Genomic DNA, 230686 nt, shown 5'->3' with positions numbered 1-230686 from the left:
CTATCCGCGCAAGCGCATTCCGACCGTGAACCTCACGCCGGTCGGCCAGTCCGGCCCGCTGGCCCAGTTCATCACCGAAGACATCTATGTCTCGGGGGTGAAGCCGGAGAACGTCTCCTACGCCGACGGCAGCGAAGCCAGCGCTGCGCCCGCCGCTGCCGCAACGGACTTTTCGAAGCCCTCCGCCGATCAGCCGACCGGCGCGGCTGCGGCGATGGAGGACGAGCCCCAGGGCGGACTGATCAACATGATCACCTCGGTCGGCCGTGTCATGGGCAAGGCCGTCGGCATCTTCTTCAATGCCGGCCGCCGCACCATCGATCAGGTGATCCGCAACGTCTTGCCCTTCATGGCCTTCGTGACCATGCTGATCGGCATCATCCTTTATACCGGTATCGGCGACGTCCTGGCCGCGCCGATGGGACCGCTCGCCAACAACATCGTTGGCCTGCTGGTCATTGCCGCCATTTGCTCGCTACCCTTCCTGTCGCCGATTCTCGGACCGGGAGCGGTGATCGCGCAGGTGATCGGCGTCGCGATCATCGGGCCGCAGATCGCCAATGGCACGATCGCCCCGCAAATGGCGCTGCCGGCGTTGTTTGCCTACAATGCCCAGGTCGGCTGCGACTTCGTTCCGGTCGGGCTGGCGCTCGGCGAGGCCAAGCCGAAGACCATCGAAATCGGCGTCCCGGCGGTGCTTCTCAGCCGCCAGATCATGGGGCCGGTCTCGGTCCTGATCGCCTGGGCGGCAAGTTTCGCCCTCTGACATGTCGCTCCTTCTGCCCGGCGGTTCGCCGCCGCCGGGCAGAAGAACCAAAGATTTCAAACCGCATCGCTTTTCGCATCTGCTCGCAGTCCGCCCGAAGGAGCCTTTCATGACCACCTACCTGAGGACCGTCATCACCGAAGTCGGGCCGGATGTCGCGGATCTTGCGGAAGGCGGCGTCTTGATCCTGTTCGCCGAGGGCGCGCCGCCGGAGCTGGCCGAAGTCTCGGTTCTTCACCGCGTCGAAGACGGCCCGACGGAAACCGCCCCATCCGTCGGTGCGACGATCGCCGTCGGCGAGGTGACGGCCACGCTCACCGCCCTCGGCGATCTCGCCTGGAATAAAGTCCGCGACATCGGCCACGTCGTCATAAATTTCAACGGTGCGACGGCGGCCGAGCGGCCGGGCGAAATCTGCGCCAGCAGCGTCGACAGCGAAGCTTTCGTTGCCGCGTTGATATCCGGTGCGGCGATCGCCATCACCGACTGAGGCGAGAAGGCGCGACAGCTGCCGTGGCCCGCGGGCGAAGGGCCAAGGCCCCCAACCTTCGCCCGTTCGAATTTTGCATCGGCTTGACGCCTTCAACGCCACATGACGCCGACGCCGCTCGACAGGCGGGCGCAGCCTTGCGCTGTGTCTTGGCCGGAGCCCTTTTTCGCCGGTTCGTCAGCAACAAACGGAGCTTGCCACCATGATCGAGCGAAGCGTCCTCGTCAGCGTCCATGAGGGGCTGCACGCCCGGCCCGCAACGCAGTTCGTCAAGCTGGCCAAGAGCTTTGCGTCCGACATCGAAATCGAATGCAACGGCCGCAAAGCCAGCGCCAAGAGCGCCGTCAAGCTGATGCTTTTGGGCGTGAAGGAAAATGACGAAGCGACACTGCGCATCGACGGCGAGGACGCCGCCGAGGCGCTGTCGGCTCTGGTCACCTTCCTGCAGACGCCGGGCGCCGGCGATATCGATCTAAAAGCGATGACAAGCGCGCCGACGTCGCCGAGCAGCCGCGCGGCGATGCCCGCGCCGGCCCGCGGCCCTGGCGAGCGCCCCTCCGGCATCGCCGCCAGCGAGGGCACCGCGCTCGGCCCGGTTTTCGCCTTCTTCCCGCCGGCCCTCGACATCGATCCGGCGCCCGTCGCCGCGGGCGGGATCGAGGCCGAGATAACCCGCTATCGCACGGCCCTCGACGAAACCACCGGCGCGCTGGCCGCCAACAAGAGGCGGGACGGCGTCAAAGCCGACGATGCCGCCATCATCGACGCGCTGATCGACGTCGCCCGCGACGACGACTTTACTGCCGGCGTCGAAGCCAAGATCCGCTCCGGCCAAAATGCCGCGATGGCCGTCGACGCCGTTGGCAAAGAGCTCTCGGCGAGCTTCGAGGCGATGGAGGATCCCTATATCCGCGCCAGAGCCGAGGACCTGCGCTCCGTCGCCCGCCAACTTGTCTTGACGCTGATCGGCCGCAAGGACGTCACGCTCGCCGAAATGCCTATCGGCGCGATCGTCGTCGCCGACGAAATCACCGCCTGGGATCTTGCCAAGGCGAAACTCTCTAACATCGCCGGCATCGTTTGCCGCAAGGGCGCGGCGACGTCCCACATCGCGATCATGGCGCGAGCCCATGCAATCCCCGCCGTCCTGGGCGCACCGTTCAACGAGGCGGCGCTGAAGGGGGCAAAAACCGCCGCGCTCGACGGTGCCCGCGGCGATGTCGTGCTGGATCCCGATGCGGCGACGGCGGAGCGCTTTTCCACCGCGATCGCCCGCGAGGCCGAGGAACGCGCCGCGCTCGCGAGCTATCGCACCATCGAGCCGGCGACCAAAGACGGCCGCCGCATCGAGGTTGCGGCCAATCTCGGCTCGCTCGCCGAGATTGACAAGGCGCTCGAAGCCGGTGCCATGGGCGTCGGGCTGTTTCGCACCGAATTTCTGTTCATGGAGCGCAAGGTGCTGCCGAGCGAAGCGGAGCAGACCGAGGTCTATACCAGGCTGGCAAAAGCCTTCGCGCCCCATCCGGTGGTGATCCGCACACTCGATATCGGCGGCGACAAGCCGATTGCCGGCGTCGAGTTCGAGCATGAGGACAACCCGTTTCTCGGCTGGCGCGGCGTGCGCATGTGCCTGGAGCGCACCGACATCTTCAAGCCACAGCTGCGCGCGCTGTTAAAAGCCTCGATCGTCGGCAATCTGAAGATCCTGTTGCCGATGATCGCCGATGCCAGCGAGGTCGCCAAGGTTCGCGCGCTGCTCGACGAATGCGCCGACGAGCTGGCCGCCGAAACCGTGCCGATGGGCGCCTATGAGCTGGGGGTGATGATCGAGACGCCGGCCGCCGTCTTCCTCGCCGACGAACTTGCCGCGAGCGTCGACTTCTTCTCGATCGGCACCAACGACCTCACCCAATATGTGATGGCCGCCGACCGGCTGAACCCGAAGGTCGCCGACCTCAACCGCACCGAACATCCGGCGGTGAAAGCGGCGATCGCCAAGGCCGCCAAGGCCGCGGTCGATGCCGGTATCTGGATTGGGGTCTGCGGCGAGGCGGCGGCACGACTCGATCTGATCCCGTTTTTCCTGGAGAACGGCGTCAGCGAATTGTCGATGAGTTCCGCCTCGATCCCCCGCGCCAAGAAGCGCGTCACCGAATGCTGAGCCGGGCCGGCCGACCGTTTTGAAGCCGCGGTCGCGCGCGCCTCAGCTCGGATCGAAGCGCAAGGTCGAACGCTGAGCGCCGGTATCGTCGAAATTGTCCGGCGCGAGCCAAGCTTCGAAGCCGGCCTTCAGCCGCGGCCATTCGTGGTCGAGCATCGAGAACCACGCTGTGTCGCGGTTTTCACCTTTGACCACCATGTGCTGGCGAAACACCCCCTCAAAGCGGAAGCCAAAGCGCTCGGCCGCCCGCTTGGAGGGCCCGTTGCGTTCGTTGCACTTCCATTCGAAGCGGCGATAGCCAAGGTCATCGAACACATAAGCCGCCATCAAAAACAGCGCCTCGGTGGCAATCCGGCTCCGGGCCATGCCGGGCCCCCACAACACGCTGCCGATCTCGACCACGCCGTGCTCCGGCGTGATCCGCATCAGCGCCTGACGCCCCACGGCGCGGCCACTCGCCGGCTCGACGACCGCGAAGAACAGCGGATCGGCTGGCGCTGCCGCGGTTTCGGCCCACTGGCGTAGCTGCGCTTCATTGGCCGGTGGCATATCCGGCAGATAGCGATAGAGGTCGTCATGGCCGGCCAGGGCCGCCCATAATTCCGCCGCATGGCGATCCGGATCGAGCGGTTCGAGCCGGGCATAGCGGCCCTCGAGAGGTTTGCGCTCGGGGCGCCCTCCCGGAAGGCGGAAATCAGGCTGGGCCATCACCATCTGAAAACATCCCTCTGCCATCGCCGACCAAGATGCGGCGAAGTCGCTTTCTGGCCGATTGATAGCAGGCAAGGTGCGACACGATCACGCGCAAAAAAGTGCCGGTGACACGATGGTCACCAGCACTTCGGCGGTCCTTGGGAGGGACGGATCTGTGCTCGCGAAGCCCGGATCGCAACGGCGGGCCGTGCCGATCCGCGCTCCCGATCAGCGCGGCGCGTCAGGCCGTGACTTCGGCGACGTCGAAGACCAAAGACTTGGCGCTGGCGATTTCCTTGTGCGAGCGCACCGTCTCCAGCACCGCTTCGGGCACCGGCGAGTCGACGTAAAGCAGCGCGATCGCATCACCGCCCGGCCGGTTGCGACCGAGCTGGAAGTTGGCGATGTTGACGCCAGCCTGACCGAAAGTGGTGCCGAGCAGACCGATGATGCCCGGCGCGTCGTTGTTGGTCGTGTAGACCATGTAGCGGCCGATTTCGGCGTCGAGATTGATGCCCTTGATCTGGATAAACCGCGGCTTGCCGTCGGAGAACACGGTGCCGGCAACGTCGCGGGTCTGTTTCTCGGTGGTGATCGTGAGCTTGATATAGGTCTCGAACACACCCGACTGGTCGCGCCGCGATTCCGTCACCTGGATGCCGCGCTCCTTCGCCATCACCGGCGCCGAAACCATGTTGACATCCGCCACCTGGCTCTTCATCAGCCCGGCGAGCGCCGCCGAGGTCAGCGCCTTGGTGTTCATCGTCGCGACGGTGCCGTCATAGACGATCTCGACCGACTTGATCGGCTCTTCGGTCACCTGGCCGACAAAGGCGCCGAGGCATTCAGCGAGCTTGACGAAGGGCGTCAGGATCGGCGCCTCTTCGGCGGTGATCGACGGCATGTTGATGGCGTTGGAGACCGCGCCGCGCAGGAGGTAGTCCGACATCTGCTCGGCGACCTGCAGCGCGACGTTCTCCTGGGCTTCCGAGGTCGAGGCGCCGAGATGCGGCGTGCAGACGACGTTGGCAAGACCGAACAGCGGCGATTCCTTGGCCGGCTCGGTCTCGAACACGTCGACGCCGGCGCCGGCGACCTTGCCGCTTTTCAACGCTTCGGCGAGATCGGCTTCGACGACGAGGCCGCCACGAGCGCAGTTGATGATGCGCACGCCGTCCTTCATCTTGGCGATCGCCGCCGCGTTGATGATGCCGCGGGTCTTGTCGGTCATCGGCGTGTGCAAGGTGATGAAGTCAGCGCGCTTCAAAAGCTCGTCGAGCTCAACCTTCTCAATACCGAGCTGGGCGGCGCGTTCGGCCGACAGGAACGGATCGAAGGCAACGACGCGCATTTTCAGGCCGACGCCGCGCGAGGCGACGATCGAGCCGATATTGCCGCAGCCGATCACGCCGAGGGTCTTGCCGGTGATCTCGACCCCCATGAAGCGGTTCTTTTCCCACTTGCCGGCCTGGGTCGAGGCGTCGGCGGCAGGCAGCTCACGGGCGACGGCGAACATCAGCGCGATGGCGTGTTCGGCGGTGGTGATCGAATTGCCGAAGGGCGTGTTCATCACGATGATGCCCTTGCGGCTGGCCGCCGGAATGTCGACGTTGTCGACGCCGATACCGGCGCGGCCGATGACCTTGAGATTGGTCGCCGCCTCGATCAGCTTTTCGGTGGCCTTGGTGGCCGAGCGGATGGCGAGGCCATCGTAATTGCCAATGACTTCAAGGAGCTTGTCCTTGTCCTTGCCGAGATCCGGCTGGAAATCGACGTCGATGCCGCGATCCTTGAAGATTTGCACGGCGGTGGCCGACAGCTTGTCGGAAACGAGAACGCGAGGTGCCATCAGAGAGGTCCTTTGGAGCGATTGCGACGCGGCGCGGTCGGCTGCCCGTCGCACAAAAATCTTGTGCCGCCTTCTCCGGTCGTCAGTCCGGCCTGAAGCCGGGACCGATGCCTTGGCCTTCCGGCCGGCAGGTTCACGAAGAGCCGCCTTGGCGCGATCGGAAACGGTGCGACGATTGCTGCGGATCCCGGCCCCAGGCCGGGACGATCAAGCGTTGGAGCGGGCGACGCCCTTGGTCCTTGTCCGCCCGGGCCGCCAATCGCGGCCCCTCAAGATGAGGACGAAGGGCGACGCCGAGCGTCCTTAAGCGGCCTGCTTCAGCGCGGCTTTCTGCTCGTGATAGGCGTAAGCCAGCCAAGGCATCAGCGCTTCGAGATCGGCCGCTTCGACGGTCGCCCCGCACCAGATGCGAAGACCGGCCGGCGCATCGCGATAGGCCCCGATATCGAGGGCGACGCCCTCCTTCTCGAGCAGCGCGGCAACGCCCTTGGCAAACGCATTCTGCGCGTCCTCGGACTCTGCCGTCAGGTCCGGATCGCAGAAGGTCAGGCAGACCGAAGTGTTGGAGCGGATCTCCGGGCGCTTGGCGAGGAAATCGATCCAGTCGTTCTCGGCGACGAACTTCTCGATCACCGCGAGATTGGCATCGGCGCGCGCCTTCAGCGCTTCGAAGCCGCCGATCTTTTTGGCCCAAGCCATCGCGTCGAGATAGTCCTCGACGCACAGCATCGACGGCGTGTTGATCGTCTCGCCCTTAAAGATGCCTTCGATCAGCTTGCCGCCCTTGGTCATGCGGAAGATCTTGGGCAGCGGCCGATCGGGGGTGTAGCTCTCCAGCCGTTCGACAGCGCGTGGGCTGAGGATCAGCATGCCGTGCGACGCCTCGCCGCCCATCACCTTCTGCCAGGAGAAGGTGACGACATCGAGCTTGTCGAAGGGGAGATCCTGGGCGAAGGCCGCCGAGGTCGCGTCGCAAATCGTCAGGCCCTGACGGTCGGCGGGAATGACGTCGCCATTCGGCATCTTCACACCGGAGGTGGTGCCATTCCAGGTGAAGACCACGTCGCGGTCGAAATCGACGTCGGCGAAATCGACGATTTCACCATAGGCCGCCTCGAACTTGCGCACGTCGTCGAGCTTGAGCTGTTTGATTGCATCGGTCACCCAACCGGCGCCGAAGGATTCCCAGGCCACCATGTCGACGCCGCGGGCGCCGAGCATCGACCACATCGCCATCTCGACGGCGCCGGTGTCGGAGGCGGGAACGATGCCGATGCGATAGTCCGCCGGAACGGAGAGGATTTCGCGGGTTTCGTCGATCGCCTGGGCAAGCTTGGACTTGCCGATCTTAGCGCGATGCGAGCGCCCAAGCGCGGCATCGGCGAGCGCTTCCAGCGACCAACCAGGTCGCTTCGCGCAGGGTCCAGACGAGAAACGGGGATTTGCCGGACGCATGTCCGGCTTGGAGATCTGTGCCATCTTGTAGCTACCCTTTCAGATAGGCGCCTCTCGTTGGGGAGAGGTGTCCCGCTCACGGCGCTACTCCTGTCGCCCTTCCCCGTCAAGCGACATTTTCGTGGCAGACGGCCTTCGAGCGCCGGGCGTCCGATCGGACGCAGACAGGTCGCTCTCACCCTTTGAATCGACGCATCGGCCGGCCCATGCCGGATGCGAACCCTCAACGTCTGCCGCAAGGCGACGAAATCGATCATGCCCTCAACGGCTTGATCATTCCCGCCAAATGACGACAGGCCCACATCCGATGCCGAATGCGGGCCTGTCGATTTTTTCAGATCGCGATCGTCCGTCGCAGCCGCGCGCCGGGCCGCGTGACGCTCTCGCCTCAACCGTAGTGGTTGCGCACCAGCGCGTTGGCGATCTCCTCGCGACCGATGATGCCGACGATATCCTCCGGCCGGGGCAGGCCTCGGGCTTCACGCACCACGATGGCGTAGGTGCGGTTGCGCCGGTTCATCCGGGTCACGACCGTGTTGAGGTTGTTGGCGTTGGTGGCGATGATGAACTCGCTGGAGGCGATGTCGGCAAGCGTCTGCCGGGCGAAGCGATCGGCCTGATAGGGGATCGTGCCGAAACGAACGTACCCGGTGATTCGCGTGCCGTCGGTGGTGACCACGCGGGTCTTGTGCACCTCGACCTGCTTCAGCGCCTCGGTCACCGTCATGGAGCCCGGCAGGACGACGAAGTCCTTGTACATGACCTCGCTCGCCTGGCGCACCAGGAACATGTTGGTGGTGCGGTCCGTCGGGATCGGCTTGCCGCGATGGCGCAGCTTGATCGTATAGATGTCGGCGGTGGTCAGCGCGCGCCGGACACCGATCGCGATCGCCACGGAAATGACCAGCGGCAGGATGATCTCGTAGTCGCGGGTCATCTCGAAGATCATGACGATCGCCGTCATCGCCGCCGAGGTGGCACCGCCGACCATCGAGCCCATGCCGATGATCGCGAAGGTCTGGGGCGAGATGCCCGAACCCGGCAGCAACGCCTCGCCGAACAGCCCGACCGCGCCGCCCAGCGTCGCGCCCATGAACAGACTCGGCGAGAAGATGCCGCCCGAAGCGCCGGAGCCGAGGCTGAGGCAGGTGGCGATCAGCTTGCCGGCGAACAGGATGAGCAGCAGCCAAGCGGTGGTCATGCCGCCGTTCAGGACGTCCTGAATAGTCGAGTAGCCGACGCTGTAGACATGGTAATGGCCGGTGAAGAGCATGAAGGCGTAGCCGAGCAGGCCCACGGCGAACATGCCGATGATGTTCTGCAGATACGGATTGATGCCCGATTCCTCGAACACGTCCTCGGCCTTGGCGAGCAGCTTGATGAAGAGCCAGGAGGCCAGGCCCATCAGGACGCCGAGCAACGCCGCGACCAGGAGTTCGGCGCCGTTGACGAGGTGGCCCTGGGCCAGACCGTCGAAGGGCACGAGGAAGGCCGATTCAACGCCCATCACCGCGCGATAGACGTAGGTCGAGGTGGCGGTCGCCACCACCACCGGCAGGAAGGTGCGGGCAGAAACCTCCGGGAGCAGGACTTCCGAAGCAAACAGCACGCCGCCGAGCGGGGTGTTGAAGGTCGCCGCGATGCCGGCGCCGGCGCCGGCCGAAAGCAGCGTGATCTTCTGGTGCTGCACCAGCCGCAGCATGCGGGCGAAGGTCGAACCGAAGGATGAGCCGATCTGAATGATCGGCCCCTCGCGGCCGACCGAAGCGCCGGTGCCGATCGAAATCGCCGAAGCCAGCGACTTCACCGCCGCGACGACGCCGCGAATGTTGCCGTTCTGGTGATAGATCGCGAACATCACTTCCGGCACGCCGTGGCCCTTGGCTTCCGGCGCGAACTGGCGCACCAACCAGACAACGATCAGGCCACCGATTACCGGAATGAGGATGATGCCCGCGCCGAAAGAACTCGGCGGGCCATAGGCATTGGGATCGAGCCGGAAGCTGAAAACGCCGTAAAAGGCGAAATTGTAGATCAAGGCGATCAGGAACTTGAAGAAGATCGCTCCCAGGCCCGCAACGATACCGACGATCAGGGAGAGAACAAGCATCACCTTGAGGGTGACTTCCCGCTCCGGCGGCGCCACCGCCTCCGATGCGACGGTCGCAGCGGCGGAGACGGGCGGATTTGCGACGGACATGGGAACTGACAAACTTTTGCTGGAATGGCTTTCGGGAGGGCCCTTCTATTTCATCATTGGTCGCCGAGCGGAAGGGTGAAATCGCAAAAAATGGCTCTTCGGTGACATTTTTCCGGCGCCCTCAAGGCTGGCGGGTCGACGAGCCTCCTCGAGGCCGTGCGCTCACCGGACCCGTCCGAGATCACAGGGGTGGTCGACGAACGATCGAATGCGGCAAGATGACATCCGTTGATTTTCCGGCACGATCACAGGCCGGGTGACCGCACATGGCGGAAAGTGAGAGAAGGCGGCAGGCTGTCGGAACCGTCTTTTGCGGCGTGAACCGGATCGCCCTTATCGCCAGCGCCCTTCGCTCGCCGAAGACCGCTGGCGGGTCTGATTCGCCGTTCAGCGCGCTTCGATCCGCAAGGACTTGCCGACGATCTTGGCAAATTGCTGCAGCCGCCCGTCCGGCCGCTCGCCGACGAGATCGGCGAGATGGGCCGGCAACACCAACGTGAAGCCGCCGCGCGGATCCTGCGCCCATTTGAACTGGTCGAGAATGCCGGGCATCGACGCGGTCAAAAGATAGGTCACTCGGAACAGCGAAGCGAGGATCTGCGCCCGCTTCAGCAGACGGTCGCCGGCGAGACTTTCGAGCTCCGGAATGTGCTGCTGTTCGAGGCTGCCTTCATGGCGGTAAAAATTGGCAAGCCCCAGAAACGCCCGGCCGCGATGATCCACCGCCGGCATCGCCGCATGGGCGATGATCGACAGCGCCTGCTTGCCGCGGTAGTCGGGATGGGCGCGCCAGCCGATATCGGCGAGCAGGCAGGCGGCGATCCGCAGCCGCTCCTCTTCCGGCGTTTCATCGATGCCGAGCGCTTCGAAGCTACGCCCCACCCAGTCGACCAGTTCCCGGGCGTGGGCGGGCGAGCGCGAACGCAGGATCGCCAGTTCGCGCGCCGCTTCGATCAGCGGATCCTTGGCCTTTTCCTCGTCCGAGAGCTGCTCATAGAGGAATCCCTCCCGCACGCCCAGCGCCGACAGAACGATCTTCTGCGGTTTGACGAAACGCAGAACGCTGCGCATCGACACCGCGCCATAAGCCAACAAGGCGCGGCGCGACTTCGAGACGGCGTCGATTCCGGCCAGCTTGTCGGGATCGGATTTGACCACGACATCGAGGAAGGCGTCAAAGCTAGCCGCCGGAATTTCGTAGGCGTGCATGACATGCAGCGGATAGGTCTGCTGTTCCATGTGCAACTTGGCGAGATTGCGCCAGGTGCCGCCGACGGCGAAGAAGGCCCGCCCCTGGCCTCGACCGGCCAGCGGCGAGGCCGAAACGTGGCTGTCGGCGATCGATTGGGCTTTGACAAGATCACCGCCGGACAGATCGCGCAGGCGAAGCCCGCCGAGCGGTGTCGTCATGCCCTCGCCAAGGCCAGCCGGCGTCACGTCGATCAGCTCGAGGCTGCCGCCGCCGAGATCGCCGACGATGCCATCGGGCTGATGGAAACCGGCCAGAACTCCATGGGCGGCGCCCCGGGCCTCGTCCGCGCCGGACAAGATGATGATCGGTTGGTCGAGGATCGCCTCGGCCGCCGCGACGAAATCCGATCCGTTCTGGGCCTCGCGCGCGGCCGCTGTGGCGATCGGATAGAGCTGCGCCACCCCGGCCTGCTCGACCAGGATCTTGAAGCGGCGAAGGGCCGACAAAGCGCTTTCGACCGCCTGATTGTCGAGGCGGTTGGTCTGCGTCAGGCCCTTGCCGAGACCGCTCAAGACCTTTTCGTTGAACAGCACCGTCAGCGACCGCGCCAGCCCCTCATAGATGACGAGGCGAACGGAGTTCGATCCGATATCGATCACGGCGACCGGCATCAAGCCGGGCAAGCGACCGAAGGCGGTGGGGTCAGTCGAAGCGGCCGTGTTCGGCCTTTTGCCTTGCAATGAGTCTTGGAGCATCCGTCTTCAGCGCTTTGCCGCGACCCGAAAGACTCGGGTTGGTCATGAAGTAGCGTTGGGCGTTGAAGGGCTGTTCGCCCGACGAGGGTACGATATGGCGCGACGCCCCGTCCGCGGCTACCGACCAACTCTGCTGATTGTCAAGGATATTGCCAAGCATGATCTGCGACAACACCTGGCTATGCACCGTCGCATTGGTCAAAGGCACCAGCACTTCCACCCGCCGATCGAGATTGCGCGGCATCATATCGGCCGAGCCGACATAGACGATCGCCTGTTCGGACGGCAGGCCCTGGCCGTTGCCGAAGCAGAAAATGCGGCTGTGCTCGAGAAAGCGACCAACGATCGATTTGACCCGGATATTGTCCGAAAGCCCCGGAACGCGAGGCTTCAGGCAGCAAATGCCGCGCACCACGAGATCGATCTCGACGCCCGCCCGGCTCGCCCGGTAGAGCGCGTCGATCACTTTGCCGTCGACGAGCGAATTCATTTTCATCCAGATCTGGCCGGGACGACCAGCCCGCACATGGGCGATCTCGTCCTCGATATGGCCGATGATCTTTGACCGCATCGTCACCGGTGAGACCGCGAGCTTGTGGACGTCCGACGGCTCGGCATAGCCGGTGATGTAGTTGAAGACCAGGCTGACGTCGTGGGCGATGTCCGGATCGGTGGTGAAATAGGACAGGTCCGTGTAGATCTTGGCGGTGATCGGGTGATAGTTGCCGGTGCCGATGTGGCAGAAGCTGACCAGCCGGCCCTCTTCCCGCCGCACCACCAGCGACAGCTTGGCATGGGTCTTCTTCTCGATAAAGCCGAAGACCACCTGCACCCCTGCCCGTTCCATGTCGCGGGCCCAGCGGATATTGGCCTCCTCGTCGAAGCGGGCCTTCAGCTCGATCAACGCCGTCACCGATTTGCCGGCTTCGGCGGCATCGATCAGCGCGCGCACGATCGGCGAGTCGTTCGACGTGCGATAAAGCGTCTGCTTGATGGCGATGACATTCGGATCGGCGGCGGCCTGACGGACGAACTGCACCACGACGTCGAAGGATTCATACGGGTGATGGACGACGATGTCCTTCTCCCGGATCGCCGCGAAGCAATCGCCGTTGTGCTCGCGGATACGCTCCGGAAAGCGCGGAATGTAAGGCGTGAACTTCAAATCGTCGCGCGCCAGCTTGCAAAGCTGCGACAAGGAATCGAGGGCGAGCATACCGTCCATCACGGAGATCCGTGATTCGGGCACCTCAAGCTCGGCGGCGACGAAATTGCGCAGGCTCTCCGGCATCACCGAATCGAACTCGATGCGGATCACCGAGCCGCGCCGGCGCCGCTTCAATGCGCTTTCGAAGTGCCGCACCAGATCCTCGGCCTCTTCCTCGACCTCGATGTCGGAGTCGCGGATGATGCGGAAAGTGCCCGACCCCTTCACCCGGTAGCCGGGGAAAAGCTTGGCGATGAAGGCGGCGACGACGCTCTCGATCGGCACAAATCGCGCCAGACCGTCGTCGCGCAGCGGCATCTCAATAAAGCGCGGCAGTGCCACCGGCAGACGCAACAGGGCGTTCATTTTGTTCGAATCACGCTCGCGCACCAGCGACAGCGCGATCGAGAAGCCGAGATTGGGGATGAAGGGAAACGGATGGGCCGGATCGATCGAAAGTGGCGTCAGCACCGGGAAGACGCGCTCTTCGAACACCTTCTGCAGCCAGGCCCGATCGGCACCTTTCAACTCGCCGGCGCCGACGATCATGATCTTTTCCGCCCGCAGCGCCTTCATCATTTCGGCGAGCGATGCCTGCTGCTCGCTCTGCAGCCGGCTGACCTCTTCGAGAATCTGCTCGAGCTGCTCCTGCGGCGTCAGTCCGTCGATCGAACGCACCGGCAATTTTTCGCGGACCTGGCCGGCCAGACCTGCGACGCGCACCATGAAAAACTCGTCGAGATTGTCGGCGGAGATGGACAGGAAGCGGACCCTTTCGAGCAACGGATGCTCGAGGTTTTGCGATTCTTCCAGAACCCGGCGATTGAACTGCAGCCACGAAAGTTCGCGATTGATGTAACGATCGGCGGGGAGTTCGGCGTCGACCTCGATGGCCGACCGCGCCGGTGGCTCTCCGGGTGACGGAACGTCGGCGAGGATCATGGCCGCTTCAGACACCAGCGCTGCGGCTTCCTCGCTCATCTCAGGGGCCACCGTCACGGCTGCCGGCTCGGGCTTTGCTCTCGCCGCTTTCACGGCCCGCGTAGGCTTGGCCTTTGCGGCTACGGGTTCAACATGCGCTGCTGCGGCGTCCCCCTTCGTTCCGGCAGATTTGGGCCGCTGCGCCGGTGCTCGCTTCGCACGGCGACGCGGAACGGCAGTTGCGGCGACCTGGCGTGTGCGGCGGGGCGTCCGAGTCATCCCGTCGGCGCCCGCGGCGGTGCCGGCCGCCTCACCTGCATCGCCCGACGGGCCTGCAGGTTTCCTCGCCCGACCCTTCGGCGCTCCAACGCCCGAGGATGCGGTACCGTCGGACCAGATCTCTTGATCGGCGCCGGAACCCTTTCCCTCGTTCGCATCGGTCATCACTTCATCCCTTTCGATCGCCGTCTCGCCTGAAACATCGGCCCGAAAATCATCGTTCGGCAAGGCACGATGCTAAAAAATCAAAAAGTCAGCGCGTCCTTTGCGCGTCGATTCGAACGCCCGTCGCTAACGTCGGCGCATCACGTCTTCATGACATGACGCAATCACCGCAAATGCCAACTATTTTCGTCTGTGCCCTCTTCCAAGACCCGGCGCAACAACGGGCGCGTCACACGCCCCTTGACCGCGAGCGCTTCCCTGTCGACCGCTGCGACGATACGGCGAGCCGCATCGAGCGAACGCTCCATTCGTTCGACCAGATAACGCAGCGCCCCGGGCTCCACTTCGAGCTGCCGATCGGCGAACAGTTTGGCAAGCACCCCGGTCAACAGGGAGTCATCCGGCGCGCCGAGCAAAACCGCGGTGGCGGCCGCCAGGCGGGAGCGCAGATCCGGCATCGCAACGGTCATTGCGGATGGGAGGCTACGGCTGGTCAAGAACACCGAGCCGCCACCGAGGCGCGCAGCATTGACGAGCGAAAACAGCGTCGGCTCGTCAAGCTTGCCGGCATCGACATCGTCCACAACAACACGGAAATCCCGCATTGCGATGATCTCGCCGACAGTGTCCCGATCGGCGGTTACCGCCCCGGCCTCGCCGGCCCAGACGCAAGCGAGATGACTCTTGCCGGAACCCGGTGGCCCCGAGACCAGAAGCACCGGATGCGGCCAGTCCGGCCAGGCGTCGATCGCGTCGACCACCAAGCGATTGGCCGCCGAGACCACCAGATCGTCGCGGGCAAGCGAGGGATGGTGGGGAAGCTCGAGCGGCAACTGCCGGGCCATGGGCAACCTCAGACCGGCGAATCGATGCGGGGCCGCGCTGCCGCCGGCAAGGCCGCCGCCGCATCCGGTGCGATCGCGGTGCGGTCCTGCGCCGGCGGCTCGCGCCCGTAATACATCTCGCTCTGAAGATACTGCGTCAGCGCAAAACGGACCAGCACGCCGACCGCCGCCGCCGAGGGAACCGCGATCAACAGCCCGACAAAGCCGAACATCGCACCAAAGGCGAGCAACGCGAACATCAGCCAGACGGGATGCAGCCCCACCGAGGCGCCGACGAGCTTGGGCTGCAGAATGTTGCCCTCAAAAAACTGGCCAATGAAGAACACCGCCGCCACCGCGACGATCCATGGCCAATCGGGCCAGAACTGCACCAGCGCGACGCCGATCGACAGGAGCAGACCGGTGATCGAACCGACATAGGGGATGAAAGAGATCAACCCGGCGAACAGGCCGATGAGCAGGCCGAAATTCAGGCCGACCACCGTCAGGCCGAGACCGTAAAAGGTGCCGAGGATGAGACAGACACTGCCCTGCCCGCGCAAAAAGCCGGCAACCGAGCGGTCGATGTCGCGCGCCAGCCGGCGCACGGTGTCGATATGCTGGCGCGGGATCCAGTCATCGATCTTGGCGACCATCCGGTCCCAATCAAGCAGCATGTAGAAGGCGACGACCGGGGTCACCACGAACAGGGAAACGAAGTTCATCACCGCCAGGGATGACGACCAGAGCGAGCCGATGAAGGAGGTGATGATGCCCGAGCCCTCGCTCACCAGCTTGGCGAGATCCTGCTTCAGATTGGCCTCGCCCTGCGGCAAGAGCCAGCCGATCGAACTGCTGCGCAAAGCCCCGAGCAGGCCCTGGAAGCGATCGACATAATCGGGAATGCGCTGGGTCAGTCCGCCGACCTGATTGACGATCACCGGCACGAGGATGCCGATCACCGCGATAAAGACGACGGCGAACAGGCCGAGAATGACCACGGTCGCGACCAGGCGGGACAGGCCCCGCCGCTCAAGCCAATCGGCCACCGGGTCGAGGAAATAGGCGATCACCATGCCAAGCACGAACGGCAGCAGGATCGAGGAGAACAGCCACAGGAGCAGCACGGCCACGAGGGCCGCGATGCTCCAGAACATTATCTGCCGGCGGATCAGCACGCTTCGATCGGTCATGGGCGGTCGCTCTCTCCGGGGTCCGGCTCGTCGGGCGAGGCCATGTGCCGTAGCCAGTCGATCAGATAGGCGGCTGCTGATGCGATGGTCAAGACGAGGGTCAGCCCGACCATCAGCTCGCTGATGCCGCCGAGCCGGACGCCGAGCGCCGATTCGCCGAGCACGCTCGCCGCCAAGACGATTTGCGCCGCGGTATTGGCTTTCGAGATGAACAGCGGGCGCACCGTCATCGGCAGGCCCATGATCGAGCTGAGCATGACCGCGGCAACGATCAAGACGTCGCGGCTGACCACGGCGATCACCAGCCAGTCGGGCAAGCGGCCGAGCAGACCGAGGCCAATGAAGACCGTCGACAACAGCGCCTTATCGGCGATCGGATCGAGATACAGCCCGAGGGTCGATTGCTGATTGAAGTGGCGGGCGATCGCCCCGTCGATCGCATCGGAGATGCCGGCGACGACGAAGGTGATGAAGGCAATCCCCCAGCGCCCGTCGATCAGCGCCCAGACCATCACCGGCACGGCGAGAAGACGGCCAATCGAGATCAGATTGGGGATCGTCATCGCCGGCCGCTCCGGCGGACAGCCTTCCGGCCACCGCTCAAAGCGCCCATCGACCACGCGCCCGACCGTCCGGCGGCGGGCGCATCCGCATCGGTCGGCACCCGATCGACCGCGCTTGCGATACGCTTTGCCATCGGCGGCACTTGCCCGCGCTCGCCGATCATGTCAACTCCAGCGAGGAACGGAGCACGGCACCACATGACTGACGATCGAGACCCATTGACCTATCGCGGCGCCGGCGTCGACATCGACGCGGGCAATGAAATGGTGCGCCTGATCAAGCCGCATGTGCGCTCGACCCTGCGCAAGGGCGCCGACGGCGAGATCGGAGGTTTCGGCGGGCTGTTCGACCTGAAAGCCGCCGGGTTTTCCGATCCGATCCTCGTTGCCGCCAATGACGGCGTCGGCACCAAGCTGAAAGTCGCGATCGACGCCGGCCTGCACGACACCGTCGGCATCGATCTCGTGGCCATGTGTGTCAACGATCTCGTCGTGCAAGGCGCCGAGCCGCTGTTCTTTCTCGACTATTATGCCACCGGCCATCTGAAGCCCGACGAGGGCGCGGCGATCGTCAAGGGTATCGCGGCTGGCTGCCGCCTCGCCGGCTGCGCCCTGCTCGGCGGTGAGACCGCCGAAATGCCGGGGCTTTATGCCGAAGGCGACTACGATCTCGCGGGCTTTGCCGTCGGCGCCGCCGAGCGCGGCACGCTGTTGCCGCAAACCGAAGCGCTTGTCGCCGGCGACGTTATCCTCGGCCTTGCCTCCTCGGGTGTCCATTCCAACGGCTATTCGCTGGTGCGGCGCATCGTCGAACGCAGCGGTCTTGGCTACAGCGATCCCGTCCCCTTCGACAACACCCGCAGCCTCGGCACGGTGCTGCTCGAGCCGACCCGGATCTACGTCCAATCGCTGCTCTCAGCGATTCGCGGCGGGGCCGGGATCAAGGCCCTCGCCCATATCACCGGCGGCGGCTTCGTCGACAACATTCCCCGCGTGTTGCCCGATCATCTTTCCGCCGAGATCGATCTTACGGCCTTCAAACCGCAGCCGGTGTTTTCCTGGCTGCGGGCGGTCGGCGGTGTCGCGACGGACGAGATGCTGCGCACCTTCAATTGCGGTGTGGGCATGATCGTCGTCGTCTCGCAGGCCGACGCGGCCACGGCCTCGGCGCTGCTGCAGGAGGCGGGCGAAACCGTCACCGTCATCGGCCAGATCCAGCCCCGTCATGGCGAGGGCGTGACCTTCACCAGCGACTTGGCGTTCTGATGAGCAAGGTCTCGCGCAAGCGCATCGCCATCTTAATCTCCGGCCGCGGCTCGAATATGAGCGCGATCATCGCCGCCTGCATGGATCCGAGCTTTCCCGGCGAGGTCAAAGCGGTGATCTCCAACCGGCCGAATGCGAAAGGCCTGGAGACGGCGAAACGCTATGAGATCGAGGCGATCGCCGTTGACCAAAAGGCCTATGCCGATCGCCAAGCCCATGAACAGGCGGTGCTGGCAGAACTCGACCGGGTCAAGCCGGACATCATCTGCCTCGCCGGCTATATGCGCCTGCTTTCGGCCGATTTCGTGCGCCGCTTCGAGGGGCGGATGATCAACATTCACCCCTCGCTGCTGCCGCTGTTTCCTGGGCTCGACACCCATGCCCGGGCGCTGGCCGCCGGCATGCGCATTCATGGCTGCACCGTCCATTACGTCACCGAGCGGATGGACGAGGGGCCGATCATCGCTCAGGCGGCGATCCCGATCGAGCCGGGCGACACCGCCGACAGCCTCGCCGATCGGCTGTTGAGGGCCGAGCACCGGCTTTATCCGCATGCGCTGCGGCTGGTGCTCACCGCCCAGGTGCGGATGGTCAACGGCACGGCGGCTGTTTTGCGCAATCCCGAATCGGCCGAGAGGGCCGATGCCGACATTGTCCATGCCGGGGCATCGCCGCAGATTCTGGTCAGCCCGGACGCCCGCCACAGCTGACTGCCGCCAAGCCCGCTGCGGGCTTTTGGCCCGCGCGAAGAGACGACACGGGCAGACCCGAGTCAGCCCGACGACAGACACGCCCGCCCATCCCGCGACGACGACAGACGAGGCCAATATGCCGAAACCGCTCGCCACCGCCCTCCTTCTTCTTTCCACCGCCTTTGCCCTCGGTGCCTGCGCCAGCAGCGCGGACAAGCCGGCGCCGCAGCCAGCAACCGGCATGGCTTTACCGTCGACCGACGGCGTTCAGCCCAATGCCCAGCCCGGCATGGCGCCGCTTCCCCCGCAAGGCGCAGTGCCCGCGCACCCCCTGCCCGCGCCCGACGCGCCGGGGAGCGCCCCCATGGCCGGCATACCCGCCGCCCCCGGCAATGCCGGCGCCGGCACCTGCAACGCCAGCGCCGCCACCTTCCTGGTTGGCCAGCTCGGCACCAGCGTCGCCATCGACCGGGCCCAACAGGCGACCGGCGCCAAAACCGTCCGCATCCTCTATCCCAATCAGCCGATCACCCAGGAATTCATCCCCGGCCGGCTCGACCTCGTCACCGACGAGCAGAACCGCATCACCACCGTCCGCTGCGGCTGATCGAAAGCGATTTTGGCGGGAGCCAGGCTATCCCGCCTGATCCCGTCTCCCCTCGCCGACAGCGATGGCGACGAAAAATCGACCCAAACGCGGCGTGGACTTGCGGGACGGCCGTCACCGTTTATCGACGCGGAATTCCTGGTGGCAGCCTTTACAGTTCTTGGTGACCATGGCGAAGCTCTGGCCGAAGGCCTTGAGATCCTGCGGGTTGGCGTCGAGCGCGGCCTGGGTGTCCTTCTGGTACTTCATGAGCTCGGCCTTGAAGGCGTCCGGCTTATTCCAGATCGCGGGCGCCGCTTCGGTCTTGTTGCCGGTCTTGGAGTCTTCCGGGAAATAGTCGCCGAATTTCATCGCGACTTCATGCATCTGAGTGAAGACCTCCTTGGCCTTATCCGGCGAGAACTCGGCCTGGCCCTTCAGCATCGCAGCGCCCGCCTTGGTTGCCTTGCCGTTTTCCTTCATCAGGTGCTGGCGCTCCTTGATCGCATCGAGATTGGCGGCGATCGCCGGCACCGCAAAGATTGCGGCGATGGCGACGACGAGGGGGGCGAAGGTGAAGGGTCGGGCTGCAGACATGAAGACACTCCTCTCGGCCAAGGAATCAGACGACGGCCGGGTCATCGTTTGGAACGGCTCTACTTTGCGATAATGACGCTGCGGCAGATAGAGCACTCACGAACACGTGTGCGACTGACAAAAAAACGGCCCCGGGATATCCCAGGGCCGTCATCGAAAATTCGGTCGGCATGATCGGATCGAGGTGCCCGAACCGAATCAGGACGCGCCAGTCAAGCGGTCGCCTTCTCGTAGCACTCGAGCACGTAGTCCCAGTTCACCAAGCTGTCGACGAAGGCCGAAAGATATTTCGGCCGAGCGTTGCGGTAGTCGATGTAGTAGGAGTGCTCCCACACGTCGACGCCGAGGATCGGCACGCCGCCGTGGACCAGCGGGTTCTCGCCATTCGGAGTCTTGATGATTTCGAGCTTGCCGCTCTTGACCGCGACCCAGGCCCAGCCCGAGCCGAACTGGCCGGCACCCGCAGCCTCGAAATCGGCTTTGAACTTGTCATAGCCGCCGAGATCGGCGTCGAACGCCTTCTGCAGCTTCTCGGGCAGGCTCTTGCCGCCGCCATTCGGCGTCATCCACTTCCAGAAGTGGATATGATTGTAGTGCTGAGCGGCGTTGTTGAAGAGAGCCTGGTCGGTGCCATAGGACTTCTTCACCACCTCTTCGACGGAGAGATCGGCCATACCGGCCTTTTCGGCCAGCTCATTGCCCTTTGTCACATAGGCGTTGTGGTGCTTGTCGTGATGGAACTCGAGCGTTTCTTTCGACATGTAAGGGCCCAGCGCGTCATAGGCGTAGGGAAGCTCGGGAAGGGTGAAAGCCATCGTCGTCTCCTTCGGTTGAGATTCGTTTGTTTCGGTCGCGGCCGGATCGCAGGACCGGCACCGTTCAGCGCCTTCGCCCCCCGCGGGCTCGACCGATCGTCGAGGTCCGAAACTAGCGCGCGGCCGCCGTTTCGCCAGCGCTCTTTCCGGCAACTTGCGGCGAAATCGCGGGGCCTCAAAAACCGCTCACGCACCGCCCTTGGCAAAGGCCATGTAGGCCTCGCGGGCCTCGCGATAGACCGGCCCCGGCTGCAATTCGCGACCCTCGATGCGATTGACCGGCACGACCTTCGAGTGGTTGCCGGTCGAGAAAATCTCGTCGGCATCCAAAAACTCGGCCACGGAAAGACTTTTTTCAACCACCTCGCGGCCGGCCGCGCGGAGCAGTCCAATCACCCGCTGTCGGGTAATGCCGTTCAGAAAGCAGCCATTCGGCACCGGCGTGTAGACCATGCCATTCTTGACAAAAAAGATGTTCGACGTCCCGGTCTCCGCGACATTGCCCAGCATGTCGAGAACGAGCGCATTCTCGAAGCCGCGCGAGCGTGCCTCGAGGATGGCACGGCCATTGTTGGGATAAAGGCAGCCGGACTTGGCGAGCGTCGGCATCGTCTCGGGCGTCGGGCGGCGGAACGGCGAGACCGTCACCGAGAATCCCGCCGGCGCGATCATCGGCGTCTCATAAAGGCAGAGCGCAAATCGCGTCGATTCCGGATCGGCCGGCACGCTCATATAGCCGCCGTTCTCAGCCCAATACATCGGCCGGATATAGACCGCCGTCTCGCCGGAAAAGCGCTGTAGTCCCTCCCCGACGAGCCGCGCGATTTCGTCGGCGGCGACGGTCGGCTTCAGGCCCAGAGCCGTGGCCGAATGATTGACCCGCGCGCAATGGCGATCAAGATCCGGCGCGACGCCCTCAAACCAGCGGGCCCCGTCGAACACCGTCGAGCCCAGCCAGAACGCATGGCTCTGCGGACCGATCAGCGCCGGGCTGCCGTCGTGCCAGACACCGTCGACGAAGGTGACGGTTCGACGATCTGCTGCTGTGGCATGCGACGACATGGCGTTCCTCCTTCGGGCCCGCACGCCGTCGCGCGACCATGCCCAGCTCTGGCTGGCGGCCCCGGTCGAGACCGCGACGCCGCCTTCGTTCGCCCCGCTTAACGCCCGTTTCCTGACATTTCAATCCACTCTCATATGGCCGCATCGCCGACCTGCTCCATCTTCCCGGCCAGAACCGGGCACCGCACCGAAAGAAGGGGATCAGCGACTTGCCGTCCGTTTACGTCTTCGACGCCTATGGAACGCTGTTCGACACGGGGGCCGCCGTCGCCAAACATGCGGCACGGATCGGCGAAGCCGGACTCGACCTTGCCGAGATCTGGCGGCGCAAGCAGCTGGAATATTCCTGGGTGCGCGGGTTGATGGGCGATTGCAGCCGCAATTTCTGGCAATTGACCGAGGACGCCCTCGACTACGCCTTCGAAAAGACCGGCAACGTCGATCCGGCGCTGCGCGAGCCACTGCTCGAAGCCTATCGCGATCTCGACTGTTACGGCGAAGTCCCTGCGACGCTGCGCACCCTGAAGGAGCGGCAGGCGAAGGTGGCGATCCTGTCCAACGGCTCGCGCGACATGCTCGCCCGGGCGGTGCGCTCGGCTGGGCTTGAAACGCTGGTCGACGACTTGTTCTCGGCGGAAGATTGCGGCCAGTACAAGACGGCGCCGGCAGTCTACGAGTTGATCACCACCCATTTCCGCGTCTATCCGCATGCCGTCTCGTTCCAGTCCTCCAATCGCTGGGACATCGCAGGCGCCAAGCACTTCGGTTTCCAGACGGTCTGGATCAATCGCAAAAGCGAGCCGGACGAATATGTCGACCTCCAGCCGGATGTCGTTCTGCCGGATCTGAAGAACCTGCCAAGCGCGGCCTGACCCAGCCGTAGCGCTCGGGCCCCGAAACCAGCGCTCGCCGGGCTGGACACGGGGCGGTGCAGCGCGGCTGCGGGGCCGTGCGCCAGCACGTGCGGCAATTCCCAAAGTGTAATAGTTTCAACCATCTGTGATGGAGGAACCAAATCCATGACGCAGCGTTGATGTAGATGAAATTGCAAGGACTGGCCCGCAGAATGGCCAATTCCAAGATCAAACAAATGACAAGGCTGGGATAATGAACGACTTCAACGAACGTGGTCTCTCGCGGCGTCGATTTCTGACCGTCGCGGGCCTCGGCGCCGTCGCAACTGTCGCGGGCTGTGCGAGCAGCCCCAATGCACGGATTTCCTCGACGCTGACCGCTTATGCCGACGGTACGCCGAGCGTCGATCCGAAATATCTACAGATGTACGGCCAGATGGTCGACAACGGCATCGTCATTCCGGCAGTCGATCTGCGCCGGGTGCCGGAGCGCTTCTTGCGCCGCGAAGTCGACAATCCAACCGGAGAAAAGCCGGGGACCGTTGTCGTCGACACCACCAACAAGTTCGCCTATCTAACGCTGCCGAACGGTCGGGCGATGCGCTACGGCGTCGGCGTCGGGCGCGAAGGATTCGGCTGGAGCGGCCGCGCCAAGGTTCAGGCGAAGAAGACCTGGCCGACCTGGACGCCGCCCTCGGAAATGATCGGCCGCAAGCCGGAGCTCGCCGAATATGCCGATGGTATGCCGGGTGGCATCATCAATCCGCTCGGTGCCCGCGCCATGTATCTCTTCCAGAACAATCGCGACACATTGTACCGCCTACACGGCTCGCCGGAATACTGGACCATCGGCACGGCCGATTCCTCCGGCTGCATCCGCTTCATGAACCAGGACATCATCGATCTTTACAGCCGCGTTCCCGCCGGAACGCCGGTGGTCGTCCGATCCGGGGCTTACGTCGCCTAAGTCGCGACAGACCGGAACATCGTCGGCAGAAACCAAAGCGGGTGGCTTCGGCCCCCGCTTTCTTCGTGCTCCGGTCAACGAGGCAATTCCATCTGCCGCTACAGCATCGGTCCGAAAATCGGTTCCGATTTTCGGTCAGCACGATAGGGCGTGCGCTTCAGAGAGTGAGAGCGTCCTGTCTGCGTCCGATCGCACGCAGGGCGCCCCTAAGGAACTTTGCTGACCTGCCGGCCGTTGCCCGACGACGCGATCTGGACGGGTTCAATGCAATACGACGTTTCTGCCTTCGACGATCTCGGTGAAACCGGCCTGCACGAGGTCGAAGCCGGCGACTATAAGATCCTGCTTGCCCGCGACGGCGGCAGGGTGCTCGCCACAAGCGCCCATTGCAGCCACAAAGGTGCGCCGCTGAAGAACGGCACCCGTCTCGGCAACAGCGTGATTTGCCCTTGGCACCACGCTTGTTTCGACCTTGAAAGCGGCGATCACACCGAACCGCCGGGCCAAGGCTGCCTCAGCCGGTTCGAGACCGCCGTCGTCGACGGCCGCGTCCTGGTCGAAGTCCCGAAGGACGCCGAAGAGTATCGCCCGGACGTCGCGCCCGGCGAACGCCGATCCGGCGGCGAGCGCATCTTCGCCATTGTCGGCAGCGGCGCGGCCGGCCTTGCCTGCGCGCAAGAACTCGTTCGCCGCGGCTTCGACGGCCGGATCGTGATGTTCGGCGACGAGGGCGAGCCGCCTTATGACCGCACGGCGCTGTCGAAGGCCTATCTGCAAGGCAAGAGCGACGACGAGGATCTCGCCCTTCTCGGCGACGGCGGCCTCGCCGCGATCGGCGTCGAGCGGATCACTGCGGCCGTCGCGCGGATCGACGCCGAGACGCGGACGATCCACTTCGCCGGCGATAGCGGCAAAAGTGAAGGATTGGTCTATGACCGCTGTTTTGCCGCGCCGGGCAGCGAGGCGGCAACGCTGCCGCTTGCCAATGCCGATCTGCCAGGTGTGCTCACCCTGCGCAGCCACGGCGATGCGGCAGCGGTGAAGCGGACTGCGGAGACTGCCGAAGAGATCGTCATTGTCGGCTCGGGTTTCATCGGCATGGAGGCAGCGGCCGCGCTCGTCCAGGGCGGCAAGTCGGTCACGGTCATCGCGCATGAAGCCCTGCCCTTTGCCAGCAAATGGGGTGAGGCGGTCGCCGGTCAGATCGTCGCACAGCACCGAGAAAAGGGCGTGACCATCAAGACCCATGCCCGCGTCGCGGCGATCACGGAAAAGCACGGCCGGCTCGCCGGCGTTCGGCTTGCCAGCGGCGAAGACCTGCCGGCCGATCTCGTCCTCGTCGCCATCGGCGCCAAGCCGCGGCTCTCGATTTTCGGCGAGGATCAGGCGGATGCAATTGCCGTCGGCGCCGATCTCTCCGTCGATGCCAACCTTTACGCCGGCGGCGACGTCGCCAAATTTCCTCTGCACGGACGAGGTTACAGCGCCCGCATCGAGCATTGGCGGGTCGCCGAGCAACATGGCCGCCACGCCGCCCGAGCGATGCTGGGCAAGAGCCCACCATTTACCGGCGTGCCGTTTTTCTGGTCGGCGCAATATGGCCCGATCCATTACGTCGGCCACGCCCAGGAATTCGACAACTGTCACATCGAGGGCGACCTGGAGGCCGGCAGCTACACCGCCTTCTACATCCAGGACGACAAGGTCGTCGCCGCTCTTGGCCGCGGCAAGGCGGATGTTACCGCCGATCTCCACGGCCTGATGATCCTCTCCGGATCGACACCGTCGAAGACGCGCCTCGAAGCCGTCAGCTGGCAGCCGGCCAAGCTGCTTTGAGACTGTCGACCGAAGGCTGCCGGCGCGGCAAACCAGGATGAACTCACCACCAAGTGATCACGGCGCGATGTCACGGCAACAAAAATTTCGCATGGTCGAAACATCGTCCCGCCGCGCCAGGAAAGACCCGCCATGCCGCCTGCCTCATCGTCAAAGCTTCGCGCTCTCGACGACTTGCTGCAGCGGGCTGTCGCGGGCGACGAGACGGCTTATCGACGGTTCCTGACCGAGGCGGCGGTGATCGTTCGGCGGTTCGCGGCGCGGCGCATGCCGCGCCAATCGGCCGGGTTCGATCTGGAAGACCTCGTGCAGGAAATTCTGCTGGCCGTCCATACCAAGCGCCACACCTGGCGGAAGGGCGAACCGGTGGCTCCATGGCTGTTCGCGATCGCCCGTTACAAAGCGATCGACGCCTATCGCCGGCGCGGACGCCGGATCGAGATCGACATCGCCGAAATCGGCGACGTCGTCGACGCTCGGAGCGGCCCTCCGACTGCCGTCAACCGTGATGTCGGCCGGGCACTCGCCTCGCTCAAAGGGCGCCAGCAGGCGGTGGTATCCGCGCTGTCGGTGGAGGGCAAATCGATCCGTGAAACAGCGCGCGAGCTCCACATGAGCGAGGGCGCCGTCAGGGTGGCGTTTCACCGGGGATTGTCTTCGATCGCGAAGACGTTCGGAAGAGTTTGATGCAGACCGATGACTTGATCTTGGATCTGGCAGGACGGGCCGACGAAGACGACGGCGGTTTTGTGCTCCCGCTGTGGAGCGCCGCACTGATCGCGCCGGTGCTCGCGGCGGCGGTGTTCATGGTGCTGCTCGGTCCGCGTCCCGATTTCGTCGCTTCACTCTCGACCCTGCGCTTTGACATGAAGTTCATTGAAGCCGGCCTGTTTGCGTTGACCATGCTCGCGGTGATGGCGGCGCTTGCCCGGCCGGCTCGGCCGTGGCGGCAACGCCTGCGGCTGATCCTCCTGCCGGCATGCGTGCTGCTCGCAGCCATCGGCGTCGAATTGCTGGTGGTGCCAGAAGGGCTGTGGGCGAGCCGGGCAATCGGCCAGAACGCCGGCAACTGTCTGATCGCGATTCCGTCGATCGGCGCGCCGGTGCTCGCCCTCTTCCTGTTCGTCCTGTCGCGCCAGGCGCCGACCCATCCTGCGGTCGCCGGCGCCGTGGCCGGTGCGGCTGCCGCCGGCATCGCCGCCCTGTTTTACGCCGCCCATTGCCCGGACGACTCGCCGCTCTTCGTGGCGCTCTGGTATCCGCTGGCGTCGCTGATCCTCGCCGGCGCCGGCGCTTTTGCCGGCGGCCGCCTGCTGCGCTGGTAAACACAGCTTGGCAGCGATGCTGCGAAAGCATCGGCCCGAAAATCGGAATCGATTTTCGGGCCGATGCGTCAATTCAACGAGTTAGGTTCGTTGTCTTCGCCCCCATCGCGATCGGCTTACGCCGTCCCTTCCGGCTCCATCTGGCCGAAGGGCAGATCGTCGCGAATGCGCGAGAGGAGACCGACGAAGGCACGGGCAAAGCCGTAGAAGCGATCGCCGACCGCGTCGCGATCGGCGACCCGCAGGGCATCCCCCTCGGCATTGAGCACGACGAAATGAATCCGGGCGCGGCCGGCATCGGCCTCGCCAAGATGAATCGCGGCAATTTCGCTGGCGTCTTCGAAGGAGCTGTCGGCGGGCATGGCGAACAACAATTCGCCGCCGACCATCTCGGCCGCGCCGCGCACGCATTCCTCAAAACTGGCTTCGCCAAGGTCGCAGGCGCCGAGCGCCAGTTCGATCTCGACCATCTGCACGCCTTCGCCGGCCTCAAAGATGTCGCCGTTCTGCGCCGCTTGAATCGGCATGGTGAAACTCCCGTTTCTGATCCCTTGTTCGCTTTCTGCCGCTGGGACATGTCCAAACTTTGGCCAAGGCCTGCGGCTGGACAAGCTGACAGGTTTCGTCAGACTGTACCGCAACTTCAAGCAGTGCGGCACACGAAGCGCCGCCGTCGATCGGGAGGAGACGACATGCAAGGGTTGATGCAGCACTGGCCGCTTCTGTGTTCGAAGGTAATTGACCACGCAGCCCATGAGTATCCCTTGCGCGAGGTGGTCAGCCGCTCGGTCGAAGGGCCAATGCATCGCACCAACTATCGCGAGGTGCGCGAGCGGGCTCTGAAAATCGCCCAGCTGTTGGAGCGCGAAGGCTTCGGGCTCGGTGACCGGATCGCCACCATGGCCTGGAACACTTGGCGGCATCTGGAATGCTGGTACGGCATCACCGGGATCGGCGCGATCTATCACACCCTCAATCCGCGACTGTTTCCCGAGCAGATCGCCTGGATCATGAACGACGCCGAAGACAAGCTGTTGTTCGTCGACCTCACCTTCGTGCCGCTGGTCGAAGCGCTCGCGCCGCAGATCGCCAGTCTTGAAAAGGTGATCGTTCTCACCGACGCAGCCCATATGCCCGAGACGACGCTGCCAAATGCCGTTGCCTATGAGGAGTGGCTGAAAGGCGCCGACGGCGATTTCAGCTGGCGAGTGGCGGATGAAAACGTCGCCGCCGGCATGTGCTACACGTCCGGCACCACTGGCCATCCCAAGGGCGTCGTCTATTCCCACCGCTCCAACGTCTTGCATTCGATGATCGCCCAGGCGCCGGACGCCATGGGCCTGTCGTCCGCCGACCGGATGCTGCCGATCGTGCCCCTTTTCCACGCCAACGGCTGGGGAATCGCCCTGACCAGTCCGATGTCCGGCGCGGCGATGGTGATGCCCGGCGCCAAGATGGACGGTGCCTCGATCTACGACATCCTGACGACGGAGCGCGTGACCTTAAGCGCCGCCGTGCCGACTGTCTGGCTGATGCTGTTGCAGCATCTGGAAACATCGGGCGGCGAGTTGCCCGACTTGAAGCGCGTCATCATCGGCGGTTCGGCCTGCCCTCGCCGGGTCACCGAAGCGTTTCAAAATCGCTACGGCGTAAAGGTCATCCATGCCTGGGGTATGACCGAGATGAGCCCGCTCGGAACGCTATGCTCGATCAAACCGGAATATGCCGACCTTGAGGGCGAAGCGCTCCTGGCGCTCGAAGAGAAGCAGGGCTTTGCTCCCTTCGGCGTCGAGATGAAGGTCACCGACGACGCCAATGTCTCCCTGCCCCGCGACGGCCAATCCTTCGGTCGGCTCAAGGTCCGCGGGCCGGCGGTCGCCAAGGCCTATTACAAGAACCAGGGCGCCGAGATGTTCGACGACGACGGCTGGTTCGATACCGGCGACGTCGCCCACATCGATCCCCATGGTTACATGCAGATCACCGACCGGGCCAAGGACGTCATCAAGTCGGGTGGCGAGTGGATCTCGACCATCAAGATCGAAAATCTCGCCGTTGGCCATCCGGGCGTCGCCGAGGCGGCGGTGATTGGCCTGCGCCATCCCAAATGGGACGAGAGGCCGCTGCTCGTCTGCGTGCCGAAGGCGGGCGGCTCGCTCACCAAGGACGACCTGCTCGGCTATCTCGACGGCAAGATCGCCAAATGGTGGATGCCGGACGACGTCGTCTTCGTCGACGAAATTCCCCACACAGCGACCGGCAAGATCCAGAAGACCGCCTTGCGCAAAAACTTCGCCGACTACGTGCTGCCGACGGTCTGATCGCACCGATCGGACATTGATGGCCGGGCGATACCTTCGCGCTGGCGACAAGTTCGGATATGATCGCGAAAACAATTGCGTTCGGGCTGTTTGGATGACGGTGGCATTCGGCAATCTGCCGGTCTGCGGACATTATGAGAAAAAGCGGCTGCGGCTGGCCGGGTTTGCCCGCTGGCTCGGTCTGTTCGCGATCGTCCTCGTTGCCGTCGCCTTCGCCACCTTCCGAATGGGGGGCATCGAATTCAGAGCGCTGGCGGGCCTGCTGCTTCTGTCCGCCGCCCTCGCATTCATCGCCCTCAGCATCGCGATCTACGGCGTGACGCGGGTGTGGTTTGCCGGCCTCCAGGGCGGCGCAAAGGCAATCGGCGCCTTTGCCTTTGCGCTTGTCGCGCTCGTCCCCTTCGGCTTCGCCGCCGATCTCGCCCTCGACAATCCGCGCGCCAACCTCGCTTACACCGAGGGCCTGGAGCCGGATATGGTGGCCGAGATGATCAGCGCCGATGCGCGGCAAATGCCGGGATGGCAGCGCGCGATCAGCGCCGAAGATCCACCAAGCGTCGTCACCGGCCGGCGCTACGGCGCCGCCGCGCCCGAGATCTACAAGGCCGTTCGGCAGGTTCTGGCGGACAAGGGTTGGCCGGTCGATGCGGTCACCGTCGGTGATCCGGACGATCAGACGGCCGCCACGGATTCGGAGAATCTCGGCGTCAGCGGCACCGTCCTTGCGCCAATCCCGACTGCGCGCGCCGAAGCCGAAAAGCTCTCCGAGGCTGACCTCGCCGGCACCCAGGACAGTGATCAATACCGGATCGCCGCGACCGCCCGGGACATTGTGCTGGCCATGCCGAGCACAGTCGAGATCCGCATCGTCCAGGACGGCAACGAAACCTATGTCGACGCGCGCTCCACCTCGCAAAAGATGACGATCGATTTCGGCCAGAACCGGCGCTTTCTGGAAAGCTTCTTCGACGCACTCGACACGGCGCTCGCCGGTCAGGTGTCGATCGCATCGTAGAGCGACAGTATCGGCCCGAAAATCAGAATCGATTTTCGACAAGCAATGATGCGGAGGATCAATCGGAGAGCACGTCCTTTGGACGTCCTGACAAACGCAGGGGGCTTCAGCCTGTCAGACGACGACCAGGAGATAGAGCGTGTCGCCCATCCCGTTGCTGTGCGTCCTGACCCGGCCCTGACTTTGCAGATCGATCAGATGGGCGAGCACCGACAGCCCGGCGGCAGGCACCAGCCGCGGATCGAGATCGGGATAGATCGCCGCAACGATCGCCGGGATCGTACGGTCTCCGGCCTCGAGCCGCTCGACGATCGCGCCTTCGCGCATCACGCGGTGGCGGATCAGCGCCCTGACGAAAGGCACCGGCCGCTCGACCACCCCGCCATGGCCGGGCAGATAGCGGCTGTCACTGCGCTGGAGAAGCTTGCGCAGCGACGCCATGTAATCCTGCATGACGCCGTCCGGCGGGGCGACGACGGGCGTCGACCACGCCATGACGTGATCGCCTGAAAAGACGATGCCCGTGCCCTCCAGAGCGAAGGCCAGATGATCGGAGGCATGGCCGGGGGTGGCAATCACCGTCATCTCGGCGCCGGCGAGACTGAGCTGTTCGCCATCCCGTAAATCATGCGCGAAGACCAGGCCATCGGCGGAGGAGGCGTCGAGCGTCGCGCCGCCGAGCCGCTTCTCGCCCAGAGCAGACACCCGCGGCGCGCCGAGAAGCGGCGCCGAAACCGCCGCGCTGAATGCCGGCGCCAGTGCCGCGTGATCGGCATGGCTGTGGGTCAGAAGCACCGCCTCGACCGTCCGCCCCGCCACAGCGCGGAGCAGCGCATCACGGTGCGCGATATCGGCCGGGCCGGGATCAATGACGAGACATCGCCGCTCGTCGCCGACGACATAGCTGTTGGTGCCCAGAAAGGTCAGCGGCGAGGGATTGTTCGCCGTCACCCGCAACACGCCCAGCGCGAGCGTGATAGCTTGTCCGTAAGCTGGATCGAAAGCAAGGCTGAACTGCGGCTCGCCAGCATCGTCGTGGGAAAGGCTTTGAGGCATAGCGATAGTTCCGATCGCTCCGTTTCGCTTGCCGACCCCTTAGCTCGCCTTCGCCGGCGGATCGGCGAGTTCAAAGACGTCGACGGACAGGCGCTGTTCGTCCGGATCAACCCGGTCGTCGTGGGGCGAGTCGTAAGCCACCAGAAGGCGCGCGCCGGCCTTTTCCTGCAAGATCGCGATGCCTTCTGCATGGTCCGACCCCCGGATCGCCGGCAGATCGAGGATGCGGGTCAGCGCGTCGGCATGATGGACCTGCCGATCGAGGTCGAAATCCTCAACGGCAAACACCGATTGCAGCGCTTCGAGATCGGTGGTTGCGCCGGAAAGGATCAACAGCCGGTCGTCCTGCCAATTCATATCACGAATGCTCTGACCGTTGAGATCGATCGCGTGGAGGGCGTAGCGTTTTCCGTTTTTGAGTTTTTTCGGCTTCAGATAGCCCTTGTCGGTCAGCTTCATATCCATCCGAACAATCATCGCGAAGCCGCCGACCACCGGGCCGCGCAGGCCGAGCAGAACGGTCTCGCCCTTGACCGCAAGCCCTTCGATGTCGAAGCCGTTTTCCTTGCAGGGCAGGTCGATGAAGGGGCCGATCAGCGGATCCTTTTTCAGCATCTTGCGGATCGGCGTCTTTTTCGACACCGTCATCTCGACCATCGCCGCCTGCCGGCCCGGCGTGTCGTCGAGAGGTTCGACGGCATCAACAAGATCGAATACGCCGTTACCGCGATCGAGCAGCGGCACGCGGCCGAGAAAGCCGCGATTGGAGTCCCAGTCGATATCCTCGAAATCCGACAGATCGTCGTCGTCGGGCTCGTCGCGCTTCAACGAATGCGAGCCGCAGATCCACAAATAGCCATCGGCAATCGCGAGGCCCTCGATATCCATCTCGCCGGACGGGCCGTCGGGGAGTTTGAAGCTGCGGCCGAGCACGAAATTGACGTGCTCGCCGGCCGCCTTGCCATTGTCGTCGACCAGAATACGCTCGACCGTCGAGGTCTCGTCACAGGTGCAGAAAATCGAGCGACCAATGACAGCGAGCGATGAGACGTCCTCAAAGATTGGATCATCGACATGGTCGAGCGCCTCGCGCTCGGTGAAGAACAGATCGATCCTGCGCAGCGGTCTGCGATCGAGGGCGAGCGCGGCATCCGCTTCAGCATCGTCCCGGTGGGGAAGATTGGTCGGCCGGGTCTTCGCCATGGCAGTCATATCCTCAAAAAATCCGCCTTGCGGGATCGAACCACACGGTCGTTGCGCCAAACATCGCACCTTGTCACGAAACGGCAAGTCGTGGCGGACCATTGCAGATGCCAAGGCAACGGCCCCATCGCATTGGACGGCCGAGACCGGCCCCGCATTGGGCGCCGCCATGGTTTTTCGGCGGCCGCGCCGTCTTTCTCAAATTCTGACCGACAAGCCTTTATTCGGTTCGTCTGATGATCAGTCAGAAAGCCAAATACGCTTTGAGAGCCCTGCTTGCTTTGGCGCGGGCTGGCGAAAGCGGCGTGGTGAGGTCGCAGATCGCCGCTGGCCAGCGCATGCCGCGCAAGTTTCTCGAACAGATCCGGCTTCACATGAAGCGTTCCGGGCCCGTGCGCAGCCGGCGCGGCAGACTCGGCGGCTCCAATCTTCTTAAACCGGCGGAGGGGATCACTTTCGGCGAGGTGCTGCGGCTGATCGACGGCCCAATCGCGCCCCTCCCCTGCCTCAGCCGCATCGCCTATCGCCGCTGCGAGGATTGCACTGAAGAAGCAACATGCGAGATCCGCAAGGTCTTCGTCCCTGTGGCGCAATCGGCCCGCGAGGTTCTGGATCGCAACACGATCGCCGACGCACTCGCCCGGTCTGATCCCCCGCCTGGGTTGGCGGACCGAGCGCTGCGAGGCGGCCGATCCGTCTCTGTTTTTCTTGATAAAACAATAACCTACAGCATCGGCCCGAAAATCGGAATCGATTTTCGGCCAAGCACGATGCGTCAATTCAAAGGGTGAGGGCGACCTTTCTGCGTCCGGTGGGACGCAGGACGCTCGAAGACAAAATCGCGGGCAAGGCACCGCCGTTGCGGTGACGGCGACGCAGTCCCATGGCAGATGTCTTGACAAATCCCAGTGATTTGGTCGAGATCAATTATCTACTATAATTGTCGATTTAAGGGATAATTCGATGTTCCGTCGTTTCGCGCCGCTTGCCGCCGGCCTCGCCTTGTCTCTGCTCGTTTCGAGCACCGCCATCGCCGAGGCGGCCATGCTCAACGTCTCCTACGACCCGACCCGAGAATTTTATCGCGACTTCAACAAGGCGTTCGAAGCCCAGTGGACGAAGGATGGCCATCAGGCGACCGAGATCCGCATGTCGCATGGTGGCTCGGGAGCCCAGGCCCGCGCGGTGATCGACGGCCTCAATGCCGATGTCGTCACCCTGGCGCTGCAGGCCGATATCGACGCCATCGCCAAAAAGACCGGCAAGATCCCGGCGGACTGGCGCGGCCAGTTGCCCGACAACAACTGCCCTTACACCTCGACGATCGTCTTTCTGGTGCGCAAGGGCAATCCCAAGCACATCAAGGACTGGGACGATCTGACCAAGGGCGACGTTCAGGTCATCACACCCAATCCGAAAACCTCCGGCGGCGCCCGCTGGAATTTCCTTGCCGCCTGGGCCTATGCGCAGCGGAAATATCCTGGCGACGACGGCAAGGTGAAGGCTTTCATGACAAAGCTCTACCAGCATGTCCCCGTCCTCGACACCGGCGCGCGCGGATCGACGAACACCTTCGTCCATCGCGGCATCGGCGACGTGCTGATCGCCTGGGAAAACGAGGCCTATCTCGCCCTACAGAAGCTTGGACCCGGCGAGTTCGAAATCGTCACCCCCTCAATTTCGATCAAGGCCGAGCCACCGGTGGCGCTCGTGCCCGGCAACGCCGACAAGGACGGCAATGCCGAGGTCGCCAAGGCCTATTTGAATTATCTCTATTCGCCGGTCGCCCAGAAGCTTGCCGCTAAGCACTTCTTCCGGCCGTTTCATCCGGACGATGCCGACCCTGAAGACATGACGCGCTTCAAGACGCTCGACCTCGTCACCATCGACGACTTCGGGGGCTGGGCCAAGGCGCAACCGCATTTCTTCGGCGAAGGCGGCGTCTTCGACACGATTTACAAGCCCCAACAATAGGATCAAGCATCCATGGTCGGGTTCGCCCTTCCCCGCTTGAAGCAGCCGAGCGTCATTCCGGGCTTTGCCCCGACGCTCGGCTTTACCGTGCTTTATCTGTCGATCATCGTGCTGATTCCGCTCGGCGCGCTGATTCTCAAGGCGGCGGGCCTCGGCTTTGGCGATTTCATCGCCCTGGCAACGGCATCGCGCACCTTGGCCGCGCTGCAGCTATCCTTTTTAACCGCGCTGGTCGCGGCCAGCATCAACGCGGTGTTCGGCCTGCTGATCGCCTGGGTGCTGGTGCGCTACGACTTTCCCGGCCGAAGGGTGATCGACGCGGTGATCGATCTGCCCTTCGCCTTGCCGACGGCGGTCGCGGGCATCGCACTGACCTCGCTCTACACGCCGAACGGCTGGATCGGGCAGTTTTTCGCGCCGCTCGGCCTGAAGGTCGCCTACACGCCGATCGGCATCGTCGTGGCGCTGACCTTCGTCAGCCTGCCCTTCGTCGTGCGCACGGTCGAGCCGGTGCTGCGCGATCTCGACCGCGAGGTCGAGGAGGCCGCGGCAACGCTCGGCGCCGGGCGTTTTGCGACGGTGACGCGGGTGATCCTGCCGGCCCTTTTGCCGGCCCTCCTCACCGGCTACGCCCTCGCGCTCGCTCGGGCGATCGGCGAATATGGGTCCGTCGTCTTTATCGCCGGCAACATTCCCTATGTGTCGGAAATTGCGCCCTTGCTGATCGTGATCCGGTTGGAAGAGTTCAACTACGCCGGGGCGACGGCCGTCGCCGCCTTGATGCTGGCCATCTCATTCGCGATGCTCCTGACGATCAATCTCATTCAAGCCTATAGCCGCAGGAGATACGGCCATGGAGCGTGAGGGGATCGTCCGGGCACTCCCGATCGCCGATCCGGCCTCCGCGGCCGACAGGTCGCTTGCGGCCGATCCGGCGCGAAAGCCCCGCAGCCGCTCGACCTGGCACGCGCCGACGACGGAACGCCCGTTCGCCAAATGGCTGCTGATCGGCGTCGCACTGGCCTTTCTCGCGGTCTTTCTGGTGATGCCGCTCGTCGTGGTCTTCGTCGAGGCGCTGAGAGCCGGGCTCGGCGACTACCTCGACGCGATCACCGACCCCGACGCGCTCGCCGCCATCCGGCTGACGCTTTTGATTTCGGTGATCGCAGTGCCAGCCAATCTGGTTTTCGGTCTCGCCGCCGCCTGGTCGATCGCCAAGTTCGAGTTCAAGGGCAAGAGCTTTTTGATCACCCTGATCGATCTGCCCTTCTCGGTCTCGCCGGTGATCGCGGGCCTGGTCTTCGTGCTGCTGTTCGGCGCGCAAGGCTCGCTCGGCCCCTGGCTTTCGGGCCATGGCATCAAGATCATCTTCGCCGTCCCTGGCATGGTGCTGGCGACGATCTTCGTGACCTTCCCTTTCGTCGCGCGCGAGTTGATCCCGCTGATGCAGGAACAGGGTGCCGGTGACGAGGAAGCTGCGATCTCGCTCGGTGCCAGCGGCTTCAAGACCTTCTGGCTCGTCACCCTGCCGAATGTGCGTTGGGCGCTGCTTTACGGCGTGCTGTTGTGCAATGCCCGGGCGATGGGCGAATTCGGCGCCGTCTCGGTGGTCTCTGGCCACATCCGCGGCGTCACCGATACGATGCCGCTGCATGTGGAGATTCTCTACAACGAGTACTCCTATTCCGCCGCCTTCGCCGTCGCCTCGATCCTCGCTCTGCTGGCATTGCTGACCCTCGGCCTCAAGAGCCTGCTCGAATGGCGAAACGCCGAACATCTGAGGTCGACGCGCGGCCATTGAGCCCTGCGTCAGACCGTTGCTCTCTTTTCAGTCCGGAACACGCCCATGGAAATCAGCGTCCGCAGCCTGCGCAAGGAATTTGATCGCACCCCGGCTCTCAACGGTGTCTCGCTGGACATCCAGTCGGGGGAGCTGATCGCCCTTCTCGGGCCCTCGGGCTCGGGCAAGACGACGCTTCTGAGGTTGATCGCCGGGCTGGAATTTCCGACCGCCGGGTCGATCTTCTTTGGCGATGAGGATGCCTCGCACAAAAGCGTGCAGGATCGCCATGTCGGCTTCGTCTTCCAGCACTACGCGCTGTTCAAGCATATGAGCGTGCTCGACAATATCGGCTTCGGTCTGAAGGTGCGGCCGCGCGGGCAGCGCCCGTCCGACGCCGAGGTCCGGAAACGCGCCGGCGATCTGCTCGATCTGGTGCAACTGCCGGGCCTCGGTAACCGGTTCCCGCATCAGCTCTCCGGCGGCCAGCGCCAGCGGGTCGCACTGGCCCGGGCGCTCGCCATCCAGCCCCAGGTGCTGCTGCTGGACGAGCCCTTCGGCGCCCTGGATGCCAAGGTGCGCAAGGAGCTGCGCCGCTGGTTGCGCGAGTTGCACGACCGCACCGGCCACACCACCGTCTTCGTCACCCATGACCAGGAAGAGGCGATGGAAATGTCCGATCGGGTGGTGGTGATGAGCCAAGGCCGGATCGAACAGGTCGGCACGCCCGACGAGATTTACGACCAACCCGCCTCGCCCTTCGTCTATGCCTTCATCGGCGATTCCAGCGAATTGTCGGTGCGCGTTGACCGCGGGGCGGTCTATCTCGAGGACGCGGCCCTTGCCCTCGTCGCGCCCGACCTGCCCGACGGTCCGGCTCGGCTGTTTCTGCGCCCGCACGATCTCACGATCACCGACGATCCGGCCGGGGCGATTGCGGGCCGCGTCGCCGGCGTCCGGCGCCAGGCCGGCGCGCGGGTGGTCGAGCTGGAGGTCGGCGCCAAGGGCGAGCGGATCGAGGTCGCGCTGCCCGAGACCGAACGCGGAATGGAGAACGGCACCCACATGGTTCGCCCGCGCAAGTGGCAGCTCTATCCGGCGGCGTAACAACCGGACAGGCGGCGTATCCTTTCAGCCGTCACACCGGTCGCGGCACAGGGTGACAAGGCCGATGCTGTGACGTCACTTCACGCGCTCCAGGATCGAGACGTAATTGGCCACCGCCGCACCGCCCATGTTGAAGACGCCGGCGGTCTTGGCGCCGGCGATCTGCATGTCGCCGGCCTCGTCCATCAGCTGCATCGCCGCCATGACGTGCATCGAAACGCCGGTGGCACCGATCGGATGGCCCTTGGATTTCAACCCGCCTGAGGGATTGACCGGCAACTTGCCGTCCTTGCGGGTGATCCCCTCACGCACGACCTTGTGGCCCTCGCCGCGTTTCGCGAGGCCCATCGCCTCATATTCAATCATCTCGGCAATGGTGAAGCAGTCATGGGTCTCGACCAGATCCAGATCGTCGAGGGTCAGTCCCGCCTCGTCCAGCGCCTTCGCCCAGGCCGTTCGGGCGCCGGCAAATTCGGTCGGATCGCGGCGGCTGATGGCAAGGACATCGTTGATATGGCGCCGGGCGCGAAACGCGATCGCCCGTTCCAGACCCTCGGCCACATCCTCATCGGCGAGGACGATCGCGGCGGCCCCATCGGAGACCAGCGAGCAGTCGGTACGCCGCAGCGGCGGTGCGACATAGGGGTTCTTGTCGGACACGGTGTTGCAGAAGGTGAAGCCAAAGTCCTTGCGCATATGAGCATAAGGATTGGCCATGCCGTTGGCATGGTTCTTCGCCGCGATCATCGCCAGCTCTTCGGACCGGTCGCCATAGCGCTGGAAATATTGCTGGGCGATGCGGCCGAAGATGTCGGCAAAGCCGCCTGCGACCTCGGCTTCCTCGTCGCGGTAGCAGGCCCCAAGCAGGATGTCGCCGACGGCCACCGTCGGAATCGCCGTCATTTTTTCGGCGCCGACCACGAGGGCGATGCGGCCGCGACCGGATTCGATGAAGTCCATGGCGCTGTAAAGCGCCGCCGAACCGGTGGCGCAGGCGTTTTCCATGCGCACCGCCGGGACTTGGCCAAGGCCGTCCTCAGCCATTGCCACCAGCGCCCCCTGAAAGTCCTGCTTGGAAAAGCCGTTGTTCATGACGCCGACGAAGATGCCGTCGACGTCGGCGGTTCCGATCCCGGCATGGTCGATCGCCGGGCCGACCACCTCGCGCATCAGCGCCTCGGTGGAGGGCGCCTCGACTTTGCCGAATTGGCCATGCGACCAACCGACGATGCGTGCCTTGCTCATGATTTCATGCCTCCCATGGAATCGGTGGGACGGAGCATCAGGTCCCGCGCGGGATCTGCCGGCGAGCGCGCTGCCGGCTGCGCCAGCACTTGGACGCGTGTGACGAGCGGCGCCTCGGTCGTTGTCACGTCAATCGACAACTCGGGCACGGGTTCCACCTACCGGACCTTCACCCTGCGGCTATCAATCGCCGCGACCGAGAGCGTCCCGGCAAGCGCCAAGACGTTCCACCTGTCGCAGAACGCCAACGACGCAACTCACCAGACTGATCGGACTGGCGATCCTTGCCGCCATCGCGGCGATCTCGCATCTCTTCTGACAGTTGATGCGATCGGCAACACCGCACAGACCTGCGCACAACGTGCCGCAGCACGTCGTGCCAGCGCGAAGCCGGCGCCAATCGAAATGCCGGTTGCCAAGCCTGTGTCAGCTGACGATGCGGATCCGCTTCACGCGCTCGGCGATATTCTGGAAGACACTGGTCAACTCGCTCGCCGATTGAACCGAATAGTAATGGCTATCGTCAGTCGCACAGCTCTTCAGAAGCGTCTCGTCGCCCTCGATCAACCGGATCGTATAGAGTTCGAGGACAGAGCCGTCGGGGTTGGCCATCGATTTCGCATTGGTGCAAGCGAGCTTTGTCCGCGCATCGATCTTGTCTGATTCGCTTTGATTGTACCAGCGATCGGCGGTGTTCTCGCCGTCGGTGAGCAAGATCATGATCCGTTTGGTCCGCGTGTCGGTGTTGCCGCCGGTCATCGGAGCCGTCGGCGTCAGCGTCTCCATGCCCCACTGCAGACCGATGGTGATATTGGTATTGCCGGACGGCGTCAGCTTGTCGACCTGGTTGCTGAGCGATGAAAGATCGCTGGTCAGCGGCACGATTGGCTGCAGGCTCTGGCTTTGCGTGCAACTCACGTCGCGGACATAAAGGGTATCTGGATTGCTCACATCCGGAGCATCGGCTCGCGTGTCATAGGGTTGCGACCGGTCGATGACGCATCCGGAAAAATTGCCGCTGACGCGTGTCGACGCAGCGCTTTGCTGATAGACGATCGCTGTCGAATTCGAGCACCAGGAATAAGGATATGCGCAGCGATAGGTTGTGCGTGCGACCGATATCACGCCATCGGACCCCTGCTGTGTCGTGTAGATATATGCTAAATAGGCTCGGTCTCGATAGCTGTAACCCTCGTAATAAGTTCCACTCGTTCCGACTTTGAACCCAGCCGCATCGGGACTACAAAATTTGGTGTCCGGAGAGGACATCTTGCTGCACTGCACCTGAGATGCACTGAGCATATCCATATTGACGTTGTCGACCCGCACATCGGTGTCGAACGGAACCATTGAGACCTGGACGCTGGCGTCATCCGAGGCCTCGTCAAAGTTCGACAGGAAGAGTTTCACCGCGGCCTTGAGCTGGGTCATTTTGCCCGACTGCGCCATCGAGCCCGTGGAATCGAGCACCAGAGCGATATCGAGCGGAATGTCCGCGTGCTTGGCGGTCGCTTCGACGGCCATGTCGAGGGAATGGATCTGCATCAAGCCGAGAAAAGCGGTCGGCATCGTGAAGTTGGCGTCGTAGATCCAGGTGCCGTTGGAATTGATGAGCTTGGTAGACGTGACGTCGACATCTTTGTCGAGATTGGCCGTGAAGAGCCCATTCGCCTGACTCAACCGCTCGGTCTCGTTGGAGCCGGAATATTTTGCCGCGGCAAGCACCGCGGCGTCGGCCGCCGACTGCACGTTCTCCTTCTGTCGCAGGGCGTTGGAGTAGTCGACGACGCCGCCCACGGCCAGGATCAACGGCACCGCCGCGAGCGCCGTGAACACGCCGAAATTGCCGGACCGATCGCAGACCAGACGCCGCAGCGTGGCGCGACCGCGGCGAAAGGCGGCTCGGCAGGATTCAGTCCACATGGTTCCGCCTTCGATCGGGGCCGAAACGATTTCGAACCGGAATGATCTCAGAAATTTCCTAAGGAACGATCGGGCGAAAAGGTAAATTTTCGCGAATTGGCTTCACCTTTTGCGCGTTGCGGCCGCGGGGGTCAATACGCGTTTCAGGACACAGTCACGCCGCTTCGCAACCGGACATCAGCCCCCTGCCCTGCCTCGTTGCCCCGCCAGGTGACAAGCCCGCCGTCCTCCGGCTCAGCGAGCCGGAACACCTGCCGCCCGCACACGTCGTTGAGGATCACGGCGCTGCGCCAGGCGGCCATGGATAGCTGCGGGTCGATCACCCCGTAGGACCGCCGCCCATGGTTCAAGCCGTAGATCGGATTGCTCGCCGGCCCATCCCACAAAGTGCGATAGCTCTCGCCGAGCGCCAGCGCGCCGTCCGGCTCCTGAGCAAGACGCCGTGCCAAAGGCTCGAGGCAGTTCGGCGTCGCCGCGCGATAGCCGGTGGCCAGCACCACGACATCGACCTCCAGCACCTCGCGGGTTCCCTCCGCGCTGGTGGAGACCACCGCCTGGCCGCGACCGCTCGGCCGCACATGGGACAGCTCTCGCCCTGGATAAAGCGCGACGTCGTCCCGCCCCTCCAAATAACGACGGCGATAAAGCAGCCGGTAGAGTTCGTCGGCGGTCGACGCAGTGAGGCCGTCGCTGGCGAATTTCTGCGAAGCGAGTGCCCGCGCCTGCACCTCCAGCGGCATCTCGCGATAGGCGGCGAGATAGCCGGGGGTGAAGAACTGATCGACAAGCCCGCCTTCCTGCAAGGTCCAGAAGCCGTCGCGGCGGCTGACCCAGGCGATCGAGGCCGGCGCGGCCGCACCCTCTTGCTGGAGAAGATTCAGCACCACCTCGGCGCCGGACTGGCCACCGCCGATCACGGCCACCCGCCGCCCGGCGATCGCCGGGCGGATCTCGAGATAGCGGCTGGCATGGAAGCATTCCGGCCCCTGCGCCACCCCCGCCGGGATCAGCGGCACGCGGCCGGTGCCGATCGCCAGGGCGCGCGCCCAGCAGTCCGGCCGGCCCGCAACGCGCAGGCGGAAAAGACCGTCGACGAAATCGACGTCGTCGACCGCGGCATCAAAATGAGCCGAGGCCAGGCCTTCGGCGGCCCAGGCCATATAGGCGCTGAATTCCAGCCGCGAGACGGTCTCGAACCGGGCCGACATGAAGTCGAAGAAACGGCCCTTCTCGACGAGATAGTTGAGGAAGCTCCACGGATTGGTGGGACAGACCGGCGTCACGAGATCCTTGAGCGGCGAGGTCTGCAGGATCGAATCGGAAAAGCAGAGGCCCGGATGCCAGGCGAAGCTGACATTGCGTTCGAAAAAGGCGGTGGCGAGCCCCGGCACACCATCGGCCAAGGCCGCGAGGCTGAGGTTGAACGGTCCGATGCCGATTCCGGCGAGTTCGACCGGCTTGGTTGGCTGAGTCATGTCGCGGTTTTCCTCGTGGGCGTGAGTGCCAGCAGGGCTGAAGCCATGAGACCGGCCGACAGCGCGACCGATAAGGAGGGGCCGATCGTCAGACCGGCCGATCCGATCAGTGCACCCAGCGCAAGGCCGCCGGTCGAAACGGTCGCGTTCCAGGCGGCTTGGCTGGTACCGCGCTGCTTCGAGCGGGACAGGGCGCCGAACAGATTGCGGGTGAGAAGGATGGCGCTCGTTGCCCCGACGATGCCCGACAGCGCCACGACAAGGGCCGGTGCCGGCAGGAGCGCGATCACCAAGAGCGCTGCCCCGCCGAGTCCCGCCGCGACCCGCATGCCGGCGAGTTCGACCTTCGCCGTCAGGAAGCGGTGGGCGACGAGAAGCCCGAGATTGGCGGCTGCCAGCGCAAAACCGGCATAGGTCGCGGCCGACAGATCGCCGAGATGCGGTTGCGCCGCCAAGAGCGGGGCAAGCGAGACATGGGTCGCGCCCAGACTTGCCTGAACCAAGGCCGGCAAGATCAGGGCGCGGAGGTCCGGCGGCATGAACCCGCCGACGTCGGCGACCGCGTTATCCTCCAGGTTGCGATTGAGCCTGGCAAGGCTCCAGAGCCCACCGAACATCGCCGGCAGCATTGGCAATACGACACTGATCGCCACCAGCGGACCGACGAGAACGGCACTGGCCGCCCGGCCGATTCCGGCAAAAGACTGCGTGGCGGCCAGTCGATGACGCGCCGTCGCTGCGTCATCCAGACTGGCGGTCTGCGCCGCGACCAGCACGGTCGCCGCCGACATTCCCTGGACGAGGCGCAGGACGAGCAATCCGGCAAGCGCGATTGCCGGTGTCAGATCGACGAGCAGCAGCAAAACAAGCCCGATCGAGCAAACAAGCATGGCGACGAGGGCCGCCGGAACCAGCCGCCGACTGCCGACGAGCCCCATCAGCGGAATCGTCATGGTGGCCATCGCCATGCCGGTGGCGACAACCGCGCCGACCGCCGCGTTCGATAGGCCGAGACGGCTCGCGATCAGTGGCAGCATCGCCAGGATCGCGGTCTGCTGAAAGGCGTGTCCCACGAGGGCGGGGGCGAGCGACGTTTTCATGAATTGGGGAAAATCCACATGGCTCGCTTTGCGTCAAGAAAAATGTTGACTGTTTTGATCATATTTATAGTTTGGCGCCCGCCAGCCGTTATAGGAAAGCCGCTTACGCGATGACCGAAACCGCCGATATCCCGTCCCTGAACGCTTTTTTGAACGCTGCTCTGCGTGAGGGCGTGCTTCGCAGCGCGCATTTTACCGGTGCGACGCTGTGCTTCGCTCTGCCGGACGGGCGCCCCGCCAGCGTCGTCGTTGGCGCCCGCAGCCAATTTCGCAGCCGCTTCGGCTCACCGGTGACAATCGACGGCGCGACAGTGAGCATCGACGCTCTGCTTGGCGCGCTGACCGCCAAGGCCGACCCGCTGTTTGCCCGGCGCGTGTCCGACAGCCTCGCGACGATCCGCACCACCGGTGACGCCACTGGGGATCCAGAATTCTGGACGTTTCGCGAAGCGGAAGCGGCGCTGCGCTTCGGCCATGTTCTGCATCCCAATCCGCGCAGCCGCGACGGCATCAGCGCCGAAGAGGCTGCCCTCTACACGCCGGAATCCGGCGGCCGCTTCGCGCTCGAATGGTTTGCGGTCGATCCCGCCCATCATCGGGCGGGCGGCCTGGCCGACGATGGCTTCCGCCGGCTGGCCGAAGCCGATGGCATCGCCGTTCCGGCCGATCGCCGCATCTTTCCGATGCATCCGTTTCAGGTCGCTCGAACGGCTGACAACGCTGCCGTTGCGGCGCTTATTCAAGCGGGCAAGCTCGATCGGCTGGGCTTGGGCCAGCCCGACTGGAGCGCCACCGCCTCGATGCGCGCCGTTCACGCCTTCCACGCCCCGTTCATGGTGAAATTCTCGCTCAGCCTGCGACTCACCAATTCGATGCGGCTGTTGTCGCAACGTGAGGTACTGCGTGGGTTACATGTCACTGATCTCCTGAACAGCGAGATCGGCAGGGAGATTGCGGCCGCCTTCCCAGGCCTGACCATCCTCACCGAGCCCGCCTTTGCCGCGTTGCAAGGAGCGGATGGCGATCTCTTGTCCGAAACCATCGCCGTCCTGCGAGACAATCCCTTCCAGGAACCGAACACGCCGGGGCCGATCATCCTCGCCGCACTCTGCGAGGCGCCGCGGGAAGGCCTGTCGCCCCTTGGGCGGATCGTCACCCGCCTCGCCAAAGGGGGCGACACCGCGTCCGTCGCAAAAGCCTGGTTCGCGGCGTTTCTTACCGAGGCGATTCGTCCGGTGCTCGAATTGCGCGCTCGCTACGGCCTGCTCTTCTGCTCCCACCAGCAGAATATGATGCTGACACTGCGCAACGGCTGGCCAGGCGGTGCAGTGATCCGCGACTGCCAGGGCACCGGCCATCTCGCGCCATTTCATCAGCGACTCGCGTCGGTCTGCCCCGGGATCGGCGAGGGGTCGGAAAACGTTCTCGACATCGAAGAGGGCGATCGGCTGATCACCTATTACATCGTCGTCAACACGGTGATGAACACTTTGGCGACACTGGTTCTCGACGGCCTTGTCACTGAGGCCGCGCTGCGGAGCGTGTGGCACCGTTTTCTCGACCAGGCGCGCCGCGAAACGCCCGGCGATCCGACCTTCTATCGCCGTCTGCTCGAACGCCCCAGCCTTACGGCCAAGGCCAATTTCGCGACGTCGCTGTCCGGCGTCAACGAGGCTGACGGCGGCTCGGCAGGCCAGTTGGCGAGCTTTCTCGAACTCACCAATCCCATCGTCCTGACGGAGGCCGCATGACCGTTCACCAGCCTTTGGCCCAACCTCTCGCGCTGACGGCCGGGTCGCCGTTGGTCGCGCTCTGGCAAGAACTCGACAAGCGCTTTGCCGAAAGCGAGGGCGACCGGCTCCAGCTTCCGGGGCATCGCCTCGCCGAACTCGGCCTTAGTCTTCGCGATCTGGGTTGCGCCTATCTCGACTCCGGCGCGATCGTGATCGAGCGGGGCGGCTTCTATCAATCCGCAGGCTTGTGGAGCCGCGAGCAACCTGGCCGACGTGTGGCGACGGGCCTCGTACCGGGCCCCGACGGCCGGGATCACCCGCGTCGACCGCCCAAGCCGGCCGGCTGCTTTTACCAACGCTATGATCGCCAGAGCGAGACAACCGTCGGCCTCGAGACGCTCGATCTCGATCGCCATCTCGATCTCTTCCACAAATGGCAGAACGAACCGCGCGTCGCCTATTTCTGGGAGGAGAACAAGTCAAAGGCGGAATTGGCCGACTATCTGTCGGTGCGCATCGCCAATCCTTCGATCTTGCCGGTGATTGCCAGCTTCGACGGCGACCCGGCCGGATATCTGGAATTCTACTGGGGCCGTGAGGATCGCCTCGGCGCCTACTACGCCTCCGACCCCTGGGATCGCGGCTGGCATGGGCTGATCGGCGAAACAAAGCATCTCGGCCGCAACAAGACTGCCGCCTGGATCAAATCGCTGACCCACTATCTGTTTCTCGATTGCCCCATGACCGAAAAAGTGGTCGGCGAGCCCCGCGCCGACAACGTCAAACTGCTGCGATATACGGGACCGATCGGCTATCGGAAGATCCGGGAATTTGATTTTCCCCACAAGCGCGCAGCGCTGATGCACTGCGAGCGTGACGAATTCTTTGCCATCGCGAGGTTCTGACGATGGAGGATGCCGTTACCCCCGAGCGCTTTGCCAGGGCAAGCCGGCGCTGGCTTGCGAAGACGATCAGCGAACTCACCTACGAAGAGGTCCTGGCCGCGGATGAGAGCACCTTGCGGCTCGCGTCGGGCATCACCTACGACTTTCGCGCGGTCCGTCGCGCATGGAGCAATCTCGACATCGACCCGGAGAGCATCCGGCGCGATGGCGCCGCGCCTTCGGCGCTGCAATTCGTCATCGACGCGCGGGCCGAACTCGCCATGCAGCCGGCAGCCGAGGCGATGTTCCTCAAGGAGTTGAAGAACACACTGCGCCAAGACTGCGTCATCGATGCCCGCTGGGGAACGCTTGCGTCCGACGACTTGGCGGATCTTCCGACAGATGCGCTGCATGCGGCGCTGGAGGGCCATCCCAAGGCTGTCGCCAACAAGGGCCGCCTTGGCTGGGGTGCCGATGATCTGAAGCGCTATGCGCCGGAGACCCCCGCGCCGATCAATCTGGAATGGCTGGCGCTCGACCCCGCGCATGTCAGGCGCGGGCGCGGTGCCGGGATCGAGGAGACCGCACTCTTGCGGGCGGCGATCGGATGGGCGGCGACTCGCCAGCTCCTTGCCGCCGCCGGCAGCGCCGATAGCGTCCTGATGCCTGTCCATCCCTGGCAATGGGACAACGTTCTCGCTCAATCTCTCGTCGCCGACATCGCCGAGGGCCGGGCCCGGCACCTCGGCCGCTTCGGCCCGGCCTTTGTCGCAAGCCCCAGTCTGCGGACGCTGATGCCGATGGACGGCGGATCCTACGAGGTCAAGCTCGCCCTCGGCATTCTCAACACCTCGGCCTGGCGCGGCATGCCCGGCAAATATATCGAACAGGGCGCGGCGATCTCCGATTTCGTGGCAAAGATTGTCGCCGAAGATCCCGTCACCGCATCCACCGTCACCGTGCAGCGCGAGGTGCTGGGCCTCTGGTGGGAGGATCCGATCCTGGCACAGGCGCCGCGGGCGCCTTATCGCTGGCACGAGACCCTCGGCGCGATTTGGCGCGAACACGGCGAGGCGCTACGCCCCGGCCAGCGGGTTGTGATGGCCGCCGCACTCTTTCACGAGGGTGCGGACGGGCGGCCGCTGATCGCCGCCTTCGCCAAACGCTCGCGGCTCTCCATCGAGGCCTGGCTGCAGCAGTTGTTCAGCGTGAGCGTCGTGCCGCTGTGGCATATTCTGTGTCGTTACGGCCTCGGCTTCATCGCCCATGGCCAAAACATCAATATCGTCCTCGACTCCGACCGGCCGGTCGGCATCACCGTCAAGGACTTTCAAGGCGATCTCGATCTCGTCGACCAGGACTTCCCCGAAACTGCGGGCCTGCCCGCGGCGGCCCGTGCCGTCCTGCCGCGAAAGCCGCCCGCCCATATCGTCCACAACATTCAGACGGCGCATTTCGTCACCGTCCTGCGATTTTTGTCGGCGAGCCTGGCGCGACGCGACCTCCTCGATGAGGGCCGCTTCTATCAAATCCTGCGCGACACGCTACGCGCCCATGCCGATGCACATCCAGACCTCGCCGACCGCTTCGCGCTTTTCGACCTGTTTCAGCCGAAAATGCTCCGCGTCGCGATCAACCGCGTGCGCTTCCAGATCGGCTACGAGGATTATGCCGAACGCCCGCTTCCAACGCGCGGCACGGACCTCGACAATCCGCTTTGGAGCGAGGCCGAGACCGTTTGAGCCTCAAACGGCCTCGGCGTATCACGCGTCTCAGGCCGTCCAATAGGCCGAGAGATAGCCCTCATCGAGCGGAACGTTCAGCGTTTCGCGGAAGTGTTGGCGGGCGCTACGGATGAGCTGGCGTTCGGCGGCGATCCAGACGAAACGGCTGGCACCGGCTGGCGGGAACGGGGCGGCGATGACTGTCTCCAACAGCGACGGCCCCCTGCCGCGCGTCAGCCATTCGACCGTCATGCCGCTTGGCATCGGCAGCGCGACGCGGTCGGCCGGGTCACCGAGCTCGATGAAGACATGACCGCGCCGATCCGGCTTCGACAGTTCGAGAATCCGGCGGATCGCCGGCAGCGCTGTTTCGTCACCGGCAAGCAGCAAAAAGTCACCGGGTGGCGGCATGCCACCCCCCGGTCCGACGACGCCGACCACCGCGTTCGTCTCGACCTCGCGCGCCCATTGCGTCGCCAAGCCGCCCTCATGCAGGAAGAGATCGAAGGACAACCGGCCTTGCGCCGGATCAACGTCAACAACCGTATAGGCCGGCCGATGCAGGACGTCCGGTTCCTTCGGCCAAACAGTGCGCCCCGCCGAATCGAGTCGCGGCCAGACCGGAGGGCGCCCCTTCGGCGGAATGGTCAGACGAAAATGCATGCCCCCGCCGACGAAATCCGAAACATCGTCGGCGGCAAGCGTCAGACGCAGAAAATGCGGCGACACCGGCCGTTTCGCCACGATGGTAGCGACGCGAAAATTCGGCGGAAGGTCCCCCTCAGGCAAGTCGCCACGCCAGGCCATGCGACCGGCCATGCCCGGTGCGGCATGATCGAGGAAATGCAGGAACGCCTCGCGGATCTCATGAACTTGTACCACCTGACCAGCGCCAATCCGCACCTCGAAGGCGCTCCCGCATAGCTCCGCCTCGATCCGGCCGATCGGAAGCGTGAGAGAAAGCCCGGCCACATGGCGCTCGACGCGATAGCCATGCTCGGCGATCTCGGCGGCAAGATCGTCGATCAGGGACGCAGGCAGCGGCGCCGGCGCGGTTCCGGTGGCATTGGCGGACAACATCATCGTTTGCATCAATCTCCAATCGGCCATTTCAAGCGCCGGCGACAGGCGCCGTCCGACGGCAGGTGAGAGCCAGGAAGCCGAGGCTGCCGAGAAGCCCGGCCACGAGACCGCCGGGCACCTGCCACGGCACCATCGCCACCCGACCGATCCAGTCGGAGCCGACCATGACGATCGCCCCGAAAAACAGCGTCGCGACGACTTGTTCCGGCAGGCGCCGCGCCATCACCAGCCGGGCGAGATGCGGCGCAATGAGCCCGACGAAGCTCAACGGTCCAATCACCATCGTCGCGGCGCTGGCCAGCACCGCGGCAAGACCCAACGCTCCCGTCTGGGTCAGGCGGACCTTGAGACCGAGCGCCGCCGGAACCGCGTCGCCAAGCGCCAGAAGGGCCAGCGGCCGCCGGCAGAGGATGATGGCCGTGGTCGCTCCGGCCAACAGCAGGCCAAGCGCCAAAGCTTCCGGCAACGAGACGAGAAGCGTCGAGCCGGACATCCAGGTCAGCAGCGCATTGGCCTCCATCGAGGCATTGGCCAGGGCAATGCGCACCATGGCATCGAGGAAGACGCCGAGGGCGATACCGGCCAGAAGGATCGCCGCGGCCTGATCGCGGTGGCGCCGGGCAAACCACAGGACGATAAGCGCCGCCCCGATGGCGCCGGCGAAGCCGTAGACGAGCAGCGCGGCGCGTGACAGCACCCCGAGCGTCAACGCGGCAAAGACGATCGCCGCCGCCGCGCCATTGGAAATGCCGAGCAGCTCGGGGCTGGCAAGATCGTTGCCGACGATCTTCTGGATCAGCAACCCAGCCAGTGCGATCGCCCCGCCGGCAAACAGCGCACCGATGACCCGGGGCAGCCGGGCCATGAACAGAGCGCCATCGCGGCTCGGGTCGAGCGACGTCCAGGCGATCCCACTCCTCCCCACGGTCAGCGCGATCGTCACTAAGACGACCAGCGCGATGAAGAGCGCGACGAACAGCCTGGTGCCGGGACTGAAGAAGCGGCCTGCCGCCGGCGCCGTCGCGGTATCGGGGCGGCTGGCAAGACGCGCCCGCGACAACAAAGCGAAAAGGATCGGCGCGCCGAACAGCGCCGTCACCGCGCCGGCAGGCACGAGCTTGCCGCTCCATTGCGACAAAAGTTGCGCAAGGGCATCGGCCGCAAACAACGCCAGCGCGCCGAGACCGGCCGAGGCGATCAACGTCGCGGCAACCGAACGCGGCCGGCACAGCCGAACGATCGCCGGGATCGCCAGACCGACGAATCCGACGATGCCGATCTGCGACACGACGATTGCTGTCACGGCCACGGCGACGAGCAGGATGACGAGCCGCGCCGTCTCGGTCTTCACACCGACCCCGCCAGCAACACTGTCGCCGATCGCCAGAAGTGCGATCAGCCGTGCCGCCGCGATCAGGGCGCCGAAGGCGAGGATGCAGCTCGGCAGGATGATCGTCGCAGCGGACCAGTCGGATTGGGCCAGATGCCCCGAGCCCCACAGGAAGAGAAAGGCAAGGCGCTGCTCGTTGAAGAGAACCAAGGTGGCCGAGGCGGACGAGAGCAGCAGCGTGATCGCCATGCCGCCGAGCGCCAGCCGGGCGGGATCGAACCGGTGCCGCCGGCCAATGCCATAGACGAGCCCGGCTGCCGCCAGCGCACCGACAAAGCTCCACATCGCGCGCGGCAAAACGCTGGCCGCCGATCCCGAAAGGGCCGCCAGCGCTAATGCGAACTGCGCCCCTGCCGAGACGCCAAGGGTGGTCGGCGACGCGAGTGGATTGCGCAGAACCTGCTGCATCACTGCGCCGGCAAGACCGAGCGCGGCTCCGCTGGCGAGCGCGACAACGATGCGCGGCAGCGTCGCGTAATGGAACAGGACCGCGGCAAAGACGCTTTGCGGCGGGTCGAACAGGCCGAGCCGCATGCTGTCCAAGGTAATGCGGGGATCCCAGCCGGCGCCCGTCGCGAGCGCCCCGATCGCCGCCAACAGCAGGGCGACGAGGGCGAGCCGGAAAGCAGGCTGCGACGTCCCGGTCACGCTCAGTTGCCGCTCTTTGTCAGAGCGGCGGCGATCGCATCGGCCATGGTGATGGCCGAGGGGAGACCGCCGAAGGTCCAAACCACCGGGAGGCGATACACCGCCCCGGCCCGCACCGCCGGTAGCGCCTTGCCAAGGGGTGTTTCGAAAACCGCGGCCATTTCGGCCTTCGTCACCGGCCCGGCGACGACGATCGTCGCCTTCGGATCATCGGCCAGCGCGCTCGGCTCAACGGTGGCAAAGCCCCATTCGTTGACCTTGCCGCGATAGGCATTTTTGAGGCCGAGCTTGGCAAGAACCGTGTCGGCGATGGAATTCTGCCCGTGAACGCGGATGGCATGGGGGCCAATGATCCGCACGACGTAGACCGACCGACCGCTGAAGCCCGCCGCCTGCAGCCGCTTGGCGTCCATGGCGAGAGCGGCATCGGTCTTCGCGATCAGGGCATCGGCCTCGGCCTGTTTGTCGGTCACCTCGCCGATTGCCCGCGTGCCGGCGACAACGGCCGCGAAAGTATCGCCGCCGGTGCCATTGAAGGTTATCTCCGACACCGGCGCGATCGCCGCCAGCCGCGCCTTCAAAGGCCGCAGATGGGCTTGGGAGAAGATTCGATCCGGCTTGAGCTGCGCCAGCTCTTCCAGATTGGGCTGCTGGCGCGAGCCGATGTCGGCAACGCTCTCCGGCAGGCGCGGACTGGAGACCCATTCGCGATAGCCGCGGGCATCGGCAGCACCGACCGGCGTTATGCCCAGCGCAAGGAGGGTTTCGAGCTGAGCCCACTCCATTGCGACGACGCGCTTCGGCGGCTGGCTGGAGTGGGTCTCCTCGGCTGATGCGGTGGTGGACATGGCCCAAGCAGCCACGGCGGCAAGTCCAGCAGCAATACAGGTGACGACGGCACGCGCCATGGGCAGACCTCCAGCTTTTCCGGTTTAAAGGGGGTAGACGACGGACGGTCCGTCCGCTCGCGGGCGGATCGTGCCGATCGGTAAGTCGAAGATCTTCGACAGCACCCCCGGGCCCAGCAGTGCATCAGGCGAACCGTCGAAGACCGGACGGCCGTCCTTCAGCGCGATCATGTGGTCGGCAAACCGCGCCGCCATGCCGATGTCGTGAATGGCCATGACAATGGTGAGATTGCGCTCCTCGCGCAGCCGACGCAACAGCTGCAAGACCTCGATCTGATGCTTGAGGTCGAGGGCGGCGGTTGGCTCGTCGAGGAGCAGACACGACGGTTCCTGGGCGAGCAGCATGGCGAGCCAGGCCCGCTGCCGCTCGCCGCCCGACAAGCTCGCCATCGCCCGATCCGCCATGCCGGCTAAACCGACCTGCTCGAGGGCGTCAGCGATAGCTTGGTGATCATCAGCCCGATAGCGGGCGAAAGGGCCGCGCCAGGGATAGCGTCCGAAGCGGGCGACCTCCGCGACGGTCATGGTCGCTGCCAGCGGCGGATGCTGCGGCAACCAGCCGACGCGGCAGGCAAAGGCGCGCTGTCCAAGGCTGTTCATCGGCCGGTCATCGAGCAGAATCTCGCCCTCGCTCGGCCGGCACTGGCGGGCGAGCAGCGACAGCAGGGTCGACTTGCCCGAACCGTTATGTCCGATCAACGCGACGAACCGCCCGGCAGGAATGGTAAGATTGAGCGTCGGCAAGATGCGGGTCGTGCCGGCGGCATAGCCAACGCCGAGCAGATGGAACAGTGCAACGCCCGCGGCCTTTCGGCCGGCGGGCGTTGCCTCGTCGATGGAGGTCATGACCATCGTCGATCAGAACGTCTTTGTCATCGAGACGGTGAAGGTGCGGCCGCGCCCCTTGTAGTCGAACACCTTGTCGCCGGCATAGGCGCCGTAGAAGATTTTGGCACGCTGCCCCCAGATCGTCGTGTAGTCCTTGTCGAAGAGGTTGAGGACGCCAAAGTTCACCGTGATGTCGGCGGGCTCGTATTTGTAAGAGCCGACGAGGTCGAACAGCGTGTAGCCCTTGAGCTTCAAATCGTTGTGGTCGGTATAATCGAACACGTGCTGACCGTTGAGCGCCACCCGGAACACATCGTTCGACCAGCCGATATGACCGCCGAGAGTCGAGTTGCTGGCGTCGGTGACGCTGGAGGCCTGCCATTCGCCGCCATTCTTCACCTCGGTACGCACATAGTGACCGGTGAGGCCGGTGTCGAAGCCGCGGGGCAACTTGACGTCGACCTTGCCTTCGACGCCATAGACCCGCCTGTCCAGGTCGGCCAGACTGATGAGCAGCGAGGTGCGATTGTATTCGATCGTCTTGTCGGACAGGGAGTAGTAGCCGGCGACCTGCGCATTGACGACATCATTATCGTAGCGGTAGCCGACCTCGTAGGAATTGGTCTTGATCGCGCCGAGCTGCGAATCGTCGACATTGACCGAGGAGAGCAGCACGTAGCGGCCGCCGATCAAGCTGTAGCGGCCCTGGCCATAATATTTCGCCGGGTCCGGAAGCTCGAAGCCCTGGCTGAAATTCGCATAGACCTGCTGGCCGGTGCCGACATTGACCGTCGCGCCGAGGTTGAAAAGATCCGCCGCATAGTCGGCCGAACCGCCGGGAATCGTATCGGCACCGGTCGCCAAGCCGAGTGCGATTGCCGATTGCTGGGCGGTGGCGACGAAGTCGTCGATGTCGGTCTTGACGTATTGATGGCGATAGCCGCCGGTGATCGTCAACCAGTTTGTCGCCTCGTAATTCGCCTCCACGAAACCGGCGAGCTTGGAGACCTTCACCCCCGGATAGCGACCGATATTGGCGAAGGTTTCGAGATCCATCGCACCCGTGGCGGCCGACAAGGCCGGATTGAAGATCGTTTGACTGGCGTTGAAGTCGTCGACATCGCCATCCGAGCCGAACGTGACTTTCAGATTGTCGAGCGGATTGGTGACGATCGCCGCCTGATAGCCGTAATAGTCGGTATTCTGGCTCGAGGCCGAGAAGAAGCGGCCGCTGGAATCGGGGAACGGGTTGAAGTCAAGCTTTTCGGAGCGCCAAAATCCCTGCAGAAGAAGCTGCTGGCCGTAAAAATTCTCGTTGGAATAACTGGCCGTCAGCATTCGGCGCCGGGTCGCCGGATTGACGTCGGACTGGTAGCCGTCACGCACCTCGATGTCGTCCGGCCTGCCCCGCAAACCTGAATAGTTGGTGCCGAAATAGAGGCCGTAAGGGCTCTTCTGCGCGCTGTTGTAATATTGCGCTGTCACTTCGAGCCGCTGATTGGCATCGATCTGCAGGCCGGCATTGGCGAAAAGATCGAGTTCGCGATTGAATTGGGTCGAGGTCTGGGTGATGTCCGGGATGACCATGTGGCCATCGCCATCGAAAAAGGCGCCGGTACTGCTGCCCGCGATCGAAATGCGCATGTCCCAGGTGTCGTCGTTGTAGGTGACCGCTGCGCCACCGTTGATGTCGCGGTCTTCGTGGCTGTTGAAGCCCGACTGGGCTCCGGCCGTCACTTCGCCATGGAGGCCGGGCTTCGCATCGCGCCCCTTTTTGGTGATGATGTTGATGATGCCGCCGGTGGCGTTCCCGCCATAAAGCGCGGTCGCGCCGGAGAGCACCTCGACACGCGCCACATTGAACGGATCGATCGAGTCCAACTGACGACTGATCGAGCGCGCCGAATTGAGCGAGACGCCGTCAATCAGGATCAGCGCCGTCCGGCCACGCAGATTCTGGCCGTAATTGGTACGAGTGCCACGGCTGGAGACATCGAAGGCGGGAATATCTTCGGCCAGAATGTCCTTGAGCGTCAGCCCGGCCCGCGCCTTTTCCTGGATTTCCTTTTTGTCGACGACATAGATCGTGTGCGCCGTCTCTGAGATCCGCTGCGGCGAGCGCCCGCCGGTGATCACCACCGTATCGAGCGAAATCGTCTGACCCTCTTGTTGCGCTCTGGCAGGAGCCGAGACGGCGGCCGCCATTGAAGCGATGACGAAAAGCGCTGTACTGCGGGAAAGGACATTGCGGAAGGTGAAAGCGGATACACGCATTGAAACGGCCCAATCATAGCGACGGCCGACATCATTCCGGAATGATCCGGATCCACTCGACCCACAGGGAAATGGCCGTTTCTCAAAGATATTCCAATGACTTAGAGGCATATCCTAGCGGCCTTGCCCGGATAGTGCTATTTATCATGATATTTAAAGTCAACAATTACGAACCGCCTTCTTTCAGCCGCAATCACCTTGCGGCTTTTCGGCAACAGAATTTGTAAATGCTCAAAAGTTCCGCCACGCCGTTGGCAGCGGGTCAATAAGCGTTGCCACGGCCGGCCAACCTTCCATGCGTCCCCAGCCGCATGCCGATTTCGTGGCAGACAAGGCGAATACCCCACCGCCCGGATGAACCGAAGGCCTCGCCCAGGTCTGTCTCCTTCTGTCGACCTTCATCGGCGGCGTCTTTGGTTCGGCTGTCGCCGATGCCGCAACGGCCGCCGCCGGCTCGCTGATTGTCGTGACGATCTTCGCACGCGCCGGGTTTTGGGCTCTTCCGGTCGGACCTTTTGATGTAAAAGCCGGTCTTTCCGGTTTCCGGTGGTTGACGACGAAGGAGTGGTGATGCGGCAAACGTGGCGTTGGTTCGGCCCTAGCGATCTGGTGAGCATCGACGCCATGACGCAAGCCGGCGTCGAGGGCGTGGTCTCGGCGCTTCACCACGTGCCGACCGGCTCGGTGTGGGCGCCCGACATGATCGAGACCCGAAAGGCCGAAATCGCCACCCGCAAGGATGGAACACCGTCGGGTATCGCATGGGAAGTCGTCGAAAGCCTGCCGGTCTCGGAAGACATCAAGAAGCAGACCGGTGACGTCCGCGAGCACATCGCGAACTACAAGACCAGCCTGACGCATCTCAAGGCCGCGGGCATCGAGACCGTCTGCTACAATTTCATGCCCGTTCTCGACTGGACGCGCACCGATCTCGCCTTCCGCGTCGCCCATGGCGGCACGGCGATGCGATTCGACCTCATCGACTTCGCGGCCTTCGACATCTTTATTCTGGAGCGCCCAGGCAGCCGCGAGAGCTTTTCCGAAGCGGTCGTTGCCGCGGCCGAGCGCCGCTTCGCCGAAATGGACGAGAATCGTAAAACCACGCTTGCCGAAAATGTCGTCTTCGGCCTTCCAGGAGCGGCCGAGCATTTCAGTCTGGCCGAGGTGCGGGCGCATCTCGCCGAATATGGCGCCATCGACGAGGATCAACTGCGCCGCCATTTCATCGACTTTTTGGCGGAGGTGGCGCCCGTGGCCGAGGACCTCGGCATGCGGCTGTGCTGCCATCCCGACGATCCGCCCTTCCCGCTGCTCGGCCTGCCGCGGATCATGTCGAGCGAAGCCCATTACGCGGCGATCCTGCGGGCCGTCGATCTGCCGGCGAACGGCATCACGCTCTGCTCCGGATCGCTGGGCGTCAGCGCGGAGAACGATCTCCCCGGCATGATGGAGCGGCTCGGCGGGCGCGTACATTTCCTGCACTTGCGCAACACCGTGCGCGAGGATGATGCGATACCCTGCTCGTTCTACGAAGCGGAGCATCTGGCGGGTGACACCGACATGGTGGCGCTCGTCGCGGCAGCGCTCGCAGAGGAAAAGCGCCGCAAGGCCGCCGGACGCGCCGATGTCTCGATCCCCTTCCGGCCGGATCACGGCCAGGACATTCTCGACGACCTTTCGCGCAAGGCCCAACCGGGCTATCCTGCGATCGGTCGGCTGAAGGGCCTGGCTGAGCTGCGCGGCGTGATGAAGGCGCTCGAGCACCGGGCTCGCTGATCCCCCAAGGCTGCGGCCCTGCCGAAACAACGCGCGGCACCGCCGCTGCAAAGCCCGACATGCGACCGCGCCGGCCGTCCGAAAGGATGCGCCAATGCTCTTTTACGGGCGGGTCTTGTCAGATGTCGCAGCGGTCGCTGCGGCGGGTTGTGCGGGCGCCACGGTGAAATGGAGCAGCACCGGCAGATGGTCGGAAGCCGTCGCCGGCTGCCGCGCAACGGCGAGCACCTCCACATCCTTTGAGACCAGGATATTGTCGATCGGCAGACCGATCAGCGGGCGCAGAACGTCGGGCAGCTCACGCGCCAGCCAGGTCGGGCCGATGCCGTGAACCGGCCGGGTGCTGGTTGCCTCCGCAAAGCGCTGCACCGTGCCGCTCCAGGCGACGGCATTGAAATCACCGGACACCAGGTCCGGCTGTTCAAGCGCCGGCAGGACACGCCCCAGCGAGGCCATCTGCAGGCCCTGCCGATGCGGCCAAGGCCATTCCAGATGCTCCGATGCCACCGTCAGGCCGCGCCCGTTCCCGAGATCGAGCCGCTGCGCGACAAAGCCGTCCGTGGCGTGGCAATTTGCTGTTGGCGATGCGAAGGCGAGCTTCGAGAAGATCGCGACACCGCCGTGGTGGCCAGCGCCGCAGACGACGCGATAGGGATAAACCGCGTTGAGGCCGTTCATGGCGTCGAGCCAGCGCTGGTTGATCTCCTGCATCGTCACGATATCAGGCTTCACCTGCTCGATCGTCGCAATCGCCGGCTGCGCTTCTGCGTCGTATTTCAGGTTCATCTGCAGCAGCGTCAGCGCCGTCCGGCCAGCGGGAGCCGAGGCGGTGCCGGCCGGTTGCGGCACAACATAGGCAAACACGGTGACGGCCGCATAGGCCGCGATTGCCGCCGAAACGATCGCGCCGAGCACGCTGCGCGAGAACAGCAGCAAAACCGCCAGCGCGAACAAAATTACCGCGAGATGCGCGCGAAAATGCGCCAGCGAATCGAAGAACGGCACATCGCGACCGAAAAACCCGCCGACGATCGCCAGCGACACCATCAGGGCCAGCCCGAAGGCCAGCGTTCGTCGAATCCGAGACATGGCGTCGCTCAAGCCAAAATGTCCGATGTCATTGAAACGCCGTCTCGAAGAAGGAGCGCAGCTTGCGCGAATGCACCCGCTCCGACGGCAGCTCGCTCATCAGATCGAGCGCCCGCATGCCGATCCTCAGATGCTGAGCGACCTGCCGCTTGTAGAAGTCCGTCGCCATGCCGGGCAGCTTCAATTCGCCGTGCAGCGGCTTGTCCGACACGCACAGCAGCGTGCCGTAGGGCACCCGGAAGCGAAAGCCGTTGGCCGCAATCGTCGCCGACTCCATGTCGAGCGCGATCGCCCGCGACTGGGACAGCCGCTGCACCGGATCACGCTGATCGCGCAGCTCCCAATTGCGATTGTCGATGGTGGCGACGGTGCCGGTGCGCATAATCCGCTTCAAATCGTAGCCTGAGAGGCCTGTCACCTCCTCCACCGCCTTTTCCAAGGCCACTTGAACCTCGGCGAGCGCCGGGATCGGCACCCAGAGCGGCAGATCGGCATCGAGAACGTGATCTTCGCGGACATAGGCATGGGCGAGCACATAGTCGCCGAGCGCCTGGCTGTTACGCAGTCCGGCGCAATGACCGAGCATCAGCCAGGCATGGGGGCGCAGCACCGCGACATGGTCGGTGATCGTCTTGGCGTTGGAGGGGCCGACACCGATATTGATCATCGTCACGCCTTGGCCGTGGCCGCGCTTGAGATGATAGGCCGGCATCTGCGGCAGCCGGGCGGGCGCAACGCCCGATGCGGGCTCGCCAGCGCCGGCGGGCGTGACGACGTCGCCAGGCTCAACGAATTCATCGTATCCTTGGCCACCCTCGCGCATCATCGCCCGGGCCATCGCACAGAATTCGTCGACATAGAACTGATAGTTCGTGAACAACACGAAGTTCTGGAAGTGCCGTGGCCGCGTCGCCGTGTAGTGGGACAGGCGGTGCAGCGAATAATCGACCCGTTGCGCCGTGAAGGGGGCGAGCGGCAAAGCTTCGCCCAGCTTCGGCTCGAAGGTGCCGTTGACGATCCGGTCGTCGGTGGCCGTCAGGTCCGGCACATCGAAGACGTCGCGCAGCGGATGGTCGAGGCGTTCGGCCGCTGCCCCATCGACATAGACGCCATCCGGCAAGGCAAAATGCAGCGGGATCGGCGTTGCGGAATCACCAATGAGGATCGGCTGGCCGTGATTTTTCAGCAGCAGCTCGAACTGCTCGATGAGATAGCGATCGAAGAGATCCGGCCGGGTGATCGTGGCGGCGTAGTCCCCGGGCAGCGGCACATGGCCAAAGGCGAGACGGGAATCGACCCGCGCATGGGTCCGGGTGGTCAAGGCCACCTGCGGGTAGAACGCGCGGTAGCGCCGGCTGGCGGTGGCGCTCTTCAAAACCGTCTCGAAGCGATCCGCCAGAAAGGTGACGGATCGATCGTAGAGGCGCCTCAGCTCGGCAATCGCCGCTTCAGCGTCGTGAAAAGGCTTGGCCGGCGTCGCCTCCGGGCAATCGGCCGGCAAATTATCGCGGGACATGTCGAAGGTTTTCATGGGCCGCATTCTATCCCCGCTCGATGGCGAGGGTAAGACGCCTCATGCCGCTTTTGACCCGAAATGGCCTTCGGAATCAGAACTGGACCTGTCCCTGGGGCTGATTCTGGTTACGCTGGATGCGGCAGAGGGTGCCGGCCGTATAATCGCAACTGCCCCCGGAAATGGACGCCACGAAACTGTTCGGATCGCCCGGCGTCGGACGCTGCGCGAGATAGCTCATGGCAACGCCGAACAATGCGATCAGAATCGTGAGAACGGTAAGGCGTGTGTACATCTGACGATCCGGCTTCGTGTTTCCTAAGGCCTGCGATGATTGCATCCCGGCCATTAGGCTGTTTCGATCCTGAACGCGACCTGCATGAGGGACCGAGTCGCGATTTTTTGTCCTCGGCACACGCAGCGCGGGTGATCCGCGCAACCACGTTTGCCATCGGCGGGATGCGCACTCTTGCCCGATGCGAACACCGAACCGGAAACAACCCTACCGCCACGTGCGACGACAGGCTTGCGTGGACCTGATCGACGGATCATCCCGCCTGCAATGCCAAAGGCTTCCACCTGGCTCAAATAGCCTTGCGCTAGCCTTACCGCGAGCGCCCCACCGCCATTCAAGGCCGATCCGTCACCATTCTTCATTGTGATCGAATTTGCATCGAAAGCCCAGAAAAAAAGCACAATCTCGCTTATGATTCGCATCGTCCGCGCCGCGTGGCAACGAACGAGTGGCCGAAATCACTTAACCGATTGATTTTCCAAAAGGCGGATAGGCAACATCTGCCGCCGCCGCCGCTCGCGCTGCCGTTGACCGCTTCGAAGATGGCCGACGTTTCGTCAGCAACGCTCAGCCTCAAAGCGAGCCGAACGAACCGAGCGGTACAGATGCCACGAATTGCCGCAATCGCGCCCTCGAAATCCCGCCGCTCTGCAAACCAGACGAAAACCGCCCGATGGCTTATGTCGCTATAATAGCGGCGGGGTGGGAGGCTGGCACGGCGACCCGTGCCATAGCTCGTTAGGGCTGCTTCCTTCCGGACCTGACCCGGTTGGCGAGTGGCTCGTCCACCACCAACCTCCCGGCTCTCCATATCGGTGAATTGCGTGCTAAATGCAAGTCGAGAGCCGGAAAGAACCGTTCGGGAGGAGACTGAAGCCGATGCGCCCATTCCAACTCGATCCGCGGCTGCGCGCCGACACCGCGGAGGTCGGAACGCTCGGCCTGTGCAAGCTCGTGATGATGAACGACCGCCGCTGGCCATGGCTGATCCTGGTGCCGCAGCGTCCGGACATCACCGAAATCCACGATCTGACGCCGCTCGACCAGACAATGCTGACCTTCGAAACCTGCCTGGTCGCCAAGGCGCTGAAAACCGTCACCAAGGCGGAAAAAATCAATGTCGGCGCGCTCGGCAACATCGTCCAGATGCTGCATGTCCACGTCATCGCGCGGCACGCGGGCGATCCCGGCTGGCCCGGCCCGGTCTGGGGGCATGGCCAACGCGATCCCTACGATCCGGAGGTGCTCGACGCCAAGCGCCGCGCATTCGCCAACGCCCTCTTGACGGCGTAATTTACCGGGCAGCGCATTTTGCCATGACGCTGCAGCCGTGCTTTTGCATCGGCCGGCGCGCGGGATTGGAGGTGACGCACGCATCTCTGACATCGACTCACCGAAGCATGCGCCCGGCTCAAATCATGCATGAGTCGCTCGCGCCAGGAGATCACGCCATGTCCGATCGCTCGACGACGCCCCCCGCCCGGTCGGAGATCAGCGCCCGCATGGGCTTTGCGCAAAACAGCCTGCGCCGCGACGGCGAATTGCGCACCGGCGAGAGCCTCGCGGCCGCGCTGGCCCACCCGAACGCCAAAATCCATCTCACCGGCCTCGGCAAATGGCTGATCAAGACCGCCGGCGAGCGCCTCGATGCAGGCTTCAGCCTCGATGAGGCCCGGCGGCTCGGCGCCGATCCGCAAGCGGCGATCCTGCTCGGCTTCGACACCGACGATATCCCGGTTCTCGCGGCCATCGTCCCGATCGACGATCCGGATCGGGCCATCGCCGCCGGTCTCGCCTTGATCGATCTGCGCGATCTCGCCATGGAAGAACGTCTCGATGCGGAAACGATCGGGCGGCTCGGTCAGGCCACCCATCTCGTCCAGTGGCATCGCAAGACCCAGTTTTGCGGCGTCTGCGGCCAGCCGACCCGGTCGGAGGCCGCCGGCTATCGGCGCGCATGCACAGCGTGTGACAACGTGATCTTCCCCCGCACCGATCCGGTGACCATCATGCTCGTCCACGACGGCGAAGGACGCTACCTTCTCGGCCGTCAGGCGCGATTTGCCGAAAATTTCTGGTCCTGCCTTGCCGGCTTTGTCGAACCTGGCGAGACCGTCGAGGATGCGGTTCGACGCGAAACTCTGGAGGAAGCCGGCATCGCGGTCGGCGCAGTCACCATCGTCGCCTCGCAGCCTTGGCCGTTTCCCGGCAATCTGATGATCGGTTGTATCGCCGAAGCGACAAGCCGCGACATCCATTTTGACAGGGTCGAGCTTGAGGCCTGCCGCTGGTTCGACCGAAACGAGGTCGAAACGATGTTCGACGGGACTCACCCCCAAGGGCTGGTCGTGCCGCGATCGTTCGCGATCGCGCACCATTTGATCAAGGTCTTCATCACCCGACCAGCAGACGGCGAAAACGGATAAAGGCTTTCGTCCGCCCCAAAACTATCCGCCGGCAATCGCGTGAAGCGCGCCGCCATGGCGTTTCAGCCAGGCCTTGCCATCGGCCATGGTTGGACACAGTGTTTCGCACAGCGCCCAGAAATCCGGCCCGTGATTCATCTGCCGGAAATGCGCCACTTCGTGGGCGGCGAGGTAGTCGAGAACGAAGGGCGGCGCCATGATGATTCGCCAAGAGAAGGCCAGCCGCCGATCCGCCGTGCAGGAGCCCCACCGGCTCGTCGTGTCCTTGATGGTGATGGCGCGGGGCTCCAGGCCGACCCGGTCGGCGTGACGCCTGACCGCCGCGTCAAGGTCCGAGCGCGCCTCGCGGCGGAGGTAATCAAGCACGCGCCGGGAAAAATGCGCCGCGTCGCCGCCGACGAGAAGCTGCTGACGAACGATCGGAGCCTTGCCCTCTCCCGCCCCGAACAGCGCTGCGTCTATCTCGATCGGCGCGGATAACGCAGCGTCATCGTCGCCGGCAGGCTCCAGCCGTGTCACCAGCCGGCCGCCGCGATGGACGAGCCGCGTCGGCTCGCCCCGCAGCGGGATGATCGCATCCGGCGCAATCATCACCGTCGTCGGCGACCGCGCGACCCGCTCCTCGACCCAGCCGCGGTGGCGCTCGAGGAACGCGCGAATGGTGCGGGCAGGCATGCCCTTCGGGGCCGTCACCACGACGCCTGTCCCACCCGGCGCCATCCGCATCACCAGCCGCTTGGCGCGAGAATTGTGACGGACCGTCAGAGACAACGACGCGCCGGCGATCTCGATCGAGACGGGCAGCGCCAAATCCGGTTGGCGGCGCAGAAGCGAAGGCATCGGCAGTCGGACAATCCTGCTTTGACATCGATCCAGACCATGCCGTCGCCCGACCGGGAGCCGCTGGCTCGCCGGCCCGATGCGACGCATGTCGGGGACCATCATCTTAGCGCAGACAGCAAAGCGGCGGCACCCCCAAAGGACGCCGCCGCTTTGATTCATCACCCATTTCGGTCAGGATTCTATTTCGGTGAGCCCCGCTTGCGCCGGACCTCCCTTATGGCCTTCGACCTTACGCCGGATGACCGTCCTTAAGCGGGGTGACCGTCGACGACCGGGCCTTGATGGCGGCCGTCCGACTCACGCGCTTTGCGCTCGCGCATATAGCGGTCAAACTCTTCCTGATCCTTCGCCCGGCGCAATTCGCGCGCATAGGCCTCGAAATCGGCCGCCGCCTCGTTCAGCTTACGCCGCTCTTCGTCGAGCCGGCGCAGTTCAGCATCGCGCCAGTCGTCGAAGGCCACATTGCCGGTCCGCTCGTGCCCGAACGGCGCCTTGAAACCGGAGCGTTTCATACTGTTCATGAACTTGTCCGTCGAATGGTTGACATCGCGCTTGAAACCTTCGAGGCGCTCACCCCAGAGGATGTAGGCGAGCATCGCGAGACCCAGCGGCCACCAGACGGCGAAGCCGCCAACCATTACAGCAATCGTGACCGGCGTCCAGGCGGGGCGAATCAAAGCTTGTGAAGACATCGCAGTCAATTTTCCTTGTAGAAATGGCCGCAATGCCAAGCATCGCGGGAGAGCGACCTCTCTTATGTTTCCGATAACCAAGAGATGGTGAGCGAATTTTCGCCGTTCAATGATTCAGCGCCGAATTTTGACGCGTGCATCGATGATTTGCGAAATCTCCCTGCGTTGCGGGCAGCATCGGCGCACAGGCGAAATCGATCGTCAGACACGGCGACGTGAGGCGGAGCAGCGATCAAGACCTGCGACCTGCGCTCAACGGACGCCACGCATCCCGCCCTCCGACATATCGCCAGCTTTCCCGATCGGCGCAGCGAGCGCGCGCCGGATGTCTTTGACGACAAAATCAGCCGCCTTCTCGAACGCTGCGTCGCTATCGCCGCGGAACGAAATCACCCGATCGAAGACAAGGCGGTTCGCCGCGACGTCGAGGACGCCCACGCGCCCCCATCCGACGAGCGTGCTCATCTTCTTCACCCCACCGAAGACCAGATAGTCGGCGCCCGCCGCACGAGCGGCCGCGAGCAGCGGCTCGGGGTGCAACGTGGCGAGGCTGCAGGCGTCCTTGCGACGACAGCCAAGCGAGACCGGTACGTAGCGAGGGCCGGCCGTCAGCCCCGCCTCGATATCCGCCCGGAACGCCTTGATCCGGGCGGCATGCTGCGTCGACTGGTCACGCACTTCGCCCGAGCTGTCGGTATAATCGAACGCGGCGACGGCAATCGCCGGCGTTGCCACAGGGTCGGTCTGCGCGCCGATTCCCGCAACGGTCGAGACGACAGCACCGCATGACACCGCCACAATCAAGGCGATAAGTTTGATGGCCTTTTGCAATTGATCCTCCCATGCTCGAAGCTCAGGCAACTGCCCTTAAGGCATCACCATACCAAATGCTTTGCAGCCGCGTCATCCCGCCGAGACGGCGTCGGCGGCAGAGTGATGATCGATCGCGCTACAGATGTTTGGTCGGCTCCGCGTTCTTCACCAAAAAGTCGCAGGGCGGACCGTGTAAAGAAGGAGAAGCCAACGCATATTTTTAAGGTGCGCCACACAGCTTTCGCGAGAGCGCCGACACGCCAAGGGAGGCGCCGATGTCGTCCACCGTTATGCCCACGTCCCGCGCCGCGAATGCCCGCGCGGTGATTCAGCGGCTTTGCGCCGCTGTCGGCTTCGAGCGGAGTGACGTCGATCAGGCCGAGGGTTGCGATGTCGTCGATGCGCCGATCGTTCTCGGCGACGGAATCTCCCTGATCGGCGATGGGCGAGACGACGACTTCAGCCGCCGCCGAACCTCATCACCGGACGACCTTCAGGTTGATCCCGGCCCGCACGCGGCCAAAGAGAATGTCGATCGCCTCTACAATGCCGCAATGGCCGCCGGAGGAACGACGGCCATGGATCTTTCGGACCGGGAAGATGAGGCGCTGGGATCGTTTGGTGACGCGACCGAAAGGCGGGTGCGGGCCTTCGGTGCCGAGGATCCCTGGCGGAACCACCGTTGAGCCACACCGCGCGTCAGACACGGAGACCGGCGATCCATGAGAGCGGCGCTTGCAGAAGTTCGCCGGCAAGCGCGAGTGGCGTTTGAACCCAGGCCGAGAGGGAAATGGCAAAAGGTCATGTCATTCGGTCGGCGATGTGAGATGATCGACGCATGTCATGGTCAGCCCCGATCGACGCCTATTGCGAACGGCTCGGCCCGGGCTTTTGGGCCGAGCCGCTGAATGCGATCTCGAACCTCGCCTTTCTGCTCGCAGCGCTGTTCGCGCTCAGTCTGTGGAAGATGCGCGGCGGGTCGGATCGACCGGCGCAGGCGCTCTGCATTCTCGTCGCGGTGATCGGCGCCGGTTCGTTCCTGTTCCACACGATCGCGACGCGCTGGGCGAGTCTTTGCGACGTCATTCCGATTGCGATTTTCATCGCTGCCTATTTCGCCTTGGCTCTGGTGCGGTTTTTCGGGCTGACGCCGCTTGTCGCAGGGCTCGGCACGCTGATCTTTCTGCTGGCGTCAGCTTTTGCCGGACCGCTGTTGGCACCCGCCGTCGGCTCATCGGCGAGCTATGTCCCGGCCCTGCTGGCCATGCTGGTGATCGGCGGATTGCGGATCAGGCAGCGCACCGGGCCGGGCACCCTCGTCATGGCGGCGGGCATCACCTTTGGCGTCTCGCTGACCCTGCGCACCCTCGACACGCCGCTCTGCGCACTGTGGCCCTTCGGCACCCACCTCTTCTGGCATCTCTTGAATGCCGTCACCCTCGGCCTCTTGCTGGTTGCGGCGATCGACACGCCGCCGGCTCGCGCGCCGGTCTCCCGTAGCGTCACCGGTTGACCGGATCCCGCGCCGGCCTGGAGCGGAATGCCGTTAAGCAGACCGCCATTCCGCTCCAGGCCATTGTTTTGCCGCATGGTGGGATCCGAAACGTCATGCACCGTTTCGGCATCATGCTCTAGCTCGGCGCTGGCCCGGCCAAGAGGTCGTCGACCCGGCGATCGCGCAACTGAGCGATGTTTTCGATATCGCCCCTGTCGAGCACCCGCAGCATCCCTTTCAGGATGCGCGCCGGCAGATGCGGGCCGCCATAGACGAGCCCGGTATAGAGCTGCACCAGATCGGCGCCCGCCTCGATCTTCATGATCGCGGTGCGGGCGTCTTCCACCCCGCCGACGCCGATCAGCGGGAAATCGGGCCCGACCGCGCGACGAAAGCGCGCCAAAACCCAGGTCGAGCGGCGCATCAACGGTCGCCCGGAGAGCCCGCCTGTCTCGGCGGCCAGCGGATCGCCCTCGATACCGTCCCGGGCGAGCGTGGTGTTGCAAACGATCAGTCCGTCGACCGCGCGGTGACGGGCGGCATCGGCGATTTCCTCGATCTGGTCTTCCGACAGATCCGGCGCCACTTTGACGAAGACCGGTTTGCGCTGGCTCGCCGTCATCGCCGCATAGCCGTTGCGCGCGGCCACCACGGCTTTCAGCAATCGATCAAGCTCGCTGCCCGACTGAAATGCCCGCAGCCCCGGCGTATTCGGCGAGGAGATGTTGACGGTGAGATAGTCGGCGAAACTCTCGAAGACGTTGACGCCCTCGACATAGTCGGCGACCCGGTCGGGCGAATCCTTGTTGGCGCCGATATTGACGCCAACGATGCCCGGCTTGCGCAGACGTGCCGCCAGCCGCTCGGCGGCGTCCGCATGGCCGTCATTGTTGAAGCCAAGCCGGTTGATCACGGCGCGCGCCTTCGGCAGCCGGAAGATCCGCGGCTGCGGATTGCCCGCCTGCGGCTTCGGCGTCAGCGTGCCGACCTCGACAAAACCGAAGCCGAGCTTCAGCGCCGCGTCGGGCACCTCGGCATTCTTGTCGTAGCCGGCGGCAAGCCCCAGCGGATTGGGAAAGCGAATGCCGGCGACTTCGACATGCAGCCGGCCATCGACCGGAATGTCGAGATCGCGCACCAGGCCGCGTTTCAAAGCTTCGATCGACAGCCCGTGGGCGCGTTCGGCATCGAGCCGGAACAGCGCCGGCCGCGCGAGGCGGTAGAGGAGACTCATCGCAAATGTTCAGATCCGGTCACGCCGCCTCACCCGATGGAGGCGGGAAAGAGATGCCGACCGTCCGGGCCGAGCGGCAGATCCGCGATCCACGCGACCGCAGCCACCGGAAGGCTGGCGTAAAGATGCGGAAACAGCGCGCCGCCCCGCGACGGCTCATATTTCAGCGCCGCCCCGAGCGGCGCCGGGTCGACGGCCAGCAACAGAAGATCGGTTTCGCCGGCAAAGTGCTTGGCCGCCGTCTCGCGCAACTGGCTCGCGGTGGAAAAATGGATGTAGCCATCGGCATGGTCCACCGGCGCGCCGTCAAATGTGCCCTCGGCCTTGGCCTTTTCCCACAAAGGGCGCGGCAGGATTTTGTAGATCGTCTCGCTCATGACAGAGCGGTGCCAAACAACGCGTCAAAAATCAATCGTGACGCATCGAGCGCGATCGTCCGAAGTCAGGATCACCGATCGCCCGGCCCCAGCCGAGCGCTGCAGGCCACGCCGGGGGGCGGCCACATCGCGGCCATCACGCCGTGCGAGCCTTTCAGCCGTGAGCAAAGACGCGGCGGCGAACGCGCCGTGCAACAGCAAGAGAGCGCGGCAGATCATGGACGGCAGGGCGATCAAAGGCTTCATCCTCATCGCAGCTTTTTGCGCTGGACTGGCGCCGGCGGAACCGGCCACGGCGCAATCGGTGTTCGGTGCGGCGGCAAAGCCTGCGGAGGTCGGCCGTTTCAAGATGATCCGGATCGACGGCGTGGTGGCGCGGCTCGACACCGTGACCGGAGAGCTCGTGCCCTGCCGGGTCAGCCGCGAAACGATCGTCTGTGGCAAAGACGCCCGCGCCGCCGCGGCCCTCGCCGACACGACCGCCGAGCGGGATGCCAAGCGGATCGCCGCGCTGGAGCGCCGGGTCGCCGCTCTCGAAGCTCAGCGATCGGGCCAGGCCGCGCCGCCGCCGCCGCCAGCATCACCCGCACCCCGCAACGACACCGACGCTGCGATCGACAAGATGCGGCAGTTGTTCGAGGGCTTTGCCGGCATCGTCAAAAAGCTGGAGCGTGACGACCGCGCCGCGCCCGGCGCCCGCCCCGACGACAGCGACATCCCGTCGCCGGACCACACCTGACGGCCCCGCCCACTTGCGCAACTGGGAAACGGGCAGGTTCCACCCCGATTCGCGGCCCGTTGCCATTTCGACCGACGCCGGCCTGCGTCGCCCCGTCGAGCCAAGGGCCGAAAAGTCCCCGCGCCGCCCATCAGGCGACGCTCGCCTCGAAGACATATGCGCCAGAGACGACAGCCCGCAGGCGCCAGCCGCGCGCCGCGGCCAAGCCAGCCGCAAGGGTGACAGGAAGGGTGACCGGAATGTGACAAGGGCCCGCCCACCGGCATCCTCCGGGAGCCCAATGGAATTCGGGGCTTGAAGCGGCACGCAATCTGTCATATCCCCGCGCCGTTCGACGAGGGGCCGGAAAGCCCCGCGCCATCCTTCGTGCCCCTGAAGCCCCCGCGGCCACGGATCAGGCGCATGGCGATGATCGAACATGGTGAGGTGGCCGAGTGGTTGAAGGCGCACGCCTGGAACGCGTGTATACGGGAAACCGTATCGAGGGTTCGAATCCCTCTCTCACCGCCACTTGTGCCTTTGTCTGCCCCAGAGATATAGAGGTGACCGTCGCGATCCCGCGATATGACCCGGCCATGGCGGTCGAGACGGTGATCGTCGCAAATGCCTGCAGGTGCCTCCACCGCCGACGGCGAATCCCGCGTCGTCGCGCCAAGGACCCTCGGAGCCCTCTCACCCAGCGGCAGGCGTGAAGCTGGCGACAATCGCATGCTTTTCGCCCGGATAGGTGAAGCGCACGAAGGTGACCGGGCCCGCGGTGCTCCATGTCCGGCGCTGGATGAGCAGGCAGGCGACGCGCGCCGCGATCTCAAGCAATCTGGCGATGTCGGCGGTGGCGGTGATCGCGAAGATCTTGTGTTCCGCAGCGCTCCAAGGCACTCGTTGGACCAGCCACGCGCCGGCCGGACCGTCGGCAAAGGGCGCATGGGCCGCTTCGGGCACGGTGCCGAGATTGATCAGGCGTTCCTCCAGGCAGAACGGTTCGCCGTGTGCCATATGCAGCGCCCTGATTTCCAGAATATCGGTCGTCCCGGGCACTTCCAGCAAGGCCGCATCATGCCGGTTGGCTTTGCGGATGACTGAACTCATGAGCTTGTAGGAATAGGGCAGGTTGAGCGCCCGGACCTCGGCCTCGACATCGGTGATCTCAAGGATCGCCGACTGGCCGCGCGGTTTTGCGACAAATGTGCCGGATCTCTTGCGCCGCTCGATCAGGCCGGCCTTGGTCAACTGGGTCATGACCTTGTTCACGGTCATGCGCGAGACCTCATAGGATCGCGCCAGTTCCACTTCGAACGGCAGCTTGTGTCCCGGAGGCCATTCGCCCGAGACGATCTTGCGCTCCAGATCGGCAAGAATCGTCTGGTGAAGCGTCGACCGACTTGTGTTGCTTTTCGTCATGCTGCGCCGTGCCTGTCCGCTCTTTTCATATCCAGCTGTCGATCAAGTCCCGCATCGTCGCGCGGAACCGCGCCTGAATGTGCGCGCGCTCGACATGGCGGCCGCCCGCGACACGCTTTGCGCCGCCGGCCCAGACACAATCGACCGTGACGCCATCGGCAAATATCCAATGGTCCAGCACCTGATCGTCGTTTTTGGCAAAGACCGCATCGACGTTCAGCGAAACGAGATCGGCATCCGCGCCGACGTTCAACCCGCCCTTGGCGCCGAGAGCCGCGGCTCCTCCCGAAAGGGCACGATCGAACAATTTGCGGCCAGTCGATTGCCCCGCATCGGCAATCACATTGCGGGCGCGCCGCACGAGCCGCTGCGAATATTCGAGTTGCCGCAATTCGTGAGCGACCGAAATCGAAATATTGGAATCCGAGCCGATGCCGAAACGTCCCCCCGCCTCAAGAAACGACGACGCCGGAAAAACGCCGTCGCCGAGATTGGCCTCGGTGATGGGGCAAAGGCCGGCAATCGCGCCGCGCGCGGCCAGGCACGCGGTCTCGTCGTCCGTCATATGCGTCGCGTGGATCAGGCACCAGCGGTCGTCGACCGGACTGTTGGCCAACAGCCATTCGACCGGCCGCACGCCCGACCAGGCGATACAGTCGTCCACTTCCTTCAGTTGCTCGGCGACATGGATATGGACCGGCCCTTGGCCAAACGTCGCCAACAAAGCCTGAACCTCGTCGGGGGCGACGGCGCGAAGGCTGTGAAGGGCAAGGCCCAGCCGACCGCCCTGCAACTGATCGACGATCCGGCTGCTTGAATCCATCAACGCGGCAAAACCGTCGAGCGAATTGATGAAACGGCGCTGGCCCTCGATGGGAGCTGCGCCGCCGAAACCCGAATGGGCATAAAAGACCGGCAGCAGTGTCAGATTGATGCCGGCGGAAACGCTTGCCGCAGCGATCCGCGCCGCATGTTCGCCGATATCGCCATAAGGCGCCCCATCCCGATCGTGATGGAGATAGTGGAACTCGCCGACGCGCGTGAAACCCGCTTCCAGCATCTCCATGTAAAGCTGCGCCGCCACCGCCTCCATCTGGTCAGCGGTCATGGCGAGCGCGACTTGATACATGACCTTGCGCCAGATCCAGAAACTGTCGGCGGAAGGCCCGCGCACTTCCGCAAGCCCCGCCATCGCGCGTTGAAACGCGTGGCTGTGCAGATTGGGCATGCCAGCGATCAGGACGGCATGCGTGTCGTCGCCCGGCAGAGCCCGCACGCCTGGCGCAATGGCGGCGATCTTGCCGTTCGAAATCTCGATCCGAACGTTCCGCGCCCATTGCCCTTCCAGAAGCGCTCGTTGCGCGAAAAGATGCATGGCGGTCTCTCCTTGGCATGTTTTCGATCCGTCGCCGGATCTCAAAAGGCACTTGCATCGGCATTAATATGTATATACATGTTTTCTTCAAAGAGAAGGCGAACCGATGCTGGATTCTCGAAAAGCCGCCGATAAGACGCCTTCCGGCCTGACGCTGCTCGACAACGCCCGAATTGCGACCCTCGACGCGGAGCGCGACGGTCTCGGCATCATCGACAATGCGGCGATCGCGATTGCGGGCGGCTGGATCGTTTGGGCCGGTGCGGCCAGCGAATTGCCCGAACGCCTGAGGAATGGCGAGACGGTCGATCTCCAGGGCCGATGGGTGACGCCCGGCTTGATCGACTGCCACACCCATCTCGTTTTCGGCGGCAACCGAGCCAGGGAATTCGAAATGCGCCTCAATGGCGCGGCCTACGAGGACATCGCCCGCGCCGGGGGCGGCATCGTGTCGTCGGTCAATGCGACGCGCGCGATGACGGCGGAGCAATTGGCCGAATCGGCGCTCCCCCGGCTGGATCACCTGATTGCCGAAGGCGTTTCGACCGTGGAGGTGAAATCCGGCTACGGACTGACGATCGAAAGCGAACGCGAGATGCTGCGTGCGGCCCGCGCACTCGAAACGCTCCGTCCTGTCCGCATTGTCACGTCCTATCTCGCCGCGCATGCGACACCGGCCGAATATCAGGGCCGCAACGGCGACTATATCGACGATGTCGTGCTGCCCGGCATGCGTCAGGCCCAGGCCGAAGGGCTGGTCGATGCGGTGGACGGCTTTTGCGAGGGCATCGCCTTCTCGGCGGCCGAAATCACGCGGGTGTTCGATCTCGCGACATCGCTCGGCCTGCCGATCAAGCTGCATGCCGAGCAGTTGTCCAATCTCGGAGGCGCGAAGCTTGCCGCCTCTTACGGCGCGCTTTCCGCCGATCACCTGGAACATCTTGACGACGACGGCGTGCGCGCGATGGCCGAAGCCGGAACGGTCGCGGTTCTGCTTCCCGGAGCGTTCTATGCGCTCAACGAACAGCACAAGCCACCGGTGAAAGCCCTGCGGAAGGCAGGCGTTCCCATCGCCGTCGCGACCGACTGCAATCCCGGCACCTCGCCGCTCACCTCGCTGCTTTTGGCCATGAACATGGCGGCCACCCTGTTCGGGCTGACGGTCGATGAATGTCTCGCGGGGGCGACGCGCGAGGCCGCCCGCGCGCTCGGCCGGCTCGGAAAAATCGGCACGATCGAAGCGGGCAAATCCGCCGATCTGGCGATCTGGGACATCGAAAGTCCTGCGGAGCTTGTCTATCGCATCGGCTTCAACCCGCTTCATGCGCGGATGTTCAAGGGGCAGTGGATCGGCCAATGACGCTTGTGTTGAGCCCGGGCCAGGTCGCACTCAGCGACCTGGAAACCATCTACTGGTCCGGCGAGCCGGTGCGGCTCGATCCCTCCTGCCATCCGGGAATCGACAGGGCGGCCGCGCGGGTCGCTGAAATCGCCGCCGGCAACGAACCCGTCTACGGCGTCAATACCGGCTTCGGCAAACTGGCCTCGATCACGATCGAAGCCGCCGATGTCGCCACGCTCCAGCGCAACCTCATCCTGTCCCATTGCTGCGGCGTCGGCACCCCCCTGCCCGAAAACGCCGTACGGCTGGTCATGGCCCTCAAGCTGATCTCGCTCGGGCGCGGCGCATCCGGCGTGCGCATGGCTGTCATCACATTGCTCGAGGACATGCTGGAGCGCGGCGTGATCCCCGTCATTCCCGAAAAGGGCTCGGTCGGCGCCTCGGGCGATCTGGCGCCTCTGGCACATATGGCGGCCGTCATGATGGGGCATGGCGAGGCATTTGTTCGCGGCAAGCGAATGGATGGCACTTCGGCACTCGAGACGGCCGGGCTTCGCGCCGTCACACTTGCCGCGAAAGAAGGTCTGGCGCTCATCAACGGCACGCAGACCTCCACCGCGCTGGCGTTGGCCGGTCTCTTCCGCGCCCATCGCGCGGCCCAGAGCGCGCTGATCACCGGCGCGCTTTCGACCGATGCCGCCATGGGCTCGTCGGCCCCGTTTCATCCCGACATCCATGCGCTGCGCGGGCACCGGGGGCAGATCGATACAGGCCGGACGTTACGCGCCCTGCTCGGAGGATCGGGCATTCGCGAAAGCCATATCCAGGGCGACGAACGCGTCCAGGATCCCTATTGCATTCGCTGCCAGCCGCAGGTTGACGGCGCCTGCCTCGATCTTTTGCGCATGGCCGCACGCACGCTCGAAATCGAAGCGAATGCCGTCACCGACAACCCGTTGGTGCTCTCTGACGGATCCGTTGTGTCCGGCGGCAATTTCCACGCCGAGCCGGTGGCGTTTGCCGCCGATCAGATCGCCATTGCCGTTTCGGAAATCGGAGCGATCGCCCAGCGCCGGATCGCGCTTCTGGTCGATCCGGCATTGTCCTTCGGCCTGCCCGCCTTTCTGGCCCGGCAGCCGGGGCTGAATTCCGGCCTGATGATCGCCGAGGTCACCTCCGCCGCGTTGATGAGCGAAAACAAGCAGATGACGCATCCGGCCTCGGTCGATTCCACCCCCACCTCCGCCAATCAGGAAGACCATGTGTCCATGGCCTGCCATGGGGCACGACGGTTGCTCGCGATGACGGAGAACCTTTTTTCGATCATCGGCATCGAGGCGCTGACGGCAGCCCAGGGGATCGAGTTCCGCGCGCCGCTCACCACCGGCCCGGAACTTCAAAAGGCCATGGCCGTCGTCCGCGGCGCAGCGGCGGCGTTGGACGAAGACCGCTACATGGCCACCGATCTGGCCGCGGCCGGAAATCTCGTCGCGACCGGCGCGCTGAATGCCGCCGTGACGCCCGGCATTCTGCCGGCTCTGGGAGGCTGACATGACGCTCGTCGACGTCACGCGGGGCATCTCTGCCGTCATTCTCGGCTTTCCCCATACGGGGACCGAGGTTCCGGCAGAGATCTGGCGCCGTCTCAACGCCAACGGCAAACGTCTTGCCGATACGGACTGGCACATTCACAGGCTTTACGAAGGCCTTCTTGCTGACGCGACCTCGGTGCGTGCGACGTTCCATCGCTATGTCATCGATGCCAACCGCGACCCCGAAGGCGTCAGCCTCTACCCCGGACAGAACACGACCGGGCTGGTTCCCTTAACCGATTTCGACGGCCTGCCGATCTGGAACGAGGGCGCGGAACCGGCCGAGGCAGAGACGGCGGAACGGCGTGCCGCGTTCCATGCGCCCTATCATGCCGCCCTCGCCACCGAGATCGAACGCGTGACGGCCATTCACGGCGTCGCCATTCTTTACGACTGCCATTCGATCCGCTCACGCATCCCGTTCCTGTTTGCCGGCACATTGCCGGATTTCAATATCGGCACCGATAGCGGGCGCAGCTGTGATCCGGCGATCGAACGCGCGGCCGCGGAGGTCACGCGCAACGCGCCGGGCTACACAGGCGTGCTCAACGGCCGCTTCAAGGGCGGCTGGACCACCCGGCACTACGGCAACCCCGAACGCGGCGTGCACGCCATTCAGATGGAGCTGGCCCAGTCCACGCATCTGGTGAGCGAAGACGTGCCGTTTGCCTATGACGACGACAAGGCGGAGCGCCTGCGCATTCATTTGAAGGTGCTTCTTCAGCGCATCGCAGCGAGCGCTGCGAGCCTCAAACGCCGAACGACAAGAGAAACGCGATGACCAATCCGCGCCACAACATCCGCGAAATCCGCGCGCCGCGCGGAACCGAGATCACAGCCAAAAGCTGGATGACGGAAGCGCCGCTCAGGATGTTGATGAACAATCTGGACCCGGACGTCGCCGAAAACCCGAATGAGCTGGTCGTCTACGGCGGCATGGGACGCGCCGCGCGCAGCTGGGCCGATTTCGATCGGATCGTTGCGAGCCTCAAGGACCTCAACGAAGACGAGACGCTTCTGGTGCAGTCCGGCAAACCCGTCGGGATTTTCAAAACCCATGCCAACGCGCCGCGCGTGCTAATCGCCAATTCCAACCTCGTGCCGCATTGGGCGACGTGGGATCATTTCAACGAACTCGATAAAAAGGGTCTCGCCATGTACGGCCAGATGACGGCCGGTTCGTGGATCTATATCGGCTCGCAAGGGATCGTTCAGGGCACCTATGAGACCTTCGGCGAGGCGGGCCGTCAGCATTACGGCGGCAATCTCAGGGGCAGATGGATCCTGACCGGCGGCCTAGGCGGCATGGGCGGCGCGCAGCCGCTGGCCGCCGTCATGGCGGGTGCATCGTGCCTCGCCGTTGAATGCAACCCGGACAGCATCGAATTCCGCCTGCGCACCCGCTATCTCGATGAACGGGCGGAGACGCTCGACCAAGCCATGGCGATGATCGATCGCTGGACCAAGGCGGGGGAGGCAAAGTCCGTCGGCCTCGTCGGCAATTGCGCCGAAATCCTGCCGGAAATGGTCAGGCTCGGCATCCGCCCGGATATCGTCACCGACCAGACCTCCGCCCACGACCCGATCAATGGCTACCTGCCGAAGGGCTGGACGATGGCCGAGTGGAAGGCGAAGCGCGAAAGCGATCCGAAGGCGGTCGAAATGGCCGCGCGCGCCTCCATGCGCGACCATGTCGAAGCCATGCTGGCCTTTTGGGATGCGGGCATTCCCACCCTCGATTACGGCAACAACATCCGCCAGGTCGCCAAGGACGAGGGGCTGGAACGGGCCTTCGCATTCCCCGGATTCGTGCCGGCCTATATCCGCCCGCTGTTCTGCAAAGGCATCGGCCCGTTCCGATGGGCAGCCCTTTCCGGCGATCCGGAGGACATCGCCAAGACCGACCGGAAGGTCAAGGAACTGCTGCCGGACAACACGCACCTGCACAACTGGCTCGACATGGCACGCGAACGCATCGCCTTCCAGGGCTTGCCTGCGCGCATCTGCTGGGTCGGTCTCGGCGATCGCCATCGTTTGGGTCTCGCCTTCAACGCCATGGTCAAAAGCGGCGAGCTGAAGGCACCGGTCGTCATCGGCCGCGATCATCTCGATTCCGGTTCGGTGGCCTCGCCAAACCGCGAGACGGAAGCCATGCAAGACGGCTCGGACGCCGTCTCCGATTGGCCGCTGCTCAACGCGCTGCTCAACACCGCATCCGGTGCGACCTGGGTGTCGCTGCATCACGGCGGCGGCGTCGGCATGGGCTTTTCCCAACATTCCGGCATGGTGATCTGCTGCGACGGCTCCGACGATGCCGCCACGCGGATCGGCCGGGTTCTGTGGAACGATCCGGCGACCGGCGTCATGCGCCATGCGGATGCGGGCTATGACAGCGCGCTCCATTGCGCCCGCGAGCAGGGCCTGCGGCTGCCGAGCATTCTCGGGGATTGACCCGCAAGGCGCCGGTTCGAACGGCCGCGGCATACTTTATACCGCCATGCGGCGGACCGGCGATGTCGCTGTCAGCGCGCCCCCAACCGCAACGGCGGACCATCCAGATTGCTCGATCGCACATATCGCTTCGGAGAGCACAATGCTTATACTGCCCTATACAACCACGGTCAGCGTTCGCCGTTTTTGAAGTTTTCCGCCTGCAGCCGATATCGGCTCCCGGGATAGACGAGGCGGGCGACGGAAACGATGTTTTGTCCGGACCATGTCCGCCGCCGGATGGAGAGACACGGCTCGGTCCGCAGCATCAACAGCAATTTGCACTCCCAGGCCCGAGGCATGACGGCTTCGACGATGTGTTCGGAGCCGCTCAAGGGCGCCGCCTGCGTCAGATAGGCGTTCGGCGTTTGGACGGTGAAGTCCTGAACGAGATAGTCGCGCGCCGTGGACGGATTGACGTAGCGATCCTCCAGCTGCACCGGCACGTCGTTTTCATAATGGGCGATGAGCGAGTGGAAAACCGGCGCGCCGATCTCCAGCCCCAAATTGTCCGCGGCCTCCGGCGCCGCCGTTTCCTCGGCAAGAACAACGACAACCGCCCGATGAACATGGCCGCGCTCGGCGATCTCCTCGGCGATATTGCGCACCTCGAAGAGTGCCGAATAGCCCTTCCTGTCGGCCACGAATGACCCAACACCCTGGATGCGAACGATCTCTCCTTCGCTTGCCAGCTCACGAAGGGCCCGATTGGCCGTCATCTTGCTGACGCCCAGCTCGGCGACCAGCTCGTTTTCCGATGGCACGCGCCGTTTCGGCGGCCATTCGCCGCTTTGGATCTTGTCCAGAATGAGCTGCTTGACGCTGACATAGAGCGGCGCGCCATCATTGTCGGCGCGCGATTTATCCCCATCCCTCAATTGCTTGACTGCCCATTCTTTGCGCATATCCGGACCATGCTCAACTTTCCAACTTTCTCATTGCATATCACACGATTTTCTCTATGGTACCATATATAACTTAAGACGATGCCGGTTGAATCATCTTTCAACACCTACGGGACCCGGCAGCAAGCGGATAGCCATCACCCCTTTCAACCATAGCGGAGCACGGCTTATGCATTTTCGGACACGTCTCATTTCCTCCGTCGTCGCCTTGGCTGCCGCGACCATTCCAGCCGCGGCAAAAGAATGGAAGAACGTTACCATCACGACCGAAGGCGCTTATGCGCCGTGGAATATGACCAATTCCCAGGGAAAAATCGTCGGCTTCGAGCCTGATCTGATCAAAGTGCTGTGCGCCCGCGCCAAGCTGGACTGCAAATTGGTCGCATCGGATTGGGACGGCATGATCCCGGCGCTTACGGCCGGCAAGTTCGACGTCATCATGGACGCCCTGTCGATCACCGACGAGCGCAAGAAGGTCATCGATTTCACCATACCCTATGCTGTCACCCCCGCAGCCTTCGCGACGGCGTCCGACAGCGACCTCGCAAAGGCGCCGGGCACCGGCACGACCCTCAAGATGACCCCCGGCGAAAAGGGCGTGAAGGGCATCGAAGCCCTGCGCAAAGTGTTCAAAGGCAAGACGATCGGCATCCAGGCCGCGACCGTCTATGCGAAGTTCATCTACGACAATTTCGGCGACATCGCCACGATCCGGGAGTACAAGACCGGCGCCGATCGCGATCTCGACCTGAAGAACGGCCGGATCGATCTCGGTTTTGACGATGCCGTTTATTTCAACGATGCCTTTTCCGCGGCCAAGGGCGCGCTCGCCTTCACCGGCCCGAAAATCGCCGGGACGATCTGGGGTGAAGGCGAAGGCCTCGGCGTCCGCAAGTCCGACACCGATTTGCGCGACAAGTTCAACGCGGCGATCAAGTCCGCGCTGGCCGATGGGACGGTCAAGACGCTGTCGATGAAGTGGTTCAAAACCGACGTTTCGCCGTAATCGTTCGAAGCGCCGCCGCACGGCTTCGAGACCGGGCGGCGGCGGTCGGCGATTGGACGAGTGCGACCTGGCGCAGGGAACCTGAACCATGGCATCCTTCGAACTTCTCGGTTTCGGTCCAACCGGGTGGGGCGCATTGCTGATCGGGGCGACGCTGATGACGCTGGCGGTGACGGCGGCGGCGTTGGCGATCGGTGCCGTCGTGGGGACGGCGGTCACCGCGGCCAAGCTCTCGAGCCGTGTGCCGCTGAAAATCCTCGGCAACGCCTATACCACGGTCTTCCGCGGCGTGCCGGAGCTGCTGATCATCTATCTCATCTATTTCGGCGGTTCGAGTGTGGTCACCGCCTTCGGCAAAATGCTCGGTTATGACGGATTTTTGGGGCTGCCGTCCTTCCTCGCGGGTTCGCTGGCCGTCGGATTGATCTCAGCCGCCTATCAGGCAGAGGTCTATCGCGGTGCTTATCTTGCCATCGCGACGGGTGAAATCGAGGCCGCCCTCGCCATCGGCATGCCCCGTGCCGGACGGCTTCGCCGCATCATCATGCCGCAAGTTTGCCGTTTCGCCATTCCCGGACTTGGCAATGTCTGGCAGCTGAGCCTGAAGGATTCCGCCCTGATCTCCGTGACCGGGCTTGCCGAATTGATGCGCACCAGCCAGGTCGCGGCGGGTTCGACCCGGCAATATTTCCTGTTTTTCATCGCGGGCGGGTGTCTCTATCTGCTTTTGACGAGCTTTTCCGATCAGGTCTTCAACTGGTTCGAGCGACGCGCCAATCGCAGCATGCCCACCGCAACGATCGGCAAGGCCTGAGGGCGAGGTCATGGATATCGGCTTTCTTTACTCGACTTTCCTCACGCTCATGGCAGCGCTGCCAACGACGCTGGCGCTGTTCGCGCTTTCTGTTTTTATCGGAGGTCTGCTCGCCCTTCTCGTCGTGTGGATGCGGGTCAGCGGCAACCCCGTTCTTTCGGCCTTCGCCAAGGTTTACATCTTTGTCTTTCGCGGATCGCCGCTGCTAATCCAGATGTTCTTGATCTTCTACGGCCTCGCGCAGTTTTCGATCGTCCGCCACAGTTTCCTCTGGCCCTATCTCCGAGAGCCCTTCGATTGCGCTGTCCTGTCGCTGGCGCTTTGTACGGCGGGCTATTCCGCCGAGATTTTTCGGGGCGGCATTCGCGCCGTCTCGGCCAAGGAAATCGAAGCCGCCAAAGCCATTGGCATGTCCGGCTTTTTGCTGGTGCGTCGCATCCTGGCGCCGATCGCCTTCCGCCATGCCCTTCCAGCCTATTCGACCGAAGTCGTTCTGATGATGAAATCCACCGCCCTCGCCAGCCTGGTCACCGTTTGGGAGGTGACCGGCGTGGCGCAGCGGCTGATCTCGCAGACCTATCGCACGATGGAAGTCTTCCTTTGCGCGGCCGTCATCTATCTGGTGCTCAATTTCATTCTGCTGCAGGCCTTTGCCCTGCTTGAATATGCCCTGTCCCGCCATCGCCGCGCACCGTCCTTTGCAACGGTAGACGCGGCCAAGACCGCATAATGAATGGAGTGACGATGTCGGACGCTCTTCCACTTTCCGTCCGCAATATCCGCAAGAGTTTCGGCAGGCATGAGGTTCTGAAGGGGATCTCCCTCGACGCGCGGCAAGGCGACGTCATCTCGCTCCTCGGCGCATCCGGCTCCGGCAAATCGACCTTCCTGCGCTGCATCAACCTGCTGGAGATCGCCAATGGCGGCGAGATCTGGGTGGATGGCGAGCAGGTGCGCTGGCACCACAAGGCAGGACGGACCCGCGTCGACAGCCAAAAGCAGATCGACCGCATCCGCTCCAACCTGGGAATGGTCTTTCAGTCCTTCAATCTTTGGTCCCACATGACCATTTTAGAGAATGTCATCGAGGGCCCGGTTCATGTACTGAAACGGCCGAAGGCCGACTGCCGCGCGGAAGCCGAGACGTTGTTGGAAAAGGTCGGGATCGCCGACAAGCGGAATGCTTATCCGGCCCACCTTTCAGGCGGTCAGCAACAACGCGCGGCCATCGCCCGCGCGCTCGCGATGAAGCCGAAGGTCATGCTTTTCGACGAGCCGACCTCGGCGCTCGATCCAGAGCTTGTGGGCGACGTGCTGCGGGTGATGCGGGCGCTGGCAGAGGACGGCATGACCATGCTGGTCGTCACGCATGAGATGGGATTTGCCCGCACCGTTTCCAACCGGGTCGTCTTCATGAAAGAGGGCCTTATCGACAGTTCCGGCACGCCCGATGAGATGTTCGGCGGCGCTGCGTCGCCGGCATTTCACCAGTTCATCGGTCATTTTGAGCGCTAAGCCGTGACGATCCTCCTCGAAGACAACCTCTCATGGCGCGATGTGGCGGCCGTCGCCGAAGGGGCGAACCTTGCACTGTCTGCAGGTGCCTGGGACCGGATCGACAGAGCGAGTGCCATTGTCACCGCGATCGTGGAACAGGGGGTGCGGGCCTATGGCGTCAACACCGGGGTCGGGGCGTTAAGCGACACGGTGGTGAACCGCGACAGCCAAGGCCGGCTGTCACGCAAAATCGTGCTCAGCCACGCCTGCGGCGTTGGGCCATGGCTTGGACGCGCCGAAGTCCGCGCCATCATGACGGCGCAAATCGCCAATTTTGCCCATGGTTATTCCGGCGTTCGTGACGTGATCGTGAAAAATCTGCTGGCTCTGTTGTCAAAGGATTGCATTCCCTGCGTCCCGTTGCAGGGATCCGCCGGCTATCTGACGCACAATGCGCATGTATCGCTCGTGCTGATCGGCGAGGGCCGCGCCCATCTTGGCGACGCCGAATTATCCGGCCGCGATGCCCTCTCACGCATCGGGCTGTCCCCGCTTGTTCTCCAGGCCAAGGAAGGGCTGAGCCTCGTCAACGGAACGGCCTGCTCGACGGGATTGACGAGCCTCGCGCTCGCGCGCGCCGATCGGATGTTCGACTGGGCGGATGCGATCGCGGCTTTGACGATGGAGGCAGCGGGTTGTCAGTCGGACGCCTTCAGCGAAGCGGTGCTGGCCCTGCGAAAATCCGAACGGCTCGAAACGGCGGGCGCATCGCTGCGCGGGCGCATGGCGGGAAGCGGACTGATCGCCAAGGCTCGGGGCAGACGCACACAGGACGCCTTGAGCCTGCGGGCTGTTCCGCATGTCCACGGCGCGGCGCGGGATATGTTCGATTTTGTGGCGGCCACCGTCGATGACGAACTCGCGTCGGTCACGGACAACCCCGCGGTTGGCGGAACGCCCGATGCGCCACGCGTCTGGTCCGAGGCGCACGCGGTGACACCGGCGCTTGGCCAAGCGCTCGATGCTCTGGCGATCGCGCTCGCCCAGATCGGCATGATGAGCGAAAGACGGATCGACCGGCTCGTCAATCCGCTGGTCAGCGGGCTGCCGGCCTTTCTCGCCAGCGATGCCGGAGAAAATTCCGGTTTCATGATCGCGCAATACACCGCAACGGCACTCTGCAGCGAGAACCGCCGGCTCGCCGCGCCGGCGTCCACCGATGGCGGGGTGACGTCGGCGTTGCAAGAAGATTTTCTGGCGCATCCGACGGCCGCGGCCAATAAATTGAACGCCATCATCGCCAACCTGGAATACATCCTCGCCATTGAATTGATGGCCGCCGCACAGGCCCATGATATCGTGGCGCCACAAGCGCCCCGTGCCGCAGGCACGCAGGCGGTTTATCAAAGCGTTCGGACCTGTGTCGGACCCTATTTCGACGATCGCCCTCTCGGCAACGACATCGAAGCTCTCCGGACCCTGATCAGAAAGAGCGATCCGCCGGTCGCCTGACCGCTGGGCATCGGCCCGAAAATCGGTTCCGATTTTCGGCAAAGCACGATGCGTCGATTCAAAGGGTCAGCGCGACCTTTCTGCGACCGATCGGACGCAGGGCGCTTGTCATTCCAGCGCTCGCTCGCCCCGTCACCCCGCGCTCCGATCTTTCGCCGCCACCAAACTCTCGCGGCCGATCTCCTTCAACGAGCGCGCGCCGGTCAAGGTCATGGCGACCCGCATTTCGCTGGCGATGAGGTCGAGGAGATGGGCGACGCCGGTTTCACCGGCTGCCGCCAAGGCATAGATGTAAGCGCGGCCGAGGAGAACCGCGTCGGCACCCAGCGCCAGCATCCGAACGACGTCAAGGCCGGAGCGGATACCGGAATCGGCGAGCACCGTCAGCTCGCCCTTCACCGCGTCGGCGATGCCGGGCAGCGCCCGAGCGCTCGAGAGCACGCCGTCGAGCTGGCGCCCGCCATGGTTGGAGACGACGATGCCGTCGGCGCCGAAGCGCACCGCGTCGCGGGCGTCGTCCGGATCGAGAATGCCTTTCAGGATCATCGTGCCCTTCCAGGAGTCGCGAATCCATTCGAGATCGCGCCAGCCGATGGATGGATCGAAATTGTTGCCCAGCCAGCCGATATAATCTTCGAGCGCAATCGGCTTGCCGAGATAGGCCGAGACATTGCCGAGATCGTGCGGCCGGCCGCGCAGGCCGACATCATAGGCCCAGCGCGGATGAGTCATGGCCTGCAGCATTCGGCGGCTGGCGGCATAGGGCCCGGACATGCCCGAATGGGCATCGCGATAGCGCGCGCCCGGCACCGGCATGTCGACGGTGAAGACCAGCGTGCGCACGCCGGCCGCAAAGGCGCGATCAAGCGCGTTCTTCATGAAACCGCGGTCTTTGAGCACATAGAGCTGAAACCAGATCGGCCGGTCGATTTTCGGCTGCACCTCCTCGATCGGGCAGACCGACACCGAGGACAGGGTGAAGGGGACGCCCCGCGCCGCCGCCGCCCGTGCCGCCTGCACTTCGCCGCGGCGCGCAAACATGCCGGCGAGCCCCACCGGCGCGAGCGCCACCGGCAGCTGCAAGGCTTCGCCGAACAGGGTCATCGACAGGTCGATCGAGCCGACGGCCTTCAGCACCCGCTGGCGCAGCGCCAGATCCTGCAGATCGCTGCCATTGCGGCGCAGCGTCTCTTCGGCATAGGCGCCGCCGTCGACATAATGGAACAGGAAAGGCGGAAGGCGCCGGCGGGCCGCTTCGCGGTAGTCGGTCGTCGAGGCGATGATCATGATCGGGTGTCTTTCTCGGCTTCAATATGGCGGTGGGCATTGACGGCGCGTTGGTGGCGGGCCGCGTCCTGCTCGATCTGATCGAGCCGAGCGGCGACGAAGCAGAGGTGATCGGTGGCGGCCGCGCGAGCCGCCTGCGGCCGGCATGCGGCGATCGCGTCAAGGATGCGGCGGTGCTGGTCATCGAGCGCGGCCAGCACATCCGGCAACCGGTAAAGCCGCGCCAGAATGCCGGAAATGCTGGTCTCCAAAAGACCTTCGAGGCCGGTCATCACCTGAGTCAGGACGGCGTTGTGCGCGGCGCGGGTGATCGCCATGTGAAACGCCGCGTCGCGCTTGGCAAGCTCCAAGGGCACACCGTCGGTGCGCCGCGCCGGCGGGGCCGCTAAAAGCGCCTCGGCAAGCGCGTCATAGGCCAGGACAATCCGCGCCCGGTCCGCCGGATCGGCACGCTCGGCCGCCAGAGCCGCAATATCGCCCTCCAGCGAGGTCCGAATCTCTAGGACGTCGCGCCAATAGCCGGCCTCGCTCTCCGCGAGCGGTGCGATCGAGAGCAGCGCGGCCCGCACAGGCTCGCCCGCCTCCGGCGTCGTGAGATAGGTCCCTCCGCCCCGCTGGCTGACCAGCAGCCCGCGGCTTGTCAGCTGCTTGATCGCTTCGCGCACCGTCGATCGCGAAGCGCCGAGTTCGGCCGCGAGCTGCCGCTCGGCCGGCAGGCGGTCGCCGGGAGCAAGCCGTCTTGCCGCGATCAACGTTTCGATCCGCTCCGCCAGACGACTCATCGCCGATCCGCCAGTCCAGGACAGCCGCGCTGAATTCGATCCCGCACTATCAATTTGGCCTGACCAATTTATAAATCGGGCGCGTAATACCGTCCATTTCTGCATAATATCTCCCGACTTCTCGGAATTCAAGCCAAAATGGTCTGACCAAACCCCGGTGGCATCTCGGATCGAAAGCCGCTATGGCCGAGCAGGCAGCGGGAGGTGAGCAGCGACGCCCGGAGACAGGATCGGACCCATGGCGAAAATCGACAGTGGCGGTTCGGTCCGCATCCCGCGCCGCAGGCGGCGCTTCGTCGCGTTGCGGCGCGCTGCCCGCCGGCTGGAATTGCGCTCGGTCGGCCTGATCCCGGAACATTTCAACCCGATGGAGGGCTACCGCGCCGCGGTCGCCGTGGCGGTGCCGCTGGCGGTGGCCGCGGCCACCGCCCGGGCGGATTTTGGCTGGGCCGTCTTTGCCGCCTTCTGGACCTGCCTGTGCGACGGCCCCGGGCCCGACCGCCTGCACCGCCGGGTGCTGGCGATCTTCGTCGCCGGCGGCGCGCTGATCGCCCTTGCCGGATCCTGGCTCGCCTCGCTGTCACCGGCCGCCGGCATGGCGGTCGGGCCGCTGCTGGTGTTTCTGGCGATCCTCGGCGGCGCAAAAATCCGCCATTCCGGTCTGCTCGGCACACTGCTCGCGGTGGTCGGTGTCGTCGCGGTTGGCTTTCCCCACCCCTTCGAAATGGCCCTCATCCAGGCCGGCGCCTTTCTCGGTGGCGCCGCCTGGGCCTATCTCCTGATCAACTGGCTCTGGCCGATTGATCCGCTGCTGCCGCTCAGCCGGGCGAGCGATGCGGTGATCGTTCGGCTCTGGGACATGGCCGACAGCCTCGTGACCCTCGGCGCCAAGCCGCATCGCGATCAACGCTGGCACAGCGAATATGCCGAACACCGCCGCGCCGTGCGCCTCTCGATCGAGCGGCTGCGGGTCGGGCTGGAGCGCTACCAATCAGAGAGCGGATCGGTCGCGCCGTTTCAGCGGGCGCTTGCCGCCGCCGAAACGCTGTTCGGCGCGCTGATCGCCCTCGATCAGGCCTTTATCGATCGCGAGGGCCTGGCCCGCGAGCGGCTGGCGCTGGCCCGCAGCTACAGCCGCGCCTTGCTGACCTGGCGCCTTGCCAGACGGGGCCGAACACTGGACATGGCAGCGATCCACTCGTCGCTGGCCCGCGCCAACCGGCTTCGTGGACACGTGACCGGAGCGGTCTTCATCGGCTGCGCCCGGGCGCTCGAAACCGCGCTGAGCACCCTCGCCGCACCGGCCGGGACTGCCAGCGCCAGCAGCGACGCCGGATTTGACGCCGGGCTTGCCCCATCGCCGCAAAGGCCCTCGGCAGCAGCGCTGCGCCAAGCTCTGCGCCAATCCCTCGGCCTCATCGCCGTCTATGGCGCCGCGCTCGCCCTGAAGCTCGGCTATCCCTATTGGGCCGCGATGGCGGTGGTCGTCGTTCTGCAAGGCGGGGCGCGGGTCACCTGGGCGCGCTGCCTGGAGCGCATTCTCGGCAGCCTGCTCGGCGGCGGCATCGCGCTCATCGTGCTGCATGCCGTCGGCGCACCGACGTTTTTATGGGCCCTGGCGGTGATGCTCGGGGCGGCGGCGATCGCGCTGCGCTCGGTCAACTACACGATCTTCGTCGTGTTCTTGACCATGCTGTTCGTCATCGTCACCGAAATGCTGGAACCTGGGGGCGGCATCGCCTCGGCGCGCATGCTGGACAACGTCATCGGCAGCCTCGCCGCCCTCCTCGCGGTCTTTCTGCTGTGGCCGGATTTTGGCGCCTCGCTGAACGAGCGCATCCGGGACGGGATCGCCGCCAATCGCCGCTATTTCGACGCCGTCGAAGCCGCCCGGCCGATCGCCGAGATCGAAGCGGCCAAGCGCCAGGCGGGCCTCGCCAGCGTCGAGGCCGAAGTCGCCCTCCACGACCTCGGCGGCATCCTCCATCGCCTGCGTCCGCCCGAACCTGGCCCCGCCACGCTGAAAGAGCTGCGCCACATCGCCGGACAAGCCGCGATCGCCTGGCATCGCCGGCTCGGGATCGACACCTCGGCCGCTACCTCGGGCCCCTAACATCGCGCCCCTGACATCGGGCCGAGGATCACCAGGATCGAACGCCCCTCCGCCTCCGCCGCCCGTCGGTGACAGTGCCGTTCTCCGTGAAAAAATGATCCTCGAACGATTTGGAGGCTGCCAAGGCGAGCAAGCGGCGCGTGATGCCGAGCATCGCCGCGCGCGTCATCCGGCGAAAAAGCGAAGAAGCGCTTCGAGCGTTTCGCCCGGGGCTTCTTCGACGATGAAATGGCCGGCATCGACGGCGTGGCCGTCCACCTGTGTGCACCAGCGCCGCCAGACGGCCAGCGGGCTTGCTCCGTCGCCGGGAATGCCGGCCGTTCCCCACAACGCCAGCGTCGGCACCGCGATTTTTCGCCCGGCCTCCCGGTCTTCGCGGTCGAGGCGCCAGTCGATCGTTGCGCCGGCGCGATAATCGTTGCAAGCGCCGTGGACATGCTCTGGCTGGGCGAAAGCGGCCGCATATTCGGCCATCGCCGACGGGCTGAAGGCATCAAGCGATTGCGCCTTGGTCCAGCTCGCCATGGTGTGCCGCAGATAAAACACCGGGTCGGCCGCGATCAGCGTCTCGGGCAACGGATGCGGCTGAGCGAGAAAGGGCCAGTGATAGGTCTTGATCGCCGCCTTGGCGCCCATCGCCTCCCACACTTCGGCAACCGGCAGGATGTCGAGGACGGCAAGCCGGGTCAAAAGATCGGGATTGTCGAGCGCCATGCGATAGGCGACCCGCCCGCCGCGATCGTGGCCCGCGACGGCAAATTGCCGGTGGCCGAGCGCCGCCATCACCGCCACCATGTCGCGCGCCATCTGGCGCTTGGAATAGGCGTGGTTCTCAGCATCATTGTCCGGCACCGACGAGCGGCCATAGCCGCGAAGATCCGGTATGACCAGCGAGAATCGCTTGGCCAGACGGTCCGCGATCGGCGCCCACATTGCGCCGGTCTCGGGATAGCCGTGCAGCAGAAGCAGAGGCGAACCCTCACCGCCCAGCCGGCAGAAGATGTCGGCGCCGTCGCCGGACACCACCTGCTCGGCAAATCCCTTCAACATCGCTGCTGCTCCCGATCGTCGTTCACCGTCACGATGAGACAATGAGATACCCGCCGCCGAAGCCGCGACAAGATTGCGGGGCTGATCCCCTCATGCCGCAAAGCCATGGGGATAGCCGCCCAACCGGCTTGCGGACCCTCTCGGCGGCAGCCTAAGCGAAGGGCTGCCCCCTTGAAGCAAGAAACGCTGCGCCCGATGCTCTTCTCCCTCGCCACCTGGAACATCAACTCCGTGCGTCTCAGGATCGGCCTCGTCGAGCGCCTCTTAAAGGCGCATCAGCCTGACGTCCTGTGCCTGCAGGAGACCAAATGTCCAAACGATCAGTTTCCGGAAAAGGCGTTTCGGGAGATGGGCTACGAGCACATCGCGATCCACGGTCAGAAGGGCTATCACGGCGTCGCGACGATCTCCAAACGCCCGCTCGACGACGTGGTGCGGCAAGATTTCTGCGAGGTCGGCGACGCGCGGCATCTGTCGACGCGGATTACCGTCGGTGACACAGCGATCCGCATCCACAATCTCTATGTCCCGGCCGGGGGCGACGAGCCCGACCCCGCGATCAATCCGAAATTTCGCCACAAGCTCGACTTCATCGAGGAGCTGCGCCGCACCGATGCCAATGGCGAACCGGGCGTCTCGGCGCTACTCTGCGGCGATCTCAACATCGCGCCGCTCGAAACCGATGTGTGGTCGCATAAGCAGCTTTTGAAAATCGTCTCGCACACACCGGTCGAATGCGAGGGCTTGCTGGCCGCCCAGAACGACGGCCGCTGGACCGATCTGATGCGCGTACATTTTCCCGCGGACGAGGTTTTGTTCACCTGGTGGAGCTATCGCGCCAAGGACTGGGCAATCTCCAATCGCGGCCGCCGGCTCGATCACATCTGGGGCTCGGCCGATCTCGCGCCGGCGCTCCAGGACGTCGAAATCCTGACCGAGGCGCGCGGCTGGGAAAAGCCGTCCGACCATGTGCCGGTGATCGCGCGCTTCGATCTTTGAGAGCAACCGCCGCCGACAGCATCGGCCCGAAAATCGGAATCGATGTTCGGGCCGATGCTGTCGATTCAAAGGGTGAGAGCGCCCACAGCTTAAGCTGCGGGCTTGTCTACGCAAACCGGCCCTCGATCCGCTGGATCTCGGCAAGCATCGTCTCGAGCTCGGTGAGTATCCGCTGGTGGAGCACCGCTGCAAGGTCGGGATATTCCTCCAACATCCGCCGGAACAGCGGCCGCGAAATCCGGATCAGCGCGCAATCACTCTCCGCCCGGGCACTGGCCGGCCGGGTGGTCTCGGCGATCAGGCAGAGTTCGCCGAGCAGCGCGCCCGCTCCATGGCGCGACAGCTCTCTGGCGTCCTCGCCGCGGCCATGGATCATCGCCACCGCGCCGCTCACGATGACGAAGCCGGCATCGGCGCGGGCATTTTCCCGAAACACGAATTCGCCCGCATGCAGGCGCCGATGCTCCGCTCCGAAGGCGAGGAGCCGCAGCTGATCGGTTTCGAGATCGTCGAAGAGCCGGACCTTCCGCAGGATCGCAATGTCGCTCTCAAGGCTCATCGTGGCGGAGGACCGTTCTTCTCATGCACCGAAAGGTGCAGCTTTCCATGACGCGGCGGATTTTTCCGCCCGCATTAACCATCCATCCGGTTTGCAAGCGGCCAAAGTCCAGCCGTGGCGGCGATCGACCGGCACGGTCATCGTGAACGGGATTGGTAGATGATTGGTGAACGTTCGGGCAAGTCTTTCCGTGGCAAAGGAAGAACAACCCACAGATGATTTATCATTCACGATGCAACGAGGATTGGCTGGTGCTGGGCCACACCTCCCTCATGTCGCGCGCGAGACGCGACGCGATCCGGCGGCAGGCGCAAACCGATCGACTCGATGCAGAGCTGATGCCTTAAGGCATCAGCTTGTAACCGCCGGATTCAGTGACGAGTAGCCGCGCATTGGACGGATCGGGCTCGATCTTCTGACGCAGGCGATAGACATGGGTTTCAAGCGTATGGGTGGTGACGCCCGAATTGTAGCCCCAGACCTCTTCCAAGAGCACGTCGCGGGTGATCACCTTGCGATCGGCCCGGTAGAGATAGCGGATGATCGCCGTCTCCTTTTCCGTCAGCCGGATCTTGCTGCCCCTCTCGTCGATCAGAATCTTCTGACTCGGCTTAAAGACGTAAGGGCCGACCTGGAACGTCGCATCCTCGCTTTGCTCGTGCTGACGCAACTGGGCCCGAATCCGGGCAAGCAGCACCGCGAAGCGGAATGGCTTGGTGACATAGTCGTTCGCCCCGGCTTCGAGGCCGAGGATCGTGTCGGAATCGGTGTCCTGGGCGGTCAAGATAATGATCGGCGCCTTGAACCCGCCCTTGCGCAACACCTTCACGGCCTCGCGGCCATCCATGTCGGGCAGGCCGACATCCATGACGACAAGGTCGATCAGACCGCCGCGGGCGGTGGCGATCCCCCTAGACGCGGCGTTCTCCTGCAGGACGTTGAATTCCTCGTGCAGGGAAAGCTGCTCCGCGAGCGTCTCTCTCAGGTCATCGTCATCATCGACGATCAATAGGCTTCTAGCACTCATCCCTAACCGCTGTTCGGCTGACATCAAGATTGCCGACCGCCCATCTCGGAACGGCAGCATGTTCAATGTAACATAGAGATTTCAACGACAGGACAACACTGTTGCAAGAACGCAATCCGACAAAGCCGGGCGCCGGGACGATCCGCCACCTCATCGTCCGCCGCAAACCGGGCGAGACTTGTCGCGGCATTCTGGCCGCCGGCCCCTTCCGCATCCCCTGCGCGCTCGGGCGTTCCGGCACGACGATCGGCAAGCGCGAGGGCGACGGCGCGACCCCGGTGGCGACCATGGCGCTGGTCGAACTGTGGCATCGCGGCGGCCGCATGGCGCGACCCAAAAGCCGGCTGGCGATTCGTCGCATACGGCCCGGTGTCGACGGCTGGTGCGACGCGCCCGATCATCCAGCCTACAATCGGCCGGTCCGGCTGCCCTTCGCCGCCAGCGCCGAGACGTTGGCCCGCGAGGACCGGCTCTACGACGTCGTCATCGTGCTCGACTACAACTACCGACGCCGAGCCCGTGGCCTTGGCAGCGCGATCTTCTTTCACGTTGCCGAGCCCGGCCATCCGCCAACCGCCGGATGTATCGCGATTGCGCCGGCCGATATGCGGAAACTCGCGCCATTTCTATCCGGGCGCACCACGATCACCGTCAAACGCTAGGGCAGTCTGAACTCTGAAATCGGCGAACGAGCCCGCTCCTTTGCGCCTTAATGACAATAATAACTTATCTTTATCTTGATCAGATCCATAACTTCCGTTGCGATCTATGCAACCTGCACCGGGGCCAAGGAGTTGCGAGTGTTCAGCCCCTTCAATTCGCGCCGGCCCGCTCCGGGCCGAACGCGGCATACGAGACAATACCATGAAGCGCAGCGAAGTGACCGACAAACCCGCCATCGATCCTTATGACGATCCGACCGGCGGCTGGGGCTCGGTCAAGTCGCTGGTGGAAAAGTCTGCGCAAGAGGGCCTGCTCGCCTCCACCGTCTGGACGACGCTTGGTCATCAGAACAAGGCCGACGGTTACCAGTGCGCCTCCTGCTCCTGGGCAAAACCCGCCGCTCCCTCGCCCTTCGAATATTGCGAGAACGGCGCCAAGGCGACGATGTGGGAAATCACGCCGAAGCGCTGCGACCGCGCCTTCTTCGCCAAGCATCGGGTGTCCGAACTGCTTGAATGGACCGACCACGAGCTGGAGAAGCAGGGTCGGCTCACCACGCCGATGACATACGACGCCAGTCTCGATCAATACGTCCCGATCACGTGGGACGACGCGTTCCGAGACATCGGCGCCAAGCTCAATGCCCTCGATCCGAAATCGGTTGTCTTCTACGTCTCCGGCCGCGCGGCGCTCGAGGCCTCGCATATGTGGCAGCTCTTTGCCCGAATCTACGGCTCGAACAATCTGCCGGACTCCTCAAACATGTGCCACGAGTCGACCTCGGTCGGCCTGCCGGAATCGATCGGCTCGCCGGTCGGCACCGTCACGCTCGACGACCTCGACGTCTGCGACATGATGTTCTTCTTCGGCCACAATACCGGCACCAACGCCCCGCGCCTGCTCAATGCGGTGCAGGCGGCGCGTAAGCGCGGCGCGCCGGTGATCACCTTCAACCCGCTGCGCGAGCGCGGGCTGATGCGCTTCAAAAGCCCGCAGAACCCGATCGAAATGCTCTCCCCCAGCGAGGGGACGAAGATGTCGAGCGACTATTACCAGGTGCGCGTCGGCGGCGACATCGCCGCCATGACCGGCATCGCCAAGGCGCTCTTCGCCCTTGATGACGCCGCCCGCGTCAATGGCGGCGCTCGGGTGCTCGACACCGCCTTCATCGCCGAGCATTGCCACGGCTTCGAAAGCTTCGAGGCCTTCGTGCGCGATGCCGAATGGGAAGAGATCGCGCGCTGCTCGGGCGTGCCCCGCGACGAACTTGAACATGTCGCGCGGGTGTATTCCAAGGCCGAGCGGGTGATCGCCAATTACGGCATGGGCCTCACCCAGCATCGCCACGGCATCGAAAACGTGCAGATGCTGTGCAACCTCCTGCTGATGCGCGGCATGATGGGCAAAGCAGGTGCCGGCATCTCGCCGATCCGCGGTCATTCCAACGTGCAAGGTCAGCGCACCGTCGGCATCACCGAGAAGCTGGACCTGATCCCGCACGCAAAATTCGAGGAATTTTACGGCTTCACCGTGCCGAAGGAGAAGGGTCTCGACACGGTCGAGGCCTGCGAAGGGATCCTCGACGGCAGCGTGAAGGGTTTCGTCTGTCTCGGCGGCAATTTTTCGCGCGCCGTGCCGGAGACGGAACGCATCGAGGCGGGCTGGCGCAAGATGCAGCTTAGCGTCCAGATCTCGACCAAGCTCAATCGCAACCACCTCTTGGCCTGCGAGAACACCTACATCCTGCCCTGTCTCGGACGGCTGGAGCGGGACATGCAGAACGGTGTCGCCCAGACGGTCTCGGTCGAAGATTCCACCGCCTGCATCCACGCCTCGATCGGCCGGAGCGAGCCGGCCTCACCCGAACTCCTGTCGGAGGCCAAGATCGTCGCCGAACTTGCCAAAGCGGCGGTCGCCGGCCGCTCGACGGTGCCCTGGGACGAATGGGTGGCTGATTACGGCCAGGTGCGCGCTGCGATCGAGCGCGCCTATCCGGCCGACTTCAAAGATTTCAATCGGCGGCTCGGCACGCCCGGCGGCTTTCATCGCGACATCGGCGCCTGCCGGCGGGAATGGCGCACAAAAAACGGCAAGGCGAACTTCTTGACGCCGGAAAGCTTCGACGTCGACCCGGATATCGACACGACCGCCAGAGACGTCCTGAAGTTGATCACCGTGCGCTCGAACGATCAGTTCAACACCACCGTCTACGGCTATGACGACCGGCTGCGCGGCGTCAAAGGCACCCGCATGGTCATTTTGATGAACGCCAACGACATTCGCCGGCTGGGCCTCACCGATACCGATCATGTCGATCTGGAGACCCATGCGGGCGACGGCGTCACACGGCGGGTCGAGAACTATAGGGTGCATGCGTGGCCGCTGCCCGAGGGCAATTGCGCCGGCTATTTTCCGGAGCTGAACGCTCTGATCCCGCTGTGGCACCACTCGCGCCGCGCCCATGTTCCGGCGGCCAAGTCCGTTCCGGTGCGCATCCTCAAGCGCCGGGCGGCCTAACGCGCGTCTCCGCGCGCATCGACAGACCGGGCCGGAACCCACCCTCGCGGGCGCCAAGACGTGCGCCGTAAAAAGCGCTCGGCGGACCGCGTCTCAGCGCCGGCCCATTTTCAACACCCGCGAGATGATGAACACCGGCACGACGATCGCCGCGCCCAGCAGGAAATAATACACCGCCTTTTCGACCGAGCCGAACAGCGAGTGCCACGCCCACTGGATGGTGCGCACCACCCATTGGATGATGTCGTGCGGGTTCCAGTGCAACCAGGACAGGATGAAGCCGACAAGGATCGAGATCAGGATCAGCCGGACGGCGACGCCGATCGGCGAGCCTCCCAAAAAGCGATGAATACTGTCGGACATGAAGGGTTCGATCCTCTCCGATTGACGTCCCGTTTCGCATCGCAGTTAGGCGGTCGAAGCGAGCCGTGCAAGTTCGAAGGTCGGAACGCCCCTCCCCGCCTCAATCGTCGAGCATGGCCTGCAGGGTCTCGATCCGATCGGCCTCGGACGCCGGTTTGTCCCAGCGCAGCCGCGAGACGCGGGGAAAGCGCATGGCGACGCCCGATTTGTGGCGATTGGACCGGGCGAGCCCCTCGAACGCCACCTCGATCACCAGGCCATGGTCCGGCTCGGCCCGCACCGAGCGCACGGGGCCGAAGCGTTCGATGGTGTTGTCGCGGACATATTTGTCGAGCGTCTTCAGCTCCTCGTCGGTGAAGCCGAAATAGGCCTTGCCGACCGGGACGAGTTCGAGATCGTCGAACGCGCCCGCCCAAACGCCGAAGGTGTAGTCCGAATAGTAGCTCGACCGTTTGCCATGGCCGCGCTGGGCATACATCAGCACCGCATCGATCAGATGCGGGTCCTTCTTCCACTTGAACCACGGGCCCTTTGGCCGGCCGGGGACGTAAGCGGAGTCCCACCGCTTCAGCATCACCCCCTCGATCACCGGATGCGGAGGCGCGCCGCGCCGCGCAGCCAGCGCATCGAAATTGGCAAAGTCGACCAGCGGGGAGAGATCGAAGCGCGTCGGCTCGAGCTTCGCGACGAAGGCCGCAAGCCGCTTGCGACGCTCGCCGAAGGGCAGCGCCCGAATATCGTCTCCAGCGTCGATCAAGAGGTCGTAGCAGCGCAGAAAGACCGGGTAGCGTTTCAGCATTGCCGCTGAGACGGTCTTGCGGTTCAGCCGCTGCTGCAGATCGGAAAAGCTGCCCGCAACGATATCGTCCGGCCGCTCGTTGCGGCCGACAATTTTCGGCGCACCGCCCTTGTCGTCACTGACGGCGACGAGCAGTTCGCCGTCGAGGGTGCCGTCGAACTGCATGAAATCGACAAGATCCGGGAAGGCCCGCGAAATGTCGTCGCCGGTGCGCGAATAGAGCCGGCGCGTGCCGCTCTCGGCGCTCGCCTGCACCCGGATGCCGTCCCATTTCCACTCGGCGGCATAGGCGTCGGGGACGATCAGGCCGTAATCCGGCGCTTCCAACGGCTGCGACAGCATCACCGGGCGAAACGGCGCACGGGCGGCTGAGACCGGCTTGTCGCCTCGGCCCTCCAACCAACAGAACAGGCTCTCATAGGGGGGCTGAAGACCGTGCCACAGCTCTTCGATCTCGGCGACGTCGTGACCGCCGAAATCGGCCAGGGCCTGCTTGGCAAGGCGCGACGACACGCCCATGCGCAAGCCGCCGGTGACGAGCTTCAACAGCGCGAAGCGACCCGACGAATCCAGCCGATCGAGCCAGGTCTCGATCAGGGCGACACCGTCCTGCCGCGACGCCGCGTTCAGCTTGGCGACGATATCCTCCAGGCTGGGGGCGTCGGCCGCGCCGCTCTCACCAGTTTCCGCCGACGGCCAGACCAGCGCGATCGTCTCGGCGAGATCACCCACATAATCGTAGGAATAGCCAAACAGCACCGGATCCATGCGCGTCGTGACGAGCTCGCGCAGCATCGCCGGCTTGACGCTTTGGATGTCGAGATCGCCGGTGATCGCCGCCAGCGCCAGGCCGCGCTCGGGATCGGGCACGGCGGCAAAGTGATCGACGAGCAGGCGCAGCTTGCCATTGCGCGAGGGCTGCAGCACGAGGGCGTCGAGGAGATCGGCAAAGGCTTTCATCGCCTGGGACACATGCATCGCGCGGCCAAGCCTTCAAGCCGGCGCGCCGATGTGCCCCAGACCGATCGGCAAACGTCGTCTCAGCGCAAGACCGAGGCCGGTCCGTCAACCTCCGCCAGCGGCCGAGCGCCGCGAACGCCCCGCAGCTGCAATTGATGCTTGGCGGTAAAAGCCGCATCGGGATGCATGCCGGGCTCGCGGATCAACCAGTCGAGATAGTCGTCCGGCACGTCGGCGATCGGCCGCCCCTTGTGGCGGCCGAAACGCAGCTTGGCGAGCAGCGCCGGCTCGTTCGAGACCCGCTCGGCGCGCGCCAAAAAGTCAGCGAGGTCGTGACAGCGCGGCATCAGCACCGCCGCGATCTGACGCAGCAGCACGGCGGTGCAGACGGCGTCGTAGAGCGCGCGATGCGGATTGAGCCCCGCCAGCATCGGCTCGACGGGCGAAAGGTCGAGCGGCACGTATTTGACGAGGCTCTGCAGCCCATGCGCTCTGACATTCGGAAAAGCCCGGAGCGCAAGCTTGTGGGTGCAGAGCCAGCGACCGGCAAAGCACAGGCGCGAGCGGTCGAACGCGGCGCGCTGGGCGGCGTAGGTCGACGCGGTGCGGAACGGCTTGGCGGCGTCGGTCAAGGACGGCGCCCCCTCAAGCATCGCGTCGGTGATGTGATGCACGCCGCGCGCCCCCGCGGTGATCGCGACACCGGCCGGATCGCAAAAGCTCTGCATCGGATTGCCGATCGCACCGGTCAGCAGGTCGAGATCGACCGAACCGATCTCGATCACCGCGTCCTCTTCAAGCCGCTGGCCGGCGGTTTCGGTGTCGATCACCCGGACGATAGGGGGCGTTTGCTCGGGAAACAGCGAGGGCGTCGAGTCGCTTGGGGCAAAAAGGTCGATCATCACCCTGAAAGATCGCACCTGCCACGGCCAAAACAAGAGGACCCGGCAACCGATGCCACGCCATTGCGGATCTGTCGCGGGGCTGGCCTCCCACGACGGGCGCGGCAGGCGCGGCGGATTTACCCTTGAACACGCGGCCGTTTGCCGGTATCAGGGCCGCGGTCTTGGCCAAATTTGCGCCGGGGTCGTGGCATGCCCCAATAGCTCAGTTGGTAGAGCAACGCATTCGTAATGCGTAGGTCGCTGGTTCGAGTCCGGCTTGGGGCACCATTTTTCCAACGTTTTCGACCGCCCGATCAACGGTCAGCCCGCTGAATGGCTGAACGTTCGCTTGAATGCGTCGCGCGTCACTGCGGCAGGCCGTACCGTCAGCCCTTGATGCAGACGCGGTTGCGGCCGAGGTGCTTGGCTTCGTAAAGGGCCAGATCGGCGAGAGCGAGCGTGCTGTTGGCAGTGCTGCCGAGGCCGTTTTGCGCTATGCCGGCGCTGAAGGTCACGCAGAATTCTTCCTCGTTCCCCATCAGTGCGATCCCGCTAAATCGCTCACGGACGCGGTTCATCACCACCGCCGCGCCGGTCGAGTCGGTATCGAGCAGGATGATCCCGAATTCCTCGCCGCCGTAACGCGAGACCACATCGGTGCGGCGCAGACCGCCGGTCAAGGTCTGGGAGAGCGTCTGGATCACCTTGTCGCCGACCTGGTGACCATGGCGATCGTTGATCCCCTTGAACTTGTCGATATCGAGGATGCAGACGCTCAAGGGCGAACCGGTACGGCTGGACCGCTCGATCTCGAGCGCCAGGCGCTCCTTGAAGCGGGCGTGGTTCAACAGCCCGGTCAGGCTGTCAGACTCCATGATCTGCTTCAGCGCGATGGCGCGCTCTGCCCGCATCTGGACGATGGTCGTCAGCCGATCGAGATTGATCGGCTTGCTGATGAAGTCGTCGCCGCCGATATTGCGCGCCAATTGCTGGCGGCTTTCATTGCGCTCAGCCGATAAAAACAGGATGGGCGTCGAGAGATTGGACCGCGATTGGCGCAGGACGCGGGCCAGCTCCAGCCCGTTGACGTTCGGCATCTCGATGTCGAGCAGGATGAGGTCTGGCCGGATCATCGCGATCGAATCGAACGCTTCCATCGGATCGTTGATGATGGTGACGGACATCCCCGAGGCTTCGAGAACCGCGGCATAAAGTTCCGACAAGACGACGTCGTCGTCGATGATGACGATCGAGGGAATCGGCTTGCGGGTTTCGTCAAAACTGTTCAGCCACGATCCGAGTTCGGTGATGTCGAGTGGATCGGGGATCAGTGCGGTGACGCCGGCGCGGGTTGCATTCAGGCGGTTTCGAAACCGGTCGTCTTCGCTGACGCAGACCACCGGACAGCTCGCGGAGAGCACGCTACAGCGCAGAAACTCCGGGTCGATCCGCTGCGAGACGATCACGGCTAAGGCGGCATCGGCCTCGAATTTCTCGCGGCCATCGAACGGTTGCAGACCGAGATCACGCACGCTGCGCATCAAGCGTGCCATGTCTTCGTCTCCGGCCACGACCGCGACACGCTTGCCATCGGTCTTCTCGGCCCCAGCTGCATCAAGAGCATGCATCTCACTCGAAGACGTCGGGGCCGAAAGTCTTTCGGCGGCTGAAGGATAGATCATCGCATGCATTCCCAGTCCGATCGAACCAACGACGACCGCGTGAGCCTGATCACCGAAATTGAGTCTTGGAGACCAGGCAGGTGTTGGTTCGTGAGGTCAGAGCGTTCGGGGGTGCATCCATTCCCCCCAATAACGCTTTCGTCAGTTTGTGGTGGAGTGTTCCCCCGCTAGTTCCCCGCCGATGGCGTCGGCAAGCCGGCCAATCGTCGGAGCAAGATCGCGGCCGCCGGCGCGGATCAGATCTTCGAGCGCCGCCGCCGCGCTGCTGATCTTCGGAAAACCGAAGGTCCCAGCTCGCCCAGCCAGTGAATGGCCGATGCGGCAGATCTCATCTCGATCAGCGGCTGATGCCTCACCGCTGACGCTAGCATCAAACACCTGCCGGATCCGCTCCATGTCACTCACGGCACTGGCGCGGAATTTGTCAGTCAGAACCAACAACCGCGCTGTCATCAGATCCGCCTTCGACTGATTCGTCGTCATTACTTCAAACAAGCTCCACACCGATTTCATTGCCGATCTGCCACCGCAGTTCGGCATTTCGTCGTTCTCCCGTTCCAATAATCTCGAGAACGAATTTTTCCGGCGGCGCGAAATAGGCGTCGAAACGCAGGCGCGCACCGTTGGGGGACAGGTTGCGCACCACGCAATCGACGAGATAACCGCGCTCCGGCACCATCACCTTGGCGCGCTTGAGAACCCGTTGGCGACGCTCGCCCCGGCGCTCGGCGGCCAGATCGGCATCGGCTGCCTGCGGTTCGCTCGCCGCCGCTCCCGCGGCCATAGCCGGCGCGGCGGGCGGTGCAACCGATACGTTCAGCTGAACCCCATCTTCCGACGCGGCCGGCGGCGCAACACTGACCGGTTTGATCGAATCCGCGGCGGCTTCGACCGGACGCTCGCTCTTTCGCGCCAATGCGCAAACCGCCCCCTCGCGCTGAGCCTCCTCGATCGCCTCGCGACAGGCAAAGACGATTTCGTCCGGCGTTTCGGCAACTTGCGGATAAAGCGCCGCGCCAACGATCGTGCGCGGATGAATGGTGCTGCGCCCGATCTTGACCGGGCTTGCGAGAATTTCGGCGAGCTGCCGACCATCGGCCTCGACCTCGCTCTGGCTGCGCGCGTCCTTTAGAAGCAGGATCATCGTATTGGTGTCGTAACGTCCAGCGACATCGGTGCCGCGCAGCGACTGTTTGATCCGACCCGCCAGCGTATGCATGACGGTGTTGGCCATCGCGTGGCCGACCAGCCGGACGATCTCAGGCAGATTGGACAATTCGACCAGCGCCACCGCGAACTCGGCGCCCCCCCGCGCCGACGTCAACTCGTCGAGGCTGCGGGAAATATACCGGGTGCTGTGCAGACCGGTTTCTTCATCGATCTCCAGCATCCGCTTCAGCTCCAGGACCTGCTCGCTCTGAGCCCGTTCCTCCCGGCGGCGGGCGATTGCCTCGCGAATCGAAGTGACCAATTCCTGGATGTTGAGATTGCGCTTGGAGCAGTAGTCGGCAAAGCCGCTGCGAAAGGCTTTTACGGCGGTCCGCTCGCTGCCCCCGCCGGTGATCAGAATAATGGGTGGGGGATTGGCATGGAACGATCGCAGCCGCTCCGAGACCGCAATGCCGTTGTTCAAACCGAGATCATAGTCGAGCAGAACGCAGTCCACGTCTCCATTCGCCACCGCATCGGTCAACTCAGTATCCGTCGAGCATTCGACGACGTCGAACTGAGCCACCTGCCAAAGACGCGCCGCCAGAAATTTCAGGAAAAGCGCATCATCGTCCAACACCGCGACTTTGCAAACCGGCCGATCTGCCACCAAGACCCCCTTGAGATTCAACGGTTTCATATGACATTGAAACCGTTAAGTCATCGTAACCGACGGAAATTTCGATGATATTGCGGAGTTATATATTCCAAATCATCTTGTCAATTAGGATGATTTTTACGTATTAGCATGAATAAACCCCTTGATGAGGGGCTTTGCAGGCACGCGGATGCGGGAGAAACGGCGATCGCCTCGACGGCGGGTTCGCTTTCGCCAAGCGATCTTGGCAACGTCGTCGCGAGAATACATTGACGGTGGCGCCTTCGTCGACATGTCGACGTCGGGTGCCCGGATTCGCCGGATGTCAGCGGGCGAGCTACCACGCATCGTCGCCATCGTCGACGTCTCGGCGCAGTGCTACCGACTGGCCAAGATCGTCTGGCAAGCCGGTGGCGAGGTCGGGGTCAATTTCAGCAGCACGGATTTCGAGATTTCACCGGCCGAGATGAGCGCCTTGCTTGCCGCCGACCGGCGCCCGAAGACGGGCAAGGCCGCGCCAAAAAGTCCGGCCGAACGCCGCCGCTGGGCACGCAAACGCGTGCGCCTGCGCCCCGTGGTGCTCGCCACGATCGATCGGCGCTTCCTGACAGACGGTCAGATGATCGACGCCTCGGACGGTGGAGCGCGGCTGCGCTGCATCAACCCAGAGCGCATCCCGAAGACGATCATCCTGTTCGACATCGCCGAACAGGTCGCCCGGCGCGCCGAAGTCGTCTGGACAGGGCGGGCCGAAATCGGCGTCAACTATGTCGGCGCCGCCTATAGCGAAGATCCCGCCGGTTTGAAGAGCAAAGGCCGCACGATCGGCTGACGAGAAGCCGATGCGGCGGGAGCGAAGGCGTGGCGCCGTCTGCCACCCGCCCCGTCGGCATCCTGACCGATCGGAGCGGCTTGTGGTCAGATCACGACGGAATTGTCTTCATCAGATCGATCACCTGATCGGAAAGCGACAGCGGCTCGAACGGCTTGCCGATCACCCCGATCGCGCCGATCGACGTGAAATATTCGATTTCCTGGCGCTGTGTGCGGGCGGTGATGAAGATGACCGGCGTCTTCGCCGTCTCCGCCTGCTCGCGCAACCGCACCAAGGTTTCCGGCCCGTCCATGCCCGGCATCATCACATCGAGCAAAATCACATCGGGGCGCCATTGGGGAGCGAAGGCCAAAGCGTCCACACCGGACGAGCAGATCTCGACTGTAAACTCAGCGCTTAGTTCCAGCGCCAACTTCGCGATCTCACGAATGTCCGCCTCATCATCGACATAAAGAACTTTTGTCATCATGCATCCCTGATCCACATTGCCTATGCCGGCTCTCCCGGCTGATATTATTGAAATGAGAAGATATAGAAATATAGAGGCGATTTTTCGCCAATTAAGACTAAAGATATTGATATTCAGTCACATTCGACTTGATTTACCGAAGATATTTCGGAAAAGAATTTTATCAAACCAAAACGAGTCTAAGTCGGACCAGCCAGCCGATTTGGAAGGCGGTGGCGAACGAAACAACCGGCCCTCGTCGTCTCGCGATACACGCGACCGTCACCTATGCTTGGGCCGTCTGAAGCTGACCATCACAGCGCGCAGCGATCCAAACAGGTCATCCCGCCAGGATCCCGTGGTGGTAGCACCAGCGATCGGCCGCAACAAGGATCATTGCATCAGTGCAGACATGAACGAGGTGCCGGAAGCGGGCATGCCTTTCGTTTCAGCAAAAACACGCGTGCAACCGTCGCCTCACCCCGTCTTCTTGCGCAAGATCACCTCGTCGAGCAATCCCTCGGCGCCGGACTGTCCTTATTCACATCGAGCTGCCTTTAGCGCCCTGCGTCCTATCGGACGCAGAAAGGTCGCTCTCACCTTTTGAATCGACGCATCGCGCTTTGCCGAAAATCGATTCCGATTGTCTCGCCGATGCTGGAGGGGATCGAATTGGCCGTTTGAACCCAGCTAAGGCCGTCCGACAAATCCAATGTCAAATTCGAAAATCCAATAGGATCATAGATTTGACTAGTGGTCTTTTCGATTCCGACATTTGCTGAACGGTCTCCACAACACGGGACCAATTGTCGGGATCGGAGCGCTAGCGTTTAGCCAGACCATCGCACAGCGGGACCGCGGCAGAAAAACCCGTCTGATGTCATCGCCGCGACAGCATTCTGCTTCGCCAGCTCGGCGGCTTCAAGATGGTGCTTTGCGGCCCCTGGACGTCCAACGCTTTTTCCACCAGCGCAGGAATGTCCGACAGCGGGATCTGCGACTTCCGCCCGATCGTGATCGGCCGTTTGAAGTTTGCCGGGTCGAGCGGGCAGTCAGACAGGATCAGGAGCGGCGTGCGAACCGGAACATGCTCGATGATTTCGAGTCCCGATCCATCGGGGAGCCAGACATCGAGGATCACGAGGTCGAACACCGATTTGGACAGAACACTACGGGCCTCGTCGAGTGCCCCGACAGAGGTCAGATCGTAATTGGCTGACAACACTTCCGCGACGCCGTCTCGGGCGTTCTCGTCATCTTCGATATGCAGCAGCCGCAAGCGCGGGGTCGCCTTGGCCTCGTCTCCGACAGTGATCGCCGCTCCACCCAACCCCGACGCTGGGACCAGGTCAACGAAGAAGGTCGTCCCCGGACGGTCGTCGTGGCACTCAAACCCGATCTGACCACCCATGTTCTCGGTGATCGACTTGGCGATGTTGAGGCCGAGGCCCGTTCCGCCGATTGACCGGTTATCGGCCATGTTGGAGCGTTCGAACTTCTGGAAGATCCGTTTGCGGAACTCCTCGGAAATGCCGGGCCCCTCGTCGCTGACCGCGATGCGCAGAAACCGGCGCTGCGCGGTAATGCGGATGGTAATCGTCGAATTCTCCGGCGAAAACTTCATCGCGTTCGACAAAAGGTTCAAACAGACCTGCTGCAGACGCTGGGCGTCGACCATCGCGTTCGCCCCCGGAACTTCGTCCTCGATGATCGTCTGGATAGCCTTTTCGTGCATATAGGAGGCGTTGCCCTCGACAACCTGTTCGATCAGCGGCCGAAGTTCGGTGGGCGCGATGGTGAACTCCATCTTGCCCGATTCGACTTTCTCCATGTCAAGGATGTCATTGACGAGGAAGATCAAACGCTCGCTGTTGTTGTGGGCGATTTTGATCAAGCTCTGGGTCTTTTCCGGCAGATCATGGACCATGCCGCCGACCAGCAGTCCGAGCGCACCGCGGATCGAGGTCAAGGGCGTGCGCAGTTCATGGCTCACCAGCGAGATGAACTCGCTCTTCGACTTCGCCATGCGAATTTCGTCGGTGACGTCGCGATTGTGGGTGATGATGCCTAAAAGTTCGCCCCAACGCCCATAGACCGGAGCCTTTAGCGTCGACAGCCAGCGCTGGCCGCCGTCCGGATTGATGAATTCCTGCAAAAACCGCGCTGGCTTCTGGTCGCGGATCACCGCGAGTTCTTCCTCGCGATAGCGCATCGCCGCGGCAAGCGGATAAAAGTCGGTGTCGGATCGGGTGATGAGGTCGTGCTCGGAACTCGCGCCCATCAGCTGTGCCGTTGCAGGATTGGCCGCAACGAAGCGGCCTTCAGCATCCTTGAAGTTGAGGCAGTCCGGGAGATGCTTGACCATCGATCGGAAGATCACATTCTCATGCATCACCTTCCGCCGCCTTTCCGAGCGCTTGAGCAATAAGCCCATTAACAGCGTGGCGATGAACTTGGTCAATGCGAGTGGCGGCCCCAATTCGCGCATGAGGTGCATCGCCAAATCGGATGGCAGCACCAGAAAACTGAGATTCGACGCCGCCGTCGCAAAAATCGCAAAAAAGACGAGTTCACGAAAGTTCAGATCCCGGTTGGCGCACCACCAGCGCATCACGAGACCGGCCGCCGCGGCGGAGACAATCCCCGTTAAGCCACCAACGACGCCTACACCGCCGAGATAAATTCGATAACCACCGCTCATCAGGCTGCTGATGAGCGCTGTCGGCACACCGCCGAACAGAGCACTGATTGCAACCAAAGGCGTCCTGAGGTCGGCTTTGATGCCAGTCTGAAACGACGGCATCATTCCCATAGAGATGAGGGCCGCAGCCCCCATCATCAGACCAAAGACAATCGATCGCGACAGTTCGGTGTGTCGGTCAATGTAGTCTTCGAGCAAATCCCAAACGACGATGGCGACCGACACCAACGCAAGATTTGCAATCAACGGCTGCAAGACCGCGAGCATAACCAACCTCTTAATCACCCTTTCGGCCTGAATAGATCTCACGTGTTAATACAAGCTATACTAATGGAGCAATCTGAAAAAAAATCGTCCTTAATTTTTCTATGGACGACCGCCACCGAAATCCTTCTCCAGCAATTTCAATAAACGTTAGGTCGAATTTTTCAAACAAGGCTCGCGACATGATTGAGAGTGAATTGAAAAATACATAATAAAGTAATGTTTATGCGCCTAATACGATCGTGTCCGCGACTAAGATCCGGCATCCTGGCACCTTTCGTGGACATTTGACCTGTCTATGCGCTCGCAATTGCCCTCAATCAAAGCCGTCGTGATCCTCGCGGGGCTTTATATCGTCTTTGGTTATTTGGGGCTGCTGCTTGCCGTCCCACCAGATTTTGCGGTCGTGGTCTGGCCCGCCTCGGGTATCGCCATCGCGGCCTTGCTTTATAGCGGGCGCGGCTTGTGGCCCGGCGTGTTCTTGGGCTCGTTCATCGTCAACCTCATCGCCACCGGCGCTACGACGGCAAGCGACATCAACTTCAGTGGGATCGCCATTGCCGCCTCGATCGCTCTCGGTTCGGCACTTCAGGCCGATGCCGCCTTCGTCTTGGTGCGTGGCTTCTACGGAATCCCGATCCGCATCTCGCGGGCATCAGATATCGTCGGACTGGCCATAGTCGCCGCATTCATCCCATGCCTGATCTCGGCGACCATCAGCGTTGCCACCCTGTCCGTTGCCGGCATCCTCGCTCCCAGCACGATTTTCGACAATTGGTCCAACTGGTATATCGGCGATGTCGTCGGCATCTTCGCCGTCGTTCCCGTCGCTCTTCTCAGTCCTTGGCGGCCTTGGGACGCGATCTGGAAAAAGAGCCCTATCACGCGCTTTCGTAGTGCCTCGCTCCTGGTTCTCGCCCTGCCGCTCACCGCGACTTTCTGCGCGTGGAAGATCACCAGCGAAATCGCCTACGAGCGCAACACGACATCGTTCCAGGCGCTGGCCGAAGACAATCTGCAGGCCCTGCAGCATCGACTGGCCTCATACAAGCAAGGTCTCGACGCCGGCGCGGGGCTATTTCGCGCGTTGGACGACGTTTCCCGCGACGAATGGCGCCGTTTCATCGGCACACTGGAACTCGACAAAACGCTCAAAGGAATCAACGGCATCGGCGTCATCCGCGACGTCAAGCGCATGGACATTCCACAATTCCTAGCCGATGCAAAAACCGATGGCGTTCCGAATCTCAAGATTCATCCCCAAACGTCCAACGATGATCTCTTCGTCATCGAATATATCGAACCCATGCCGTCCAACGGCGACGTGATCGGACTGGACATCGCCTTCGAAGCCAATCGCTATGCGGCCGCGATCGCGGCCCGCGACACCGGCAAGACGACCATCACCGGCAAAATCACCTTCGTTAATAATCACAAGAATGTTGGATTCCTGCTTCTGCGGCCATTTTACAATCACACGATGCCGCTTGATAAGCCGCAGGAGCGCCGCGCGGCGTTCAGGGGATGGATCTATGCTCCTTTCGTCAATGAGCGATTCTTCGACGGACTGACCGCCACCCAGGGCCAGCAACTGCGCCTGAGGGTCTATGATGGCGAAGGGAAACATCCCTCGTCCCTAATCTTCGACAGCAACCCAAATGTGGGCGACTCACCATCTGCGACCTACAGCATGAGCGCCACCACCCGCGTCATGCAGCGCCACTGGACACTTGAATGGGACAGTCTGCCGACCTTTGATGCCGCGGTCGCGAACGGCGAGCCCAAACTGGTGCTTGCCGGCGGCCTCATCGGCACGCTGCTTCTCGGCATTCTGCTGTACTCGCTCGCACGGCGTGAGGAGGCGATCCACGAGATCGTCGTCAAGAAGACGCGGGAGTTGAGAGCCCGCGGCAGTGAAAATCGCGCGATCATCGACAATGCGGGGATCGGCTTCGTCGTGCTCGATGACAGCTATCATATCCTGTCGATCAATGAAGCAACCTGCACCATCCTCGGCTGCGCACGGCGCGAATTGATCGGTCGGCCGGTCGAAACCCTCGCCGAACTGACGGATGGCGAGGGCTTCGCGATCGACGGCGACGTGCGCGAGCGATGGATCGCCTTCCTCGATGCACCGCGCCTTGTCTCGGCGACCGGCACGGCCGCAAGCAAATCCGGCTCGGCCATCTTGCTCGACTTGCAGCGCAATCAGTGGCTGGCCGAATCCGGCGAACGGCGCTGGACACTGATCCTGCGCGACGTCACCGAGGAACGACGGACGTCAAATGCCCTGAAAACCAGCGAAAAGCGTTGGAATCATGCCCTCCAGGGCGCCAATATCGGTGTCTTCGACCTCGATCTGGCAACCAACCGGTCCTTTGTCTCCGAGACCTGGAAAACGATGTTGGGCTTTACGGCCGATGCCGACATCAATCCACAGGCCGAACGGCTTTCGCGGATCCATCCGGACGATTTGGCGGCGGTCGAGGCGGCCGATGCCGAATGCCTCGATGGACGCAGCGCTCGCTCCGTCGTCGAGTACCGGATCCGGCGCGCCGACGATCAATGGATGTGGATGCGATCCGATGCGACGGCCATCGAGCGCGATGCCGACGGCAAGGCGCTGCGACTGATCGGCGTGCAGATGGACGTCACTCAGCTCCGGACGGCGGAAGCGGCTTTGCGTGCCAGCCGGCAACGCTTCATCTCCGCCGTCGAGAACGCGCCTGTCGGCATGGCGTTGCTCGACCTTAACGGCAACTGGCTGCAGATCAACGGGTCGCTGTGCGAACTCATCGGCAGAAGCCAGCCGGAGCTGCGGCAGACCGCGATCCGCGAGCTCTTCCATCCCGACGATGAGGCGGAGGTCACAACCCTCTTCAATCGCCTCACGGAAAGTCCCGGATCGCGTATGACCGCCGAATATCGGCTGGTCCACCGCGACGGGCGAATCGTCTGGTGCCTCGTCGGCGCGACGATGGTCAACGGCGGCGTCGACACCAAGCTGCCGGGCTACATCATCCTGCAGTTTCAAGACATCACGGACCGCAAGGAAGTCGAACGGCTGAAGAGCGAGTTCGTGTCGATGGTCAGCCATGAGCTGCGCACGCCGTTGACGTCGATCCGCGGCTCGCTCGGCCTCATCGTCGGCGCTCAGGCTGCCTCGCTTCCGGAAAAGGCCGCCAAGCTTCTGCGCATCGCCTACAGCAATTGCGAACGGCTGATCGTCCTCATCAATGACATTCTCGATATGGAGAAGATCGCCTCTGCCGACATCGCCTTCGACTTCGACATTCACGATCTGCATAAGCTCGTCACGAATGCCGTCGAGGCCAATCAGGCAATTTTCGACAAGGGCGGAATTGGCGTCACCATCGAGGCGGCCGAGACCGCTCCGCTCGTTCGCGTCGACGCTGATCGGCTGCACCAGGTGCTGTCGAATCTCTTGTCCAACGCATCGAAATTCTCGCCGAACGGCGGCAAGATCAAGATCAGCATCACCCGCAGCGCCGCCTCCGCGACGATCAGCATCGCCGACCAGGGCTCGGGTATTCCAGACAGCTTCAAAGCCAAAATCTTTTCCCGTTTCAGCCAGGCCGATTCGTCGTCGACGCGGGAAAAGGGCGGCACCGGCCTTGGTCTCCACATCTCCAAGATGATCGTCGAGCGCATGGACGGCGAGATCAGTTTCTACAACGCCACAACCGGCGGGGCGGTGTTTGCCGTCAAGCTGCCGCTGGCGAATCCCCCCCGCCGGGCCGTCACAGCCGAAACGGCACCGCAGGCAACCCAACCGGAGCCGCGGCTTGCGCGCGGGCTGCATATCGAAGCCGATGGCGACTTCGTCGAGATCGTGCGCACAATGCTGATCGGCGAAGTCACCCTCGATCACGCCGAGACCATTGCGGCGGCCCGCAAGCGCCTCGCCGAGACCGACTACGACTTCTATGTCAGCGATGGGATTTTGCCCGACGGCTCTCTGGATAAGGTCATCGGCGAGATCACCGCGCGCGCAGCGATCCGGCCCGTCGTCGTCTTGACCTCGAGCGAGGTCGAGACCACGGCCAGCTGCGTCACCGAGGTAATCGTCAAATCGCGCGCCAAAGAAAACGCTATCGTTGCCGCGATCATCGGCGCCGCACACGCCCAGCTGGCCGAGGCATCGTAAACCGCCCTGACCGCCTTCCCCTCGGCGCAGACACCTCCAGCATCGGCGAGACAATCGGAATCGATTTTCGGCAAAGCACGATGCGTCGATTCAAAGGGTTAGAGCGCCCTGCGTCCGATAGGACGCAGGGCGCTCTAATCGACCAACAAAAAAGCCGGGCTTGAAGCCCGGCTTTTTTGATTCAGTCGCGCGGCAGAAGGGGGCCTGCCGAACCCTCAGTCCTTGACGGTGAGGATCTGCTTGCCGCGATACATGCCCGTCTTCAGGTCGATGTGGTGCGGACGGCGCAGTTCGCCGGAGTTCTTGTCCTCGATATAGGTCGGCGCCTTGATGGCGTCGGCCGAGCGGCGCATGCCGCGCTTGGACGGGGTCACTTTCCGTTTGGGTACGGCCATTGTCTGCTCCATATCCGGTTCCAGCCGTTCGCCTGGTCGCCGGTCTCGTCTTCGTCGTCTGGTCGATGTCCCGGCGTTCTGGCAGATCCGCCGCGCCGGACATTCACGTCGCACGCTTTCCATGCAACGCTCGATCGCTGCACTGGGAACGCCGGTTTGACGGGAATTCGAGGCAGCCTATAGCAAAGACTGCGGCAAAAGAAAAGAGCCGTGCTTGGTTCCGCCCGGCTTGCGGCGCCTCAATTTGGATCGAGACAGCCGACATAGGCGCCAGACGAGCGTGCCAGCCGTTCGACCCGGCTCGCCAGTCGGCGCATCAGACGACTCGGATTGGCCGGATTGCGCATGTCGGGTGCCGGCAAGGCGACGGTGATCAGCGCCGCCTCGCGGGCGCTCAGCTTCGATGCCGACTTGCCGAAATAGTGCTGGCTCGCCGCCTCGATGCCGTAGACGCCAGTATCCCATTCGGCAATGTTGATGTAGATCTCCATGATCCGGCGTTTGCTCAAGACGAGGTCGAAATACAGCGCCAGCGGCAATTCCAGCGCCTTGCGGATGAAGGAGCGGCCGTTCCACAGAAACAGGTTCTTGACGGTCTGCATGGTGATCGTCGACGCGCCGCGCGTCTCCTCACCGTCGAGCGCCTGGTCAACGACGGACAGAAGTTCGCCCCAATCAATGCCGTCATGCCGGCAGAACTGACCGTCCTCGGACATGACGATGGAGTGGAGCAGCACCGGCGAGACATCGTCGATCGACACCCAGTCCCGCAACACCGGATGGACGGTCACCTCATCGAACATCATCAAGGTCGAAACCGGGTGGATCGCGCGAATGGCATAAATCGGCGTCAGGACGATCGGAACCGCCACCAGGATCATGACAGCAACGAGGATCCGGCCGGCTATACGCTTCATCGGAGTGGGCATCGGGTGATCGTGGGCCTCGCGGAGAGCGACAGGGGGGGCGCAAGAAGGGCTCCCTTTACTTATCGGTGCTAGAAACCCCACGCAATGGTCGGACGAAGGCCGGAAATGAAACCGGCGCCTCTATGAATATAAATTGGGCTTAATGAATAAAAGAAAGTGAATCGCAAGATGAAAACCGCCGAATTCGAAGTCCTTCTCAAGGCCAGCGCGGCTGCCGTCGGCGACTATCTGGATGACACGCTCTCGTCGAACCAACTCGTCGCAGGCACACCACATCATTTGCTGAACGCCATGCGTCACGGTGTGCTGAACGGGGGCAAGCGCCTGCGGCCTTTTCTCGTCTGCGAAACCGCAAAGCTGTTCGGCGGCGATCCCAAGGCGGCGATGCAGGTGGCCTTGGCGATCGAGTGCATTCACTCCTACTCCCTCGTCCATGACGATCTGCCGGCGATGGACGACGATGATCTGCGCCGCGGCAAGCCGACGGTGCACAAAGCGTTTGACGAGGCCACCGCGATCTTGGCTGGCGACGCGCTCCTGACCCTGTCCTTCGGCCTCGTCGCCGCCGTCGAGGCGCTGTCGGCCGAGACCCGGGTCAAGCTCGTCATCTTGATGTCCAAGCGTGCGGGTGCCCCCGGCATGGTCGGCGGGCAGGTGCTCGACATGCAGGCCAAGGAAAAACGCCGCTCCGAGATCGAGATCACCCGCATGCAGGCGATGAAGACCGGTGCCTTGATCTCCTGCTGCTGCGAGGCCGGCGCGCTGATCGCCAGCGCCAGCGACGACGACCGCACCCGCATGCGCCGCTATGGCGAAAATGTCGGGATCGCCTTCCAACTCGCCGACGACATCCTCGACGAGTATGGCGACGCCGAAGTGGTCGGCAAGGCCCTGCGCAAGGATCGCGGTCAGGGCAAGCAGACCCTTGCCCTGATCTACGGCAAGCGCGCCCTGGAAGATCGTCTGGCGGCTTTGATCACAGGTGCCGAAGAGCTGCTGCAGCCCTTCGGCGAACGCGGCGAGGTTCTGGCCGAGGCCGCCCGCTTCGTGTCGGTCCGCAAGCAATAAGGCGCGCCAAAGCAACGCTGGACCGACGCCTCAAAGATGATCCCGGTCAGGGGTGGCCCAACAACGCGAACGTCTACAGCATCGGCCCGAAAATCGGACTCGATTTTCCGTAAAGCCCGATGCGTCGACACAATCAGAGTACGCGTTTTTGTGTGTCCTGTCGGACGCAGGGCGCGCTAGACCACGTCTTGGAGGGCTTTGCATTTGGCCTTCGAGCGCGGCAGTAAGTTTGACCCCAGACGGGCAGAATAGAGCGCTTCGATACCCGCCAGCGACAATGGACGGGACAGGAAGAAGCCTTGGAACACGTCGGCGCCGGCGAGCTTGCCGAGTTCGAGCTGGCTTTCTGTCTCGATGCCTTCGGCCACCACCTTGACGTCGAAGGCATGGGCAACGCTGACCAGCGCCGTCACCATGACATCGGACGCGGCTGTGGCGCCGAGTTTGGAGACGAAGGCCCGGTCAATCTTGATGATGTCGACGGGGAAGGCCTGCAGATAGGCAAACCCGCTGAAGCCCGCGCCGAAGTCGTCAAGGGCGATCTTCACCCCCAATTCGCGCAGCGAATTGAGCCGAGCCTTGACGTCCGCCCGATCGCTCATCGCGGTGCTTTCGGTGATCTCGACGACCAGTCGCTCGGCTGGAATGCCGGATTCGGCCAGCACCGCCTCGACCATGGCGACCACGTTGTCGCGCTTGAACTGATTGGGCGAGAAGTTCACGTTGAAGCAGAGATTCGGAAACGCCTTCATGTCGCGGCAGGCCCGACGCAGCACCCACTCGCCGAGCAGATCGATCAGCACCGACCGTTCGGCGACCGGGATGAAATCGGAAGGCGGGATGACGCCGCGCAGGGAATGGCGCCAGCGTACCAGCGCCTCGCAGCCGACCATCTCTTGATTGCCGTCAAACAGCGGCTGATAGGCGAGTTCCAGCTCGTTCAGCAAGATTGCGGCGCGCAACTCCCGCTCGATCAACCGCGTGTGGCGATGATCGCGCATCATCTCCACCTCGAACAGTGTCGCCTGAGCCTTGCCGTTGCGTTTGCTTTCATACAGCGCGAGATCGGCGCGGTGGACCAGCTCGTCGAAGCTTGCGATCTCCGGCAACACCAGCGCCACACCGATCGATGCCGACAGATTCATCGGCTGATTCTCGTGCCACACCGTCATCGAGAGCTGCGCGAGATAGCGATTGGCGAAGCTCAGCGCCTCGGAATGTGGCTGCTCGGCCACCAGCATCGCGAACTCGTCGCCGCCGAGCCGGCCGAAAATCGCGCTGGGCGCAACCGCCTTGGCGATGTTGGCGGCATGACGAAGCGCCACATCGCCCTTGGCATGGCCGTAGCTGTCGTTGATCTGCTTCAGATAATCGAGATCGATATGCAGGAAGTAACCAAAGCCGGTCTGGCGGTCGCGCAACGCCTCTTCGCAATCAGCGATCAAGGGGGCCCGCGCCAGCGCACCCGTGACCTCGTCACAGCGGAACCCTTGCGCCTGCTCGCGATAGATCGCTTCCTGCTCGCGAATAATCATCGAGAAATGATGACGCATCCGGAACAGGCAGACCATTGCCAGACATCCGCCGGCGGCTTCGACGATCAGAACCGACGTCATCGAGCGATGCAGATCAAAGACTTCATACGCGCACAGCACATCGATCAGCGCCAATACGGCGATGATCGACACGAGCGACCAAAAGCTTCTCTTCAGAGCCTGTGAATGTGCATGACTCATCATTCAATCGCCCAGACTCGCGACTCAACCGCCATACTTTCCACCTTCCCGTATACGACAACTCTTAACGGACTGCGTCAAATTATCGCATTTTACTGGCCAAATCCGACCGGTGACTGAGTCAAGCGATTGTCTTTTGTTTTTCATCTGATCGCGACGGCTTGGTTTAAAGCCCGCATAGTCAATGGCAAACGACGATGACGGGAACGCGACGAGCGCGAACCTACTCACGTGAAAGCTAACCATTGCTTACGGGCAATCGCGACAGGCCGGACCAGATCGCGGCAATTTCGCCGCAGCGGCCCGCGCGTGATGCGTCGGCTCACTCCGTGCCGCGTCCTGTACGGGTGCCCTGTCGGACGCACAGGTCGCTCCCCGCGTCGCGATCAATGTCGAGCAAGCACCCTCAAGTGTGACCCGATACGCCCGCAGACCGCGGCGCAAATCACGAGTCGTCGTCCGCCGCCGGCTCGAGCGTGTCATTCAGCGGCAAGCAGCCGCCGTCGGCATAGACCGTCTGGCCGGTCACGTAGCTCGCCTCGTCGGAGGCGAGGAAACTCGCGATCGCGGCAATCTCCCGCGGCTCACCGATCCGACCGAGCGGGGTTCTGGACATCAGCCGCTGCATCGCCACTTCGTCGTCGACGACGCCTTTCAACAGATCGGTCATGATCGACCCCGGCCCGATTCCGTTCACCCGGATGCCATAGGGCGCCAGTGACAGCGCCATGACTTTGGTCAGCTGGTTGAGGCCGCCCTTCGAAATCGAATAGGCGACCTGGTCAGGAACCGCCAAGACCGCATTGACCGACGAGACATTCACCACCGCGCCGGCGGGCCGGCCCTGCTTGACCTTCTCGACCAGATGGCGGGCGACCGCCTGGGCGCACAGAAACGCACCCTTCAGATTGACGTCGAGAACCCTGGAAAAGTCGGCCTCGTCGAGCTCCAAAAAATTGGCCTTGTCCACGATGCCGGCGTTGTTGACCAAAATGTCGACGTCGCCGAAGCGATCAAACGCCGCGGCCAGGAGATTGTGGACGTGCAACCGTTCGGCGACATTGCAGCTGACGGCGACGACATCCCCGAGATCAGCCAGTTCCTCAGCCGCGACATTGCCGGCCTTCTCGTCGCTGTCGGCGATGACGACGCGGGCGCCGTCATGCAGAAAGCGTCGCGCAATAGCGTAACCGATCCCCTTGGCGCCACCGGTGACGATGGCAACGCGCCCGTCGAGAGCCATGGCGAATCTCCTCGTTCGTACCGTCCCGCGCCATCTGCGCCAACGACGGTCGCAAGGCCGGTATCGGCCGGTTGAGCCATGGCTGTAGCAGGCTCGCGCGGCGCGCGCACCCCTTGTCCGGCCAATGACTGAAAGCCCTCTCTGATGCGGCAGAGAAACCCCGCGCGAGGCGTATCTCAACCATTGCCGCGAAAACCTGGAAACAGCGTCATGCCGCCATCGGTAAAGAGCGTCTGGCCGACAATGTAATCGGCTGCGTCGGAAACCAGCCAGGCCACGACGCGGCCGATATCCTCCGGCTCGCCGATGCGGCCGTAGGGGATCAGCTTCAACATGTCGTCCGAATGGCTCTCGCGCTCCTTGGCGTTGATCGACGTCGCGATCGCGCCGGGAGCAACGGAGTTCACTCGAATCCCCTCCCTCGCCACTTCCTGAGCCAGCGACTGCATCAGCATGTGGATGCCGCCCTTGGAGGCGGCGTAATTGACGTGAAACGCCCACGGGATGACCTGATGGACGGAAGCGTCGAAAACCAGCTTGCCGAGGGCTCGGCTGACATCCGGCCGCCGGCCCTTGGCACGAAAGCGGCGGATCGCTTCACGCCCGACCAGGAAACCACCGGTGAGATTGATGTCGATCACCGCATTCCAGTCGTCAAGAGTCATGTCGCCGATCTTGGCGTCCTTCTGAATTCCGGCGTTGGACATGACGATATCGAGGGGACCGAGTTCACGCTCAGCGGTGTCGAACATCGCGACCACCTCGTCTTCCTTCGAGACGTCCGCCTGAACGGCGATGGCGCGGCTGCCGCCCGTCTCGATATCGCGAACGACGGCATCGGCAGCCTCGGCGCTGCCGACATAATTGACGACGACATGCGCCCCGGCGGCTGCGAGCATCGTCGCGCAAGCGCGCCCGATCCCGGACGAGGCACCGGTCACGAGTGCGACCTGTCCATCGAGGCGCGACGGATCAGTAGATGGCATCAGGATCCTCCATCATCTTGAATTCGAAATAGCCGGGATCCGCCCGGTCGCCGTTCAACGTTCGATCGAGCCAAATGGCTGCAGAGATCAGCGACAAATGGGTCAAGCCTTGCGGGAAGTTGCCAAGATGATCGCCGGTTTCCGACAGCTCTTCGGAGAACAGGCCGAGATGGTTGGCATAGGTGTGGAGCTTCTCGAACAACAGCCGCGCTTCAGCCACGAAGCCGGTGCGCGCCAGCGCCTCGACATACCAGAAGGAGCAGATGGTGAAGGCGCCCTCCTCGCCGCCGAGACCGTCGTCGTTCTCGCGGGTGTTGAGATAACGCTTGACCAGGCAGTCGCGCACCAGATGTTCACGGACCGCCTTCAGCGTCGACGTCCACATCGGATCGCGCGGATTGATGAATTTGACCAGCGGCATCAACAACACCACCGCGTCGAGGGTCGAGGAGCCCTTGAATTGCGTGAAGGCGCCGAGTTCGGGATTCCAGAACTCCTCGACGATGGTCTTTTGGATCTTGTCGCGCTCGCTGCGCCAGCGATCGACATTGGCGGGAAGCGAATGGATGTCGGCGATCTTCATCGCCCGGTCGAGCGCCACCCAGCACATCAGTCGCGAGGAGAGATATTCCTTCGGCTCGCCGCGGCTTTCCCAAATGCCCCGATCGGGCAAGGTCCAATTGTCCGACAGCCAGTCGACGATGCGTGAAATCTTATTCCAGACGGCGGTCGTCGGCTTCCCCCGCGCCTTGGTGGCGATGTAAATCGCGTCGAGAAACTCGCCGTAAATGTCCATCTGCCGCTGCTGATAGGCGGCATTGCCGATCCGGATCGGTTGCGACCCGGCATAGCCTTCCAGATGATCGAGCGAGCGCTCGATCATCTCGTCGCCGCCATCCATGCGGTACATGATCTGCAAGCCGGATTCGCCGACTTCGACGGCCCGCTCCATGAGGAAATGAATGAAGGCCTCAGCTTCATCATAATAGCCGAGCCGCGAAAGGCCATAGAGCGTGAAGGCGGAATCGCGGACCCAGCAGTAGCGGTAGTCCCAGTTGCGTTCACCGCCGAGCACCTCCGGCAGCCCAAAGGTCGCCGCCGCGGCGATCGAGCCGAATTCCGACGAGGTCAAGAGTTTCAAGGTCAGAGCCGAGCGCACGACCAGTTCCCGCCAGAAGGTCGGATAGGAGCCGCGATTGACCCATTTGTGCCAGTAGTCCCGGGTCCGCGAGAAGGACCGTTTGACATAGTGATGGGAGACCGGCCGATCATCGACGAGGCCGGGACACAGCACCACCCAGCAGTCCTCGCCCTCCTCCAGTTCGATCGTCGCGTCGATGACGTCGCCATCGATGGTTAACGGACAGGAGGCGTAGAGCGTCACCTGCTGGTCCTCGCCGTCCTCGCCACGCCAGGCAATGACGACGCCGCCGTCGACCGCTGTCAGCTTCGCCTTGGCCCGCGCATAATCGGGACGGGCGGTGACGGTGAGGCGGAAGGTCTTTGCGCCGACGATCGCCTTGGCCCGGCGGACGATCCGCCCGGTGCCGTCGATCGGCATGTAGTCGCAGACCTCGCCGATGCCCTCGTCCCCGAGAAATCGGCTGATCAAAATGTTGGTGTCGGGCAGATAGATCTGCCGATAGGCGAGCGTGCCATCCTCGACGTGAAGCTTGAAGACGCCACCTTTTTCCGGGTCGAGAAGCCCGGCAAACAGCGTCGGAGAATCGATGCGCGGATGGGACAGGAAGTCGATCGTGCCGTCCTGGGCGACAAGAGCGATGGTTTTCATGTCGCCGATCACGCCGTGAGCCGCGATACGGTTCGGAACGTCAGGCATTGGATTGTCGGACATCGGTTTCCTGATGAATTGAATTTCACCCGAAGATTGGTCGCCCAGGCCAGGGGTAAAGCCCGTTCTTAAGACAGCGCCGGCGACAGAACGCGAATGAGTTGCAACATCGCGAAGGATTGATACATGTCAATCAATCGTGTTGCGGCGACGCTAACGGCGCTGCCAGCCAGTGAGAGGCCGATTTATTGCCAAGCGCGATCGAACAGAGCCTGCGGCGCGCCTTTACCAAGGGAAATGCGCAGGATCCGGATTTCCGCCTGCAGATCTACGAAGCCGCCGAGCGCGCCCTGTTGCGTCTCGAGGCCGACCAGGACACCTCCGAAGACGTCAAAGACGAGCATCGACGGGCCTTGATCGCTGCGATCGAGCACATCGAAGCCGAGTTCGCCAAGGCTGAGGCAGATCCGGAGGCCGCGGACGGTGCGATCGACGAGGATCATCTCCGCGCGGCAGAGCCGATCGTGAGCGATCAGTCCGATCCGGCATCGAACGCTGCGTCGCCATCCCTCGACCCCGATGAGGCGGCGGCCCACGAGCAGGCGATCCGCACCGCCGAGGGCGAGCCGACGCCGCAGGACGCCGCCCGCTCGGAGCGGCTGTCGAAGCTCAGCCGCAAGGCCGTCGGCGCGATCATCCTGCTGCTGTTTTTATTCCTGATCGGCGCCGCGGTCTGGATCGTCATGCCGCTCTTCTCCTCTCCGGTCGCCGATGGGGCATCGGGCGCCAAGCAGTCCGATGCCGAGGGCCGAATGTCGGTCGCCGAGGCGATTCGGGAAAACGCCGGCACGACCGCCAGCATCACCAGTTCCCAGCCGCATTGGATCAATGTCTATTCACCGGATGCGCTGGCGCAATTTGCCACCAGCGACGACGCGATCGCGGCAGCCAAGTCGCCCAACGGCGAAGACGCGCTGATGCTGACATCGCCCGAGACGAGCGGCGGCGGCGAAGTCGAACTGCCGATCTCGGGTGAGATCGCCCGCCGCTTTGCCGGCAAAACCGTCGAGGGCGAAATCGTCGTCGGCTCGCCTGACGGCAAACCGCGCAGCTTCACCCTGCGCTGCCTCTTCGGCGCCGATACCGTCTGCGGCCGGCAACGCTTCACCACTCGGCTGCCAGAGGAGAATTTCCTGTTCCGTCTGGCATTTCCGCCCGAGGCGGTGGCCGGCGGACAGATCGCCGTCGATCCATCGGTCGGCGATGGCGAACCCAATCTGCTGTTTTACGGGCTGCGCCTTGGCCAATCCTCCTGAACCCTTGTGAACAAACGCTCGGGGGCAAGATCGTAACCTTCACAATACAGTGGTAACAGGATGGGACGCATTGTAGCACGCATCTTTGAATGGGCCGCTTCGGACCAAGCCCAGAGGTTGTGAACCCGGCGTTCGACACGATCGGTTTTCCAAAACAGGATCAGGCCCGGTGGCCTTCAGACCGCATGCGCAGAAAACGGCTCACCTTCATCGCGGCGCTTTCGCTCCTCGCCCTGGCGATCCTCCATCCGCAGGCGAGCATCGCCGCTGCTGTGGTTTTCGTCATCCTTGCCGGAACGATATTCTGGCCGGCGCGCGAGCGGGCGAACCGGGCCGAGGCGGAAAACCGAGCCAACGAGCAGATCTGGCCTGATCGTGGCATGAAGGCGGTGGTCGAGGCGCTGCAGGAACCGGCGCTGGTGATCGACCGCGACCTGATGATCCGCTACCGCAATCCGGTCTCCGCCATCTCGTTCGGCAATATGGCGCTCGGCGACGCCTTCTCGCTGCGCTTCCGCTCGCCCGAACTCCTGGCCGCGATCGACGCGGCGCTCGCCAACTCGGCCAGCAAGACCACCAGCCTCGACGAACGCCGCCCGGTGGAGCGCAACTGGGTGATCGAGATTCTGCCGATCCCCGCCTATCAGGGCATGCAGCCGACCTTCTTTTTGGTGTTGTTCCACGATCGCACCGGCGAGCGGCGGGTGGAGCGGATGCGCTCGGACTTCGTCGCCAATGCCTCCCACGAGTTGCGCACGCCGCTGGCTTCGCTCGCCGGCTTCATCGAAACCCTGCAGGGCCCCGCGCGCGACGATCCGAAGGCCCGAGAGCAATTCCTGAACATCATGCGCGAACAGGCGACGCGCATGTCGCGGCTGATCGACGATTTGTTGTCGCTGTCACGGATCGAGATGAAGCGGCATCTTTCACCGCAATCGCACGCCGATCTCGTTTCCGTGATCAGTAAGGTCTGCGCGCAGTTGGAGCCGCTTGCCGACGAACTCGGCCTCGTCCTCGACTTCGTCCCGAAGGAAGACAGCGTCGTGGTGGTCGGCGACGAGGACGAGTTGATCCAGGTCTTCGCCAATCTGATCGAGAACGCCTGCAAATATGGCGCCGACGGCGGACGGGTGGACATTTCCCTGAACCGAACGAACGAGCGCGGCGAACCGGTGATCGACGCCGCCGTGCGCGACTACGGCGCCGGCATACCGGCCGAGCATGTGCCGCGGCTGACCGAACGCTTCTACCGGGTCGATGTCGGCAATTCACGCTCCAAACGCGGCACCGGACTCGGACTGTCGATCGTGCGCAACATTTTGTTGCGCCACCGCAGCCGCCTGATCATCGACTCCGCGATTGGCGCCGGCTCGACGTTCACAGTTCGCTTTCCAGCGTCATCAAAGCTTGCGGGCGTACCGCGGAAAATTCTTGAACGTTCATAAATTTCAATGATTTATTCCGTCACACAACTGATACTTTTCTGACATAGAGGTTTCTTGCGTGACCTATAGGGAATCAGCTGAACCCGAAGGTCGAAGAACGGCCGATGACAACGGGTTTGGCATCAAACTCCACAGGGGGAATCTCATCGTGAACAAGACGCTTCTCGCCGGCCTCGTGCTCGGCACCGCCGCTGTCGTGACCAGCGGCGCCTGTGCCGCGGGTAAACAGATCCATGTCGCCGGTTCATCGACCGTGCTGCCCTATGCCCAGATCGTCGCCGAGAACTTCGGCGAAACCTTCCCGGACTACCAGACGCCGATCATCGAGTCGGGCGGCTCCTCTGCCGGCCTGAAGCAGTTTTGCCAAGGCGTCGGCCCTGACACGATCGACGTCGCCGACGCGTCCCGCTCGATCCGCGAGAGTGAGATCGAGGCCTGCGCCGCCAATGGCGTCACCGACATCTCCGAGGTCAAGTTCGGCTATGACGGCATCGTCTTCGCCTCGTCGGCTTCGGGCCCAAGCTTCGCTCTCGATCCGGCAAAGATTTTCGGCGCCATGGCCGCCAAGGTGGTGAAGGACGGTAAGGTCGTCGCCAACCCGAACACGTCCTGGAAAGACGTCGACGCGTCGCTGCCGGACCAGCAGATTACCGCTTTCATCCCGGCCTCCAACCACGGAACCCGCGAAGTCTTCGAAGAGAAGGTTCTTGCCGCTGGGTGCGAGGAATCCGGTGCGAAGAAGGCGTTCATGGCCTCCGGTATGGATGAGAAGCAGGCCAAGGACGCGTGCATCGCGGTGCGCACCGACGGTTCGATCTCCGAGATCTCCGGCGACTACACCGAGACCTTGGCCCGGATCGAGGCCAACAAGAAGGCTGTCGGCGTCTTCGGTCTGGCGTTTTATGAGCAGAACGAGGACAAGCTGAAGGTCGCCACGATCGACGGCATCACCCCATCAGCCGCGACCATCGCCAACGGCAAATATCCGGTTTCGCGCCCGCTGTACTTCTACGTCAAGCGCGCCCATCTCGGCGTTGTTCCGGGACTGAAGGACTACGTCAACTTCTTCCTCTCCGAGCAGATGACCGGCGAAGGTTCGCCGACCGTCGACTACGGCTTGGTGCCGCTGCCGAACGACGAGCGCGCGAAGCAGATCTCTGATTTCGAAAAGGGCGTAGAGCTCGGCTCGAAGTCCTAAGGACACCGAAAAGCGGGGCGCAAGCCTCGCCTGCAAGGACGTCGTCACCGGCCGTTCCAACCGGCCGGTGACTGTCCGCAAAGGGCCGAAGCGTCAGCCACGCCCATCTGTGGGCGACGCTCCTCCAGCCTTTCCCGACCCTGTCATTTCCAGGCGAAAGTCTTCCGGTGTCGACCCCCACGATTCTCCTTATCGTCTTTGCGATCAGCCTCATCGGGGCGGTGATGGCGTATCGCCGCGCCAGCACTCTGGCCGCCGCCCAGGCCACACAACTCCATTCGCGCCCGGTCTATCACGCCTCTTACGTTGCATGTTGGGCGACCATTCCGTCGCTGCTCCTGCTCGCCGCTTGGCTGATCACCGCGCCGATCCTGATTTCCACCGATATTCGCGCGAAAATTCCCGAAGAGACCCTCGCCCAGTCGGAGCTGACCGAAGGCCTGGCCTACGGCATCGTCGAGTCACTCGGATCCGGGCTGCGCGTGCTGCCGGCCGACGAGCGCGAGACCGTCACCGATCAGACCCCCGTCAAAGATCTCAGCGCCCTGTTGCGCAAACGCGGCGTGCCGGTCGCCTCGGCTGGCGCCGACTGGATGGTGCCGCTGGCAGTCGAACTGAACGCTCTGCAGGTCATCAGTCGCTGGGTGATGACCATCGCCGTCATCGTTCTCGCCGGATTTGGCGCTGGCTGGGGCTATAAGAAGATCGCACCACGCCTTCGCGCCCGCAACAGCGTCGAAGGCGTCGTCCGGGGCGCACTGATCGCCGCCTCGTCGATCGCCATTTTGACGACGATCGGCATCGTCTTTTCGATGCTGTTCGAAACCGTCGACTTCTTCTCACGCATTTCCCCGGCAGAGTTCTTCTTCGGCACGGTCTGGGAGCCGCGCTTTTCGGCCGCCGGCTCGACAGGATCGGCCGGGAGCTTCGGCTTCATTCCCCTGCTCGCCGGCACGCTCTATATCGGCGCCGTCGCCATGCTGATCGCCGTTCCGATCGGGCTCTTCGCCGCGATCTACATGGCCGAATACGCCAAGAACCGGAGCCGCTCGGTGGTCAAGCCGCTGCTCGAAGTTCTCGCCGGCATTCCGACCATCGTCTACGGTTTCTTCGCACTGGTCACCGTCGGCCCGTTCCTGCGCGACCTCTCGACCGAGATCAACGGCCTCGTCACCGGCAACTACTCCAGCTTCATCCAGGCCCAGAGCGTTTTGACCGCCGGCCTGGTGATGGCGATCATGCTGATCCCCTTTGTCTCTTCGCTCTCCGACGACATCATCACCTCGGTGCCGCGATCCTTGCGTGACGGCTCGCTCGGCCTCGGCGCCACCCGCTCGGAGACGATCAAGAAAGTGGTGCTGCCGGCGGCGCTTCCCGGCATCGTCTCGGCCTTGCTTTTGACGGCGTCACGCGCCATCGGCGAGACCATGATCGTGGTGCTGGCGGCCGGCGTCGCGGCCAATCTGACCCTCGATCCGTTTCAGCCGATGACCACCATCACCGTGAAGATCGTCGCGCAGCTGACCGGCGATCTGGAGTTCGACTCGCCGCAGACCCTCGTCGCCTTCGCTCTCGGCATGACGCTGTTTGTCATTACGCTGTGCCTCAACATCTACGCCCTCTACATCGTGCGCAAATACAAGGAGCAGTACGAATGAGCGACGCCACCGCAAGCGGCATCGCGTCGGCGGCTGCCCGTTCGAACCGGCGCGATATCGGCATCAAACGGCGCTACGCCGCCGAACGCCGCTTCAAGGCCTATGGCATCATCGCCATCGGCATCGGCCTGTGCTTCCTGGCGATCCTGCTTTGGAGCATCATCTCCAAGGGCTATACGGCCTTCTGGCAGACTGAGATCCGCGTGCCGATCACGTTCTCGGAGCAGATTCTCGGCACGCCCGAGGACGCGCTGAAGAGCGAGACCAAGCTGATGATGGCGAACTATCCGCGGATTGCCCGCGACGGTCTCGTCAAGCTGCTCGACATCGACCCGTCCAACCGCAAGGCGGTCACAGCTGCTGGCAAGCTGATTTCGTCCGGCACCCGTGTCGCGCTGCGCGACATCGTGTTGAAGGACTTATCGGTGATCGGCACGACGCAGGACGTCTGGCTCTATGCGAGTTCCGAACTCGATAGTGCGATGAAGGGTCAGTACGACCTCAGCGTTCCCGAGAACCGGCGTCCGATCAGCGATCAGCAGCTCCAGTTCATCGCCAAGCTAAAGGCCGACGGTGCGATCGCCCAGCGCTTCAATTGGGGCCTGTTCACCTTCGGCGCCTCGTCCCGCGCCGAGACGGCGGGCCTTGGTGTAGCGATCATCGGCTCGTTCTACATGATGCTGATCGTGCTTGCTCTGGCCCTGCCGATCGGCGTCGCCGCCTCGATCTATCTCGAAGAATTCGCGCCGAAGAACAAATTCACCGACCTGATCGAGGTGAACATCAACAATCTGGCGGCGGTGCCGTCGATCGTCTTCGGCCTGCTCGGCCTTGCGGTGTTCATCAACTGGTTCGGGCTGCCGCGATCGGCCTCGCTGGTCGGCGGTCTCGTTCTGACGCTGATGACGCTGCCGACGATCATCATTGCCACCCGCGCGGCGCTGCGAGCGGTGCCTCCGTCGATCCGCTGGGCCGCGCTCGGCCTTGGCGCCTCGAAAACCCAAACGGTCTTCCATCATGTCCTGCCGCTGGCGGCGCCCGGCATCCTGACTGGCACGATCATCGGCCTCGCCCAGGCGTTGGGCGAGACGGCGCCGCTGCTCTTGATCGGTATGGTCGCCTTTGTCGTCAACGATCCCGCAACCCCGATGGACCCGGCAACGGCTCTGCCCGTCCAGATCTATATGTGGGCGAATGAAGCCGAACGGGCTTTCGCCGAGCGCACCTCCGGGGCCATCATCATTCTCTTGGCTTTCCTCGCAATCATGAACCTCACGGCGATCTTTCTGCGCCGTCGATTTGAGCGCCGCTGGTAGGATCTGGTTATGATGGAAAATATGCAAGCCACATTTAACAAGGGCCGGGCCGTGCAAGCAGCCATACCGATCAAGATGACCTCCCGGGACGTGACCGTCCATTACGGCCAGAAGCAGGCGCTTAACGGCATCACGCTCGACATTCCCGAGCGCCAGGTGACGGCGCTCATCGGCCCCTCGGGCTGCGGGAAGTCTACCTATCTGCGCTGCCTCAACCGGATGAACGACACGATCGACAGCGCCAAGGTCGGCGGCGAAATCCGGCTCGACGGCGAGGACGTCTACGATTCCGCCATCGATGTCGTCGAGCTGCGGGCGCGGGTCGGCATGGTATTCCAGAAGCCGAATCCCTTCCCGAAGTCGATCTATGACAATGTCGCCTATGGGCCGAAGATCCATGGCCTTGCCCGCAACAAGGACGAACTCGACGAGATCGTCCACATCAGTTTGCGTAAAGCCGGCCTCTACAAGGAAGTCCACGACCGGCTCGACGAGCCGGGCACCGGCCTGTCCGGCGGTCAGCAGCAGCGGCTATGCATCGCCCGCGCCATCGCCGTCTCGCCAGAAGTGATCCTGATGGATGAGCCCTGCTCGGCGCTCGACCCGATCGCCACCGCGACGGTCGAGGAACTGATCGACGAATTGCGCGAGAACTTCACCATCGTCATCGTCACCCACTCGATGCAGCAAGCCGCCCGCGTGTCGCAGTTGACGGCGATGTTCCATCTCGGCGATCTCGCCGAGGTCGGTCCGACCGAGAAAATGTTCTCCAATCCCGACGACAAGCGCACCCAGGATTACATCACCGGCCGCTTCGGCTGACCGGCGCAACGCAAAGGGAGGCCGTTCAGATGGCCGAACACATCGTCACCTCCTATGAGGACGAGCTGAAATTTATCATCCGCCGCATATCCGAAATGGGTGGCCAGGCCGAGCGCATGGTCGAACAGTCGGTCGGCGCGCTGATGCGCTCCGATTGGGGCCTGGCGCAGTCGGTGGTCGCCGACGACGTGCTGCTCGACGCCCTGCAGCGGGAAATCGACGAGCGAGCGATCCACACCATCGCCAAGCGCCAGCCGATGGCGATCGACCTGCGCGAGATCGTCGGCGCGATCCGCATCTCCAACGATCTGGAGCGGATCGGCGATCTGGCCAAAAACACCGCCAAGCGGGTGATTGCGGTGCATGAGCACACCCAGCCGATGCAGCTGGTGCGGGGCATCGAACATCTGGCCGAGCTGGCGCTCGAACAGCTCAAGGAAGTGCTCGACGCCTACGCCACCCGTGACGAGCGCCAGGCCCTGGCAGTGCGCGACAGCGACGAGAATATCGACGCGGTCTACACGTCGATATTCCGCGAACTTCTGACCTACATGATGGAAGATCCGCGCAATATCACCGCCTGCACGCATCTTCTGTTCAGCGCCAAGAACATCGAACGCATCGGCGATCACGCCACGAACATTGCCGAGACCGTCTATTACATCAAGACGGGTGAGCAGATGGAGGCCGAAAGGCCGAAAAGCGATACCACGCCATCGCTTGCCCATACCGACGTGACGACGCCCCCGCCGGGCGGTAGCGGAGAGTAAAGGACGATGAGTGCTCACATTGCGGTCGTTGAGGACGAGGAGGCGCTTGGCGTTCTCCTACGTTACAATCTCGAAGCCGAAGGCTATTCGGTCGACGTCATTCCCCGCGGTGACGAAGCGGATCTGAGGCTGAAGGAACAGCTGCCGGATCTGCTCATCCTCGACTGGATGTTGCCGGGCCTGTCCGGCGTCGAGCTCTGCCGGCGCCTGCGCCAGCGCGAAGAGTCAGAACGCCTGCCGATCATCATGCTGACCGCCCGTGGCGAAGAGTCGGAGCGGGTGCGCGGCCTGTTGGTCGGCGCTGACGACTATGTGGTCAAGCCCTTTTCAACACCGGAGCTGATCGCCCGGGTGCGGGCGATGCTGCGCCGCGCCAAGCCGGAAAAGATTGCCACACACCTGTCGGCCGGCGACATCGATCTTGACCGCGAAACCCACCGGGTGCGCCGGGCCGGCCGCGAGATCAAGCTTGGACCGACGGAGTTCCGGCTGATGGAATTCTTCATGCAGTCGCCGGGCCGGGTGTTCTCGCGTGAACAGCTGCTCGATGGCGTCTGGGGCCGCGACATCTATGTCGACGAGCGCACGGTCGACGTCCATGTCGGTCGGCTGCGCAAGGCGATCAATCGCGGTCGTCAGCGCGATCCGATCCGCACCGTGCGCGGCGCCGGTTACGCACTCGATGAAAACTTCTCCTCAGCCAAGGCCCCCAAAGACAAACAGCTGAGTTGAGCCACGGTCGCACGCCCTCGGTCGGGGCTGGCGACCGCCAACCGTAAAACCTGATCAGCTGCGCAATTCGCGCCGCAACACCTTGCCCACGGCAGACTTTGGAAGTTCGTGGCGAAATTCGATGACGCGCGGGCGCTTGTAGCCGGTCAGGTGTTCTTTGCAGAAGGCCTTGATCGCCTCCTCGCCGATCGCTGCATCGCGACGCACCACGAACAGCTTGACCGCTTCGCCCGAATTTTCGTCGGGAATGGCGATCGCAGCGGCCTCAATGACGCCCGGCATCCGCGTCACCACCTCCTCAACCTCGTTCGGATAGACGTTGAAGCCGGAGACGTTGATCATGTCTTTCTTGCGATCGACGATCCTGAAGATGCCATCCGCGCTCATCACCCCGATATCACCGGTGCGGAAGAAGCCGTCGGCGGTCATCACCGCAGCGGTCTCGTCCGGCCGGTTCCAATAGCCGGCCATCACCTGTGGCCCTCGCACTGCGATCTCACCGACCTCGCCGGGCTTCAAGGAGCCGCCGTCGTCGCTGAGGATCGCGAGCTCGGTCGACGGCAGCGGCACCCCGATCGTGCCGGTGTATTCAGAGCGGTCGGTCGGATTGCAGCAGGCCGAGGGCGAGGTCTCCGAGAGGCCATAGCCTTCGCAGATCGAGACCCCGGTGACCGTCTTCCAGCGCTCGGCCGTCGCCGCCTGCACCGCCATGCCGCCGCCGACACACAGCTTCATCGCCGTCCAGTCGACGCTTTGGGCGTCCGGATGAAGGGCAATGGCGTTGTATAGCGTGTTCACCGCCGGGAAGGACTGGAAGCGGAAGGACTTGATCGCTTTCAACGTCGCCGGAATGTCGCGTGGATTGGGGATGAGAATGACAGCGCCACCCGTGCGCAGCGACAGGATCAAATTCACCGTGAAGCCGAAGATATGATAGATGGGCAGCGCGCAGACGGTCACCGTCTGCTCGCCCGGCTCCCGCTGCGACAGGGCCGGCGCGTTCCAGGCTTCCGACTGCAGGACATTGGCGACGATATTGGCGTGGGTCAGCATCGCGCCCTTGGCGACGCCCGTCGTCCCGCCAGTATATTGCAGCACGGCGATGTCTTCGGGCCCCGTTTCGACCGGTTGGAACGCCGCCTTGCGCCCGATCTTCAAAGCTTTAGTGAAGGACACGGCATCGGCAAGCTCGTAGCTCGGCACCATCTTCTTCACCCGCCGGACGACGAAGTTGACGATCGCGCCTTTCACCATCGGCAAAAGATCGCCCATCGCGGCGATGACGACATGCTCGATGTCGGTCTTGGCCCGGCAGGCGGCAAGCGTTGCCGCCATATTCTCCAGGACGACGATCGCCTTGGCACCCGAATCCTTCATCTGATGGGCGAGTTCGCCCGGCGTATAGAGCGGGTTGACGTTGACGATGATCAGGCCCGCCATGGTCGCGCCGGCGATTGCAACCGGATATTGCGACACATTCGGCATCATCAGGGCGATCCGATCGCCTTTTTTCAGGCCGAGATGCTGGAGATAGGCGGCAAAATGACGAGCCTCTTCACCCAGTTCCGCATAGGTCGTGGTGGCGCCCATAAAGTGCATTGCCGGCTTGTCCGCATGGTGGTGAACCGCCTGTTCGAGCAGCTCGGACAAAGACCGATACGCGATGTCGCCGAGCTCCGATGGCACGCCCTTCGGATAGTGCGCGAGCCAGCTCTTCTGCATTCTCGAGTCCTCCCTGAAATTGACGTTATCGTAAAGGTCATTCGTCGCCAAGATGTGACGCATCGGCTTAAGCCGCAAACATGACCGCTTGGTAATATCGGTCCTTTCAAGGAATTGCCGTTGGGCAATCAGCCGTTAAGACGGGCTGATCACGGCATGTTTAAGGGGTTGTTTCGGCGCTCTAGGTCCGCCACAATCGGGTATCGCCAAAGTCCCCCAGCAATGGAAATCTCGGATTTCCGCCATTTGGCAATTGAATTTTTCCCTGAAAATCATCTCGTTGCAGCCAATCGGCAAAAAGTTCCCTTTGCCCGAAAAAAATCTTCCTCTCGCCGATTTCTGATCACGCTCTCGTCACACGAGTTGACGATTGAGCCGCTGGGGAAAACGCAACGCAACAAAGGACAACAATGAACATCGCGAAGACCATCGCCCTGGCGGTCGCACTTCTCTCCGCTCCGGCGCTCACCCAAGCGCCGATCGCTCATTTCGAAGCCCAGGCGGGAACGACCGCGGCGAAATCCGGCCGCGCCTCCTACTATGGCACCCGCTTCCACGGCCGACGCACCGCCAATGGCGAACGCTTCAACATGAATGCGATGACGGCAGCCCATAAGACTTTGCCTTTCGGCACCAAGGTTCGAGTCACCAACCGTCGCAACGGCAAGTCCGTCGTGGTGCGGATCAACGATCGCGGCCCCTATGCACGCGGCCGGGTGATTGATCTGTCCAAGGCTGCCGCAAGCCGCATCGGCATGATCAATTCCGGCACGGCGCCGGTGAAGATCGACGTGCTCTGACGATTTTGATCCGAACGGATCACGAGGGGTAAGACGGCGGGACCGTCTCAAGATGATCACAAGAGGGGGATGGGTGAGCCGCAGCTTTCCCACCCAAATTTTTCCAAACACGTTTTCAAGACACCCCTTGCGGCCCCTCATGGGCGGTCAGCGCCATTTTGCCCACACGCCGTTCTGGCCGTGATCTTGCCGTATTCTCGTCCACTCGGGAACGAATTCCTTTTAAAATTCTTTACGCTGCAAGTCGAACACGAGTTCTGCGAGATTTTCGAGGAGCAGCCCCATGTTTAATAAGCCGATCGTAATATTAACCATAGCATCGATGCTCTCGGCAGCTCCAACACTCGCCTTCTCGCAAGATCGCAAAGACAATAAAAGCTTCGAAGTCTCGGCTCTTCAGATCACCAGCCTGCCGGTTCCGACCGCTCGCGCCAAGGCACTTGCGGCCGAGCCCAGCGCCGCGCCGAAGCAGACGATCCGCCGCACGGCCGGCGGTATCCGCATCGTTGGGCCGGTGTTCTTTCCCAACGACCCGCAGTAACGACCGAGGGCCGACGCCTTTCGGCCCCACACCAAAATCCTCCCGCGATTGCCAATCACCCTCTCCGCCCCCCCATCCATGACATCGTCCCGCGTTCACTCGTAACGGCAGCGGCGCACAGTTTGTCCGACAGCGTCAGCCCGAACATCGGTACCGATGTTCGGGCTGACGCTGTCGGACATGACGCCGCGGCCCCGCCCGCCGCCTGCGCCATGCATCTCACCGATGCCGGCGGTCAGCGCTCCTGTCAGCATGATCTTTGACGCCGCATATCTCGTAGAGATCATTCGTCATGCATCAAATTTCCCAACGATTCGGACAAAAAGAATCACGATAATTTGGCAACCTTCCCCGATTTCCGACGTTAATTTGGCAACCAAAATCTTTGTGAAAAGGAGTACCAGCCATGATCGGTTGGGCTATTACTTTCCTCGTCATCGCGCTTATCGCGGCAGTTCTCGGCTTCGGCGGCATTGCCGGTACGGCCGTCGGCATTGCCAAGATCATCTTCTTCGTGGCGATCGTCCTCTTCGTCCTGTCGCTGATCTTCGGCCGCCGCCGCGCGCTGTAACGATCACGCCGTCAGGCTGACAAAAAGCCGTTTCGTTTCCGGACGAGGCGGCTTTTTTCGTGCCAGAGCGCCCTGCGTCCGATCGGACGCAGAACGGTCGCTCTCACTCTTTCAATCGACGCGTCGGGCCTTGCCGGAAATCGATTCCGATGTTCAGGCCGATGCTGGAGCGTATAGTCAACATTCGCCTGACGGCTTCATCGCCTGATTGGCACTGGCCTTTTCCAGATATTCTTTCGAGCGCATCTCAAACAGGCGCGAGGCCGTGCGCTCGAACTCGAAGGCTTCGGTGCCGCTCTTGCCCTGATACAGCGCATTGGCCGGCACATCGGCCGAGACCACCAGGCGGCGGCCGGCATCGTAAAGCGTGTCGACGAGGGTGATGAAGCGTTTGGCCTCGTTGCGCTCGGCCTCCGTCATAACCGGGACATTCTCGACGATCAGCGTATGGAAGCGCTTGGCGATCGCCAAAAAATCCTCGCCGCCAAGCGGCCGCTTCATCAAATCGCCAAAGGCAAAACGCGCCGCGCCATTGCCGGCCCGCGGCACCGGGATCGTACGCCCCTTGACCGAAAGCGACGCGCTGGTTTCCCTGGCACCGTCGAGCAGCCGGGTCCAGGCGGCGTCGATCCGCGCCTTGGCGTCAGCGTCAGCGGTGTCGACATAGATGTCATCCTCGCCCAGAAAGGCGAGGCGATAATCCTCGGTCCCGGCGAGTTCAAAAATTTCCGCGTGCTGCTTCAGCACCGCGACAAAGGGCAGGAAAAGCGGGCGATTGAGCCCGTTGGGATAAAGCTCGTCAGGCGCGACATTGGAAGTCGCAACCAGCACCAAGCCGTTGGCGAAGAGCGCCTTGAACAGCCGCGACAGGATCATCGCGTCGGCAATGTCGGTGACGGTGAATTCGTCGAAGCACAACAGCCGTGCCTCGGCCGCGATGGCCGCGGCGACCGGCGGAATCGGATCGTCGCCCTTGACCTTGCCGGCCTGCAGCGCCCGGCGATGCTCGCCGATCCGCTCATGCACGTCGCTCATGAAGGCGAGGAAGTGCACTCGCCGCTTGGCAGCGATCGAACTTTGGCGAAAGAACATGTCCATCAGCATGGTCTTGCCGCGACCGACATCGCCGTAGACATAGAGCCCTTTGACCGGCTCCACCTCCCGCTTCTTGCCGAACAGCCAGCCAAGCGCGCTCTTCTTCGACGCACCGACCTCCGCCGACAACCGCCGATCAAGCGCATCCAGCCGGTCGGCGAGTCTGCGCTGCAGTGGATCGGTCTCGATTTCGCTCGTCTCGATGAGGTGTTCCAGCGCCGAGCGGACCGGCCCGGATCGCGACTTGGGTTCAACGATTGCGCTGGATGCCATGGATTTGCGTCCGGTCCCTCTGCTGGCCACTCGACAAGGGCGCCATCGGCAAATAGCGCTCCCTGAGCGGTCGATCGGGGGACAGCCATAGCGTTACCATGGCCCACAGGGCAACGGGTGCGCGCCTGCCGCGACGACCGTGACATGGCAGAGCCGCCGATGTCGCCACCCGCGGCCCGCTTAAAAAGGGACGCGAAGTTCTGATGGAGTCGACGCATCGGTCCGGTTGCGGCGCGGGATGTCCGCGCCGCAACCGCTCAGCCTTATCGATATAAGGTGACGTTCTGGCCACCGGTGGTGCGGCCTTCGAAGCGCGCATTGCCGGACGAACTCAAATTGGCGACCGTCGCGCCGCCGGAATCTTTCAAGATCACCTGGCTGCCTGAGACATCCCAGGCGGACACGTCGGCGACCTTGCCGGGGCAGCCTCGCGAGGCCGCGCGATAGCCGCCCGACCATTTGGTCAGCGACAGAATGATCTGGCAATTGCCGCCGTCGGTGGTGACTTTATAGGCGCCAAGGACGGAATTGCGCGACAGCGCCGGCTGGTTGACGCTGGCCATCTGGGTGTTCTGCTGGCTGCCACCGCCTGACGCCATGTTGCCGCTGCCATCGCTCGGCGTCAGCTCGGCATTGCCCGCGGCATCGGCGCCGTCATTCATCATCGTGTTGCCCGGCGGCGGCGGCGGCGGAGGCAGCTGATTGGAAGCAACCTGACCACTCGGGACCGGCGCCAAAGGCGGCGGCCCACTATTGTCGGAATAGCTCGGCACCGACCGCGAACAGCCGGCAATGGCGACGAGTGCAGCGGCCACCGCACCAATCCGGATTGCATGATACATTGATGATAATACCCCCACAGGATAAGGCTCGGCGACGCCGTCCACTCGCGATCGTCTCTCCCCCATAAAGGAGAGAGAACGCCCGCAACGCAAGGCATGATCGTCCCAAAACGTGACAGAACCCGGCATCGGGCCGGTTGAATTCGTCGTTGCGCCTCACGATCGCGCGATACGCAGCCCGCGGCACCGCCGACCCAGCCGAATCATCCCGTTTTGAAACCGATGCGGCGGCCCGCCCTGATCACGCCGGCATCGCTCGAAATTCGGGCGATCCGGGCGCAAAGGTCAGCACCCCGGCCCGCGCATCGGCTCATTCGTTGATCGTCATCCGGAAATCGCCTGTTTCGGGATCCATCGCCCACAGATCACCCGAGGAGATGTCGATCCAGGCGCCGTGCAAGGTGATCGTGTTTTCGGCTTCGCGTTCTGCAATGAACGGGAAGCTGCGCAGATTGGCGACCGAATAGCGGATGGCAATCCGCTCCAGCGCCGACTGGCGCTCGCGACCAGTCATCAGATTGTTGGAGCCCATGGCTTTTGCCGCCGGTTCAAGCAAACTCATCCACTTGCCGATAAAATCGCCGGCCGACAGCGGCTGGAAGGCAGGCGACAGCGCCGCCTGGATGCCGCCGCAGCTGCCATGGCCGAGGATCACGATATGCTCGACCGCCAAGGAGTTGACCGCAAATTCCAGGGCCGCCGAGGTCGAGTGATATTCGCCGTCCGGCTCGTAAGGCGGCACCAGATTGGCGACGTTGCGCACGACGAAGATGTCGCCCGGCGAGCAGTTGAAGAGAACTTCCGGTGCTGCGCGCGAATCGCAGCAGGCAATCACCATGGTCTTCGGATGCTGGCCGCGCTCGGCAAGATCGCGAATGAGCTCGCGCTCTCCCGGCAACCGCGTCTCGAGAAACGAGCGGTACCCACTCAACAGGTGATCGGGAAGAAGCTTACTCATGGCCAAATCTCCAACATTCTTGCTCGCTGCGAGTGCAAGCAATCGCCGGAAACTCGTGCTGACACAGTCTTGACGGAATGAAAAGATCAGGCCCGTATTTTCCGTGAGAGGACGAAAGCTTTTTGGTCGACGCTGCCCCAAGAGTTCGATCGACGAGCCGATGGCACCGCTTTCGCGACACGCGTCCAATTCCTCCATGGACATGTCATCGCAAACGCCTACCATCCGCGCCGATCCGCCAGACGCCCGCCAGATGCCTCGAGGAAACGACCATGAGCAGCGCAACGCCCGCCTATGATGATGCCAACATCTTCGCGAAGATCCTGAAGGGCGAAATCCCGTCCGAACCACTCTTCGAGACCGACGCGGCCGTGGCGATCATGGACATCATGCCGCAATCGAAGGGACATTGTCTGGTGATCCCGCGGGCGGCGTCGCGCAATCTGCTCGACGCCACCGACGAGACCTTGGCGACGGTGATGCCGCTCGTCGCCAAGCTCGCCCGCGCGGCCAAGGCGGCGTTCGGCGCCGACGGGGTGCGGATTGCCCAGTTCAACGAGGAACTGGCGGGCCAAACCGTGTTCCACCTGCATTTCCATGTCATTCCGGTCTATGCGGGCGTGGCGCTGAAGCAGCATGCCATGGGCGAGGTGCCGATGGCGACTATCAAGGCCCATGCCGAGGCGATCCGCGCCGAACTCGCCAAGGGCTGATCACCCAGTCGATCAGATCAGGATCGCGACGAGCGCCCAGCCGCCGATGACCAGCTCGGCGGCGATTATCCCGGCCAAAATGCGCCGCCGCGAAAGCTGATAGGCGGCAAAGCCCGCGGCCAGCGAGCCGAACCGCACCGGCAGCGGAATGTCGGCCAGCGCGCCCGTCGGAAAGAACACGAGCTGTGCAATGACCGCAGCGACCAATGCCGTCGCGATCGTCCGGGCAAGCTTGGCCGCCTCGCTGGTCTCATCGATCCGGCTCGCCGAGACGACGCCGAGATAACGCCAAATGTCGGTCGGCAGCCATCCGGCAAGCAGGATGAAAACGTAGGGCCACCAAGGCACGACGTTGGAATAGGTCCAGTCGGCCATCAGGCTGCGCTCCGCCGGGCTGCGATGATCCGGGCGCTGAGATAGGCGACAAAGCCGCCGCCAATCCCCGCCGTCAACAGTTCGTAGCCCGGCGACAGCCAATGGGCCGGAGGCAGCGCGGCCATACCGCAGAACAGCGCCAGACGGCCGGTGATGTCGCGGGCCGAGCCATAGAGCGAGGTGAAGAAATAGACCGGTGTCAAAAAGGCGAGTGCCCCGGTTGCGAGCGCCGGCAGCTGACCCATCAGATTGAAGACGACGGCAACGAGCACGGTGTTGATCGCCGTCAGCGTCACCGCAAAGCCGCCGAAATAGGCCGCGCGCTTATCGCGCGGCACGCTCTCCATGCGCTCCATCGCAAAGACCCAAGCGGTGATCGCGACGAAGTGGGAGAGAAACAGAAGCGTCGGCGTGCGGGTTTTCGCCCCCCGCAATTCCGGCATCAGCGCCACCACCATCGGCATCATCCGCAGCGACGACAGCGCCACCGCAAAGGCTGCGGCCGGCAGCGAGGTGCCGGCGGTGATGGCGCCGAGCAGGATGATCTTCGCCGGCAGCGCCCAGACCATGCCGGTCATGAAGGCCGCCTCTTCCCACGAGATGCCGGCCTCACGGCAAAGTCCCGCAAAGCCGAAAAAGGCGGTCGTCAAAATCAGCGCCGGCGGGCTCGCGATGCCCTTCATGCCGAGCAGAATCCAACCGAGGGTCGAGCGCTCTGCAGCTTCAGACGATGAAAGCATCATGAGCCCAGATGGCTCCGAAAGGGAGAGACACGGATCAAGGCCCGGCCAGCAGCAGGACCGGCCGGGCCTCGAAACGCAAACGTCAGACGACGATAAGGGGCGCCGTCAGTTGGGGCGGCGCGGCACCTTCGGCACCGAGCCGGCCCGGCTCTTTTTCGGCGCCGGCGCGTTGCCGGCGCTCGCTGCGGGCGCCGCCTCGCCATCGTCAGGCCTCTCGTCGATGTCCGACCCGTCCGCCGCGACCACCTGGCGCTTTTTCGCGCCCGATGTCCGTTTGGCATCCGAGCGCTTAGCGCGCAGCGGCGGAACCTCGTCGGCGATCGCCTCGAGATTGATCTTCTTGCCGCCCGCTTCGTCCTCGACGATTTTCACCCGCACCGTGCCGCCGCGCTTGAGCTTGCCGAACAGCACCTCGTCGGCGAGCGGCTTCTTGATGTGCTCCTGAATGACGCGAGCGAGCGGTCGGGCCCCCATCATCTCGTCGTAGCCCTTCTCCGCCAGCCAGGCGATCGCCTCCGGCGTCAGCTCGAAGATCACGCCGCGCTCCGACAGCTGGGCTTCGAGCTGCATGACGAACTTCTCGACCACCTGATGGATCACCGGCGTCGGCAGCGGACCGAACGGAATGATCGAGTCGAGGCGATTGCGGAACTCCGGCGTGAACAGGCGGTTGATCGCTTCCTCATCGGCGCCGGTCTTGCGCGAATTGCCGAAGCCGATCGCGGCCTTGGCCATTTCCGCCGCGCCCGCATTGGTCGTCATGATCAAGATGACATTGCGGAAGTTGATCTGCTTGCCGTTGTGATCGGTCAGCCGGCCGTGGTCCATCACCTGCAACAGGATGTTGAACAGATCCGGATGAGCCTTTTCGATTTCGTCGAGAAGCAGCACGCAATGGGGATGCTGGTCGACACCGTCCGTCAAGAGGCCGCCCTGGTCGAAGCCGACATAGCCCGGAGGCGCGCCGATCAGCCGCGAAACGGTGTGCCGCTCCATGTATTCTGACATGTCGAAGCGCAACAGCTCCACGCCGAGCGCCGAGGCGAGCTGACGGGCGACCTCGGTCTTGCCGACGCCGGTCGGGCCGGAGAACAGATACGAGCCGATCGGCTTGTCCGGCTCGCGCAGCCCTGCCCGCGACAGCTTGATCGCCAAGGCGAGATTTTCGATCGCCGCATCCTGACCGTAGACGACACGTTTCAGCTGCTCGTCGAGATGGGCGAGCACCTCCTCGTCGTCCTTCGACACCGCCTTGGCCGGAATCCGCGCCATGGTCGCGATGGTCGCCTCGATCTCCTTCACGCCGATCTGCTTCTTGCGGCGCGATTCGGGCAACAGCATCTGCGAGGCCCCGGTCTCGTCGATTACGTCGATCGCCTTGTCCGGCAGCTTGCGGTCGGTGATGTAGCGGGCCGAGAGTTCGACCGCCGACTTGATCGCGTCATTGGTGAACTTCACCCGGTGGAAATCCTCGAAATAGGGCTTCAGCCCCTTCAGGATCGACACCGCATCCTCGACAGTCGGCTCCTTCACGTCGATCTTCTGGAAGCGGCGCACCAGCGCCCGGTCCTTCTCGAAGAACTGGCGATATTCCTTATAGGTGGTCGAGCCGATGCAGCGGATCGCGCCGGAGGACAGCGCCGGCTTGAGCAGGTTGGACGCGTCCATCGCGCCGCCGGATGTCGCCCCGGCGCCGATCACCGTGTGGATCTCGTCGATAAACAGAACGGCGCCCGGATACTCCTCAAGCTCCTTGACCACCTGCTTCAGCCGCTCCTCGAAGTCGCCGCGATAGCGGGTGCCAGCGAGCAGTGTGCCCATATCGAGCGAGAAGATCGTCGCGTCGGCAAGCACGTCCGGCACATCGCCTTCGACGATCCGCTTGGCCAGGCCCTCGGCGATCGCCGTCTTGCCAACGCCGGGATCGCCGACATAGAGCGGATTGTTCTTCGAGCGCCGGCAGAGCACCTGGATCGTACGGTTGATCTCTTCGGCCCGGCCGATCAGCGGGTCGATCCGCCCGGTCTCGGCCTTTTCGTTCAGATTGATGCAATAGGCGGTCAGCGCGTCGGGCGCCGCCTTGCGCTTGCCCTCGTCCTCCTGACCGATGGTCGACTGCTCGTCCTCGGCGCCGCGCAGCGGCCGACTCTCCGAACCGCCAGGGCGCTTGGAGATGCCATGGGAGATAAAGTTGACCGCATCGTAGCGGGTCATTTCCTGCTCCTGCAGGAAATAGGCGGCATGGCTCTCGCGCTCGGCGAAGATCGCGACCAGCACATTGGCGCCGGTGACTTCTTCGCGGCCAGAGCTCTGAACGTGAATCACCGCCCGCTGGATCACCCGATGAAACCCGGCCGTCGGCTTGGAATCCTCATCGTGACCGGTGACGAGATTCGCCAGCTCGGTGTCGATATAAGCGGTCAGATTCTTGCGCAACAGGTCGAGATCGACGCTGCAGCCGCGCATCACCGCGGCGGCGTCTTTGTCCTCGAGAAGCGCCAGAAGCAGATGTTCGAGCGTCGCGAATTCCTGGTGACGTTCGTTCGCCAGCGTCAGAGCCTGATGAAGTGCTTTCTCAAGGCTTTGCGAAAATGTCGGCAAGCTTCACCTCAATTCTTTTCCATCACGCATTGCAACGGATGCTGGTGCTGACGGGCAAAATCCATCACCTGCGTGACCTTCGTCTCAGCCACCTCGAAGGTGTAGACGCCGCATTCGCCGACGCCGTGGTTATGCACGTGCAGCATGATCCGCGTCGCAGCCTCATGATCCTTCTGGAAGAACCTTTCCAGAACGTGGATGACGAACTCCATCGGAGTGTAATCGTCGTTCAGAAGCAGCACTCTGTAAAGGCTCGGTCGCTTCGTTTTCGGTTTCGTGCGGGTGATGACAGACGTTCCGCGATCCGTGTCACCGCCGTCCTTGTCGTCGTCACCCTGAAGCGTGAGCGGCCATACGCCGCGCCTCTCTTCCATACCCGCTTCCGTCCGTTCAGCCAGCATCGCCATGGGTCGTATGTATGCACGTGTCATGAGAATTTAAGACGGTCCTGCCACGCGTTGTGCCTGACCAGCTCGCGGCGCAGACCTTTCCGAAACACTAACGCAAAAAGGCCCGGCTGAAACCGGGCCTTTTATCAAATTCGACGTCGCAAAATGCCACTGCGGCTATAGGTCGGCGCCGATGGACTTAAGTGGGCGAGTCAGTTGGCGGCAGCCGCTACCTTCTTTTCGGCGGCGGTGGTCGCCTCCTTAGCCGTCTTGACGGCTGCGGTCGAAGCGGCGGTGGCGACCTGCTCGAACGGCTTGTAGGTTTCCTTGGCGATGTCGGCGTAAAGATCGCCGATCTTGGTCATCTGCGCGACCCAGGACTCATAGGCCGACTTGGCGAATTCGCTCTGAACCTCGATGCTCTTGTCGAGGGTCTTGGCCTGGAACAGCTTCTCGACCATCGCGGTCTGGTTCTCATAGGACCGCTTGGTGAAATCGGCCGTCTCCGCCGTGATCTGCTGGAACCCCTTGGTCATCGCCGCGAAGGATTTCAGAGCGTTGTCCATGGCTTCCTTGGTCATTTTGCCGGCGTCTTCGTAATTGTACATGTCGATTTTCCCTTCCTGTCGGTACAGTCTGAAATCGGCAGGCAAGACCGGGCTGTCACCCAGAGCCTCGTTCACCGCATTGCGCTGTGACTCAAAATATATTGCATTGCACAAAAACTTTCAAGGCGCCTGCTGCGCCGCACTTCATCCATAAGGTGCTTTTATCATTTTTGCAATCTTCGGCTATCCACAGCACGGCAGCCTGAACGAAATATGATCGTCATAAACCGATTGGTAATCCCGAAGCGATTAACCTGTCAGTCATCACAACGGCCCCACACCCGGTTAACCTTCGACTTTCCACGTGAGAGAATCAGAGGGTTCCCGAAAACGCCGCGACATAAACACGATCAAAGAGTTCCCGCGTGCCATTCGACCCGTTGCAGCTGCGAAGAACCGCACGAAACCTGACCAGATTGACCGTCGCCGCTATTGTCGGCGCCGGGCTTGCCGTCGCCATGAGCGTCGCTCCGGCCAGCGCGGCCAACCCGAACTACTCCGGCTTCGTCATCGATGCGAACACCGGCAAGGTGCTCTATAATGATCGCGGCGATGAATATCGTTATCCCGCGTCGCTGACCAAGATGATGACGCTCTACCTCACCTTTGAGGCGCTGAAGAGCGGCAAGATCCATCTCGACGACAAGATGCCGGTGTCGTCCTATGCCGCGTCCCGACCGCCCTCGAAGCTCGGCCTTCGCCCCGGCACCTATCTGACCGTCGACGAGGCGATCAATTCACTGGTCACCAAGTCGGCCAACGACGCCGCGGTGGTGTTGGCCGAATACGAAGCCGGATCGGAATCGACCTTCGCCAAGCGCATGACCGAGAAAGCGCGCCGGCTCGGCATGTCCCGAACGATCTTCCGCAACGCCAACGGACTGCCGAACGACGAGCAGCACACGACGGCCCGCGACATGACGACGCTCGGTATCGCGCTCTACGAACATTTTCCGGAATATTACGGCTATTTCTCGACACGCTCGTACAATTTCCGCGGTCGCCGGCTCGGCAATCACAATCGTGTCCTCGGCCGCTACAAGGGCGTCGACGGCATCAAGACCGGCTATATCAACGCGTCCGGCTTCAATCTCGTCACCTCGGTCCATGAGGGCGGGAAGAGCGTCGTCGCCGCAGTCTTCGGCGGCACCTCGGGGCGCTCGCGCGACGACCACATGGTCGAGTTGCTGAAGCGCTATGTGCCGAAAGCCAGCACCCGCGACAGCGGCCCGCTGATCGCCGCCCGTCCGGACAGCAATGTCGAGATCGCCGCCCTGCCGAAGCACGGGCCGGTGCCGGACAGCCGCCCGTCGGTCGACGAGGGCATGTCGATCAGCGACCGCATCGCCATGGCCTACGGCACCGACACCGGCAGGGACATCGCCGAGCGCATGCCGACTCCGACCTCCCGTCCGCTCGTCGGCGTCGATGCTATCCGCGCCGCCCTCGTCGAAGACCGCCCGGTCGGCAACGCGGCGGCCGAAGCGATCCTGCCACTGGTTCGCCCGGCGGCTGTAAACGGCGCCACGCTGTCACCGGCAGCGCTCGATCAGGGCACGACCGACATCGACCGCGGGACGGTCGGTTCTATAAAGCGGAACACCGCGTCGGAGGTGGTACAGCCGACAGATCGCTCGCCCTGGGTCGTCCAGATCGCAGCGACAGACTCCGCGTCCCAGGCGATGGAGATGCTGAAAAAGGCCCAGACCACCGTCGGGTCGCGGCTAGCGGAAGCACAGCCCTTCACCGAAAGCGTCAAGACCGGCAGCGGCACGCTCTATCGCGCCCGGTTCTCCGGCTTCGACGACAAGGATCAGGCCTGGCAAGCCTGCGCGGCCCTCAAGCGCCACGCCTTCAACTGCTACGCCGTCGCCAACTGAGGCGGCCGCAGCCGGCTCGCCCGCTCGGCGAGAAAACGACACGGCGTGTCGCCGGATCCAGGCCCATCACGGCCACCGGCGATGCACCATTGAGCGAGGCATGATGCCTCGCCACGGACGGCTCCAAGCGATTGCGTCACCGATCGCCGCAGAGGCCACATCCGGCAGACGGTCCAACGGCATGACGCCGCATTGCCGGACAGGGAGTGTCCGCCGCTTCGACTCGCATGGGGGTGCGAGAGAGCGACGCGGATCATGGGGCGAAATGCCTCGACGTTTGAATGCGGCGGACGTCCAAGCCTGAACCGCCGGCCGTGTCGAGTAACGAGGGGAAGTCATGTCGATCGAGAATCAGAGCCGCAATCTGAACGCGCCGGGCCCTGCGAGCACGTCGGCCCCGGAGGCGCTTCCGGCCGGCATCCATCCCCTGCAGCAAGCGGCACTGCGCCTTGGCGACGCCCGGGACGGACGCTCACGGGTCAAGGCCAAGGAACTGGTCGGGCTGCTCCTGTCTTATGGCGCCCGCGCCTGGCGGGCCTCGCAGCCGGTCGCCTACACCCGCATTCGCGCCCAGGCGCCCAGCGGTACGACCGCCGTGCGCATGCGATTTCGGTGATCGCACCGGCATCTCCACCACCGCATCGGCCGTCGGCGGCATTCATGTCGATGGTCCGGACGATGCCGCAGTCGGCCGTCAGATAACGCCGAGTTCCTCAAGGACCCGCGACAGGTCCGGCGGAAGATCGTCCGCTCCTTCTTCGGCCTGCATGCGGTCGGCGGGCGCGTCCGCGCCCTTCAAATAGCGCCACCCCTGGAACGGCCGTTTCGGCTGATGCCGCGTCGTCACCAGCGTCGGATCAAGCAGGATCCGGCAGCGGCCGATCCCCTCGTGATCGGTGAAGGGCTCGATCCCGACGATGACCTGACGCGCCTGCACCTGCCCGCGAATCACCCAATAGAGCGAGCCGCCGTCGATGAGTTCATCGATCCGCTTCGGCACCATCCGGGTGATGTGCCAGGTGACCGCCGCGCCGGACACGGCGAGACGATGCGCGATATGGGCGGCGAGATCCTCGACGCTGTCGACGCCGACACAGAGCTTGAGAAGGTGAAGTGCCATCGTCTGACATCTGGCGAAGCCGCAGCCTCATGCCAAGGGCCGGCGCGACGCAATCGGGCGGCTATCCCCATCAATGCAAGACGCCAGCCCGGCGCCGAACCGCCGCATCGACACACGCGGAGCCTCCCGAGGGGCGGGCCGAGCGCATGCCGATCAAGACTCGCAGGTCTGCGATGAGGGGCGCTCTGCGCCCCTCATCGCACCACCGTCAGCTCGCGGCGATCGCCACGGTGCCGGCATTGGTGCAGAGAAAACCAATCAACATCAGAGCCGTGAAGATCGCAACCGTCCAAACGGTGACGCCCCAGCAGGACTTCCGTACGCTGTCATCCATGATCAGAAACTATCCTGAACCCCAGATTTTTGAGCCGGTCACGTTCCCCCGTCGCCAGCTCGGCGCGTTAATTATCGCTTAACACATGCGGCCACAAGCGGACCGGCGCATAAAAACTCCACCGTTTTTCGCATTCCAGCCTTGCACGATGCTTGACCCTCGGTCTGGCATCCGGAGCCCCCAATTCCCTCAATACAGCAGCCTGCAGGCCGGCCGGTCGACGACCTTTGGAAATTTATTAGAGCGCCCTGCATCCTATCGGACGCAGAAAGGTCGCTCTCGCCCTTTGAATCGACGCATCGTGCTTTGCCGAAAATCGATGCCGATTGTCGGGCCGATGCTGGAGGCCGTTCACCTATTTGGCGATTTTGGCCGCGCTTATGCTCCGGCATTTCAGCCGGCGGGACGAGCCGCTGGCGAGACGGCTGGAGCTTGGCCTCGCACAGCCAGCGGCGCCGGAAGCGGCGCCGGAAACAGCGCGCTGGTGCGCCCCTTAAGCCAATAGGCCAGAAGCCCGAGATATTCGCGAACGGCGAAATGCACGTGCTCGAGATTGCGCACCGTCGCCATCGACGGGCGCCAGACCGCGTCGCCGCCGGGTGTCCGGTAGTCCACCGGAAAGGGCAGAACGGCAAAGCCGGCCTTTCGGAAACAGCCGACGGCGCGGGGCATGTGGAAGGCCGACGTGATCAAGATCCAGATCTCGCCCGGTTTCGGATCGGCCAAGGCCTTGGCGCGGCGGGCGTTTTCGGAGGTGTCGCGGGCCTTGTCGTCGAGAATGAGCCGATCGGGGGCCAGCCCCGAATCGAGGAAGAAACGCTTCGCCGATTGGGACTCGGGCACATCGTCGGCCAAGATCGAGGCGTCGCCGCCGGAAAAGATCACCTTCGCCTTTGGATAGCGGCGGGCAAGAATCAGCGCTTCGGTTACCCGGTCGGCGGCGTCGTTGAGCTCCGGGAGCCGGCGCGTCTGCGCGATCCGCGTATCGAACGCACCGCCGAGCACAACGAGACCCGTGATCGTCGGCGGCAGTTGCGGCCGAGGAAAGCGATTTTCCAGCGGCGCCATCATCAGCAGACCGAGCGGGCTGAGGCTGACGACCGCCAGAGCGGCGAGCGCCAAGCCGACCAGGACAAAGCCAAGCCGACGAAAGCGCAACCACCCCAGAACGAGGCCGAGAACCGCGACGGCAAGGATGGCGACAAGGGGCTGAACGAGAAGCCAACCGATCTTCGCAACATAGAAAAACAGGGAATGGCTCCATGACAGCTGCGGCGCCGCGATTCGGCCCCCACCGACACGAAGCATAGCGAGCGACCGCGAAGCTTGCAGCGCAGCCACGACGCGGCCACTTCGCCTCGGCGCTACTCGGCCGCAGACGTCGGGTCGGCGGCGCGTGATGCCTCCCCGCTTGCGCCCACGTGCGCCTTGCGGGTCTCGACGCTCTCCTCCGGGACGGACGAAGCTGTTGCCTCGCCGCCCTTCCCAGCCAGCGTGACCGGCGTGCGCATGATGATCTCGCGGTGCGGGAACGGGATGCCGATCTCATTCGCCTTGAACGCATCCCATAGCGCCAACAATACCTCACCCTTGACGTTGGTGAGCCCCGCCGGCGGATCGCGGATCCAGAAGCGGACGACGAAATCAAGCGACGAGTCGCCGAAGCCTGTCAGCCAGCAGACCACCGGCTTGTCAGAGACCACCCGGGCGACCGAGGTTGTCGCCTCCTTGGCGATACGAATCACGTCATGCGGATCGGAATCGTAGGAGACACCGAAGGTCACGTCGATCCGCACCAGATCGTTGGAAAAAGACCAATTGATCACCTGATTGGTGATGAAGTCCTCGTTCGGGATCAGATATTCCTTGCCGTCGCGGGTGATCACCGAAACGAAGCGGGCACGGAGCTCACGGATCCAGCCGAAGGTATCGCCCAGCGAGATCGTGTCGCCCGGTTTGATCGACCGGTCGGTGAGAATGATGATCCCCGAAATGAAGTTCGAGACGACCTTCTGCAGGCCAAAGCCGAGACCGACGCCGAGAGCGCCCGACAGCACCGTCAGCGCGGTCAGATCCACCCCGACGGCGGCAAGGGCGACAACGCAGGCGACAAGCACCAGCGTCACCTTGAGCAACTTGCCGATCAGCACCCTGAGCGCCGGAGTCAATTCTTCGCTGCGCTTCACCCGCGTATCCAGGAAATTGCCGATCACCGAGGCCAGCCACAGCGTGACGACCAGCACGATGACGGCCTTGATCACCAGCAGCGCCGAGATCCGCGAGCCGCCGATCTGCACCCCCGTCGCGTCCAGTGCCTTCGAGACCGGTTCGGTCAAATCCATGATCGACAGGGCCGCGACCACCCAGGCGGTGACGGTGATAATGCGCGCCGCCAGCCGGTTGCGCACGATGCGTGAACCGACCGAAATGACGAGATAGGCGAGCGACAGCTTGAAGACGATCGAGATGATCGAGGATTGCGGCCCGCCGGCGGCGCTGTCGGCGAGGGTCAGAAGCCAGACGCAGAGGACGAAAAACACCAGCTTCATGCGCCGGCGCAAGGCCGCGATGATGCGCAGCAGGCTCGGTGCGGCTCGGATTTTGCGAGCCTGCGCATCGATCGACGACCGGGTCAGCCGATCGAGGAGAACGGCGACGAGGACGCAGCCGGCAACGGCTGCAATCTGCGCCAGGGTCGACGGCTGATAGAAGAAGTGCAGAACCGAATTGATCCAGTCGCGAGCTTGCGCGCCAATTCTCGTCAGCGTCGCCGGATCCATCAGATACGGTCCCAGTGCGGTGCGAAGGAGGGATTGACCAACCGCTCGCGCCGCTGGGTCAAGGCGGTGATCGCGGCCATTTCGTCGTCGCTCAGCGTGAAATCGAAGATCGCGAGATTCTCCGCAAGCCGCTCCGGCTTGGACGTGCGCGGGATCGCGCCGACGCGATCCTGCTCGACTTCCCATTTCAATACGATCTGGGCCGGCGACTTGCCGTGATGCGCGGCGGCCGCACGGATCACCGGATGGGTCAGCACCTCCCCGCCCCGACCGATCGGCGAATAGGCGACCAACCCCATGTCATGCCGGCGGCAGGCGGCCAAAACCTGATCCTGAGCGAGGAAGGGATGGTATTCGGCCTGATTGCAGACCAGCGGATGGGCGGCCATCGCGGCCGCCTCGTCGAGCAAGGTCGAGGTGAAGTTGGCGACGCCGATATGCCGCGTCAGTCCGTCGTCGACCGCGCGGCAGAGCGCGTCCATGGTCTCTTCGAGTGCAATTTCGGGATTGGGCCAATGGATCAGCAACAGATCGACGGCACCGATGTCGAGCGCGTCGATCGAATCCCGGGCTGCCGCAGCGAAGTCCTTTTCCGCGAGGTCGGTCCACCAGACCTTGGTGGTAACGAAGACCTCGTCACGAGCGATCCCGCTCCGGCGGATGCCCTCGCCGACCTCGCGCTCGTTGCCATACATGCGCGCCGTGTCGAGATGCCGGTAGCCGACATCGATCGCACGGGCGACCATCTCGACGCAGTCTTTGCCCTCCAGCGTGTAGGTGCCAAGACCGATGGCGGGGATCTTCGCCGTGCCGGCTTCGATGAATTTCATGACATGCAGCCTTTTCGAACGGTCATTTGGCGCCTGTGGCGCACCTGAACCGGAAGAAATAGGCGCAAAATGCCGCTCGCCAGCCGTGGTCAAGCCCTGCGGGTTGCCTCGGCCCCAGCGCCACCGTCGCTTTCGCGCCGCAAGCGAACACTGTAGAGGCTTGCCGCAATGGAAAAGGATAATCCGTGTCCGAGAGCGTCAATCCGTCGGCCCGTGGCCGCGTCGAAATCATCGATATCGCCCGCGCCATCGCCATCGCCGCGATGGCCATCTACCACTTCACCTGGGATCTTGAACATTTCTCCTATGTCGCGCAGGGACTGACCGGCCAGGGTGGCTGGCGCATCTTCGCGCGGTGTATCGCCTCCAGTTTCCTGTTTCTCGTCGGCTTCAGCCTGGTCCTCGCCCACGGCCGAGAGATCCGCTGGCGCAAATTCCTGGTCCGGCTTGCCCAGATCAGCGCCGGCGCGATCGCGGTGACGGCGGTCACGCTCTATGTCACGCCGAACAGCTTCGTCTTTTTCGGTATCCTGCAGCATATCGCCCTGGCGAGCCTCCTCGGCCTTGCCTTCCTGCGGCTTCCGGCCGTTCTGACGGCACTCTGCGGCATCGCCGTGGTGGCTGCGCCAAGCGTCATCAACAGTCCGATCTTCGAAAGCCGCTGGCTCGCCTGGATCGGCTGGTTCAGCGACAAGATGCCTTTGTCGAACGATCTGGTGCCGATCTTTCCGTTCTTCGGGGCGGTGCTGATCGGCATCGCGGCCGGGCAGATCGCCGTCAATCGCGGCTTTATCGACGCGATGCGCGGCTGGAACACCAAGCTGGCCCGGCTCAAGCCGCTGGAAATTGCCGGCCGCCATGCGCTCGTCATTTATCTTCTGCACCAGCCGCTGCTGTTTGGCCTGGTGGCGCTGGCGGCGACGATCGCCCCACCAAATCGCGACGCGATCTTCAACAGCGACTGCACCAAGGCCTGCCGTGCCAGCCAGGACGCCGCCTTCTGCGAGCTCTACTGCGCCTGCGCCGACAAGCAGCTGAAAGCGGAGAACCTGTTCGACCGGCTGATGGAGAATGACGCGAGCCCGGCCGATATGACGCGGATCCGCCAAGTTATCGCCGCCTGCAGCTTCGACGCCGGCGACGCTGGCGCCAAGAAGAACTGACCCGAACACACAAGGCGCGCCATTCGCCGGCCAACCGCCCGGATCGCCAACCGGGCTCGGCGCCTCGCTGTCAGCCCGAGCGCGAGGTCTGGCCAACGCCGAGTTCGGCCATACGGGTCAGGCAAGCCTCCTCGGCCAATTCCAATTCGACCAGCATGTCCTCGATGTCGCGGCGCTTCTGCATCAGCTCGGCGCGCCGGTCGGCGACCTTTCGCAAAATGGTCCGCAGTTGGCCCGCCTCGCCCGGCGGCTCGCGATACATCTGGATGATCTCGCGGATCTCGGAGATCGAGAAGCCGAGACGTTTGCCACGCAGGATGTTCTTCAAAAGCTGGCGATCGGAGGGCCGGAACAGCCGGGTGCGGCCGCGTCGGATCGGGTGGATCAGGTTTTCGTCCTCGTAAAAGCGGATGGTCCGCGTCGAGATGCCGAATTCCCGCGTCAGCTCCGTGATCGTGTAATGTTCCCGCATGCGCCCCTGGGCCTCGTGTGCCGAGTCCATGCTTGCGCCATGACTTACGTAAAAGTCAATATTGGCTGAACGATTGCGTTTGATACGACCATCACGGCGCTCGCTCCGTCAGATCCCGAACCACCAGGTCGCCAGGCCGAGAAAGGCGAAGAAGCCGACAACGTCGGTGACGGTCGTCACGAAGGTGCCCGAGGCGATCGCCGGGTCGACGCCGAAGTGATCGAGCACGATCGGGATGAGGATACCCGCCAGCGCCGCGGCCAACATGTTGACGATCATGGCGATGGCAATCACCTCGCCAAGCCCGATATCCTCGAACCACGCCGAGGCGACGACGCCGATCACCAGCGCGAACAGCGCGCCGTTGAGCAGGCCGATCAGCACCTCGCGGCGGATGATGCGCGCGGCGTTATAGATGTCGAGTTCGCGCGAGGCCAGCGCCCGCACAGCCACCGTCATCGTCTGTGTGCCGGCATTTCCCCCCATCGAGGCGACGATCGGCATCAGCACGGCGAGCGCCACCATCTGCTGAATCGTTGCGTCGAACAGGCCGATGACCGAAGAGGCGAGGATCGCCGTCGCCAGATTGATGAGCAGCCACAAGAAGCGTGAGCGCGCCGCCGTGATCACCGTGTCGGAAATCTCTTCGTCACCGACGCCGGCCATGCGACGGAAATCCTCTTCCGCCTCCTGCTGGACGATGTCGATGACATCGTCGATGGTCAGCACGCCGACCAGCCGCTCGTTCTCATCGACCACCGCGGCGGAGAGCAAATCATATTGCTCGATAATCTGCGCCGCCTCTTCCTGATCAGTCTCGGCCGGAATGGCATGGCGCGTCTCATGCATGATCTCCTCGATCTTGGCCGGTCGTTTGGCCCGGAGGATGCGATCGAGATAAACTGCGCCGAGCAGCTTGAAGGTCGGATCGACAACGAAGATCTGGGCGAAGGATTCCGGCAGATCCTCCTCTTCGCGCATGTAGTCGATGGTCTGGCCGACGGTCCAATAAGGCGGCACGGCGACAAATTCCGTCTGCATTCGGCGGCCGGCCGATTCCTCGGGATAATCCAGCGAGCGCCGCAGTCGCAGCCGTTCGCGAAACGGCAGCTTGGCGAGGATCTCGGTGCGATCCTCCTCCTCGAGATCCTCCAGAATGTAGACCGCGTCGTCGGAATCGAGTTCGCGCAGGGCCTCGGCGACCTGCTCGTTTGGCATCGCGTCGACGATCGACAGCCGGATCGCCTCGTCGACCTCGGTCAGCGCCGTATAGTCGAACTGCTCGCCGAGCAGGCGGACGAGCGTCTGGCGCTCGTCATGGTCGAGATTGCGCAACAGATCGCCGAGTTCGGATTCATGCAGCGGCACAACGACCACCTGCAGGAAATTCGCATCCTCGGCGCCGAGCGCCTCGCGGACAGTGTCGAGAAACGGCTCGGCGAGATAGCCGTCGTCGTCATAGACCGCGAGGCGGTTTTCCGGGGACGGCGTATCCAAGACGTGCTGTGTGTCAGCCATGGTGCCCTCCCTTGGAAGCGTGACTTCGAGCCCTCGCCGGCGGAGGCGAGTCACACGCCTCTATCGCAAGCGCGATCAAACCAAAATGGGCGATGTCGGCTTTTCTCAAGACTGCCGATCGGCCCGCGGCCTTGCGGAAAGCAATTTTATCGCGGCCTGTAACAATTGCCTTCCTTCCGACGTAATGCGGGCGAATATTTCAGTGGGGCAACAATGCAGCGTCAGACAATCCGCAAGGATCGCTGCCGCACGATGCTAGGCCGATCGAGACAAACCGGCCGACACAAATCGACTGCTATTGTTCACCATTCGAGACATCCGACGATGATCGAAGCAGCCCCCGCATTTGCCGCATCACGCTTTGGCCTGGGATTGCAGCCCGGCGCTGCCGACCATCTCGCCGACGATCCGGTCGGCGCGTTGATCGGCGAGGCCGAAACGCAATCGCGCCTGCCGCAGGATGCCAGCCTGCCGCAAACGTCCGCCATCCTCTTCGAAGTGCGGTCGCATTTTGCCGCCATCCGCGAGCAGATGAAGGCGCTCGAAAGCGCCCTTGGAAAAACCGGAAACACCACCGCCATTCCCGCCGCCGCAAGCGGCGCCGGCATGGGTGCCAGCACGGCCGCAGGCGGCACGACATCCAGTGTCGCGGCCTTGCAGGCGGCGCTGGATGCAGAGCGCTTGAAGAAACCGCAACAGGCCCATTACGACGCCGCGGTCGACGCTCTGTTCGCACGATCGCAGCAGGCACCGATCGGCTTCTTCGAGCGGCTGGTCAGCTTCTGGTCGAACCATTTCGCGGTCGAAGCCGATCGCAGCAGCATGACCCGGGCCAGCGTCGGCGCCTATGAGCGCGAGGCGATCCGCCCGCATGTGCTTGGCCGCTTCGAGGACATGCTGTTCGCTGTCGCCCACCACCCGACCATGCTCTTCTATCTCGACAATGCGTTATCGGCCGGAATCCACAGTCCGATCGCCAAGCGCCATCCCGGCAAGTGGGGGCTCAACGAGAATTACGGCCGCGAATTGATGGAGCTGCACACGATCGGCGTCGATGGCGGCTACGACCAGGCCGATGTGCGCGCGCTCGCCAATGCGCTGAGCGGCTGGACGGTCGCCAACAGCTTGAAAAAGCGGGCGGGCTTTGGCCAATTCATATTCAATAAGGCGATGCATGAACCCGGCGTCGTCACCTGGATGGGCGCGACATTTGCACAGCCGGGCGAAGCGCAGGCCAGCGCGATCATCCACCGGCTCGCCCATCATCCAGCGACGGCAAAGCATCTGGCCTTCAAGCTCACCCAGTCCTTCGTCGCAGACGATCCGCCGGACGATCTCGTCGCCGATCTCGCAGCGGTCTTCGTCCAGAGCAAAGGCGACCTCGGTGCGGTGACCCGGGCTCTCGTCAGCGATCCGCGATCCTGGGCGGCGCCGCGCACCAAGCTGCGCACGCCGCAGGAATTCGTCTTTGCGGCGGTCCGCGCTCTGCCGGTCGACACGACGCCGAAGGATCAGAGCCGTGCTCTGAAAGTGCTCGGCCAATTGCCCTGGTCGCCGCTCTCGCCGGCCGGTTATCCGGGCGACTCGCAAGGGTGGCTTGCCGCCGACGCAATGACCAACCGGCTCGACTTTGCGCAGTTTCTCGCTGCGCGCGCCAAACCCGTCGCGCCGCGCACGGTCGCGGCGGAGGTCCTCGGCGATCTGATGTCGCCGCAGACGAAGCAGGCGATCGAGCGGGCCGAAAGCCCCCGCCAAGCCTTTGCCTTGCTGCTCATGAGCCCGGAATTCCAGCGGAGATAGCGTCATGGAGACCTGCAGCTACGCGGCCGTCAGCCGGCGCAAGTTTCTCGTCGGGGCCAGTGTCTTTGCCAGTTGGGCGGTGATGCCGAAGGCCGGCTTTGCCGGAACCCGCGACCCGCGCTTCGTCGTCGTCATCCTGCGGGGCGCTCTCGACGGCATGGCGGCCGTCGCGCCGATCGGCGATCCCAATTATCGGGCCTTGCGCGCCGCTCTGGCGCTCGGCGAAGCCGGCAAGGACGTCTTGCCGCTGTCGGACGGCTTTTTCGCCCTGAACGAGGCGATGCCGCGCTTGCACCAGCGCTATCTGCAGCGCCAGGCGCTCATCGTGCACGCGGTGGCGACGGCCTATCGCGAGCGCTCGCATTTCGATGGCCAGAACGTTCTCGAAACCGGCTTGTCCGGCCCCGATTCCACCGCGGCCAGCGGCTGGCTGAACCGCGTTGCCAGCGCCCTGCCCGCCGGAAAGCCGATCCGAACGGCCGCGAGCCTGGCGATCGGGCCGACGGTGCCGATGATCCTGACCGGCCCGGCCGGCACGCTGACCTGGGCGCCGCAGAGTTTCCGGCCGGCCGGCGAGGACACGGCGATGCGTCTTGCGTCACTTTATGGCGAAACCGATCCGCAACTCGCCAAAGTGCTGTCGGAAGGGCTCGAAACCGACCGGATGATGGGACAGGGCCATTTCGACGTCGGCAAGGGCGAGGCCCGCGCCTTCCGACTGCTCGCCAATGGCGCCGCCAAACTGCTCGCCGAGCCCGACGGACCAAGGCTCGCAACGATCAGCTACGAAGGCTGGGATACTCACGTTAAGGAAGGCGCCGATCACGGCCGCCTGGCCAAGCTGCTCACAGCCCTCGATCTGTCGCTCGCCGACATGGCGACGACGCTCGGCCGGGCCTGGAACGACACCGTGATCGCCATCGTCACCGAATTCGGTCGCACCGCCTGGGTGAACGGCAATGACGGCACGGATCACGGCACGGCGACGACGGCCTTTTTGCTCGGCGGCGCCGTCAAGGGCGGCCGCGTCGTCACCGACTGGCCGGGGCTGCGCAAAGCCGACCTGCAGGACGGCCGCGACCTGAAGCCGACCACCGACCTGCGAGCGGTGTTCAAGGGTATCCTGCGCGATCATCTCGGCCTGTCCGAACAGGTCCTGGCGCGTGACATTTTTCCGGGAAGCCAGGCGGTCAAGCCGCTTCACGATCTCGTCATCTGACACCCGCCTGAAACTCCTGAGCCACGAGCCATTTCCGCGCCGTCGTGCTTTCCACAACATGACAGGTGATATATTCAGATACTTCGACGAAGGGGCGCCGGCGCAGTGAGGCAGAAATGGTTGTAAAAAAGGAGGATCTCCAAGGAGCCATCGACTCCATCGGCAATCGTGTCGACGAAATATGCGAATTTCTGCAAGAATTGGAGAGCGGCAAGCCGGTCGATGCGGAGGCGCTGGCGGAAGCGCAGCACGACTGCCGCAATGTAACCCAATCGATGGGCTCGTTGAAGCGGGTCTTCAATCGTCTGGAAACCCAAAAGGGCTGAGCCCGTTCCGCAACAACGGGCAAGGCAACGCCCAGTTCGGGTCAATCCCCGCTTGCAGCTTCCGGCGACGGCGCCATGTTGCAATCTGCCAGCGCCCGGCGACTCGCTCCTCAAAGCGCCGACCGGTCGCCACCGCCTGTTTTGACTGGAAGACTTTGGCCGATGAGTGGAATGGTCGCGACCGACATCGCTACCCGGGTCTGGAACCACACGTTCAAGCTCGACCCGATCGTACGCAGCCTGCTCGATACCGATTTCTACAAGCTTTTGATGCTGCAGATGGTTCGGGGACTGCATCCGGACGTTTCAGTGACGTTTTCGTTGATGAACCGGTCAAAGCATGTCCACCTCGCCGACATCATCGACGAGGACGAGCTGCGCGACCAGCTCGACTATGCCCGGCAGCTGACCTTTTCCAAGCGCGAGATGATCTGGCTCGCCGGCAACACCTTCTACGGCACCAAGCAGATCTTCCGGCCGGATTTTCTCGAATGGCTTGCCGATTTCCAATTGCCGGAATACGAGCTGCGCCGCGTGAACGGCCAGTTCGAACTCGACTTTCACGGCCCGTGGACCCACACGATGATGTGGGAAATCCCGGCGCTCGCCATCATCAACGAGTTGCGCTCGCGCGCCGTGATGAAGGAGTTCAAGCGCTTCGAACTCGACATCCTCTATGCCCGGGCCAAGGCAAAGATGTGGGGAAAGGTCGAGCGGCTGCAACAGCTGCCCGATCTCAAGATCACCGATTTCGGCACCCGGCGCCGGCATTCCTTCCTCTGGCAGCGCTGGTGCGTCGAAGCGCTGAAGGAAGGGCTCGGCGACCGGTTCATCGGCTCGTCGAACGTGCTCTTGTCGATGGAGACCGACCTTGAAGCGATCGGCACCAACGCCCATGAGTTGCCGATGGTGCTCGCGGCTCTCGCCGACAGCGACGCGGAGCTGCGCTTGTCGCCCTACACGGTGCTGGAGCAATGGCAGAGCTATTACGACGGCAACCTACTGATCGTTCTACCGGACACCTACGGCACCGGCTCTTTCCTCGCCCATGCGCCCGCATGGCTCGCCAAATGGACGGGCTTTCGGCCCGATTCCGCTCCGCCGATACAGGGCGGCGAGGAGATTATCGCCTGGTGGCGAATGATGGGTGAGGATCCGCGCGAGAAACTGCTGGTCTTTTCCGACGGCATGGATGCCGACACCATCGAACGAACCTACCGCCATTTCGACGGCCGGGTGCGGATGAGCTTCGGTTGGGGTACCAATCTCACCAATGATTTTCGCGGCGCCGCGCCCGAGCCGATGGGCGCGCTCGATCCGATCTCTTTAGTCTGCAAGGTGGCAAAGGTCGAAGGCCGCACCGCCGTCAAGCTGTCCGACAATCCGGCCAAAGCGAGCGGCGATCCGGAGGCGGTCGCGCGCTATAGGCGCGTGTTCGGCGAAACGCCCTATGAGGCGCGCGCCCTTTCGGTCTAGCGCGCCGTGCGTCCGACAGGACGCACAAAGGACGCGCACTCTGATTGATTCGACACGTCGTGTGGTCCGAAAATCGATTCCGACTTTCGGACCGACGCTCTAAGCTGGCGCCTTTGCGTCAGATCCAAGCACCGCCGGCGGGCAATCTGCCGGCCGCTGCGGCGGGCGGTCTCTCGTTGCCGTCATGCCGCGGGACGGTCGGATCGCCATGTCGCCGCTTGGCGGCGCAGATGCCGCGCGCAATTAGAATTGCAACGTTGCTGTTAAGCCCTCATTGTTCCCGCAAACAAGAATTGCAGGTGATTTCAAAACAATCATTGCGTATCGCTTCGATTCATCCGATCGGTCACGGGACCAGACGGCCTGGAGCGTCCTGCGTCCGATCGGACGCAAAATGGATACTCTAACTCTTTGAATTGACACATCTTGCTTTGTCGAAAAGCAATTCCGAATTTCAGGCCGATGCTGAAGCGGCGGGTGCGCCCTCTTTCTCACGCGAGCGCAGATTTCGATGACGAGAATCCCATTTCCGCACATTGATGCCTTGCCTATTATAATTTGGCTTATTATATTCCGGCCATGTTTCAGCGATCTGATCCCCCTCCGCGGCCGAGTCTCGGCTTTTTGCTCATTGACGCCGCACGCCTGATGCGCCGACGCTTTGCCGAGCACAACCGCGATATCGAGATGACAACCGCACAATTGCGGATCATTGCCCGCCTCTCCCGGCAGGAGGGGTTGAGCCAAGCCGCGCTCGCCGCTCAGGTCGATCTCGAACCGATGACCCTTTGCCGCCACATCGACCGGATGGTCGCGGCCGGCCTTGTCGAACGGCAGCAGGACCCGAACGACCGCCGCGCCCGCATGGTGTTCACCACCGCCAAGGCCCGCGAATTGATTGGACCGATGCGCGCCCGCGCCGATGTCATTTTCGAGGAAGCGCAGGCTGGCCTGTCGCCCGAGGTCCGCGCGACGTTGATGGAGGCGCTGGCAACGATCGTCGAGAACCTGTCGGACGACGCCAGGCCGTCCCGCTCGACCGCCCCATCGACTTCAAGCAAGACTGCGCGCGCCGAGACCCGTCGCCAACGCAGCCTGGCCGTTTCCGAGGAGACGCAGGCATGAACGTTCAGGCACGGAAAACCGATTTTGCCAATGCCAAGTCCTTGCCGACGAACGAGCGCAAGACCCCGGTCGATAAGAAATCCCCGGCCAACGATACACCGCCGAGCCCGCCGCGCGAGAGCACGGGCGAGGCCAACGGCACAGCAACCGGCAAGCCGGAAAATCCGCCCATAAAGCGACGGCCGATCCGCAAGCTTCTGATGATCGCCTTACCGCTGTTGATGGTCGTGAGCGGCGTCTATTACTGGGTCACCGGTGGACGCTATATCGACACCGACGACGCCTATGTCCATCAGGACCGCGTCACCGTCATGCCGCAAGTGTCGGGCCAGATCGCCAAGGTCGACGTCGCCGAGAACCAGCAGGTCAAGGCGGGCCAGGTGCTCTTCACCATCGACGACAAGCCATTCCGCAACACCGTCGAACAGGCCAAGGCCAATCTCGAAAGCGCGCGGCTGCAGGTCGAGAAGCTGAAAGCCGCCTATGGCCAGGCGGTGGTCGACGTCAAGACCGACCAGGATGCGCTCGCGACCGCTCAGACGACCTATGACCGCCAGGCCAAGCTGCTTAAGAACGGCGTTACCTCGCGCAGCGACTATGACAGTGCACAACTCGGCTTGCAAAAGGCGCAGGGCAATCTTGCCAGCGCCCAGCAGTCGGTGCTCGGCGCCAAGGCGGCGCTCGCCGGCAATCCGAACATCAAGACCGACGATCATCCGCTGGTGCTGCAGGCCCAGGCTGCCCTCGACGCCGCCAAGCTCGACCTTGCCCATACGGTGGTGACGGCCTCCGAACCCGGCATCGTCAGCCAGACGTCAATGCTGCAAGTCGGCCAATACATCACCCCGTCAACCAGCGTGATGACGATCGTCGAAGCCGGGAGCAGCTGGGTCGAGGCGAATTACAAGGAAACCGATCTCACCCATATGCGGGATGGACAACCAGTGACGGTGACCTTCGATACCTATCCTGACCGGGAATTCAAGGGGACCGTCGGCTCGATCGGCGCCGGCACGGGCTCGGAATTTTCGCTTCTCCCCGCGCAAAACGCCACCGGCAACTGGGTCAAGGTGGTGCAGCGGGTGCCGGTTCGCATCCATCTGACAAACGAGGATGCGCTGCCGCCGCTGCGAGCCGGCATGAGCGCCGATGTTACCGTCGACACCGGCCAGATCCGGGGCTTTCCGGATTTCGCCCAACCGGTGACCAAGCCGCTCGGCCTTGATGCCATGCTGGCCGATTATGCCGGCGTATCGACCGGCCATGATGCGGTGGCGACGGCTTCCGGCGCAACGATGCAGGACCAGGAAGGGGCCGCGGCCGCGACCCTCAACCCATGAGTGGGGCTCAGACCGGTCCGGCGGTCAATCCGGACACGGTTCCCAACAAGGGTTTGATCACCGTCTCGATCATGCTCGCGACGGTGATGCAGGTGCTCGACACCACCATCGCCAACGTCGCCCTGCCCAATATGCAGGGCTCGCTCGGCGCCTCGCAGGATCAGATCAGCTGGGTTCTGACGTCCTATATCGTCGCCGCAGCGATCATGACGCCGGTCACCGGCTGGCTGTCCGATCGAATCGGGCTGCGCGAGCTGTTCATCGCCTCATCGGCGGGTTTCGTCGCCGCCTCGATGGCCTGTGGCCTGTCCGGCAGCCTTAACGAGATGATCTTCTTCCGGCTGATCCAGGGCCTGTGCGGCGCGGCGCTGGTGCCGCTGTCGCAGACGGTTCTGCTCACCATCAACCGCAAGGAAGATCACGGCCGGGCGATGGCCATCTGGGGCGCCGGCATCATGGTGGGCCCGATCATCGGGCCAACCCTCGGCGGCTGGCTGACCGAGACCTTCAATTGGCGCTACGTCTTTTTTGTCAATCTGCCGATCGGCGCGCTCGCTCTGGCCGGCATGGTGTTCTTCCTGCCGAAGACCCCGACGCGCAAGCGCGGCTTCGACTTCTTCGGCTTTGCCATGCTGTCGCTGTTCATCGGGGCGTTGCAGCTCTTTTTGGATCGCGGCGAGCAGCTCGACTGGTTCGCCTCGGCCGAGATCTGGATCGAGCTCGGGCTGACGATTACCGGGCTGTGGGTGTTCACGCTGCATATCACCGGCCGCGAGCATGCCTTCATCGACCCCAAGATCTTCACCGACCGCAATCTCGTCTCGGCGCTGGTGATGATCTTCGTCGTCGGCATTATCCTGCTCGCCGGTTTGGCGCTGCTGCCGCCGATGTTGCAGAACATCCTCGGCTATCCGGTCGTCACCACAGGCGTGGTGCTCGCCCCGCGCGGCGTCGGAACCATGATCGCCATGCTCGTCGTCGGCCGACTCGTCGGCAACGTCGACACACGCGTCTTGATCTTCGTCGGCCTCGTTCTGACGGCGATCTCGCTGTGGCAGATGAGCGGCTTCTCGGTCACCATGGACGAGACCCCGATCATCGTCTCCGGCATCATTCAGGGCCTCGGCCTGGGGCTGGTCTTCGTGCCGCTCTCGACCCTCGCCTTTGCGACGCTCGAGCCGCGATACCGCGCCGACGCGGCCTCGCTGTTCAGCCTGTTGCGCAATATCGGCTCATCGGTCGGCATCTCGATCGTTACCGTCGAGCTCGCTCGCAACATCGCGGTGAGCAGCACCGGCTTGGTGGCGAACATCTCACCCTTCAATCCGAACTTCACCAGCCTTGCCAGCAGCATACCGCTGGATCAGCAGACGATGATGGCTGTCCTGTTCCAGGCGACCCAGGGTCAGGCGGCGATGATCGCCTATGTCGACGATTTCAAGCTGATGATGATTATCACGCTGTGCGCGATCCCGCTTCTGGCCCTGATGAGCCCGCCGAAGCCTCGCCAAGGCGGTGGCGACAGCGAGCCGACGATCGCGATGGAGTGATGCGCAGACCACATCCGCCGCCTCAGCGACGCCCGTCTCAAACATGCAAAAGGCGCCGGCGAATGATCGCCGGCGCCTTTTTGAAAGCTGAGGGGAAGAAGGCCGCAGCGCTGCCCGAAACAGGTTTGCGCGACCTTGCAGAGCGCCTCGAGCATCGTGATTTTGCGCCCTGAAGGATGCACGGCGAGCTCAAGCGGAATGCAATGAACCAGAAACGCCATTGCGGCGCTCCAAATCTTTGGCAAGCCGCATTCAGAGAGTTCGAGCGTCCTGTCTGCGTCCGATAGGATGCAGGGCGCTTAACGGGTGCGCGCGAGGAAGGGCGTGTCGATCCCGAGGGTCTGCATCATCGATAGCGGCGGGCGGCGCATGCCTTCGCCGTTCACCGCAGCCCGGCCGGTGACGCGGGAGGCCACGACGTGATCCATGGCGATGGCCGTGAGGCGCGAGCGATGCATTTCCAAGACTCCAGACCGGATGTTTGCTTATTTTGATGCACCGCACATAAATCGAAAATCCGCATCCACGAAGCGCTCGATTCTCAGGCCAGCCATGCAGATTGGGCATGGCCGGCGGCAATCTTCGTGCAATGATTCGTCGCTAGGCTGTTCCCCCTCACGCAAAGCCTTGCGATCGTCGTCACCAACGCCCGCCGCAAGGGTCAGCCGACGTTGCGCACGTATTTCTCGTCGAGCGCATCGATCGCCGCGACATTCGGGCCCGACGAACTGGCTGGATCGAATTCCGAATCGAGATATTTCGCGACGATCGCCTTGGCCAGTTCCGGGCCGATCACCCGTGCCCCCATCGTAATGACCTGCGCGTTGTTGCTCTTGGCGGCCCGCTCGGCTGAGTAGGTGTCGTGGGTCAGCGCAGCGCGAATGCCCGGCACCTTGTTCGCCGAGATACAGACGCCAAGGCCGGTGCCGCAGCATAAGATGCCGCGATCGAAACGGCCATCGAGGATCGCGCTCACCGCCCGCTCCGACATCGTCGCATAGCGCTCGCTTGCGCTTTCGGCCGAGGGGCTGAGATTTTCAAACTCGACGCCCGCGCGGGTCTTCAGATAGTCGGCGACGGCGTTTACCAACGGCTGACCGGCGCTGTCGCCGGCGATCACGATCTTCATCAGGCTTCCTCCCAGATGCCAGGATCGGCCTTAGAGCGCCCTGCTCCGATCGGACGCAGGGCGCTCTAATTCTTTGAATTGGCGCATCGCGCTTTGCCGAAAATCGATTCCGATTTTCGGGCCGATGCTGGAACCGATCAATACGGAAGAAGTGACTCTGCCGGCCCACAAGGTCAAGCGACCGTCGCTTGGTCGGCACCGTGCATCGCCGCCGTCGACGATGCGGTGCGCGTTGCTACCAGGCGCAGATCTTGGTGTGGCTTTCCGTATTCGCCCAGCAGGCCGGGTCGTCGTGCTGGCGCAGATAGCGGCCCGGCAACGGTACGTTTCGGCCCGTGCCGTAATCGGCGTAACCCGAGGCGACGCCCTTGCTGTCGATGAGCAGGGAAAAGCCCGGCTTGCCCTTTGCTCGGATCTCGAAACTGCCGTCGGCATCCGTTGCGCGGAAGTCGCACGGATAACTGCCGTCGCCGGTGGTAAAACAGCGCGCCGGCTTGGCCGCGGCCGGTGCCGGAAGGCTGGCAAGCCCAATCGCGGCCACCGTTACGGCGACCAGAGCCATTCCTCCGTTGCCCATGATCATGGCCCTCCTTGCCAATCGCCCCGCTCGCCACATCAGCGCGCCCTGCGTCCTATCGGACGCAAAAAGGTCGCTCTAAGCCTTTGAATCGATGAATCGTGCTTTGCCGAAAATCGATTCCGATTGTCTCGCCGATGCTTTAGGCCGAGACGACGGCAAACGGCAGGGCCCATCTGGTCACGTCCCGACTGGTAAGGCAACAAGACGGCGACCGGCCCAAACAAACGATCGCCGTCCCAATCCCGTCAGCGGGTCAGGCGCTTGTAGGTCGGCCGCTTCGGATTGACCGATTCCGGCCCGAGGCGACGGATCTTATCCTGCTCGTAGTCCTCGAAGTTGCCCTCGAACCACTCGACATGGCTGTCGCCTTCGAAGGCCAGGATGTGGGTCGCCAGCCGATCGAGGAACATGCGGTCGTGGCTGATCACCACGGCGCAACCCGCATATTCCTCCAGCGCATCCTCCAACGCGGTCAGCGTCTCGGTGTCGAGATCGTTGGTCGGCTCGTCGAGCAGAATGACGTTGGCGCCGGACTTCAGCATCTTGGCGAGATGGACACGGTTGCGCTGACCACCCGAGAGCGTGCCGACCTTCTGCTGTTGGTTTGGACCCTTGAAGTTAAAGTTGCCGACATAGGCCCGCGAGTTCATCTCGTATTTGCCGAGCTTCATGATGTCGACGCCGCCGGAGATTTCCTCCCAGACGTTCTTGTTGGCGTCGAGATCGTCGCGGCTCTGGTCGACATAGCCGAGATCGACCGTTTCGCCGACACTGATCGAACCGGAATCGGGCTTTTCCTGGCCGGTGATCATCTTGAACAGCGTCGACTTGCCGGCGCCGTTCGGACCGATGATGCCGACAATCCCACCGGCCGGCAGCTTGAAGGAGAGGTTCTCGATCAGCACCCGGTCGCCGAAACTCTTGGTCAGGTTCTCGACCTCGATCACTCTGCTGCCGAGGCGCTCGCCGGTCGGAATGACGATCTTGCCATCGGCCGGTTTGCGGTTCTCGGCTGCCTCGACCAGCTCGTGATAGGCGCGAATACGCGCCTTCGACTTGGTTTGCCGGGCCTTGGCGCCCTGCTGGATCCATTCGCGCTCGCGGCTGATGGCGCGCATGCGGGCATCATCCTCGCGCCCTTCCTGCTCCATCCGCTTCTGCTTCTTTTCGAGATAGACCGAGTAGTTGCCCTCGTAAGGGACGCCATGGCCGCGATCGAGCTCGAGAATCCAGCCGGTGACATTGTCGAGGAAATAGCGATCGTGGGTGACCATCAGCACCGAGCCTTCATACTCGCGCAGGTGCTTTTCGAGCCAGAGAATGGTCTCGGCGTCGAGATGGTTGGTCGGCTCGTCGAGCAGCAGGATGTCCGGCTTCGACAGGAGAAGCTGGCACAGCGCGACGCGGCGGCGCTCACCACCGGAAAGCGGCCCGATCTCGGCGTCGCCCGGCGGGCAGCGCAGAGCATCCATCGCCATCTCGACCTGGTTTTCCAGATCCCACAGATTCTGGGCGTCAATGATGTCCTGGAGCTTGGCGCCCTCATCCGCCGTCTCGTCGGAATAGTTCATCATCAGTTCGTTGTAGCGATCGAGGATCGCCTGCTTGTCGGCGACACCCTCCATCACGTTCTCGAACACCGTCTTGTCCGGATTGAGATGCGGCTCCTGCGGCAGATAGCCGACGGTCGCCCCCTCGGCCGCCCAGGCCTCTCCGGTGAATTCCGCGTCGACACCGGCCATGATCTTCAGCAGCGTCGATTTACCGGCGCCGTTGGGGCCGAGAATGCCGATCTTGGCATCCGGGTAGAAGGACAGATGGATATTGTCGAGAACCTTCTTGTTCCCATAGGCCTTGGAAAGGCCGGACATGTGATAGATGAACTGGCGAGCCATGGCGTGCTGCCTCTTTCCTGGCGGAGGTTTTGAAGAAGTTGCGCCGTCTCTAAGCCATCGCGGGTCGATCGGCAACGGTCGGCGCCACCTTCGCGCATCGCCTGTGCCGGCCCCCGTCACCGATTGTTAACGACGTTTCGAGCCGTCCTTGACAAAATCAGCGGCAAAATCGGGCCGTTTCGCCGCCGCTTTAACCTTCGTGATCGCCGACTTAACGGCGCCGGCGCCTGTCGAGCCGGTTCGTGCCGGATCAACGATCCCGCGATCGATCGCGGCCGGCTGCGCGCAGCGACCGCGGGATCGTTCCCGCCGGCCCTCAAATTTGAAGCAAACGCCGATGCCGCTGGATGTCCCATCGAGCCAACGCCGCGCGGCCCGGCGAGCGAGCGGCGTTACCGATCTCTCAACCTTGCTGACCGCTTAACGTTCTTTTTCGAATTTTGCCGATGCGGTAAAAAGTTCTTCAAGTAAAAACCTTCGACAAATTACGTCGAATTTGAATCGAATTGCCATTCGACATTTTTGCCGGAAGTAAAAATCCAATGTCAGTCTTCTCCCAACGGACGGGAGAATGACCATGAACAAGATCAGAAAACAACTCGGGCTAGCCCTTGGCGCCTTGGGCGCCTTTGGCTTGCTGGCCTCGGCCACGATGGCGCAAGCGGCAGCCTCGTCGCCGATGATCACCACCGGCATCACCTCGCAGCCGATCGGGCATTACGAGTTCTGCAAGCGCTACCCGTCGACCTGCACCTCCAATCCGACCACGGCGATGCTGAAGCTGACGCCGGCGAACTGGAAGCGCATCGTCGCAGTCAACAGCGCCGTTAACACCAATATTCTGCCGCGCACCGACCAGGAGGTTTATGGCGTCCCGGAATATTGGGCCTATCCGACCACCGAAGGCGACTGCGAGGATTTCGCGCTGTTGAAACAGTACATGCTGGAGCGCGAGGGCATTCCCCGCTCGGCTCTGCTGATCACCGTGGTGCGCCAGAAGAATGGCGACGGCCATGCCGTGCTGACGCTGCGCACCGACCAGGGCGACTTCATCCTCGACAATCTCGAGAACCGCATCCTGCCCTGGGAAGAGACCGACTACACCTATTTGAAGCGCCAGTCGGAAGCCAATGCCGGCAAATGGGTTGGCATCAACGACGGCCGCGAGCTGCTGGTCGGCAGCGTTCGCTGACGGCGAGCGCCGGTTCCCGCCGCCATGGCCCTTCGAACTTCGAAGGCCGCGTCACAAACAAGCGGCTTTCGAGCAATCGGCGGCGGATACATTTGCCCGGGGCGTCCCGTCCCGCCCCGGGCGTTCCAGGGGTCGGCTCGTTCGTTCCGAACGACCGGCCCCTGGTTCTTTCCGGAAAATCCAAAGCCATCGACCCGAAAACCGCGTCCGGTTTTCGGGTCGATGGCTTTGGATGATGGGGCTCGAGCCGCCGTGGCGACAACGCACCTATTCGAGATCGATATCGAGGATCGTCATCGTCAGATGGTAGGACAACTCGCCTTCGTCGGTGTCCTTGGCGATCAGTCCGACGAATTCGTCATTGATATACACTTCGGCAGAGTCCGTCTTGCGAGGCAGGCCGCGCACTGACAGATCGACGCCCGTGAACGTGGTCTTTAGATAGGCTTCGAGCTTGCGGATTTCAGCGGGGCTCAATGGTTTCTCCTCGCTCGGGTTTCGATATGAAGTAGCTAGAGCCCATCCCACTCAATTCGATGCCCTTGCACCGCAAAGCTTAAAAATCGAGAGAATCGGCTGATCGATCGTCACGAGCTGGTAAAATGACGTGACCCGCCACATGTGCTGTCATACGGTCGGAGCGCAGGGGCTGTCCAGCCTGCCAATCAAGCGATTTGGACTGCAGTCGCGCGTCGGCGCAGACACGCGCGGAACACGCTCAGTCTTCGCGATCGAAGCTCTGATCCATCTCCCGGGCCGGCTGATCGCATGAGGCCGAGCCAATCACCTTGGCCGGCACGCCCGCGACGGTGCTTTGCGGTGGCACTTCCTTCAGAACGACCGATCCCGAAGCAATCTTCGAGCAATTGCCGATCTTGATATTGCCGAGCACCTTGGCGCCGGCGCCGATCAAGACGCCCGAGCCGATCTTTGGATGGCGATCGCCGAATTCCTTGCCGGTGCCGCCAAGGGTCACGTCCTGGAGGATCGACACGTTGTCGCCGATTACCGCGGTGAAGCCGACGACGAGGCCGGTGGCGTGATCAAGGAAAATCCCCCGGCCCATCGTGGCCGCCGGATGAATATCGGTCTGAAACACCGCCGAGGAGCGCGACTGCAGATATAGTGCGAAATCGCGCCGACCGTTCTGCCACAACCAATGCGCCAGCCGATGGGTCTGGATCGCGTGGAAGCCCTTGAAGAAAAGCAGTGGTTCCAGGTAGCGCTCGCAGGCGGGATCACGATCGTACACCGCCTGAATATCCGTGCGCACCACCTCGAGAAAATCGGTCTCGGCGGCCAGCATATCGTTGAAGGCCTGCACGATCAGCACCGCCGGCACATCGGGATGGTCGAGGCGCTGCGAAATGCGATGGACCAGCGCCGCCTCGAAGCTCGGCTGGTTGAGGATGGTGGCATGAACGAAGCTCGCAAGCACCGGCTCGGCGGCCACCACGTCTTCGGCTTCCCGGCGGATTTCCGCGAAGATCGGATCGACGGCTTTGATCCTGTCGACGGCCTTCGTGCTCGCGACACTCATGGCATTCTCCGTGGCTACAGCATCGGCCCGAAAATCGGAATCGATTTTCGGCAAAGCCCGATGCGTCGATTCAAAGGGTGAGAGCGACCTTTCCGCGTCCGATCGGACGCAGGGCGCTCTAAAGCGCTCCGGGCATCGCCCGCTGCGCTCAACGTTGGGCTTTGATCTAAGCGATCGGCCCGCCAAGGGAAAGAGAAACTGCGGCAAGGCGTCGCCCGATTCGCTTTGAGAATTTCGCGATGGTGACGTGAACGTCACTCAAACCGGCTCGTCGAGGAACGCCAAGACGCGCTTTTTAAAGGTGCGATCGCCGACCGCCAGCATGTGGTCGCGCTTGGCGATGGCGAAAACCTCGGCCCTCGGCATCAAGGCCGCCAGCGGCTCCGGCGCACCGGCGATGTCGTCTTCCGTGCCGACCCCGATCAACACCGGCTGGGTGATCTTGGCGACATCGTCTTCGCTGAGCTCGTCGCGCGAGGTCTCGATACAGGCGGCAAGCGCCAGCCGATCGCTGTTGGTCCGTTCGGCAAAGGCCCGGAACATCCGGCCGCGCGGATGGCTGACGTCATCGAGCGAGGGCGCGCGCAGCGCTTCGGCGATCGGGTCCCAGTCGCCGACACCCTCGACGAGCCCGATGCCCAGGCCGCCGAGGATCACCCGCTCCACCCGTGCCGGTTCGGCGAGCGCGGCAAAAGCCGAGATCCGAGCGCCCATCGAATAGCCAAAGAAGGTGGCCGAGTTGATGCCGAGATGGTCGAGCAAGGCGAAGCCGTCCGCCGCCATCTTGTGCGGCGTGTAAGCGGCAGGATCTTGCGGCTTGTCGCTCGCGCCATGGCCACGATGGTCGAAAGCGACGACGCGGTAGCCGGCTTCGGTAAGGGTCTGAACCCAGCCCGGCTCGATCCAGTTCACCCGCATCGAGGAGGCGAAGCCGTGGACGAGCAGCAGCACCGGCGCGGCGCGTTTTCCCTCATCGAGAAAGGACAGGCGCAAGCCCTCATGGGTGAAGCTCTCAGTGGCCATCAACAAACCTTTCGTTTCGAGCCGGTCCGGCATTTGGCTGCCAGCGTCGTCGCTGAAGCAAGCCCGCCGGTCACCCCATCGGGTCTCAGTCCCCAGGCTCGCCTGGCAAGGGCGCTGCATCCGCCTGTTTGGCGGATGCTGTAGCGTAGCGGAAGGCGGCTGACACCCCCTGTTCTTTTTCGTCATGCGGCACTATGGTCCGCCCACATCAAGGCAGGACAGTTTCGAAGGTCTCAGAGTGCCATGGCCGGTCATCCGATCCCGCATTTCCAGAACGACGCCGGACACGCGACGATCCACGTCGGTGTGAAGGAGTTCATGTGCTGCGGCGCCAACCCGCCACACGACCATCCGCACGTTTTCCTCGACATGGGCGACGATGCGGAAATCGTCTGCAGCTACTGCTCGACACTTTATCGCTACGACCCGGCTTTAAAGGCCGGCAACACCAAGCCTGCCGGCTGCGTCTACGACGAAGCCGCCTGAACACCATCACGGTGAGCGCGCCGCGCGGCCCTCATGCTGCGGGCGCAGATGAATGCGATCCGATCCATCATGATCCGCGGTGACACGCCGCCAGGCAGCCCACAGATCGCCATCGTCGGCGCCGGCATCGCCGGCCTGACCGCCGCGCTTTGTCTTGCTCGCGTCGGATGGCGCGCGATGATCTTCGAGCGCGCCGCCGCGCTCGAAGAAGTTGGCGCCGGGCTGCAGCTTTCACCGAACGCGCTGTCCGTCATGGCCGAACTCGGCCTGCTGCCGGCGCTGACAAGCATCGGCGTCGAAGCCGATCGGGTGACGCTCCTCGCCCACCGCAGCGGGCGCCGGATCGCCGCGGTGCCGGTCGCGGCGAGCGACGGGACGCCCTATCTCTCGATCCACCGCGCCGATCTGCAGTCCGCGTTGCTTTCGGCGGTGCAGAGCAACCCCGCCATCACGCTGAGGCTCGGACCCGCCTGCACAGGCTGGACCGCCGATTCGGACGGCGTCACGCTCAGCTTTGAAAACGGCGCCGGCTCTTTTCGCGCTGCCTTGGCGATCGGCGCCGATGGCGTTCGCTCCGCCCTCGCCAAGGCGCTTGGCGCCGAGCCGGCCGCACCAACCGGTGCCACCGCCTGGCGCACCACCCTTTCCGCCGACGCTCTGCCGTCTCCCGCACAGGGCGGACCGGCCGAAGCCTTGACCGGCATCAACGCCTGGCTCGGCCCAGCGCGCCATGCGGTCGCTTATCCGATCCGAGCCGGCCAGGCGGTCAATCTAGTGCTGATCACACCGGATGAAGCGGCCGAGCGCCCAGCCCGCCAGCAACTTGCCGGCTTTGCCACCTGGGATGGCCGTCTCGCAGCGCTGATCGAGCGCGCCCCGGCGCCGACCCCCTGGCCGCTCTTTGCCACCCCCAAATCCCGCCGCTTCGTCGGCGGCGGCTGCCGCATCGCGCTGATCGGCGATGCCGCCCATGCGATGGCGCCCTATGCCGCCCAAGGGGCGGGAATGGCGATCGAGGATGCCGCGGTCCTGGCCCATGCGCTGGCCGAAACCGGCGATCCGATCGCGGCCACCCGGCGTTACGAAATCGAGCGTCGGCCCCGGATCGACAAGGTGCGCCGCCGGGTCGGCTTTCACCGCTTCGTCTATCACCTGCCGCCGCCCTTGTCGTTCGGCCGCGACGCGGTGCTGGCCCTACGCCCGAAATCGGCATTGAGGGCCGATCTTGCTTGGCTTTACGACTGGCGCTCGCCCAGGCTTACCTAGGGAAATATTTCGCCCGCTAGATATTATTCCCAGCCAGCTATGGAACACCTTCGCCCCATCGCCGTTCTTGCAAACCCGAGCCGCGAAGAACAGCGGCGCCGGACACGGCCGACGACCTCGGCACCGCGCTGGCGCCATAAAGATGCGGAATCCATCGGGAAGGGACTGAAACGCGAAGGTCTATCTTCAATGCCGAATATCAAACGCAGCGGAAAACTTCTTGGCATCGCCGTCCTCGCAGCGTCGACCGCGCTTAGCGGCCCGCTTGCAGGCGTCGCCAACGCCGCCGCCCGTCCGTCGCCGGCAAGTGCCGACGCCGCCAACGGTCCAATCCTTCTCGCCCAGGCCGAAACGCCGGACGAGCTGCAAAAACGCCTCATGAAGGCGGCGAAGGAGGGCCAGCGGAAAAAGCAAAACGACGCTGCCGAGAAGAAGCAAGAGCGGCAGGAGCCGGCCCAACAGCCGAAATCACAGGCGCAGCACGCGGCCCCTGCCGAGGAGCCGCAGCCGCGGGCAAAGCCGGCCGAGACGCCTCGGCAAGAGCGCAAGCGGCAGCGCGAGCAAGCAAGCCCAAACCGTCAGGAAGAGCAAGCACGCCCGGCTCGACAGAAAGAACCCGCTCCGCAGGCCGCGGCACCGGCGCAGCGTGAAGCTCCTGCCGAGAAGAAGGCGGAGCCGTCGATCTTTTCGCCGGATGCCCTGGACCAGGTGAAGGCGAAACGTCGCGAGGGCAAGAAGGCCGAAGCGCCCGCCCCGGAAGCGCGGCCCGCAAATGAACCGGTGCCGGCTGAAAAGCCCGGCAAAAGCGAGCCAAGCGCACCGGTCCCGCAGGAGGCTCCGGCCAAAGCGGGCACCACGGCACCGGCTGCGGCAACCGCAACTGAACCTCAGACCCAGGCTGCGCCGAAACCCGCCGAACAGCCTGCCGCCAAGCAAAGCGACGCAGAACGCCTGAAGAGCCTCGGGATCGGCAAGAACGGCATCTTTGCACCGAACAAGCCGAGCACCAATCAGACCGCGACGGAGCCCGCAACGCAGCCGCAGACGCCGCAGGGCACCAGCGGGACGGCGACGGCACCGACCAAGGAAGCGCCTGCGACGACAGCGGAGCAGCCGCCGGCGCCAAAGCCTGTGCCTGCCAAGTTGCAGAACGAGCCGGTCAAGCCCAACGCCGTCAGCGCCAGCGATGCGCGCGTCCAAAAGCTCGCGCAGCCGGTGCAGATTACCCCGATCACCGAGGAAGAGGGCCAGCGCATCGAGCCGCCGGCAACGGATCGGCGCGATCGCAACGGGCGCCGGGATCGCCGGCGGGACGCGGCGCGTTTCGATCCGGCGCGCGGCGAATTGCCTCCGGGCGTCAAAGTCGTGAAGCGCGACGACGACGGCCGGCAGATCCTGTCGATCGTCGGCGCAGGCATCGCCGGTGCGGCGGCAGGGGCGGCTGCGGCCTATTTCATCAAGAGCGACAATGACAGCCGCATCGCCGTCGACTCGCGCGAGAGTTATTATGATCGCCTGCCGCAAGGTCGGGTGCGCCAGACGGTGATCCGTGACAACGGTGTCAAGGTCGTCACCGTCACCAATCGCTATGGCGAGATTATCCGCCGCTCGCGGATCGAGCCCGATGGCCGCGAGGTCGTGCTGTTCTACGATCCTTACGCCCGTGATGATCGCCAGCCGACCTACGAGGTCGATCCGGGTCGCGATCTGCCGCCGCTGCGTGTCGACATCCCGGAGGACGAGTATATCGTCGACACGTCACGCCCCGACGAAGAGCTCTACTATCGCACGCTGATTGCGCCGCCGGTCGAAACGGTGAACCGGATCTATTCGGTCGATGAAGTGTTGCGGTCGCAGCGCCTGCGCGCCAAGACGCGCCGGATCGACCTCAGCACGATCAATTTCGACTTCGGCTCGGCGCAGATCACCGAGAGTCAGGTCGGCAAGCTGCAGGCACTCGCCGAGGCGATCAACAAGATCGTCGACAAGAACCCATCGGAGACCTTCCTCGTCGAAGGCCATACCGACGCGGTCGGCAGCCAGCTCGCCAATCTCGACCTGTCTGACAAGCGAGCCGAAGCGGTCGCTGCGGCCCTGACGAAATATTTCGACGTTCCGCCGGAAAATCTCGTCACCCAGGGCTATGGCGAAGAAGGGCTGAAGGTGAACACCCAGGCGCCGAACCGCGAAAACCGCCGGGTCACGCTGCGCCGCATCACCCCACTGGTGAGGCCGATCGAGACCTCGCGGAACTAAGGGGCTCCAACGTCCTTTGTGAAACGGGCCGGTGCTTCGTTGCCGAAGCGCCGGCCCGATCATTCTGGTGTGCCGCATATCGCGATCACGATTGCCGCAACCTCCGTCCATGTCATTTGAAGCTCTCAGGCCCACCGGCCGGACATCGATCCCAACGGCCAGGGGCGATGCGAGAGCGGAGCGGAAACAGTCATGAGCCTCGCCGATAAGATCACCCTCGTAACTGGCGCCGCCGCCGGGATCGGCCGAGCGATCGCGCTCAAGCTTGTCGCCGATGGCGGCCGGGTCGTCGCGATGGATACTGACGAGGCCGGCTTGGCGGCGCTTGCCGAGGGCAGCGGCGACGCTGGGCGTATCCTGACCATCACCGGCGACGTCGCGAATGAGACCGATGTGGCCGGAGCCGTGCGCAAAAGCGTCGAGCGCTTCGGGCGGATCGACAATGTCGTCTGCAATGCGGGGATCATGGAGCGCGTCGCGGTCGAAGATCTCCCCTACGAGGATTGGCACCGTGTCCTCGACGTCAATCTCTCGCAGAGCTTCCTCTTCGCCAAACATGCGGGCGCCGAGCTGCGCGGCAACAACGGTGCCATGCTGATCGTCACCTCGACCCGAGCCTTCATGTCAGAGGCGGAGACCGAGTCCTATTCGGCGACCAAAGGCGGCCTCTTTGCCCTCACCCATTCGCTGGCCGTCAGCTTGGCGCCCGACGTCCGCGTCAATGCCGTCGCGCCCGGCTGGATCAACGTCTCCGGCGAAGAGCTGCGGCCGGTCGATCATGCGCAGCATCTCGTCGGGCGGGTGGGCGAGCCACGCGACATCGCCGAAGCCGCGAGCTTTCTCCTTGATGGCGAGAAGGCCGGCTTCATCACCGGCCAGACGCTGATCGTCGATGGCGGCATGACCCGCAAGATGATCTACGAACACTAGAGCTGACTGCGTCCTATGGGACGCAGAAAGGTCACTCTCACCCTTGGAATCGATGCCTCACTTTGCCGAAAATCGACCCCGATTTTCACACCGATATTTCAAGGCCGCGGGCGGCGTCCATGCAAAAACGGGCGCTGACCGTCTCCACTTTCAAACCTCTGCGAGATTCCCTCAATCGTCGTCTTCGTCGGGATGGCGGGGCTGTTCGGCCGAGAGAAAATCGCCGAACGCCGCCAGTGGCTCGATATAACTCGCAAATACCTTGATACAGACCATCAGCGGCACGGCGAGGAACATCCCGACGACACCCCAGATCCAGCCCCAGAACGCCACCGACAGAAACACTGCCGCCGCGTTCATCTCCAGCCGACGGCCGACGATCATCGGCGTCAGGAACTGGCCCTCCATCGTCGTGCAGGCAAGATAGAGCAACACCGGCACCAGCGCTTCGCTGACACTTCCGAAATCTGCCAGCGCGATCACGCCAACCAGAGCCATGCCCATCAACGAACCGAGATAGGGGATGAAGTTGAGCAGCGTCGCCAGCGCGCCGAAGACGATCGGCGTCGGCATGCCGACCCACCACAGGCAGGTGCCGACGGCGATGCCGAGACAGACATTGATCAGCGTGATGGTGAAGAGATAACGCGACAGCTCGCGCTCGATATCATGAGCGATGTGGAGGGCGCGTTTCTTGTCCGACAGCGTCGGCATCGCCCGCACCAGCTTGCTGTAGAAGAGGTCGCCGGAAGAGAGAAGAAAGAACAGAAAGATCAGCGAGAAGGCGATCGACGCCAGGATTTGCGGCAGCGCCTGGGTGGCGTTGTCGAGCAGGCCGGGGTTTTTGACAATGACTTCCTGCGGCTTGTCCGGCTGCGGCACCTTCGTCTTATCGGCCGACGCTGCCTTTTGCACTTCCTGCTGCGCGGTCTGAAAGCGGTTCAGCCGATCGCGCATGGCCCGCAGTTCACTATCGACAGCGGACGCATAGCGCGGCGCGTTGTTGACAAGGTTCGTGATCGGATCGCTCAGCATGTAGAACCCAAGCACCAGCGCCATGAGCGAGCCGACGACGAGCATACCCGCCGAGATCGGCTCCCAAATTCTCAGCCGCCGCCGCATGAAGCGGACAATCGGACTCATCACGAGGGCAAAGAGCACCGCCAGGATCACCGGCAAGATGAAACTCGCCACAAGGTAGAGCGCGCCGAAGAACAGGATCAGGAAAATCCCGATCACCGCCCAGCGCGGGCCGTTTTGAAAATGCTGTGTGTTGACGAGGCCGATGGTCGGGGAGATGGTGGTGGAGCGTGGCTCGCTCCGCCTCGCGGCTTCCTTTTCCGACGACAAGGGACCCCCCAATTAGGTTATCCGGAGATAACGGCGCCGTGACACCCGGGTTCCCTTGCGGCCCCTCGGCGGTTTGTAGCCGCAACCAGATGCAAGGAAGAATTGCAGTTCACGTTCAAAGCGCTGAAACACTGCGCGGCTGCTGACGCTATCGCGGCACCGGGACGAGCCCTGACGAAACCATCTTCAGCTTCCAGTGGGCCGCTTGGGTATCGTCGAGTTTCAACTCGCTGGTCAGATGGACCAGACGGTCGCGGTCAGTGCCCTTCGCCGTGCAGAAGCGGTCCTGCAGATAGAAGGGCGGGATCGACTGGTAATAAAGCGTCGCCTCGACGTCAGCGACTGCGCGCGGCAGGCTTTTGAGGTCGATCTCATAGGTCACGGTGTCACCGCCGCCGGTCTTGTAGTCGGGATCATCGCCGACCCCCACGGGCGATGTGTCGTGGGCGAGCGCCTCACCTTTTGAACCAAGCGCATTGGCGATCTTCAGCCGCTCGGCGAAGGGCAGGTAGCCCGACGGCAGGATGCGATTGTCCTTCACGTGACCGCAGATCGACAGGAAGCTCGTCGTGAGCGCGCCCGCGGGCTCGGCCCCGTGGCCGCAGTTTTTCGGCCCCGAGGGTGCCGGCGCCGAAACCAATTCCTGATAGATCTGCGCTTCGCTTTGCGCGGTGATGATCTGGAAATGCGGTTCATGCCGGCGCTCCAGCGGGGCGATGCGGGCGGAGCAGTCCGGCTTCCACCATAACTCACCCGGCAGCGGCTGACCGTCGCCATCGACGATCACGCCCGCCTTGTTCGTCCCCCCTGAGGTCCACAAGGGCTGCTGGTCGGCATCCAGTGCCCGAAACTCGATGAAAGCCCGGCGAAAGCCGACGCCGGAGGGAAATTTGTGGCCGACTTTGGAATCGATCCGCACTTTGGCGCGCAACCGGTCGCCCTCGCGCGAGACGCCGATCACCGCGATCGAGGCCGAGAGGTTCTGGGCGTTGTCCAGCATCTTGGCATAGGTGGTCTCGATATCGGCGATCCCTTTCTTGACCAGCATTGGATCTTCGACCGCGATACCGAGAAAATCAGGAAACTGCTTGGCCATCTCGATCAGGAAGACATTGAGGCCGACAAGCGTATGGAGGGCGAAGTTCTTGCGGCGCTCGACATCGATCGCCGCCGCCCCGAGGCCATTGTCCACCTCGGGAAAATTGCTGTGCTCCTGGATGCTGGCGATCTTGGAGACCAGCGGGTTGCCGGCCGCGTCGTGGCTTTGCATGTGGCAGCCCTGACAGCTTTCGGCCTTGGGCCCGGGGCCGCCCGGCAGTGTCTTGTTCGCCGTCACACCCGTGCGATAGTCGGAGAACGCCCATTCCGGATAGGTCGTCTGCTCGAATGTATAGCCGAGCGGCGTTCCCTCATCGAAGATCGGCAGATGCACCGTGTGACAGCTGCCGCAGACATCCGATTTCAGGAATGTGTCGTCATGTTCGGGCTGAATGCCGAGGGCGTTGTGCATCGGCGTTGTCTGCGGTTTGACGAAGGGTCCTTTCAGCTTATCGGCCGGGCCGACGAAGTAGCTGCCGGTAAAGGTGCGGGCAAAGCCCTCGGCAAGCTTTTTCGGATTGAGCAGATCCTGCCGCGCAACGACGCATCGGCTGCTCGGGTCCAGCTTGGCCTTGATCACGTCGGCATCCTTGAAGACGGCATGATGGCAGGCGCTGCAGGAAATGCCGTCGCGGGCGAGCGCGCCGAAATCGGCGTGCGGCGCTGATGGGTTGTCCGGCGGATAGGGCACGGCATCGACCGTGGAGCGTTCGAAATCCGGGCAGCTCTTCTCGCCCTTGGCCAACGCGTCGAGCTGAAACTGGCGCTGACCCTGGATGCCGTGACAGCCGAGGCAAACCGACTGGACCTCGGCGGCTTTTTCCGGATGAAACGTCTGCGTCTCGCTGGCGAGCTGCGAGAAGAAGATCGGGTCGCGCCCGGCCAGCCCCATCGGCGAATTGCGCCAGGTGCCATAGGGCGACATGTTGATCATCTTCGTACCGTCGGGATTTAGATCCGGATCGAGCGGCGCCGGCTTGGTCATGTCGTATTGCAGCCCCGTACCGCCGGCGTCGTGGCATCCGACGCATTGGTCCGAGGTCAGAAACTGGCTTTTCGACGTCGTCTTGACGTGTTCCTTGACCCAGACGACGTCGTAGCTCGCCGAGGGCATCTTCAGCGCGTCCGCCGCGCGATCCGCCTTGCTGGCCGAGATGACATAGTTGAAGAGCGCCGCAACATCCGGATTGAGCATGGCTGGTGCCGGCTTCGGTTCGTCGACGGCCGGCGCGATGTCGGTCATCGCCTTATGATGCGGATCGCTGTCCAGATTGAGCGCGAAATCCTGCGACAGGAAGGCGATCGGGCGGCCGGGTTCGCCCTCGATATTGGTCAGGCTGGAAAAGGTCGAATGGTGCTTGGCCGAGGCGTGGCAGTTGAGACAATATTGTCCGAAGCCTTGATAGGGCAGGCCGTTGGTTTTGCGCGGCGGCCAATCGATATTGGCGGTCGGATCGTCGCTCCAGCCGTACCAACCCCAATACCAGCCATCATGGGAAGACTTCGCCGAGCGGACCATGAAGGCGGCGCCGTTGGTCGGCTTCAACATCAGCGGGTCATTCTTGGCGCAGAGCGCGGCCGGCGCCGGATACATCTCCTTGACGATCATCGACCCGTCCGGCGGTGAGGGCTCGACGGCCGGACGCTTGCTTTCGTCCTCCAGGCGGGCCTTCTTCAGCCATTGATAGAACTCCGGCGAATACCAAATCAGCACCGGGGCATGGGTACCACGGTCGGCACCGACCCAGGCGCCATTGATCAAGCTCGCGACATAGGGACCCGTATCCCTGACATATTTGTCCCGAACCCAGCCAGCCTTGGTGTTACGGTGGCAGAAGTGTCCGAAATATTGGTTGATCGCCTTCTCATATTCGTTGAGCGGCAGATCCGCGGGTTTGCGCACGACCGGGTCGAGTCGTTTGCACAAGGCCGGATCGGTCGGCACCTGCGGGGTATCCTGCAACGCCGCGCAGTTGGCTCGCACGGTCGAAACTGCAGTGACGGCGAGGAGAAACGCGCTCAACCAAATCAGCAGAGTCCTGGCCACGGCGCCTGCCCTCCCCGTTCAAATTTCCGCAACGGCAAGCATACATCGAATTTTTATAATTTAAAGTTGTATACGCCGATCGAGCTACCGGGAGCCCTAATCGAGCGTTAAGACCGCGCGCAAAAATCAAAGCGTCGACATCGCGGCAGAGACGCCACCGAGCTCGACGGGCGCGCAATGAAAAACGCCCCGGCCATATCCGTTGATGGCCGGGGCGTCGTGGACTGCCGGTGGTCGCAGACCTTTCGCCTGCCGGGCGGCGCGGCGGATCGCGCTCAGTGCAGGATCTGCGACAGGAAGAGCTTCGTGCGCTCGTGCTGCGGGTCGGTGAAGAAGGCATGCGGCTCGTTCTGCTCGACGATCTGGCCGGCATCCATGAAGATCACCCGGTTTGCCACCTGACGGGCAAACCCCATCTCGTGGGTGACGCACAGCATCGTCATCCCCTCTTCGGCCAGCCCCACCATAACGTCGAGCACTTCCTTGATCATCTCCGGGTCAAGGGCCGAGGTCGGCTCATCGAACAGCATCACCTTCGGGTTCATGCAGAGCGAACGGGCAATCGCCACGCGCTGCTGCTGACCGCCCGAAAGCTGACCGGGATATTTGTTCGCCTGCTCGGGGATCTTCACCCGCGAGAGATAGTGCATCGCAATCTCCTCGGCCTTCTTTTTGGGCATCTTGCGGACCCAAATCGGCGCGAGGGTGCAGTTCTCCAAAATGGTGAGATGCGGGAACAGATTGAAGTGCTGGAACACCATCCCGACCTCGCGCCGCACCTCATCGATCTTCTTCAGATCGTTGGTGAGCTCAATGCCGTCGACGACGATCTTGCCCTTCTGGTGATCCTCCAGCCGGTTGATGCAGCGGATGGTGGTCGACTTGCCCGAACCGGAGGGGCCGCAGATGACGATCCGCTCGCCCCGGCGCACGGTGAGATTGATGTCCCTGAGAACGTGAAACTCGCCATACCATTTGTTCACGCCGAGCATCTCGACGGCGATCTCGTCGGAGATCGTCATGGTCGTGGCCGGCTTGGTCTCGGCTGCGGCTTCGTGTTGGAGGCTCATGTCAGGAATCCTCAGCTTTGTTATCGTTTGTGCCCGGTGTCGAGCCGGCGTTCGGTGTAGATCGAATAGCGCGACATCGAGAAGCAGAAGAGCCAATAGATGAAAGCGGCAAAGATCAGGCCCGTCGCCGGCGTCGAGGGGGTGATCCAGTTCGGATCGTTGAAGCCGCGCCGCACCGTGCCGAGCAGGTCGGCCAGGCCGATGATGTAGACGAGGCTGGTGTCCTTGAAGAGCCCGATGAAGGTGTTGACGATCCCCGGGATCACCAGCTTCAACGCCTGCGGCAGGATGATCAGCCGCATCTTTTGCCAATAGGTCAGCGCCATCGCGTCGGCGCCCTCGTATTGGCCCTTCGGAATTGCCTGCAGGCCGCCGCGGATGACCTCCGCCATATAGGCCGCGGAGAACAGCGCGACACCGACGCAGGCTCGCAGCAGCTGATTGAAGGTGACGCCCTCCGGCATGAACAGCGGCAGCATGAAGTTGGCCATGAACAGGACGGTGATCAGCGGCACCCCGCGCCAGAACTCGATGAAGATCACCGAAAGCAGCTTGACCGCCGGCATTTGCGACCGGCGCCCAAGCGCCAGCAAGATACCGAGTGGCAGCGAGGCGGCGATGCCCGACAGCGCGACGACCAGGGTCAGCATCAGACCGCCCCATAGATTGGTCGGGACCGGGCTGAGGCCGAAATCCGTCGACATCAAAAAGACGAACAGAACCACCGCGACGGCGGGGAAGAACATCCGCGCGACATTGCCGCCGCCGCGCCGCGCGGCAAAGCCGGCGAAGATGACGAGGCCCAGCGCAACAAGCGCCGCCACGAAGGAGATGAAGGACAGGATCGAGAAGCGGAAGTCGAGAAACTCGACGGTGCGCGCGTCGACCAGATCGGCGGCGAGGATCGCCAGCAGTGAGACCAACGCCGCGACCACGGCCCCTTTCACCGGCAGGCTATGGAAACCGACCTCGGGCTCGGCCGAGACATCGCTGATGGTGATGCCGGCGGCGATCAGGAACAACAACGCCAGTTCACCCCCGGCAAAGTCGAAGCGGCCGCCGGTCAACAGCACCAGCGTCACCACCGGGAAGACGCCGAAGAGCAGGATGGCGGTCGCCCGCTTGTACGGCAGCTTCGGAATCGCGATGCCCGCGGTCAGAATCACCAGAGCCACCAGGAGGACGTCGACCCGCCAGCGCTCGCCGAACGGATAGATGCCGTAGACGAACTGACCGAATTTTGCCCGGATGAACGCCCAGCAGGCGCCGCCATGGCCGCCGCCTGCGACCAGACAGGCGTCGCGGTTGGAACCGGAGAACACCGCGTCGATCAGCGCCCACTCGACGATGTGCCACACGGTCCAGACGATGAAGACGCCCGCGGCGATGGAGAGGGCGGAATCGACGGGCGTGGCAAAGAGATTGCGCCGGACGGTGCCGAAGGCGCCCACTTCGCTCGGCGGCGGCGGCAGCGCTGCCTTCTGCTCCGTGGCGACATATTGGAAAACCTGTTCTTCCATGTCTCAGGCTCCTCAGCGCTCGACCAGCGCCATCTTGGCATTGAACCAGTTCATGAAGACCGAGACGCTCAGGCTGATCGTCAGATAGACGATCATCCAGATACAGACGACCTCGATCGACTGGCCGGACTGATTGAGCACCGTCGAGCCCACCGCGACGAGCTCCGGATAGCCGACGGCGAGGCCGAGGGAGGAGTTCTTGGTCAGGTTCAGATACTGGCTGGTCAGCGGCGGAATGATCACCCGCAAGGCCTGGGGCACCACGACGAGACGCAGCGACTGGCTACGGCTGAGCCCGAGGGCCGAGGCGGCTTCGTTCTGACCTTTCGACACCGACAAAATGCCGGCGCGCACGATCTCGGCGATAAAGGCGCCGGTATAAATCGACAACGCCAGCCACAGGGCGATGAATTCCGGATGGACGTTGAAGCCGCCGCGCAGATTGAAGCGCCCCGGTTCGGGGAAATCGAAGGTCGCCGGCAAGCCGGTGACGATGAAGGTGAGAAGCGGCAGGCCGACAAGCAGGGCGATGGCGGTCCACAGCAGCGGCTTGCGCTCGCCGGTGGCGAGCTGATGCCGCTTATTGCGCCGGGCGATCACGATCAAGGCGACGACACCGACCGCAAAAGCGACCAGCGAGGCATAAGCGAGCGCGCCGAAGATCAGGCCCGGCGTCTGCAGACCGCGGTTGGTGAGATACAGCCCGAAGATGTTCGGCTGCAGGCCGCGTGGGCTGCCGAGCACCGAGATCACGCCGAAATACCAGAACAAGATGACCAGAAGTGGCGGAATATTGCGGAAGGTCTCGACATAGACCGTCGCCAGCGTGCGGACGAGGAAGTTGCCCGACAGCCGGGCGATGCCGACCAGAAAGCCGAGGATGGTGGCGAAAACGATGCCGGCGGCCGAGATGATCAGCGTGTTGACCGCACCGACGACCATCGCGTGGCCATAGGTGGCGTTCGAATCGTAAGGAATCGGGGTGATCGCGATGTCGAAGCCGGCGCGGGACCACAAAAAGCCGAAGCCGGAGGCGATATTGGCCGCGGCGAGGTTGCGCGCGGTGTTGTCGACGATCCACCAGCCGAATCCGACCAAAAAGACAATCAAAGCGACCTGAATGACGATGCTACGCACCGTCGGATTCGTCAGAAGCGACCCGGCCGAGCGCGAGGGGGCCGCTTGTGTGTCGGCGCTCATGGCGACGAACTCCTATGACGAGTGAACGGATGACGGGCCGACCATGTCAGACCCCATCCACAGTGCTGCGATCAATCGGCACCGCCGACGAGGCGACGGACGAGCAAGGGGACGTCAGATCCGCCCGCCTTTCGACGAAACGCCTGCCGCGTAAGGTCTTGGGATGACGGGCGCCCTTCAGACAAGGACGCCCGCAGCTCGTCGCACCAGCCGGCGCTTAGCGGATCGGCATGCCGTACTGCAGACCACCGTCGGTCCACAGGGCGTTCTGGCCGCGCTGGATCTTCAGCGGCGTGTTGACGCCGATATTGCGCTCGAAGATCTCGCCATAGTTGCCGACGGCCTTGATGACGTTCACCGCCCAGTCCTTTGACAGGCCGATCGACTCACCAAAGTTCTTATCCTCGCCGAGAAGACGCCGGATTTCCGGATTGTTCGACTTCATCATCTCGTCGACATTTTCCTTGGTGACGCCGAGCTCCTCTGCGTCAAGAAGGGCGAAATGCGTCCATTTGACGATGTTGAACCACTGATCGTCGCCTTGGCGCACGACCGGGCCGAGCGGCTCCTTGGAGATGATCTCCGGGAGGATGACGTTGTCGTCCGGGTTCTTCATTTCGAGGCGCGAGGCTGCCAGACCGGAGGCGTCGGTGGTCAGCACGTCGCAGCGGCCGGAGTCGTAGGCCGAGTTCACGTCCGACTGGGCTTCGATGACGACCGGCTTGTAGTCCATCTTGTTGGTGCGGAAGTAGTCCGCCAGGTTCAGTTCGGTGGTGGTGCCGGACTGCACGCAGACCGACGCGCCGGACAGCTCCAGAGCCGAGTTCACACCCAGCTCCTTCTTCACCATGAAGCCCTGACCGTCATAGTAGTTCACGCCGGCAAAGTTCAGGCCGAGCGTGGTGTCGCGGTCCATCGTCCAGGTGGTGTTGCGCGCCAACATGTCGATTTCGTTGTTCTGCAGCGCCGGGAAGCGCTGGACAGCCGACAGCGGCGTATACTGCACCTTGGACGGATCGCCGAAGATCGCGGCGGCGACGGCTTTACAGTAGTCGACGTCGAGTCCCTGCCACTCGCCTTTGTCGTTCTGGGAAGCAAATCCCGGAAGCCCGGTGTTGACGCCGCACTTGAGTTGGCCGCGAGCCTTCACGGTCTGAAGCGTCGTGTCTGCCGAGGCCGCGCCGCTGGCGAGCCCCACGATCGCGAGGCCGAGCAAGGCGGTCAGAAGCTTGGATTTCATCAGGAAGCCTTCCCCATCTGGGTTATCGTTTTAGGTTTGCTGACGCCGTGTTCTTCCAGCGCAGCGGCGCGGTGCCGTTTGAACGGCCGGGCACCGTCGCAACCAAGGCAATTCCATGACAAAATTTTAGCCGGGTCAAGCTGGAGTCCATTTCCTCCAAGTCGAAATGCCCGTAGTTCACCACCGTTGCAGACGAACCGAACAGAAAGCCGAAGAGTTGACCAACGCGCGATCAAAAAACCGGCAGATGGGCCCCAATACCCTTTTGGCTCATGGGCCCTACGACCCTCACAGCCTGCACGGGTTCGTCAATCCGCCCGTGATTCATGCCTCAACGGTGTTGTTCGAGAGCACCGATGCCATGCGTCATCGAAAGTCCCTGCCTTATACTTATGGACTACGCGGCACCCCCACGACGAAGGCGCTGGAAGACGCGTTAAGTGAACTCGAAGGAGCGGATGAGACTATTCTCGTCCCATCCGGTCTCGCCGCGATCACGGTTCCGCTACTCGCCTTCCTCGGCGCCGGCGATCATTGCCTGGTGGTCGATTCCGTCTACACGCCGACCCGCCAATTTTGTAACGGCACCTTGCGGCGGATGGGCGTCGAGATCGCGTATTTCGATCCTCATATCGGCGCCGGCATTGCCGATCTGATGAAGCCGAACACCAAGGTGGTGTTCCTTGAGGCGCCCGGCTCTAACACTTTCGAGATGATGGATGTCGCCGCTGTCTGCGCCGCCGCCCGTGCCGGCGGCGCTGTGACCATGCTCGACAACACCTGGGCGACGCCGCTCTATTTCCGGCCGATCGCACATGGCGTCGACCTGTCGATCCATGCGCTGACGAAATATCCGGGCGGCCATTCCGATCTGATGATGGGCAGCGTCTCAGCGACCGCCGCGACGGCCGCCCAGCTGCGCGAGACGCAAATGCAGATCGGCCTCAATGCGGCGCCGGACGACGTCTATCTGGTGCTGCGCGGCTTGAAGACGATGGGCGTGCGGCTGGAGCGGCACCAGGCTTCGGCGCTGGAATTGGCGCGGTGGCTGGAGAGGCGCGAGGATGTCGCCGAGGTCCGCCACCCGGCGCTGCCCTCCTTCTTCGATCACGCCCTCTACGCCCGCCAGTTCTCCGGCTGCTCGGGGCTGTTTTCCTTCCTGCTGCCGGGCGGCTTCAAGCAAGCGGCGACCTTCCTCGACGCGCTGGAGTTGATCGGTCTCGGCTACTCCTGGGGCGGCCATGAGAGCCTTGCCGTCGCCGTCGACCTTTCCGACCGCACTGTCGCCAAGGGACCGAAGGACGGCACCTTCATCCGACTGCAGGTTGGGCTTGAAGACGTCGCCGATCTGAAAGCCGATCTCGAAGCCGGCTTTGCCGCCCTGGCCGCGACGGCCGGCACCGCCGGCTGAGCCCCAAACGCGGCGGCTGGAGCATGATGCCGAAACGTTGCAGGACGTTTCGGCCCCTTCATGCGGCAAGACAACGACTTCGAGCGCAAGGGCAATCCCGGATCATCACAGTCCGCTGTCAGCGGGTCCCAAGAGCGATCGCCGATCATGCGCAGAGCCCGCGGGCCGGCCGCTCACGCCTTGGTTAGGCCCTATTGCAGCCCCAGGAACCCTTCCCAACATATGCCGTTAGAACCACCGGCAAACGACCGGCGTAAACCTAAAAACACCGGTCAACCGGCGAGACGTCGAAGGGCGTACGTTCCAAGAGAGGAAGCCACATCACGATGGCCAGCATCATCCGTTCAATCCGCGCTTTAAGCCGCCGCGCGCTGATCGCCGCCGCTTGCGCCGCCATGCTTGTGCCGGTCGGCCTTTCCGCCGCCAAGGCGCAGGAAAGCTCCGGCGCGGTCGCCCAGCGGATCGCCGATCATTTCGCCAGCATCCAGGCGATGTATGGCGACTTCGTACAGTTCGACCCGAATGGCCGCCAGCAGGAAGGCAAGTTCTACATCGAGCGGCCGGGCAAGGTGCGCTTCGACTATGCCAACTCGCCGCTGCGGGTGATTGCCGACGGCTCCAACGTCGCGATCAACAACAAGAAGCTGAACACCTGGGAGACCTATCCGCTCTCCCAGACACCTATGAAGCTGCTTTTGTCGCGACGCATCGACCTGTCGCAGGCGAACATTCAAAGCGTCAAGGTCGATCCCGACCTCGTCACCATCGTCATGGGCGACCGCTCGATCTTCGGCAATTCGCGGATCACCATGATGTTCGATGCCAAGACCGACGACCTGAAGCAGTGGATCATCCGCGACAAGCAGGGCAAAGACACCTCGGTGATGATCTATAACGTCAAGACCGGCGGAAACATTCAGGATTCGGCCTTCAAGATCCCCTACACGGCGATTTCGCAAGGTCAGACCGGCAACCGCTGAGGGACGCTCAGAGAAATCGCTTGAAGGCCGCGCGTCGGCGGCCGATTGCAGCTTATGATTCGGGACTTTTCACCGACGAGTCGTGTGGCACGCCACACGGCCCGTTTTCCATGTTCATGCATTGATCAGGAAGCACGCGCGGCCGCTCCTTCCCGCTTTTCCAGCCCGCCCTTTGGCCGACAAGAGTCGTCCCCGTTGACCGCGGGCGTTCCACCGCGAGGGTCGTCAAGATAGTTAAAAATCAATTGCTTACAAGAACTCTTCGTTAACTTGTAGAGAGCTTTACCCGCAACCTCAAACGTTTAACGACGCTTGTCTTCCCGTCCGGGCTGTTAAGGCCTCGCCACAAAGTTGTTCGCACGAGGTCCCGAACCGACGCGACGGCCATGGCGAAGACTTCCCGCACCGTCTCTGCATCTCACGCACTCGGTGCATTCGCCCGTTTTTAAGTTGGAGGACTCGACATGCAAGCGAAAGTTGGTTTCAGCAGTGCACCTCTCATCGCCATCGGCTTAGTTCTCAGCCTCGCCACGCCGACGCTCTCGCAGGTCAGCGCCGGCGTCGGCGCATCTGTCGGCGGCGGCAGCGGCGTCAATGCCGGCGGCGGCGCGTCAATCGGTGGCGACAGCGGCGTCAATGCCGGCGTCGGCGCGTCAATAGGTGGCGGCAGCGGCGCCGACACGGGCGTTGGCGCCTCCATCGGCGGTACTGGCCAAACCACCACCGGCACGACGACGACGAGCGCGGGCGCCCCCGGCCTCAACGCCCAGCAGCAGCAATATTACAACGCCGTCCAAAACATGTCGTCGTCCGAGCGTATCGCTACCGTCAAGCGCTGCCGCGCCATCATGGCGAACCCCGGATCCTACGGCGATGATCTGGTGGCACTCTGCCAAGTGGTCGCGAAAGTCGCCAGCCGATAATGGCATGGCGACCCTTAGCTGCGACAGGGCGCGATGCGGCGCCCTGTCGGTTTGACGTATCCCGTGGACGGATCAGCGCCAGCCGTTACCTGCATCCCATTCCACTGTCGTCGCCGCGCGCGCGGACCTTAATGATCGCGATAATTTGCCCCCCCCCAGAGACAAGCAACACCCGCAGGCGGATGATGACACAACCAGCGACAGGTTGACGCAGATCGGAGCGTCTGGCAAAGGCCCGAACCTGCATCATCAATGCGACTTAAAATTCCTTGTCGAATCGTTCGAGAACAATCCGAAGCGTCGGCTCTTGCCGCGGCGAGCGCTGCACTGTGGCTTGCCCCACTGCAGCTCGCGCCACTCGACGGGCGCGCCCGCCACGCGGCGCTGGGCCGTCTTCCGACAGAACAACCTGCGGCGCAAATAGGCGTTCGCGTCTAGCGTTTACACGACGCGTCAAGCTCAATCAGGGCCCTTACCATTTGGCCCTCTATCGGCGCGGCGCCGTTCCATCTCGTCCCTCCACATCGTCCGAATTATTCGTGCGATCAATCTCTCAAGGCCGCTGGAGGCCCATCTTGCACATCATCGGCATTCTCCCGCTCGCGGCACTTCTCGCTGGAATAATGATCCTGGTCGCCCCGCGCCTGCTCAACATCATCGTCGCGATCTACCTGATCTTCATCGGGCTCGCCGGCCTGTTCCCGCACTTCTTCAACCGTTTGGCGGGAGCCTGACCATGAAATCGAAACCCCATATCCTCATCCTCGGTGGTGGAGCGGGAGGAGCGGAACTCGCGGCCCGACTCGGCGGCCGCAAGGACTGCGCCGTAACGCTCGTCGATCGCCAACCGGCGCATCTTTGGAAGCCTCGCCTACACGAATTTGCCGCCGGTACAATCGATTCGACCCTGTCCGAACTGAGTTACTACATGCTCGCCCGGATGCGCGGCTTTCACTTCGAACAAGGCAAGGTGGAAACGATCGACGTCGCCACCCAAAGCGTCCGCCTCTCCGGCCCCCATGCGCCGGGCGGTCACAGTGCCGCTCCGCGTGAACTCACCTACGATCGTCTGGTCGTGGCGCTCGGCGGCCAGACCCCGGATTTCGGTACCAAAGGCGTTGACGCCTATGCTGTGCGTCTCGACGAACGCGCCGATGCCGATCGCTTTCGCGCTCGATTCGTCGCCGAGATGATCACCGCTCGCCAGCGCGGCCGGCCGGCCGCGGTGGTGATCGTCGGCTCCGGCGCGACGGGAACGGAACTTGCCGCCCATCTGCGCCAGGTCGAGAGCGGCTTTTTCCGCAACCCCGGCGAACGACCGACCGACATCTTGCGCATCCTGCTGGTCGAAGCAGCCCCGGACTTGATGCCGGGAGCCGACGACCGCTTGCGCCAGAGCATCAAATCCCGGCTCGATGCGCTCGATGTCGAAACGTTGACGAACACGAAGATCGCTGAGATCGGCCCGGACGGCGTCATCGCCGCCGACGGCACCCGCTACCCGGCCGATATCAGCGTCTGGGCTGCAGGGCTGGTCGGCAACCCGTGCCTCAAAAATCTCGCCGAATTCAACTTCGACAACAGGGGCCGCATTATCGTCGACAGCCGGCTTCGCACCAGCCTTTCCCCGCAAATTTTGGCCATTGGCGACGCCGCCTGCTTCACCCCGGATGGCGCGAAGGCAGCCTTGCTGCCGACGGCCCAATGCGCCAGCCAGCAGGCGATCTATCTGGCCTCGGCGATTCCGAAGATGCTCGCCGGCAAAGAGCCGCCGCCCTTCGTCTTTGACGACCGCGGCCGACTGGTGTCCCTCGCAAGGGCCGGATCGGTCGGTCAGATCGGATTTGGCCGAAAGAACGATTTTCTGGTGAAAGGCAAATTCGCCAACGCTGCCTATAAGAGCCTGCAGCGGCGCCATCAATGGACACTGCTCGGCCGCTTGCGCGGCGGCGTCGCGATCTTCGCCGACTTCATTTCGCCGGCCAAAGGGGCGCAGTTGAAGCTGCATCGCTGACGATTGGCCGGCTGTTCAAAATGCCGAGAGCGAGCGATGCGGCAGATTGTTACCGCACTGCGTCCGATCGGATAAAGTGCAACGACGTCAACACCTTGCGCTACGGTCGCCCATCGGCCGAATTGCATGCATTTCCCTAACGCGGCCTTAATCTTAAGGCCGTCTTAACCCCGATTGGTTATCGATTCTGCAGGTTTGGGAGAGCCTGCCCGCGCTTTGGCGGGAGGCGTTTTCAACAAGACGTGGCAGGTCGGGCGATGGCGTACATAGCGGTCAACGAAGAACAAACGTCCCTTTTTCGGCGCGGCATCGAGGTCGGCGGAGCCTTGGCGCTTTTGCTCGTGGCCGGTTATCTCGGCCTGGCCTGCGCGACGTGGACGGTGACGGATCCTTCGCTCAGCCAATCCAATCAGAACATGATCGAAAACGCCGCCGGGGCGAATGGAGCGATCATCGCCGATCTGATGATGCAGATCTTCGGCATCGGTGCGACGCTGGTGATCGCGCTGCCGCTGATCTGGTCGCTGCGGCTTCTCAGCGGCCGGAAGGTCGACTTCATCTGGAAGCGCGGCTGGTATGCCGTCGGCGGGGTCGTGCTTGCCTGTGCCGCGCTCAGCTGTTTCACCGCGCCGGCAAGCTGGCCGCTGCCGATCGGAATCGGCGGCGTTGCAGGCGATCTTCTGCTCAAGCTGCCGGCTGGCATCTTCGGCGGCTATCCGAGCGGCGTCTGGGCGATCCCGCTTGCTCTCGCGCTCGGCCTGCCGGCCGCTTGGCTCTATCTCAACGGCGCGGCCTTGATCGGCCGCTACCCGGAAAAACCGGCCAAGACCGCCGTCGATCTCGATGAGGACGGCGCCGAGGGCAAGCTTGCCCTTCTCGTCGGTGCGGCCGCTCATATGCTGTATTCAGCCAAGGCAGCCTGGCAGCGCCACGCGCAGGAGCGGCGCCAGCAGCGCGACCCCGACTTCGCCGATCGCTTCAACGATTGGCGCGACGAGGACGCGGACGACTTCGCGCCGCCGCAGCCCACGATGGTGCCCCGCGACGGCCGCGCGATCCGGGTCGCGATGCCGGCCAATGACGGGCACGGCTATGTCGATGCGACCGACTGGCCAGAGGAAGAGGACGACGGCACAGGCGACATGCCGGCCGATTGGGAACGCGAATTCGTGCCCTATGATCAGCCAGAGGCCGGCGCCTACGCGGCGCATGACAGCGATTTCGACCCGACGCCGCCGATCGACGACGACGCAATGTCGCTGAGCCCGGACGACCGGGTAACCGGCCGCGGCCAACCCCAGGATGGAGAAGGCGGCTGGCGCAATTTCCTCTCCGGCAACATCGTCGCCTTTCCCGGACGACGCGCGAACCAGCGCAAGGAGGCCCGCCGGGCCGAGCCGGCGATGGAGCCGAACCGCCCGCAGCCGGCGGCCCCGCAGGCGCCGACCGCCAACGCTGCGGGCGCTGGCGAAGACACGCGCGTCGTGCCCCAGCGCACTGTCACCGCCGACCAGCAACGGCTGCGCAGCGGCTCCGGCCGCGCGGTGGCGATGAAGCCCCAGCCGATGACGGTTGCCGACTCCGCCACCTTCGAGCTGCCGTCGATCGAGTTTCTCTCGCCGCCGAAGGCCACGGGCCGCGATTCGACCATGTCGGCCGAAGCGCTGCAGGAGAACGCCCGCATCCTCGAAGGCGTGCTCGAAGACTTCGGGGTCAAGGGCGAGATCATCGAGGTGCGCCCCGGCCCGGTCGTCACGCTCTACGAGTTGGAGCCGGCCCCCGGCATCAAATCCTCCCGCGTCATCGGCCTCGCCGACGACATCGCCCGCTCGATGTCGGCGATCGCCGCCCGCGTCGCGGTCATTCCCGGCAAGAACGCCATCGGCATCGAACTGCCGAACCAGCGGCGCGAGACGGTCTATTATCGCGAGATGATCGCCTCGGAGGCGTTTGCCCAGAACAAGGGCAAGCTGCCGCTCTGTCTCGGCAAGACCATCGGCGGCGAGGCGGTGATTGCCGATCTCGCCAAGATGCCGCATCTGCTCGTCGCCGGCACCACCGGTTCGGGCAAGTCGGTGTCGATCAACACCATGATCCTGTCGCTGCTCTACCGCTTCACCCCGGCCGAGTGCCGGCTGATCATGATCGATCCGAAGATGCTCGAACTGTCGATCTATGACGGCATCCCGCATCTCCTCTCGCCCGTCGTCACCGATCCGAAAAAGGCCGTCGTCGCGCTGAAATGGACGGTGCGCGAGATGGAGGATCGCTATCGCAAGATGTCGAAAGTCGGCGTGCGCAACATCGACGGCTTCAACTCGCGGGTCCGCCAGGCGATGGAGCGCGGCGAGACGATGTCGCGCACGGTTCAGACCGGCTTCGATCGGGAGACCGGCGAGCCGATCTTCGAGACCGAAGAGTTCGACCTCGAGCCGTTGCCCTACATCGTCGTCATCATCGACGAGATGGCCGACCTGATGATGGTCGCCGGCAAAGACATCGAAGGGGCCGTCCAGCGCCTCGCCCAGATGGCCCGCGCCGCCGGCATCCACGTCATCATGGCGACCCAGCGCCCCTCGGTCGACGTCATCACCGGCACGATCAAGGCGAACTTCCCGACCCGCATCTCCTTCCAGGTGACGTCGAAGATCGATTCGCGCACCATCCTCGGCGAACAGGGCGCCGAGCAGTTGCTCGGCATGGGCGACATGCTGTTCATGGCCGGCGGCGGCCGCATCCAGCGTGTCCACGGCCCCTTCGTCGACGATCCGGAAGTCGAAAAGATCGTCAATCACCTGAAGTCCCAGGGCGTGCCGGACTATCTCGACGCGATCCTCGAAGACGAGGATGAAGACGGCGGCGAAGCGGCCGGAGGCGGTGGCGCGGGCAACGCCAGCGGCGGCGGCGACGATTCCGCCGACCCTTACGATCAGGCGGTGGCGGTGGTGCTGAGAGATGGAAAGGCCTCGACCTCCTATATCCAGCGCCGGCTCGGCATCGGCTACAACCGGGCCGCCTCGATCATCGAGCGGATGGAAGACGAAGGCATCGTCGGGCCCGCAAACCATGCCGGCAAGCGCGAGATCCTGGTGCCGACCGAACAGGAAATGTGAGGCCTGACGCGAGTCCGAAGTGCCGCCCGCGTTTCCCCTCACCCGACAAATCGCGAACGCCCGCCTGGCATTGTGGCCAGGCGGGCGTTCGTCGTTTTCTGCGCGCACAGACCTGATCGGTCACCGCCCCCAGACGGTGTTGGGCCCCGCATGCCATGGGCGAGACATCTCCAAACATAATCCGGAAAAATAAGCGACACGAAACACTCAGATCTTGCGTTCATTGCGGACGATGCTTCTGATTGAGACTTCTCAAACCGAGAGTCTGCATGCAGCGAAGTGACGAAAGGAAAAATGCGATGGGCGAGCGCCAGACTGTTCTCGTCGCTTGGCTAGCGATTCTCGCGGTCTGGCTGTTGCCCGTCGCCGCGCGGGCGGCAACCCAGCAATTCGGGGTGTTCTCGGTCGACGACGCCGCCCCCGGCGTGATCACGATGAAAGGTCCGATCGGCACCGGCACGGCGCTGAATTTTCGCCGCGCCCTCGAAGCCACAGCAGAGCCGAGGCTGCTGGTGCTCGACAGTCCCGGCGGCCTCGTCGCGATCGGCCTTTTGATTGCCGACGACGTCTATGAGCACAAGCTCTCGACATTCGTCCCTACCGGCGCCGGCTGTTATTCGGCCTGCGCTTTCATCTTTTTTGCGGGCAACGAGCGGCAGGTGGATGGCGAGCTTGGCGTTCACCAGATCTTCTCCGACAGCAACGATCTCGTCAGTGCGCAGATTTCGATCTCCGACATTCTTGATCTTCTCGGGCGGTTCAAGACGCCAACCGGTGTGCTGACAACGATGTTCAAGACGCCGCCGGATGAGATGCATATCTTCACTCCCGACGAAATTGCCCGCTACGGCATCAATCGGCATCCAGGCAACAGCCCGACAAGCGCCTCATCGGCACCGTCAACCCCGCTTGCGCCATCCGCCGAGCCCGCCCCCGCCGACCGCGTCGCCGCAGCCGAAACGAGCGCCGTTAAGCCCTCCGTTGCCGCCGAAGCGCCGCGCTCCGCCCTGCAATCCTATATCAGCCGACCGACCCGTCTTGCGCTGTTTATCGGCCTCGACTTTTTCGGCGCCGACATCGCCGCCAGCCGGGCCAGCGATGCGGCGGCCTGCGCCGGCCAATGCCTCGCGATGGCCGGCAGCTGCCGCGCCTTCACCTACAATACCGATCAGCGAATCACCCGCGGACCCAACTGCTTCCTGAAGTCGAAAAGGGGTATCAGTGACGGCAACATGGTCGCGATCTCGGGCGAATTGCTGACCGCCGCCGACCCCGATCCCGCCCCCTTCAACACGGGGGTGATCGACCCTGTCGCCGGCGTTTTGGAGGATATCGATCTGCCAGGTGGCGACCTCGCGCGCGCCCCAGACCGGCAAGCCCAAAGCCGCGGTCAGTGCCGACTCGACTGCGTCACCCAAGATCGCTGTGTGGCCTTCACCTTCGTCAAACCGAAACACGAATGCTGGCTGAAGGGCACGGTTGGTACGCCGCGTTTGCGAAGCGGGATGGTGAGCGGCGTGAAGACGATCACGACCTTCAACGTCGCCAAGATCATTCCGCTCCAGTAGCGCGTGTCCAGGAGCCCAGGCTTTGCGCGACAAATAGGTGTTGAGGGTGGGTCGAACCCAAAGGCCGTACGGTCTTCGGCGCGCTCGGCAGCATCGGCAGGTTATCCTGCGTTCGGCTGAGTGACGCCGATCCTGGCTTTGTCCCAATCTGTCACAATAGCGCGGCATGGGCGGCGATTTCACGCATCCGACGGATGGCTGGGTTGCTCCGTGGCTTCAAGTGCTTAGTTTAGATCCAATCCAATTCCAAACATTCCGTCATATGCACAGGCGCCATTTTGACGTTTCGACGGATTGCCCGGCACATGACCCGAAAATTGAGCAGGCGACCATGATCACCTTCACGCTGAACGGCCAAAAAGCCACCTTCGATGGCGATCCTGACACGCCGCTGCTCTGGGTCATTCGCGACACGGCGAAGCTGACCGGCACCAAATATGGCTGCGGCATCGCTCAGTGCGGGGCCTGCACCGTCCATGTCGACGGCACGACCCGCCGCTCCTGCATCACCCCGATCTCCACCCTCGACGGCTCCAGCGTCACCACCATCGAGGGCGTCGATGGCCCCGAGGCCCAGGCCGTGCAGACAGCCTGGCGGGCAATCGACGTGCCGCAATGCGGCTATTGCCAGTCCGGCCAGATCATGTCGGCGATCTCGCTCCTGCAATACACACCGAAGCCGAGCGACGACGACATCGACGGCGCGATGGCCGGCAACATCTGCCGCTGCGCGACCTACCAACGCATCCGCCAGGCGATCCACGACGCCGCCAAGACGCTGGAGGGCTGACCCCTATGGACATCGCCACCATCCGCCCGAGCCGCCGCGCCTTTCTAGCCGGCACCGGCCTCGTCATCGGCGTCACCCTGTTGGCGCCTAATGCCCGTGCCGCCCTCATCCAGGGCGCCAAAGAGGGCGCCGAAGGCCAGCAGGCCGATCTCAACGCCTTTGTCCGGGTCGCCCCCGACAACACGGTGACGGTGCTCTCCAAGCATATCGAATTCGGTCAGGGTCCTTATACCGGCCTCACCACGCTTGTCGCCGAGGAGCTTGACGCCGACTGGTCGCAGATGCGGGTTGCCGCCGCGCCAGCCAATCAGGAGCTCTACAAAAACCTCGCCTTCGGCCTGCAGGGCACTGGTGGCTCGACCTCGATCGCCAATTCCTACGGGCAGATGCGCAAGGCTGGCGCCACCGCCAAGGCGATGCTCGTCGCGGCCGCCGCCAAGGATTGGAACGTTTCGGCCGACGAGATCACCGTCGTCAAGGGTCGCATCCGGCACGAAAAATCCGGCAAGGAATCGGGCTTCGGCGCCTTTGCCGACAAGGCTGCCAAGACCGAGCCGCCGAAGGACGTCGCCCTGAAGGACCCGAAGAATTTCACCCTGATCGGCCAGGATCGCCACAAGCTCGACACCGACGACAAGACCGACGGCAAGGCGGTCTTCACCCTCGACGTTCTCGCCGACGACATGCTGATCGCGATGGTCGCCCATGCCGACCACTTCGGCGCGACGGTCAAAGCCGTCGACGACAGCGCCGCACGGGCGATCAAGGGCGTCGTCGACGTCAAGCCGATCCCGCAGGGCGTCGCGGTCTTCGCCGAAGACACGTTCACCGCCCTCAAGGCCCGCGCCGCGCTGAAGATCGACTGGGACCTCTCCAAGGCCGAGACCCGCTCCAGCCAGCAGATCGTCGATGATTATCGCGCCGAGATGAAGGGGAAGGGCCTCAAAGCCGCCAACAAGGGCGATGTCGATGGTGCTCTGGCATCGGAGGGCATCACCTCGCTCGACACCGAGATTGTCTTCCCCTTCCTCGCCCACGCACCGATGGAGCCTCTCGACGCGGTGCTGATCCGCGCCGCCGACGGCTCGATCGACTGCTATAATGGCTCACAGTTTCCCGGCCAGGACCAGAAAGCGATCGCCGACATTTGCGGCGTCGATCCATCGAAGGTGCGCATCAACATGCAGCTGGCCGGCGGCTCCTTCGGCCGCAGGGCGCAGTTCGGCTCGCCCTATATGCGCGAGGCGGCCGCAGCCTTCAAAGCCTCGGGCATGACCCGCCCGGTCAAACATATGTGGACCCGCGAGGACGACATTCGCGGCGGCTTCTACCGGCCAATCTACGTCCACTCGATCAAGGGGGCGGTCGACAAGACCGGCGCCATCGTCGGCTGGGACCAGAAGATCGCCGGCCAATCGATCATGGGCAAGGACGAGCTCGACGAGACCACCGTCGAGGGCGCCTCGGACATGCCCTATGCGATCGACAATCTGCGGGTCGTCGCCTACCAGACCAAGCTCGGCGTGCCGGTACTCTGGTGGCGCTCGGTCGGCCACACCCACACCGCCTTCGCGGTCGAAACCTTCCTCGACCGGCTGCTCGAGCGGGCCGGCAAGGATCCGGTCGAGGGCCGGCTGGCACTGCTCAAGGATTCGCCGCGCCATCTCGGCGTCTTGAAGAAAGTCGCGGAAATGGCCGACTGGGGCCATGCCGCCCTGCCCGACGGCCACCAGCGCGGCGTTGCCGTGCACAAGAGCTTCAACACCTATGTCGCAGAAATCGTCGAGGCCTCGCTCGACGACACCGGTCTGCCCAAGGTGCAGAAGGTCTGGTGCGCGGTGGATTGCGGCGTCGCGGTCAACCCGAACATCATCAAGGCGCAGATGGAAGGCGGCATCGGCTACGGCCTCGGCGCCATTCTCTTCGACGCGATCGACCTGACCGACGGCGGCGCGGTGGTGCAGTCGAACTTCAATGACTACCGGTCTCTGCGCATCACCGAAATGCCCCATGTCGAGGTCGCGATCATCCCGTCGAGCGAGGCGCCGACCGGCGTCGGCGAGCCGGGCGTACCCCCGATCGGCCCCGCGGTCGCCAATGCCTGGCGCCGACTGACCGGGCGCCCGGTCCAGCGCTTGCCGCTATCACGCGACCTCGTCGCGTGATGTCGCATTTGATCCGGCCATTCGGCTTCGCAAAGACAAGATCAGGGACACGGATGCTGCACCTCCACCGGCCGTCCAAGGCACTCGTCATCGCCCTTGGCGTCGCGCTTTCGCTCGCCGCCACCGCCGTCGCACAGAACCGTGCACCCGAGGCACCCGCCCCCTCGCGGCCGGCGGTCGCGCCGAAGAAGGCCAGCGAGGACATCAAGCTGAAGAGCGCCTCGGACTTCGACAACATCAAGGACGAAAAAGAGCGCTCGATCGCGATCTTCGAGGAGACCGGCAAGGTGCTCCTCAATCCGCGCTGCGTGAACTGTCACCCGGCCGGCGACCGCCCCTTGCAGGGCCTCGACATGCATCCGCACCAGCCACCGGTCGAACGTGGACAGGCCAATTTCGGCGTGCCGGGCATGATGTGCAACACCTGCCATGGGCCGAACAACGTCAAGGTGATTGCCCAGAGCGACGACATCAAGTCGATCCCCGGCAATCCGAACTGGCATCTGGCGCCGATCGAGATGGCCTGGCAGGGCCGCACGCTTGGCGAGATCTGCCGGCAGATCAAGGACAAGGACCGTAACGGCGGCAAGACGCTCGCCGACCTCGTCGACCACATGGCCCATGACGATTTGGTCGGCTGGGCCTGGCATCCGGGCGCCGGACGCAAGCCGGTTCCCGGCACTCAGAAACAGTTCGGCGAACTCTATAAGGCCTGGGCCGCCACCGGAGCGCATTGCCCCGACAGCTGACGCTTATCCTTCGACCAGCCTGCGGGCCTGCTCGATCCAGCGCTCGTTGGTGATCCGGCCCGGAAAGCCAAGTTCCTGCTCGACCCAGATCACTTCATGGGGCGCGAGCGCGGCGATCTGATCGAAATGGTAGATGCCGCGATCAAACAGCAGCGTCTCGATCGCCGGACCGATCCCCTGGATCCGGGTGAGGTCGTCCGGATTGCCATGGCGAGGGCCGGCAAAACCCTCGGGCGCGCTGACGCCAATCGGTGGCGCATCGTCGCCGGATGGGTTGGCGCCACCATTCAGCGCGATGGTCTCGACGGTCGCCCGCGCACCCGCTGTTTGAAATGCGCCGACGCCCGGCGCCACCGTTTTATTGGCCGCCGCATCGGAATCGACCCAATCGGCCTTGTCGAGAATACCGTCCGGCTCGATTCGCGAATTCGCCTTCGCCGTTTGCGGCTTGGGCGTCAGATGCCGATAGTCGAGCGTGCGGAAATCATTGTCGAACTTTGCCGCCTTGTGCTTTTCGGCCAAGGGGTCCGGCGGCAGCTTGCGCTCTTTTTTCGCCGGCGTCGGGCCGTCGGGATTGGAAAAAGCGAGCTTGGCGCGCCGCTCGGCATGCACCGTCTTCGGCCGCTCGGTCTGGCGCGGCGCCGGCTGATCGCACGGGGGAGCGAGCGTCGGCGTCATATCCACCGCCCGCGCGTCACTCTTGCCGCGCACCACCTCAACCGAGACCATGCTGCCGCCAAAGGTCGCAAACTGCGCCGGCTGAACCGGCACCGCGGGCGGCAATCGCTTGTCCTGCGTCGGCGGCACCCAGCTCGCGTGATCGCGCTTGCGCCGCTGCCGGCTGCGCTCGCGGGCGGCCTCATCCTTTGAGAGCTGCGAATAGTCAAGGGTGCGGAAATCCCGATCGAACGCGCCCGCCTTGTGCTTTTCCTCCAGTGGATCGGTCTGCGGGCGGATGGGCTCCGCCTGCAGACCGCCCTTCAGACGCTCATGGCATTCCCGCGATGCAGCGACAGGATGGTCGGCGTCATAGTCGTCCGCCGCATCGGAACTCGCCTTGTCTTTTTCCATAATCGGTGCCCCGCTGGTTGCGTGCTGCGCCCCTGATGTTTTGTCCGATGCAGCGCGGCCGAAAGGCGCCTGGGTGGCCGTGCTGGGATGATCGACAAGGGCCGCGGGTTCTGCTGCGTCGGACGACGCGGGTTGCGGCGATGACGACTTTGCCGAGCGGAACGGGCCGCCGGACAGGCGCGATCGGCGCAAAAGCGCGGCAAGCGCCGCCGCGCCCGCGACGAGGATCAAGATCCGTTCTGGTTTCGACCACACCACTTCCTCCGCCGGGTCGGACCGCACATCCAGAAAGCTAGGCGCGGATTGCCCCTACGACAACCGCCGCGTGGACGAAAAGCTCCTTGATCACATGATCGCGCGATTCACACGAACTCGTTCGCGATACGGTGGAGAATGCTGTGCCGGCGCGCCAGCGCGTCGATGTCGCGCAAATAGCCCCCGCCGATCACCGCCGCGACCGGAATGCCGCGCTCGCGGAAAAAGCCGAAGACCTGCCGGTCACGCTCGCAAAGGCCGGCATCCGTCAGCGCCAGCCGGCCGAGCCGATCGTCGCGATGCGGATCGACGCCGGCATTGTAGAAGACGAGGTCCGGCCGCGCGGCGTCGAAAGCGGCCGGGAGCGCAGTCCGCAAGGCGTCGAGATAGCCGTCGTCGCCGGTGCCGTCGGCGAGCCCGACATCCATGTCGGAGCGGGCTTTTTCACTCGGATAGTTGCGCTCGGCATGGATCGAAAGGGTGAAGACGCGCGGTTCGTCGGCGAAGATTCTCGCCGTCCCGTCCCCTTGATGGACATCGCAGTCGACGACGAGGATCCGGTCGACATCCCCGTCGGCGATGACCACCGAAGCCGCCACCGCGACATCGTTGAAGACCGAAAAGCCTGCGCCGGCCGCGCGGTGAGCGTGATGGCTGCCGCCGGCGGTGTTGCAGGCGAGCCCTTCGGCAAGCGCAAGGCGCGCGGCGAGTACCGTCCCGCCGGTCGCGCAGCGGGACCGCATCGCCACCCGCTCGTCGACCGCAAAGCCGATCGCCTTCTCGACCTCGGCGAGCACTGCCGCAAACAGCACCTGATCGACATAGCGCGGATCATGGGCAAGCCGCAGCCAGCCCGGCAGAGCCGGCGCCGGAACGTGAAAGCCCACCGCCCCGACGACGCCGTCCTCGATCAGGATTTCGGCGAGACGGGTGAATTTCGACATGGGAAAGCGATGATGGGCATCGAAATTCGCGTCGAAGGCAGGATGGTGAATGATCGGCACAGCCATTATGCGTCGTAGCTAGGGGACGTTTAGATCGATTCGATCCCCCAAAGAGGTGAACCGCCAGCCGAACTGGCACTCGCTCGGGAGGTGATGACGTGCGGCCAGACGGAGCCCTGCATCCGGCGCCGGCCATGACGGTCACGCATCGCCGTGTCTTTGCGATCACCCTACCGATGACGCTGGCTTATCTGACGACGCCGCTGCTCGGGATGACCGACATCGCCGTCGTCGGCCGGATTGGCGACGCCGAAACGCTCGGTGGCCTGGTGGTCGGCGCGCTGATCTTCGATTTCGTCTTTGCCGTCTGCAATTTCCTGCGCGCCGGGACGACCGGGCTCACCGCCCAGGCGCTCGGCGCAGGTGATACCCGCAAGATCGAAGCGGTTTTTTTGCGCGCGGCGCTGCTCGCCTTGGTGATCGGCGGGCTGCTGATTCTTGCCGAGCCATTGGTCATGATGCTCGGCCTGGCGGCGATCGCGCCCGGACCCACGGTCGGCGAGGCCGCGGCGACCTATGTCTTCGTGCGGATGTTCTCCGCCCCCTTCGCGCTGGCGAATTACGCAATCCTCGGCTCGGTTCTCGGGCGTGGGCGCAGCCGCCTCGCCCTTGGCCTGCAGATCATCGTCAACGGCACCAATATCGTCCTGTCGATCGTCTTCGGTCTCATGCTGCAAGGCGGAATCGCCGGTGTCGCGCTCGGCACGGTTTGCGGTGAGGCGGCAGGCTGCCTCGCCGGGCTGATGGTGCTCGCCCGCGGGTTGTCCGGCGCCCGGTGCCCGACACTCACCGAAATTCTCGACAGGACCGGCTTTCTTCAGATGCTCGGCGTCAATCGCGACATCATGATCCGCTCGTTCTGCCTGCTCGCCGGCTTCGCGCTGTTCACCCGGCTCGGGGCCGGCTTCGGTCCGGTGACGCTGGCCGCCAACGGCCTGCTGATGACCATCTTCATGACCGGCTCTTACTTCCTCGACGGCCTGGCGACCGCCGCCGAGCAGCTTGCAGGGCAGGCTCTCGGCGCCCGTCGGCGGTCAGCTTTCGATCAAACGGTCAGGCTGACCAGCGGCTGGGGCTTGGTGGTCGGGCTCCTTGTCGGTCTCACCACGCTTTTCGGCGGCACCATTCTGATCGACCTTCTCACCACCGATCTCCAAGTGCGCATGGAGGCGAGACGCTTCCTGCCCTTTGCTGCGGCGACACCGCTGGTCGGCGCCCTCGCCTTCGTCATGGACGGGCTATTCATCGGCGCCACCTGGTCGGGCGCGATGCGCGATATGATGATCCTTTCCCTCGCAGTCTTCATCCTGGCCGGCTACGGGCTGACGCCGCTTGCCGGTAATCAGGGCCTCTGGCTCGCCTTCGAGATTTTTCTGGCCCTGCGGGGCGGTGCTCTTGCCGCCATGCTGCCACGGCAACGCGACCGCGCCTTCACCGGAAGCACCTGAACCGTCGCTCACAGCTTTTGCGAATCGCAAGGCATGCCCCACCGTCCGCCCCAAGGCTTCGCTTGGAAGCTGCGAAGTCGCGCAGACCCAAAGTTTCGTTTGTTGCGCTTTTCTTTCGCTTTCCGCATGATCCGGCAAAAAGCCGGGAAGGAACCGCCATGCTCTCAGAGCGCCAGCTCCAGATCCTGGAGAGCGCCAAACGCTCGGGACGGGTGCTCGTCGACGAACTTGCCGCCCGCTTCGAGGTCTCGGTGCAAACCATTCGCAAGGACCTGAACGAGCTTTGCGACGCGCGCTTGCTGACCCGCATCCATGGCGGCGCGATCTTGTCCTCCGGCGTCGAGAATGTCGGCTACGACGCCCGGCGGGTGATCGCGGCGGACGAAAAGACCGCCATCGGCCGCGCCGTCGCCGACATCGTCCCCAATCAGGCGTCGCTGTTCATCAATATCGGCACCACCACGGAGGCGGTGGCGCACCAGCTGCTGCGCCATTCGGACCTGATGGTGATCACCAACAACATCAACGTCGCCACCGCCATGCGCCCTTACCCGGAAGTCGAGGTCGTGATCGCCGGCGGCGTCGTGCGCCGCTCCGATGGCGGCATCGTCGGCGAAGCAGCCGTCGACTTCATCCGCCAGTTCAAGGTCGATTTCGCCGTGATCGGTGTCTCCGCCATCGATCCCGACGGCTCGCTGCTCGACTTCGACTATCGCGAGGTGCGGGTCGCGCAAGCAATCATGGGCAACGCTCGCCATGTCATCCTGGCCGCCGATTCGTCGAAATTCGACCGCAGCGCACCGGTGCGGATCGGCCATCTCGAACAGGTTCAGACCTTCGTGACCGATTGCGCGCCGCCGACCATCCGCGAAATCTGCAAAGCTGCCGAGGTGCGCCTGATCGAGGCCCATCCCGAACCCGCAAACGGCCATCGCGAGGCATCCGCATCAGCCTCTCGCGACGACAGCAGATGACGAAATCGTAACGTTTCGGACGATTTCGTTTGACGTTCGATTCGCTTTCGGATTAGACTCCCAAACGTTCGCAATCGCAACTTTTATGCTGCAAGTGCGAAGTGGGAGGCCATGAAGAATTACGACATTTTCGTCATCGGCGGGGGCATCAACGGCTGTGGTATCGCGCGCGATGCAGCCGGGCGTGGCTATACCGTCGGTCTTGCCGAAATGAACGATCTGGCCTCCGGCACCTCGTCCTGGTCGACGAAGCTGATCCATGGCGGTTTGCGTTATCTTGAACATTACGAGTTCAAGCTGGTGCGCCACGCGCTGATGGAGCGTGAGGTGCTCTGGCGGATCGCCCCGCACATCATCCGCCCCTTGCGCTTCATCCTGCCACATCATTCCGGGCTGCGGCCGAAATGGCTGCTGCGGCTCGGCCTGTTTCTTTACGATCATATCGGGGGACGCAAGCAGCTGAAGGCGACCGACAAGGTCGATCTGTCCGGCCCTCTCGGCGAGCCCTTGAAAAACGAATTCAAGATCGGCTTCGAATATTCCGACGCCCGCGTCGACGATGCCCGTCTGGTGGTTCTCAACGCCCGCTCGGCCAAGGATAAGGGCGCCGACATCATGGTGCGCACCAAACTCGCCGCCGCTCGGCGGGAGAACGGGCTGTGGCATCTGACCCTGCGCGACACGGTGAGCGGCGAGGAAACCGCGGCGACGGCGCGCTTCCTGGTCAACACCGGCGGACCGTGGGTTGATCTCATCCTGCGCGGGGCGATCGGCCGCAACGAGGCCCGGCACATCCGCCTCGTCCAGGGCTCACATATCGTCACCAAGCAGCTTTACGCCCACGATCGCGCTTATATCTTCCAGAATTCCGACGGCCGGATCATCTTCACCATCCCCTACGAAGGCGAATTCACCCTCGTCGGCACCACCGATCAGGACTATCAGGGCGATCCCGGCGCGGTGGCGATCACCGACGGCGAGATCGACTATCTGCTGGCCTCGGCCAGCGAATATTTCAAGTCACCGGTGACGCGGGACGACATCGTCTGGACCTTCTCCGGCGTGCGGCCGCTATTCGACGACGGCGCCTCCAAGGCGCAGGAAGCCACCCGCGACTACGTCTTGCGCGTCGAGGGCGGCAACGGCGAGCCAGGACTCTTGAACTGCTTCGGCGGCAAGATCACCACCTACCGGGTGCTCGCCGAAGACGCGATGAAGCAGATCGAAGAGGTGATCGGCAAGAAAGGCCAGCCCTGGAGCAGCACGGCGGCGCTGCCCGGCGGCGACTTCCCGGTCGACGGCGTCGCCGACCTCGAAGCCGGCCTCGCCCGCAACGCGCCGCAGCTTGAGGCCGCGACCATCCGCCGGCTAGTACGGGCCTATGGCACCGATGCTGCAAGCTTCGTCGGCGCCGACACGATGGGCAAGCATCTCGGCCACGGTCTTTACGCCGCCGAGGTCGACTTTTTGATCGAGAAGGAGTGGGCGGTGAGCGCCGAGGACGTTTTGTGGCGTCGCTCCAAGCTCGGCTTGCGCTTTTCGCCGGAAGAGACCGCAGGACTGGCGAAATACATGGATATGGCGACCGCCGGAAAGAAAGCCGCCGCCTGAAACAGGCGCGGCGAAGGTATCCAAGGTGTTCTGGCGAGTCGTTCTGGGAGGAACTTGTGCTCGAATTGATCAATGTGAGCCGCAAGGTCGGCGGCGAAGACCACATCATCGACGTCTCGCTGGCCCTCGATCGCGGCTCGCTGAACGTTTTGCTCGGCCCGACGCTCGCCGGCAAGACGAGCCTGATGCGGCTGATGGCCGGGCTCGACGCGCCAACCGCCGGCAAAGTCGTGATGGACGGCAAGGACGTGACCGGCGTGCCGGTGCGCAAGCGCAACGTCGCCATGGTCTACCAGCAGTTCATCAACTATCCGACCCTGACGGTCTATGAGAACATCGCCTCGCCGATGCGCATCGCCGGCCGCCCGAAGGACGAGATCGATCGCGAGGTACGCAAGGCGGCCGATCTGTTGCAGATGACGCCCTATCTTGACCGCACACCGCTGAACCTGTCCGGCGGCCAGCAGCAGCGCACGGCGCTTGCCCGCGCCCTCGTCAAGAATGCCGAGCTGGTCCTGCTCGACGAACCGCTCGCCAATCTGGACTACAAACTGCGCGAGGAACTGCGCGAGGAGCTGCCGAAGATCTTCGCTGCGACCGGCGCGATCTTCGTCTACGCGACCACCGAGCCGCATGAGGCGCTGCTTCTCGGCGGCTCGACCGCGACCCTGTCGAAGGGCCGCGTCACCCAGTTCGGCGAGACCACCGCGGTCTATCGCCGACCCGACGACCTGATCACCGCCACCACCTTCTCCGATCCGCCGCTCAACGTTCTGACCGTGACCAAGCGCGGCGGACGCTTTTCCGGCCCCGGTAATGTCGATTTCGCCGTGAGCTCCCGTCATGCCGATCTCGCCGACGGCCCCTACCGGATCGGGGTGCGCGCCCATCGCCTCGCCTTTGGCGGTCCCCATGCGGCCGGCTTCGACGTCAGCGTCGCCCTGACCGAGGTGACGGGCTCAGAGACCTTTATCCACGCCGAACTCGCCGGCCGACCGCTGGTGGCGCTCATTCACGGCATCAAACGGGTGGAGACCGGCGACACCGTCCATCTGTCCTTCGATCCCGCCGACATTCTCGTCTTTGGCGAGGATGGCCGGGCGGTCAGCGCATCCGCCGCGATCGCGGCCTGAGGAGACGACGCTTCATGGCTCGCATCCGCCTCGACCATATTCGCCACGCCTACACGCCTGAGTTGGCCAAAGCCGACAATTATGCCCTTCGCGAGGTCGACACGACCTTCGCCGATGGCGGCGCCTACGCGCTTCTTGGGCCTTCTGGCTGTGGCAAGACCACCCTGCTCAACATCATCTCCGGGCTGCTCACCCCCTCGAACGGGCATGTCCGCTTCGACGACACCGACGTGACCATGCTGACGCCGGAAGCGCGCAACATCGCCCAGGTGTTCCAGTTTCCGGTGATCTACGACACCATGACGGTGCGCGAGAACCTCGCCTTCCCGCTGAAGAACCGCAAGGTGCCGGCCGACGAGATCCAGCGCCGCGTCGCCGACATGCTGCGCCGGATCGGCCTCGAAAAGAAGGCCGATCGCAAGGCGCGGGGGCTGACCGCCGACGAAAAGCAGAAGATCTCGCTCGGCCGCGGCCTGGTGCGCTCCGACGTCAACGCCATCCTCTTCGACGAGCCGCTGACGGTCATCGACCCGCATATGAAATGGCAGCTGCGCTCGGAGCTGAAGCAGCTCCACCGCGAATTCCAGATGACCATGGTCTACGTCACCCACGACCAGACCGAGGCGCTGACCTTCGCCGATAAGGTGGTGGTCATGTATGCCGGAGAGGTGGTGCAGATCGGCACGCCGGAAGAGCTGTTCGAGCGGCCGCAACACACCTTCGTCGGCTATTTCATCGGCTCGCCCGGCATGAACCTGTTGCCCTGCGCGCTCGAAGGCGGTGCCGCCGTCGTCTCGGGCCAGCGCATCGCGCTTCCCGCGAGCATCGGACCCGTCGCAGCCGGCAAAACGACGGAACTCGGCATCCGGCCGGAATTCGTCTCGCTGGTGCCGCGTGGCCAAGGCATTCCGGTGCAGATCGACAAGGTCGAGGACATCGGCTCCGAGCGCATCGTGCGGGCTCGGCTCGGCGACACTCGTCTGAGCGCCGTCCTCGACGAAGACCGCGAGATCCCGGCCGAGGCCGACGTCGCCTTCACCCAAGAGCAGCTCAATCTCTACGCCGATTCCTGGCTCGTGGCACGGCGCTGAGGGGGACCGACACCATGGAAAAGACCTGGAACAACAAGGCCTGGTTCTTCGTGCTGCCGGTGCTTCTGCTGGTCGCCTTCTCGGCCGTCATCCCGCTGATGACCGTCGTCAACTATTCGGTTCAGGACACCTTCGGAAACAACCAGTTCTTCTGGAACGGCACCGAGTGGTTCAAGGAAATCCTGACCTCCGAGCGCTTCCACGACTCGCTGATCCGCAACCTGATCTTCTCCGGCCTGATCCTGGCGATCGAGATTCCGCTCGGCATCATCGTCGCGCTGGCGATGCCGAAGAAAGGCTTCTGGGTCTCGGTCTGCCTGGTCCTGATGGCGCTGCCGCTGCTCATTCCCTGGAACGTCGTCGGCACCATCTGGCAGGTCTTCGGCCGCACCGACATCGGCCTCCTTGGCTACACCGTCGACGCTCTCGGCATCGACTACAACTATGTCGCCGATCCCTTCGCGGCCTGGGTGACCGTGATTGTCATGGACGTCTGGCACTGGACGAGCCTCGTCGTGCTGTTGTGCTATGCCGGCCTCGTCTCGATCCCGGACGCCTATTACCAGGCCGCCAAGATCGATGGCGCCTCGCGCTGGGCGGTGTTCCGCTACATCCAGCTGCCGAAAATGGGCCGCGTGCTTCTGATCGCCGTGCTGTTGCGCTTCATGGACTCGTTCATGATCTACACCGAGCCCTTCGTCGTCACCGGCGGCGGCCCGGGCAATTCGACGACCTTCCTGTCGATCGATCTCGTCAAGCTCGCCATCGGCCAGTTCAATCTCGGCGAAGCAGCCGCGATGAGCCTCGTCTACTTCCTGATCATCCTGGCGCTCTCCTGGGTCTTCTACACCGTGATGACCAATGCCGGGACCGACAAGCCCGTCAAGGAGATCTCCGAATGAGCGACCACGTGAGCATGGCGGCAGGCGGCCTGCCGGGCGAGAGCCGCTCCGAAACAGCGTTCCGGGCGCGCGAACGAGTAAAATCCGGACATTTCCGCGCAAAAGCGCTGATCCCGATCCTTTACATCCTGTTCCTGCTGGTGCCGATCTACTGGCTGGTCAATATGAGCTTCAAGACGAATGGCGAGATCGTCTCGACGATGACGCTGTTCCCGCACAATCCGACGCTGAAAAACTACGCCACCATCTTCACCGACCCGTCCTGGTACATGGGTTACGTGAATTCGATGATCTATGTCGTGATGAACATGGTGATCTCGGTGGCGGCGGCGCTACCGGCGGCCTATGCCTTCTCGCGCTATCGGTTCCTCGGCGACAAGCACCTGTTCTTCTGGCTGCTCACCAACCGCATGGCGCCGCCGGCGGTGTTCGCCCTGCCGTTTTTCCAGCTCTATTCCGCCTTCGGCCTGATCGACACCCATATCGCGGTGGCGCTCGCCCACTGCCTGTTCAACGTACCGCTGGCGGTGTGGATTCTCGAGGGCTTCATGTCGGGCGTGCCGAAGGAAATCGACGAAACCGCCTATATCGACGGCTATTCCTTCCCGAAATTCTTCTTCAAGATCTTCATGCCGCTGATCGCGTCGGGCATCGGCGTCGCCGCCTTCTTCTGCTTCATGTTCTCCTGGGTCGAGCTCTTGCTCGCCCGCACCCTGACGGTGACCGACGCCAAGCCGATCGCCGCGATCATGACGCGCACGGTCTCGGCCGCCGGCATCGACTGGGGCCTGCTCGCCGCCGCCGGCGTGTTGACCATCATCCCCGGCGCCATCGTCATCTGGTTCGTGCGCAACTACATCGCCAAGGGCTTCGCCCTGGGACGGGTGTGATGGGGGAAGTGGCGTTTCAGGTTGCCGCCGCCGATAAGCCGCAAGCGGTCTTCCCATTCCCTCATCGTGAGGTGCGAGCGACGCGAGCCTCGAAGGGCGAGGGAATGGCCGCACCGCGGCAAAGCTCAAGCTTACCTCTGCGGCGGCGCGATCAAATGGGCGCGGCGCGAGAGCTGCGGCAGTCGCGTATAGGTCATCGCAATCAGCGCCGCTTTCTTGCGACGACCCCACCCCTTGATCAGCTTTTCGCCCTTCAGATTGACCGCCTCATTCGTGGGCGTTCCTCATCGATGGATTTCGCGCCGATGCGCGATGCGGACGACACAAGTGCCGTCGACCAAATCAAAGATCGCGCGCCAGTCGCCGTGACGAAGCTGAAAACCCTGCCGACCGCTCAGTTTTACGACGTCACCGTGTCCCGTCCGGGCGTAACGCACGCGCTTCTCGACGATCTTTGTCTGATCCGCCTGCGGCATCGCTTTCAGACCATGACGGGCTGCGGGCGCAAATCGGATTTTCATACGCTTTTCCGTCTCCGATCCCAGAAAAAATACGCTGGAACGGATGACACGACAACTGAGGTGGCCGCATGATCGATCTTTCCTGGATGGCCTGGACCTGGCCGACCGCCATCTTCTTCATCGCCATTTTTGCCCTGCTCGCGCTGATGGGCGCTTGGGAATACGTCGCGCCCGGCGGTCATCCGCGGGTCGGCATCCTGCGCTTTGAGACGACCCGCGGCGACCGGCTGTTCGTCTCGCTGCTCGGCTCGGCCTTCATCTGCCTCGGCTGGCTGTGGTCGACCGATCTCACGCTCTGGTACGCGTTGATCGTTTGCGCCGTCTTCTTCCTTCTCGTCTTCCGCTTCGTCTGAGCGGCAAGCCGCCATGCGATCCGGGCCGCCGCCGGTCGGCTCGGATCTCCAAAAGGATCGACCGGCATTTTGTAACGGGAGGATACCTCATGAAGCGCAGTCTCTGGGTCACGAGCGCGACGATCGCGATCGCGATCGCCACCAGCCCGGCTTTCGCCGGAATGGACGAGGCCAAGCAGTTCCTGGATCAGGAAATCAACGGCATGTCGACACTGTCGCGCGCCGACCAGGAAAAGGAGATGCAGTGGTTCGTCGACGCCGCCAAACCCTTTCAGGGCATGGAAATCCGCGTCGTGTCGGAATCGCTGACGACCCACGCCTACGAGTCGAAGACACTGGCCCCTTGGTTCACGAAGATCACCGGCATCAAAGTCGTCCATGACGTCATTCAGGAAGGCGACGTCGTCGAAAAGATCCAGACCCAGATGCAGACGGGTCAAAATCTCTACGATGCTTACGTCAACGACTCCGATTTCATCGGCACCCACTGGCGCTATGGCCAGGTCCGCAGCCTGACCGACTGGATGAAGAACGAAGGCAAGGACGTCACCGATCCGATGCTGGATCTCGACGACTTCATTGGCCTGTCCTTCACCACCGGCCCCGACGGTAAGCTCTATCAGCTGCCCGATCAGCAGTTCGCCAATCTCTACTGGTTCCGCTACGACTGGTTCAACGACCCGAAGATCAAGGCCGAATTCAAAGAGAAATACGGCTACGATCTCGGTGTTCCGGTCAATTGGTCAGCCTATCAGGACATCGCCGAATTCTTCACCGGCCGCGATATCGACGGCAAAAAAGTCTATGGCAACATGGACTACGGCAAGAAGGATCCCTCGCTCGGCTGGCGCTTTACCGACGCCTGGCTGTCGATGGCCGGCGAAGGCGACAAGGGTCTGCCGAACGGCAAGCCGGTCGACGAGTGGGGCATTCGCGTCAACGACAAGGACCAGCCGACCGGCTCCTGCGTCGATCGCGGCGGCGGCACCAACGGCCCGGCCGCCGTCTATGCGGTCACCAAATATCTCGACTGGTTGAAGAACTACGCTCCGCCGGAGGCTCAGGGCATGACCTTCTCCGAGGCCGGCCCGGTTCCGGCCCAGGGCAATATCGCCCAGCAGGCCTTCTGGTACACCGCCTTCACCGCCGACATGGCCAAGCCCGGCCTGCCGGTCGTCAACGAGGACGGCACGCCGAAATGGCGCGTCGCGCCCTCGCCGCACGGTGCGTACTGGCATGAGGGCCAGAAGCTCGGCTATCAGGACGTCGGATCCTGGACGCTGATGAAGTCGACCCCGGAGAAGCGGGCCAAGGCCGCCTGGCTCTACGCCCAGTTCGTCGTCTCCAAGACCGTCGACGTGAAGAAGAGCCAGACCGGCCTGACCTTCATCCGCAACTCGACGATCCGCGACAAGAGCTTCACCGAGCGGGCGCCGAAGCTCGGCGGCCTGATCGAGTTCTACCGCTCGCCGGCCCGTGTCCAGTGGACCCCGACCGGCACCAACGTGCCGGACTATCCGAAGCTGGCGCAGCTGTGGTGGCAAAATATCGGTGACGCCGCGTCCGGCGCCAAGACCCCGCAGGAGGCGATGGATTCGCTCTGCGCCGACCAGGAAAAGGTCCTCTCGCGTCTCGAGCGGGCCGGCATCCAGGGCGACAAGGGTCCGAAGCTGAACGAAAAGCACGACATGCAGTACTGGGTCGACCTCGCCAAGAAGGAGGGGAACCTCGCGCCGCAGCCTAAGCTCGAAAACGAGAAGCCGAAGCCGATCACCGTCAACTATGACGAGTTGGTGAAGAGCTGGGCCGACGCCGAAGCCAACAAGGGTGGAGGCGATGCCTCGGGCGCGATGAAGTCGGATGCGGTGTCCGGCAGCGACGCCAAGAGCGAAAGCAAGTAAACCGCTTGCCAGAAATCGAAAGCCGGGGTCCGCCCCGGCTTTCGATCATCCTTCTTTCAAGCCCGGGAAGACATCCAATGTCCGGCTACGTCCTCGCCATCGACCAGGGAACCACATCGACGCGGGCGATCGTCTTCGATGACGGCTTTCGCATCAAGGGCGTCGCGCAGCAGGAATTCCCCCAGCATTTCCCCCGCTCCGGCTGGGTCGAGCACGCACCGGACGACATCTGGAATTCGGTGGTCGAAACGGTGCGCGGGGCGATCGCCGACGCCTCGATCACGGCGGCGGACATTGCCGCGATCGGCATCACCAATCAGCGCGAGACCGTCGTCGTCTGGGACCGTGAAACCGGCAAGTCGATCCACAACGCCATCGTCTGGCAGGACCGGCGCACCGCCGAATTCTGCCGCAAGCTCGTTTCCGACGGCGCCGAGCCGATGATCACCGAAAAGACCGGACTGATCGTCGATCCCTATTTCTCCGGCACCAAGATCGCCTGGCTGCTCGACCATGTCGAGGGCGCGCGGGCGAAAGCCGAGGCCGGCACACTCGCCTTCGGCACCGTCGACTCCTTCCTGCTGTTCAAGCTGACCGGCGGCAAAATCCATGCCACCGACGCCACCAATGCCAGCCGCACCATGCTGTTCGACATCTCGGCCAACGACTGGGACGAAGAGCTGTTGAGGCTGTTGAAGGTGCCCCGTGCGATCATGCCGGACGTGAAGGATTGCGACGGCGATTTCGGCCTCACCGATGCGGCTCTGTTCGGCGCGGCGATCCCGCTGCTCGGCGTTGCCGGTGATCAGCACGCAGCGACCCTCGGCCAGGCCTGTTTCGAACCCGGCATGCTGAAATCGACCTATGGCACCGGCTGTTTTGCGGTGCTGAACACCGGCCAGGAGCGCGTCGCCTCGCGCAACCGTCTGCTGACCACCATCGCCTATCGCCTCGCCGGACAGACCTCCTTTGCCCTCGAAGGCTCGATCTTCATTGCCGGCGCGGCGGTGCAATGGCTGCGCGACGGCCTGAAGATCATCGACAAGGCCGAGGTCACCGGGCCGATGGCGGCCAAGGCCGATCCGGAACAGGACGTCTATCTGGTGCCCGCCTTCACCGGTCTTGGCGCGCCCTGGTGGGACGCCGAGGCGCGCGGCGCGATCTTCGGCCTCACCCGCAAGACCGGTCCCGAAGAATTCGCCAAGGCTGCGCTGGAAGCCGTCTGCTACCAGACCGCCGACCTCCTCAACGCCATGAAGAAGGACTGGCCGGGTGCGGCCGATACCGTCCTGCGCGTCGATGGCGGCATGGTCGCCTCGAACTACACCATGCAGTGCCTGGCCGACCTGTTGAATGCGCCGGTCGACCGTCCGGTGGTGTTGGAGACGACGGCGCTCGGCGCCGCCTGGCTCGCCGGGCAGAAGGCCGGGGTCTGGCCGGACCAGGCCGGTTTTGCCGCCCGCTGGCGGCTGGAGCGCCAGTTCAGCCCGCAAATGGACGCCGTCACGCGCGGCCGCAAGCTCACCGGCTGGGCCGAGGCGGTCAAGCGCACGCTGACGCAATGAGACCGGCGCGGCCGCCGGATGAAAGGCGGGACCGCTCGTCACCGTCCGGCCGTTTCATCAGCCGACATTGCCATCGCAGCCCGGCATGCGGCCACCTTCCAGCCATTTTTGTCGATGACGCGGCCGCGGCGCCAATACCGATCGCGCCGCTCGCCCGTCTCCCCGCCCCGCGCGCAAACCGATTTCATGGTGCGCCATCTGATCCCATGCGATCGTGACGCGCCCACGACGGGGCTCAGCCAGACCTGGACATAGTCCCTCGCGCCTTTCCAGGCACCTGTCGCGATCGACGCAAGCGCCAGCAAAAAAGGCGGGCAAACGAATCGAGATGCCTTTTACCTTTCCGTAAATGACAGCGCATGTCATGCTCGCCGAAGGTCATCTGGGAGGAACCGAAATGTCGAAAATTTCAGCCTTTTTCGCCGGCGCCTTGCTCGCGGCAAGCGTCAGCACCGCCGGTGCCGCCTCCGCGCCGATCGTCGGCAACTGGCGCACGGCCAGCGGCGAGACGGCTGCGATCGTGGCCTGCGGCAAAGGCGTCTATTGCGTCACCCTCGTCACCGGCCAGCACAAGGGCCAGCGGATCGGCGTGATGAGCGGGTCGGGCGCGAATTATGCCGGCAAGGTCACCGACCCGAACAATGGCAAGACCTATGAGGGCACGGCGGCGGTTAACGGCAACGCGCTGAAGCTGACGGGCTGCGCCTTGAAGATCTTTTGCAAATCGCAGCGCTGGTCGCGAAAATAACGGCCGGGTGCGCCGCTTTTAAAGCCTGATCGCGGCGCGCGCACCTCCCATGGCGTCGGCGAAGCCCTATGCAAGGCCGACGGCTAGCATTTCCCGCCATGATCCGTTATATGCCGGCCAGCGTCTGTGGCCTCGACGGCCGGACGCGAACCACGGCCCGCGCTGGACGACATCCCGGCAAAGGGCGTCTCGACCCCAAATAACAACAGAAAGGGTATCGCGATGTCGATCACCGCTGAGCGCAAGGCTGCGCTGCTGAAGGAATATGCGACGAAGGACGGCGACACGGGTTCGCCGGAAGTGCAGGTCGCGGTCCTGACCGAACGGATCAACAACCTGACCGAACACTTCAAGTCCCATAAAAAGGACAATCACTCCCGCCGCGGCCTTTTGAAAATGGTTTCGCAGCGCCGGCGCCTTCTCGACTATCTGAAGTCGCGTGAGGAAAGCCGCTACCAGACGCTGATCGAGCGTCTTAGCCTGCGCCGCTAAACAACGTCTGGCGGGCCTTTGGACGAAGATCCAAAGGCCCGCCAGTTTAAAAAATGCGATCCCGCCTGATGCGGCGATCGCTTAAGCCCTGAAGCCGCGCCTGAAGCGCGTGCGGCTTTGGACCCGCAAACGGTCATGGGGCAGGATTGCCGGATGCTTCGCGAGGGCTCGATGGGGCCTGATACGCCCGACGCCCGCTCGTGTGCGGTGCCGCCCGAAGCCTCTCGCCGTCTTGCCCATGGCGCGTTTTTAAAAACGACACCTGTTGTTCCGTGTGGACCGCCTTGAAGGCGAGGAAGCGGAGCGAGAAAGGCAAGCAACGCATGTTCAGCACCCATAAGGTGGAAATCGATTGGGCGGGCCGTCCGCTCACCCTTGAAACCGGCAAGATCGCCCGTCAGGCCGATGGCGCCGTTCTCGCCAGCTACGGCGAGACCACGGTGCTCGCCACCGTCGTTTCGGAGAAGCAGCCCAAGGCCGGCTTCGACTTCTTCCCGCTGACGGTCAATTATCAGGAAAAGACCTTCGCGGCCGGCAAGATCCCCGGCGGCTTCTTCAAGCGCGAGGGCCGGCCGAGCGAGAAGGAGACCCTGGTCTCCCGTCTGATCGACCGTCCGATCCGTCCGCTCTTCGCCGACGGCTACAAGAACGACACCCAGGTCGTCATCACCGTTCTCCAGCATGATCTCGAAAACGATCCGGACATCGTCGCGATGGTCGCCGCCTCGGCGGCGCTGACCCTGTCGGGCGTGCCCTTCATGGGCCCGATCGGCGCGGCGCGCGTCGGCTATATCGGCGGCGCCTACAAGCTGAACCCGCATGTCGACGAGATGGCCGAATCCGCTCTCGACCTGGTGGTTGCCGGCACCGACGCCGCCGTGCTGATGGTCGAGTCGGAAGCCTCCGAGCTGTCCGAAGACATCATGCTCGGTGCGGTCATGGCCGGCCACAAGGGCTTCCAGCCGGTGATCGACGCGATCATCAAGCTCGCCGAAGTTGCCGCGAAAGAGCCGCGTGAGCATGTCACGCCGGATCACTCCGAGCTCGAAGGCGAAATGCTGAAGCTCGCCGAGAGCGAGCTGCGGGACGCCTACAAGCTGACCGACAAGCAGCAGCGCTATGCCGCCGTCGACGCGGTCAAGGCCAAGGTCGTCGCTCACTTCCTGCCGGCAGATGCCGAAGAGACCAAATTCTCCAAGGAAGAGGTCGGCACGGTTTTCAAGTCGCTGCAGGCCAAAATCGTTCGCTGGAACATTCTCGACACCTCCTCGCGCATCGACGGCCGTGACCTGTCGACGGTCCGCCCGATCGTTTCGGAAGTCGGCGTTTTGCCGCGCACCCACGGTTCGGCGCTGTTCACCCGCGGCGAGACCCAGGCGCTGGTGGTTGCCACCCTCGGCACCGGCGAGGACGAGCAGTTCATCGACGCCCTGACTGGGACCTACAAGGAGAACTTCCTTCTCCACTATAACTTCCCGCCCTACAGCGTCGGCGAGACCGGCCGCATGGGCTCGCCCGGCCGCCGCGAAATCGGCCATGGCAAGCTCGCCTGGCGGGCGATCCACCCGATGCTGCCGGGTTCGGAGCAGTTCCCCTATACGCTGCGCGTCGTCTCCGAGATCACCGAGTCGAACGGCTCGTCCTCGATGGCGACCGTCTGTGGCACCTCGCTGGCGCTGATGGATGCCGGCGTGCCGCTGAAGGCCCCGGTGGCCGGCATCGCCATGGGTCTGATCAAGGAAGGCGAGCGTTTCGCTGTTCTGTCCGACATTCTCGGCGACGAGGATCACCTCGGCGACATGGACTTCAAGGTGGCGGGTACGGCCAACGGCATCACCTCGCTGCAGATGGACATCAAGATCGACGGCATCACCGAGGAGATCATGAAGATCGCCCTCGAGCAGGCCAAGGGCGGTCGCACCCACATTCTGGGTGAGATGGCCAAGGCCCTGTCCGAGAGCCGCGCCGAACTCGGCGAGTTCGCGCCGCGCATCGAGGTCATGCACATCCCGACCGACAAGATCCGCGACGTCATCGGCTCCGGCGGCAAGGTGATCCGCGAGATCGTCGAGAAGACCGGCGCCAAGATCAACATCGAAGACGACGGCACGGTCAAGATCGCCTCGGCCTCCGGCAAGGAGATCGAAGCGGCCAAGAAGTGGATCCACTCCATCGTCGCCGAGCCGGAAGTCGGCGAGATCTACGAAGGCACGGTGGTCAAGACCGTCGAATTCGGCGCTTTCGTGAACTTCTTCGGCTCGCGGGACGGCCTCGTCCACATCTCGCAGCTGGGCGCCGGCCGCGTCGCCAAGACGACCGACGTCGTCAAGGAAGGCGATAAGGTCTTCGTCAAGCTGATGGGCTTCGACGAGCGCGGCAAGGTTCGCCTGTCGATGAAGGTGGTCGACCAGACCACCGGCGAAGAGGTCAAGAAGGAAGACACGGAAGAGACGGCGTAAGACCTGCTCTCTAGCGGTTCATCCTCGACCGACGAACTCTGGGCCTGGGGCGGCAACGCTCCGGGCCCTTTGTGATCTCTGGGCTGCAAATCCTCCTGTCGTTCGCCGCGGCATGAAAGCCGCCGAGCGGGCAATCACACCCCCCATTTCTGCCTTGCGCGCCCGCTTTCGCTGCAGGGCAGCAACTGCTACATGCAGGGTCGCATTCCCGCGACACGCTATGCTTTTACGCATATTTTCAAAGGCTTTCTGAGTTCCATGGTCGATCTGTCACGCCTGCGCCGCGAAGCTGTCGAGGCGCCCGAGAGCGGCATTGTCGCCGTCGTCAATCACGCCCGGGGCAAGGATGGGATCATCCCGCTCTGGGCCGGCGAGGGTGACCTGCCGACGCCGCAATTCATCGCCAATGCGGCGGCAGAGAGCCTCAAGGCGGGCGAGACCTTCTACACCTGGCAGCGCGGCCTGCCGGAGCTGCGCGAGGCGCTGTCGGCCTATACCAGCCGGCTCTACGACCAGAATCTCGAGCCGGCGCGCTTCTTCGTCACCGGATCCGGCATGCATGCGATCCAGCTCTGCCTGATGGCGCTCGCCGGCGCCGGCGACGAGGTGGTCTATGTCGGCCCGGTCTGGCCGAATTTTGAGGCCGCCGCCGGCCTGATGGGCGCGAAGCGGCGTGAGGTGACCCTCGATTTCGAAGCCGGCCGCTGGCAGCTCGATCTCGACAAGCTGAAGGCCGCGATCACCCCGAAGACCCGCGTCCTTTTCGTCAACACGCCGTCGAACCCCACCGGCTGGACAGCCAGCAAAGCAACGCTGGCTGCGATCCTTGCGATCGCCCGTGAGGCCGGCGTGGTGATCATTGCCGACGAGATCTACAATCGCTTCTATTATGAAGGCGAGCGCGCGCCGTCCTTCCACGACGTTATAGCCTCCCACGACGCCATCATCTTCGTCAATTCCTTTTCCAAGAACTGGGCCATGACCGGCTGGCGCGTCGGCTGGATCGAGACCAGCCCGGCGCTCGGCCAGATGATCGAAAACCTGATCCAATATTCGAATTCCGGCGTCGCCCCGTTCATGCAACGGGGCGCGATCGCCGCGCTGGTGCGCGGCGAGGAGTTCGTCGAAAACCAGATCGCCCGGGCCGAGACGGCCCGTGACATCTTCTGCGACATCCTGACGGCGACCAATCGGGTCGAGCTGACGCCGCCGGACGGCGCCTTCTATGCCTTCTTCAAGGTCGACGGGATCAGCGACACGCGAACCGCCGCCTTTCGGATCGTCGACGAGGCGAAGGTCGCGATCGCACCGGGCACCGCCTTTGGGCCGCAGGGCGCGCCGTTCTTTCGCGCCTGCTTCCATCGCCGGCTGGACGAGGTCGAGCAGGCGGCCCATCGCCTGGCCGAATGGATCGGGTTCCAGGTGTGAGCTCAGCGGCAGGATTTTCGGCCAGGCGGCTGCGGGATCTGACGGTCACCATCGTCCTCGCCAGCCTCGGCGGGGTTCTCGCCAACGCTCTCGCACTGCCGGTTGCCTGGCTGATCGGCCCCGTGATCACCGTCAGCATCGCAAGCTTTGCCGGGATCGACACCCGACTGCCGACGCCGGTGCAGACCGCCGTCTTCTTCGTACTCGGCATCCAGGCTGGATCAGGCGTCTCGCCCGCCATCGCCCAGCAAATCGCCCTCTGGCCACTGTCCTTTGCCATCCAGCTCAGCGGCGTCGGTCTGACGATCATCCTGTGCTACGGCTTTTTGCGGCGGATCCTGAACTTCGATCATCCGAGCGCGCTGTTTGCCTCCTTGCCGGGCGCGCTCTCCTTCGTTGTCGCGGCGGCCTCGGAAACCAAGGGCGATCTCGGACAGATCATCGTCATCCAGAGCATCCGCCTGTTGATGCTGATCGGCGCGCTGGTGCCGCTGCTGGCGGCCCTTGAGGGAACCGGGCCGATGGGCGCGGCGGTCCGCGCCAGTCCAGACGGCAGTCTGTTCGATTTTCTATCGCTTTTCGCGCTGTGCGCCGTGCCGGCGATGCTCGCCTCGAAGCTGAAGCTGCCCGGCGGGATGATGCTCGGCGCCCTGATCGGCAGCGCCATTGTCCACGGCACCAATATCGCCATCGTGTCGCTGCCGGCCGAACTGGCGATCCCGAGCCTGATCCTTCTCGGCATCCTCGTCGGCTCGCGGCTGAACGGCATCGACGGCAAGGCGTTCTTGCGGCTGCTTTTGCCGGCCCTCAGCTGCTTCGCCCTCAGCCTCGTCGGCATGGGGCTGGCCGGCCTTGCCGCGGTAAAACTGGCCGGGCTGCCAGCGCCGAACGTCGCGCTCGCCTACGCGCCGGGCGCGCTTGAAGCGCTGACCGTCCTCGCCTTCCAGTTCAAGATCGATCCGGCCTATGTCGCCGCCCACCACGTGATCCGCTTCATCGCCATCGCCACCCTCGTGCCGTTTCTCGCCAGGCGGATCGCCCTCAAGGAAGCGCGCGCCGCATCGCTCAAAGAGGCCATGAACCCGCAAGACGGCTGATCCGGATCCATCGGGACAGCATCGCGAAATTTCCCTCAGGCATCGATCGCGGCAAAAACCGAGGGGCTCGGCGCCTCCGCTTCGCCGCCTTCGGGGCCCCAGGCAACGATCCAGGCGATGAAATCGTCGCTCGGCTGGATGATCTGAAACGTGTCACCCGCCGGCACGAGAAGGGCATCGCCGGCCATAACCGTTCCCGCGTCGTCGCCGCTCTTCGTTGCCGCCTGCCCCGCGGCGATGATGACCAACCGGTCCTCAGGACGCGGGGCCTGATCGCTTCGGCCGCGCGGCGCGAAGACTTCGAGCGTCATCGTGCCGTGGGCCAAAACCTCCGCCGCAAATCGGCCCTCCGGCCAAGCCGCGCTTTGCGGCCCCGGCAGCTTCTGTAGAACGTCGCGCAACGACACCTGCATGACGGATCCTCTCAAGCCGGCTTCGCGCGCGCACATCGTGCCATACGCGCGAAAGCATGCTCAACCGACGACGCTCGGACCCGGATGCCGTCTTGCCGAAAAAAGGGGATCGGGGCCGGCTCAGCCGCCGGCCTGGGAAACGACCAGCGGCGTGACCTTATCCGAACGCTCTAGGCTCGTCGGCCGTTCCGCCGCGAACGGAATGCCGATCGCATGCCACGTTTCGACCAGCGCCCCGGTCAGCGTGGCGATCAGCACGTCATCATGCAGCGGCGTCGGGGTGATGCGCAGCCGCTCGGTGCCGCGTGGCACCGTCGGATAGTTGATCGGCTGGATATAGATGCCGTGACGCTCCAAGAGATGATCCGAAGCCTTCTTGCAGAGATCGGGCTCACCGACGAGCAATGGCACGATATGGGTGTCGGAGGGCATCACCGGCAGACCCGCCTCGGCAAACACCGCCTTGGCCTTTGCCGCCTGACGCTGCTGAGCGTCACGCTCGGCCTGCGAGAGCTTCAGGTGGCGGATCGAGGCGGTCGCGGCAGCGGCGAGAGCCGGCGGCAGCGCGGTGGTGAAGATAAAGCCCGGCGCATAGGAACGGACCGCGTCGATCAGGGCCTTGGTGCCGGTAATATAGCCGCCGAGAACGCCGAACGCCTTGGCGAGCGTCCCCTCGATGACGTCGATGCGATGGGCGACGCCCTCACGCTCGGAAATACCACCGCCGCGCGGACCGTACATGCCGACGGCATGGACCTCATCGATATAGGTCATGGCGTTGTATTTGTCGGCAAGGTCGCAGATCGCCTTGATCGGCCCGATGTCGCCGTCCATCGAATAGACGCTCTCGAACACGATCAGCTTCGGCCGATTCGGCTCGGCCGCGGCAAGAAGCTCTTCGAGATGGGTCAGGTCGTTGTGGCGGAAAACCTGCTTCTTGGCACCGGACTTGCGCACGCCCTCGATCATCGAGGCATGGTTGAGCTCGTCAGAGAGGATCAGGCAGTTCGGCAAGAGCTTGGCGATGGTCGAGATCGACGCCTCGTTGGAGACGAAGCCGGAGGTAAAGACCAGCGCCGCTTCCTTGCCGTGCAGATCGGCGAGCTCCAGCTCAAGCTCGACCAGTGGATGATTGGTGCCGGAGATGTTGCGGGTGCCGCCGGCGCCCGACCCCATCGCTCCGGCCGTTTCGGTCATTGCGGCGATCACCGAGGCGTGCTGGCCCATGCCGAGATAGTCGTTGGAGCACCAGACGGTGATTTCTCTCGCTTCGCCCTCGTGCCGCCAGATCGCCTTCGGAAATCGCCCCGCGATGCGCTCCAGATCGGCAAAGACGCGATAGCGGCGCTCAGCGTGGAGAGCCTCGATCGCCGAGGTGAAATGGCGCTGGTAATCAATCATCGTGCACTCCTCATCGGAATGTTTCTAAGTCCGTGGACTGGCAATGTCCACAGCCTCGGGGCGCCCACCCGGTCGAGACATGTCAAAATAATATGACACATATATCGATGGATTTGACAAGAATATTTGACACACAGCGCTATGATCGCCCGAACAGAGCCCTGAGTCATTGATTTAGAACAAATCAAAGCGAAGAGGCGATGACAAATCTGCCATCAGCGGCGGGAGCAGCGCGGGCGATCCCCCGTCCAGTGGCTCAATCCCCACGAGGCTCGGGCGTTTCAACGCCGGATTTTCCACGCGCGATCACGACATCGTTAGGACTCTCGCCGTCTAAGGTCTCGCGACGAGCCCGCGCCTGCTCCTTGCGACGCGCCAAATTGGCGCGCAATGCCTTCTGCAAACGGGCTTCTCGGGCCGATTTTGAATGGTCGGGGGCAGATTTCGTCATCGCTCGGATGTATCGGTTCCAAATTGGATTGGCCAGAGCGCTCCGTTCACCGGCGCGCGACAGCCGCAGAAAGTCTCGCGAACTGGCCCGCATCCGCGACGCAGAACAACCAAGCGCCGGAGACACATGACATGATCGATCGGATCGGCTTTGCCGCCGAACTCGCCGAATACACCGAACGCCATGGCGCGGTGACCATCGGACTTGCCGGCGCCGGCCAAATGGGCACCGACATCGTCGTCCAGACGGCGCTGATGCGCGGCGTGCGCGTCGGCGCCATCGCAGCCAACAGCCCGAGACGCCCGTTCGAGGCGATCGCCATGGCGGGCTACAATCGCGAGCACGGTGTCGAAGCGCAAGAGCCATGGGCGATCGATGCCGCAATCGAGGCCGGACGAATCGCCGTCACCAGCGACATCGCGGCGCTGTGCCGGTCCGGACGGATCGATGTCGTCGTCGACGCCACCGGCAGCCCGGAGGTCGGCGCGCGCCTGGCGCTGCTGGCGATCGAAAACGGCAAGCATATCGTCATGCTGAATGTCGAGGCCGACATCACCGTCGGCCGGCTTCTCGCCCGGCGCGCCAAGCAGGCCGGCGTCGTCTATACCGGCTCAGCCGGCGACGAGCCGGCCGCGACGCTGGAGCTGATCGCCTTCGCGCAAGCGCTCGGCATGGAGGTCGTCGCCGCCGGCAAGGGCAAGAACAATCCGCTGCGCCATGATGCCGTGCCCGCCGAGTATGAGGCGGAAGCGAGCGCGCGCAACATGAACGCGCGCATGTTGGTCGAGTTCGTCGACGGCTCGAAGACCATGGTCGAAATGACCGCGATTGCCAATTCGACCGGCCTTGTCCCGGACATTCCTGGCATGCACGGCCCGGCGGCAACGCTCGACAATCTCGCCCAAATTCTTAGCACCGAAGCCGATGGCGGCGTGCTGTCGCGCCCTGGCCGCGTCGACTACACGATCGGCAAAGGTGTGGCGCCCGGGGTTTTCTGTATCGTCAAGCCGCGCCATCCACGGGCGATCGAGCGGATGGCCGATCTCAAGGTCGGCTCCGGCCCCTGCTTCGCACTCACCCGACCCTTCCATCTGACCAGCCTGGAGACGCCGCTGTCGGCGGCCCGCGCGGTGATGAACGGCCGGCCGGACATGGTCCCCGTCGACCGCCCGGTTGCCGAATGCGGAGCCGTTGCCAAGCGCGCGCTCGCGCCCGGCGAAATCCTCGGCCGGATCGGCACGACCGACTATCGCGGCTTTGCCATGGAATGGCGCGATGCGAGCCAAAAGCGCGCTTTGCCGCTCGGCCTGGCCGAACACGCGCGAATCACCCGACCGGTCGCCCTCGGCGATCTCATCACCTACGACAACGCCGCGCCAAACGAGACGCTCATCGTCACCCGGCTGCGGGCCGAGCTCGACGCCGCCGATCGCGTCTTTATCGACTGACGCAACACATAAAAACACCCCGGCGCAGATGCGTCGGGGTGTTCAAAATGCTTGCCGAGTTCGACTGCCGGGACGACGCGCGCCCCGCCGTTTCAAAGCCGGTCGCGCTGCGGCCGGGTCGCGTCGATGGCGGTCTCCAGCCCCTTGGCGAGAACCGCCCGCTCATGCAGCGACAGATCTTCCATCGCCCGGCGCAGGCTGCGCAACGGATCGCGTTTGAGCATTTGCTGGCCCTTTTCCGTCAATTGCAGCTGCTCGGCGCGGCCGCGCCCGATCGTGCCCTTCTTCTCGACCAGCCCCTTCTCGATCAAGGTGCGCACGGTGCGCGCCACGGCGCCCGAAGCCAGGCCTTGAAAGCGGGCGAGATCGATCGAGGTTCGGCGCTCGACCGCAGCCTGATGAATATATCGCAACGCCGACCATTGGGCAGGAAAGAGCTGCGCCGCAAAGCCACTGGAGTGAAGCCTGCGCGCGACCTGTTCAAAGAGGCCGGTCAGCGTTTCAGTCGAATCAGTCTCCGTCATGTCGTGTCAAGTCATCCCGTTCACACCTGCGACTACGTGTAGCAGTCGCAGGCACTATAGAGCGGGAAGTTCTCCACTGCGACCACGGCAGGATTGCAAAATGTATGTATGACTGAAATTGTACAAAGGTTTTAAATTCTTGATGACATATGCGCGTCAGTTCAGCCAGTAAGCCCGCAACGGCTGAACCAGACGACATCCATCGCCATCCGGTCGGCCATGCAGACGAAACAAGTGCTCAAGCCGCTCAAAAACGCGCTCTAAGGTTGCAGCGCGCGTTGGATCGACGGCGATCAGTCGATCGGCGAAAGCATCCACGGATTGATACCGTCGGGCCTCGTCGAACACGACATTGCCGCGCAGGCGCAACTGACCGGTCCGCACGGCATCGGCAATCGCCGCACCCGCCGCGTGCCGAATCGCCGTCTCGTCCTCCACCGGGCGCATCACCTCGAAAACGCTCCCTTCGGCAAGCGGCTCGATGATCAGCAATGCCCCTTCCGGCCGCTTCACCCGCCGGGCTTCCGACAGGGCCGTCGCCATCGCATCGACCGGCACGTGATGCAGCGAATTGAGGAAGACGACCGCATCGAAACTTTGATCGTCAAAAGCCAAAGCTTCGGCCCGCCCGACCGCGAAGCGACCTTCAGGCGACGATCGTTGCGCCTCGCCGAGGGCACGCGCATGGGGATCGACGCCAACCGCCTGAAACCCGGCCGCGGTCAGCGAAGCGACGAGACCGCCCGTTCCGCAACCGATATCGAGAACAGATCCCGCGCCCGCAAAGCGCAGGCTCTCGACGATCACGCGATGCGGATCCCCCGAAACGAAGGCGGCATTGAGAGCTTCGGGCGTCGGCATGACAAATCACTCCGCAAAGCGCCGGCGGCGCGTCGGCGATGGCGCGCTGCCGGCAAAACATCGATCGCGGCTCGCGATCCTCCGGCCCGAAGACTTCACCCGTCGAGGGCAAGCTGTCAAAACTTCGGAATGAGACTCAAGCGAATCGACCGCATGATCAGCCCTGCCGCTTCGACCGGATCGCGCCCCGCGCGCCGGGCCACCCGTTTAGCCGCGCCCCGATACCGCAGGAGGCCGTCATGAGCGGTGTCGTCATCGTCGGGGCCGGCCAGGCCGGGTTCCAGGTCGCGGCGAGCCTTCGCCAAGGCGGCTTTGCGGGAGCTGTGACGCTGGTCGGTGACGAGCCGCGCCTGCCCTATCAGCGTCCGCCCCTGTCGAAGACCTACATCAAGACCGATGCCGCTTTCGACAGCCTGCTTTTGAAGCCGGAAAGCTTTTTCGAAAAACACGCGATCGCGCTGCGGCTCGGCGAAAGCGTCGCCGCGATCGACCGCGCCGCCCGCAGCGTCACGCTGGCGGACGGCAGCGCTCTTACCTTCGACCACCTTGTTCTCGCAACCGGCGCCGCCAATCGGGTTGTGCCGGTCCGCGGCCATGATCGTCGAGGTGTGCACCAGTTGCGCACGGCCGAGGACGCGGAACGGCTGCGTGCCGAGCTCGCCGCCGCATCGACCGTCGCCATCGTCGGCGGCGGGTTCATCGGCCTCGAAGTCGCCGCCGCGCTCCAGGCGCTGGAGAAGCGCGTCACGGTGATCGAGGCCGCCGACCGGCTGATGGGCCGCACGGTGTCGAGGCCGGTCTCGGCCTTCTTTCTCGACGAGCATCGCCGCATGGGCACGACGATCCTGCTCGGTACGGCGATCGATAGTGTCCTGGGCGATCAGCGCACCCGCGGCGTGCGGCTTTCAGACGGGCGCGATATCGATGCCGACCTCGTGCTGATCGCCGCCGGGGTGACGCCCAACGACCAGCTCGCCGAAGCGGCGGGGCTGCGCACCGACCGAGGCGTCGTCGTCGACCAACACATGCGCACAGACGACCGGGCGATCTTTGCAATCGGCGATTGCGCCGTCTTTCCCTCCGTCCACACCGGCACCGCCGTGCGGCTGGAATCGGTGCAAAACGCTGTCGACCAGGCCAAATTGGTCGCCGCCCGCATTTTGGCCCAAGATGACGACGCCGCGACGCTCGAGCCTTATCGAGCCGTGCCTTGGTTCTGGAGCGATCAAGGCCCGTTCAAGCTTCAGATCGTCGGCCTGACGGCAGGCGCCGATCATGTCGAGATGGCGAAGCTCGACGAGGCCGGCAAACTCGTGGCCTATTGCTTTGCCGGCGAACGGCTGCTCGGCATCGAAACGGTGAACCGGCCGGGTGAGCACATGCTCGGCCGGCGCATCCTGGCAGACGGCTTGCTCGTCGCCCGCGACGCGGTCGCGCGTCATGACTTCGACCTCAAGACTCACTTCAACGCCTTGAAAAGCCGAGGCTGACCGCCGGTGGAAGTGGCTATCGGCGCGCGCTGCCGCGATTTTTTGCCGGCTTATCGGGCACATCACCGCGATGCTCGCGCTCGGCATTGCGCTTTTTTTCGAGATCGACGAAGGCGTCGATCTCCTCGACCTCCGGATCGTCATAGGGTTCGGCAGGCTTGTCGCTGCCGGTTCGCTTTGCAGCCTTCAAGAGCATGTCCATTCCTTCCATCCATCCACGACCTGCCACGCGTTCACCGCACCGCCGATCCGAAGCGTTTCTGCCCGCTCCATTGCAGCGACAGGAGAAAGTCCCCATCTGGTGGTCGAAGCAACATATCGAGCTGACGCCCACACTTTGGCTTTTGCGAGGACGAAAAACCGTGACCGAGAGCATCCTGCGGGACCGGCCGATCGATGACCTGGACACCTGGCGCGCCTATCGCGGCGTGCGCACGCGGCGCATGTTCTCGTTCGTCGTCGACTACACGATCGTATTGCTTTTGTCGGTGCCGGCGGCGATCGTCGTCTTCCTGCTCGGCATGTTGTCCTTCGGCCTCGCCTGGGGCCTTTACGCAATCTTATTGCCCGTCATCGCGGTGCTCTATCTCGCCTTCACCATGGGCGGATCGAACCAGGCGACCCCCGGCATGCGGCTCGCGGGCGTGCGCGTCGCACGGCTCGATGGCGGCCGGGTCGATCCGCCGCTCGCCGTTCTCCACGGTGTTTTATTCTGGGCGGCCAACGCCGTCTTGACCCCTTTCGTGCTGCTCGTCGGCCTGTTCACCCCGCGCAAGCAGCTACTGCACGATCTGCTTCTGGGGACGGTCATCGTCCGCGACCGAGAATTTTGACGCGCCTTTTGCCGCGAAACCACGCGCGGCCTGTCGAGCACGCCGTGCGTCCGACAGGACACAGGACGCACAACGGACGTGCGCTCTGATTGACGCGACGCCTCGGGCTTTGCCGAAATTGATTCCGATCGTCCGGCCGATGCTGGCGTGCCGGCCAAGAGCACGACATGATCAGCGATCTTTCCCGCACCGGGTTGTCAGCCGGCGTTCCGCCGGAGATAACGTTGCGAGACGAACAGCTCGCGGCGCTTCATGGACTCCTTGCACATCTGGCTCACCTACGCCCTGATCCTGGTGAGCATCGTGGGCTACGCCTTGGAGCGATGGCCCATCGAGGCGGTCGCGGCTGCCTCGCTCAGCGCCTTTCTCCTGCTCTTTACCGCGCTTCCCTATAGCGACGCCAATCACCACACCGTCACCACGACGGATCTCCTCGCCGGCTTCGCCAATCCGGCGCTGATCACGGTGATGGCGCTGTTGATCGTCGGTCAGGGCCTGTTCGCGACCGATGCGATGGCGCGGCCCGCCGCATGGCTGAGCAAGCTTGGCGGTTCGGTGGGGGCGGGCGCCGTCGCCATCGTCCTCGTCAGTGCGGCGACGCTGTCGGCCTTCCTCAACAACACCCCCGTGGTGGTGATCTTCATCCCGATCCTGACGATGCTCGCCACCCAGCGGGGAATCTCGCCCAACCACGTCTTCATGCCGCTGTCCTTTCTGTCGATTCTCGGCGGCATGACGACGCTGATCGGCTCATCGACGAACCTGCTCGTCGCCGGCGTTGCCGCTCGCTCGGGCGTTTCCATGGGCTTTTTTGACATCACCGCGCCGGGCATCGCCATCGCCGTCGTCGGCGCCTTCTATGTCATCCGGATCATGCCAAGCATTCTCAGTCCGCGACAGGGATCCGGGCAACGCCTCGTCGATCCCGGCGGCAAGCAATTTCTCGGCGAGATCGACATTACCGCGGGCCATGCCTTTCTCGGCCTGACCGCCCGCGCCGGCCTGTTTCCCGGCCTCGGTGAGCTGACACCGCGGATGATCATCCGTGACGACGCCACGATCCTGCCGCCGTTCGACGACATCGCGCTCAGCGTTGGCGACCGGCTGATCGTCACCGCCACCCGCCGCGCCTTTTCGCGGGCGCTCGCGCGCGGCAATCTGAAGGTCAAGACGCTGGATCCCTCCGGCGACGAGAGCGGCAAACGGGGCAACAGGATCGGGCCCGATATGATGATGGCCGAGGCGGTGGTCGCGCCCGGCTCGCGCTATGCCGGCCGAACCATGCAGTTCTCCGGTCTCAGAACCCAGTTCGGGATCACCCTGTTCGGCCTGCAGCGTAAGAGCCGCATGGCGCGCGCGGCCCTGTCCGAGATCCGGCTGGAGCCGGGCGATACCTTGCTCTTATGCGGCCGCGAGGCCAACATCTCGGCGCTGCGCGGCAATCACGACCTTCTGCTGCTCGAATATTCCGCCCAGCCGATCCCGCAATCGGCCAAGGCGCTGCTGGCCACGGCGATCTTCGTCTGCATCGTCAGCTTGTCCGCCGCCGGCATCTTGCCGATCGAGGTGTTGTCGGTCTGCGGCGCGGTCGCGATGGTGGCGACCGGCTGTCTGACGATCGTCGAGGCAGCACGCTCCTTTGACCGCTCGATCTATCTTCTGGTCGGCGCCTCGATCGCCGCGGCGACGGCACTGGAGCGCACCGGCGGTGCCCATCTGATCGCCGAGCGCGCGCTCGACCTGTTGGCCGGCGCCTCCCCCGCGATGATCCTCTCCGGGCTGTTCCTTGTCATCGCGATCTTTACCAATTTCTTATCCAATAACGCGACGGCCGTGCTGTTCACGCCGATTGCCATCGACATGGCGCGACGGCTCGGCGTATCACCGGAACCATGGCTCGCCTGCGTCATTTTTGGCGCCAATGCATCCTTCGCAACGCCGATTGGTTATCAGACCAATCTCCTGGTGATGGGACCAGGGCGCTATCGGTTCGTCGACTTCGTCAAAGCCGGTGTTCCCCTTGTCCTCGTCGTGTGGTTAACATTTAGCCTTGTTGCACCGTGGTATTACGGGCTTTGATTTCTCGAGACGGCACGTGACGGTTCACCATCCGCAGACGCCTCAATTCTTTCTGACCTCGCCGTCGCCCTGCCCCTATCTGCCGGGACAGGCCGAACGAAAAGTTTTCACCCATTTGGTCGGCGAGCGCGCGCCGGCCCTGCTCGATCTGCTCAGCCAAGGCGGCTTTCGGCGCAGCCAGAACATCGCCTACCGCCCGGCCTGCGAGCGCTGCCGGGCCTGCATCTCGGTGCGGATCCTGGTCGACGAATTCGTCCCTGGCAAATCCACGCGGCGGATTCTCGCACGCAATCGGGATCTTGTCGGCCGCATGGCGACGCCGAGCCCCACCAGCGAGCAATATTCGCTGTTTCGCCGCTATATCGACCATCGCCATGCCTTTGGCGGCATGGCCGAGATGAGCGTGCTCGACTATGCGATGATGGTCGAGGACAGTCAGGTCGACACGCGGGTGATCGAATATCGCCGAAAGGGCCCCGATTCCGCTTTCACCGCTCAGTCGGACGGTGATCTCGTCGCGGTCGCCCTCTCCGACGTCATGGCCGACGGGATGTCGATGGTCTATTCGTTTTTCGATCCCGAGCAGGACCAGCGCAGCCTCGGCACCCATATGATTCTCGATCATATCGAGCGCACCCGCAAACTCGGCCTCTCCTATCTTTATCTCGGCTATTGGGTCGAGGGATCGAAAAAGATGCAATACAAGATCCGCTTCAAGCCCCAGGAGCATTTGACGCCGCGAGGCTGGGAACGCTACGACGGCTGACACGCGTCTCGCCGGCTTGCGGATCAACCGGCCCGGTCGGCCGCACAAGCGATCGGCGGCGGCGTCTCGATAAAAACGCCGCCGCCTGTTTTTCGCCGTCAGGCGAATGTGAGCGCGGTGCTCTCCAGCGGCAGCCCGCGCACGAGTTCCAGCGCCTGTCGCTCGAACAGACGGCGGTAGATGCCGTTCGGGCGGGCGATCAGCGCCGCGTGGTCGCCTTCTTCGACGATCCGGCCACGATCGAAGACCAGCAGTCGATCGAGCGCTTTGACCGTCGACAGCCGGTGGGCGACGACCAGCGTCGTGCGCCCGGCCATCAGCCGCTCCATCGCCTGCTGGATGACGATCTCCGATTCGGAGTCGAGGCTGGCGGTCGCCTCGTCGAGGATCAGGATCGGCGCATCGGCGAGAAACGCCCGGGCAATCGCCACTCGCTGGCGCTCGCCACCGGAGAGTTTTACCCCGCGCTCGCCGACCAGCGTCTGATAGCCTTTCGGCAGCCGCGCGATGAATTCGGCGGCCCCGGCCAGACGCGCCGCCTCAACGATCGCCGCCATCGAGGCGCCCGGCCGGCCATAGGCAACGTTCTCGGCCAGCGAGCGGTGAAACAAAATCGGCTCCTGCTGCACGATGGCGATCTTCGCCCGCAGATCGGCTTGGCGAACCGCGGCGATGTCCTGCCCGTCGATCAAGATTGCCCCGTCGGTGACGTCATAAAGCCGCTGGATCAGCTTGACGAGCGTCGACTTGCCGGAGCCCGAATGCCCGACCAGCCCCACACGCTCGCCCGCCCTGATGGTGAGCGACAGATCCTGATAGAGCGGCGTCAGATGCGAGCCGTAATGGAACGACACACGGTCGAAGACGATCTCGCCCTTCTGGATCGCGATCGCCTTGGCATTCGGCCGATCGACGACCCCGAGCGGAATGTCCGACAGCGTGACCAGTTCCTCCATGTCGTTCACCGACCGCTGGAGATTGCGGATATGCATGCCGACCTCGCGCAGATAGCCCTGCAGCACGAAGAAGGCGGTCAGCACATAGGCCAGATCGCCCGGCCCCGCGTTTCCATGCATCCAGAGCCAGATCGCAAGACCGATCACCCCGACCCGCAGGACGAAGAGCATGGTGTTTTGCACCGTGCTGTTGATCACCCCTCGCTTCCAGGACCGCCGCGCGCGCCGCTGCCATTTCTCCGCCACCTGGGCGAGGATCGCTTCTTCCCGCAGCTCACCGCCAAAACCTTTGACGACAGCATTGCAGGAGATCGCGTCGGCGAGCGCGCCACCGAGCTTGGTGTCCCAGCCATTGGCCAGCCGCGCTGCCGGAGCGACGAAGCCGAGCGAAATCGCGACGGTGATCGTCAGATAGACGAGCGCGCCAAGACCGATCACCAGGCCCATCACCGGCCAGTGCCAGCCGAGCAAGGCGGTCGTTCCGGCCAACATGACCAGGGACGGCAGGAGCGAGAGCAGCACCGTGTCGTTCAGAAGGTCGAGCGCCCACATGCCGCGGGTGATCTTGCGCACCGTCGAGCCGGCGAAGCTGTTGGCATGCCAGTCGGTCGACAGACGTTGGACCAGGGCAAAGGCCTCGGCCATCACCTCGCGCAGTATGACGATCGTAAAGTCGACGATCAGCGAGAAGCTGATGAAGCGGGCGAGAACGCTGATGACGGCCAAAACGGCGAGCGACAACAGCGCCGCAATCGCCGCATCGAAGGCGCCGACGGCATTAACCGTTCCCGTGACGGCATCGACCAACCGTCCGGCAAAGAGTGGCGTAAGGACATCGGCGAGTGTGCCGAGCGTGATGATCGCCGAGATCGCGATCATCTTGGCCGGCTGACGCGACCAGTAGCGCCCGGTGAAGACCAAAACGGCAGCAAAGGCCGATTGGCGGAAATTGGAAAACCACAGCGACATGAGATGTCGACCAGCCCGCAGACCGGTCCCCTGACAAAGCCCTTGCACCGGCGGTCCGCGAACGCCCATCGGTTCGCACGTTCAGGCCAACTGGCTGCAAGAGTGATGATGGAAAAAGGCCGGCTGTCGCCGAGCCCGATCAATGACGCATTCGCCTCAGGCGAGGATCATCCCGGCACGGGATGACCGCGGAAGGGTGTAGAAACCAGAAGCGTTCATATGGCCCTCCTTCGTGCGGTTGGCGTCTGTCAGGAATGCCGTCTCATAGCCCAGCTTGATTCGTTTGCCAAGCCGATGATTTGCGCTGACGCAGCAGTGTGATCGTTGCACACGCCGAGAGCGCGGCAAGCGATTGATTTTACACGACCGCGCTCAACGTCTACCGGCACCATGTCATCGACGGTTCACCGGAGAGTCCTGGCGCCGCACATCGCCTGAGCGATCTTGAGCGGGCCTCAGCCGGCGAACGTGTTGTTCTTGGGAAAGCCCTTTGGCACCAGCCGACCGGCCTGGGCGCGGTCGCCGCGCCATTCGAGCAGATCGCTCTCCTGGCGCAGGAAGGCACGCTTGGCAGAATCAGACCAGGACAGGCCCTCGGCCAGCTTGAACACCTTCACATCGGAGACGCTGCCATCCTTGTAGCGCTGCAGCCGCACGCCCTTGCCGCGGGCCATCTGCGGCACCTGGGACAGCGGGAAAACGAGAAGTTTTCTATTCTGGCCGACGATTGCGACCGTGTCGCCGCCAGCGATCGGCACAGCGAAGCCGAGCCTCGCCTTGGCCGAGACATTGACGAGCTGCTTGCCCTTGCGGGTCGAGGACAGCATGTCGGCCTCGCCGGCGACAAAGCCGGTGCCGTCGCTCGACACCAGCAGCCGCTGGCTCTCGGGATCAGCGACGAAGGCGATGGCGATATCCTGGTCGTCGTCCATCTCTACCGCCAGGCGGATCGGCTCGCCCTGGCCGCGTCCGCCGGGCAGCTTGTCGGCCGACAGAGTGAAGGCGCGCCCGCCGGTGGACAGGAAGATCAGCTTGTCGGTCGTCATCGCATGGAAGGCGAATTTCAGACCGTCGCCCTCGCGGAAGCTGAGCACCCCCGCATCGGCAAGATGGCCCTTCATCCCGCGCAAAAATCCTTTCTGCGACAGGACAACCGTCACCGGCTCCTTCTCGATCAGCGCGACGGTGATGTCGTCGAGATTGTGGCTCGGCGCGTCGGCAAAGCGCGTGCGACGGCGACCGAGCTTGGTCTTCTTCGAAAAGGTCTCGCGCACGTCGCGAACCTCGTCGGCAATCGCCGCCCACTGTCTCTCGTCCGAGCCAAGCAGCGCTTCCTTCTCGGCCTTTTCGAGGGTCAACGCGTCGAACTCGCGCTTCAGCTCGAACTCCTCGAGCTTGCGCAGGGAGCGCAGCCGCATGTTGAGGATCGCTTCGGCCTGATTGTCGGTCAGCTCGAAGGTGCGCATCAGCTCCTTCTTCGGCTCGTCCTCTTCGCGGATGATCCGGATCACCTCGTCGATATTGAGGAAGACGACGAGATAGCCGGAGACGATTTCCAGCCGCCGCTCGATCTGACCCAGTCGATACTGCGTCTGCCGCTGCAGAACCTCGCGCTGATGGGCGAGCCATTCCGACAACGCCTCCTTCAGCGACAGCACCTTCGGCACCTTGCCGCCGGACAGGACATTCATGTTGAGCGAAATGCGGCTTTCGAAATCCGTCAGCCGGAACAGCGACTCCATCAACAGCTCGGGATCGACCGTCCGGCTCTTCGGTTCGAGCACGATCCGAACGTCCTCGGCCGATTCATCGCGAATATCGGCAAGCAGCGGCAGCTTGCGGGCCTGCAGCAGCTCGGCGATTTTTTCGATCAGCCGGGACTTTTGCACCTGGTAGGGGATCTCGGTGACGACGACGACGTAATTGCCGCGCCCGACATCCTCGCGCTCCCAGCGCGCCCGCACCCGGAAACCGCCCCGCCCGGTCTCGTAGGCTTCGCGGATCTGCGCCTGATTGTCGACAACGACGCCGCCGGTCGGAAAGTCCGGCCCCTGGACGAAGCGCAACAGCGCATCGGTGGAGGCGCCGGGATCCTCGATCAGCTTCAGCGCCGCATCGCAAAGCTCGGCGGCGTTGTGCGGCGGAATCGAAGTCGCCATGCCGACGGCGATGCCGGATGATCCATTGGCGAGGAGGTTCGGGAAGGCGCCCGGCAGAACGACCGGTTCCTTGTCTTCCTCGTTATAGGTCGGGCGAAAGTCGACCGCATCCTCGTCGATGCCGCGCAGAAGCAGGGTCGCGACGTCGGTCATCCGCGCTTCGGTATAGCGCATGGCCGCAGCGCTATCGCCGTCGACATTGCCGAAATTGCCCTGGCCGTCGATCAACGGATAGCGGACCGAAAAATCCTGGGCGAGACGGACCAGCGCGTCATAGATCGCGGCATCGCCATGGGGATGAAACTTACCCATCACATCGCCGACGATGCGGGCGCATTTCTTGTAGGCGTCGCCCGGATCAAGCTTGAGGATGCGCATAGCGTGGACGATGCGCCGGTGGACCGGCTTCAGCCCGTCACGCACATCCGGCAGGGCGCGGCCCATGATGGTCGACAACGCATAGGCGAGATAGCGCTCCTCGAGCGCCGTCTTCAAATCGATCGGTTCGATATCGCCGCCGCCTGAAGGCGGTTCCGCTGCCTTGCCCATGGCGCGTGTGTAGCGAAGGTCAAGGGGTGGAACAAGACCGGAACGCTGTGATCCTCAGCTTTTTGTCGAGCGGCGGGCGCCCGTCTTTCCGCGGCGGCGTGATGCCGATCGGCGGTTTTATCTTCTTAACGCCCGATTTGGCCGTAGATTGCCGTCCTTCGTCGCCCTAACTCTGGCCTGAAGTTCATTCGCACGTTTATGGCCCGCACGTTTATGGACAGTGTCGGGCCCCACGCTGACAAAAGGTTCTTTGATGTTCGCCAAGACTTCCGTGTCTTTGACCACGACCGTCGTCGTGCTTTTGTGCTCGACCGCGGCCTTCGCCGCCGACGCGAACGCCTTTGGCGAGCGCCTCAAGGCCGTTGCCGCCGAGCAGAACATGACGCTCACCTATGACAGCGCCGCCGCGACGGGCGACGACGTCGTCCTCGCCGGCTTGACGATTGCGCCAAAAGGCGAAAAGCCGTCCAAGGTCGGCGACATCACCTTCCAGGGCGTCACCGGCTCGACCGCCGATGGCTGGATGGTCGAGAAGATCCCGATCGCCGACGTCGACGTCACCGAGGGTGAGAACCACACCGTCGCCTCCGGCATGTCGATCGAGGGGTTCGAACTTCTGCCCGACGACGCCAGCAAGCTGTCGCCGGTCAAGCAGCTGTCGAAGTTCTACTTCCAGAAAGCCAGCCTTGATCATCTGAAAATCGAGAAGCAGGGCGATCAGGTCTTTGATCTCTCGGGCGTTTCGATCGAGAACACCCTCAACGACGACCAGACCGTTTCGTCCGATTTCAATCTCGGCACCTTCAACGCCGACTTCTCCAAGGCCGATCCGAAGACCATCACGGCGATGAACGACCTCGGCTACACTCAGATGTCCGGCTCGATCGAAGGCAGCGCCAGTTGGGATCCGAAGTCCGGCACGATGACGCTCGATCCGTTCGACATCAATGTCAAGAATGCCGGCAACCTCTCCTTCACCTATGAAATGACCGGCTACACGCCGGCCTTCATTCAGTCGATGCAGCAGATCTCCAAGCAGATGCGGGAGCACCCGGAGGGCAAGCAGAACGCCGGCATGGCGATGATGGGGCTGATGTCGCAGCTCTCGCTCGGCTCGGCCGACATCACCTTCACCGACGATTCCCTGACCGACAAGCTGCTCGACTATTTCGCCAAGAAGCAGAACAAGACCCGCGAGCAGCTGATCTCGCAGATCGAGATGACGGTGCCGGCCGCCCTCGCCCAGCTGCAAAATCCGGACTTTCAGAAGAAGGTCGCCGATGCCGTCTCGACCTATCTGAAGCAGCCGCAGTCGCTGTCGGTCTCGGTCGACCCGAAGACGCCAGTGCCGGCCATGCAGATCGTCGGCGCGGCGATGGGCGCGCCCCAGACCCTGCCGCAGGTGCTCTCGCTCGACGTGACGGCGAACGACTCGACCAACGAATAACACGGGCACCGGGTAACACGGGCACCGGATGACACGGGCCGGTCCCGTCGCCGTCCTCCGAAACACCGGCCAGCCGCGTCTGTCGAGGCTCGGCCGGCGGTTCCAGCATCGGCCAGAAAATCGATTCCGATTTTCGGGCCGATGCTGTAGGCATCAATTCGCCGTTTTGTATCACTACAGCATCGTGCTTTCCGAAAATCGGAATCGATTTTCGGAAAGCACGATGCGTCGATTCAAAGGGTTAGAGCAACCTTTCTGCGTCCTACAAGACGCAGGGCGCTCTAAGGGCTTCTGGCAGCCGCTTGGGAGGTCGCACCCCCAAGGCATTTCGCATGGCTGCGGCATCGATGGCGTCGCGTTTTTCACCGGTCAGACCGGCCTCTGCGATTTGATGCGTAAATGATGAGGATTGAACGTGTCTTCACTGACGACATTCCAAGACACGCGCCACCAGACGCCCGCCCATCGGACAAAAACGCGACGGAGAGTGACGATCGGGCAGATGATTTTCCTGGTCATCGCCGTCATCCCCATCACCTGGTCAATTTTGTATTATGGCCTGATCGCCTCAAACCGCTATTTGTCGGAAAGTCGTTTTCTCGTTCGCAGCGCCAAAACGCAGAACGTCAGCGGTCTCTCGTCAATTCTGCAGACGTTTGGCATCAGCAACGCCAGCGACGACAGCTATGCAGTGCAAAGCTATATTCTTTCCCGTGATGCACTCCATGATTTGATGAAAACATTACCGATGGAAACCTTTCTCAATCGCGAGGGCGTCGATCCGATTTCAACATGCTACAAGCCATGGTCAAGCCATGACTTTGAGACACTGTACCAGTGCTATCTTGATCGGGTCGACGCAACGCGGGAAGAAACAACCGGCATCAGCGTTCTCGCGGTTCAGCTTTATCGTCCCGAAGACTCGAAATTGGTGGCCGATCGTCTTTTGGAACTTGGCGAACAATTGGCCAACAGAATGAACAAGCGGGCCGAAAACGACGCCGTCGCGAGCGCCAAGGCCTTTCTGCAACAAGCCGAAGCACGGGTGGTTGAAGCCAACCAGAATTTGACCGCGTTTCGCAACCAACAAAATTTTCTCGACGTCAAAGGCCAGGCGACACCGGCAGCGACCGTTATGACGGCTCTGGCAAGCGAAATTGCGAAGACTCGCGCCGAGATCGACCAGCAAACCCGCCTGTCCCCGTCCGGCCCCAGAATTGAATCGCTCAAGACCAAAGTCAAAGTGCTCGAGGATCAGATGAAAATCGAGCAGAGCAAGCTGACCGGCGGCAAAGATGCCTTGTCCAATCAAATTTCCGGCTATGAAGATCTGATGCTGAGAAAGACGATTGCCGATCAGACCCTCGAAATCGCATCGAAGGCCATCGACCAAGCCCGCCTCGATGCAAAGCGTCAACGCATTTATATCGAGACGATCGTCAAGCCCAACCTCGCCGACGACTCGACCCGGCCGAAACGCCTTCGAATGATCGTCTCGGTCATCGTGGTCTCGTTGATGCTCTTTGCCGTCGTGTGGATGGTGGTGGTCGGCGGACGCGAACATCTCAACCACAATGCGGAATAAACAGCGCTCCGGACCGCGCTGCCGCATGGCACGATCCCAAGCGACGGCACTCGACAATGGACTGGCCTGCTGCCGGTTTCGTGGACACCGAGATAAGGTGTTTAACGGAACTGGAGAGTTGGAATGCAGAGAAGGAAGTTCAGCCGCGAGTTCAAGCTTGAGACAGTGAGGCTGGTGAAGGATCGGGGC

At 63.5% G+C, this 230686-nt stretch carries 195 protein-coding genes, 2 tRNA genes, 1 other RNA gene and 1 pseudogene (1 of these 199 cut by a window edge); 106 read left to right on the top strand and 93 right to left on the bottom strand.

The genetic code is table 11. The annotated features are described in order from the left end of the window. The 3 genes from srlE to ptsP form a co-directional block, all read left to right on the top strand. A protein-coding gene (srlE, locus tag J1C48_RS07145) for a PTS glucitol/sorbitol transporter subunit IIB (RefSeq protein ID WP_207257122.1) crosses the window boundary here: on the top strand, positions 1–766 show its 3' portion. Its footprint begins 254 nt before the window's first position; the window shows 766 of its 1020 coding nt (coding positions 255–1020); the start codon falls outside the window, past its left edge; it ends in the stop codon at positions 764–766. A 109-nt stretch (positions 767–875) separates the two neighbouring features. Further along, complete coding sequence (locus J1C48_RS07140) at positions 876–1256, top strand: PTS glucitol/sorbitol transporter subunit IIA (protein WP_207257121.1); 381 nt, start codon at positions 876–878, stop codon at positions 1254–1256. Between the two features lie 202 nt (positions 1257–1458). Beyond that, positions 1459–3417 (top strand): phosphoenolpyruvate--protein phosphotransferase, encoded by a 1959-nt coding sequence (gene ptsP / locus J1C48_RS07135; RefSeq protein WP_210345340.1) that lies wholly within the window; start codon positions 1459–1461, stop codon positions 3415–3417. 42 nt (positions 3418–3459) lie between these two features. Here ptsP and J1C48_RS07130 read toward each other — a convergent pair whose 3' ends face one another. From J1C48_RS07130 to J1C48_RS07090, 9 genes are all read right to left on the bottom strand, one after another. Next, entirely contained in the window at positions 3460–4125 is a 666-nt protein-coding gene (locus tag J1C48_RS07130) for a GNAT family N-acetyltransferase (RefSeq protein WP_207257167.1), read from the bottom strand. A gap of 226 nt (positions 4126–4351) precedes the next feature. Further along, positions 4352–5959 carry a phosphoglycerate dehydrogenase gene (gene serA, locus J1C48_RS07125; RefSeq protein WP_207257120.1) on the bottom strand — a complete coding sequence of 536 codons (1608 nt, stop codon included), beginning with the start codon at positions 5957–5959 and terminating at the stop codon, positions 4352–4354. A 303-nt stretch (positions 5960–6262) separates the two neighbouring features. Further along, complete coding sequence (locus tag J1C48_RS07120) at positions 6263–7438, bottom strand: phosphoserine transaminase (protein ID WP_207257119.1); 1176 nt, start codon at positions 7436–7438, stop codon at positions 6263–6265. Positions 7439–7802: 364 nt separating this feature from the next. Continuing rightward, a complete protein-coding gene (locus J1C48_RS07115) occupies positions 7803–9614 on the bottom strand; it encodes a chloride channel protein (protein ID WP_207257118.1) in 1812 nt (603 codons plus the stop codon). A 387-nt stretch (positions 9615–10001) separates the two neighbouring features. Further along, positions 10002–11477, bottom strand: coding sequence for a Ppx/GppA family phosphatase (locus tag J1C48_RS07110; protein WP_231081633.1), 1476 nt, complete (start codon positions 11475–11477; stop codon positions 10002–10004). A 31-nt stretch (positions 11478–11508) separates the two neighbouring features. Continuing rightward, on the bottom strand, positions 11509–13749 hold the full coding sequence (locus tag J1C48_RS07105) for an RNA degradosome polyphosphate kinase (protein ID WP_207257116.1): 2241 nt from the start codon (positions 13747–13749) through the stop codon (positions 11509–11511). A gap of 548 nt (positions 13750–14297) precedes the next feature. Continuing rightward, positions 14298–14978 carry an HdaA/DnaA family protein gene (locus J1C48_RS07100; protein WP_207257112.1) on the bottom strand — a complete coding sequence of 227 codons (681 nt, stop codon included), beginning with the start codon at positions 14976–14978 and terminating at the stop codon, positions 14298–14300. Between the two features lie 8 nt (positions 14979–14986). Continuing rightward, a complete protein-coding gene (locus J1C48_RS07095; protein WP_207257110.1) occupies positions 14987–16150 on the bottom strand; it encodes an AI-2E family transporter in 1164 nt (387 codons plus the stop codon). Then, positions 16147–16713 carry a CDP-alcohol phosphatidyltransferase family protein gene (locus J1C48_RS07090; protein ID WP_207257107.1) on the bottom strand — a complete coding sequence of 189 codons (567 nt, stop codon included), beginning with the start codon at positions 16711–16713 and terminating at the stop codon, positions 16147–16149. Before J1C48_RS07090 ends, J1C48_RS07095 begins: the two co-directional genes overlap by 4 nt. A 198-nt stretch (positions 16714–16911) precedes the next feature. On the opposite strand from J1C48_RS07090, the gene purM reads away from it, so the two are divergent. The 3 genes from purM (at position 16912) to J1C48_RS07075 (ending at position 19278) form a co-directional block, all read left to right on the top strand. Next, positions 16912–17979, top strand: a complete 1068-nt coding sequence (gene purM, locus J1C48_RS07085) for a phosphoribosylformylglycinamidine cyclo-ligase (RefSeq protein WP_207257105.1) — start codon at positions 16912–16914, stop codon at positions 17977–17979. Beyond that, positions 17979–18689 carry a phosphoribosylglycinamide formyltransferase gene (purN, locus tag J1C48_RS07080; RefSeq protein WP_207257102.1) on the top strand — a complete coding sequence of 237 codons (711 nt, stop codon included), beginning with the start codon at positions 17979–17981 and terminating at the stop codon, positions 18687–18689. Before purM ends, purN begins: the two co-directional genes overlap by 1 nt. A gap of 118 nt (positions 18690–18807) precedes the next feature. Beyond that, positions 18808–19278 carry an I78 family peptidase inhibitor gene (locus tag J1C48_RS07075; protein WP_207257099.1) on the top strand — a complete coding sequence of 157 codons (471 nt, stop codon included), beginning with the start codon at positions 18808–18810 and terminating at the stop codon, positions 19276–19278. A gap of 114 nt (positions 19279–19392) precedes the next feature. On the opposite strand, the gene J1C48_RS07070 is transcribed toward J1C48_RS07075, so the two are convergent. The 3 genes from J1C48_RS07070 to J1C48_RS07060 all read right to left on the bottom strand — a co-directional run bounded on the left by J1C48_RS07070 (position 19393) and on the right by J1C48_RS07060 (position 21731). Next, entirely contained in the window at positions 19393–19854 is a 462-nt protein-coding gene (locus J1C48_RS07070; RefSeq protein ID WP_207257097.1) for a c-type cytochrome, read from the bottom strand. A 212-nt stretch (positions 19855–20066) separates the two neighbouring features. Further along, positions 20067–20669: a superoxide dismutase gene (locus J1C48_RS07065; RefSeq protein WP_207257095.1), complete on the bottom strand. Its 603-nt coding sequence runs from the start codon at positions 20667–20669 to the stop codon at positions 20067–20069. A 186-nt stretch (positions 20670–20855) separates the two neighbouring features. Next, positions 20856–21731: a branched-chain amino acid aminotransferase gene (locus J1C48_RS07060; RefSeq protein ID WP_207257092.1), complete on the bottom strand. Its 876-nt coding sequence runs from the start codon at positions 21729–21731 to the stop codon at positions 20856–20858. A 209-nt stretch (positions 21732–21940) separates the two neighbouring features. Here J1C48_RS07060 and J1C48_RS07055 point away from each other — a divergent pair, with 209 nt between their 5' ends. From J1C48_RS07055 to J1C48_RS07035, 5 genes are all read left to right on the top strand, one after another. After that, positions 21941–22603 carry a haloacid dehalogenase type II gene (locus J1C48_RS07055; RefSeq protein ID WP_207257091.1) on the top strand — a complete coding sequence of 221 codons (663 nt, stop codon included), beginning with the start codon at positions 21941–21943 and terminating at the stop codon, positions 22601–22603. Positions 22604–22838: 235 nt separating this feature from the next. After that, on the top strand, positions 22839–23552 hold the full coding sequence (locus tag J1C48_RS07050; protein ID WP_207257087.1) for a L,D-transpeptidase: 714 nt from the start codon (positions 22839–22841) through the stop codon (positions 23550–23552). A gap of 264 nt (positions 23553–23816) precedes the next feature. Then, positions 23817–25388: an FAD-dependent oxidoreductase gene (locus J1C48_RS07045; RefSeq protein ID WP_207257085.1), complete on the top strand. Its 1572-nt coding sequence runs from the start codon at positions 23817–23819 to the stop codon at positions 25386–25388. A gap of 132 nt (positions 25389–25520) precedes the next feature. Then, the gene (locus tag J1C48_RS07040) at positions 25521–26075 is read left to right on the top strand and encodes a sigma-70 family RNA polymerase sigma factor (RefSeq protein ID WP_207257084.1); all 555 of its coding nucleotides are present in this window, start codon (positions 25521–25523) and stop codon (positions 26073–26075) included. Continuing rightward, the gene (locus J1C48_RS07035) at positions 26075–26713 is read left to right on the top strand and encodes an NrsF family protein (protein ID WP_207257083.1); all 639 of its coding nucleotides are present in this window, start codon (positions 26075–26077) and stop codon (positions 26711–26713) included. Before J1C48_RS07040 ends, J1C48_RS07035 begins: the two co-directional genes overlap by 1 nt. A gap of 116 nt (positions 26714–26829) precedes the next feature. On the opposite strand, the gene J1C48_RS07030 is transcribed toward J1C48_RS07035, so the two are convergent. Next, the gene (locus tag J1C48_RS07030; protein WP_207257079.1) at positions 26830–27240 is read right to left on the bottom strand and encodes a hypothetical protein; all 411 of its coding nucleotides are present in this window, start codon (positions 27238–27240) and stop codon (positions 26830–26832) included. A gap of 165 nt (positions 27241–27405) precedes the next feature. Here J1C48_RS07030 and J1C48_RS07025 point away from each other — a divergent pair, with 165 nt between their 5' ends. Further along, complete coding sequence (locus tag J1C48_RS07025; RefSeq protein WP_207257078.1) at positions 27406–29034, top strand: long-chain-fatty-acid--CoA ligase; 1629 nt, start codon at positions 27406–27408, stop codon at positions 29032–29034. A gap of 94 nt (positions 29035–29128) precedes the next feature. Beyond that, complete coding sequence (locus J1C48_RS07020) at positions 29129–30049, top strand: DUF1499 domain-containing protein (protein ID WP_207257077.1); 921 nt, start codon at positions 29129–29131, stop codon at positions 30047–30049. 114 nt (positions 30050–30163) lie between these two features. Here the strand turns inward: J1C48_RS07020 and J1C48_RS07015 are convergent, their stop codons facing one another. Both J1C48_RS07015 and J1C48_RS07010 read right to left on the bottom strand, forming a co-directional pair. Further along, positions 30164–31105: an MBL fold metallo-hydrolase gene (locus J1C48_RS07015; RefSeq protein ID WP_207257076.1), complete on the bottom strand. Its 942-nt coding sequence runs from the start codon at positions 31103–31105 to the stop codon at positions 30164–30166. A 39-nt stretch (positions 31106–31144) separates the two neighbouring features. After that, the gene (locus tag J1C48_RS07010) at positions 31145–32308 is read right to left on the bottom strand and encodes a DUF3616 domain-containing protein (RefSeq protein WP_207257075.1); all 1164 of its coding nucleotides are present in this window, start codon (positions 32306–32308) and stop codon (positions 31145–31147) included. 236 nt (positions 32309–32544) lie between these two features. Here J1C48_RS07010 and J1C48_RS07005 point away from each other — a divergent pair. The 5 genes and pseudogenes from J1C48_RS07005 to J1C48_RS06985 form a co-directional block, all read left to right on the top strand. Continuing rightward, positions 32545–32943, top strand: a pseudogene (locus J1C48_RS07005) (Rrf2 family transcriptional regulator); the annotation flags it as partial. Between the two features lie 328 nt (positions 32944–33271). After that, positions 33272–34282 (top strand): sulfate ABC transporter substrate-binding protein, encoded by a 1011-nt coding sequence (locus J1C48_RS07000; RefSeq protein WP_207257073.1) that lies wholly within the window; start codon positions 33272–33274, stop codon positions 34280–34282. Positions 34283–34294: 12 nt separating this feature from the next. Next, positions 34295–35146, top strand: coding sequence for a sulfate ABC transporter permease subunit CysT (cysT, locus tag J1C48_RS06995; RefSeq protein WP_207257072.1), 852 nt, complete (start codon positions 34295–34297; stop codon positions 35144–35146). Beyond that, positions 35136–36083, top strand: a complete 948-nt coding sequence (gene cysW / locus J1C48_RS06990; protein WP_207257071.1) for a sulfate ABC transporter permease subunit CysW — start codon at positions 35136–35138, stop codon at positions 36081–36083. The genes cysT and cysW overlap by 11 nt, the downstream gene beginning before the upstream one ends. Before the next feature lie 45 nt (positions 36084–36128). Then, on the top strand, positions 36129–37169 hold the full coding sequence (locus tag J1C48_RS06985) for a sulfate/molybdate ABC transporter ATP-binding protein (protein ID WP_207257070.1): 1041 nt from the start codon (positions 36129–36131) through the stop codon (positions 37167–37169). 75 nt (positions 37170–37244) lie between these two features. Here the strand turns inward: J1C48_RS06985 and J1C48_RS06980 are convergent, their stop codons facing one another. The 4 genes from J1C48_RS06980 to J1C48_RS06965 all read right to left on the bottom strand — a co-directional run bounded on the left by J1C48_RS06980 (position 37245) and on the right by J1C48_RS06965 (position 42912). Next, on the bottom strand, positions 37245–38414 hold the full coding sequence (locus tag J1C48_RS06980; RefSeq protein WP_207257069.1) for an acetyl-CoA acetyltransferase: 1170 nt from the start codon (positions 38412–38414) through the stop codon (positions 37245–37247). A 426-nt stretch (positions 38415–38840) separates the two neighbouring features. Continuing rightward, positions 38841–40337 (bottom strand): vWA domain-containing protein, encoded by a 1497-nt coding sequence (locus J1C48_RS06975; RefSeq protein ID WP_207257068.1) that lies wholly within the window; start codon positions 40335–40337, stop codon positions 38841–38843. A 143-nt stretch (positions 40338–40480) separates the two neighbouring features. Then, positions 40481–41812, bottom strand: coding sequence for a lysine N(6)-hydroxylase/L-ornithine N(5)-oxygenase family protein (locus tag J1C48_RS06970; protein ID WP_207257067.1), 1332 nt, complete (start codon positions 41810–41812; stop codon positions 40481–40483). Continuing rightward, positions 41809–42912 (bottom strand): hypothetical protein, encoded by a 1104-nt coding sequence (locus tag J1C48_RS06965; protein WP_207257066.1) that lies wholly within the window; start codon positions 42910–42912, stop codon positions 41809–41811. Before J1C48_RS06965 ends, J1C48_RS06970 begins: the two co-directional genes overlap by 4 nt. 110 nt (positions 42913–43022) lie before the next feature. On the opposite strand from J1C48_RS06965, the gene J1C48_RS06960 reads away from it, so the two are divergent. Genes J1C48_RS06960 through J1C48_RS06950 form a run of 3 tightly spaced genes read left to right on the top strand, consistent with a single transcriptional unit; the run spans position 43023 to position 47271 of the window. Further along, complete coding sequence (locus tag J1C48_RS06960) at positions 43023–44663, top strand: IucA/IucC family protein (RefSeq protein WP_207257065.1); 1641 nt, start codon at positions 43023–43025, stop codon at positions 44661–44663. Then, a complete protein-coding gene (locus tag J1C48_RS06955; RefSeq protein ID WP_207257064.1) occupies positions 44660–45550 on the top strand; it encodes a GNAT family N-acetyltransferase in 891 nt (296 codons plus the stop codon). The genes J1C48_RS06960 and J1C48_RS06955 overlap by 4 nt, the downstream gene beginning before the upstream one ends. A 2-nt stretch (positions 45551–45552) precedes the next feature. Then, positions 45553–47271, top strand: coding sequence for an IucA/IucC family protein (locus J1C48_RS06950; protein WP_207257063.1), 1719 nt, complete (start codon positions 45553–45555; stop codon positions 47269–47271). A gap of 30 nt (positions 47272–47301) precedes the next feature. On the opposite strand, the gene J1C48_RS06945 is transcribed toward J1C48_RS06950, so the two are convergent. From J1C48_RS06945 to rhtA, 5 genes are read right to left on the bottom strand one after another with little or no spacing between them, the layout of a single operon-like run. Beyond that, on the bottom strand, positions 47302–48345 hold the full coding sequence (locus J1C48_RS06945) for a siderophore-interacting protein (RefSeq protein WP_207257062.1): 1044 nt from the start codon (positions 48343–48345) through the stop codon (positions 47302–47304). Between the two features lie 19 nt (positions 48346–48364). After that, entirely contained in the window at positions 48365–50374 is a 2010-nt protein-coding gene (gene fhuB, locus J1C48_RS06940; RefSeq protein ID WP_207257061.1) for a Fe(3+)-hydroxamate ABC transporter permease FhuB, read from the bottom strand. Positions 50375–50376: 2 nt separating this feature from the next. After that, positions 50377–51282, bottom strand: a complete 906-nt coding sequence (locus J1C48_RS06935) for an iron-siderophore ABC transporter substrate-binding protein (protein ID WP_207257060.1) — start codon at positions 51280–51282, stop codon at positions 50377–50379. Between the two features lie 24 nt (positions 51283–51306). Then, positions 51307–52128 carry an ABC transporter ATP-binding protein gene (locus J1C48_RS06930; RefSeq protein ID WP_207257059.1) on the bottom strand — a complete coding sequence of 274 codons (822 nt, stop codon included), beginning with the start codon at positions 52126–52128 and terminating at the stop codon, positions 51307–51309. 12 nt (positions 52129–52140) lie between these two features. Further along, positions 52141–54384 carry a TonB-dependent siderophore receptor RhtA gene (rhtA, locus tag J1C48_RS06925; protein WP_207257058.1) on the bottom strand — a complete coding sequence of 748 codons (2244 nt, stop codon included), beginning with the start codon at positions 54382–54384 and terminating at the stop codon, positions 52141–52143. A 570-nt stretch (positions 54385–54954) separates the two neighbouring features. Here rhtA and uxuA point away from each other — a divergent pair. Next, positions 54955–56160, top strand: a complete 1206-nt coding sequence (gene uxuA, locus J1C48_RS06920) for a mannonate dehydratase (RefSeq protein ID WP_207257057.1) — start codon at positions 54955–54957, stop codon at positions 56158–56160. 102 nt (positions 56161–56262) lie between these two features. Here the strand turns inward: uxuA and J1C48_RS06915 are convergent, their stop codons facing one another. The 4 genes from J1C48_RS06915 to ffs form a co-directional block, all read right to left on the bottom strand. Beyond that, positions 56263–57249, bottom strand: coding sequence for an endonuclease/exonuclease/phosphatase family protein (locus tag J1C48_RS06915; RefSeq protein WP_207257056.1), 987 nt, complete (start codon positions 57247–57249; stop codon positions 56263–56265). A 28-nt stretch (positions 57250–57277) separates the two neighbouring features. Further along, entirely contained in the window at positions 57278–58765 is a 1488-nt protein-coding gene (locus J1C48_RS06910) for an AMP nucleosidase (protein ID WP_231081648.1), read from the bottom strand. A 91-nt stretch (positions 58766–58856) separates the two neighbouring features. Further along, positions 58857–59057 carry a hypothetical protein gene (locus J1C48_RS06905; RefSeq protein ID WP_207257054.1) on the bottom strand — a complete coding sequence of 67 codons (201 nt, stop codon included), beginning with the start codon at positions 59055–59057 and terminating at the stop codon, positions 58857–58859. Positions 59058–59759: 702 nt separating this feature from the next. Next, positions 59760–59857: signal recognition particle sRNA small type (ffs, locus tag J1C48_RS06900), an RNA gene on the bottom strand. A 79-nt stretch (positions 59858–59936) separates the two neighbouring features. Between ffs and J1C48_RS06895 the strand changes: the two genes are divergently transcribed. Beyond that, positions 59937–60350 (top strand): HIT domain-containing protein, encoded by a 414-nt coding sequence (locus tag J1C48_RS06895; protein ID WP_207257053.1) that lies wholly within the window; start codon positions 59937–59939, stop codon positions 60348–60350. Positions 60351–60508: 158 nt separating this feature from the next. After that, a complete protein-coding gene (gene nudC / locus J1C48_RS06890) occupies positions 60509–61483 on the top strand; it encodes an NAD(+) diphosphatase (RefSeq protein WP_207257052.1) in 975 nt (324 codons plus the stop codon). A 21-nt stretch (positions 61484–61504) separates the two neighbouring features. Here the strand turns inward: nudC and J1C48_RS06885 are convergent, their stop codons facing one another. The 3 genes from J1C48_RS06885 to J1C48_RS06875 all read right to left on the bottom strand — a co-directional run bounded on the left by J1C48_RS06885 (position 61505) and on the right by J1C48_RS06875 (position 63849). Continuing rightward, positions 61505–62323, bottom strand: a complete 819-nt coding sequence (locus J1C48_RS06885; protein WP_207257051.1) for a M48 family metallopeptidase — start codon at positions 62321–62323, stop codon at positions 61505–61507. A gap of 251 nt (positions 62324–62574) precedes the next feature. Continuing rightward, on the bottom strand, positions 62575–63018 hold the full coding sequence (locus tag J1C48_RS06880; RefSeq protein ID WP_207257166.1) for a DUF2852 domain-containing protein: 444 nt from the start codon (positions 63016–63018) through the stop codon (positions 62575–62577). 252 nt (positions 63019–63270) lie between these two features. Beyond that, on the bottom strand, positions 63271–63849 hold the full coding sequence (locus tag J1C48_RS06875) for a DUF2380 domain-containing protein (RefSeq protein WP_207257050.1): 579 nt from the start codon (positions 63847–63849) through the stop codon (positions 63271–63273). Between the two features lie 257 nt (positions 63850–64106). Between J1C48_RS06875 and J1C48_RS06870 the strand changes: the two genes are divergently transcribed. Beyond that, positions 64107–64517, top strand: a complete 411-nt coding sequence (locus tag J1C48_RS06870; RefSeq protein ID WP_207257049.1) for a VOC family protein — start codon at positions 64107–64109, stop codon at positions 64515–64517. Between the two features lie 152 nt (positions 64518–64669). After that, on the top strand, positions 64670–65344 hold the full coding sequence (locus J1C48_RS06865) for a ceramidase domain-containing protein (RefSeq protein ID WP_207257048.1): 675 nt from the start codon (positions 64670–64672) through the stop codon (positions 65342–65344). Positions 65345–65462: 118 nt separating this feature from the next. Here the strand turns inward: J1C48_RS06865 and J1C48_RS06860 are convergent, their stop codons facing one another. Continuing rightward, a complete protein-coding gene (locus J1C48_RS06860; protein ID WP_207257047.1) occupies positions 65463–66560 on the bottom strand; it encodes a quinone-dependent dihydroorotate dehydrogenase in 1098 nt (365 codons plus the stop codon). Positions 66561–66589: 29 nt separating this feature from the next. Next, positions 66590–66937, bottom strand: a complete 348-nt coding sequence (locus J1C48_RS06855) for a DUF952 domain-containing protein (RefSeq protein ID WP_207257046.1) — start codon at positions 66935–66937, stop codon at positions 66590–66592. Between the two features lie 217 nt (positions 66938–67154). On the opposite strand from J1C48_RS06855, the gene J1C48_RS06850 reads away from it, so the two are divergent. Then, positions 67155–67676 carry a hypothetical protein gene (locus tag J1C48_RS06850; RefSeq protein ID WP_207257045.1) on the top strand — a complete coding sequence of 174 codons (522 nt, stop codon included), beginning with the start codon at positions 67155–67157 and terminating at the stop codon, positions 67674–67676. A gap of 420 nt (positions 67677–68096) precedes the next feature. Then, a tRNA-Ser gene (locus tag J1C48_RS06845) sits at positions 68097–68186 on the top strand. A 162-nt stretch (positions 68187–68348) separates the two neighbouring features. Here J1C48_RS06845 and hutC (J1C48_RS06840) read toward each other — a convergent pair. Both hutC (J1C48_RS06840) and J1C48_RS06835 read right to left on the bottom strand, forming a co-directional pair. Continuing rightward, positions 68349–69077 (bottom strand): histidine utilization transcriptional repressor HutC, encoded by a 729-nt coding sequence (hutC, locus tag J1C48_RS06840; protein WP_207257044.1) that lies wholly within the window; start codon positions 69075–69077, stop codon positions 68349–68351. Positions 69078–69102: 25 nt separating this feature from the next. Continuing rightward, entirely contained in the window at positions 69103–70452 is a 1350-nt protein-coding gene (locus J1C48_RS06835; RefSeq protein WP_207257043.1) for a formimidoylglutamate deiminase, read from the bottom strand. A gap of 106 nt (positions 70453–70558) precedes the next feature. Here J1C48_RS06835 and hutI point away from each other — a divergent pair, with 106 nt between their 5' ends. The 4 genes from hutI to hutU are packed head-to-tail and all read left to right on the top strand — an operon-like array spanning position 70559 to position 75837. Then, entirely contained in the window at positions 70559–71812 is a 1254-nt protein-coding gene (gene hutI / locus J1C48_RS06830; RefSeq protein WP_207257042.1) for an imidazolonepropionase, read from the top strand. Further along, positions 71809–73344 carry a histidine ammonia-lyase gene (gene hutH / locus J1C48_RS06825; RefSeq protein ID WP_207257041.1) on the top strand — a complete coding sequence of 512 codons (1536 nt, stop codon included), beginning with the start codon at positions 71809–71811 and terminating at the stop codon, positions 73342–73344. The genes hutI and hutH overlap by 4 nt, the downstream gene beginning before the upstream one ends. 1 nt (position 73345) lies before the next feature. After that, positions 73346–74167, top strand: a complete 822-nt coding sequence (gene hutG / locus J1C48_RS06820; RefSeq protein WP_207257040.1) for an N-formylglutamate deformylase — start codon at positions 73346–73348, stop codon at positions 74165–74167. Further along, on the top strand, positions 74164–75837 hold the full coding sequence (gene hutU / locus J1C48_RS06815; protein ID WP_207257039.1) for a urocanate hydratase: 1674 nt from the start codon (positions 74164–74166) through the stop codon (positions 75835–75837). The genes hutG and hutU overlap by 4 nt, the downstream gene beginning before the upstream one ends. A 170-nt stretch (positions 75838–76007) precedes the next feature. Here the strand turns inward: hutU and hutC (J1C48_RS06810) are convergent, their stop codons facing one another. Beyond that, entirely contained in the window at positions 76008–76754 is a 747-nt protein-coding gene (gene hutC / locus J1C48_RS06810) for a histidine utilization transcriptional repressor HutC (RefSeq protein WP_231081634.1), read from the bottom strand. 196 nt (positions 76755–76950) lie between these two features. Here hutC (J1C48_RS06810) and J1C48_RS06805 point away from each other — a divergent pair, with 196 nt between their 5' ends. The 5 genes from J1C48_RS06805 to J1C48_RS06785 all read left to right on the top strand — a co-directional run bounded on the left by J1C48_RS06805 (position 76951) and on the right by J1C48_RS06785 (position 81610). Then, complete coding sequence (locus J1C48_RS06805; RefSeq protein ID WP_207257037.1) at positions 76951–77787, top strand: transporter substrate-binding domain-containing protein; 837 nt, start codon at positions 76951–76953, stop codon at positions 77785–77787. An 88-nt stretch (positions 77788–77875) separates the two neighbouring features. Further along, on the top strand, positions 77876–78601 hold the full coding sequence (locus tag J1C48_RS06800; RefSeq protein WP_207257036.1) for an ABC transporter permease: 726 nt from the start codon (positions 77876–77878) through the stop codon (positions 78599–78601). A gap of 10 nt (positions 78602–78611) precedes the next feature. Further along, positions 78612–79331, top strand: a complete 720-nt coding sequence (locus J1C48_RS06795; RefSeq protein ID WP_207257035.1) for an ABC transporter permease — start codon at positions 78612–78614, stop codon at positions 79329–79331. 14 nt (positions 79332–79345) lie between these two features. Further along, positions 79346–80116 carry an ABC transporter ATP-binding protein gene (locus J1C48_RS06790; protein WP_207257034.1) on the top strand — a complete coding sequence of 257 codons (771 nt, stop codon included), beginning with the start codon at positions 79346–79348 and terminating at the stop codon, positions 80114–80116. 3 nt (positions 80117–80119) lie between these two features. Beyond that, complete coding sequence (locus tag J1C48_RS06785) at positions 80120–81610, top strand: aromatic amino acid lyase (RefSeq protein WP_207257033.1); 1491 nt, start codon at positions 80120–80122, stop codon at positions 81608–81610. Between the two features lie 132 nt (positions 81611–81742). Here J1C48_RS06785 and lldD read toward each other — a convergent pair whose 3' ends face one another. Beyond that, positions 81743–82897, bottom strand: coding sequence for an FMN-dependent L-lactate dehydrogenase LldD (gene lldD / locus J1C48_RS06780; protein WP_207257032.1), 1155 nt, complete (start codon positions 82895–82897; stop codon positions 81743–81745). Continuing rightward, entirely contained in the window at positions 82894–83679 is a 786-nt protein-coding gene (locus tag J1C48_RS06775; protein WP_207257031.1) for an FCD domain-containing protein, read from the bottom strand. Before J1C48_RS06775 ends, lldD begins: the two co-directional genes overlap by 4 nt. A gap of 238 nt (positions 83680–83917) precedes the next feature. On the opposite strand from J1C48_RS06775, the gene J1C48_RS06770 reads away from it, so the two are divergent. Next, complete coding sequence (locus J1C48_RS06770; RefSeq protein WP_207257030.1) at positions 83918–85792, top strand: FUSC family protein; 1875 nt, start codon at positions 83918–83920, stop codon at positions 85790–85792. A 165-nt stretch (positions 85793–85957) separates the two neighbouring features. On the opposite strand, the gene J1C48_RS06765 is transcribed toward J1C48_RS06770, so the two are convergent. Beyond that, the gene (locus tag J1C48_RS06765) at positions 85958–86842 is read right to left on the bottom strand and encodes an alpha/beta fold hydrolase (RefSeq protein WP_207257029.1); all 885 of its coding nucleotides are present in this window, start codon (positions 86840–86842) and stop codon (positions 85958–85960) included. A gap of 195 nt (positions 86843–87037) precedes the next feature. Between J1C48_RS06765 and J1C48_RS06760 the strand changes: the two genes are divergently transcribed. Next, positions 87038–87841: an exodeoxyribonuclease III gene (locus J1C48_RS06760; RefSeq protein ID WP_207257165.1), complete on the top strand. Its 804-nt coding sequence runs from the start codon at positions 87038–87040 to the stop codon at positions 87839–87841. A 106-nt stretch (positions 87842–87947) separates the two neighbouring features. On the opposite strand, the gene J1C48_RS06755 is transcribed toward J1C48_RS06760, so the two are convergent. Both J1C48_RS06755 and J1C48_RS06750 read right to left on the bottom strand, forming a co-directional pair. Then, on the bottom strand, positions 87948–88400 hold the full coding sequence (locus tag J1C48_RS06755; protein ID WP_207257028.1) for a cyclic nucleotide-binding domain-containing protein: 453 nt from the start codon (positions 88398–88400) through the stop codon (positions 87948–87950). Positions 88401–88743: 343 nt separating this feature from the next. Beyond that, positions 88744–89427, bottom strand: coding sequence for a response regulator transcription factor (locus J1C48_RS06750; RefSeq protein WP_207257027.1), 684 nt, complete (start codon positions 89425–89427; stop codon positions 88744–88746). Positions 89428–89528: 101 nt separating this feature from the next. On the opposite strand from J1C48_RS06750, the gene J1C48_RS06745 reads away from it, so the two are divergent. Continuing rightward, positions 89529–90089, top strand: a complete 561-nt coding sequence (locus J1C48_RS06745; RefSeq protein WP_210345339.1) for a L,D-transpeptidase family protein — start codon at positions 89529–89531, stop codon at positions 90087–90089. Between the two features lie 202 nt (positions 90090–90291). After that, positions 90292–92607, top strand: coding sequence for an FdhF/YdeP family oxidoreductase (locus tag J1C48_RS06740; protein WP_207257026.1), 2316 nt, complete (start codon positions 90292–90294; stop codon positions 92605–92607). A gap of 93 nt (positions 92608–92700) precedes the next feature. Here J1C48_RS06740 and J1C48_RS06735 read toward each other — a convergent pair whose 3' ends face one another. The 3 genes from J1C48_RS06735 to J1C48_RS06725 all read right to left on the bottom strand — a co-directional run bounded on the left by J1C48_RS06735 (position 92701) and on the right by J1C48_RS06725 (position 95631). Further along, complete coding sequence (locus J1C48_RS06735) at positions 92701–92970, bottom strand: DUF6460 domain-containing protein (RefSeq protein ID WP_207257025.1); 270 nt, start codon at positions 92968–92970, stop codon at positions 92701–92703. Positions 92971–93070: 100 nt separating this feature from the next. Further along, on the bottom strand, positions 93071–94729 hold the full coding sequence (locus J1C48_RS06730) for a cisplatin damage response ATP-dependent DNA ligase (protein ID WP_207257163.1): 1659 nt from the start codon (positions 94727–94729) through the stop codon (positions 93071–93073). An 80-nt stretch (positions 94730–94809) separates the two neighbouring features. Then, positions 94810–95631 carry an exonuclease domain-containing protein gene (locus J1C48_RS06725; protein ID WP_207257024.1) on the bottom strand — a complete coding sequence of 274 codons (822 nt, stop codon included), beginning with the start codon at positions 95629–95631 and terminating at the stop codon, positions 94810–94812. Positions 95632–95825: 194 nt separating this feature from the next. On the opposite strand from J1C48_RS06725, the gene J1C48_RS06720 reads away from it, so the two are divergent. Further along, positions 95826–95901, top strand: a tRNA-Thr gene (locus tag J1C48_RS06720). Positions 95902–95999: 98 nt separating this feature from the next. On the opposite strand, the gene J1C48_RS06715 is transcribed toward J1C48_RS06720, so the two are convergent. The 3 genes from J1C48_RS06715 to J1C48_RS06705 all read right to left on the bottom strand — a co-directional run bounded on the left by J1C48_RS06715 (position 96000) and on the right by J1C48_RS06705 (position 99144). After that, on the bottom strand, positions 96000–97166 hold the full coding sequence (locus J1C48_RS06715) for a GGDEF domain-containing response regulator (RefSeq protein WP_207257023.1): 1167 nt from the start codon (positions 97164–97166) through the stop codon (positions 96000–96002). Between the two features lie 270 nt (positions 97167–97436). Then, positions 97437–97808, bottom strand: a complete 372-nt coding sequence (locus tag J1C48_RS06710) for an Hpt domain-containing protein (RefSeq protein WP_207257022.1) — start codon at positions 97806–97808, stop codon at positions 97437–97439. Beyond that, complete coding sequence (locus J1C48_RS06705; RefSeq protein ID WP_207257021.1) at positions 97783–99144, bottom strand: GGDEF domain-containing response regulator; 1362 nt, start codon at positions 99142–99144, stop codon at positions 97783–97785. The genes J1C48_RS06710 and J1C48_RS06705 overlap by 26 nt, the downstream gene beginning before the upstream one ends. A gap of 280 nt (positions 99145–99424) precedes the next feature. Here J1C48_RS06705 and J1C48_RS06700 point away from each other — a divergent pair, with 280 nt between their 5' ends. Further along, positions 99425–99934, top strand: a complete 510-nt coding sequence (locus J1C48_RS06700; protein ID WP_207257020.1) for a hypothetical protein — start codon at positions 99425–99427, stop codon at positions 99932–99934. Positions 99935–100025: 91 nt separating this feature from the next. Here the strand turns inward: J1C48_RS06700 and J1C48_RS06695 are convergent, their stop codons facing one another. Next, a complete protein-coding gene (locus J1C48_RS06695) occupies positions 100026–100403 on the bottom strand; it encodes a response regulator (RefSeq protein WP_343217686.1) in 378 nt (125 codons plus the stop codon). A gap of 862 nt (positions 100404–101265) precedes the next feature. Continuing rightward, the gene (locus tag J1C48_RS06690) at positions 101266–103353 is read right to left on the bottom strand and encodes an ATP-binding protein (RefSeq protein WP_207257018.1); all 2088 of its coding nucleotides are present in this window, start codon (positions 103351–103353) and stop codon (positions 101266–101268) included. A 307-nt stretch (positions 103354–103660) separates the two neighbouring features. Between J1C48_RS06690 and J1C48_RS06685 the strand changes: the two genes are divergently transcribed. After that, entirely contained in the window at positions 103661–107518 is a 3858-nt protein-coding gene (locus tag J1C48_RS06685; RefSeq protein ID WP_207257017.1) for a CHASE domain-containing protein, read from the top strand. Positions 107519–107733: 215 nt separating this feature from the next. Here J1C48_RS06685 and rpmF read toward each other — a convergent pair whose 3' ends face one another. Continuing rightward, positions 107734–107913, bottom strand: a complete 180-nt coding sequence (rpmF, locus tag J1C48_RS06680; RefSeq protein ID WP_207257016.1) for a 50S ribosomal protein L32 — start codon at positions 107911–107913, stop codon at positions 107734–107736. Positions 107914–108152: 239 nt separating this feature from the next. Continuing rightward, positions 108153–108842 carry a biosynthetic peptidoglycan transglycosylase gene (locus tag J1C48_RS06675; RefSeq protein WP_207257015.1) on the bottom strand — a complete coding sequence of 230 codons (690 nt, stop codon included), beginning with the start codon at positions 108840–108842 and terminating at the stop codon, positions 108153–108155. Between the two features lie 168 nt (positions 108843–109010). Here J1C48_RS06675 and J1C48_RS06670 point away from each other — a divergent pair, with 168 nt between their 5' ends. Next, positions 109011–109910 carry a polyprenyl synthetase family protein gene (locus tag J1C48_RS06670; RefSeq protein ID WP_207257014.1) on the top strand — a complete coding sequence of 300 codons (900 nt, stop codon included), beginning with the start codon at positions 109011–109013 and terminating at the stop codon, positions 109908–109910. A gap of 176 nt (positions 109911–110086) precedes the next feature. Here the strand turns inward: J1C48_RS06670 and J1C48_RS06665 are convergent, their stop codons facing one another. From J1C48_RS06665 to J1C48_RS06650, 4 genes are all read right to left on the bottom strand, one after another. Then, positions 110087–111598, bottom strand: coding sequence for an EAL domain-containing protein (locus J1C48_RS06665; protein WP_207257013.1), 1512 nt, complete (start codon positions 111596–111598; stop codon positions 110087–110089). A 493-nt stretch (positions 111599–112091) separates the two neighbouring features. After that, a complete protein-coding gene (locus J1C48_RS06660; protein ID WP_207257012.1) occupies positions 112092–112889 on the bottom strand; it encodes an SDR family NAD(P)-dependent oxidoreductase in 798 nt (265 codons plus the stop codon). Between the two features lie 176 nt (positions 112890–113065). Then, positions 113066–113875 carry an SDR family oxidoreductase gene (locus J1C48_RS06655; protein WP_207257011.1) on the bottom strand — a complete coding sequence of 270 codons (810 nt, stop codon included), beginning with the start codon at positions 113873–113875 and terminating at the stop codon, positions 113066–113068. Beyond that, complete coding sequence (locus tag J1C48_RS06650) at positions 113862–115730, bottom strand: glycoside hydrolase family 15 protein (protein ID WP_231081635.1); 1869 nt, start codon at positions 115728–115730, stop codon at positions 113862–113864. Before J1C48_RS06650 ends, J1C48_RS06655 begins: the two co-directional genes overlap by 14 nt. A 185-nt stretch (positions 115731–115915) precedes the next feature. Here J1C48_RS06650 and J1C48_RS06645 point away from each other — a divergent pair, with 185 nt between their 5' ends. The 8 genes from J1C48_RS06645 (at position 115916) to phoB (ending at position 124924) form a co-directional block, all read left to right on the top strand. Then, entirely contained in the window at positions 115916–116983 is a 1068-nt protein-coding gene (locus J1C48_RS06645) for a hypothetical protein (protein WP_207257010.1), read from the top strand. A gap of 185 nt (positions 116984–117168) precedes the next feature. Next, positions 117169–118428, top strand: coding sequence for an ATP-binding protein (locus tag J1C48_RS06640; RefSeq protein ID WP_231081636.1), 1260 nt, complete (start codon positions 117169–117171; stop codon positions 118426–118428). A gap of 148 nt (positions 118429–118576) precedes the next feature. Then, positions 118577–119626: a substrate-binding domain-containing protein gene (locus tag J1C48_RS06635; protein ID WP_207257008.1), complete on the top strand. Its 1050-nt coding sequence runs from the start codon at positions 118577–118579 to the stop codon at positions 119624–119626. Between the two features lie 167 nt (positions 119627–119793). Then, positions 119794–121284, top strand: a complete 1491-nt coding sequence (pstC, locus tag J1C48_RS06630; RefSeq protein WP_207257007.1) for a phosphate ABC transporter permease subunit PstC — start codon at positions 119794–119796, stop codon at positions 121282–121284. Then, positions 121281–122600 (top strand): phosphate ABC transporter permease PstA, encoded by a 1320-nt coding sequence (gene pstA, locus J1C48_RS06625; RefSeq protein WP_207257006.1) that lies wholly within the window; start codon positions 121281–121283, stop codon positions 122598–122600. Before pstC ends, pstA begins: the two co-directional genes overlap by 4 nt. A gap of 12 nt (positions 122601–122612) precedes the next feature. Continuing rightward, positions 122613–123422 carry a phosphate ABC transporter ATP-binding protein PstB gene (gene pstB / locus J1C48_RS06620; protein ID WP_207257161.1) on the top strand — a complete coding sequence of 270 codons (810 nt, stop codon included), beginning with the start codon at positions 122613–122615 and terminating at the stop codon, positions 123420–123422. Positions 123423–123451: 29 nt separating this feature from the next. Further along, positions 123452–124192 (top strand): phosphate signaling complex protein PhoU, encoded by a 741-nt coding sequence (phoU, locus tag J1C48_RS06615; protein ID WP_207257005.1) that lies wholly within the window; start codon positions 123452–123454, stop codon positions 124190–124192. A gap of 6 nt (positions 124193–124198) precedes the next feature. Further along, positions 124199–124924: a phosphate regulon transcriptional regulator PhoB gene (gene phoB, locus J1C48_RS06610; RefSeq protein WP_207257004.1), complete on the top strand. Its 726-nt coding sequence runs from the start codon at positions 124199–124201 to the stop codon at positions 124922–124924. Between the two features lie 54 nt (positions 124925–124978). Here phoB and J1C48_RS06605 read toward each other — a convergent pair whose 3' ends face one another. Then, a complete protein-coding gene (locus J1C48_RS06605; protein ID WP_207257003.1) occupies positions 124979–126646 on the bottom strand; it encodes an AMP-binding protein in 1668 nt (555 codons plus the stop codon). 222 nt (positions 126647–126868) lie between these two features. On the opposite strand from J1C48_RS06605, the gene J1C48_RS06600 reads away from it, so the two are divergent. The 4 genes from J1C48_RS06600 (at position 126869) to J1C48_RS06585 (ending at position 128558) form a co-directional block, all read left to right on the top strand. Next, a complete protein-coding gene (locus tag J1C48_RS06600) occupies positions 126869–127060 on the top strand; it encodes a hypothetical protein (protein WP_207257002.1) in 192 nt (63 codons plus the stop codon). Continuing rightward, positions 127057–127446: a septal ring lytic transglycosylase RlpA family protein gene (locus J1C48_RS06595; RefSeq protein WP_207257001.1), complete on the top strand. Its 390-nt coding sequence runs from the start codon at positions 127057–127059 to the stop codon at positions 127444–127446. The genes J1C48_RS06600 and J1C48_RS06595 overlap by 4 nt, the downstream gene beginning before the upstream one ends. 322 nt (positions 127447–127768) lie before the next feature. Beyond that, complete coding sequence (locus J1C48_RS06590) at positions 127769–127987, top strand: hypothetical protein (protein ID WP_207257000.1); 219 nt, start codon at positions 127769–127771, stop codon at positions 127985–127987. 406 nt (positions 127988–128393) lie between these two features. Next, positions 128394–128558, top strand: a complete 165-nt coding sequence (locus tag J1C48_RS06585) for a DUF1328 domain-containing protein (RefSeq protein WP_083592076.1) — start codon at positions 128394–128396, stop codon at positions 128556–128558. 177 nt (positions 128559–128735) lie between these two features. On the opposite strand, the gene zapE is transcribed toward J1C48_RS06585, so the two are convergent. The 3 genes from zapE to J1C48_RS06570 form a co-directional block, all read right to left on the bottom strand. Beyond that, a complete protein-coding gene (zapE, locus tag J1C48_RS06580; protein ID WP_207256999.1) occupies positions 128736–129926 on the bottom strand; it encodes a cell division protein ZapE in 1191 nt (396 codons plus the stop codon). A 263-nt stretch (positions 129927–130189) separates the two neighbouring features. Continuing rightward, positions 130190–130768, bottom strand: a complete 579-nt coding sequence (locus tag J1C48_RS06575) for a protease inhibitor Inh/omp19 family protein (protein WP_207256998.1) — start codon at positions 130766–130768, stop codon at positions 130190–130192. 310 nt (positions 130769–131078) lie between these two features. Beyond that, the gene (locus J1C48_RS06570; RefSeq protein WP_207256997.1) at positions 131079–131726 is read right to left on the bottom strand and encodes a carbonic anhydrase; all 648 of its coding nucleotides are present in this window, start codon (positions 131724–131726) and stop codon (positions 131079–131081) included. Between the two features lie 272 nt (positions 131727–131998). Here J1C48_RS06570 and J1C48_RS06565 point away from each other — a divergent pair, with 272 nt between their 5' ends. Continuing rightward, positions 131999–132439 carry an HIT family protein gene (locus J1C48_RS06565; RefSeq protein WP_207256996.1) on the top strand — a complete coding sequence of 147 codons (441 nt, stop codon included), beginning with the start codon at positions 131999–132001 and terminating at the stop codon, positions 132437–132439. 12 nt (positions 132440–132451) lie between these two features. On the opposite strand, the gene J1C48_RS06560 is transcribed toward J1C48_RS06565, so the two are convergent. From J1C48_RS06560 to J1C48_RS06540, 5 genes are all read right to left on the bottom strand, one after another. After that, complete coding sequence (locus J1C48_RS06560) at positions 132452–132814, bottom strand: AzlD domain-containing protein (protein ID WP_207256995.1); 363 nt, start codon at positions 132812–132814, stop codon at positions 132452–132454. Further along, a complete protein-coding gene (locus J1C48_RS06555; RefSeq protein WP_231081638.1) occupies positions 132814–133557 on the bottom strand; it encodes an AzlC family ABC transporter permease in 744 nt (247 codons plus the stop codon). Before J1C48_RS06555 ends, J1C48_RS06560 begins: the two co-directional genes overlap by 1 nt. A 105-nt stretch (positions 133558–133662) precedes the next feature. Further along, positions 133663–136158: an ATP-dependent Clp protease ATP-binding subunit ClpA gene (gene clpA, locus J1C48_RS06550; protein ID WP_207256994.1), complete on the bottom strand. Its 2496-nt coding sequence runs from the start codon at positions 136156–136158 to the stop codon at positions 133663–133665. 8 nt (positions 136159–136166) lie between these two features. Beyond that, positions 136167–136532, bottom strand: a complete 366-nt coding sequence (gene clpS, locus J1C48_RS06545) for an ATP-dependent Clp protease adapter ClpS (RefSeq protein ID WP_207257159.1) — start codon at positions 136530–136532, stop codon at positions 136167–136169. A gap of 227 nt (positions 136533–136759) precedes the next feature. Next, positions 136760–137155 carry a phasin family protein gene (locus tag J1C48_RS06540; RefSeq protein WP_207256993.1) on the bottom strand — a complete coding sequence of 132 codons (396 nt, stop codon included), beginning with the start codon at positions 137153–137155 and terminating at the stop codon, positions 136760–136762. A gap of 416 nt (positions 137156–137571) precedes the next feature. Here J1C48_RS06540 and J1C48_RS06535 point away from each other — a divergent pair, with 416 nt between their 5' ends. Both J1C48_RS06535 and J1C48_RS06530 read left to right on the top strand, forming a co-directional pair. Next, positions 137572–139035: a serine hydrolase gene (locus J1C48_RS06535; protein ID WP_231081639.1), complete on the top strand. Its 1464-nt coding sequence runs from the start codon at positions 137572–137574 to the stop codon at positions 139033–139035. Positions 139036–139372: 337 nt separating this feature from the next. Then, positions 139373–139651 (top strand): hypothetical protein, encoded by a 279-nt coding sequence (locus J1C48_RS06530; protein ID WP_207256992.1) that lies wholly within the window; start codon positions 139373–139375, stop codon positions 139649–139651. Between the two features lie 78 nt (positions 139652–139729). On the opposite strand, the gene J1C48_RS06525 is transcribed toward J1C48_RS06530, so the two are convergent. From J1C48_RS06525 to J1C48_RS06510, 5 genes are all read right to left on the bottom strand, one after another. After that, positions 139730–140155, bottom strand: coding sequence for a DUF1489 family protein (locus tag J1C48_RS06525; RefSeq protein ID WP_207256991.1), 426 nt, complete (start codon positions 140153–140155; stop codon positions 139730–139732). 208 nt (positions 140156–140363) lie between these two features. Further along, positions 140364–140489, bottom strand: a complete 126-nt coding sequence (locus J1C48_RS19100; RefSeq protein ID WP_255679413.1) for a hypothetical protein — start codon at positions 140487–140489, stop codon at positions 140364–140366. Between the two features lie 393 nt (positions 140490–140882). After that, positions 140883–141797, bottom strand: a complete 915-nt coding sequence (locus J1C48_RS06520) for a YdcF family protein (RefSeq protein ID WP_231081640.1) — start codon at positions 141795–141797, stop codon at positions 140883–140885. A 56-nt stretch (positions 141798–141853) separates the two neighbouring features. After that, positions 141854–143269: a mechanosensitive ion channel family protein gene (locus J1C48_RS06515; RefSeq protein WP_207256990.1), complete on the bottom strand. Its 1416-nt coding sequence runs from the start codon at positions 143267–143269 to the stop codon at positions 141854–141856. Beyond that, positions 143269–144099: an aldo/keto reductase gene (locus J1C48_RS06510; protein WP_207256989.1), complete on the bottom strand. Its 831-nt coding sequence runs from the start codon at positions 144097–144099 to the stop codon at positions 143269–143271. The genes J1C48_RS06515 and J1C48_RS06510 overlap by 1 nt, the downstream gene beginning before the upstream one ends. Before the next feature lie 185 nt (positions 144100–144284). Here J1C48_RS06510 and J1C48_RS06505 point away from each other — a divergent pair, with 185 nt between their 5' ends. Further along, the gene (locus tag J1C48_RS06505; protein WP_343217685.1) at positions 144285–145262 is read left to right on the top strand and encodes a heparan-alpha-glucosaminide N-acetyltransferase; all 978 of its coding nucleotides are present in this window, start codon (positions 144285–144287) and stop codon (positions 145260–145262) included. 70 nt (positions 145263–145332) lie between these two features. Here J1C48_RS06505 and J1C48_RS06500 read toward each other — a convergent pair whose 3' ends face one another. Both J1C48_RS06500 and mgtE read right to left on the bottom strand, forming a co-directional pair. Next, positions 145333–145734 (bottom strand): MerR family transcriptional regulator, encoded by a 402-nt coding sequence (locus tag J1C48_RS06500; protein WP_207257155.1) that lies wholly within the window; start codon positions 145732–145734, stop codon positions 145333–145335. Positions 145735–145842: 108 nt separating this feature from the next. Continuing rightward, positions 145843–147252 (bottom strand): magnesium transporter, encoded by a 1410-nt coding sequence (gene mgtE / locus J1C48_RS06495; protein ID WP_207256988.1) that lies wholly within the window; start codon positions 147250–147252, stop codon positions 145843–145845. Positions 147253–147576: 324 nt separating this feature from the next. Between mgtE and J1C48_RS06490 the strand changes: the two genes are divergently transcribed. The 7 genes from J1C48_RS06490 to J1C48_RS06460 all read left to right on the top strand — a co-directional run bounded on the left by J1C48_RS06490 (position 147577) and on the right by J1C48_RS06460 (position 156088). Beyond that, positions 147577–149052, top strand: coding sequence for a DUF1800 domain-containing protein (locus J1C48_RS06490; protein ID WP_207256987.1), 1476 nt, complete (start codon positions 147577–147579; stop codon positions 149050–149052). 4 nt (positions 149053–149056) lie between these two features. Then, positions 149057–150271, top strand: coding sequence for a DUF1501 domain-containing protein (locus tag J1C48_RS06485; RefSeq protein WP_207256986.1), 1215 nt, complete (start codon positions 149057–149059; stop codon positions 150269–150271). A 116-nt stretch (positions 150272–150387) separates the two neighbouring features. After that, positions 150388–150597, top strand: coding sequence for a hypothetical protein (locus tag J1C48_RS06480; protein WP_207256985.1), 210 nt, complete (start codon positions 150388–150390; stop codon positions 150595–150597). Positions 150598–150768: 171 nt separating this feature from the next. Beyond that, complete coding sequence (gene pncB, locus J1C48_RS06475) at positions 150769–152073, top strand: nicotinate phosphoribosyltransferase (RefSeq protein ID WP_207257154.1); 1305 nt, start codon at positions 150769–150771, stop codon at positions 152071–152073. Between the two features lie 648 nt (positions 152074–152721). After that, a complete protein-coding gene (locus J1C48_RS06470) occupies positions 152722–153198 on the top strand; it encodes a MarR family winged helix-turn-helix transcriptional regulator (protein ID WP_207256984.1) in 477 nt (158 codons plus the stop codon). Next, positions 153195–154538 carry an HlyD family secretion protein gene (locus tag J1C48_RS06465; RefSeq protein WP_231081641.1) on the top strand — a complete coding sequence of 448 codons (1344 nt, stop codon included), beginning with the start codon at positions 153195–153197 and terminating at the stop codon, positions 154536–154538. The genes J1C48_RS06470 and J1C48_RS06465 overlap by 4 nt, the downstream gene beginning before the upstream one ends. Beyond that, on the top strand, positions 154535–156088 hold the full coding sequence (locus J1C48_RS06460) for a DHA2 family efflux MFS transporter permease subunit (protein ID WP_207256983.1): 1554 nt from the start codon (positions 154535–154537) through the stop codon (positions 156086–156088). Before J1C48_RS06465 ends, J1C48_RS06460 begins: the two co-directional genes overlap by 4 nt. Before the next feature lie 299 nt (positions 156089–156387). Here the strand turns inward: J1C48_RS06460 and J1C48_RS19095 are convergent, their stop codons facing one another. From J1C48_RS19095 to ettA, 4 genes are all read right to left on the bottom strand, one after another. Then, the gene (locus J1C48_RS19095; RefSeq protein WP_255679414.1) at positions 156388–156516 is read right to left on the bottom strand and encodes a hypothetical protein; all 129 of its coding nucleotides are present in this window, start codon (positions 156514–156516) and stop codon (positions 156388–156390) included. Between the two features lie 233 nt (positions 156517–156749). After that, on the bottom strand, positions 156750–157217 hold the full coding sequence (derI, locus tag J1C48_RS06455; RefSeq protein WP_207256982.1) for a D-erythrulose-4-phosphate isomerase: 468 nt from the start codon (positions 157215–157217) through the stop codon (positions 156750–156752). A gap of 235 nt (positions 157218–157452) precedes the next feature. After that, on the bottom strand, positions 157453–157800 hold the full coding sequence (locus J1C48_RS06450) for a hypothetical protein (RefSeq protein ID WP_207256981.1): 348 nt from the start codon (positions 157798–157800) through the stop codon (positions 157453–157455). Between the two features lie 242 nt (positions 157801–158042). Continuing rightward, complete coding sequence (gene ettA / locus J1C48_RS06445; RefSeq protein ID WP_207256980.1) at positions 158043–159692, bottom strand: energy-dependent translational throttle protein EttA; 1650 nt, start codon at positions 159690–159692, stop codon at positions 158043–158045. Positions 159693–160269: 577 nt separating this feature from the next. On the opposite strand from ettA, the gene J1C48_RS06440 reads away from it, so the two are divergent. Continuing rightward, on the top strand, positions 160270–160884 hold the full coding sequence (locus J1C48_RS06440; RefSeq protein ID WP_425523489.1) for a transglutaminase-like cysteine peptidase: 615 nt from the start codon (positions 160270–160272) through the stop codon (positions 160882–160884). Between the two features lie 267 nt (positions 160885–161151). Here J1C48_RS06440 and J1C48_RS06435 read toward each other — a convergent pair whose 3' ends face one another. The 3 genes from J1C48_RS06435 to J1C48_RS06425 form a co-directional block, all read right to left on the bottom strand. After that, positions 161152–161361 (bottom strand): DUF3126 family protein, encoded by a 210-nt coding sequence (locus J1C48_RS06435; protein ID WP_207256978.1) that lies wholly within the window; start codon positions 161359–161361, stop codon positions 161152–161154. Between the two features lie 241 nt (positions 161362–161602). Next, the gene (gene cysE / locus J1C48_RS06430) at positions 161603–162424 is read right to left on the bottom strand and encodes a serine O-acetyltransferase (protein WP_207256977.1); all 822 of its coding nucleotides are present in this window, start codon (positions 162422–162424) and stop codon (positions 161603–161605) included. Between the two features lie 258 nt (positions 162425–162682). Continuing rightward, positions 162683–163447: an alpha/beta fold hydrolase gene (locus tag J1C48_RS06425; protein WP_207256976.1), complete on the bottom strand. Its 765-nt coding sequence runs from the start codon at positions 163445–163447 to the stop codon at positions 162683–162685. A 243-nt stretch (positions 163448–163690) separates the two neighbouring features. On the opposite strand from J1C48_RS06425, the gene J1C48_RS06420 reads away from it, so the two are divergent. The 4 genes from J1C48_RS06420 to J1C48_RS06405 all read left to right on the top strand — a co-directional run bounded on the left by J1C48_RS06420 (position 163691) and on the right by J1C48_RS06405 (position 168385). Further along, complete coding sequence (locus J1C48_RS06420; RefSeq protein WP_207256975.1) at positions 163691–163933, top strand: zinc-finger domain-containing protein; 243 nt, start codon at positions 163691–163693, stop codon at positions 163931–163933. 69 nt (positions 163934–164002) lie between these two features. Then, the gene (locus J1C48_RS06415) at positions 164003–165199 is read left to right on the top strand and encodes an FAD-dependent monooxygenase (protein ID WP_207256974.1); all 1197 of its coding nucleotides are present in this window, start codon (positions 164003–164005) and stop codon (positions 165197–165199) included. 189 nt (positions 165200–165388) lie between these two features. Continuing rightward, positions 165389–167455, top strand: coding sequence for an OmpA family protein (locus tag J1C48_RS06410; protein ID WP_231081642.1), 2067 nt, complete (start codon positions 165389–165391; stop codon positions 167453–167455). 192 nt (positions 167456–167647) lie between these two features. Then, entirely contained in the window at positions 167648–168385 is a 738-nt protein-coding gene (locus tag J1C48_RS06405; RefSeq protein ID WP_207256973.1) for an SDR family oxidoreductase, read from the top strand. 171 nt (positions 168386–168556) lie between these two features. On the opposite strand, the gene J1C48_RS06400 is transcribed toward J1C48_RS06405, so the two are convergent. The 6 genes from J1C48_RS06400 to J1C48_RS06375 form a co-directional block, all read right to left on the bottom strand. Then, entirely contained in the window at positions 168557–169747 is a 1191-nt protein-coding gene (locus tag J1C48_RS06400; RefSeq protein ID WP_210345338.1) for an AI-2E family transporter, read from the bottom strand. A gap of 136 nt (positions 169748–169883) precedes the next feature. Further along, the gene (locus tag J1C48_RS06395) at positions 169884–172856 is read right to left on the bottom strand and encodes a cytochrome P460 family protein (protein WP_231081643.1); all 2973 of its coding nucleotides are present in this window, start codon (positions 172854–172856) and stop codon (positions 169884–169886) included. Between the two features lie 299 nt (positions 172857–173155). Continuing rightward, positions 173156–173902, bottom strand: a complete 747-nt coding sequence (locus J1C48_RS06390; protein WP_207257150.1) for an amino acid ABC transporter ATP-binding protein — start codon at positions 173900–173902, stop codon at positions 173156–173158. Between the two features lie 68 nt (positions 173903–173970). Next, entirely contained in the window at positions 173971–175470 is a 1500-nt protein-coding gene (locus J1C48_RS06385; RefSeq protein WP_207256971.1) for an amino acid ABC transporter permease, read from the bottom strand. A 12-nt stretch (positions 175471–175482) separates the two neighbouring features. Beyond that, on the bottom strand, positions 175483–176670 hold the full coding sequence (locus J1C48_RS06380) for an amino acid ABC transporter permease (RefSeq protein ID WP_207256970.1): 1188 nt from the start codon (positions 176668–176670) through the stop codon (positions 175483–175485). 217 nt (positions 176671–176887) lie between these two features. After that, entirely contained in the window at positions 176888–177910 is a 1023-nt protein-coding gene (locus tag J1C48_RS06375; RefSeq protein WP_207256969.1) for an amino acid ABC transporter substrate-binding protein, read from the bottom strand. A gap of 247 nt (positions 177911–178157) precedes the next feature. Here J1C48_RS06375 and metC point away from each other — a divergent pair, with 247 nt between their 5' ends. The 10 genes from metC (at position 178158) to J1C48_RS06325 (ending at position 191623) form a co-directional block, all read left to right on the top strand. Beyond that, complete coding sequence (metC, locus tag J1C48_RS06370; RefSeq protein WP_231081644.1) at positions 178158–179321, top strand: cystathionine beta-lyase; 1164 nt, start codon at positions 178158–178160, stop codon at positions 179319–179321. A gap of 326 nt (positions 179322–179647) precedes the next feature. Then, the gene (locus tag J1C48_RS06365) at positions 179648–180301 is read left to right on the top strand and encodes an outer-membrane lipoprotein carrier protein LolA (RefSeq protein ID WP_207256967.1); all 654 of its coding nucleotides are present in this window, start codon (positions 179648–179650) and stop codon (positions 180299–180301) included. 464 nt (positions 180302–180765) lie between these two features. Then, entirely contained in the window at positions 180766–181224 is a 459-nt protein-coding gene (locus J1C48_RS06360; protein ID WP_207256966.1) for a hypothetical protein, read from the top strand. A gap of 575 nt (positions 181225–181799) precedes the next feature. Next, entirely contained in the window at positions 181800–181958 is a 159-nt protein-coding gene (locus J1C48_RS06355) for a DUF3096 domain-containing protein (RefSeq protein WP_207256965.1), read from the top strand. 2 nt (positions 181959–181960) lie between these two features. Next, the gene (locus J1C48_RS06350; RefSeq protein WP_207256964.1) at positions 181961–183238 is read left to right on the top strand and encodes an NAD(P)/FAD-dependent oxidoreductase; all 1278 of its coding nucleotides are present in this window, start codon (positions 181961–181963) and stop codon (positions 183236–183238) included. Between the two features lie 257 nt (positions 183239–183495). Further along, entirely contained in the window at positions 183496–186351 is a 2856-nt protein-coding gene (locus J1C48_RS06345; protein ID WP_207256963.1) for an FtsK/SpoIIIE family DNA translocase, read from the top strand. 299 nt (positions 186352–186650) lie between these two features. After that, positions 186651–187919: a PAN domain-containing protein gene (locus J1C48_RS06340; RefSeq protein ID WP_231081645.1), complete on the top strand. Its 1269-nt coding sequence runs from the start codon at positions 186651–186653 to the stop codon at positions 187917–187919. A gap of 331 nt (positions 187920–188250) precedes the next feature. Beyond that, on the top strand, positions 188251–188709 hold the full coding sequence (locus J1C48_RS06335; RefSeq protein WP_207256962.1) for a (2Fe-2S)-binding protein: 459 nt from the start codon (positions 188251–188253) through the stop codon (positions 188707–188709). Between the two features lie 5 nt (positions 188710–188714). Further along, positions 188715–190874 carry a xanthine dehydrogenase family protein molybdopterin-binding subunit gene (locus J1C48_RS06330; protein WP_207256961.1) on the top strand — a complete coding sequence of 720 codons (2160 nt, stop codon included), beginning with the start codon at positions 188715–188717 and terminating at the stop codon, positions 190872–190874. A gap of 53 nt (positions 190875–190927) precedes the next feature. After that, positions 190928–191623 (top strand): Isoquinoline 1-oxidoreductase subunit, encoded by a 696-nt coding sequence (locus J1C48_RS06325; RefSeq protein WP_207256960.1) that lies wholly within the window; start codon positions 190928–190930, stop codon positions 191621–191623. A 3-nt stretch (positions 191624–191626) separates the two neighbouring features. Here J1C48_RS06325 and J1C48_RS06320 read toward each other — a convergent pair whose 3' ends face one another. Continuing rightward, positions 191627–192694: a hypothetical protein gene (locus J1C48_RS06320; protein ID WP_207256959.1), complete on the bottom strand. Its 1068-nt coding sequence runs from the start codon at positions 192692–192694 to the stop codon at positions 191627–191629. A gap of 362 nt (positions 192695–193056) precedes the next feature. Next, the gene (locus tag J1C48_RS06315; RefSeq protein ID WP_207256958.1) at positions 193057–193959 is read right to left on the bottom strand and encodes a histone deacetylase family protein; all 903 of its coding nucleotides are present in this window, start codon (positions 193957–193959) and stop codon (positions 193057–193059) included. A 128-nt stretch (positions 193960–194087) separates the two neighbouring features. Here J1C48_RS06315 and J1C48_RS06310 point away from each other — a divergent pair, with 128 nt between their 5' ends. The 16 genes from J1C48_RS06310 to J1C48_RS06235 all read left to right on the top strand — a co-directional run bounded on the left by J1C48_RS06310 (position 194088) and on the right by J1C48_RS06235 (position 212566). Next, the gene (locus J1C48_RS06310) at positions 194088–195401 is read left to right on the top strand and encodes an MATE family efflux transporter (protein ID WP_207256957.1); all 1314 of its coding nucleotides are present in this window, start codon (positions 194088–194090) and stop codon (positions 195399–195401) included. Positions 195402–195559: 158 nt separating this feature from the next. After that, the gene (locus J1C48_RS06305) at positions 195560–196375 is read left to right on the top strand and encodes a DeoR/GlpR family DNA-binding transcription regulator (RefSeq protein WP_207256956.1); all 816 of its coding nucleotides are present in this window, start codon (positions 195560–195562) and stop codon (positions 196373–196375) included. A gap of 111 nt (positions 196376–196486) precedes the next feature. Next, positions 196487–197986 (top strand): glycerol-3-phosphate dehydrogenase, encoded by a 1500-nt coding sequence (gene glpD / locus J1C48_RS06300; protein ID WP_207256955.1) that lies wholly within the window; start codon positions 196487–196489, stop codon positions 197984–197986. Between the two features lie 56 nt (positions 197987–198042). Beyond that, on the top strand, positions 198043–199119 hold the full coding sequence (locus tag J1C48_RS06295) for an ATP-binding cassette domain-containing protein (RefSeq protein ID WP_207256954.1): 1077 nt from the start codon (positions 198043–198045) through the stop codon (positions 199117–199119). Positions 199120–199133: 14 nt separating this feature from the next. Continuing rightward, entirely contained in the window at positions 199134–200210 is a 1077-nt protein-coding gene (locus J1C48_RS06290) for an ABC transporter ATP-binding protein (RefSeq protein WP_207256953.1), read from the top strand. 14 nt (positions 200211–200224) lie between these two features. Beyond that, positions 200225–201112, top strand: coding sequence for a carbohydrate ABC transporter permease (locus J1C48_RS06285; protein WP_207256952.1), 888 nt, complete (start codon positions 200225–200227; stop codon positions 201110–201112). Next, entirely contained in the window at positions 201109–202002 is an 894-nt protein-coding gene (locus J1C48_RS06280; RefSeq protein ID WP_210345337.1) for a carbohydrate ABC transporter permease, read from the top strand. Before J1C48_RS06285 ends, J1C48_RS06280 begins: the two co-directional genes overlap by 4 nt. Then, positions 202002–202595, top strand: a complete 594-nt coding sequence (locus J1C48_RS06275; protein WP_207256951.1) for a hypothetical protein — start codon at positions 202002–202004, stop codon at positions 202593–202595. Before J1C48_RS06280 ends, J1C48_RS06275 begins: the two co-directional genes overlap by 1 nt. After that, complete coding sequence (locus J1C48_RS06270; protein ID WP_207256950.1) at positions 202592–202876, top strand: DUF2160 domain-containing protein; 285 nt, start codon at positions 202592–202594, stop codon at positions 202874–202876. The genes J1C48_RS06275 and J1C48_RS06270 overlap by 4 nt, the downstream gene beginning before the upstream one ends. An 89-nt stretch (positions 202877–202965) precedes the next feature. Further along, positions 202966–204777, top strand: coding sequence for an ABC transporter substrate-binding protein (locus tag J1C48_RS06265; protein ID WP_207256949.1), 1812 nt, complete (start codon positions 202966–202968; stop codon positions 204775–204777). Between the two features lie 77 nt (positions 204778–204854). Further along, complete coding sequence (gene glpK, locus J1C48_RS06260; protein WP_207256948.1) at positions 204855–206342, top strand: glycerol kinase GlpK; 1488 nt, start codon at positions 204855–204857, stop codon at positions 206340–206342. 397 nt (positions 206343–206739) lie between these two features. Then, the gene (locus J1C48_RS06255; RefSeq protein WP_207256947.1) at positions 206740–207090 is read left to right on the top strand and encodes a DUF2147 domain-containing protein; all 351 of its coding nucleotides are present in this window, start codon (positions 206740–206742) and stop codon (positions 207088–207090) included. 222 nt (positions 207091–207312) lie between these two features. Further along, positions 207313–207582 carry a 30S ribosomal protein S15 gene (gene rpsO, locus J1C48_RS06250; protein WP_207256946.1) on the top strand — a complete coding sequence of 90 codons (270 nt, stop codon included), beginning with the start codon at positions 207313–207315 and terminating at the stop codon, positions 207580–207582. Positions 207583–207905: 323 nt separating this feature from the next. Continuing rightward, positions 207906–210041, top strand: coding sequence for a polyribonucleotide nucleotidyltransferase (gene pnp, locus J1C48_RS06245; RefSeq protein ID WP_207256945.1), 2136 nt, complete (start codon positions 207906–207908; stop codon positions 210039–210041). 258 nt (positions 210042–210299) lie between these two features. Beyond that, the gene (locus tag J1C48_RS06240) at positions 210300–211469 is read left to right on the top strand and encodes a pyridoxal phosphate-dependent aminotransferase (RefSeq protein WP_207256944.1); all 1170 of its coding nucleotides are present in this window, start codon (positions 210300–210302) and stop codon (positions 211467–211469) included. After that, positions 211466–212566 (top strand): AbrB family transcriptional regulator, encoded by a 1101-nt coding sequence (locus tag J1C48_RS06235; RefSeq protein WP_231081646.1) that lies wholly within the window; start codon positions 211466–211468, stop codon positions 212564–212566. The genes J1C48_RS06240 and J1C48_RS06235 overlap by 4 nt, the downstream gene beginning before the upstream one ends. A gap of 35 nt (positions 212567–212601) precedes the next feature. On the opposite strand, the gene J1C48_RS06230 is transcribed toward J1C48_RS06235, so the two are convergent. Both J1C48_RS06230 and hemA read right to left on the bottom strand, forming a co-directional pair. Then, complete coding sequence (locus tag J1C48_RS06230) at positions 212602–212979, bottom strand: hypothetical protein (RefSeq protein ID WP_207256942.1); 378 nt, start codon at positions 212977–212979, stop codon at positions 212602–212604. Positions 212980–213099: 120 nt separating this feature from the next. Further along, positions 213100–214377 carry a 5-aminolevulinate synthase gene (gene hemA, locus J1C48_RS06225; protein ID WP_207257147.1) on the bottom strand — a complete coding sequence of 426 codons (1278 nt, stop codon included), beginning with the start codon at positions 214375–214377 and terminating at the stop codon, positions 213100–213102. 585 nt (positions 214378–214962) lie between these two features. Here hemA and J1C48_RS06220 point away from each other — a divergent pair. Then, positions 214963–216279 (top strand): NAD(P)H-dependent oxidoreductase, encoded by a 1317-nt coding sequence (locus J1C48_RS06220; RefSeq protein ID WP_207256941.1) that lies wholly within the window; start codon positions 214963–214965, stop codon positions 216277–216279. A 92-nt stretch (positions 216280–216371) separates the two neighbouring features. On the opposite strand, the gene J1C48_RS06215 is transcribed toward J1C48_RS06220, so the two are convergent. Next, positions 216372–216803: a MarR family winged helix-turn-helix transcriptional regulator gene (locus J1C48_RS06215; RefSeq protein WP_207256940.1), complete on the bottom strand. Its 432-nt coding sequence runs from the start codon at positions 216801–216803 to the stop codon at positions 216372–216374. 156 nt (positions 216804–216959) lie between these two features. Beyond that, entirely contained in the window at positions 216960–217664 is a 705-nt protein-coding gene (locus J1C48_RS06210) for a class I SAM-dependent methyltransferase (RefSeq protein WP_207256939.1), read from the bottom strand. Between the two features lie 239 nt (positions 217665–217903). On the opposite strand from J1C48_RS06210, the gene J1C48_RS06205 reads away from it, so the two are divergent. Beyond that, complete coding sequence (locus J1C48_RS06205; RefSeq protein ID WP_207256938.1) at positions 217904–219154, top strand: NAD(P)/FAD-dependent oxidoreductase; 1251 nt, start codon at positions 217904–217906, stop codon at positions 219152–219154. Positions 219155–219170: 16 nt separating this feature from the next. Here J1C48_RS06205 and J1C48_RS06200 read toward each other — a convergent pair whose 3' ends face one another. Further along, a complete protein-coding gene (locus J1C48_RS06200) occupies positions 219171–219356 on the bottom strand; it encodes a hypothetical protein (RefSeq protein ID WP_207256937.1) in 186 nt (61 codons plus the stop codon). A gap of 160 nt (positions 219357–219516) precedes the next feature. Between J1C48_RS06200 and J1C48_RS06195 the strand changes: the two genes are divergently transcribed. The 3 genes from J1C48_RS06195 (at position 219517) to J1C48_RS06185 (ending at position 222832) form a co-directional block, all read left to right on the top strand. Continuing rightward, positions 219517–219987: an RDD family protein gene (locus J1C48_RS06195; RefSeq protein ID WP_231081647.1), complete on the top strand. Its 471-nt coding sequence runs from the start codon at positions 219517–219519 to the stop codon at positions 219985–219987. A 252-nt stretch (positions 219988–220239) separates the two neighbouring features. Further along, positions 220240–222066 carry an SLC13 family permease gene (locus tag J1C48_RS06190; protein ID WP_207256936.1) on the top strand — a complete coding sequence of 609 codons (1827 nt, stop codon included), beginning with the start codon at positions 220240–220242 and terminating at the stop codon, positions 222064–222066. 16 nt (positions 222067–222082) lie between these two features. Beyond that, entirely contained in the window at positions 222083–222832 is a 750-nt protein-coding gene (locus J1C48_RS06185) for an arginyltransferase (RefSeq protein ID WP_207256935.1), read from the top strand. Positions 222833–222930: 98 nt separating this feature from the next. Here the strand turns inward: J1C48_RS06185 and J1C48_RS06180 are convergent, their stop codons facing one another. Both J1C48_RS06180 and parC read right to left on the bottom strand, forming a co-directional pair. Beyond that, entirely contained in the window at positions 222931–224757 is a 1827-nt protein-coding gene (locus tag J1C48_RS06180; RefSeq protein WP_207256934.1) for an ABC transporter ATP-binding protein, read from the bottom strand. Positions 224758–225212: 455 nt separating this feature from the next. Beyond that, positions 225213–227465 carry a DNA topoisomerase IV subunit A gene (gene parC, locus J1C48_RS06175; protein WP_207256933.1) on the bottom strand — a complete coding sequence of 751 codons (2253 nt, stop codon included), beginning with the start codon at positions 227463–227465 and terminating at the stop codon, positions 225213–225215. Positions 227466–227718: 253 nt separating this feature from the next. Here parC and J1C48_RS06170 point away from each other — a divergent pair, with 253 nt between their 5' ends. Then, positions 227719–228912, top strand: coding sequence for a hypothetical protein (locus J1C48_RS06170; protein WP_207256932.1), 1194 nt, complete (start codon positions 227719–227721; stop codon positions 228910–228912). Between the two features lie 415 nt (positions 228913–229327). After that, positions 229328–230497 (top strand): KpsE/RkpR family capsule polysaccharide export protein, encoded by a 1170-nt coding sequence (locus J1C48_RS06165; protein WP_207256931.1) that lies wholly within the window; start codon positions 229328–229330, stop codon positions 230495–230497. The last annotated feature ends 189 nt before the right edge of the window (positions 230498–230686 follow it).

Source organism: Jiella flava, from assembly GCF_017349315.1.
GTDB classification, from domain to species: Bacteria; Pseudomonadota; Alphaproteobacteria; order Rhizobiales; family Rhizobiaceae; genus Jiella; species Jiella flava.
This window is presented reverse-complemented; position numbering and strand designations above follow the sequence as displayed.

Bases quoted from the DNA above. Each gene is read 5' to 3' on its own strand.
- hutC (WP_207257044.1), bottom strand. From the start codon at position 69,077: ATGACGAAAAGCAACACAAGTCGGTCGACGCTTCACCAGACGATTCTT.
- J1C48_RS06735 (WP_207257025.1), bottom strand. From the start codon at position 92,970: ATGTCCGACAGTATTCATCGCTTTTTGGGAGGCTCGCCGATCGGCGTC.
- J1C48_RS07065 (WP_207257095.1), bottom strand. From the start codon at position 20,669: ATGGCTTTCACCCTTCCCGAGCTTCCCTACGCCTATGACGCGCTGGGC.
- purM (WP_207257105.1), top strand. From the start codon at position 16,912: ATGACTGACGATCGAGACCCATTGACCTATCGCGGCGCCGGCGTCGAC.
- J1C48_RS07015 (WP_207257076.1), bottom strand. From the start codon at position 31,105: ATGCCTCAAAGCCTTTCCCACGACGATGCTGGCGAGCCGCAGTTCAGC.
- J1C48_RS06740 (WP_207257026.1), top strand. From the start codon at position 90,292: ATGAAGCGCAGCGAAGTGACCGACAAACCCGCCATCGATCCTTATGAC.
- J1C48_RS06970 (WP_207257067.1), bottom strand. From the start codon at position 41,812: ATGACTCAGCCAACCAAGCCGGTCGAACTCGCCGGAATCGGCATCGGA.
- J1C48_RS06515 (WP_207256990.1), bottom strand. From the start codon at position 143,269: ATGGATCCGGCGACGCTGACGAGAATTGGCGCGCAAGCTCGCGACTGG.
- J1C48_RS06955 (WP_207257064.1), top strand. From the start codon at position 44,660: ATGACCGTTCACCAGCCTTTGGCCCAACCTCTCGCGCTGACGGCCGGG.
- J1C48_RS06510 (WP_207256989.1), bottom strand. From the start codon at position 144,099: ATGAAATTCATCGAAGCCGGCACGGCGAAGATCCCCGCCATCGGTCTT.
- J1C48_RS07070 (WP_207257097.1), bottom strand. From the start codon at position 19,854: ATGTCTGCAGCCCGACCCTTCACCTTCGCCCCCCTCGTCGTCGCCATC.
- J1C48_RS06770 (WP_207257030.1), top strand. From the start codon at position 83,918: ATGGCGAAAATCGACAGTGGCGGTTCGGTCCGCATCCCGCGCCGCAGG.
- J1C48_RS06375 (WP_207256969.1), bottom strand. From the start codon at position 177,910: ATGAAATCCAAGCTTCTGACCGCCTTGCTCGGCCTCGCGATCGTGGGG.
- J1C48_RS06305 (WP_207256956.1), top strand. From the start codon at position 195,560: ATGCTCTCAGAGCGCCAGCTCCAGATCCTGGAGAGCGCCAAACGCTCG.
- J1C48_RS07140 (WP_207257121.1), top strand. From the start codon at position 876: ATGACCACCTACCTGAGGACCGTCATCACCGAAGTCGGGCCGGATGTC.
- J1C48_RS06765 (WP_207257029.1), bottom strand. From the start codon at position 86,842: ATGTTGAAGGGATTTGCCGAGCAGGTGGTGTCCGGCGACGGCGCCGAC.
- J1C48_RS06390 (WP_207257150.1), bottom strand. From the start codon at position 173,902: ATGACGATCTCCGACGAGATCGCCGTCGAGATGCTCGGCGTGAACAAA.
- J1C48_RS06790 (WP_207257034.1), top strand. From the start codon at position 79,346: ATGTCGGACGCTCTTCCACTTTCCGTCCGCAATATCCGCAAGAGTTTC.
- J1C48_RS06365 (WP_207256967.1), top strand. From the start codon at position 179,648: ATGGCCAGCATCATCCGTTCAATCCGCGCTTTAAGCCGCCGCGCGCTG.
- J1C48_RS06340 (WP_231081645.1), top strand. From the start codon at position 186,651: ATGGGCGAGCGCCAGACTGTTCTCGTCGCTTGGCTAGCGATTCTCGCG.
- J1C48_RS06520 (WP_231081640.1), bottom strand. From the start codon at position 141,797: ATGCTTCGTGTCGGTGGGGGCCGAATCGCGGCGCCGCAGCTGTCATGG.
- J1C48_RS06410 (WP_231081642.1), top strand. From the start codon at position 165,389: ATGCCGAATATCAAACGCAGCGGAAAACTTCTTGGCATCGCCGTCCTC.
- J1C48_RS07000 (WP_207257073.1), top strand. From the start codon at position 33,272: ATGTTCCGTCGTTTCGCGCCGCTTGCCGCCGGCCTCGCCTTGTCTCTG.
- J1C48_RS06200 (WP_207256937.1), bottom strand. From the start codon at position 219,356: ATGGACATGCTCTTGAAGGCTGCAAAGCGAACCGGCAGCGACAAGCCT.
- J1C48_RS06320 (WP_207256959.1), bottom strand. From the start codon at position 192,694: ATGGAAAAAGACAAGGCGAGTTCCGATGCGGCGGACGACTATGACGCC.
- J1C48_RS06205 (WP_207256938.1), top strand. From the start codon at position 217,904: ATGAGCGGTGTCGTCATCGTCGGGGCCGGCCAGGCCGGGTTCCAGGTC.
- clpS (WP_207257159.1), bottom strand. From the start codon at position 136,532: ATGGAAGAGAGGCGCGGCGTATGGCCGCTCACGCTTCAGGGTGACGAC.
- pstB (WP_207257161.1), top strand. From the start codon at position 122,613: ATGGAAAATATGCAAGCCACATTTAACAAGGGCCGGGCCGTGCAAGCA.
- J1C48_RS06675 (WP_207257015.1), bottom strand. From the start codon at position 108,842: ATGCCCACTCCGATGAAGCGTATAGCCGGCCGGATCCTCGTTGCTGTC.
- rpsO (WP_207256946.1), top strand. From the start codon at position 207,313: ATGTCGATCACCGCTGAGCGCAAGGCTGCGCTGCTGAAGGAATATGCG.
- J1C48_RS06650 (WP_231081635.1), bottom strand. From the start codon at position 115,730: ATGTCCGACAATCCAATGCCTGACGTTCCGAACCGTATCGCGGCTCAC.
- J1C48_RS06565 (WP_207256996.1), top strand. From the start codon at position 131,999: ATGAGCAGCGCAACGCCCGCCTATGATGATGCCAACATCTTCGCGAAG.
- J1C48_RS07105 (WP_207257116.1), bottom strand. From the start codon at position 13,749: ATGAGCGAGGAAGCCGCAGCGCTGGTGTCTGAAGCGGCCATGATCCTC.
- pstA (WP_207257006.1), top strand. From the start codon at position 121,281: ATGAGCGACGCCACCGCAAGCGGCATCGCGTCGGCGGCTGCCCGTTCG.
- J1C48_RS07010 (WP_207257075.1), bottom strand. From the start codon at position 32,308: ATGGCGAAGACCCGGCCGACCAATCTTCCCCACCGGGACGATGCTGAA.
- J1C48_RS06405 (WP_207256973.1), top strand. From the start codon at position 167,648: ATGAGCCTCGCCGATAAGATCACCCTCGTAACTGGCGCCGCCGCCGGG.
- J1C48_RS06700 (WP_207257020.1), top strand. From the start codon at position 99,425: ATGTCAGCGGGCGAGCTACCACGCATCGTCGCCATCGTCGACGTCTCG.
- J1C48_RS06325 (WP_207256960.1), top strand. From the start codon at position 190,928: ATGCTGCACCTCCACCGGCCGTCCAAGGCACTCGTCATCGCCCTTGGC.
- J1C48_RS06170 (WP_207256932.1), top strand. From the start codon at position 227,719: ATGTTCGCCAAGACTTCCGTGTCTTTGACCACGACCGTCGTCGTGCTT.
- J1C48_RS06575 (WP_207256998.1), bottom strand. From the start codon at position 130,768: ATGTATCATGCAATCCGGATTGGTGCGGTGGCCGCTGCACTCGTCGCC.
- J1C48_RS07040 (WP_207257084.1), top strand. From the start codon at position 25,521: ATGCCGCCTGCCTCATCGTCAAAGCTTCGCGCTCTCGACGACTTGCTG.
- J1C48_RS06350 (WP_207256964.1), top strand. From the start codon at position 181,961: ATGAAATCGAAACCCCATATCCTCATCCTCGGTGGTGGAGCGGGAGGA.
- J1C48_RS06425 (WP_207256976.1), bottom strand. From the start codon at position 163,447: ATGGCCACTGAGAGCTTCACCCATGAGGGCTTGCGCCTGTCCTTTCTC.
- J1C48_RS06695 (WP_343217686.1), bottom strand. From the start codon at position 100,403: ATGACAAAAGTTCTTTATGTCGATGATGAGGCGGACATTCGTGAGATC.
- J1C48_RS07100 (WP_207257112.1), bottom strand. From the start codon at position 14,978: ATGGCCCGGCAGTTGCCGCTCGAGCTTCCCCACCATCCCTCGCTTGCC.
- pnp (WP_207256945.1), top strand. From the start codon at position 207,906: ATGTTCAGCACCCATAAGGTGGAAATCGATTGGGCGGGCCGTCCGCTC.
- parC (WP_207256933.1), bottom strand. From the start codon at position 227,465: ATGGGCAAGGCAGCGGAACCGCCTTCAGGCGGCGGCGATATCGAACCG.
- J1C48_RS06960 (WP_207257065.1), top strand. From the start codon at position 43,023: ATGACCGAAACCGCCGATATCCCGTCCCTGAACGCTTTTTTGAACGCT.
- J1C48_RS06555 (WP_231081638.1), bottom strand. From the start codon at position 133,557: ATGATGCTTTCATCGTCTGAAGCTGCAGAGCGCTCGACCCTCGGTTGG.
- J1C48_RS06945 (WP_207257062.1), bottom strand. From the start codon at position 48,345: ATGCAAACGATGATGTTGTCCGCCAATGCCACCGGAACCGCGCCGGCG.
- J1C48_RS07110 (WP_231081633.1), bottom strand. From the start codon at position 11,477: ATGCCGGTCGCCGTGATCGATATCGGATCGAACTCCGTTCGCCTCGTC.
- glpD (WP_207256955.1), top strand. From the start codon at position 196,487: ATGAAGAATTACGACATTTTCGTCATCGGCGGGGGCATCAACGGCTGT.
- J1C48_RS06270 (WP_207256950.1), top strand. From the start codon at position 202,592: ATGATCGATCTTTCCTGGATGGCCTGGACCTGGCCGACCGCCATCTTC.
- J1C48_RS19095 (WP_255679414.1), bottom strand. From the start codon at position 156,516: ATGGATCACGTCGTGGCCTCCCGCGTCACCGGCCGGGCTGCGGTGAAC.
- nudC (WP_207257052.1), top strand. From the start codon at position 60,509: ATGTCCGATCGCTCGACGACGCCCCCCGCCCGGTCGGAGATCAGCGCC.
- phoB (WP_207257004.1), top strand. From the start codon at position 124,199: ATGAGTGCTCACATTGCGGTCGTTGAGGACGAGGAGGCGCTTGGCGTT.
- J1C48_RS06460 (WP_207256983.1), top strand. From the start codon at position 154,535: ATGAGTGGGGCTCAGACCGGTCCGGCGGTCAATCCGGACACGGTTCCC.
- J1C48_RS06800 (WP_207257036.1), top strand. From the start codon at position 77,876: ATGGCATCCTTCGAACTTCTCGGTTTCGGTCCAACCGGGTGGGGCGCA.
- J1C48_RS06210 (WP_207256939.1), bottom strand. From the start codon at position 217,664: ATGCCGACGCCCGAAGCTCTCAATGCCGCCTTCGTTTCGGGGGATCCG.
- J1C48_RS06500 (WP_207257155.1), bottom strand. From the start codon at position 145,734: ATGCGGGAACATTACACGATCACGGAGCTGACGCGGGAATTCGGCATC.
- J1C48_RS06470 (WP_207256984.1), top strand. From the start codon at position 152,722: ATGCGCCGACGCTTTGCCGAGCACAACCGCGATATCGAGATGACAACC.
- hutI (WP_207257042.1), top strand. From the start codon at position 70,559: ATGCTGGATTCTCGAAAAGCCGCCGATAAGACGCCTTCCGGCCTGACG.
- J1C48_RS06490 (WP_207256987.1), top strand. From the start codon at position 147,577: ATGATCGAAGCAGCCCCCGCATTTGCCGCATCACGCTTTGGCCTGGGA.
- J1C48_RS06750 (WP_207257027.1), bottom strand. From the start codon at position 89,427: ATGAGTGCTAGAAGCCTATTGATCGTCGATGATGACGATGACCTGAGA.
- J1C48_RS06485 (WP_207256986.1), top strand. From the start codon at position 149,057: ATGGAGACCTGCAGCTACGCGGCCGTCAGCCGGCGCAAGTTTCTCGTC.
- derI (WP_207256982.1), bottom strand. From the start codon at position 157,217: ATGAAGATCGTGATCGCCGGCGACAGCGCCGGTCAGCCGTTGGTAAAC.
- J1C48_RS06335 (WP_207256962.1), top strand. From the start codon at position 188,251: ATGATCACCTTCACGCTGAACGGCCAAAAAGCCACCTTCGATGGCGAT.
- J1C48_RS06230 (WP_207256942.1), bottom strand. From the start codon at position 212,979: ATGCAGGTGTCGTTGCGCGACGTTCTACAGAAGCTGCCGGGGCCGCAA.
- J1C48_RS06275 (WP_207256951.1), top strand. From the start codon at position 202,002: ATGGGGGAAGTGGCGTTTCAGGTTGCCGCCGCCGATAAGCCGCAAGCG.
- cysT (WP_207257072.1), top strand. From the start codon at position 34,295: ATGGTCGGGTTCGCCCTTCCCCGCTTGAAGCAGCCGAGCGTCATTCCG.
- J1C48_RS06215 (WP_207256940.1), bottom strand. From the start codon at position 216,803: ATGACGGAGACTGATTCGACTGAAACGCTGACCGGCCTCTTTGAACAG.
- J1C48_RS06255 (WP_207256947.1), top strand. From the start codon at position 206,740: ATGTCGAAAATTTCAGCCTTTTTCGCCGGCGCCTTGCTCGCGGCAAGC.
- J1C48_RS07075 (WP_207257099.1), top strand. From the start codon at position 18,808: ATGCCGAAACCGCTCGCCACCGCCCTCCTTCTTCTTTCCACCGCCTTT.
- J1C48_RS06290 (WP_207256953.1), top strand. From the start codon at position 199,134: ATGGCTCGCATCCGCCTCGACCATATTCGCCACGCCTACACGCCTGAG.
- hutG (WP_207257040.1), top strand. From the start codon at position 73,346: ATGACGCTCGTCGACGTCACGCGGGGCATCTCTGCCGTCATTCTCGGC.
- J1C48_RS06690 (WP_207257018.1), bottom strand. From the start codon at position 103,353: ATGCTCGCGGTCTTGCAGCCGTTGATTGCAAATCTTGCGTTGGTGTCG.
- J1C48_RS07020 (WP_207257077.1), top strand. From the start codon at position 29,129: ATGACGGTGGCATTCGGCAATCTGCCGGTCTGCGGACATTATGAGAAA.
- J1C48_RS06525 (WP_207256991.1), bottom strand. From the start codon at position 140,155: ATGGCACTTCACCTTCTCAAGCTCTGTGTCGGCGTCGACAGCGTCGAG.
- J1C48_RS06710 (WP_207257022.1), bottom strand. From the start codon at position 97,808: ATGAAATCGGTGTGGAGCTTGTTTGAAGTAATGACGACGAATCAGTCG.
- J1C48_RS06280 (WP_210345337.1), top strand. From the start codon at position 201,109: ATGAGCGACCACGTGAGCATGGCGGCAGGCGGCCTGCCGGGCGAGAGC.
- J1C48_RS06220 (WP_207256941.1), top strand. From the start codon at position 214,963: ATGATCGATCGGATCGGCTTTGCCGCCGAACTCGCCGAATACACCGAA.
- J1C48_RS06450 (WP_207256981.1), bottom strand. From the start codon at position 157,800: ATGATCATGGGCAACGGAGGAATGGCTCTGGTCGCCGTAACGGTGGCC.
- phoU (WP_207257005.1), top strand. From the start codon at position 123,452: ATGGCCGAACACATCGTCACCTCCTATGAGGACGAGCTGAAATTTATC.
- hutU (WP_207257039.1), top strand. From the start codon at position 74,164: ATGACCAATCCGCGCCACAACATCCGCGAAATCCGCGCGCCGCGCGGA.
- J1C48_RS07025 (WP_207257078.1), top strand. From the start codon at position 27,406: ATGCAAGGGTTGATGCAGCACTGGCCGCTTCTGTGTTCGAAGGTAATT.
- ettA (WP_207256980.1), bottom strand. From the start codon at position 159,692: ATGGCTCGCCAGTTCATCTATCACATGTCCGGCCTTTCCAAGGCCTAT.
- J1C48_RS06415 (WP_207256974.1), top strand. From the start codon at position 164,003: ATGATCCGCGGTGACACGCCGCCAGGCAGCCCACAGATCGCCATCGTC.
- pncB (WP_207257154.1), top strand. From the start codon at position 150,769: ATGGTCGCGACCGACATCGCTACCCGGGTCTGGAACCACACGTTCAAG.
- J1C48_RS06670 (WP_207257014.1), top strand. From the start codon at position 109,011: ATGAAAACCGCCGAATTCGAAGTCCTTCTCAAGGCCAGCGCGGCTGCC.
- J1C48_RS06590 (WP_207257000.1), top strand. From the start codon at position 127,769: ATGCTCTCGGCAGCTCCAACACTCGCCTTCTCGCAAGATCGCAAAGAC.
- J1C48_RS06975 (WP_207257068.1), bottom strand. From the start codon at position 40,337: ATGTGGACTGAATCCTGCCGAGCCGCCTTTCGCCGCGGTCGCGCCACG.
- J1C48_RS06560 (WP_207256995.1), bottom strand. From the start codon at position 132,814: ATGGCCGACTGGACCTATTCCAACGTCGTGCCTTGGTGGCCCTACGTT.
- J1C48_RS06715 (WP_207257023.1), bottom strand. From the start codon at position 97,166: ATGGCACGCTTGATGCGCAGCGTGCGTGATCTCGGTCTGCAACCGTTC.
- J1C48_RS06180 (WP_207256934.1), bottom strand. From the start codon at position 224,757: ATGTCGCTGTGGTTTTCCAATTTCCGCCAATCGGCCTTTGCTGCCGTT.
- J1C48_RS07045 (WP_207257085.1), top strand. From the start codon at position 23,817: ATGCAATACGACGTTTCTGCCTTCGACGATCTCGGTGAAACCGGCCTG.
- J1C48_RS06860 (WP_207257047.1), bottom strand. From the start codon at position 66,560: ATGAGTCTCCTCTACCGCCTCGCGCGGCCGGCGCTGTTCCGGCTCGAT.
- J1C48_RS06465 (WP_231081641.1), top strand. From the start codon at position 153,195: ATGAACGTTCAGGCACGGAAAACCGATTTTGCCAATGCCAAGTCCTTG.
- J1C48_RS06910 (WP_231081648.1), bottom strand. From the start codon at position 58,765: ATGTCCCGCGATAATTTGCCGGCCGATTGCCCGGAGGCGACGCCGGCC.
- J1C48_RS07030 (WP_207257079.1), bottom strand. From the start codon at position 27,240: ATGCCGATTCAAGCGGCGCAGAACGGCGACATCTTTGAGGCCGGCGAA.
- J1C48_RS06930 (WP_207257059.1), bottom strand. From the start codon at position 52,128: ATGACCTCCATCGACGAGGCAACGCCCGCCGGCCGAAAGGCCGCGGGC.
- J1C48_RS06965 (WP_207257066.1), bottom strand. From the start codon at position 42,912: ATGAAAACGTCGCTCGCCCCCGCCCTCGTGGGACACGCCTTTCAGCAG.
- J1C48_RS06345 (WP_207256963.1), top strand. From the start codon at position 183,496: ATGGCGTACATAGCGGTCAACGAAGAACAAACGTCCCTTTTTCGGCGC.
- J1C48_RS07035 (WP_207257083.1), top strand. From the start codon at position 26,075: ATGCAGACCGATGACTTGATCTTGGATCTGGCAGGACGGGCCGACGAA.
- J1C48_RS06530 (WP_207256992.1), top strand. From the start codon at position 139,373: ATGTCGATCGAGAATCAGAGCCGCAATCTGAACGCGCCGGGCCCTGCG.
- J1C48_RS06805 (WP_207257037.1), top strand. From the start codon at position 76,951: ATGCATTTTCGGACACGTCTCATTTCCTCCGTCGTCGCCTTGGCTGCC.
- J1C48_RS07095 (WP_207257110.1), bottom strand. From the start codon at position 16,150: ATGACCGATCGAAGCGTGCTGATCCGCCGGCAGATAATGTTCTGGAGC.
- cysE (WP_207256977.1), bottom strand. From the start codon at position 162,424: ATGAGTGTCGCGAGCACGAAGGCCGTCGACAGGATCAAAGCCGTCGAT.
- serA (WP_207257120.1), bottom strand. From the start codon at position 5,959: ATGGCACCTCGCGTTCTCGTTTCCGACAAGCTGTCGGCCACCGCCGTG.
- J1C48_RS06265 (WP_207256949.1), top strand. From the start codon at position 202,966: ATGAAGCGCAGTCTCTGGGTCACGAGCGCGACGATCGCGATCGCGATC.
- J1C48_RS06480 (WP_207256985.1), top strand. From the start codon at position 150,388: ATGGTTGTAAAAAAGGAGGATCTCCAAGGAGCCATCGACTCCATCGGC.
- J1C48_RS06360 (WP_207256966.1), top strand. From the start codon at position 180,766: ATGCAAGCGAAAGTTGGTTTCAGCAGTGCACCTCTCATCGCCATCGGC.
- glpK (WP_207256948.1), top strand. From the start codon at position 204,855: ATGTCCGGCTACGTCCTCGCCATCGACCAGGGAACCACATCGACGCGG.
- J1C48_RS06655 (WP_207257011.1), bottom strand. From the start codon at position 113,875: ATGCCATCTACTGATCCGTCGCGCCTCGATGGACAGGTCGCACTCGTG.
- J1C48_RS06755 (WP_207257028.1), bottom strand. From the start codon at position 88,400: ATGAGCCTTGAGAGCGACATTGCGATCCTGCGGAAGGTCCGGCTCTTC.
- J1C48_RS07060 (WP_207257092.1), bottom strand. From the start codon at position 21,731: ATGTCGTCGCATGCCACAGCAGCAGATCGTCGAACCGTCACCTTCGTC.
- lldD (WP_207257032.1), bottom strand. From the start codon at position 82,897: ATGATCATCGCCTCGACGACCGACTACCGCGAAGCGGCCCGCCGGCGC.
- rpmF (WP_207257016.1), bottom strand. From the start codon at position 107,913: ATGGCCGTACCCAAACGGAAAGTGACCCCGTCCAAGCGCGGCATGCGC.
- J1C48_RS06870 (WP_207257049.1), top strand. From the start codon at position 64,107: ATGTCGTCCACCGTTATGCCCACGTCCCGCGCCGCGAATGCCCGCGCG.
- J1C48_RS06310 (WP_207256957.1), top strand. From the start codon at position 194,088: ATGACGGTCACGCATCGCCGTGTCTTTGCGATCACCCTACCGATGACG.
- J1C48_RS06795 (WP_207257035.1), top strand. From the start codon at position 78,612: ATGGATATCGGCTTTCTTTACTCGACTTTCCTCACGCTCATGGCAGCG.
- J1C48_RS06385 (WP_207256971.1), bottom strand. From the start codon at position 175,470: ATGGAAGAACAGGTTTTCCAATATGTCGCCACGGAGCAGAAGGCAGCG.
- J1C48_RS06950 (WP_207257063.1), top strand. From the start codon at position 45,553: ATGGAGGATGCCGTTACCCCCGAGCGCTTTGCCAGGGCAAGCCGGCGC.
- J1C48_RS06915 (WP_207257056.1), bottom strand. From the start codon at position 57,249: ATGTCTCGGATTCGACGAACGCTGGCCTTCGGGCTGGCCCTGATGGTG.
- J1C48_RS06980 (WP_207257069.1), bottom strand. From the start codon at position 38,414: ATGAGCAAGGCACGCATCGTCGGTTGGTCGCATGGCCAATTCGGCAAA.
- J1C48_RS06380 (WP_207256970.1), bottom strand. From the start codon at position 176,670: ATGAGCGCCGACACACAAGCGGCCCCCTCGCGCTCGGCCGGGTCGCTT.
- J1C48_RS06885 (WP_207257051.1), bottom strand. From the start codon at position 62,323: ATGCCTTCGCTTCTGCGCCGCCAACCGGATTTGGCGCTGCCCGTCTCG.
- J1C48_RS06540 (WP_207256993.1), bottom strand. From the start codon at position 137,155: ATGTACAATTACGAAGACGCCGGCAAAATGACCAAGGAAGCCATGGAC.
- J1C48_RS06600 (WP_207257002.1), top strand. From the start codon at position 126,869: ATGGAAATCTCGGATTTCCGCCATTTGGCAATTGAATTTTTCCCTGAA.
- J1C48_RS06760 (WP_207257165.1), top strand. From the start codon at position 87,038: ATGCTCTTCTCCCTCGCCACCTGGAACATCAACTCCGTGCGTCTCAGG.
- J1C48_RS06285 (WP_207256952.1), top strand. From the start codon at position 200,225: ATGGAAAAGACCTGGAACAACAAGGCCTGGTTCTTCGTGCTGCCGGTG.
- J1C48_RS06835 (WP_207257043.1), bottom strand. From the start codon at position 70,452: ATGCATCTTTTCGCGCAACGAGCGCTTCTGGAAGGGCAATGGGCGCGG.
- J1C48_RS06315 (WP_207256958.1), bottom strand. From the start codon at position 193,959: ATGGCTGTGCCGATCATTCACCATCCTGCCTTCGACGCGAATTTCGAT.
- mgtE (WP_207256988.1), bottom strand. From the start codon at position 147,252: ATGGCTGACACACAGCACGTCTTGGATACGCCGTCCCCGGAAAACCGC.
- J1C48_RS07090 (WP_207257107.1), bottom strand. From the start codon at position 16,713: ATGACGATCCCCAATCTGATCTCGATTGGCCGTCTTCTCGCCGTGCCG.
- J1C48_RS06605 (WP_207257003.1), bottom strand. From the start codon at position 126,646: ATGCAGAAGAGCTGGCTCGCGCACTATCCGAAGGGCGTGCCATCGGAG.
- purN (WP_207257102.1), top strand. From the start codon at position 17,979: ATGAGCAAGGTCTCGCGCAAGCGCATCGCCATCTTAATCTCCGGCCGC.
- J1C48_RS06730 (WP_207257163.1), bottom strand. From the start codon at position 94,729: ATGAAAGCCTTTGCCGATCTCCTCGACGCCCTCGTGCTGCAGCCCTCG.
- J1C48_RS06725 (WP_207257024.1), bottom strand. From the start codon at position 95,631: ATGATCGACCTTTTTGCCCCAAGCGACTCGACGCCCTCGCTGTTTCCC.
- J1C48_RS06895 (WP_207257053.1), top strand. From the start codon at position 59,937: ATGCGCCCATTCCAACTCGATCCGCGGCTGCGCGCCGACACCGCGGAG.
- J1C48_RS06705 (WP_207257021.1), bottom strand. From the start codon at position 99,144: ATGAAACCGTTGAATCTCAAGGGGGTCTTGGTGGCAGATCGGCCGGTT.
- J1C48_RS07130 (WP_207257167.1), bottom strand. From the start codon at position 4,125: ATGGCCCAGCCTGATTTCCGCCTTCCGGGAGGGCGCCCCGAGCGCAAA.
- J1C48_RS06595 (WP_207257001.1), top strand. From the start codon at position 127,057: ATGAACATCGCGAAGACCATCGCCCTGGCGGTCGCACTTCTCTCCGCT.
- J1C48_RS06240 (WP_207256944.1), top strand. From the start codon at position 210,300: ATGGTCGATCTGTCACGCCTGCGCCGCGAAGCTGTCGAGGCGCCCGAG.
- hutH (WP_207257041.1), top strand. From the start codon at position 71,809: ATGACGCTTGTGTTGAGCCCGGGCCAGGTCGCACTCAGCGACCTGGAA.
- J1C48_RS06570 (WP_207256997.1), bottom strand. From the start codon at position 131,726: ATGAGTAAGCTTCTTCCCGATCACCTGTTGAGTGGGTACCGCTCGTTT.
- J1C48_RS06855 (WP_207257046.1), bottom strand. From the start codon at position 66,937: ATGAGCGAGACGATCTACAAAATCCTGCCGCGCCCTTTGTGGGAAAAG.
- J1C48_RS06905 (WP_207257054.1), bottom strand. From the start codon at position 59,057: ATGTACACACGCCTTACCGTTCTCACGATTCTGATCGCATTGTTCGGC.
- J1C48_RS06585 (WP_083592076.1), top strand. From the start codon at position 128,394: ATGATCGGTTGGGCTATTACTTTCCTCGTCATCGCGCTTATCGCGGCA.
- J1C48_RS06865 (WP_207257048.1), top strand. From the start codon at position 64,670: ATGTCATGGTCAGCCCCGATCGACGCCTATTGCGAACGGCTCGGCCCG.
- rhtA (WP_207257058.1), bottom strand. From the start codon at position 54,384: ATGCGTGTATCCGCTTTCACCTTCCGCAATGTCCTTTCCCGCAGTACA.
- J1C48_RS06440 (WP_425523489.1), top strand. From the start codon at position 160,270: ATGAACAAGATCAGAAAACAACTCGGGCTAGCCCTTGGCGCCTTGGGC.
- J1C48_RS06330 (WP_207256961.1), top strand. From the start codon at position 188,715: ATGGACATCGCCACCATCCGCCCGAGCCGCCGCGCCTTTCTAGCCGGC.
- uxuA (WP_207257057.1), top strand. From the start codon at position 54,955: ATGCGGCAAACGTGGCGTTGGTTCGGCCCTAGCGATCTGGTGAGCATC.
- J1C48_RS07120 (WP_207257119.1), bottom strand. From the start codon at position 7,438: ATGGCACAGATCTCCAAGCCGGACATGCGTCCGGCAAATCCCCGTTTC.
- ptsP (WP_210345340.1), top strand. From the start codon at position 1,459: ATGATCGAGCGAAGCGTCCTCGTCAGCGTCCATGAGGGGCTGCACGCC.
- J1C48_RS07050 (WP_207257087.1), top strand. From the start codon at position 22,839: ATGAACGACTTCAACGAACGTGGTCTCTCGCGGCGTCGATTTCTGACC.
- J1C48_RS06775 (WP_207257031.1), bottom strand. From the start codon at position 83,679: ATGAGTCGTCTGGCGGAGCGGATCGAAACGTTGATCGCGGCAAGACGG.
- J1C48_RS19100 (WP_255679413.1), bottom strand. From the start codon at position 140,489: ATGGATGACAGCGTACGGAAGTCCTGCTGGGGCGTCACCGTTTGGACG.
- J1C48_RS06880 (WP_207257166.1), bottom strand. From the start codon at position 63,018: ATGTCTTCACAAGCTTTGATTCGCCCCGCCTGGACGCCGGTCACGATT.
- J1C48_RS06985 (WP_207257070.1), top strand. From the start codon at position 36,129: ATGGAAATCAGCGTCCGCAGCCTGCGCAAGGAATTTGATCGCACCCCG.
- metC (WP_231081644.1), top strand. From the start codon at position 178,158: ATGGGCCCCAATACCCTTTTGGCTCATGGGCCCTACGACCCTCACAGC.
- zapE (WP_207256999.1), bottom strand. From the start codon at position 129,926: ATGGCATCCAGCGCAATCGTTGAACCCAAGTCGCGATCCGGGCCGGTC.
- J1C48_RS06850 (WP_207257045.1), top strand. From the start codon at position 67,155: ATGGACGGCAGGGCGATCAAAGGCTTCATCCTCATCGCAGCTTTTTGC.
- J1C48_RS06935 (WP_207257060.1), bottom strand. From the start codon at position 51,282: ATGGCGCGTGCCGTCGTCACCTGTATTGCTGCTGGACTTGCCGCCGTG.
- J1C48_RS06190 (WP_207256936.1), top strand. From the start codon at position 220,240: ATGGACTCCTTGCACATCTGGCTCACCTACGCCCTGATCCTGGTGAGC.
- J1C48_RS07115 (WP_207257118.1), bottom strand. From the start codon at position 9,614: ATGTCCGTCGCAAATCCGCCCGTCTCCGCCGCTGCGACCGTCGCATCG.
- J1C48_RS06420 (WP_207256975.1), top strand. From the start codon at position 163,691: ATGGCCGGTCATCCGATCCCGCATTTCCAGAACGACGCCGGACACGCG.
- J1C48_RS06660 (WP_207257012.1), bottom strand. From the start codon at position 112,889: ATGGCTCTCGACGGGCGCGTTGCCATCGTCACCGGTGGCGCCAAGGGG.
- J1C48_RS06640 (WP_231081636.1), top strand. From the start codon at position 117,169: ATGCGCAGAAAACGGCTCACCTTCATCGCGGCGCTTTCGCTCCTCGCC.
- cysW (WP_207257071.1), top strand. From the start codon at position 35,136: ATGGAGCGTGAGGGGATCGTCCGGGCACTCCCGATCGCCGATCCGGCC.